This window comes from Alginatibacterium sediminis, from assembly GCF_003610775.1.
Taxonomy (GTDB): domain Bacteria; phylum Pseudomonadota; class Gammaproteobacteria; order Enterobacterales; family Celerinatantimonadaceae; genus Alginatibacterium; species Alginatibacterium sediminis.
Genome location: NZ_RAQO01000008.1, coordinates 229,731 through 460,416, shown reverse-complemented (window position 1 = coordinate 460,416; position 230,686 = coordinate 229,731). Strand labels below are relative to the sequence as shown.

The 230,686-nt window shown below is 44.4% G+C and carries 205 protein-coding genes and 1 riboswitch (2 of these 206 only partly in view); of the genes, 113 read left to right on the top strand and 92 right to left on the bottom strand.

Annotation, left to right across the window (positions count from 1 at the left end; translation table 11 throughout):
* Nucleotides 1–287: the 3' end of a preprotein translocase subunit SecA gene (secA, locus tag DBZ36_RS16025; protein WP_120355961.1), read on the top strand. It extends 2,449 nt beyond the left edge of the window; 287 of the gene's 2,736 nt are visible here — the last part of the coding sequence; the start codon falls outside the window, past its left edge; the stop codon is at nucleotides 285–287.
* 374 nt (nucleotides 288–661) lie between these two features.
* Here the strand turns inward: secA and DBZ36_RS16020 are convergent, their stop codons facing one another.
* The 3 genes from DBZ36_RS16020 to DBZ36_RS16010 form a co-directional block, all read right to left on the bottom strand.
* Nucleotides 662–1,600: a DMT family transporter gene (locus DBZ36_RS16020; RefSeq protein WP_120355960.1), complete on the bottom strand. Its 939-nt coding sequence runs from the start codon at nucleotides 1,598–1,600 to the stop codon at nucleotides 662–664.
* Nucleotides 1,601–1,837: 237 nt separating this feature from the next.
* A riboswitch (FMN riboswitch) is annotated at nucleotides 1,838–2,005 on the bottom strand.
* Between the two features lie 47 nt (nucleotides 2,006–2,052).
* Entirely contained in the window at nucleotides 2,053–3,417 is a 1,365-nt protein-coding gene (locus DBZ36_RS16015; protein WP_120355959.1) for a sigma-54-dependent transcriptional regulator, read from the bottom strand.
* A complete protein-coding gene (locus tag DBZ36_RS16010; protein WP_120355958.1) occupies nucleotides 3,414–5,204 on the bottom strand; it encodes an ATP-binding protein in 1,791 nt (596 codons plus the stop codon). Before DBZ36_RS16010 ends, DBZ36_RS16015 begins: the two co-directional genes overlap by 4 nt.
* A 205-nt stretch (nucleotides 5,205–5,409) precedes the next feature.
* On the opposite strand from DBZ36_RS16010, the gene DBZ36_RS16005 reads away from it, so the two are divergent.
* The 4 genes from DBZ36_RS16005 to cobA all read left to right on the top strand — a co-directional run bounded on the left by DBZ36_RS16005 (nucleotide 5,410) and on the right by cobA (nucleotide 10,997).
* Nucleotides 5,410–7,200, top strand: coding sequence for an assimilatory sulfite reductase (NADPH) flavoprotein subunit (locus DBZ36_RS16005; RefSeq protein ID WP_120355957.1), 1,791 nt, complete (start codon nucleotides 5,410–5,412; stop codon nucleotides 7,198–7,200).
* Nucleotides 7,200–8,900 (top strand): assimilatory sulfite reductase (NADPH) hemoprotein subunit, encoded by a 1,701-nt coding sequence (gene cysI, locus DBZ36_RS16000; protein WP_120355956.1) that lies wholly within the window; start codon nucleotides 7,200–7,202, stop codon nucleotides 8,898–8,900. Before DBZ36_RS16005 ends, cysI begins: the two co-directional genes overlap by 1 nt.
* Nucleotides 8,893–9,660 (top strand): phosphoadenylyl-sulfate reductase, encoded by a 768-nt coding sequence (locus DBZ36_RS15995; protein ID WP_120355955.1) that lies wholly within the window; start codon nucleotides 8,893–8,895, stop codon nucleotides 9,658–9,660. The genes cysI and DBZ36_RS15995 overlap by 8 nt, the downstream gene beginning before the upstream one ends.
* Nucleotides 9,661–9,761: 101 nt before the next feature.
* Nucleotides 9,762–10,997 carry a uroporphyrinogen-III C-methyltransferase gene (cobA, locus tag DBZ36_RS15990; protein WP_120355954.1) on the top strand — a complete coding sequence of 412 codons (1,236 nt, stop codon included), beginning with the start codon at nucleotides 9,762–9,764 and terminating at the stop codon, nucleotides 10,995–10,997.
* A gap of 34 nt (nucleotides 10,998–11,031) precedes the next feature.
* On the opposite strand, the gene DBZ36_RS15985 is transcribed toward cobA, so the two are convergent.
* The 3 genes from DBZ36_RS15985 to DBZ36_RS15970 all read right to left on the bottom strand — a co-directional run bounded on the left by DBZ36_RS15985 (nucleotide 11,032) and on the right by DBZ36_RS15970 (nucleotide 13,176).
* Nucleotides 11,032–11,859 (bottom strand): TIGR03899 family protein, encoded by an 828-nt coding sequence (locus DBZ36_RS15985; protein WP_120355953.1) that lies wholly within the window; start codon nucleotides 11,857–11,859, stop codon nucleotides 11,032–11,034.
* A 344-nt stretch (nucleotides 11,860–12,203) separates the two neighbouring features.
* On the bottom strand, nucleotides 12,204–12,746 hold the full coding sequence (locus DBZ36_RS15975; RefSeq protein ID WP_120355952.1) for a YtfJ family protein: 543 nt from the start codon (nucleotides 12,744–12,746) through the stop codon (nucleotides 12,204–12,206).
* A gap of 160 nt (nucleotides 12,747–12,906) precedes the next feature.
* Nucleotides 12,907–13,176 (bottom strand): hypothetical protein, encoded by a 270-nt coding sequence (locus tag DBZ36_RS15970; RefSeq protein WP_120355951.1) that lies wholly within the window; start codon nucleotides 13,174–13,176, stop codon nucleotides 12,907–12,909.
* Nucleotides 13,177–13,213: 37 nt separating this feature from the next.
* Here DBZ36_RS15970 and DBZ36_RS15965 point away from each other — a divergent pair, with 37 nt between their 5' ends.
* Nucleotides 13,214–13,534 (top strand): hypothetical protein, encoded by a 321-nt coding sequence (locus DBZ36_RS15965; protein ID WP_120355950.1) that lies wholly within the window; start codon nucleotides 13,214–13,216, stop codon nucleotides 13,532–13,534.
* 76 nt (nucleotides 13,535–13,610) lie between these two features.
* Nucleotides 13,611–14,969 carry a UDP-N-acetylmuramate:L-alanyl-gamma-D-glutamyl-meso-diaminopimelate ligase gene (gene mpl / locus DBZ36_RS15960; protein WP_120355949.1) on the top strand — a complete coding sequence of 453 codons (1,359 nt, stop codon included), beginning with the start codon at nucleotides 13,611–13,613 and terminating at the stop codon, nucleotides 14,967–14,969.
* A gap of 55 nt (nucleotides 14,970–15,024) precedes the next feature.
* Here mpl and DBZ36_RS15955 read toward each other — a convergent pair whose 3' ends face one another.
* Nucleotides 15,025–15,627 (bottom strand): TetR/AcrR family transcriptional regulator, encoded by a 603-nt coding sequence (locus DBZ36_RS15955; protein ID WP_120355948.1) that lies wholly within the window; start codon nucleotides 15,625–15,627, stop codon nucleotides 15,025–15,027.
* Nucleotides 15,628–15,872: 245 nt separating this feature from the next.
* Here DBZ36_RS15955 and hpt point away from each other — a divergent pair, with 245 nt between their 5' ends.
* From hpt to DBZ36_RS15930, 5 genes are all read left to right on the top strand, one after another.
* Nucleotides 15,873–16,406, top strand: a complete 534-nt coding sequence (gene hpt / locus DBZ36_RS15950) for a hypoxanthine phosphoribosyltransferase (protein ID WP_120355947.1) — start codon at nucleotides 15,873–15,875, stop codon at nucleotides 16,404–16,406.
* A 228-nt stretch (nucleotides 16,407–16,634) separates the two neighbouring features.
* Complete coding sequence (locus DBZ36_RS15945; protein WP_120355946.1) at nucleotides 16,635–17,579, top strand: ABC transporter ATP-binding protein; 945 nt, start codon at nucleotides 16,635–16,637, stop codon at nucleotides 17,577–17,579.
* The gene (locus DBZ36_RS15940; protein ID WP_120355945.1) at nucleotides 17,576–18,349 is read left to right on the top strand and encodes an ABC transporter permease; all 774 of its coding nucleotides are present in this window, start codon (nucleotides 17,576–17,578) and stop codon (nucleotides 18,347–18,349) included. The genes DBZ36_RS15945 and DBZ36_RS15940 overlap by 4 nt, the downstream gene beginning before the upstream one ends.
* On the top strand, nucleotides 18,349–19,035 hold the full coding sequence (gene trmB, locus DBZ36_RS15935) for a tRNA (guanine(46)-N(7))-methyltransferase TrmB (protein WP_325049119.1): 687 nt from the start codon (nucleotides 18,349–18,351) through the stop codon (nucleotides 19,033–19,035). Before DBZ36_RS15940 ends, trmB begins: the two co-directional genes overlap by 1 nt.
* Nucleotides 19,036–19,089: 54 nt before the next feature.
* Nucleotides 19,090–19,647, top strand: a complete 558-nt coding sequence (locus DBZ36_RS15930; protein ID WP_120355944.1) for a DUF4136 domain-containing protein — start codon at nucleotides 19,090–19,092, stop codon at nucleotides 19,645–19,647.
* A gap of 46 nt (nucleotides 19,648–19,693) precedes the next feature.
* On the opposite strand, the gene panD is transcribed toward DBZ36_RS15930, so the two are convergent.
* From panD to DBZ36_RS15890, 8 genes are all read right to left on the bottom strand, one after another.
* Nucleotides 19,694–20,074, bottom strand: coding sequence for an aspartate 1-decarboxylase (gene panD / locus DBZ36_RS15925; protein ID WP_120355943.1), 381 nt, complete (start codon nucleotides 20,072–20,074; stop codon nucleotides 19,694–19,696).
* 56 nt (nucleotides 20,075–20,130) lie between these two features.
* Nucleotides 20,131–20,988, bottom strand: a complete 858-nt coding sequence (gene panC, locus DBZ36_RS15920; protein WP_120355942.1) for a pantoate--beta-alanine ligase — start codon at nucleotides 20,986–20,988, stop codon at nucleotides 20,131–20,133.
* 2 nt (nucleotides 20,989–20,990) lie between these two features.
* Nucleotides 20,991–21,782: a 3-methyl-2-oxobutanoate hydroxymethyltransferase gene (gene panB, locus DBZ36_RS15915; RefSeq protein WP_120355941.1), complete on the bottom strand. Its 792-nt coding sequence runs from the start codon at nucleotides 21,780–21,782 to the stop codon at nucleotides 20,991–20,993.
* Between the two features lie 35 nt (nucleotides 21,783–21,817).
* Nucleotides 21,818–22,321, bottom strand: a complete 504-nt coding sequence (gene folK, locus DBZ36_RS15910) for a 2-amino-4-hydroxy-6-hydroxymethyldihydropteridine diphosphokinase (RefSeq protein ID WP_120355940.1) — start codon at nucleotides 22,319–22,321, stop codon at nucleotides 21,818–21,820.
* Entirely contained in the window at nucleotides 22,321–23,643 is a 1,323-nt protein-coding gene (pcnB, locus tag DBZ36_RS15905; RefSeq protein ID WP_233558171.1) for a polynucleotide adenylyltransferase PcnB, read from the bottom strand. Before pcnB ends, folK begins: the two co-directional genes overlap by 1 nt.
* Nucleotides 23,644–23,791: 148 nt before the next feature.
* Nucleotides 23,792–24,673, bottom strand: coding sequence for a tRNA glutamyl-Q(34) synthetase GluQRS (gene gluQRS, locus DBZ36_RS15900; RefSeq protein WP_120355938.1), 882 nt, complete (start codon nucleotides 24,671–24,673; stop codon nucleotides 23,792–23,794).
* 55 nt (nucleotides 24,674–24,728) lie between these two features.
* On the bottom strand, nucleotides 24,729–25,175 hold the full coding sequence (gene dksA, locus DBZ36_RS15895) for an RNA polymerase-binding protein DksA (protein WP_120355937.1): 447 nt from the start codon (nucleotides 25,173–25,175) through the stop codon (nucleotides 24,729–24,731).
* Nucleotides 25,176–25,348: 173 nt separating this feature from the next.
* Nucleotides 25,349–26,287, bottom strand: coding sequence for a LysR family transcriptional regulator (locus tag DBZ36_RS15890; protein ID WP_120355936.1), 939 nt, complete (start codon nucleotides 26,285–26,287; stop codon nucleotides 25,349–25,351).
* A 195-nt stretch (nucleotides 26,288–26,482) separates the two neighbouring features.
* Here DBZ36_RS15890 and DBZ36_RS15885 point away from each other — a divergent pair, with 195 nt between their 5' ends.
* Nucleotides 26,483–27,280, top strand: coding sequence for a hypothetical protein (locus DBZ36_RS15885; RefSeq protein ID WP_120355935.1), 798 nt, complete (start codon nucleotides 26,483–26,485; stop codon nucleotides 27,278–27,280).
* A gap of 79 nt (nucleotides 27,281–27,359) precedes the next feature.
* Here DBZ36_RS15885 and sfsA read toward each other — a convergent pair whose 3' ends face one another.
* On the bottom strand, nucleotides 27,360–28,049 hold the full coding sequence (gene sfsA, locus DBZ36_RS15880; protein WP_120355934.1) for a DNA/RNA nuclease SfsA: 690 nt from the start codon (nucleotides 28,047–28,049) through the stop codon (nucleotides 27,360–27,362).
* 93 nt (nucleotides 28,050–28,142) lie between these two features.
* On the opposite strand from sfsA, the gene DBZ36_RS15875 reads away from it, so the two are divergent.
* Entirely contained in the window at nucleotides 28,143–28,478 is a 336-nt protein-coding gene (locus DBZ36_RS15875) for a YajD family HNH nuclease (protein ID WP_120355933.1), read from the top strand.
* A 2-nt stretch (nucleotides 28,479–28,480) separates the two neighbouring features.
* Nucleotides 28,481–30,973, top strand: coding sequence for an ATP-dependent helicase HrpB (gene hrpB, locus DBZ36_RS15870; RefSeq protein ID WP_158589128.1), 2,493 nt, complete (start codon nucleotides 28,481–28,483; stop codon nucleotides 30,971–30,973).
* On the opposite strand, the gene DBZ36_RS15865 is transcribed toward hrpB, so the two are convergent.
* A complete protein-coding gene (locus DBZ36_RS15865; RefSeq protein ID WP_158589127.1) occupies nucleotides 30,974–32,590 on the bottom strand; it encodes a putative bifunctional diguanylate cyclase/phosphodiesterase in 1,617 nt (538 codons plus the stop codon). It lies immediately after the preceding gene.
* A gap of 261 nt (nucleotides 32,591–32,851) precedes the next feature.
* Between DBZ36_RS15865 and mrcB the strand changes: the two genes are divergently transcribed.
* Together mrcB and DBZ36_RS15855 are read left to right on the top strand one after the other, a co-directional pair.
* A complete protein-coding gene (gene mrcB, locus DBZ36_RS15860; RefSeq protein WP_233558161.1) occupies nucleotides 32,852–35,215 on the top strand; it encodes a penicillin-binding protein 1B in 2,364 nt (787 codons plus the stop codon).
* A 51-nt stretch (nucleotides 35,216–35,266) separates the two neighbouring features.
* Nucleotides 35,267–35,800, top strand: coding sequence for an NlpC/P60 family protein (locus DBZ36_RS15855; protein ID WP_120355930.1), 534 nt, complete (start codon nucleotides 35,267–35,269; stop codon nucleotides 35,798–35,800).
* Here DBZ36_RS15855 and hemL read toward each other — a convergent pair.
* Together hemL and DBZ36_RS15845 are read right to left on the bottom strand one after the other, a co-directional pair.
* Complete coding sequence (gene hemL / locus DBZ36_RS15850) at nucleotides 35,795–37,075, bottom strand: glutamate-1-semialdehyde 2,1-aminomutase (RefSeq protein ID WP_120355929.1); 1,281 nt, start codon at nucleotides 37,073–37,075, stop codon at nucleotides 35,795–35,797. The genes DBZ36_RS15855 and hemL overlap by 6 nt on opposite strands.
* Nucleotides 37,076–37,142: 67 nt before the next feature.
* Nucleotides 37,143–37,433, bottom strand: a complete 291-nt coding sequence (locus DBZ36_RS15845; RefSeq protein ID WP_120356045.1) for a DUF6471 domain-containing protein — start codon at nucleotides 37,431–37,433, stop codon at nucleotides 37,143–37,145.
* 134 nt (nucleotides 37,434–37,567) lie between these two features.
* Here DBZ36_RS15845 and DBZ36_RS15840 point away from each other — a divergent pair, with 134 nt between their 5' ends.
* The 11 genes from DBZ36_RS15840 (at nucleotide 37,568) to DBZ36_RS15790 (ending at nucleotide 48,310) form a co-directional block, all read left to right on the top strand.
* The gene (locus DBZ36_RS15840; RefSeq protein WP_120355928.1) at nucleotides 37,568–37,957 is read left to right on the top strand and encodes a DUF2170 family protein; all 390 of its coding nucleotides are present in this window, start codon (nucleotides 37,568–37,570) and stop codon (nucleotides 37,955–37,957) included.
* 9 nt (nucleotides 37,958–37,966) lie between these two features.
* Complete coding sequence (locus DBZ36_RS15835; protein ID WP_120355927.1) at nucleotides 37,967–38,659, top strand: PspA/IM30 family protein; 693 nt, start codon at nucleotides 37,967–37,969, stop codon at nucleotides 38,657–38,659.
* 60 nt (nucleotides 38,660–38,719) lie between these two features.
* Complete coding sequence (locus tag DBZ36_RS15830; protein WP_158589126.1) at nucleotides 38,720–39,703, top strand: potassium channel family protein; 984 nt, start codon at nucleotides 38,720–38,722, stop codon at nucleotides 39,701–39,703.
* 3 nt (nucleotides 39,704–39,706) lie between these two features.
* A complete protein-coding gene (locus DBZ36_RS15825) occupies nucleotides 39,707–40,363 on the top strand; it encodes a YjfK family protein (RefSeq protein ID WP_120355925.1) in 657 nt (218 codons plus the stop codon).
* Between the two features lie 10 nt (nucleotides 40,364–40,373).
* Nucleotides 40,374–40,784, top strand: a complete 411-nt coding sequence (locus tag DBZ36_RS15820) for a DUF350 domain-containing protein (RefSeq protein ID WP_120355924.1) — start codon at nucleotides 40,374–40,376, stop codon at nucleotides 40,782–40,784.
* A gap of 10 nt (nucleotides 40,785–40,794) precedes the next feature.
* Nucleotides 40,795–41,400 (top strand): DUF1190 domain-containing protein, encoded by a 606-nt coding sequence (locus DBZ36_RS15815; RefSeq protein WP_120355923.1) that lies wholly within the window; start codon nucleotides 40,795–40,797, stop codon nucleotides 41,398–41,400.
* Complete coding sequence (locus tag DBZ36_RS15810) at nucleotides 41,400–42,566, top strand: glutathionylspermidine synthase family protein (protein WP_120355922.1); 1,167 nt, start codon at nucleotides 41,400–41,402, stop codon at nucleotides 42,564–42,566. The genes DBZ36_RS15815 and DBZ36_RS15810 overlap by 1 nt, the downstream gene beginning before the upstream one ends.
* A gap of 38 nt (nucleotides 42,567–42,604) precedes the next feature.
* The gene (locus tag DBZ36_RS15805; protein WP_120355921.1) at nucleotides 42,605–43,261 is read left to right on the top strand and encodes a DUF6776 family protein; all 657 of its coding nucleotides are present in this window, start codon (nucleotides 42,605–42,607) and stop codon (nucleotides 43,259–43,261) included.
* A 63-nt stretch (nucleotides 43,262–43,324) separates the two neighbouring features.
* Entirely contained in the window at nucleotides 43,325–43,654 is a 330-nt protein-coding gene (gene erpA / locus DBZ36_RS15800; RefSeq protein ID WP_120356044.1) for an iron-sulfur cluster insertion protein ErpA, read from the top strand.
* A gap of 385 nt (nucleotides 43,655–44,039) precedes the next feature.
* Nucleotides 44,040–45,158: an efflux RND transporter periplasmic adaptor subunit gene (locus tag DBZ36_RS15795; RefSeq protein WP_120355920.1), complete on the top strand. Its 1,119-nt coding sequence runs from the start codon at nucleotides 44,040–44,042 to the stop codon at nucleotides 45,156–45,158.
* A gap of 2 nt (nucleotides 45,159–45,160) precedes the next feature.
* The gene (locus tag DBZ36_RS15790) at nucleotides 45,161–48,310 is read left to right on the top strand and encodes an efflux RND transporter permease subunit (protein ID WP_120355919.1); all 3,150 of its coding nucleotides are present in this window, start codon (nucleotides 45,161–45,163) and stop codon (nucleotides 48,308–48,310) included.
* Between the two features lie 119 nt (nucleotides 48,311–48,429).
* On the opposite strand, the gene DBZ36_RS15785 is transcribed toward DBZ36_RS15790, so the two are convergent.
* Nucleotides 48,430–49,350: a LysR family transcriptional regulator gene (locus DBZ36_RS15785; RefSeq protein WP_120355918.1), complete on the bottom strand. Its 921-nt coding sequence runs from the start codon at nucleotides 49,348–49,350 to the stop codon at nucleotides 48,430–48,432.
* A 228-nt stretch (nucleotides 49,351–49,578) separates the two neighbouring features.
* Between DBZ36_RS15785 and DBZ36_RS15780 the strand changes: the two genes are divergently transcribed.
* Nucleotides 49,579–50,238 (top strand): glutathione S-transferase family protein, encoded by a 660-nt coding sequence (locus tag DBZ36_RS15780; RefSeq protein WP_120355917.1) that lies wholly within the window; start codon nucleotides 49,579–49,581, stop codon nucleotides 50,236–50,238.
* 120 nt (nucleotides 50,239–50,358) lie between these two features.
* A complete protein-coding gene (locus DBZ36_RS15775; protein ID WP_120355916.1) occupies nucleotides 50,359–51,486 on the top strand; it encodes a zinc-binding dehydrogenase in 1,128 nt (375 codons plus the stop codon).
* Nucleotides 51,487–51,657: 171 nt separating this feature from the next.
* Here DBZ36_RS15775 and DBZ36_RS15770 read toward each other — a convergent pair whose 3' ends face one another.
* The 13 genes from DBZ36_RS15770 to pyrC form a co-directional block, all read right to left on the bottom strand.
* Nucleotides 51,658–54,321, bottom strand: coding sequence for a family 14 glycosylhydrolase (locus DBZ36_RS15770; RefSeq protein ID WP_120355915.1), 2,664 nt, complete (start codon nucleotides 54,319–54,321; stop codon nucleotides 51,658–51,660).
* Between the two features lie 478 nt (nucleotides 54,322–54,799).
* The gene (locus tag DBZ36_RS15765) at nucleotides 54,800–55,432 is read right to left on the bottom strand and encodes a hypothetical protein (protein ID WP_120355914.1); all 633 of its coding nucleotides are present in this window, start codon (nucleotides 55,430–55,432) and stop codon (nucleotides 54,800–54,802) included.
* Between the two features lie 111 nt (nucleotides 55,433–55,543).
* Nucleotides 55,544–55,924, bottom strand: coding sequence for a hypothetical protein (locus DBZ36_RS15760; protein WP_199711893.1), 381 nt, complete (start codon nucleotides 55,922–55,924; stop codon nucleotides 55,544–55,546).
* Nucleotides 55,925–56,272: 348 nt separating this feature from the next.
* Nucleotides 56,273–57,268, bottom strand: a complete 996-nt coding sequence (locus DBZ36_RS15755; RefSeq protein WP_120355913.1) for a serine hydrolase domain-containing protein — start codon at nucleotides 57,266–57,268, stop codon at nucleotides 56,273–56,275.
* A 525-nt stretch (nucleotides 57,269–57,793) separates the two neighbouring features.
* Nucleotides 57,794–59,062, bottom strand: a complete 1,269-nt coding sequence (locus DBZ36_RS15750; RefSeq protein ID WP_158589125.1) for a toll/interleukin-1 receptor domain-containing protein — start codon at nucleotides 59,060–59,062, stop codon at nucleotides 57,794–57,796.
* A 540-nt stretch (nucleotides 59,063–59,602) separates the two neighbouring features.
* Nucleotides 59,603–60,718, bottom strand: coding sequence for an anhydro-N-acetylmuramic acid kinase (locus DBZ36_RS15745; RefSeq protein ID WP_120355911.1), 1,116 nt, complete (start codon nucleotides 60,716–60,718; stop codon nucleotides 59,603–59,605).
* Nucleotides 60,715–62,070, bottom strand: coding sequence for a peptidoglycan DD-metalloendopeptidase family protein (locus tag DBZ36_RS15740; RefSeq protein ID WP_407641492.1), 1,356 nt, complete (start codon nucleotides 62,068–62,070; stop codon nucleotides 60,715–60,717). The genes DBZ36_RS15745 and DBZ36_RS15740 overlap by 4 nt, the downstream gene beginning before the upstream one ends.
* Nucleotides 62,071–62,337: 267 nt before the next feature.
* Complete coding sequence (locus DBZ36_RS15735; RefSeq protein WP_158589124.1) at nucleotides 62,338–63,165, bottom strand: cobalamin-binding protein; 828 nt, start codon at nucleotides 63,163–63,165, stop codon at nucleotides 62,338–62,340.
* Nucleotides 63,152–64,099, bottom strand: coding sequence for a cobalamin biosynthesis protein CobD/CbiB (locus tag DBZ36_RS15730; protein WP_120355909.1), 948 nt, complete (start codon nucleotides 64,097–64,099; stop codon nucleotides 63,152–63,154). The genes DBZ36_RS15735 and DBZ36_RS15730 overlap by 14 nt, the downstream gene beginning before the upstream one ends.
* Nucleotides 64,100–64,101: 2 nt before the next feature.
* A complete protein-coding gene (gene mtnN, locus DBZ36_RS15725; RefSeq protein ID WP_120355908.1) occupies nucleotides 64,102–64,794 on the bottom strand; it encodes a 5'-methylthioadenosine/S-adenosylhomocysteine nucleosidase in 693 nt (230 codons plus the stop codon).
* Nucleotides 64,795–64,815: 21 nt separating this feature from the next.
* Nucleotides 64,816–65,244 (bottom strand): GNAT family N-acetyltransferase, encoded by a 429-nt coding sequence (locus DBZ36_RS15720; protein WP_120355907.1) that lies wholly within the window; start codon nucleotides 65,242–65,244, stop codon nucleotides 64,816–64,818.
* 178 nt (nucleotides 65,245–65,422) lie between these two features.
* The gene (gene tyrS / locus DBZ36_RS15715) at nucleotides 65,423–66,703 is read right to left on the bottom strand and encodes a tyrosine--tRNA ligase (protein WP_120355906.1); all 1,281 of its coding nucleotides are present in this window, start codon (nucleotides 66,701–66,703) and stop codon (nucleotides 65,423–65,425) included.
* A 202-nt stretch (nucleotides 66,704–66,905) separates the two neighbouring features.
* Entirely contained in the window at nucleotides 66,906–67,940 is a 1,035-nt protein-coding gene (gene pyrC, locus DBZ36_RS15710; protein WP_120355905.1) for a dihydroorotase, read from the bottom strand.
* A gap of 135 nt (nucleotides 67,941–68,075) precedes the next feature.
* Here pyrC and DBZ36_RS15705 point away from each other — a divergent pair, with 135 nt between their 5' ends.
* A complete protein-coding gene (locus DBZ36_RS15705) occupies nucleotides 68,076–69,023 on the top strand; it encodes a TIGR01212 family radical SAM protein (RefSeq protein ID WP_120355904.1) in 948 nt (315 codons plus the stop codon).
* Between the two features lie 50 nt (nucleotides 69,024–69,073).
* Nucleotides 69,074–70,888, top strand: coding sequence for a sensor domain-containing diguanylate cyclase (locus tag DBZ36_RS15700; RefSeq protein ID WP_120355903.1), 1,815 nt, complete (start codon nucleotides 69,074–69,076; stop codon nucleotides 70,886–70,888).
* Between the two features lie 38 nt (nucleotides 70,889–70,926).
* Here DBZ36_RS15700 and folE2 read toward each other — a convergent pair whose 3' ends face one another.
* Nucleotides 70,927–71,853: a GTP cyclohydrolase FolE2 gene (gene folE2, locus DBZ36_RS15695; RefSeq protein WP_120355902.1), complete on the bottom strand. Its 927-nt coding sequence runs from the start codon at nucleotides 71,851–71,853 to the stop codon at nucleotides 70,927–70,929.
* A gap of 156 nt (nucleotides 71,854–72,009) precedes the next feature.
* Between folE2 and arcB the strand changes: the two genes are divergently transcribed.
* Nucleotides 72,010–74,334, top strand: a complete 2,325-nt coding sequence (gene arcB / locus DBZ36_RS15690) for an aerobic respiration two-component sensor histidine kinase ArcB (protein ID WP_120355901.1) — start codon at nucleotides 72,010–72,012, stop codon at nucleotides 74,332–74,334.
* Here arcB and DBZ36_RS15685 read toward each other — a convergent pair.
* Nucleotides 74,311–75,240 (bottom strand): lysine exporter LysO family protein, encoded by a 930-nt coding sequence (locus tag DBZ36_RS15685; RefSeq protein WP_120355900.1) that lies wholly within the window; start codon nucleotides 75,238–75,240, stop codon nucleotides 74,311–74,313. The genes arcB and DBZ36_RS15685 overlap by 24 nt on opposite strands.
* Nucleotides 75,233–76,033, bottom strand: a complete 801-nt coding sequence (locus DBZ36_RS15680; protein ID WP_120355899.1) for a sterol desaturase family protein — start codon at nucleotides 76,031–76,033, stop codon at nucleotides 75,233–75,235. The genes DBZ36_RS15685 and DBZ36_RS15680 overlap by 8 nt, the downstream gene beginning before the upstream one ends.
* Before the next feature lie 301 nt (nucleotides 76,034–76,334).
* Between DBZ36_RS15680 and DBZ36_RS15675 the strand changes: the two genes are divergently transcribed.
* Nucleotides 76,335–77,516, top strand: a complete 1,182-nt coding sequence (locus DBZ36_RS15675; RefSeq protein ID WP_120355898.1) for an HD-GYP domain-containing protein — start codon at nucleotides 76,335–76,337, stop codon at nucleotides 77,514–77,516.
* A gap of 29 nt (nucleotides 77,517–77,545) precedes the next feature.
* Here DBZ36_RS15675 and DBZ36_RS15670 read toward each other — a convergent pair whose 3' ends face one another.
* Entirely contained in the window at nucleotides 77,546–78,727 is a 1,182-nt protein-coding gene (locus DBZ36_RS15670) for a sugar efflux transporter (RefSeq protein ID WP_120355897.1), read from the bottom strand.
* 216 nt (nucleotides 78,728–78,943) lie between these two features.
* Between DBZ36_RS15670 and DBZ36_RS15665 the strand changes: the two genes are divergently transcribed.
* From DBZ36_RS15665 to DBZ36_RS15655, 3 genes are all read left to right on the top strand, one after another.
* Nucleotides 78,944–79,963: an extracellular solute-binding protein gene (locus tag DBZ36_RS15665; protein ID WP_233558160.1), complete on the top strand. Its 1,020-nt coding sequence runs from the start codon at nucleotides 78,944–78,946 to the stop codon at nucleotides 79,961–79,963.
* A gap of 84 nt (nucleotides 79,964–80,047) precedes the next feature.
* Entirely contained in the window at nucleotides 80,048–81,709 is a 1,662-nt protein-coding gene (locus tag DBZ36_RS15660) for an ABC transporter permease (RefSeq protein ID WP_120355895.1), read from the top strand.
* A gap of 31 nt (nucleotides 81,710–81,740) precedes the next feature.
* The gene (locus DBZ36_RS15655) at nucleotides 81,741–82,799 is read left to right on the top strand and encodes an ABC transporter ATP-binding protein (protein WP_120355894.1); all 1,059 of its coding nucleotides are present in this window, start codon (nucleotides 81,741–81,743) and stop codon (nucleotides 82,797–82,799) included.
* A gap of 34 nt (nucleotides 82,800–82,833) precedes the next feature.
* Here DBZ36_RS15655 and argR read toward each other — a convergent pair whose 3' ends face one another.
* Complete coding sequence (gene argR / locus DBZ36_RS15650) at nucleotides 82,834–83,301, bottom strand: transcriptional regulator ArgR (RefSeq protein ID WP_120355893.1); 468 nt, start codon at nucleotides 83,299–83,301, stop codon at nucleotides 82,834–82,836.
* Nucleotides 83,302–83,494: 193 nt separating this feature from the next.
* On the opposite strand from argR, the gene DBZ36_RS15645 reads away from it, so the two are divergent.
* The 17 genes from DBZ36_RS15645 to alr all read left to right on the top strand — a co-directional run bounded on the left by DBZ36_RS15645 (nucleotide 83,495) and on the right by alr (nucleotide 100,548).
* On the top strand, nucleotides 83,495–84,238 hold the full coding sequence (locus DBZ36_RS15645) for a transporter substrate-binding domain-containing protein (RefSeq protein ID WP_120355892.1): 744 nt from the start codon (nucleotides 83,495–83,497) through the stop codon (nucleotides 84,236–84,238).
* Between the two features lie 284 nt (nucleotides 84,239–84,522).
* A complete protein-coding gene (gene mdh / locus DBZ36_RS15640) occupies nucleotides 84,523–85,449 on the top strand; it encodes a malate dehydrogenase (protein WP_120355891.1) in 927 nt (308 codons plus the stop codon).
* A 192-nt stretch (nucleotides 85,450–85,641) separates the two neighbouring features.
* A complete protein-coding gene (locus DBZ36_RS15635) occupies nucleotides 85,642–87,186 on the top strand; it encodes an AbgT family transporter (RefSeq protein WP_233558159.1) in 1,545 nt (514 codons plus the stop codon).
* 106 nt (nucleotides 87,187–87,292) lie between these two features.
* Complete coding sequence (locus DBZ36_RS15630; protein ID WP_120355889.1) at nucleotides 87,293–88,069, top strand: tetratricopeptide repeat protein; 777 nt, start codon at nucleotides 87,293–87,295, stop codon at nucleotides 88,067–88,069.
* A 189-nt stretch (nucleotides 88,070–88,258) separates the two neighbouring features.
* Nucleotides 88,259–90,805 (top strand): ribonuclease R, encoded by a 2,547-nt coding sequence (gene rnr / locus DBZ36_RS15625; RefSeq protein ID WP_120355888.1) that lies wholly within the window; start codon nucleotides 88,259–88,261, stop codon nucleotides 90,803–90,805.
* A 14-nt stretch (nucleotides 90,806–90,819) separates the two neighbouring features.
* Nucleotides 90,820–91,557: a 23S rRNA (guanosine(2251)-2'-O)-methyltransferase RlmB gene (gene rlmB, locus DBZ36_RS15620; RefSeq protein WP_120355887.1), complete on the top strand. Its 738-nt coding sequence runs from the start codon at nucleotides 90,820–90,822 to the stop codon at nucleotides 91,555–91,557.
* Between the two features lie 89 nt (nucleotides 91,558–91,646).
* On the top strand, nucleotides 91,647–92,156 hold the full coding sequence (locus DBZ36_RS15615; protein ID WP_120355886.1) for a 2TM domain-containing protein: 510 nt from the start codon (nucleotides 91,647–91,649) through the stop codon (nucleotides 92,154–92,156).
* A gap of 138 nt (nucleotides 92,157–92,294) precedes the next feature.
* On the top strand, nucleotides 92,295–92,717 hold the full coding sequence (rpsF, locus tag DBZ36_RS15610; protein WP_120355885.1) for a 30S ribosomal protein S6: 423 nt from the start codon (nucleotides 92,295–92,297) through the stop codon (nucleotides 92,715–92,717).
* An 8-nt stretch (nucleotides 92,718–92,725) separates the two neighbouring features.
* A complete protein-coding gene (gene priB / locus DBZ36_RS15605; RefSeq protein WP_120355884.1) occupies nucleotides 92,726–93,040 on the top strand; it encodes a primosomal replication protein N in 315 nt (104 codons plus the stop codon).
* 4 nt (nucleotides 93,041–93,044) lie between these two features.
* Nucleotides 93,045–93,272 carry a 30S ribosomal protein S18 gene (gene rpsR, locus DBZ36_RS15600; protein WP_120355883.1) on the top strand — a complete coding sequence of 76 codons (228 nt, stop codon included), beginning with the start codon at nucleotides 93,045–93,047 and terminating at the stop codon, nucleotides 93,270–93,272.
* Nucleotides 93,273–93,316: 44 nt separating this feature from the next.
* Complete coding sequence (gene rplI, locus DBZ36_RS15595) at nucleotides 93,317–93,769, top strand: 50S ribosomal protein L9 (protein ID WP_120355882.1); 453 nt, start codon at nucleotides 93,317–93,319, stop codon at nucleotides 93,767–93,769.
* 192 nt (nucleotides 93,770–93,961) lie between these two features.
* Nucleotides 93,962–95,176 (top strand): ABC transporter substrate-binding protein, encoded by a 1,215-nt coding sequence (locus tag DBZ36_RS15590; protein ID WP_120355881.1) that lies wholly within the window; start codon nucleotides 93,962–93,964, stop codon nucleotides 95,174–95,176.
* Entirely contained in the window at nucleotides 95,154–96,884 is a 1,731-nt protein-coding gene (locus DBZ36_RS15585; protein ID WP_147395033.1) for an ABC transporter permease, read from the top strand. The genes DBZ36_RS15590 and DBZ36_RS15585 overlap by 23 nt, the downstream gene beginning before the upstream one ends.
* Before the next feature lies 1 nt (nucleotide 96,885).
* Nucleotides 96,886–97,536 carry an ATP-binding cassette domain-containing protein gene (locus DBZ36_RS15580; protein WP_120355879.1) on the top strand — a complete coding sequence of 217 codons (651 nt, stop codon included), beginning with the start codon at nucleotides 96,886–96,888 and terminating at the stop codon, nucleotides 97,534–97,536.
* 21 nt (nucleotides 97,537–97,557) lie between these two features.
* Nucleotides 97,558–97,854: a c-type cytochrome gene (locus tag DBZ36_RS15575; protein WP_120355878.1), complete on the top strand. Its 297-nt coding sequence runs from the start codon at nucleotides 97,558–97,560 to the stop codon at nucleotides 97,852–97,854.
* A gap of 216 nt (nucleotides 97,855–98,070) precedes the next feature.
* Nucleotides 98,071–99,468: a replicative DNA helicase gene (dnaB, locus tag DBZ36_RS15570; RefSeq protein WP_120355877.1), complete on the top strand. Its 1,398-nt coding sequence runs from the start codon at nucleotides 98,071–98,073 to the stop codon at nucleotides 99,466–99,468.
* Nucleotides 99,469–99,471: 3 nt separating this feature from the next.
* Nucleotides 99,472–100,548 (top strand): alanine racemase, encoded by a 1,077-nt coding sequence (gene alr / locus DBZ36_RS15565; protein WP_120355876.1) that lies wholly within the window; start codon nucleotides 99,472–99,474, stop codon nucleotides 100,546–100,548.
* A gap of 18 nt (nucleotides 100,549–100,566) precedes the next feature.
* On the opposite strand, the gene DBZ36_RS15560 is transcribed toward alr, so the two are convergent.
* From DBZ36_RS15560 to DBZ36_RS15525, 8 genes are all read right to left on the bottom strand, one after another.
* Nucleotides 100,567–100,962 (bottom strand): GFA family protein, encoded by a 396-nt coding sequence (locus DBZ36_RS15560; RefSeq protein WP_120356041.1) that lies wholly within the window; start codon nucleotides 100,960–100,962, stop codon nucleotides 100,567–100,569.
* Nucleotides 100,963–101,284: 322 nt separating this feature from the next.
* The gene (locus DBZ36_RS15555; RefSeq protein ID WP_120355875.1) at nucleotides 101,285–101,521 is read right to left on the bottom strand and encodes a hypothetical protein; all 237 of its coding nucleotides are present in this window, start codon (nucleotides 101,519–101,521) and stop codon (nucleotides 101,285–101,287) included.
* A 90-nt stretch (nucleotides 101,522–101,611) separates the two neighbouring features.
* Nucleotides 101,612–101,923, bottom strand: a complete 312-nt coding sequence (locus DBZ36_RS15550; protein WP_120355874.1) for a cupin domain-containing protein — start codon at nucleotides 101,921–101,923, stop codon at nucleotides 101,612–101,614.
* Nucleotides 101,920–102,372 carry a hypothetical protein gene (locus DBZ36_RS15545; RefSeq protein ID WP_233558158.1) on the bottom strand — a complete coding sequence of 151 codons (453 nt, stop codon included), beginning with the start codon at nucleotides 102,370–102,372 and terminating at the stop codon, nucleotides 101,920–101,922. The genes DBZ36_RS15550 and DBZ36_RS15545 overlap by 4 nt, the downstream gene beginning before the upstream one ends.
* A 73-nt stretch (nucleotides 102,373–102,445) precedes the next feature.
* A complete protein-coding gene (locus DBZ36_RS15540; RefSeq protein WP_120355873.1) occupies nucleotides 102,446–102,847 on the bottom strand; it encodes a VOC family protein in 402 nt (133 codons plus the stop codon).
* 35 nt (nucleotides 102,848–102,882) lie between these two features.
* Nucleotides 102,883–103,464 carry an HD domain-containing protein gene (locus tag DBZ36_RS15535; protein ID WP_233558157.1) on the bottom strand — a complete coding sequence of 194 codons (582 nt, stop codon included), beginning with the start codon at nucleotides 103,462–103,464 and terminating at the stop codon, nucleotides 102,883–102,885.
* Between the two features lie 136 nt (nucleotides 103,465–103,600).
* Entirely contained in the window at nucleotides 103,601–105,154 is a 1,554-nt protein-coding gene (locus DBZ36_RS15530; protein WP_199711892.1) for an Lcl domain-containing protein, read from the bottom strand.
* Between the two features lie 233 nt (nucleotides 105,155–105,387).
* A complete protein-coding gene (locus DBZ36_RS15525; protein WP_120355871.1) occupies nucleotides 105,388–105,816 on the bottom strand; it encodes a PACE efflux transporter in 429 nt (142 codons plus the stop codon).
* Between the two features lie 97 nt (nucleotides 105,817–105,913).
* On the opposite strand from DBZ36_RS15525, the gene DBZ36_RS15520 reads away from it, so the two are divergent.
* Nucleotides 105,914–106,339 (top strand): XRE family transcriptional regulator, encoded by a 426-nt coding sequence (locus tag DBZ36_RS15520; RefSeq protein WP_120355870.1) that lies wholly within the window; start codon nucleotides 105,914–105,916, stop codon nucleotides 106,337–106,339.
* A 65-nt stretch (nucleotides 106,340–106,404) separates the two neighbouring features.
* On the opposite strand, the gene DBZ36_RS15515 is transcribed toward DBZ36_RS15520, so the two are convergent.
* Nucleotides 106,405–107,013, bottom strand: a complete 609-nt coding sequence (locus DBZ36_RS15515) for a glutathione S-transferase family protein (protein WP_120355869.1) — start codon at nucleotides 107,011–107,013, stop codon at nucleotides 106,405–106,407.
* Nucleotides 107,014–107,287: 274 nt separating this feature from the next.
* Here DBZ36_RS15515 and DBZ36_RS15510 point away from each other — a divergent pair, with 274 nt between their 5' ends.
* Both DBZ36_RS15510 and DBZ36_RS15505 read left to right on the top strand, forming a co-directional pair.
* Nucleotides 107,288–107,962 carry a 2OG-Fe(II) oxygenase gene (locus DBZ36_RS15510; protein WP_407641491.1) on the top strand — a complete coding sequence of 225 codons (675 nt, stop codon included), beginning with the start codon at nucleotides 107,288–107,290 and terminating at the stop codon, nucleotides 107,960–107,962.
* An 82-nt stretch (nucleotides 107,963–108,044) separates the two neighbouring features.
* Nucleotides 108,045–108,338, top strand: a complete 294-nt coding sequence (locus DBZ36_RS15505) for a YciI family protein (protein WP_120355867.1) — start codon at nucleotides 108,045–108,047, stop codon at nucleotides 108,336–108,338.
* 204 nt (nucleotides 108,339–108,542) lie between these two features.
* Here DBZ36_RS15505 and DBZ36_RS15500 read toward each other — a convergent pair whose 3' ends face one another.
* On the bottom strand, nucleotides 108,543–109,223 hold the full coding sequence (locus DBZ36_RS15500; RefSeq protein ID WP_120355866.1) for a response regulator: 681 nt from the start codon (nucleotides 109,221–109,223) through the stop codon (nucleotides 108,543–108,545).
* A gap of 31 nt (nucleotides 109,224–109,254) precedes the next feature.
* Nucleotides 109,255–110,616 carry an ATP-binding protein gene (locus tag DBZ36_RS15495; RefSeq protein WP_158589123.1) on the bottom strand — a complete coding sequence of 454 codons (1,362 nt, stop codon included), beginning with the start codon at nucleotides 110,614–110,616 and terminating at the stop codon, nucleotides 109,255–109,257.
* Nucleotides 110,617–111,002: 386 nt separating this feature from the next.
* Between DBZ36_RS15495 and DBZ36_RS15490 the strand changes: the two genes are divergently transcribed.
* From DBZ36_RS15490 to DBZ36_RS15460, 7 genes are all read left to right on the top strand, one after another.
* The gene (locus tag DBZ36_RS15490) at nucleotides 111,003–112,583 is read left to right on the top strand and encodes an ATP-binding cassette domain-containing protein (protein WP_120355864.1); all 1,581 of its coding nucleotides are present in this window, start codon (nucleotides 111,003–111,005) and stop codon (nucleotides 112,581–112,583) included.
* A gap of 357 nt (nucleotides 112,584–112,940) precedes the next feature.
* Complete coding sequence (locus tag DBZ36_RS15485) at nucleotides 112,941–113,780, top strand: Rossmann-fold NAD(P)-binding domain-containing protein (protein ID WP_120355863.1); 840 nt, start codon at nucleotides 112,941–112,943, stop codon at nucleotides 113,778–113,780.
* Nucleotides 113,773–114,786 (top strand): low-specificity L-threonine aldolase, encoded by a 1,014-nt coding sequence (gene ltaE / locus DBZ36_RS15480; RefSeq protein WP_120355862.1) that lies wholly within the window; start codon nucleotides 113,773–113,775, stop codon nucleotides 114,784–114,786. Before DBZ36_RS15485 ends, ltaE begins: the two co-directional genes overlap by 8 nt.
* Nucleotides 114,787–114,796: 10 nt before the next feature.
* Nucleotides 114,797–116,101 carry a CinA family nicotinamide mononucleotide deamidase-related protein gene (locus DBZ36_RS15475; protein WP_120355861.1) on the top strand — a complete coding sequence of 435 codons (1,305 nt, stop codon included), beginning with the start codon at nucleotides 114,797–114,799 and terminating at the stop codon, nucleotides 116,099–116,101.
* A gap of 157 nt (nucleotides 116,102–116,258) precedes the next feature.
* On the top strand, nucleotides 116,259–117,266 hold the full coding sequence (gene msrP, locus DBZ36_RS15470; RefSeq protein WP_120355860.1) for a protein-methionine-sulfoxide reductase catalytic subunit MsrP: 1,008 nt from the start codon (nucleotides 116,259–116,261) through the stop codon (nucleotides 117,264–117,266).
* Entirely contained in the window at nucleotides 117,266–117,883 is a 618-nt protein-coding gene (locus DBZ36_RS15465) for a protein-methionine-sulfoxide reductase heme-binding subunit MsrQ (protein WP_120355859.1), read from the top strand. Before msrP ends, DBZ36_RS15465 begins: the two co-directional genes overlap by 1 nt.
* A gap of 73 nt (nucleotides 117,884–117,956) precedes the next feature.
* Nucleotides 117,957–118,829, top strand: a complete 873-nt coding sequence (locus DBZ36_RS15460) for a LysR family transcriptional regulator (protein ID WP_120355858.1) — start codon at nucleotides 117,957–117,959, stop codon at nucleotides 118,827–118,829.
* 232 nt (nucleotides 118,830–119,061) lie between these two features.
* Here the strand turns inward: DBZ36_RS15460 and DBZ36_RS15455 are convergent, their stop codons facing one another.
* Complete coding sequence (locus DBZ36_RS15455; protein ID WP_120355857.1) at nucleotides 119,062–119,622, bottom strand: cytochrome P460 family protein; 561 nt, start codon at nucleotides 119,620–119,622, stop codon at nucleotides 119,062–119,064.
* A 358-nt stretch (nucleotides 119,623–119,980) separates the two neighbouring features.
* Between DBZ36_RS15455 and cysM the strand changes: the two genes are divergently transcribed.
* Nucleotides 119,981–120,889 (top strand): cysteine synthase CysM, encoded by a 909-nt coding sequence (gene cysM / locus DBZ36_RS15450; RefSeq protein WP_120355856.1) that lies wholly within the window; start codon nucleotides 119,981–119,983, stop codon nucleotides 120,887–120,889.
* A 251-nt stretch (nucleotides 120,890–121,140) separates the two neighbouring features.
* Here cysM and gloA2 read toward each other — a convergent pair whose 3' ends face one another.
* Entirely contained in the window at nucleotides 121,141–121,524 is a 384-nt protein-coding gene (gloA2, locus tag DBZ36_RS15445) for an SMU1112c/YaeR family gloxylase I-like metalloprotein (protein WP_120355855.1), read from the bottom strand.
* 161 nt (nucleotides 121,525–121,685) lie between these two features.
* On the opposite strand from gloA2, the gene DBZ36_RS15440 reads away from it, so the two are divergent.
* Complete coding sequence (locus tag DBZ36_RS15440) at nucleotides 121,686–122,171, top strand: fasciclin domain-containing protein (RefSeq protein ID WP_120355854.1); 486 nt, start codon at nucleotides 121,686–121,688, stop codon at nucleotides 122,169–122,171.
* Nucleotides 122,172–122,227: 56 nt separating this feature from the next.
* Here DBZ36_RS15440 and DBZ36_RS15435 read toward each other — a convergent pair whose 3' ends face one another.
* The 3 genes from DBZ36_RS15435 to DBZ36_RS15425 form a co-directional block, all read right to left on the bottom strand.
* Nucleotides 122,228–123,349 carry a YcbX family protein gene (locus DBZ36_RS15435; RefSeq protein WP_120355853.1) on the bottom strand — a complete coding sequence of 374 codons (1,122 nt, stop codon included), beginning with the start codon at nucleotides 123,347–123,349 and terminating at the stop codon, nucleotides 122,228–122,230.
* 1 nt (nucleotide 123,350) lies between these two features.
* Nucleotides 123,351–124,307, bottom strand: coding sequence for a patatin-like phospholipase RssA (rssA, locus tag DBZ36_RS15430; protein ID WP_120355852.1), 957 nt, complete (start codon nucleotides 124,305–124,307; stop codon nucleotides 123,351–123,353).
* Nucleotides 124,308–124,385: 78 nt separating this feature from the next.
* Nucleotides 124,386–125,132, bottom strand: coding sequence for a TetR/AcrR family transcriptional regulator (locus tag DBZ36_RS15425; protein ID WP_120356038.1), 747 nt, complete (start codon nucleotides 125,130–125,132; stop codon nucleotides 124,386–124,388).
* Nucleotides 125,133–125,285: 153 nt separating this feature from the next.
* Between DBZ36_RS15425 and DBZ36_RS15420 the strand changes: the two genes are divergently transcribed.
* From DBZ36_RS15420 to DBZ36_RS15405, 4 genes are all read left to right on the top strand, one after another.
* A complete protein-coding gene (locus DBZ36_RS15420) occupies nucleotides 125,286–126,335 on the top strand; it encodes an efflux RND transporter periplasmic adaptor subunit (protein ID WP_120355851.1) in 1,050 nt (349 codons plus the stop codon).
* On the top strand, nucleotides 126,335–127,396 hold the full coding sequence (locus DBZ36_RS15415; protein WP_158589122.1) for an efflux RND transporter periplasmic adaptor subunit: 1,062 nt from the start codon (nucleotides 126,335–126,337) through the stop codon (nucleotides 127,394–127,396). Before DBZ36_RS15420 ends, DBZ36_RS15415 begins: the two co-directional genes overlap by 1 nt.
* Nucleotides 127,396–130,464: an efflux RND transporter permease subunit gene (locus tag DBZ36_RS15410; RefSeq protein ID WP_120355849.1), complete on the top strand. Its 3,069-nt coding sequence runs from the start codon at nucleotides 127,396–127,398 to the stop codon at nucleotides 130,462–130,464. The genes DBZ36_RS15415 and DBZ36_RS15410 overlap by 1 nt, the downstream gene beginning before the upstream one ends.
* A 267-nt stretch (nucleotides 130,465–130,731) precedes the next feature.
* On the top strand, nucleotides 130,732–131,244 hold the full coding sequence (locus DBZ36_RS15405) for a VF530 family protein (RefSeq protein WP_120356037.1): 513 nt from the start codon (nucleotides 130,732–130,734) through the stop codon (nucleotides 131,242–131,244).
* 19 nt (nucleotides 131,245–131,263) lie between these two features.
* Here DBZ36_RS15405 and DBZ36_RS15400 read toward each other — a convergent pair whose 3' ends face one another.
* The gene (locus DBZ36_RS15400) at nucleotides 131,264–131,959 is read right to left on the bottom strand and encodes a DUF1294 domain-containing protein (protein WP_158589121.1); all 696 of its coding nucleotides are present in this window, start codon (nucleotides 131,957–131,959) and stop codon (nucleotides 131,264–131,266) included.
* Between the two features lie 245 nt (nucleotides 131,960–132,204).
* Between DBZ36_RS15400 and dinB the strand changes: the two genes are divergently transcribed.
* On the top strand, nucleotides 132,205–133,284 hold the full coding sequence (gene dinB, locus DBZ36_RS15395; RefSeq protein ID WP_120355847.1) for a DNA polymerase IV: 1,080 nt from the start codon (nucleotides 132,205–132,207) through the stop codon (nucleotides 133,282–133,284).
* A 66-nt stretch (nucleotides 133,285–133,350) separates the two neighbouring features.
* On the opposite strand, the gene DBZ36_RS15390 is transcribed toward dinB, so the two are convergent.
* Together DBZ36_RS15390 and DBZ36_RS15385 are read right to left on the bottom strand one after the other, a co-directional pair.
* Nucleotides 133,351–135,366, bottom strand: a complete 2,016-nt coding sequence (locus DBZ36_RS15390; protein ID WP_120355846.1) for a methyl-accepting chemotaxis protein — start codon at nucleotides 135,364–135,366, stop codon at nucleotides 133,351–133,353.
* 546 nt (nucleotides 135,367–135,912) lie between these two features.
* Nucleotides 135,913–137,370 (bottom strand): aminoacyl-histidine dipeptidase, encoded by a 1,458-nt coding sequence (locus DBZ36_RS15385; RefSeq protein ID WP_120355845.1) that lies wholly within the window; start codon nucleotides 137,368–137,370, stop codon nucleotides 135,913–135,915.
* Between the two features lie 278 nt (nucleotides 137,371–137,648).
* Between DBZ36_RS15385 and DBZ36_RS15380 the strand changes: the two genes are divergently transcribed.
* The 8 genes from DBZ36_RS15380 to DBZ36_RS15345 all read left to right on the top strand — a co-directional run bounded on the left by DBZ36_RS15380 (nucleotide 137,649) and on the right by DBZ36_RS15345 (nucleotide 146,596).
* On the top strand, nucleotides 137,649–138,938 hold the full coding sequence (locus DBZ36_RS15380; protein ID WP_120355844.1) for an NCS2 family permease: 1,290 nt from the start codon (nucleotides 137,649–137,651) through the stop codon (nucleotides 138,936–138,938).
* A 90-nt stretch (nucleotides 138,939–139,028) separates the two neighbouring features.
* Nucleotides 139,029–140,258, top strand: coding sequence for an alpha/beta hydrolase (locus DBZ36_RS15375; RefSeq protein ID WP_120355843.1), 1,230 nt, complete (start codon nucleotides 139,029–139,031; stop codon nucleotides 140,256–140,258).
* Between the two features lie 92 nt (nucleotides 140,259–140,350).
* Nucleotides 140,351–140,749 (top strand): sigma factor-binding protein Crl, encoded by a 399-nt coding sequence (gene crl, locus DBZ36_RS15370; protein WP_120355842.1) that lies wholly within the window; start codon nucleotides 140,351–140,353, stop codon nucleotides 140,747–140,749.
* Between the two features lie 150 nt (nucleotides 140,750–140,899).
* Nucleotides 140,900–142,009 carry a glutamate 5-kinase gene (proB, locus tag DBZ36_RS15365; protein WP_120355841.1) on the top strand — a complete coding sequence of 370 codons (1,110 nt, stop codon included), beginning with the start codon at nucleotides 140,900–140,902 and terminating at the stop codon, nucleotides 142,007–142,009.
* Between the two features lie 11 nt (nucleotides 142,010–142,020).
* Nucleotides 142,021–143,280, top strand: a complete 1,260-nt coding sequence (locus tag DBZ36_RS15360) for a glutamate-5-semialdehyde dehydrogenase (protein WP_120355840.1) — start codon at nucleotides 142,021–142,023, stop codon at nucleotides 143,278–143,280.
* Between the two features lie 104 nt (nucleotides 143,281–143,384).
* Complete coding sequence (locus DBZ36_RS15355) at nucleotides 143,385–144,008, top strand: NAD(P)H-dependent oxidoreductase (RefSeq protein ID WP_120355839.1); 624 nt, start codon at nucleotides 143,385–143,387, stop codon at nucleotides 144,006–144,008.
* A complete protein-coding gene (locus DBZ36_RS15350; protein ID WP_120355838.1) occupies nucleotides 144,005–145,915 on the top strand; it encodes a monovalent cation:proton antiporter-2 (CPA2) family protein in 1,911 nt (636 codons plus the stop codon). Before DBZ36_RS15355 ends, DBZ36_RS15350 begins: the two co-directional genes overlap by 4 nt.
* 9 nt (nucleotides 145,916–145,924) lie before the next feature.
* Nucleotides 145,925–146,596, top strand: coding sequence for a DsbA family oxidoreductase (locus DBZ36_RS15345; RefSeq protein ID WP_120355837.1), 672 nt, complete (start codon nucleotides 145,925–145,927; stop codon nucleotides 146,594–146,596).
* Between the two features lie 81 nt (nucleotides 146,597–146,677).
* Here the strand turns inward: DBZ36_RS15345 and DBZ36_RS15340 are convergent, their stop codons facing one another.
* The gene (locus DBZ36_RS15340; RefSeq protein WP_120355836.1) at nucleotides 146,678–147,586 is read right to left on the bottom strand and encodes an HAD-IIA family hydrolase; all 909 of its coding nucleotides are present in this window, start codon (nucleotides 147,584–147,586) and stop codon (nucleotides 146,678–146,680) included.
* Nucleotides 147,587–147,687: 101 nt separating this feature from the next.
* Between DBZ36_RS15340 and DBZ36_RS15335 the strand changes: the two genes are divergently transcribed.
* Nucleotides 147,688–148,599, top strand: coding sequence for an alpha/beta fold hydrolase (locus DBZ36_RS15335; RefSeq protein ID WP_120355835.1), 912 nt, complete (start codon nucleotides 147,688–147,690; stop codon nucleotides 148,597–148,599).
* 551 nt (nucleotides 148,600–149,150) lie between these two features.
* Nucleotides 149,151–149,663 carry a hypothetical protein gene (locus DBZ36_RS15330; protein ID WP_120355834.1) on the top strand — a complete coding sequence of 171 codons (513 nt, stop codon included), beginning with the start codon at nucleotides 149,151–149,153 and terminating at the stop codon, nucleotides 149,661–149,663.
* Nucleotides 149,664–149,826: 163 nt separating this feature from the next.
* Here the strand turns inward: DBZ36_RS15330 and DBZ36_RS15325 are convergent, their stop codons facing one another.
* A complete protein-coding gene (locus tag DBZ36_RS15325) occupies nucleotides 149,827–150,789 on the bottom strand; it encodes a LysR substrate-binding domain-containing protein (RefSeq protein ID WP_120355833.1) in 963 nt (320 codons plus the stop codon).
* 116 nt (nucleotides 150,790–150,905) lie between these two features.
* Between DBZ36_RS15325 and DBZ36_RS15320 the strand changes: the two genes are divergently transcribed.
* Nucleotides 150,906–151,115 (top strand): DUF1127 domain-containing protein, encoded by a 210-nt coding sequence (locus tag DBZ36_RS15320; RefSeq protein WP_120355832.1) that lies wholly within the window; start codon nucleotides 150,906–150,908, stop codon nucleotides 151,113–151,115.
* Nucleotides 151,116–151,146: 31 nt separating this feature from the next.
* Here the strand turns inward: DBZ36_RS15320 and DBZ36_RS15315 are convergent, their stop codons facing one another.
* Both DBZ36_RS15315 and DBZ36_RS15310 read right to left on the bottom strand, forming a co-directional pair.
* Complete coding sequence (locus DBZ36_RS15315) at nucleotides 151,147–152,124, bottom strand: sensor domain-containing diguanylate cyclase (RefSeq protein ID WP_199711891.1); 978 nt, start codon at nucleotides 152,122–152,124, stop codon at nucleotides 151,147–151,149.
* A 2-nt stretch (nucleotides 152,125–152,126) separates the two neighbouring features.
* On the bottom strand, nucleotides 152,127–153,134 hold the full coding sequence (locus tag DBZ36_RS15310) for a response regulator (protein WP_158589120.1): 1,008 nt from the start codon (nucleotides 153,132–153,134) through the stop codon (nucleotides 152,127–152,129).
* Nucleotides 153,135–153,406: 272 nt separating this feature from the next.
* Here DBZ36_RS15310 and DBZ36_RS15305 point away from each other — a divergent pair, with 272 nt between their 5' ends.
* From DBZ36_RS15305 to DBZ36_RS15290, 4 genes are all read left to right on the top strand, one after another.
* A complete protein-coding gene (locus tag DBZ36_RS15305; RefSeq protein WP_120355830.1) occupies nucleotides 153,407–154,090 on the top strand; it encodes a haloacid dehalogenase type II in 684 nt (227 codons plus the stop codon).
* A 482-nt stretch (nucleotides 154,091–154,572) separates the two neighbouring features.
* On the top strand, nucleotides 154,573–156,519 hold the full coding sequence (locus DBZ36_RS15300; protein ID WP_120355829.1) for a methyl-accepting chemotaxis protein: 1,947 nt from the start codon (nucleotides 154,573–154,575) through the stop codon (nucleotides 156,517–156,519).
* A gap of 192 nt (nucleotides 156,520–156,711) precedes the next feature.
* A complete protein-coding gene (gene prfC, locus DBZ36_RS15295) occupies nucleotides 156,712–158,301 on the top strand; it encodes a peptide chain release factor 3 (RefSeq protein ID WP_120355828.1) in 1,590 nt (529 codons plus the stop codon).
* 5 nt (nucleotides 158,302–158,306) lie between these two features.
* Nucleotides 158,307–158,576, top strand: a complete 270-nt coding sequence (locus tag DBZ36_RS15290) for a GIY-YIG nuclease family protein (RefSeq protein WP_120355827.1) — start codon at nucleotides 158,307–158,309, stop codon at nucleotides 158,574–158,576.
* On the opposite strand, the gene DBZ36_RS15285 is transcribed toward DBZ36_RS15290, so the two are convergent.
* Complete coding sequence (locus DBZ36_RS15285) at nucleotides 158,561–158,821, bottom strand: putative hemolysin (protein WP_120356035.1); 261 nt, start codon at nucleotides 158,819–158,821, stop codon at nucleotides 158,561–158,563. The genes DBZ36_RS15290 and DBZ36_RS15285 overlap by 16 nt on opposite strands.
* A gap of 313 nt (nucleotides 158,822–159,134) precedes the next feature.
* Nucleotides 159,135–159,437, bottom strand: coding sequence for a high-potential iron-sulfur protein (locus tag DBZ36_RS15280; protein WP_120355826.1), 303 nt, complete (start codon nucleotides 159,435–159,437; stop codon nucleotides 159,135–159,137).
* Nucleotides 159,438–159,623: 186 nt separating this feature from the next.
* Between DBZ36_RS15280 and DBZ36_RS15275 the strand changes: the two genes are divergently transcribed.
* Nucleotides 159,624–160,346, top strand: a complete 723-nt coding sequence (locus DBZ36_RS15275; RefSeq protein WP_120355825.1) for a hypothetical protein — start codon at nucleotides 159,624–159,626, stop codon at nucleotides 160,344–160,346.
* A gap of 243 nt (nucleotides 160,347–160,589) precedes the next feature.
* Here DBZ36_RS15275 and DBZ36_RS15270 read toward each other — a convergent pair whose 3' ends face one another.
* Nucleotides 160,590–161,369 carry a TatD family hydrolase gene (locus DBZ36_RS15270; RefSeq protein WP_120355824.1) on the bottom strand — a complete coding sequence of 260 codons (780 nt, stop codon included), beginning with the start codon at nucleotides 161,367–161,369 and terminating at the stop codon, nucleotides 160,590–160,592.
* Between the two features lie 77 nt (nucleotides 161,370–161,446).
* The gene (locus tag DBZ36_RS15265) at nucleotides 161,447–162,802 is read right to left on the bottom strand and encodes a hypothetical protein (protein ID WP_147395031.1); all 1,356 of its coding nucleotides are present in this window, start codon (nucleotides 162,800–162,802) and stop codon (nucleotides 161,447–161,449) included.
* A gap of 144 nt (nucleotides 162,803–162,946) precedes the next feature.
* On the opposite strand from DBZ36_RS15265, the gene add reads away from it, so the two are divergent.
* The 5 genes from add to deoD all read left to right on the top strand — a co-directional run bounded on the left by add (nucleotide 162,947) and on the right by deoD (nucleotide 168,108).
* Nucleotides 162,947–163,951 carry an adenosine deaminase gene (gene add, locus DBZ36_RS15260; protein WP_120355822.1) on the top strand — a complete coding sequence of 335 codons (1,005 nt, stop codon included), beginning with the start codon at nucleotides 162,947–162,949 and terminating at the stop codon, nucleotides 163,949–163,951.
* 17 nt (nucleotides 163,952–163,968) lie between these two features.
* Nucleotides 163,969–164,739 carry a deoxyribose-phosphate aldolase gene (deoC, locus tag DBZ36_RS15255; RefSeq protein WP_120355821.1) on the top strand — a complete coding sequence of 257 codons (771 nt, stop codon included), beginning with the start codon at nucleotides 163,969–163,971 and terminating at the stop codon, nucleotides 164,737–164,739.
* Nucleotides 164,740–164,748: 9 nt separating this feature from the next.
* Nucleotides 164,749–166,074, top strand: a complete 1,326-nt coding sequence (gene deoA, locus DBZ36_RS15250; RefSeq protein ID WP_120355820.1) for a thymidine phosphorylase — start codon at nucleotides 164,749–164,751, stop codon at nucleotides 166,072–166,074.
* A gap of 36 nt (nucleotides 166,075–166,110) precedes the next feature.
* Entirely contained in the window at nucleotides 166,111–167,340 is a 1,230-nt protein-coding gene (locus DBZ36_RS15245) for a phosphopentomutase (protein ID WP_120355819.1), read from the top strand.
* Between the two features lie 63 nt (nucleotides 167,341–167,403).
* The gene (deoD, locus tag DBZ36_RS15240) at nucleotides 167,404–168,108 is read left to right on the top strand and encodes a purine-nucleoside phosphorylase (RefSeq protein ID WP_120355818.1); all 705 of its coding nucleotides are present in this window, start codon (nucleotides 167,404–167,406) and stop codon (nucleotides 168,106–168,108) included.
* Nucleotides 168,109–168,144: 36 nt separating this feature from the next.
* Here deoD and DBZ36_RS15235 read toward each other — a convergent pair whose 3' ends face one another.
* Nucleotides 168,145–168,837 (bottom strand): AhpA/YtjB family protein, encoded by a 693-nt coding sequence (locus DBZ36_RS15235; RefSeq protein WP_120355817.1) that lies wholly within the window; start codon nucleotides 168,835–168,837, stop codon nucleotides 168,145–168,147.
* 122 nt (nucleotides 168,838–168,959) lie between these two features.
* On the opposite strand from DBZ36_RS15235, the gene serB reads away from it, so the two are divergent.
* On the top strand, nucleotides 168,960–169,955 hold the full coding sequence (serB, locus tag DBZ36_RS15230; protein WP_233558156.1) for a phosphoserine phosphatase SerB: 996 nt from the start codon (nucleotides 168,960–168,962) through the stop codon (nucleotides 169,953–169,955).
* On the opposite strand, the gene DBZ36_RS15225 is transcribed toward serB, so the two are convergent.
* A complete protein-coding gene (locus DBZ36_RS15225; RefSeq protein WP_120355815.1) occupies nucleotides 169,952–172,354 on the bottom strand; it encodes a PilZ domain-containing protein in 2,403 nt (800 codons plus the stop codon). The genes serB and DBZ36_RS15225 overlap by 4 nt on opposite strands.
* Before the next feature lie 134 nt (nucleotides 172,355–172,488).
* On the opposite strand from DBZ36_RS15225, the gene radA reads away from it, so the two are divergent.
* Nucleotides 172,489–173,853, top strand: coding sequence for a DNA repair protein RadA (radA, locus tag DBZ36_RS15220; protein ID WP_120355814.1), 1,365 nt, complete (start codon nucleotides 172,489–172,491; stop codon nucleotides 173,851–173,853).
* A 6-nt stretch (nucleotides 173,854–173,859) separates the two neighbouring features.
* Here radA and DBZ36_RS15215 read toward each other — a convergent pair whose 3' ends face one another.
* The 3 genes from DBZ36_RS15215 to DBZ36_RS15205 form a co-directional block, all read right to left on the bottom strand.
* A complete protein-coding gene (locus tag DBZ36_RS15215) occupies nucleotides 173,860–175,566 on the bottom strand; it encodes a ShlB/FhaC/HecB family hemolysin secretion/activation protein (protein WP_158589119.1) in 1,707 nt (568 codons plus the stop codon).
* Nucleotides 175,567–175,602: 36 nt separating this feature from the next.
* On the bottom strand, nucleotides 175,603–191,334 hold the full coding sequence (locus DBZ36_RS15210) for a leukotoxin LktA family filamentous adhesin (protein WP_158589118.1): 15,732 nt from the start codon (nucleotides 191,332–191,334) through the stop codon (nucleotides 175,603–175,605).
* A 352-nt stretch (nucleotides 191,335–191,686) separates the two neighbouring features.
* Complete coding sequence (locus tag DBZ36_RS15205) at nucleotides 191,687–192,052, bottom strand: PilZ domain-containing protein (RefSeq protein ID WP_120355811.1); 366 nt, start codon at nucleotides 192,050–192,052, stop codon at nucleotides 191,687–191,689.
* 424 nt (nucleotides 192,053–192,476) lie between these two features.
* Here DBZ36_RS15205 and DBZ36_RS15200 point away from each other — a divergent pair, with 424 nt between their 5' ends.
* Nucleotides 192,477–193,868 carry a YjiH family protein gene (locus DBZ36_RS15200; protein ID WP_407641490.1) on the top strand — a complete coding sequence of 464 codons (1,392 nt, stop codon included), beginning with the start codon at nucleotides 192,477–192,479 and terminating at the stop codon, nucleotides 193,866–193,868.
* A gap of 9 nt (nucleotides 193,869–193,877) precedes the next feature.
* Here the strand turns inward: DBZ36_RS15200 and folM are convergent, their stop codons facing one another.
* Nucleotides 193,878–194,597, bottom strand: coding sequence for a dihydromonapterin reductase (folM, locus tag DBZ36_RS15195; RefSeq protein ID WP_407641489.1), 720 nt, complete (start codon nucleotides 194,595–194,597; stop codon nucleotides 193,878–193,880).
* 223 nt (nucleotides 194,598–194,820) lie between these two features.
* On the opposite strand from folM, the gene folE reads away from it, so the two are divergent.
* The 4 genes from folE to DBZ36_RS15175 all read left to right on the top strand — a co-directional run bounded on the left by folE (nucleotide 194,821) and on the right by DBZ36_RS15175 (nucleotide 197,610).
* A complete protein-coding gene (folE, locus tag DBZ36_RS15190) occupies nucleotides 194,821–195,462 on the top strand; it encodes a GTP cyclohydrolase I FolE (protein WP_120355810.1) in 642 nt (213 codons plus the stop codon).
* Between the two features lie 150 nt (nucleotides 195,463–195,612).
* Nucleotides 195,613–196,026, top strand: coding sequence for a hypothetical protein (locus tag DBZ36_RS15185; RefSeq protein WP_120355809.1), 414 nt, complete (start codon nucleotides 195,613–195,615; stop codon nucleotides 196,024–196,026).
* Between the two features lie 317 nt (nucleotides 196,027–196,343).
* Entirely contained in the window at nucleotides 196,344–197,183 is an 840-nt protein-coding gene (locus tag DBZ36_RS15180; RefSeq protein ID WP_120355808.1) for a helix-turn-helix transcriptional regulator, read from the top strand.
* Between the two features lie 31 nt (nucleotides 197,184–197,214).
* Complete coding sequence (locus tag DBZ36_RS15175) at nucleotides 197,215–197,610, top strand: VOC family protein (protein WP_120355807.1); 396 nt, start codon at nucleotides 197,215–197,217, stop codon at nucleotides 197,608–197,610.
* Between the two features lie 163 nt (nucleotides 197,611–197,773).
* Here the strand turns inward: DBZ36_RS15175 and DBZ36_RS15170 are convergent, their stop codons facing one another.
* On the bottom strand, nucleotides 197,774–198,073 hold the full coding sequence (locus DBZ36_RS15170) for a type II toxin-antitoxin system RelE/ParE family toxin (RefSeq protein WP_120355806.1): 300 nt from the start codon (nucleotides 198,071–198,073) through the stop codon (nucleotides 197,774–197,776).
* A gap of 7 nt (nucleotides 198,074–198,080) precedes the next feature.
* Nucleotides 198,081–198,323, bottom strand: coding sequence for a type II toxin-antitoxin system Phd/YefM family antitoxin (locus DBZ36_RS15165; protein ID WP_120355805.1), 243 nt, complete (start codon nucleotides 198,321–198,323; stop codon nucleotides 198,081–198,083).
* Nucleotides 198,324–198,775: 452 nt separating this feature from the next.
* On the opposite strand from DBZ36_RS15165, the gene DBZ36_RS15160 reads away from it, so the two are divergent.
* Nucleotides 198,776–199,546, top strand: a complete 771-nt coding sequence (locus tag DBZ36_RS15160) for a lipase family protein (RefSeq protein WP_120355804.1) — start codon at nucleotides 198,776–198,778, stop codon at nucleotides 199,544–199,546.
* Between the two features lie 17 nt (nucleotides 199,547–199,563).
* On the opposite strand, the gene DBZ36_RS15155 is transcribed toward DBZ36_RS15160, so the two are convergent.
* Nucleotides 199,564–200,628 carry a bifunctional transcriptional activator/DNA repair enzyme AdaA gene (locus DBZ36_RS15155; RefSeq protein WP_120355803.1) on the bottom strand — a complete coding sequence of 355 codons (1,065 nt, stop codon included), beginning with the start codon at nucleotides 200,626–200,628 and terminating at the stop codon, nucleotides 199,564–199,566.
* A 197-nt stretch (nucleotides 200,629–200,825) separates the two neighbouring features.
* Here DBZ36_RS15155 and DBZ36_RS15150 point away from each other — a divergent pair, with 197 nt between their 5' ends.
* Complete coding sequence (locus DBZ36_RS15150; RefSeq protein WP_120355802.1) at nucleotides 200,826–201,737, top strand: DMT family transporter; 912 nt, start codon at nucleotides 200,826–200,828, stop codon at nucleotides 201,735–201,737.
* Nucleotides 201,738–201,875: 138 nt separating this feature from the next.
* On the opposite strand, the gene DBZ36_RS15145 is transcribed toward DBZ36_RS15150, so the two are convergent.
* From DBZ36_RS15145 to DBZ36_RS15100, 10 genes are all read right to left on the bottom strand, one after another.
* Nucleotides 201,876–202,457 (bottom strand): DUF3833 domain-containing protein, encoded by a 582-nt coding sequence (locus DBZ36_RS15145; RefSeq protein WP_120355801.1) that lies wholly within the window; start codon nucleotides 202,455–202,457, stop codon nucleotides 201,876–201,878.
* Nucleotides 202,450–203,007, bottom strand: coding sequence for a chalcone isomerase family protein (locus DBZ36_RS15140; RefSeq protein WP_120355800.1), 558 nt, complete (start codon nucleotides 203,005–203,007; stop codon nucleotides 202,450–202,452). The genes DBZ36_RS15145 and DBZ36_RS15140 overlap by 8 nt, the downstream gene beginning before the upstream one ends.
* A gap of 67 nt (nucleotides 203,008–203,074) precedes the next feature.
* Entirely contained in the window at nucleotides 203,075–203,581 is a 507-nt protein-coding gene (locus DBZ36_RS15135) for a DUF2878 domain-containing protein (protein WP_120355799.1), read from the bottom strand.
* 1 nt (nucleotide 203,582) lies between these two features.
* On the bottom strand, nucleotides 203,583–204,812 hold the full coding sequence (locus DBZ36_RS15130; protein WP_120355798.1) for an SAM-dependent methyltransferase: 1,230 nt from the start codon (nucleotides 204,810–204,812) through the stop codon (nucleotides 203,583–203,585).
* On the bottom strand, nucleotides 204,812–205,555 hold the full coding sequence (locus DBZ36_RS15125; protein WP_120355797.1) for a DUF1365 domain-containing protein: 744 nt from the start codon (nucleotides 205,553–205,555) through the stop codon (nucleotides 204,812–204,814). Before DBZ36_RS15125 ends, DBZ36_RS15130 begins: the two co-directional genes overlap by 1 nt.
* Nucleotides 205,548–206,888, bottom strand: coding sequence for an NAD(P)/FAD-dependent oxidoreductase (locus DBZ36_RS15120; RefSeq protein WP_120355796.1), 1,341 nt, complete (start codon nucleotides 206,886–206,888; stop codon nucleotides 205,548–205,550). The genes DBZ36_RS15125 and DBZ36_RS15120 overlap by 8 nt, the downstream gene beginning before the upstream one ends.
* Nucleotides 206,885–207,670 carry an SDR family NAD(P)-dependent oxidoreductase gene (locus tag DBZ36_RS15115; RefSeq protein WP_120355795.1) on the bottom strand — a complete coding sequence of 262 codons (786 nt, stop codon included), beginning with the start codon at nucleotides 207,668–207,670 and terminating at the stop codon, nucleotides 206,885–206,887. Before DBZ36_RS15115 ends, DBZ36_RS15120 begins: the two co-directional genes overlap by 4 nt.
* Nucleotides 207,667–208,113 (bottom strand): nuclear transport factor 2 family protein, encoded by a 447-nt coding sequence (locus DBZ36_RS15110; protein WP_120355794.1) that lies wholly within the window; start codon nucleotides 208,111–208,113, stop codon nucleotides 207,667–207,669. Before DBZ36_RS15110 ends, DBZ36_RS15115 begins: the two co-directional genes overlap by 4 nt.
* A 17-nt stretch (nucleotides 208,114–208,130) precedes the next feature.
* Nucleotides 208,131–209,567, bottom strand: a complete 1,437-nt coding sequence (phrB, locus tag DBZ36_RS15105) for a deoxyribodipyrimidine photo-lyase (protein WP_120355793.1) — start codon at nucleotides 209,565–209,567, stop codon at nucleotides 208,131–208,133.
* Between the two features lie 30 nt (nucleotides 209,568–209,597).
* Entirely contained in the window at nucleotides 209,598–210,545 is a 948-nt protein-coding gene (locus DBZ36_RS15100; RefSeq protein WP_120355792.1) for a YbgA family protein, read from the bottom strand.
* Nucleotides 210,546–210,868: 323 nt separating this feature from the next.
* On the opposite strand from DBZ36_RS15100, the gene DBZ36_RS15095 reads away from it, so the two are divergent.
* The 4 genes from DBZ36_RS15095 (at nucleotide 210,869) to DBZ36_RS15080 (ending at nucleotide 216,985) form a co-directional block, all read left to right on the top strand.
* Nucleotides 210,869–211,513, top strand: coding sequence for a TetR/AcrR family transcriptional regulator (locus DBZ36_RS15095; RefSeq protein WP_120355791.1), 645 nt, complete (start codon nucleotides 210,869–210,871; stop codon nucleotides 211,511–211,513).
* Entirely contained in the window at nucleotides 211,506–212,804 is a 1,299-nt protein-coding gene (locus DBZ36_RS15090) for an efflux RND transporter periplasmic adaptor subunit (RefSeq protein WP_120355790.1), read from the top strand. The genes DBZ36_RS15095 and DBZ36_RS15090 overlap by 8 nt, the downstream gene beginning before the upstream one ends.
* A 3-nt stretch (nucleotides 212,805–212,807) precedes the next feature.
* Nucleotides 212,808–215,927 (top strand): efflux RND transporter permease subunit, encoded by a 3,120-nt coding sequence (locus DBZ36_RS15085; RefSeq protein ID WP_120355789.1) that lies wholly within the window; start codon nucleotides 212,808–212,810, stop codon nucleotides 215,925–215,927.
* Nucleotides 215,928–216,043: 116 nt separating this feature from the next.
* Nucleotides 216,044–216,985, top strand: a complete 942-nt coding sequence (locus tag DBZ36_RS15080; protein ID WP_120355788.1) for a TRM11 family SAM-dependent methyltransferase — start codon at nucleotides 216,044–216,046, stop codon at nucleotides 216,983–216,985.
* Between the two features lie 132 nt (nucleotides 216,986–217,117).
* Here DBZ36_RS15080 and DBZ36_RS15075 read toward each other — a convergent pair whose 3' ends face one another.
* Together DBZ36_RS15075 and fusA are read right to left on the bottom strand one after the other, a co-directional pair.
* Complete coding sequence (locus DBZ36_RS15075; RefSeq protein ID WP_120355787.1) at nucleotides 217,118–217,369, bottom strand: DUF2999 family protein; 252 nt, start codon at nucleotides 217,367–217,369, stop codon at nucleotides 217,118–217,120.
* A 524-nt stretch (nucleotides 217,370–217,893) separates the two neighbouring features.
* Nucleotides 217,894–219,978 carry an elongation factor G gene (fusA, locus tag DBZ36_RS15070; protein WP_120355786.1) on the bottom strand — a complete coding sequence of 695 codons (2,085 nt, stop codon included), beginning with the start codon at nucleotides 219,976–219,978 and terminating at the stop codon, nucleotides 217,894–217,896.
* A 448-nt stretch (nucleotides 219,979–220,426) separates the two neighbouring features.
* Here fusA and focA point away from each other — a divergent pair, with 448 nt between their 5' ends.
* A complete protein-coding gene (focA, locus tag DBZ36_RS15065) occupies nucleotides 220,427–221,968 on the top strand; it encodes a formate transporter FocA (protein WP_120355785.1) in 1,542 nt (513 codons plus the stop codon).
* Between the two features lie 81 nt (nucleotides 221,969–222,049).
* Here the strand turns inward: focA and DBZ36_RS15060 are convergent, their stop codons facing one another.
* Both DBZ36_RS15060 and lhgO read right to left on the bottom strand, forming a co-directional pair.
* Nucleotides 222,050–222,991 carry a LysR family transcriptional regulator gene (locus DBZ36_RS15060; protein WP_120355784.1) on the bottom strand — a complete coding sequence of 314 codons (942 nt, stop codon included), beginning with the start codon at nucleotides 222,989–222,991 and terminating at the stop codon, nucleotides 222,050–222,052.
* Nucleotides 222,992–223,076: 85 nt separating this feature from the next.
* Nucleotides 223,077–224,291: an L-2-hydroxyglutarate oxidase gene (gene lhgO / locus DBZ36_RS15055; RefSeq protein WP_199711890.1), complete on the bottom strand. Its 1,215-nt coding sequence runs from the start codon at nucleotides 224,289–224,291 to the stop codon at nucleotides 223,077–223,079.
* 228 nt (nucleotides 224,292–224,519) lie between these two features.
* Here lhgO and DBZ36_RS15050 point away from each other — a divergent pair, with 228 nt between their 5' ends.
* The 6 genes from DBZ36_RS15050 to DBZ36_RS15030 all read left to right on the top strand — a co-directional run bounded on the left by DBZ36_RS15050 (nucleotide 224,520) and on the right by DBZ36_RS15030 (nucleotide 227,595).
* Nucleotides 224,520–225,095, top strand: coding sequence for a DUF2058 domain-containing protein (locus DBZ36_RS15050; protein WP_233558155.1), 576 nt, complete (start codon nucleotides 224,520–224,522; stop codon nucleotides 225,093–225,095).
* A 3-nt stretch (nucleotides 225,096–225,098) separates the two neighbouring features.
* A complete protein-coding gene (locus DBZ36_RS15045; protein ID WP_120355782.1) occupies nucleotides 225,099–225,779 on the top strand; it encodes a hypothetical protein in 681 nt (226 codons plus the stop codon).
* 157 nt (nucleotides 225,780–225,936) lie between these two features.
* Nucleotides 225,937–226,413 carry a YcxB family protein gene (locus DBZ36_RS15040; protein WP_120355781.1) on the top strand — a complete coding sequence of 159 codons (477 nt, stop codon included), beginning with the start codon at nucleotides 225,937–225,939 and terminating at the stop codon, nucleotides 226,411–226,413.
* Between the two features lie 53 nt (nucleotides 226,414–226,466).
* Nucleotides 226,467–226,817 carry a putative quinol monooxygenase gene (locus DBZ36_RS15035; RefSeq protein WP_120355780.1) on the top strand — a complete coding sequence of 117 codons (351 nt, stop codon included), beginning with the start codon at nucleotides 226,467–226,469 and terminating at the stop codon, nucleotides 226,815–226,817.
* Nucleotides 226,818–226,891: 74 nt separating this feature from the next.
* A complete protein-coding gene (locus tag DBZ36_RS20630) occupies nucleotides 226,892–227,062 on the top strand; it encodes a hypothetical protein (RefSeq protein ID WP_199711889.1) in 171 nt (56 codons plus the stop codon).
* 155 nt (nucleotides 227,063–227,217) lie between these two features.
* Nucleotides 227,218–227,595: a GFA family protein gene (locus DBZ36_RS15030; RefSeq protein WP_120355779.1), complete on the top strand. Its 378-nt coding sequence runs from the start codon at nucleotides 227,218–227,220 to the stop codon at nucleotides 227,593–227,595.
* 17 nt (nucleotides 227,596–227,612) lie between these two features.
* On the opposite strand, the gene DBZ36_RS15025 is transcribed toward DBZ36_RS15030, so the two are convergent.
* Together DBZ36_RS15025 and DBZ36_RS15020 are read right to left on the bottom strand one after the other, a co-directional pair.
* Nucleotides 227,613–227,954 carry a thiamine-binding protein gene (locus tag DBZ36_RS15025; protein ID WP_120355778.1) on the bottom strand — a complete coding sequence of 114 codons (342 nt, stop codon included), beginning with the start codon at nucleotides 227,952–227,954 and terminating at the stop codon, nucleotides 227,613–227,615.
* A 107-nt stretch (nucleotides 227,955–228,061) separates the two neighbouring features.
* Nucleotides 228,062–228,946 carry a LysR family transcriptional regulator gene (locus DBZ36_RS15020; protein ID WP_120355777.1) on the bottom strand — a complete coding sequence of 295 codons (885 nt, stop codon included), beginning with the start codon at nucleotides 228,944–228,946 and terminating at the stop codon, nucleotides 228,062–228,064.
* A 146-nt stretch (nucleotides 228,947–229,092) separates the two neighbouring features.
* On the opposite strand from DBZ36_RS15020, the gene DBZ36_RS15015 reads away from it, so the two are divergent.
* Nucleotides 229,093–230,109, top strand: coding sequence for a linear amide C-N hydrolase (locus DBZ36_RS15015; protein WP_120355776.1), 1,017 nt, complete (start codon nucleotides 229,093–229,095; stop codon nucleotides 230,107–230,109).
* Nucleotides 230,110–230,164: 55 nt separating this feature from the next.
* Here DBZ36_RS15015 and DBZ36_RS15010 read toward each other — a convergent pair whose 3' ends face one another.
* Complete coding sequence (locus DBZ36_RS15010) at nucleotides 230,165–230,428, bottom strand: TfoX/Sxy family DNA transformation protein (protein ID WP_120355775.1); 264 nt, start codon at nucleotides 230,426–230,428, stop codon at nucleotides 230,165–230,167.
* Nucleotides 230,429–230,455: 27 nt separating this feature from the next.
* Nucleotides 230,456–230,686, bottom strand: partial view of a DUF6998 domain-containing protein gene (locus tag DBZ36_RS15005; protein ID WP_120355774.1) — the final stretch only. Its footprint extends 546 nt past the window's final position; the window shows 231 of its 777 coding nt (coding positions 547–777); its start codon lies off the right edge, out of view; its stop codon occupies nucleotides 230,456–230,458.

Here is a 230,686-nt window from a genome sequence, read left to right as displayed (position 1 = left end):
AAGCTTACAAAGCCGATGTTATTGGCTTGGTGAGTAAGGTCCAAGTGCAGGACCCTAAAGAAGTTGAAGAAATGGAACGTCGCCGACGCGAGGCTGAAGTGAAAGCGATGGCTGCGCTTGAGCAGCAACATCAGCAGGCGCAAAACCAATTGGCTGATGGCGAGTCTGAGACGCAAGAAGCTGATGATCAAACTTTTGTGAGAGATGGCAAAAAGGTTGGCCGTAATGAGCCATGCCCTTGTGGTTCGGGTAAGAAGTTTAAACAGTGTCATGGGAAATTGAGCTAAAATCCCTTAGCCCTGCACCAGTAAAAGGCCTCGTTTTCGCGAGGCTTTTTTGTTTGTGGAATTTGATGGACTAGAGTTCACGCAGATGAACGTAGATGAAACGAATACTATATTACCGTTTGAAGCGTGCAGCACGCATGCTAGCGTGATGCTTTCAAGAAAAGCTGCGATACCAACCCTAATAAGTCTAGCCGACTACAATCGCTGATAGTAGCGTCAAAAGTGGTGTCATTAGGCCAACTGCAACTGCGCTTATTCCTTGAAACAAGCAATTCTATATATGACTAATGACGACCAACTAATGAGTAGGATTGGTATAAGAATGAACTAGGAAAGTAGAGCAAGTCACCAGACTTGCTCTGAAGTTCTTAAGCTTAACTTTCAAGTTCAAGTTGTGCTGCGTTTGTCGCAGGTTTTAGGTTTTGCCAATTTAGCGCAGCATTGGCTAGCAGCAAGGTACTAGCGCCAAGAATTTGGATAGGACTTAAGCTAAAGCCTAAGAATATCCAGTTCACAGCCGCGGCCATAACTGGGAAGCACATCTCGACTAAGGCTGAATAGTGCGAAGGTATTTTTTCCAAGCCTTTGTAATAGAAATACATGCCGAGTAAACCCGAGAGTAATACCATTGCAAGCAGGCTGCCCATGTTCTCGTTACTCATTGGCGTGTACTGACTGGGGAAGATTGCCAACCACGGTAGAATAAACAACAGTCCAAAGCTAAAACGTCCGCCCATGATTTGGGTTTGCGATAAGCCTTGATTGCTTAGGTTTTTACCAAAGACTGTGCTGGCTCCCCAGCTCACAACGGCGAGTAAGGTGAGTCCATAACCTAGAAGCTTAGCTTGAGTCGCAGCATTATAGTGCCATGGACTGCCATCAAACAGGCTACTTAAATCGTCACCGATCAACAGAATACTGCCCACAATACATAAGGCTAAGTAGGCATAGAAACGCTGATTAATGCGCTCTTTGAGGATGATGGCAGACAAAGAGATAGCGACTATAGGCTGCAGTTTTTGCAGCAAAATCACTAAGCTTGGATTCATCATCGAAAAGGCTTGGGTAAACGCAAGCGTGCCAATGGCAGAACCAAAGCCGCCAATAATGATAAAGCTAAACCAGGTGCTACGTTTTAGTACTAAGCTTTGTTTTTTTACCCAGCAATAAACCAGAAAAATTGCGACCAAAACCAGATGTTCTGCTGCAACAATAGTAGAAGCGCTAATCCCGGAGTAAATCAGTGGGTAGCGAAATAGTGTATCTATAGCCCATAAAAATGTAGCGGCTAAAATAAAATAAGATCCTGTCACGGGTCATCCTTATACAACAAAGTGGGTGTGACAGAGCATATTGATGGAAGGTCGGCACAGCTTAACGTTGTCCAATGAAGAACACGCTATAAGGTATTCGTCAAACCAGAGGTTTATGAATACGGCTGCGCAAAAATAGAGTCAAATTGGCTCTATTTAGAATACCTAAAGCACCAGCAAGATAAGCAGAAAAACTGAGAAATCTCTCAGATCAAGGCTCAAATTGCATAGGTATAGGTATAACTTCTTTCATCCAGACTTTAACTGTCGGCTCAGGATTTCTTTTGCAAGTGACCTGATCTGCTTGACCCAAAGCTTAAAAAGCGATGGCGCTCGTGGGCTCTAAATTCAATCGTTGAATTTACTACCACCGGTGAGGAATTTCGCCTCGCCCTGAAGTTATATCGAATTAATCGACAAGCCACAGAAATTACCTGAACATGAGCGATGTTTCAAGCATCTGTTTTAAAGTCTTGTTTTTCTAGTTGATACTTCTTCATTTTTTCGTAAAGAGTTTTACGGGCAAGGTCTAGTTCTTGCTGTATTGGCTTAAGTCGTCCGCGATGGGTATTGAGTGCATCCTGAATGACGGTTTTTTCAAAACGTGCCATTTGCTCTTGAAGGCTCATTTGTTTGGTTTGCGCACTATGGGTTTCGTCATTGAAGGCGGTACTTTCGCCCATAAGTATCCAGCGCTCAGCTAGGTTTCTTAATTCACGCACATTTCCTGGCCATGGGTGTTGCTTAAGGATGGCTATACGCTGGGCACTCGGCTCGGGGCAGGGCAGTTGGTAGCGCGCTGCGGCAACGCGCATAAAGTTTTCTAGCAATAGAGGGATGTCTTCTACGCGTTCGCGCAATGGTGGAATACTCACTTGTACTACGTTCAGACGGTAATAGAGATCGTTGCGAAAATCGTCGCTTTGGCTCAGTTTAAGCAAATCAACCTTACTCGCAGCAATCACGCGTATATTTAAATCAACGACTTTGTTGCTGCCTAAAGGTTCAACTTGACGCTCCTCCAAGACCCTGAGCAGTTTAATTTGTAAGGCCATGGGCATACTTTCAATTTCATCGAGAAATAAGGTGCCCCCATCGGCGTAGGCGATTTTTCCAATACGTTTTTTGTTGGCGCCGGTGAATGCGCCAGCCTCATGACCGAACAACTCGCTTTCAATCATGGCTTCAGGAATAGCACCACAATTAATCGCGACAAATGGAGCTTTGGCTCGGTGGCTATGGTCATGCAGAAAACGAGCAACTAAGTCTTTGCCGCAACCTGTTTCTGCGTGGATTAGCACGTCAGCCGGGGCATCCTTAATGCGATTCAGAACTTGTTTAAGCTGTCGTATAGCAGGGCTTTGACCCAATATTCTTGGGCCAGGGCCACTTTGAGCTGCGAGTTCGTCCCTAAGGTCCCTGTTTTCAAAAACTAAGCGACGCTTATCTGCGGCCCTTTCAATGACTTCTATCAACTTACGAGTAGCAAAAGGTTTTTCAAGAAAGTCATAGGCACCTTCTCGCATGGCCTTCACAGCTAGTTCGATATCTCCATGTCCGGTTAGAACGATGACTTGCAATTGTGGGTCGATACTTTGTATGGCTCTAAGAAATTCCAGCCCATTCATATACGGCATATTAATATCCGTAATGATGACACCGGGCCAGTAGCGATCAATTTTGTTGAGCGCGTCTAGGGCGCTTTCAAAACCTTGGCAGTCATAGTCTTCAAGGCTTAGCGTCTGCTGCAAAGACAACAAAATATCGGGATCGTCGTCGACAAGAATAATCGGACATTTGCTTGTGCTTTGGGTCATTTGGTTGCATCCATGGTGTTGAGTTCAAGCGTAAAAAGAGGCCCGTCTTGATCATGATAGCGATAATTGGTTACATGTATGCTTCCATCAAATCCTTCGATGATCCGCTTTGATATAGCCATACCTAAGCCTAAGCCCTGTTGTTTGGTGGTAAAAAAGGGTTCAAAAACCTTGGCCAGCTGTTGTTCATCTAAAATCGCACCATTATCCCAAATCCCAAGTCTGGTTTTACCGAGGGTCGATTGAATCTCAATTTGTATTAAGGGGTCTTGTTGATCTGAAAGTGCATCGATAGCGTTGTTGAGCAAGTTTATAAGTACTTGTTCCAATTGCACTTGATCGGCTAATACCCATGCTTTGGGTTGGCCGATTTGCACCAGTTTGATTTGAGTACCCACTAATCGATTGGCTAGTATTGAAAGTGCCATACTCAAGGTTTGATCTAAAGAAACGCAAGCGAGCTTGCCTTGTGATTTACGTGAGAACACTTTAAAGCGCGCCACAATATTGGACATCAGTTCGGTGAGTCGTACTATTTGCGTAAGATTGCTGCCCAAGTCTTCGTATTTGGACTTATCTAACATACGTTGCGTGTTCTCTGCATAACTTCTCAAGGCGGTTAATGGTTGGTTGAGTTCGTGATTGATGCCCGCAGAAAGCTCGCCTAAGGTCGCAAGCTTCGCAGCTTGAACTAACTCTTGCTGAGTTTGTTTAAGCTCGGTTTCTGTAATTTGGTATTTGTGGATGACTGCTTTTAACTCGTTATTAGTGCGGCTTAAGTCCTGGGTTCGTTGTTCGACTCGCTGCTCCAAATTTTGATTTATTTGAGCCAACCAACTGCGCCGCTGTTGTAAATATCGCCAATATACAAGTAAGCATAAGAGTCCTAGGTAAAAAATGCTGCACAGCAGTACGGCGCTAACAATCGGCTTATAGAAAACTTTGCTAGCGGCAAGGGCATAAAGCTGCCAGCTATTTCCACTCACGGGCAGTTGCAGCATCTGATAGCTTTTGTAATGCCCTTTTGCATTGGGAAGTTGCAATGCGCTTCGGCTAATTTGCGTATCCAGTTCATGTAAAGGGTGGTCGCCATATTGGCGGCTAGCGCGAGTATTTTTTCGTTGTTCAGTGCTAAGTGGTAAAATGCTGTGATAATTCCATTGATCTTTGCTGGCGTAAAAAACCACACCTAAGCGGTCAGTAAGTAGGTAGTCAAAACTTGGATTACGCCATGCTTTGTCAATGACTTGTAGCGCTACTTTGACAACTACAACGCCCTTGACTTGAGAGTCGACTAAAATTGGGGCGGAAAAATAGTAACCCCGTCTGCCCGAGCGAGAACCTAAGGCAAAGTATTCAGCATTATGCCCTTGTCGCGCTTGTTGAAAGTAGGGGCGATAGCTGTAATTACTGCCAACAAAGCTATCATCTTGCTGCCAATTACTGGCGGCAAGGGTATTTCCATTGACATCTAATAAGTAGGTCACGTCGCTGTCTTGCAGTTGATTTAGTCGCTCAAACAGCACGTTGCTTTGTCGGGATGGGTTATCCAGAGCCTGCACCACCAATGGATTGAGAGCTAGGATCGTAGGCAGATTTCGAAACCGGTCCAGTTCGTTGTGAATACTGCTTTGCAATCGCTGACCTTCGCCTTGCAACAATAGAGTTTGCTTCTCTTGGGCATCGTACTGTGCGACCCAAGTGACCAACAAGCATGTTGCTAGCCATATGATGAGCAGTACTATGTAGCCTTTCCAGCGCTGGGGTGTTTTGTCGATATCGTGCATCGGCAAGTTTTCACATTCCTTGTGAACTTTGAAGTAGGGGTAAAGCAAAGCATATATTCAAACGATTTTCTGAGAGCAAGAGCATAGTTGAATGACGACAATGAGCTTCTTAGCACACAAAGTTATAAAGAATCGCCTTTAATTCTTTATTGTAAGTGATGTTGCTCACATAGAATGTGCCAATCAATCTAAATTGGACATGGTTATGTTGTTAAAGGAACTAAATGCTCTGGCTAGCCCATTGAGCGATCAGCAAGTGAAGCAGCTGCAACAAGCAACGGCTGAGTTGTCATCAACTCAACTGGCGTGGGTAAGCGGATACTTAGCTGGCGTTGGTCAATCAAGTACCCCTCTTCAATCGGTTAGTGCAAGTCAAAGCGCGCAAAAGCTTACGATACTGTACGCCTCTCAAACTGGTAATGCGAAGGGCGTCGCGGAGCAGCTGTTGTCCAATGCTCAACAACAGGGCATCAGCGTTGAACTATTTAATGTAGCCGACTATAAGCCTAAATCGCTCAAGCAAGAAACGCACTTAGTTATTGTGACCAGTACCAATGGAGAGGGTGAGCCACCAGATGACGCCATCGATTTTCATGAATTTCTAGCATCTAAAAAAGCACCCAAACTAGATCAGCTTCAGTACGCAATATTAGCGCTTGGTGATTCTAGCTATGAATTTTTCTGCCAAACCGGCAAGGACTTCGACGAGCGCTTATCAGCACTTGGTGCTAAACCTTTATTGACACGCTTAGATGCGGATGTCGACTACGAGAACGAAGCCAAGGCTTGGGCTGAGCAAGCACTGGGTTTAGTCAGTGAAACCTTAAGCGCTTCAAATGGGGCTGAGGTTGTAAGTTTGCCAGTTAGTGCTAGCCACGAGCAGCGCTACAGTAAGAACGAACCTTATGCTGCGGAGCTTTTAAGCTCTCAGAAAATTACAGGTCGCGACTCAAACAAAGATGTACGCCATATAGAAATTGACCTCGAAGACTCCGGCATTAGCTATAGCGCAGGTGATGCTTTAGGGGTTTGGTTTGATAATGATGAACACTTGGTTTCTCAGTTGATTGAAAGCCTAGGCTTAGATCCTCAAAGCAATGTTGAAATTGATGGTGAGCAATTGAGTTTACAGCAAGCCTTGACCGAAAAACTCGAGATTACCCTAACCGCACCAAATTTTGTTGAACAATGGGCCTTGTGGTCTAAGAGCGCGCGTTTAAACAAATTGCTGGCTGACAAAGCTAAGCTCAGAGAGTATGCGGCTAACCACCAAATCATTGATGTAATTCGCGAGAAAAAAGCCAAAGTAAGTGCGCAAGACTTGGTTAGTGCGCTACGTAAACTGACCCCTCGTCTGTATTCAATCGCATCAAGCCAAGCAGAAGTTGAAGAAGAAGTTCATTTGACAGTAGGCGTTGTTGAGTACAACAAAGGCGATGCAACTCGTCTTGGTGGTGCGTCTGGCTTTTTAGGTCGCCGTCTTAAAGAGGGTGATAAAGTTAAAGTATTCGTCGAACACAACGACAACTTTAAACTACCCAGTGATCCACAAACACCGATCATTATGATTGGCCCTGGTACAGGTGTTGCTCCATTCAGAGCCTTTATGCAAGAACGAGAAAACCAAGATAATGCTGGCGACAGTTGGATGTTTTTCGGAGATCAAACCTTCACCGAAGACTTTCTCTATCAGTTGGAATGGCAGAAGTATTTAAGTTCTGGTGTTCTTAGCAAAATGGATGTGGCGTTTTCACGAGACCAAGCCCAGAAAATATATGTTCAAGACCGCATTGCCGAAAACGCACAGCAAGTTTGGCAATGGTTAGAGCGCGGAGCGCACGTTTATATTTGTGGTGATGCTAATCGCATGGCCAAAGACGTACACCAAACACTGCTTGAACTCGTTAGCCAGCAAGGCCAGTTAGACACAGAACAAGCAGAGAATTATTTAAGCGATTTACGCCGTGCCAAGCGTTACCAAAAGGATGTTTACTAATGAGCAACAAACATATTGTTGAAGGGCCTCTTGCGGTTAATGAACGCATCAAAGGCGAAAGCAATTTTCTGCGCGGAACGATTGCTCAAGATTTAGAAGATCGAATCACCGGCGGCTTTACCAGCGACAATTTTCAATTGATCCGTTTTCACGGTATGTATCAGCAAGACGACCGTGATTTTCGCGCGGAGCGTACGAAGCAAAAGCTAGAACCCTTACATAATGTGATGTTGCGGGCACGTATGCCGGGCGGAATTATTCAAGCCAAACAGTGGTTGGCAATTGATAAGTTTGCTCAAGACCATACAAGCTACGGCAGCATTCGATTGACGACACGTCAAACCTTTCAGTTTCACGGTGTCTTGAAGCCAAATATTAAGTTGATGCACCAAACGCTCAATAGTATCGGTATAGATTCAATAGCTACCGCAGGAGATGTAAACCGAAACGTACTATGTACATCTAACCCGGTTGAATCACAGCTGCATGTTGAAGCTTATGATTGGGCCACTAAGATTAGTGAACATTTGCTACCGAAGACCCGTGCCTATGCAGAGGTTTGGCTTGATGGCGAGAAAATAGAAGGCCCGGATGAAGAACCGATTTTAGGGTCAAACTATTTACCACGTAAATTCAAAACCACCGTGGTCATCCCACCGCAAAATGATGTAGATGTACATGCGAACGATTTGAACTTTGTAGCCATTGAAGAACAAGGCAAACTGGTAGGTTTTAATGTACTCGTTGGTGGTGGATTAGCAATGACTCATGGCGATGAGTCCACCTATCCTCGCCGTGCTGATGATTTTGGATTTATTCCTCTAAGCCATACGCTGCAAATTGCTGAAGCGGTAGTAACGACGCAGCGCGATTGGGGCAACCGAGTTAACCGTAAAAACGCTAAAACCAAATACACCTTAGATCGCGTAGGTATTGATACCTTCAAAGCTGAGGTCGAGAGTCGTGCTGGGATTAGTTTCGCTCCTAGTCGTGATTATGAGTTCACTGGACGAGGTGATCGTTTTGGCTGGGTCGAAGGCATTGATGGCAAGCACCACCTTACCTTATTCATAGAAAACGGGCGCATCCTCGATCTACCTCAACGGCCTTTGAAGACTGGTCTTGCAAAAATTGCGCAAATTCATAACGGTGACTTCCGTATGACTGCCAATCAAAACCTGATCATTGCAGGCGTTGCAGAGCAAGATAAGGCAGTTATAGAGTCACTTGCAGTAGAGCATGGCTTACTGGACGCCTCGGTCAGTACCCAGCGCCAAAATTCAATGGCTTGTGTGGCATTTCCTACTTGCCCATTGGCAATGGCTGAAGCAGAGCGATACCTGCCGCAGTTGGTTAGTGACGTTGAAGCGCTGTTAGGTAAACACCAACAGCAACAAGACATCATTTTGCGAGTCACCGGCTGTCCAAACGGTTGTGGACGAGCGTTGTTGGCTGAAATTGGCTTGATAGGTAAGGCTCCGGGTAAGTATAACGTCTACCTTGGCGGTAATCGTGCGGGTACTCGTATACCAAAATTGTACAAAGAGAACATTTCTGAGCAAGCGATTTTGGATGAGTTAGATACGCTTATCGGTCAATGGACAATTGAAGGTAAAGATAAAGAAGCGTTTGGCGATTTCGTTATCCGCCAAGGCATTGTTGCAGAAGTATTCGTCAGTTCGAGGGATTTTCATGCTTAATATCGTTGCAAAAACTCCAGATTTGGAGTCGGTTAGAACGCTACCACCAGACCAACGCAAGTTGGTCTTGGCAGAGATCAACAGTGAACTAGAATCATTAGATGCGCAGCAACGTGTGGCTTGGGCCTTAGAGCATTTGCCAGACGAGTTTGCGTTAACGTCAAGTTTTGGCATTCAATCGGCTGTGTTGTTACATATGCTGACTCAGCAGCGCCCTGATGTACCGGTTATATTAACCGATACTGGCTACCTATTTGAAGAGACGTACAGTTTTATCGATGAGATGTCGACGCATCTAAAGCTTAACCTAAAGGTGTATCGTTCAAAATTGAGTCCTGCATGGCAAGAGGCTCGCTTAGGCAAAATGTGGGAGCAGGGTGTTGAGGGCATTAAGAACTATAATCACCTGAATAAAGTTGAGCCCATGCAACGTGCTTTAAATGAGCTCAATATTAGTAGTTGGTTTTCTGGATTACGCCGTTCTCAGTCAGACTCGCGTTCAGAGTTAAGCGTGTTAAGTATTCAAGATGGTCGTTTTAAAATGCTGCCGATAGTTGATTGGAGTAATAAAGATGTTCATTACTATCTGCAGCAGCATAGCTTGCCTTACCACCCTTTGTGGGAGCAAGGCTATGTATCGGTCGGCGATAAACACACCTCTCGGCCAATGGAGTTGGGAATGAGTGAGCAAGATACCCGCTTTTTCGGTTTAACCCGCGAGTGCGGTATTCACCAAGAAAATGAAGGTAGCGGAATATAGTAAAGCTGGTGGTTCTGATATGATGTTATCTATCAACGCTTGATGCGCCATAAATAGGAAGCCAAAGGCTTCCTTTTTTCTTGCTGTAATGGAGTATAGGGATGAAGTTCTTTCCGCTATTTTGGAATATGGCGTCACGCCAAATATTGGTTGTTGGTGAGGGTAACCGAGCCATGCGTAAGCTTAAGCTTTTGTTACGCGCCGACTTAGACGTGAGTGTAGCCATGAGCGCACCGGATGCCCAAATCGAAGCAATGCTTCGCACCAAAAAACTTAAAGCAGCCAGCTTAAATCTAGAATCAGACAGTTTGAAGCAATTTGATTACATCGTCCTTGCATTGGAAGACCAGTCTCAAATTGATCGCTTGTACGAGAGCGCTAAAGCCCTAGGTAAAGCGGTGCATATTGCCGGTGATGATGCGAGATCTGATTTTTTACTGCCTGCTATGGAAGAAGTATCAGGATTAACGTTAGCCGTATCTAGTGGCTTAAGTTTGCCGGGAAAAGCAAAGCGCTTCATCAACCGTATTAGTCGTCTTATTAAAGATGATGAAGCTCAAGCGACTGCACCGCAAACTAACATTGGGACATCAACGCTTAAACCTGGTGAAGTTGCGTTGGTTGGAGCCGGTCCCGGTGCACCTGAATTGTTAACTATTGCCGCTTATCAAATGCTGCAACAAGCTGATGTGGTGGTGTTTGACCGCCTGGTCTCGAATGAAATTGTTGCGTTAATCCCTAGCCAAACACTGTGCTATAGCGTTGGTAAAAATGCCGGCTTCCATAGTGTTCAACAGCAGGACATTAACGCCTTGCTGGTGGATTTTGCCAAGCAAGGGCAAAAAGTACTTCGACTTAAAGGTGGTGATAACTTTATCTTTGGTCGCGGTGGAGAAGAACTACAAGAGTTGATAAGTGAAGGAATTAGCTTCCAAGTTGTACCAGGAATAACGGCAGCTTCAGGCTGTTCAAGCTATGCTGGGATCCCCTTAACACACCGGGACTATGCTCAATCAGTTAGTTTTGTGACCGGCCATCCTAAAAAAGATGGAAGTGAAATAGATTGGAGCCGTTACGCGTTTGATCAACAGACCTTGGTGGTTTATATGGGGCGTTTACAGGCACCAACCATTCAAAAAGCATTAATAGAACATGGGCGAGACCCACAAACACCAATTGCCATCGTTGAGCGAGGAACTCGAATAGATCAACGGGTTAGCCTTGGTGTATTAGAGGGACTAGATGAGCTAGCCAAGCATGCTGAATCACCGGCCTTGTTGATTATTGGCGAAGTCGTCAGTTTGCAGCAGGACCTTGATTGGTATCAACAAGCCTAGGACTATTTGAGGCCTCAACAACTCGCACTGATGTTTATGTCTGGCTGTCCACCTCGAAAAAGTGTCCTAGCATTTGCGCAAAGGCACTTCGGTACTCCGTATGTGGGCTAGCCTTAATTAGAGCTGCGAGCTCATCGCCTACTGGAGTAAATCGATAGTAACTGAGTTTACAATGCCGTTGTCGGGGGCGTAGTTGATATAATAAGTCGCCTTGATGAATTCGAATTTCACCGTCGTTAATGCTGCTCTCAAGTTCTCTTTCATACAACAAACCAAGATCAGCTAACTGTAATATTTGATGATAGCTAAGTCGATATTGGCCGAGCTTTAGTTTAGAAACAAGGGCCCGACTTAAGCCAAATTTGGCACTGGGACGATGCGCAGCCACAATGACTTTGTGATTATTGTCTGCGCCAATGACAGAGCTTAAGTCACAGGCGTGTTGGAAGGTACTCGCTTCACGCTGCGTTAGCAGTTTAAGCACGCTTAGTGATTTGACTGAAAAACTAGCGGGGTTTGCAATCTCCATACTTAGTATTTTTCCCCACAGAGACTGCATCTTAGGATTATGGACTTGTGCAGCCATGCTCCAAAAGGCATTGATCCAATCGGGGTCTAATGATTCGCTTACTTGATCTACACTGCAGTCTTTAAAAGCATGCTCTACTATGTTCTCTAGGTTATCTTGGCGCAATGTTTCAGCGAAAAGAGAATGGGTTTTGGCGCGCTGAAATAGGTTCTTTTCAGATTTTGATTGAGCAATCTTTGCATCCAAACCAAAGCGTTTCGCTAATTTAGCTAGGTCAGACTTTGCATTGTTCAAATTGCTAGTCGTTGGATGTGTGAGAGATGAGTTGCCCATTGCTGTTCCATTTCAAAGCGCGTGTTTAACTATCATACAAAGCTAGTTGTTGATTTGATAGTCAAGTGCTTCGACTTATGCGCTTGTATGAAAAAAAATTGTGGTTGCAGCAAGACATTGAAGTGGTTCTATATGTAAAATAAGTTAAATATACGTTGAAAAATTAACTTCAAATGTTAAATTATAGCTATTGCTACTTTAAGGGTATAAGCGGATGAAAAGCTTGTTACGCTGGCGTAAGCGCCATCCAAGTTTAATGTGGTTAGTTAGTGCATACGTTGTGACTTTAATCGTGTTACTCAGCATGTTTGAGTAGAACTAAGCTACTCAAACATGGGTTTTCGTTATATGTTGCTTTTGATCAGTGACATTACTTCTTCAATCTCTTGAGCATTCAACGCACCATCTTTAGCAAACAGTACATTCCCTTGCTTGTCTAATAGAATGATCGCATTCGATTTCTTAGCTAACTTCCATTTTTTTGTAACTTGCCCTTTATCATCTTGAATAAATGCTGCGTTTGGAAAGTCCTTAGCATTGTTTTTGAGCTTTGATTTCACAAATCCACTGGTTCCGAATACTGCATCACTAGTATTCACAATCGTTACTGTTTGGTATTGGTCACTCGATAATTTGGCTTGTTTAACCGCTTCAATCATAGGGGCATTGATTTCTTTAGCGCTGGTGCGGCCTGCCATGGCTTGGATCAGGTAAACTTTGCCGTTTAGACTGTTACTATCCCAAGCTTGGTATTGAATTTCGTCATTAACAACGGTGATAAAGCCTGACGAATTGACTTGAATTGTGGGTAGTTTAGCGCCAGTGGTGATTGCCAAAGCATTGGCGAATAACGGCAACATTGCCATAATAAGAAGTAGTGCTCTCATTGGATTTCCTTGTCCTGTGAAATTGCGATATTTATGATCAGGTCTGACCTGATAAACAGTTATAACAATTTAGTAACAATCAAGACAAGTTTTATTGTGTAAAATTGTATAGAAATAAAAAAGGCTTCACAAAGAAGCCTGTTTTGCTTGACCGCGCTTGTTATTCACAAGCTCCGGGTGTGTAAGATTCAACATCGGGATTGCTACAAGCACCACAACCATTGGCAAATTCTTCGCGGTTGCCATCGACGTTAGCGCAGACTGGTGCATATTCCATGGTGCACATTTCTGGTCGTTCACTAGGGCAGACAATGATCTCTGCACTACTTGGCGCTGCTTTATCTTGCATAGGTTCTTGGGTACTACAAGCGCTCAGCGCGAATACCGCACTAAAGGTTAGACTCGTTAAAAGACCTTTTGATATAGACATGAAATTTGCTCCTAGAATGCAATAGAGGATTCGATTTATGAAAACAATCATCCCCGTGGTGACTTTAATGTTGGTTATGTCTAGTAGCCTAGCGCACGCTGGCAAAATTGTCGTGCAAAAAAGCTCTGATCCCGATCTAGTTGATGTGTTTGCACTCAAACGCGAGCTTGTTGCAGATCTGCAATGGCAAGAGTACCGTCGTCAACAGCAGGCACTGAATTGGGTTTATAGTTTACCTATAGGTTGTGTCATCGGACCGGGTCACAACGCGGTATATCAATGTGGGTTGCAATGGTATCGCCCATATCGTCACCAAGGCCAAGAAATATTTGTTGAGGTCGATTCTCCTAGGCCTTAGACATGCTAGAATCGCGATTTGAATTAGTCACTTAGCTGTATTGATACAGCTGAACATCGCAAGGCAAATTATTTCTATGCATATACACATACTCGGCATCTGCGGTACCTTTATGGGCGGTCTCGCGTTACTCGCGCGGCAACTTGGTCATCAGGTCAGCGGTAGCGATCAACACGTATATCCGCCAATGAGTACTCAGCTGCAAGAGCAAGGCATCGAACTAATCGAAGGTTATGATCCTAGTCAGCTCGATATCAAGCCAGATTTAGTCGTCATCGGCAACGCAATGAGCCGAGGAAACCCCTGTGTTGAGCACGTACTTGATCATGGTTTAAGGTATTGTAGTGGTCCACAATGGCTGCGAGAACATTTACTACAAGACCGCTGGGTTCTCGCGGTCGCTGGTACTCATGGAAAAACAAGCACAGCAAGCATTTTGGCGTGGATCCTTGAAGCCAACGGTTTGTCTCCAGGCTTTCTGATTGGTGGTATTCCGCAAAACTTCGGTGTTTCGGCTCGCCTTGGCTCAACGCCATTTTTTGTCGTAGAAGCTGATGAGTACGACAGCGCCTTTTTCGATAAACGCTCCAAATTTGTTCATTACCAACCAAGAACCTTAGTGTTGAATAATCTGGAATTTGATCACGCCGATATTTTTGATGACTTAGCAGCCATAGAGCGACAGTTTCATCATCTAATGCGCACTATTCCTAGCACTGGTCGCGTTATCGCACCGCTTGATGAACCGGCCATTGAACGTGTTTTACAAATGGGCTGCTGGAGTGAACTTGAACGAAGTGGCGAGAGTGCACAATGGAGCTGGAGCAAAATAAAAGCAGATAGCTCAGAGTTTGAAGTGTATTTCGAAGGGAAAAGCCAAGGTATTGTTAATTGGTCCTTAATTGGCGAGCACAATTTAAAAAACGCGATAATGGCAATTGCAGCCGCCCGTCACGTAGGAATTTTGCCGCAACTTGCCATCGAAAGCTTAGCTAGATTTACATCGCCTAAGCGTCGTCTAGAGCTCTTATATCAAGACAATGAACTTAGTTTATACGATGACTTTGCCCACCATCCAAGTGCTATCGAAACCACGTTGAAAGGGTTAAAAGCACAAGACCCAGAGCAAAAAATAGTGGTTGTACTTGAAGCGCGTTCAAATTCTATGCGGATGGGTGCTCACGCGCCCTTATTAGGGCCGAGCTTACAATTAGCTGATCAGGTCTTGTTGTTTGAAGGGACACAGAGCAGTGATAGTCTGCAAGCGATTGCCGAGCAGTACAATAATATTGCCTTGTTTGCTGATATTGAAAGTATTGTTCAAAGCTGTAGTACCGCAGTGTCAGGTAAAACCGTGGTCGTCGTGATGAGCAATGGTGGTTTTTCGGGTATTCACAAACAATTAGAACAACGCTTAAAAGCACGAAGCTCTTAAGCAAAGTTTCGCTTACGTTCTAGGTTCATCTATAACGTAAGCTTGAGGTCTATTACTATTGAAATTGTGCTTGTAAATAACTGTGAATGGTTGCTTTTACAGTTTCACGACTCGGTTGTTCAGGGTTACTGATATGTTGTACAGCTAAATAAAGCGCCCCATTAACTACAATTGCAGCACTTGCTTCGTTAAGAGTGGTTTTGATCTCTGATTGTTTTAATCCAAAGGCTATGTTGCTTTGTACAGATTCGTTTATTTTTGTAATCAGCTTGGTATAACGTGGCCAAACGTCTTCGCGAACTGACGCACTCCACTCCAAGTAAATATGAATTAAATCCGGGACATCATAAGCGGCATCAATTAATGCATTTTGATGCTGAATCATTTTCTCGAAAGCTGACCCTTCTATAGCGTAAGATTGCTCGGTAATTGATATAATCTGTTTTTCGACTTCATTTAATACTTCGTTGACCAGATCTTCACGAGTATTAAAGTAATTGAATATTGTTGCAACCGAGACTTCTGCTAAAATAGCAATATCTGCGTGACCGGCTCGTCCGATACCACGGTGGGCAAAGACCTCAACCGCATTGTTTAGCAGTTGTGCTTTGCGAGCATCTGGAGAAAGTCTGGTTCTACGCTTTGTCTTGTTTGTCATATAAAAGCAAATCCCTTTTCCGCATCGGTGAAGGTAGCTGAAGGTACATCTATAAGCCCTGCAGTAGCGGTAAACTGCGGCTTCCGGGGCTTCAGCACTTCTATTAGATATATCGATATTAGGCTATTAACCAAGATATCATCAACTAATTGATAGCTTTAATTACAATTTAGTTATGTTTATTCGAAATATTGCGTTGGTTATTGTGACCTCTGTCAATAATTCATAATTTTAGAGAGTAAAGAATGAAACATCGTATTGAGGAAATGATCAGCGCTGACGCGATAGCACAGCAAGTTCAAGAGCTTGGAAAAAAGATTACTGCGGAATATAGCAGTGAACGTAAGCTTGTATTGGTAGGCTTGCTGCGGGGATCTATTATTTTTATGTCGGATCTAGCTCGCGCAATTGATCGCAACATGACCTTAGATTTCATGACGGTGTCAAGCTATGGAAGCGGAACCGAAAGTACTCGTGATGTTCGAGTACTCAAGGATTTAGACGATGATATCCGTGACTGTGATGTGCTAATCGTAGAAGACATTATCGATACCGGCTACACCTTGAGTAAAGTGCGAGAAATGCTAGAAATTCGTGAACCACACAGTCTAGCGATCTGTACTCTACTTGATAAGCCATCTCGCCGTGAAGTTGAGGTGCCGGTTGATTATGTTGGTTTTGAAATCCCAGATGAATTTGTTGTAGGCTATGGCCTTGATTTTGACCAAATCTATCGCAATCTACCTTTTGTAGGCAAAGTTATTCCTACCGAGCGTTAAGCATTACCAAAGCTTTGGCTAAGGCCGAGCAATAGTATGCAGTAAGCGTTTGTTTCGAGAGGAACAAGCGTTTTGTTTTTTTAATATTCCCACGACATAAATAATTGGTCAGTTTTGACCGAATAGAAACTACTTTGATCATGTAGACGTTGAGCTTATTACCAACGCTAGTGACGAGTTCGATTCAGTAATTTGTGTTGTAGGTTTACATTTAGGATAGGACTATTTATGCCAGCACTGTCGATACGAAACCTTCGTAAAACCTACGCCAGCGGAGTTGAAGCCTTAAAAGGTATCGACCTCGATGTCCAACAAGGTGATTTTTTTGCTTTGCTTGGCCCCAATGGTGCGGGTAAGTCGACGGCCATTGGGATCATCACCTCTTTGGTTAACAAATCACAAGGTGAAGTATCAATTTTCGGTTACGATTTGAATACGCAGCTCGAAGATGCCAAGTCGATGGTTGGCTTAGTCCCACAAGAATTCAATTTTAATCAATTCGAAACCCTGATGCAGATTGTAGTGAATCAAGCCGGTTTCTATGGCGTGAGTCGCCAAGAAGCGCTAGTACGCGCAGAAAAATATTTAGGTCAGCTTGAGCTTTGGGACAAACGTAATGCTCGCGCACGTGAGTTGTCGGGAGGAATGAAACGCCGATTGATGATTGCTAGGGCCTTAATGCATGAACCCAAGTTGCTTATTCTCGATGAACCAACGGCTGGTGTAGATATCGAACTTCGTCGATCTATGTGGTCCTACTTAGAACAGCTGAACTCGGAAGGTATTACCATTATTCTCACCACGCACTATCTTGAAGAAGCGGAAATGCTATGCCGCAATATCGGAATTATCGATAAAGGTGAGTTGGTCGAAAATACCTCGATGAAAGCCCTGTTAAGTAAGTTAAGTACCGAGACTTTTATTTTGGATGTTGACCAAGCGCTTGAGAGCGTGAATATCGAGGGCTTTAAATCTCGTTTGCTCTCAGAGCGTTCTATTGAAGTTGATATTGATAAGAGTTCTAGCTTAAATCAGGTTTTCAGTGCTTTGACAGAGCAAGGTATTGCCGTGAAAAGTATGCGTAATAAGTCCAATCGATTGGAAGAACTCTTTGTCGGCTTGGTGAAGCAAGGCCGCGATAATAAAGCCAAATCTCAGGAGAGCGGTCAATGAACATTACTCGATATTGGGTTGCTTTTAGCAGTATCTTAGCGAAAGAAATTAATCGTTTTGCGCGTATTTGGGTGCAAACCTTAGTCCCACCGGCAATTACCATGACACTCTATTTCGTTATTTTTGGGAATTTAATTGGTTCTCGAATCGGCGAAATGGGTGGTTATAGCTATATGGAATTTATCGTGCCTGGTCTTATTATGATGGCCGTGATTACCAATTCCTACTCGAATGTTGCTTCGTCGTTCTTCAGTAACAAGTTTCAGAGAAACATTGAAGAACTGTTAGTTGCTCCCGTACCAAACTATGTGATCATTTTTGGTTTCGTTGGTGGTGGGGTAACTCGAGGTCTACTGGTTGGACTGATCGTAAGCATTGTCTCTTTATTTTTCGTACCCTTGCAAATTCATAACTTGGGTGTGCTAGTGCTAACCGTTTTCTTAACATCGGTGCTGTTCTCCTTAGGTGGTTTGATCAATGCAATTTACTCAAAAACCTTTGATGACATCAGCATTATCCCAACCTTCATATTGACTCCTTTAACCTATCTTGGCGGTGTGTTTTACTCGATCTCTTTGCTACCTGAAGTGTGGCAATGGATTTCGAAACTCAACCCAATCGTGTATATGGTAAACGCGTTCCGCTATGGTTTTTTAGGGGTTAGTGATGTGTCGTTGTGGTTTGCCTTTGGCATGATTATGCTGTTCATTGCAGCTTTGTACGCATGGGCACATCGTCTTATTTCTACGGGTTATGGGCTGCGTCAATAATGGCTGGAAATTCTCGCAGTGTTAGCTCACCACAAGAAGAGATACATGACAATTTGGAAAGAACGGTGCTGCGGCATCTGCAACATCCGTGGCAGAAACCCTATGCACAACACAGCTTGCAGGTTTTCGCTGAGTTGTGCGAGTTAGTACAAGCGCATTCAGGACCGATAGTTTTAGATTCGTGTTGCGGGGTCGGGGAAAGCAGCCGAGAATTGGCGGTTATGCACCCCAATGCTTTAGTGATTGGTTTGGATAAATCGGCGCATCGTATCGACAAGCATGAGCGTGCTTATCAAGATCAAAGCCTTGGTAACTATGTTGTGCGGCGTGCTGACCTCAATGACCTATGGCGGTTGATCGCTAAAGCCGATTGGCCGATAAGTCACCACTATATTTTGTATCCCAATCCTTGGCCTAAAAAACATCATTTGCAGCGCCGTTGGCATGGTGGAGCTGCGTTCTCGGCCTTGCTTGAGATACCTGGTCGCTTAGAGTTGAGAAGTAATTGGAAGCTTTATCTTGAAGAGTTTGCATTTGCTTTAAAGCTAGCGCAATACGACAGTCAGTTGTGCGCTTACCAATGTGAGCATGCAATTACCCCCTTTGAGCGCAAATATTGGCAAAGCGGTCAGGCGAGTTGGCAATTGATAACGCAAATAGTAAGCAGCGATCCCACAAAAGATTAGCTAAATGGACTAAAGCGGCTTTATGATAACTGTTGGTTTGTTAGGGAGTTAAACATGAAGGCAAGTGTAACGTTAGTGATCGTCGCAGCAATGTTAAGTCTATTGACCGCGTGCAGTAGTCCAGTCAATTCACCTGATCCAGCTGCCCGTATTGCTGTGTCTAGCGGCTGGCTATATCCGGCTCTCTATCCTAGTGGCTCTAGTTTTGCGTTGCTTCGGGTATACCCTGAAAACTCTTCGTTACCTGCTAATGTTGCGCTTGAAGCTTATCAACGTTATGGGAAGGTAATCGAGCGTAACTTACTTGCCAATGGGTATATTCAATCTAGTCCAGAAACGGCCGACTTTTTAGTACGTTATGGTCTAGCTTTAGATGCCGATGTCAGCGACGCCCAAATGTTAGCAAAGTTTGGCATTAGTTCTGGATTGCAAAGTTTAGAACAATTACAAAAAGCGAGTTTGTTGATTTATATGCTTGACCCCTTATCGGAGCGTTTAGACTACCGTAGTGTCGCCCAAGGGTTTATGCAGGATGAAGGCAGTAGCGATGAAGAGCTAGAATTTGAACAACGTGTTGTAAGCTCTATGTTGACTCAGTTTTATCAGGAATAAAAAAAGCCAATCGAAAGATTGGCTTTAAGCAGTTAACTGGCTTGAATTAAGCGAGTTGAACTGGAATATCTTTGCTGGTACGCACAATGTCATTGTCTTGATTTAAATAGACTAATGATGGCTTATGGGTTTTCGCTTGCTCGTTACTCATGCCAACATAAGCACAAATGATCACGCGATCGCCAACCGCTGCTTTACGCGCTGCTGCGCCATTCACCGATATAATTTTGGAGCCACGCTCACCGGCAATAGCATAGGTTGAGAAGCGCTCACCATTATCGATATTATAGATATCAATGGCTTCGTACTCTAAGATCCCAGATGCATCGAGCATATCCTGATCAATGGCACATGAGCCTTCGTAATTTAGCTCAGCGTGAGTAACGCGGGCTTGATGTAATTTGCCTTTCAGCATTGTGGTTTGCATGGTTCTATCTACTCCGGGTGTTGCAATTTCTTTTAGTTTTTCCAGCTATTCGATTCTTACTGGGGATCGAGATGGACACATAGATTATCTATCAATCGAACCTCACCAAGAAAAGCCGCCATCAGAATAACAATGCGGGCTGTCGTTGGTGAAACGGGTGCAAGCGTATCGGCATCGACGATATCAATCGCATCTGTTTCGAATCCTTGAGCATTAAGAGTACTCGCTGCTTGTTGGCTTATGTCACTTAAATTAGCATTTGGCTTTAAGCAGTTCTGAGCTACATTTGCCATCACTTTAGCCAAATTTGGGGCTAATTCAAGCTGTTCTGGACTTAAACGAGTATTGCGTGAACTGAGGGCTAAACCCTCTTTATCTCGCTGAGTCTCTACCCCGATTATTTCAGTTGCTAGCATCAGATCGCTGGCCATTTTACGGATTAAGGCCAGTTGTTGGTAGTCTTTCTCGCCAAAAATCGCAAAATCTGGCTGAACTAAGTTGAAAAACTTGCTGACTACGGTTGCCACACCTTGGAAATGCCCTGGACGATGTGCCCCTTCCAGAACTGAATCTAAACCGGTCACATTGACTTTTGTTTCCAGTTCGACGCCATTGGGATACATCATTTCTGGACTAGGTAAAAAAGCGATATCTACATTAAGCGCGGCCAGTTTTTGTAAGTCGGCAGCTTGTGTGCGCGGATAGTTATCCAGATCGTTACTATTATTAAACTGCATAGGATTTACAAAAATAGAAACCACAACATGTTGTGCATGTTGCTGAGCTATTTTTACTAAATGCAAATGACCTTCATGCAGATTCCCCATGGTTGGGACAAGCGCAATGCTTTCCCCTTGGGCCTTCCAGGTACTAATTTGCTGGCGTAGTTGGTCGATACTTCTACATTCGGTCATAACTAAAAACTATGTTCATCGCTTGGGAATTCGCCGCTGCGAACTTGGTTTACGTACAATTCGCTAGCGCCTAGTAAGCTGTCACTGTGGGCCAAGAAGTTTTTTGAAAACTTAGGTACGCGTCCTTGAGTTATTCCCAGCGCATCATGCATAACTAGTATTTGTCCGTCGGTATCGACACCGGCACCGATACCAATAACGGGTATGCTTAAGGCCTGTGCAATACGTTTGCCCAAATCAGCGGGCACGCATTCGATAACCAGCAGTTGAATGCCAGCAGCTTCTAGTGCGATGGCGTCCGCAAGCATTTGCTCGGCAGCTGCGTCTTCGCGCCCCTGTACTTTAAAACCACCAAGTACGTTGACGGCTTGAGGAGTTAACCCTAAGTGGCCACATACCGGTACCGCTCGTTCAACCAAAGCACTTACGGTTTCAGCAAGCCATTTGCCACCTTCAAACTTGACCATATTTGCCCCTGCGCGCATTAGCTTCGCAGCGTTCTCATAGGCTTGCTCAGGGCTTGAATAAGACATAAAGGGTAAGTCAGCGACAATCAGCGGGCGGTCGGTACCACGTACCACACAGCTAGTGTGGTAGGCAATATCGTCAACAGTTACCGGAATGGTATTTTTATGACCTTGTAAAACATTACCAAGTGAATCACCGATCAGAATCATATCGATATCAGCGGAATCGAAAATAGCAGCGAAGCTTGCGTCATAAGCAGTGATCGTTGCAATTTTTTCACCTTGCTGTTTTTTTGCAAGCAAGCTACTGACGGTTTGTTTTTTCATGTTGGTACCAAGAATAATCGATTAATAGGGCGGCGCTATGCCGGGAGCCATTGCTCTGGATGGAGGTATTTTACTAGGCCGTTGCGCGCGATATTTTGCGCCAAATCACAGACCTGCTCACCATTAGGTAAGATTAAATCTGCGGCTATTTCCATCAGGGGCAATAGTACAAATTCGCGTTCATGCATACCATAGTGAGGTATTGTTAAACGCTCGTTGTTAATAGATGTTTGGCCGTAGAGCAAAATATCAAGGTCTAAGCTACGAGGACCCCAGCGTTGTTGTTTGCGAACCCGGCCTTGATCTTGTTCTATCGATTGGCAAACATCGAGCAATTCTAAGGCCGATAGCTGGGTTTCCAAGGCGATGACTGCATTAAGGTAGTCGGGCTGGTCTTGAGGGCCCATCGGGCGGCTTTGATAAAGAGAGCTGACGGATATCAGCTCTAAACTTGGATTCGCATGGAGCGCACCGCGTGCCGCGATAGCGCGTTCAAGCGGTAACTCTAAGTTACTACCTAAGCCAATATAGCAAAGCACTAGTCGTTGCTCTCTACCGGTTTAGCTTTGGTCGGTTTGCGACGCTTACGCCGAGGTTTACGAGGGCCTTTGTCGTCCAAGGCTTTTAGTAATCTGTTCCGGCCAGCTTCATCAACTTTTTGCCAATCATCCCACCATTGGCTAAGGGCTAATTGTTCAGGGTCTTGAGAAATTTCAGCGCGGAGCTCTAAAAAGTCAAAGGCTGCCCGAAAACGGGGATGTTCAAAGGTTTTGTAAGCGCGTTTGCCAAAGCGACGGTCTAAGCGATGCTGAAGCGTCCAAATCTCGCGAATAGCACTGGTGAAGCGCTTGGGTATAGCAACAGCTTTACATTGTGCGTCGAGCACATCGTTCATGGCCATCGTCATTGCATCTTGTGGCGATAAACTTAGCTCAGTTAACAGCTCTTGTTCGCGAATTTGAACTAATGGCCATAATACAGCTGCAAAAATGAAAGCTGGGGTTACGCGTTGGTCGGTTTGAACACGGCGGTCTGTATTTTCCAAACAGCGAAGAATAAAGCGTATTTCTTGACTATCTTCACCCCATTGCGGTAACCAAGTTTTTAATTGTGGAAACAAAGGATAGAGCAATTGCGTTTGCGCGAGCATCAAGAAGGTATCGCGGCCTTGACCACTGAGGAATAGTTTTAGGCATTCTTCAAATAGGCGTGCAGATGGAATTTCTCGTAGTAAGCCATGTAATTCCTGGATCGGCTCAGCAGCTGAAGGGGCAATCTCGAAATCGAGTTTAACCGCAAAACGAACTGCTCGAAGCATGCGCACTGGATCTTCTCGGTAGCGTGTTTCTGGGTCGCCAATCAGGCGTAGCTGACGTTTTTCAATGTCTTCAAGTCCATTGGCAAAATCAATGACGCTGAAATCAGCGATATTGTAATACAGAGCATTCACGGTAAAGTCACGACGCTCGGCATCTTCATCGATGCTTCCATAAACATTGTCGCGCAGTAGCATTCCTTCATCAGATTGACGCGAAACATTTTGCTTCAGATCTTTCTTTGGATCTTGTTTGTCGTGGTGACCTCGAAAGGTTGCCACTTCAATGACATCGCGACCAAATAGAATATGTGCCAGTCGAAATCGACGTCCTACCAAGCGGCAGTTGCGAAATAGTGCTTTGATTTGTTCTGGTGTCGCATCAGTTGCAATATCAAAGTCTTTTGGTAATTTGCCAAGCAATAAATCACGGACACCACCACCAACAAGGTAGGCGTGATAACCATTTTTATGGAGACGATATAATACCTTAAGAGCATTCTCGCTAATGTCTTGCCGAGAAATCGAATGCTCTGAGCGGCTAATAATACGTTTATCCAAGGTTTCTCCAGATTTACTCACAGTAGCTGTGCCTAGCATACGCTGACAAGCTCTGACTATACGCTTTAAGATAGTTCCTCCTAACGGAGCGTTGCTTAAAAATACCGCGCTAATATAGCGAAGATCGGCAAAATTACAATGAATCTATGGGTTTTAAGGCCTGAAATCTTGGGATTTTATTGATATCCCATTGTTGTTGGGCAATCTTAAGCATAGTTTCACAACTTAGTGTGACTATTTCGGGCTCAGGTTCCTGTCCAAGGAGAGTCAATGCGTGAAACAATTGTTGCTGACTATCATGGTTAGAAAGTGCTGGAGCATGATTTTGTTTACTCAATTTCAGCCCGTTGTCCGCACAAACTAAAGGCAAATGTAAATAGCTAGGTGGTGATTTGCCAAGGCGCTGATAAATATAGAGTTGACGCAAAGTTGGTTCGAGTAAATCGCTACCCCGAACAACTTCAGTGATGCCTTGCTCTATATCATCCAAACTCACTGCTAAATTGTAAGCAAATAAGCCATCGCGCCGGCGTACAATAAAATCTTCTTGTACGAGACTGTCGTTGAATTCGACAAGACCATGCAGTTGATCATTAAAACTTGAAGGTACGCCTTCGTCAATCAAGCGAATAGCTGCATCGCGATTGTTTAGGCTTCGGCTGCGACAATGACCGTCATAGTTAGGGCCCCGCTGGCGAATTTGTTTACGGGTGCAATCGCAATAATAAGCGAGCCCAGCACTGAGCCAAGATTGAAGTTGCTCCGAATACGCTTCACTGCGGTGGCTTTGATAGAAAACAGGTCCATCCCAATGCAAAGAAAACTGCTCAAGTTGGTGCAATATGGTATCGGTAGCACCTAGGACTTCACGGGGTGGATCAATATCTTCTATGCGCAGCAGCCATTGGCCTTGTTGTGCGCGAGCTTGCAGGTAGCTACCTACAGCGGCAACTAGTGAACCCAAATGCAACGGGCCTGATGGAGATGGCGCAAATCGCCCAATGTAGGGACTCATAAACCTATTATCACTGGCTAGCAATGTAGTTTGCTAGCCATGTGCTTAAAGAAGATTAACCAATCATCTGTTTTTCTTTGATCTCAGCAAGGGTTTTGCAGTCGATACAAAGGTCAGCGGTTGGGCGTGCTTCTAAGCGACGGATTCCGATTTCGATACCACAAGCATCACAGAATCCGAAATCACCTTCTTCCAATTTATTTAAGGTTTTTTCGATTTTCTTGATCAGTTTACGTTCGCGGTCTCGAGTTCTAAGTTCAATACTGAACTCTTCCTCTTGAGCTGCGCGGTCAACTGGATCTGGAAAGTTAGCGGCTTCGTCCTTCATGTGGGTTACTGTGCGATCAACTTCTTCACGAAGTTGATTACGCCATGCTTCAAGTATGATTCTGAAGTGACCGATTTGGTCATCATTCATGTACTCTTCACCCGGCTTTTCTTGATACGCTTCTACACCCGCGATCGAGAGGACTCCCAATGTCTTCTTTTTGCCCTCTGGCATACTTCACTCCTGAATTTTGCGCTGCTTGCGCAATAGCACTCTACGAATGGCCGCTATCTATACCAAAAAGGTTATCCTAGGGCAAATAAATTGGTACACAATTGTTGGTCAAAGCTATCTGAATGCCGAAATCAACAGGTTTTTGGTTATTTATGCACCAAATCGATGGTGACTTACTTGGTTTGAAGTGCGCAATCAGTATCCGGGTTTTGTACATCGAACTCCCGCCTAAACAAGTTAATCAACCAGTGATGCTTGCTCGAGTAATGCTGACTGTTGCTATAAATATAGTTAACTCTGGCGCTGCTTATTGGAAATGAACCTTTCACTCGTATCATTCGAAATAATTGCGGGTCCAAAACTTGCGCTAATTCCAATAGTCCAATAAACAAGGTGTCGCTTTGTCGAACGGCTTGGAGTACGGGGCCTAGATGTTGACTACGAAATGCCAATTTTAGATCCCAGGACGCGTATTGTTCGATCAGTGGTTGGTTTTGATTAAAGGTTGGCACGATTAATCCTGCTATCGGGTACTGAGCAGCTTGTTCCAAATCAACTTCGTCGGGTAAATCCTTAAGCTCGCTGCGACAGATCAAGCCAAAGTTAACCTCACTTAACGACTCATGCCTAAGCTGTTTGGATTTTAGCTCAAACGGAAAGCTAATCGCAGCGTCGATTTCGCCGGTAATAATTTGTTCACTAGTTCGAGCACCGAAGTCGAGTAATTCTAATTGCAGCCCTGGAGCATGGGTTTTTAGAGCTTGAATAATACGGTAGCCATAAAGTTCCATTAGCAAGACATTGGTTGCAATGCGAAGCTTTCCTGTTAGGGCTTTGGCTGAGAAGTGATCATCACGTAGCAAGTTTTCTAGTTGCTGCAAAGTATCGGGAAGCTCCAAAGCAAGGCGCTCAGCGCGCGGTGTCAGCTCAAAACCATGACTTCGGCGAATAAATAGTGGGTCGCCAATCGCTTTGCGAATTTTGGCTAGCGTGCGGCTCACTACTGGCTGTGTTGTATTGAGTCGTTCTGCGGCCCTACCGGTGTGCTTTTCTTGCAACAGAACCGTCAAGGTCTTTAGCTGGTTGAGGTCATAGTCAAACAGTTCTAGCATTACTTTACTCAGTAATATAGCAATAATGGTATATCAGTATTACCGCTTAACGCATTGGAGGCAAGGTGACATGCCGATAGAATACAGTAATTAAATTGATGTGCGGTTGCCACTTGGCAACATCATCGAAGGATTGAAATTAGCAATTTTGCCCCACAACAAGGAGTGCGCACATTCTAAAAGGCACCCATCTCCATGCATTCAAACGTTCTTAAATTACTACCCTTCAGCATAATCGCGGCACTTTCTTGGCCGGTTTTGGCCAGTGATGACAACCTTCAAGATATGTCAGATCCCTTAGCCGTTTATACCCAAGCGGGCATAGGTTATACCGATAAAGGTATCAATATTAAAGTAGGCCAAACCTACGACACTGGCAAAGACACCACCATGGGTATGAATGTACTTGAGGCCAAAGGCGTACTCGGCGAAAGCTTGGCTTATCGAGATCATGCCACCGATAGTTTTGATTCAATTCGATACCGAAATTTTGGTGTCGACTTAACAAACGGGCGCGGCTCTCAGATTGATGTTAACTACAGTTTTGCTAGTGAGATGGGTACCGCATCTTATAGCCTGATCCAAGCACTACCAAAGCTGGGCCCGGTACAGCTATATCCTTTAGCGGGTCTTGGCGTATCATTTGGCAATAATATTGATCAAACTTTGAGTGAAAATGGGATTACTGGAACCGATTTCGGTTCAGGCTATTCGATTCCTGGGACCTTTGCTGTTGTGGGTATGTATTCAAAAATTGAAGTCACTGATAAGATTTGGTTGAACTACAATCCCATGTGGCTGACCACGCTATCGGGTGATAGCGTTTGGTATAAAGACCAATATTTCGCTGGCTCTAGTAATATACTGACCCATGAAATTGCGGCTTCTTATCAGATAAATCCGCGAACCAACGTGCGTTACTTCGCTAACTTTAGCCAAGATGTAGCCTTTGACCGTGGTGAGCACCGGGTCGAAGTGAATTATCAGTTCTAAGAGCTGTGTTATTGTCGAGTAAGGGCCTTATGGCCCTTTTTTCTTAGTTACCATGATGAAACGCGCGTAATTATCGAGTTTAATTCGAAAGTCGTTGATCAAGTCGCATATGATTCTGATCGATACTGGCTTTATAGCAAAGCACTTCAACACCGGCGGCCTTCGCTTGTTCTAATAATTGTGCATACTTGGGATCTATATGGGTGGCGGCCTTCACGCTACTGATACCGCTGTGTAGCACCGCGAACAATAATACAGCACGTTTGCCTTGGGCTTTCATCGCCATCAATTCGCTTAAGTGTTTTTGCCCGCGAACACTGACAGCATCCGGAAAATAACCTTGATTATCTTGCAATAAAGTACAACTTTTTACCTCGACATAGCAATCGGCTAAACCGGGTTGTCGAAGCAAGAAATCAATGCGGCTATTCTCACCATATTTCACTTCAGCTTTTATCTCTTCATAATCATTTAGCTCAGCTATTTTCTGGTCGAGTAAGGCCTCTTTCACTAGCATATTAGCCGCTGCGGTATTCACACAAATCCAGTCACCCTGCTGGGTTAAATTAAGTTCCCAACTGTGGGCATATTTGCGTTTCGGGTTGTTGCTAGTGCTAAACCATACTTGATCACCAGGGGTTGCGCAGCCAGTCATTGCACCCGTGTTGCTCACGTAAATTGTGTGTTGTTGGCCATTAGGTAATTGCACGTCAGCCAAAAAACGTTTGTAACGTTTGACTAAGGTCGCGGGGCTTAATTCAAGTTGCATTTTTTAGCCTGTGTATGACGGGGAATGATGAGATATCTGGCAAAATCATATAGGATGAAGCCTTGAACATGAATTTATTTTTAGGAACTTTTTATGGCGCATATACCGAGTAATTACGCATCAATGGAACACGGCTACCGAGAGCGAGCTTTGAAGCTATTTCCTTGGGTTTGTGGACGCTGTGCTCGAGAGTTTGTTTACTCTAATTTGCGAGAGTTAACCGTGCACCATATGGATCATGACCATAGTAACAATCCTAACGATGGCTCGAATTGGGAGCTGTTGTGTTTATATTGCCATGACCATGAACACTCTAAATATACGGAAGCTGCGCAATACGGCAGTACAGTTGAAGCCGGTGAAGACCTGAAACGCGATGTAGCAACCCATAATCCTTTTGCCGACCTTAAAGCTCGCATGAAGAAATAGCTTTGCAACACTACCCCCAACAAAATCTGCCCGTAGAGGCCTTATTTGAGCCTCTGGCGGCAGCTTTAAGTTCCAAAGGCCAGTTTATCGTTGAAGCACCTCCAGGTGCTGGTAAGTCGACAGCCTTGCCCTTGTTTCTTTTACTTGAATGCAAATTACCAGGTCAGATTATTTTGCTGGAGCCTCGGCGTATTGCGGCCCGGAATATTGCCAGGTATTTGGCCCAACAGATCGGTGAGCCGCTTGGTGAACAGATTGGCTATCGCATGCGAGGAGAGGGCAAAGAATCAAAGAAAACACGCTTGTTGGTAGTCACCGAAGGGGTGCTAACCAGAATGCTGCAAAGTGATCCCGAGCTAAAAGGAGTGAGCTTGGTGATTTTTGATGAATTTCATGAACGCAGCTTGCACGCCGATCTCGGTTTGGCTTTGTGCCTGGAAGTACAGCAAGTTTACAATGAAAATTTAAAGCTAATGGTGATGTCGGCAACTTTAAACAGTGACGCTCTATTGTCCCTGATGCCGGATGCTATAGCACTGCGCAGTGAAGGGCGCAGTTATCCCATTCAATACCATTACCAAAGCGTGGCTCGCGATAGAAACTGGGCGCAAAACTTTGCAGCCTTATGTATTGAGGTGTTCAATACCTATGAAGGTTCTATTTTAGTTTTTTTGCCTGGTGCTGCGGAAATCAAAGCCCTTGCTCAGCGGCTAGCTTATTTGGAGAGTGAGACAAGCTCAGTACATTGCTTATATGGGCAGTTGACCCTGGTTGAGCAACAAGCCGCGATTAGTGCACCAGCTGCGGGACATCGGAAACTCGTATTAAGTACCAATATCGCAGAAACTAGTTTAACCATTGAAGGGGTGCACTTAGTTATTGATTCTGGCCAGGAACGTTATGCGCAGTGGCACTCGAAAAGCAGCAGTATGCATTTAAGTACGCGACTCATTTGCCGAGATAGTGCCACACAGCGTGCAGGTAGGGCCGGGCGTTTAAAAGCTGGGCATTGTTTTCGTGCTTACACCCAAGTTCAATTTGACCATCAGCCAGCGCATACGACACCCGCCATAGAGCGCAGTGACCTCAGTGAACTATGTCTTGAACTTGCGAGTTGGGGAGCAAGCTCAGAGCAGTTGGCATGGATGAGCCCGCCACCGCAGTCGGCGATTAAGCGAGCCAATGTCTTGTTAAGACAACTGGGTTTGTTGAAAACTGATGGTCAAGTTAGTCACGCTGGGCGCAGGGCAATGTTGTTACCAATATCATTGCGTTTTGCAGCGATGCTGGTTTTGGTTCATTCTCAGTTAGAAAGTTCGGCCTTGCTGCGCCGAGCCATTCATATCGTGGTTACTCTGGAGAGTGATACTCGATTGGATGGGCTTAGTTTAAGTCAGCGTATACGTCATTTTACCCAACTAAGCTCGAAGGCAAAACAATCGAGTCATAGGCTTGAGCGTCAGCTATTAAGACATTTCGAACTTGACGAAAGTACCAAGCAAGACGCCAGCATTGATGGTGTTTTACTTAGTTTTGCGTTTATTGATCGTATTGCCATGAATCGTGGTGATGGCGTACTTAGTAGCAGTGCAGGCTTTGGGGCAGAAATAAAAGATTGGCAACAGCTGAGTTCCAGCGAGCAAGCCGATTATGCCGCCAATATCATTATCGACATGTATTGGCCTGAGGGCCGCTCTCAAGCGACGGCTAGTTTACTATGTCCGCTTAGTTTGACTCAACTGGAGCAATATCGTCCTGGCTTAATCCAAAACCAAGAACGCTGCTTTTGGGATCAACAACTACAAAAAGTAGTTGCGCGCACAGGCCGCTACTTAGGGCAGCTTTGCCTAGAATCTAAAGCCGGTGGCTTGATCAGTCCAGCTGCTTCTCAAAGATGTGTTATAGAGTACTGGCAACAACAAGCATGGTCAAAACTGCCGATTAGTAAGCCTGCTCTGTCATATCTAGATCGCGCCTTAAAAGCTAAAACGTGGTTTGAACTTGATGATTGGCCTGCACTTGATCCCGTGCACTTACACGCAACCATGGAACAATGGCTAGCGCCATTTATTGATGGTGTTACAAGCTACAAAAGCTTACAGAAGCTTGACTGGCTCAGTATTATCAAAGCGCTATTGAGCTGGACACAACAACAACAACTAGAACAACTGCTACCGCTTCGTTACAAGGCACCTTCTGGTCGCAGCCATGTGATTGACTACAGCGGCGAGAACGCGAAGGTTAGCCTAAAGCTACAAGAAGTCTTTGGGGAACCAAGTAGCCCGCTGCTTGGCAATAAAATTGGAATAACCTTGGAGTTGTTGTCACCAGCTCAGCGTCCCTTGCAACTCACCCAAGACCTGGCTAGTTTTTGGAAAAATGCTTACCCTTCTGTTAAGAAGGAAATGCGAGGCCGTTACCCGAAACATCCATGGCCTGATGACCCCAGTACAGCTGTTGCAAGCCATTTAACCAAGAAGAAACTAGCGTTATAGTCAGTCGCCGTCGGCGGCACTATGCGCCGAGAGAAGCTCAGACATGCAGTGTTGCTTGGTTGTCATGGCATTCTTGGGCTTACCAAGTAAAAAACCTTGAACCTGATGCGCTCCCAATTGTTGCAGTATTTGTAACTGCTCTGCTGCTTCGATTCCCTCAGCGGTTGTGGTCATTCCTAAACTGCTGCTCATTTCAATGATTGCGCGTACCAGCATTTGGTCGTCGTCGCTAAGATGTAAAAACTCGATGAACGAGCGATCAATTTTAAGCTTATCGAACTTAAAGTTTCGTAAGTAACTGAGACTAGAATATCCGGTACCAAAGTCATCAAGAGCGCTACTAACTCCCATTTCCTTAAGTTCAAATAGGGCTTTACTGGCCGATTCGGGCTCAAGTACAAGACAATTTTCAGTAATTTCTATTTCTAAACGGTGTGCTGCAAGTTGATGTTCACGCAGCGCATTACTAATGGAGTCAACGAAGCTTTTACGGTAAAACTGCTTTGGGGAAACATTGACAGAGACAAATAATTCAGCAGGCCAAGCTGTCGCTTCTCGAATGGCTTCACGCATTACCCATCGGCCTAGAGGCTCGATTAAACCGGTTTCTTCTGCGATGTCTATAAATATGTCAGGGCTAACCGAACCAAGGGTAGGGTCGTTCCATCTACAAAGTGCTTCATAACCCAACAGTTTCTGCTCAGCGCAGGAAAAAATAGGCTGATAATGCAGCTCCAACAGGTTGTTGTTGATGGCTTGGCGCAGGGCTATTTCAAGCTGTTTTCGCTTGCGGAGTTTTAGATCCATGATCGGAACAAACTGAGCATAGCGATGCTTACCTTGGCGCTTTGCTTCGTGCAGGGCTATATTGGCGGTTCGGAGCAATTCCTCGGCAGTATCGCTCTCAGAGCTCATGCAACTAATCCCTATAGCGGCTTGTAAACGCTTGAGCTCTCCTTTGAGTAAAAAACCTTGGGTTAAACTATCGAGCATTTTTTGAGCGCTCAATTCAACTTTTAACTGTTCAGCATTAATGATTATTGCGAATTCGTTGCCGCTTAGGCGGGCTAAATATTCTTGATTAGGGGAGCTTTGCTTTAAAAATTTAGCAACTGCCTGTAGCAGTTTGTCTCCGGTAGCGTGGCCTTGGATATCGTTAATTAGTTTGAAATCTGAGATATCCAGTAACACCAAAGCCAGTTGTTGCTTGTTATCATGACTCCACTCGATACGTTGGTTGAGTAAAGCGGTAAAGTAACGACGATTTGGCAAGCCTGTCAGTTCATCAAACATGGCTTGTTGGAAAAGGCCTTTTTCAATATGTAAACGATGTTGCATTTCAGAGCGAAGTTCGTGCACTCGGCGAATAGAGAAGACCAGAAAAAACACACTGCAACAGATAAGAACAGTAAAGACTTCGTCCAGCTGGTATTTTTCATACTTTTCAGTGAGCTCGACCAGCTCTTCGAATATATCGAAGTGGATTGCGGCTGCGCTGCAAATCACGATAAAAAACAGTAAAACCCAAAGATCCCAATGTAAGTTATTAGTTTTGTTGTCGGCAGTGCTTAGAGGGTTTGATTGATCGTCAACTTGGCTAGCTTTTCCTTGCAGCATTGAGCTATTTGTCCTTGAGCTAAACGTCCATTCTTTTAGCATTGTGATTACTCATAGCTTTTTGAGCAATAGCTATACGCATATATTTTTATCAAATTTTTTCAATCACTTGTTTGATTTATAGTTATTTTTCCCAAGCAAACAACTCGAGTCTTGCTGATGTTTTGATGAGTTGTCGGTGTTAGACTGAGCTCTTCTCATGGACAACTTCGTAAGTGTGTCTTGAATTTTCGTGTTCTCCCAGCAAAAAAGCGTCAATTAATGCCTTTAAAATCAAAAACTAAATCAAGTAAAGCGTCTTCTAAACGTGCCCCCAAACGTAGTAAAAACGCGAATAAAAAACGAACCCGCCCGCAGAAACGTTCCTGGATAAAGACCTTGATGGCTTTAACATTCAAGTTGGGTTTGGTGTTGCTGGCAGTATTACTGCTATGGGGTGTTTATCTCGATTCTAAAATTCAGGCGCGCTTTGTCGGAGATAAATGGGAGTTGCCAGCTGTTGTTTATGGCCGCGAAATGAGTCTTTACCCCGGCCTTCGCATCACTCGTGCCGAATTGCAAGAAGAGCTTAAACTGCTCAATTATCGAAAAGTATCACGGGCTAAACGAGCTGGAGAATATGCGGTATCGGAAACTAAAATTGAACTGATCAGACGCTCTTTCCATTTTGCAGATGGGCCAGAGCAGGAACTACCATTGTTACTCACTTTTAGCCCCTACCGCTTGGAAAAAATAGTACAACGTGACAGTGGCGAAGAATTAGCTCAAACCCGACTCGATCCCTTGCTCCTCGAACGTCTAAACATTAATCAACAACAAGACCGCTTGTTTGTGGGTTTTGAGCAACTGCCAGCCACTTTAGTCGACACCCTAGTCCTTACCGAAGACCGTCGTTTTTACGAGCATGATGGGGTAGCACCTAGCGCCATTCTCAGAGCGCTGTTGGTCAACCTTAAAGCGGGTCGAACAGTGCAAGGGGGCAGCACCATCACCCAACAACTGGCGAAAAACTTCTTTTTAAGTCGCGAACGTAGTCTGTGGCGGAAAATCCAAGAAGCATACATGGCTTTGATTATTGATTTTCGCTTTAGCAAAACAGAAATTTTAGAAAGTTACATCAATGAGGTATACCTAGGGCAGAATGGTAATGCCGCTGTCCATGGTATGGGCTTAGGTAGCTATTTCTATTTTGGAAAGCCATTGCAAGATTTGGGACCATCACAAATTGCAATGCTGGTGGGTATTATCAAAGGGCCCTCGTATTACGACCCTTGGCGTCACCCTGAGCGCATATCCCAGCGCCGCGATGTCGTGTTACGGTTGATGTTTGAAAACGGAAAGTTAGAGCAACAGGAGTATCAAGACGCCTTAGATCAAGATCTTGGGGTGATAAAACGCGGGCAAATGGCTTATCAAAAGGTACCGGGCTTTGTGTCGTTAGTACGCCGTGAACTAAGTAATCTCGGCCAAGATTGGTCGCAATACAATGGACTTCGAGTATTTACCACCCTCGATCCTATTTCACAGCGATATGCACAACAAGCGACGAGTGAGCAACTCAAACGCATCGATAAAAGCGGCAAGCTAGAAGCGGCAATGGTGGTTAGTGAGCGCCATAGCGGCGCTGTAAGAGCCTTGGTGTCTGGCCGGGATCCAAGTTTGATAGGGTTTAACCGTGCACTTGATGGGCTTAGGCAGATAGGCTCCCTTGCCAAGCCTTTCGTATTTCTAACCGCTTATGAGCAGGGTCATCACATGGGCGAACTAATTGATGATAATCCTCTAACGTTAACGTTGGGCGATGGCAGCAAATGGAGTCCTAAGAACTACGACAAAAAATTTCGAGGGCCGGTGATGCTCCACCAGGCCTTAATGAACTCCTTGAATGTACCTACTGTGCGCTTGGGCATGCAGGTTGGACTAAAAAATGTGGTTAAGACTATGCAAGCAGCTGGCTACGACAAATCTATTAACCCAAATCCATCCTTAGTCTTGGGAAGCACTGCTATGTCGCCAATTGAAGTGGCCCAAATGTATCAAACGCTTGGCGCTGATGGAGAATACCGGCCACTATTTAGTATTGAGCAAATCCAAGACGGCCAAGGCGATACCTTGTACCAGCAGCAACTGAGCTCCGAAAGGCGCTTTGACGAATTAGCTAATTTTTTAACCTTACATAATATGAGCCAAGTGACTCGCTATGGTACTGCTCGTTCGTTGCGCGCACAGTACCCTAAAATTGATATTGCTGGTAAAACGGGCACCACCAACGATTTGCGAGATAGCTGGTTTGTGGGTATCGACCAACGTGAAATTGCAACGGTATGGGTTGGACGCGATGATAACAGCCCCGCTGGAGTGACAGGATCAAGCGCTGCCTTGCCGATTTATAGTGCCTATCTCAAGCGTAGTTACCCGCAAAGCTTGCGGGCATTGCAGCCCGATAACTTGGCTTGGATCCACTTTTCAAAGGATAGCGGCCGGGCAGTTGCTGCTAATTGTGGTAACACAGTATTGTTGCCAGCCAACGCGACACTTAAAAATCAGAGCGAAAGCTGTAATACTAGTGTAATTAATGAACCAGTTAAAAAAGCAAAATCGTGGTTTGAGAAAATCTTTAACTAACGAAAACTGGTGGTGGAGCAGTGGCTTGAGAACGGATTTGGAAAACGCACTATGATGGTTTTAAGAAAGCTAAGTTTAGTTCTGGTCTTGTTGGCCTTGGCAGCATGTTCTAGTCAAGGGCCAGAACAAGCCAGTGTCGCCAGTGGCGCTGATAGTTTGTCGAAAGTGCGTTACCTGCATTCATCCTCGACGATCAAAACCCCCTCTGATATCCATCAGCGTTTAATGCTGCAGTACGATGATTGGTCTGGCACTCCTTATCGCTATGGTGGCGTTGGTCGTAAAGGCATCGATTGCTCAGCGTTTGTATCGCTGACCTATCTAGAGCGTTTCAATATCGAATTACCGCGCACAACCTTAGGGCAAGTGAAACAAGGTGATTTGATTAAAAAAAGTCAGCTAGAAATCGGCGACTTAGTGTTCTTTAGAATTAGTTCACAACAACGGCATGTTGGTATGTATGTCGGGGAGAATCAGTTCTTACACGTCTCGACCAAAAAGGGCGTCATCATTTCTGATTTAGATAACCCTTATTGGCGAGGTCGTTATTGGCAAGCGCGTCGCCTACCATTACGTTATCTATAGCTTGGCAAAACAGCGTTTTGCAGCGGCTAAGGTAATTTCGATATCACTGTCACTGTGCGCCGTTGAGGTAAATGACGCTTCAAAGGCCGACGGCGCTAAATAAATCCCTTCTTCAAGCATCAAGTGGAAAAAACGCTTGAATCGTTCTTGGTCACAGGCGCAACTTTGAGTGAAATTAGTGACTTTGGTCTCTTCTGTAAAAAAGAAACCGAACATGCCACCTACTTGGTTGGTCGTTAACGCTATTCCGGCATCATCTGCAGCTTGTTGGAAGCCTTGTGCCAACGTATGAGCAACCTCGTTTAAACGCTCGTAAGTCCCGGCTTTTTGAAGCTCGCTTAGTGCAGCTATTCCAGCGGCCATTGCAATGGGGTTACCAGATAAAGTACCGGCTTGATAAACTGGACCAAGTGGCGCTAAGTGCGCCATAACATCGGCGCGACCGCCAAAAGCACCCACAGGCATACCGCCACCAATGACTTTACCTAAACAGGTTAAGTCTGGAGTGACGCCGTAATAAGCTTGGGCGCCACCAAGTGCCACCCGAAAACCTGTCATTACTTCATCGATGATAAGCAAAGCGCCAAAACGGTCACACAACTCGCGTAGCCCTGAAAGAAAATCAGCATTAGGTGGTATGCAGTTCATGTTGCCAGCCACAGGCTCAACAATGATGCTAGAAATATCGCTTGGGAACTGTTCGAAGAGAGCCTCAACTGAAGCTAAATCGTTAAAGGTGGCGGTTAAGGTGTGTTTGGCAAAATCAGCAGGTACGCCTGGGGAACTAGGTTGACCTAAAGTCAGAGCGCCAGAGCCAGCATTGACCAACAGACAGTCAGCATGGCCATGATAACAGCCTTCAAACTTAATAATTTTGTCGCGAGCCGTAAAGCCTCGGGCTAGTCGAATAGCACTCATGGTTGCCTCTGTTCCTGAGCTGACCATGCGAACTTGCTGCATAGACGGGACTAAGCGTGATACGAGAGCGGCCATTTCAACTTCAGTTTCGCATGGGGCGCCAAAGCTTAGACCATTTTCGACTGCTTTAAGAACAGCATTGCGAATAGCACTGTGATTGTGGCCCAAAATCATCGGTCCCCACGATCCCACGTAATCAATGTACTGTTTGCCATCGGCATCAGTAATACGCGATCCATTAGCACTTTGAATAAACACAGGATTACCGCCAACACCCTTAAAAGCGCGAACCGGGGAGTTTACGCCACCAGGGATATGTTGCTGGGCTTGAGAAAAGAGTTGCTCTGAACGAGACATAACAATTGGCCTTGTTTACTAGAAAAAAATAATGGCCAGATAATAGCAGATCACAAAGCGCTGATGTTTAGGAATTCTCCGAGCTTTGATCCAAAAGCTTTAAGATGTCGACCATCGCAGTTTGTTGAACATCCAAGATTTCAATCAATGCGATAAATAGATCCGTGGCAATCATGCCTTTGTTTATCTTGCTGCGCAGATTACCGGCTTTAATCACGATCCCACGGCTAGCCAGTGCGTCGGAGAGATCTTCATATTTTACACCTTTAAGCATCATCATCGCCCTGATATAGCGTTTGACAGCCAGTTTGTAGGGTTCTAATGCTATTCGGTTGTTTATGCTTTCTTGGGGGTCCATACTGAGCATCGCTGTGAACTAGTGCTTACAATAATACAGTCTTTTTTAATTGTGGCAAATTTGTTCTTACTAGTTGACACTCGTTCCTTAAAGAGTATATTTGTTGCTTATTGATAACATTTGTTGGAGGTTATATGTCTTGGAGTCAAGAATCCCTCGCTGAACTAGCGAATCAAAATCCGAACTGGACTGTCGATTCAGAAGGTGAGGTTTTGAGTATTTCAAATGATGAAGGTCTTGATGCTTTCGTCTATGTAGGTACTGGGCAAATTCTTGTGAATTTAGCACTATTTCCAGTAGCTAAAGTCAGTGATGTAGCCGCGCTAAATAATCTAATTATGCGCAGCCACCATTTGTTACCACTGAGCGCTATTTGTGTAGAAACCATAGGTACCGAGGACTACTACGTCGCCTTTGGTGCATTGTCTACCGATAGTCAGCCATCCGTTATTATTGAAGAGATCGAGGTATTGTTTGCTAATGTCCCTGAATTCTTCGATTTGTATGCCGAATATATTAGTTAGGAGTGAGCTATGAGTTTACGTAAAATTTGGACCGCTATCCGTGGTGCTAGTAACGAAGGTTTGGAAGCTGTTGCAGATAGCCAAAGCCTGCGCATTTTAGACCAAGAGCTACGCGATGCTAAGCAAGAGCTAACTAATTGCGATCAAAACTTAACCAAAATTATGGCTAAGCGTAAATTAGCGAGTAATAAAGTTGATGCTTTGCAAAGTGACATCGACACCTATACCCAGCACGCGATTGCAGCCAGCGAAAAAGGTGACGATGCATTAGCTTTAGAATGTGCTGAGCGTGTTGCTGAGCTTGAAGGGCAATTAAGCGCTGAGAAAGAAATCATGCAGAGCTTTTTGAACTCTGAAGCTAGTTTGAAAACTAACATTGCTAAAGCAAAGTCAAACGTGCGCCATATGGAAATGCAAATTGATCAAGTAAAAGCCACCGAGTCGGTACAAAAAGCCCAAGTGGCGGTATCTAGCAGCAATATTGGTGCAAACTCGAATGTTAAAACGGCGTTAGATAGCCTAGAGCGCATCAAAGCTAAGCAACAACAGCGCAGTGCTGAGCTCGCAGCAGCCGAAGAGCTTGCTAGTGAAGAAGATGGCGGCGCCCTTGATGCAAAACTTAAAAAAGCGGGCATCGCCCCTGGAGCTAGTGCTTCTGGAAGTGATAAACTAGCCCAAATATTGGCTGCCAAAAAAGGCTAACCCGTGCTTTTGATTAAAATGCGCCATATGTTTGAGGCGCTTTTTTTTAGAATTAATACTATGGCCGTTATTACGGCCATTTTCGCATATGTTGCGATCAGTTATGTGCTGCTTTTGTTAGCCGGCGAAACCGAGCTGGTTGCCGGTGAGCACTTTATTTATTACCTAGTTGTTACGGGTTCTACTGTTGGCTATGGCGACTTTGGTCCAAGTACTTTTTGGGGGCGCTTAGCGGTCAGCTTTTGGGTCATCCCTATCGGACTGAGCTTATTTGCCGTGGTTTTAGGGCGCGCAGGTGTTTATCTATCTGAGTTATATAATCGAAGACGAAGAGGGCTTCAAATGCTGGATCTAACAAATCATAGTGTCATCATTGGTTGGCATGGAGCGCGCTCACTTCGCTTAATTGAACTCGTTTATAGCAGTCTACGCGACCGCGATATGCAATTGGTTTTGGTTGTTGATAAAGACATGGAAAACCCAGCATCTGATAAAGTGAGCTTGGTTCAAGTCGAAAGTTATTCTGACGCTATCACCATGGAGCGAGCCAAACTTAGTACAGCCAAAAGTATTGTTATAGATCTAGAAGACGACAACGAAACCTTGGCCACCGCGCTTTACTGTGCCAGCGAAAATCCCGAGTGCCATAAGACAGCCTATATGGCAAATCCGTCTTTGATACACCTTATGGGCGTACATTGTCCCAAAGTCGAAGTTATTCCCTCGGTGCAAGTTGAAATGTTAGCCAGTTCAGCTATGGATCCCGGCTCTGCGCAAGTGCATCAACAATTACTCGATAGCACCTCGGGCGTGACTCAATATGCTATTTTGAACCCAGTGCAGCATGCGGTGACGGCTAAGCAAATGCTTGAATTTCTAAAATTTCAATTAGACGCAACGCTTATTGCTTATAAACGTAGCGCTGATGTCAGTATCGTACTCAACCCCAAGGCCGACGTAATACTAAAACCGGGTGATATTTTATATTACCTGAGCGAGTCACGATTGACCGAAGCACAATTGACCCAATTAAAAGAGGCCTAATCGATGTTTTCTTCATGGTTTGGAAAAAAAGATAAATCGAAAGATGAAGCCGCTAACACTGTGCCGCAAATCATGGGTTTAGGCATAGGTAGTAGCTTTGAATTGGATACCTTGTCACTTCGTATTCATCAAGACACATTGACCACAACCAAGATCGCAGGTACTCAGATAGTGACCGCAGTTGGTCTGGTGGAGCTAGACGGAAATCAGGTCTATCGATTTTACACTGATGACGAAGCTTTTTTGCAAGTAGTAGCCAGTGGTCCCAATGAAAGTGATGTTATTGATGTAAAGCTATTTCATTACTACGACACCTTGGATATCAACAACCAAGCGCAGTGGGATGATCTACTAAAAAATAAGATTGGTACCGAGCATTTTGAGCTTAATGGTAAAAACTATCAGCGCGTGTGGACTTCAGCATCGGCTTACCATAATCCGGTGCACATGGAGGAAACAACGTATGACGAAGCCAGTGGGTTGTCATTTTCTACGACCGACCAATTCACCATGTTATTTGAACTTGAATTAGCGGATGATTTTTACGAATTTCTATTTATCAGCGCCGAAGAACAAGTACGCGGTGATAACTTAGAGCGCTGTTTAGTTTATAGTACCGGCATTAATATCAGTTCATCACAAATTACTATCTACGGATAAGGAAACTCTAATGGAAGCAGGTTTACTGGTCGCAGTTGCGAATTTCTTTCTTTATTTTGCAGTATCAATTGTTTTTTTGATCATCTTTAAAGTGGTTTATGTGCGCGTGACTCCCCATGATGAGTGGGATTTAATTAAAGAAAAACGCAACCTGAGCGCAAGTATTGCCTTTGGTGGTGCCATTTTAGGTTTTGCTATTGCCCTTGCTGGCGCTGCAAGTAACTCAGTATCACTATTTGATTTTGCTACTTGGGGCTTGATTGCTTTAGCGGCGCAATTAATTGCTTTTGCGATTGTTCGTTTTAGCTTTATGCCCGGTATTGTTAAACGTATCGAAGACAACGAGTTGAGTGCTGCGACTATATTGGCGGTAACTAACATTGCTGTTGGCATGCTTAACGCGGCGTGTATGAGCTACTAAGGTGGGACAAATGAAACGTAGTCAGAATATTGATCTTGGACGAATGCGCAAGCCGTCAAAGGCTAAGTTTATTTTGCGTCCTGCAGTGTTAGCAGTTTCCGCAGTAATGCTAGCTGCATGTTCAGAGCCCGAAGATGACGCGATTGTGATTTACAGCGTTGATGATTGCTCTAAGCAAACCTCTCTTGACCAGCAAGAATGTGAAACAGTTTATCAAAATGCGCAAGCTGAAGCAGAGCGTACTGGTCCTAAATACAACTCGCAAGCCGATTGCGAAGCTGAGTTCGGTCCAGCCCAGTGCCGTAGTAATTCCAGCGGTATGTTTTCGCCATTGATGGCTGGCTTCTTAATGGGGCGGATGATGGATATAGGCCGACCATCGGCTGTGTATCAATACAATAATCCGTCGTCTCGCTACCATAATCAGATTATGACCGCTGACGGGCGCAATCTTGGCGCAGCTGGGCAACGCAGTTATAAGGTGCCGCAATCAACTTATAAAGCCAAACCAACGGTTACAAAAACCGTTAGTCGTGGTGGATTTGGTTCGAGTGCGTCGGCTAAATCGTCATGGGGTTCAAGTAAATCGTCTAAATCTAGCGGCTGGGGCGGTTAGTGCTTCGCATTCCTATCGACCCTCGGGAAAACTGGCGTGACTTGGCCGATGACTATGGTTTTGAATTTCATACCATGCATGGCGAAGCGTACTGGGATGAGTCCGCTTACTATCAGTTTTCTCTAGACCAAATAGAAAAAGACCTTGAGCAGCCCACTGAAGAGATCCACCAGATGTGCTTGGAAGTGGTTGATCAAGTGGTTCGTGATGAATACTGGCTTAAGAAGTTCTGTATTCCGCAAGCCTATTGGCAATGGATCTTAGACTCATGGCAAAGCGGCGATCCTAGTTTGTATTCGCGCTTAGATTTTTCCTACGACGGAAAAAGTCCAGCCAAACTCTATGAAAACAACGCAGATACGCCAACCTCGCTCTACGAAACTGGCTTTTGGCAATGGTTGTGGCTTATAGACGGTGTTGACCAAGGACGACTTAGTCGACGCAGCGATCAGTTTAATAGCTTGCAAGAAAAACTGGTCAATCGCTTCAAGGACTTGGCTTTTCTAACTCCTAATCGAGTGCTGCATTTTGCTTGTTGCAAAGATACGCCAGAAGATCGCGGTACAGTAACCTATCTCGAAGACTGCGCTAAAGAAGCAGGCATCGAGGTGAAGTTTGTTTTTGTTGAAGATATTGGCCGGGACGCCGCGGGACGTTTAAGTGATGATGACAACCATGTTATATCGTGGATGTTTAAGTTATACCCGTGGGAGTTCATGTTTGAAGAGCAATTTGGGGAACTACTACCGCAGCAAAACATGCGTTGGTTGGAGCCGCCATGGAAGAGCATCATTTCAAATAAAGCCTTGTTACCTAAGCTGTGGTCGATGTTTCCAAATCACCCCAATTTACTGCCGGCTTTTTTCGAGTCTGAACTGAAACATCTAAGTTCAGACCTAGCTTGGGTGAAAAAACCAATATTCTCTCGTGAAGGTGCCAATATACAAATAAGTGGGCAAGGACAAGAATTAGCAAGTTCAGATGGCCCATACGGCGAAGAGGGCTTTATCTATCAAGCGTTCCATAGGCTACCAAAATTCGCCAACAACCATACCTTAGTTGGCAGTTGGCTGGTGGACGACAAAGCGGCCGGGATTTCGATTCGAGAAGACACTAATATAATTACCCAAGATATGAGTCGTTACCTGCCACATATTATCCTCTAAGCCTTAACTCGGCTGCTATAACTATTTAAGGTTACATCGTGCGATCATCTTTTTTTGCAATTCCATTATTATTAATGCTTGGCATCGCTTGGGCGGTTTATATGTTGTTCGTGCAACAAACCGATCAACAACAAATGCTTCGAGAACAACTTGCTAGTAGTGATGCTGAGACTAAGGTTTTAAGTCAGCAACTGAGAAGCCAAGAACTACTTTTAACGCAGGCACTCGCGCAGGCTAAATTGTCTCAAGCAAACGAGCAACAGCTTAAGCTTGAAAACCAAGCGCTACAAAGCTCTGTTGATCTATACCAATATGCCTTAGGGGATGATGGCCAACAGAAGTTTAAAATGCACGTGGCAGAAGTCACCGAGCTGAGCAATCAAAACCACTACCGTTTAGAGCTATTGGTGAGTAATTCCGAGCCAGAAATGCAGCCCATCCTTGGGCAAATAGAACTGAAGCTTGTGGGCTTGCTTGAAGGGGAAACTATCGAGCTAGAAACTAGCGAAGTATTGGTTATAGCTGATGCTGCAAAGTTTTCAATTCAGCATATTCAGCGTATTTACTTGGACTTTCGTTTGCCTGAGGGCTTCAGCCCAGACAGCTTAGCACTTAGTTTCAAACGCGATGGATATCAACAGCTGGCTTTTGATCAAAATTATCGCTGGCAAGATCTATTTGAATACTTGAACTAAATACTCAGGTATTAGATACTAGCGCTACTAATTTAAGAGGAAGATCTTGTGTCTGAAGAAGTCATGTTTCCGATTCAATTCAGTGATGCAGCGGCAAAACGTGTAAAAACGCTGATCACTGAAGAGGAAAACACCGAGCTAAAATTGCGTGTATATGTTACTGGCGGTGGTTGTTCAGGGTTTTCTTATGGTTTTACCTTTGATGAAAAGGTAAACGACGGCGATACCCTGGTTGATAATTCTGGGGTGACTATGGTTGTCGATTCAATGAGCCTACAATATTTGGTGGGTGGCGTTGTTGACTATACTGAGGGGCTTGAAGGCTCTCGGTTTTTAGTGAACAATCCCAACGCGACAGCTACTTGTGGTTGTGGCTCGTCATTTAGTATCTAAATACAAGCCGCTATTGTAAGCCACCTTAGGGTGGTTTTTTTGGCTCTAATGAAAATCACGCACAATATACGTGTGAATATTGATGCGCGTGTCATAGCTGCATCGATAAAACTTATGAACCTTTTTAGTATTTGATTCGTAAGCTTTATATTGGAGTTATTGTATTTTTATAGGTCAGTTTGTAGGCTTCACTAAGCTCGACAACACTAAAATGTCATCATTTGTGTACATAGTTTGTATTAAATTATGCCAAGGTTGCACTGATTGGTGCAATGTTACTTGAATTCGAGCCTGATAGGCCCAACTTTCTATTCAATCTAGATATTTATTTTATATTTTTTGTTGGCCTAATTGGTCAGCTTATCGCTGAAACAAGGAGTGTTCTGTGTTGCGTTCAGTTAGAAATTTTTTTGGCGCGCGTCCTTATATTTTGTCAATTGTCATCTCTGTAGTTGTTGTTCTATGGATGCTCTCTGGTCAAAAAAATAGTCAGGCTGAAGAGGCTACTCCGGAAGCCGCAGCGGAAGAGAAGGCGCTAACTCGCGTTCAAGTCCATCGCTATAGCGCGCAAAGCATCGTGCAAACACTTAATCTTTATGGTCGAACTGAAGCCTTGCGCCAAAGCACCATAGGTGCGGAAGTCGCCGGACGTCTTTCTGAGCTCTTAGTTGAACGCGGCGCTTTTGTACAAGAAGGCGATGCGCTGGCTCGAATTGATATATCCAATCGCCAGTCGCAACTCAAACGTGCTCAAGCCTTACTTGAGCAGCGCCGTATTGAGTATTCAGGTATACAAGCCCTAAATAAAAAAGGATTTCAAGGCAAAGCTAGCTTAGCTCAGGCCCGTGCTTCCTTAGTTGATGCTCAATCGTTAGTCGAAAGCCTCACCTTAGATATTGATAATACAGTGATCGTAGCGCCATTCACGGGCTACTATAACCACAACTATGTTGAAGAAGGTGCCTACTTAGGCGTTGGCGACCCGATTCTACAATTAACAGACACCTCTGAAATGGTGGTTAGAGTCGATGTATCAGAACGCGATGTAAACGAGATGCGCGCTGGACTGCCAGCACTGGTTAAAGTGATGAGCGGCGACGAAATCCCTGGCGTGGTTAGCTTCGTAGCTACGGTTTCAAATCCAGCTACTAACACCTTTAAGGTCGAAGTTCTCGTTGATAACAGCGCCAAGAAACTTAAAGCCGGTGTGAGTGCCGCGGTAGTATTCGGGCTTGCTGAAGTGAGCGCAATTAAAGTGACACCTGCTGTACTTGCTCTTGATGACAGTGGCGAACTTGGGGTCAAAATTGTAGTTGACGAGCACGTACAATTTGTTCCCGCTCAGTTAGTACGTTCTGAGCCCGATGGTGCATGGCTTAGTGGTTTTGACGGCGATACTGACGTTATCATCCTTGGACAAGGGTTTGTGAACCCTGGCGAGCATGTTGAAGCGGTTAGCATAGCAACTGAGTCGCAAGTGACAGCCCAAAGCAAGGGAGAGTAGCCATGCAAGCGCTGATTCAAGCGGCTCTTTCGCATAGTCGCACGGTACTTTCTTTGCTGGTGTTTTTATTGGTAGCAGGGGCTAGCTCCTATATCAATATTCCCAAAGAATCCGATCCAGATATCGATATTCCGGTTGTGTATGTTTCCATAAACCACGACGGTATCTCACCAGAAGATTCTGAGCGCTTATTACTGCGCCCAATGGAACGTGAACTACAAGGCATTGAAGGCATCAAGGAGATGACCTCAACTGCGAGCGAAGGCCACGGTAGTGTGGTTCTTGAGTTCTTAGTGGGTGTTGATATTGAAGTTGCTCTGGCTGACGTACGTTCTAAAGTTGATCTGGCTAAAACCAAATTACCCGATGGCGGCGACGAGCCTGAAGTACACCAAGTTACCTTGGCTACCGAGCAACCTGCAATTACCGTGTTGTTGTCAGGTTCTGTGCCACAGCGAGCGTTGCTCAAAGTTGCACGTGACCTTAAAGATGACATCGAAGGCATGAAGCAAGTGCTTGAAGTTAACGTTGGCGGTGACCGCGATGACTTCCTTGAAATTATCGTAGACCCAATCCTGATGGAGTCTTATGGATTAGATCAAGCGGATATTTATAACTTAGTTAGCCGTAACAATCGCTTGGTAACAGCCGGCACACTTGATACCGGTAGCGGTAGTTTTGCAGTTAAAGTACCAGCTGTATTTGAAAGCGTAACCGATGTTATTGAGTTGCCGATCAAAGTTGATGGCGACCGAATTGTTACCTTTGGTGATGTGGCCACGGCTAAGCGCGCCTTCAAAGACGCGACCAGTTATGCCCGAGTAAATGGGCATCCAACCATTTCATTGGAGGTCAGTAAACGCCCCGGTGAAAATCTAATTCAGACCATTGAAGGCGTGAAAGAAATCATTAGCGCTGAAAGCGAATACTGGCCCGATTCTATCACCATCGATTATGCCGGTGATAAATCCAAAGACATTCGTAATATGCTTAACGAGCTTCAAAACAGCATTTTGTCGGCGATTATTTTGGTGGTGATCGTCATCATCGCGGCGATGGGTGTTCGTTCAGCCTTACTGGTAGGTATTGCGATTCCAGGTTCTTTCTTAGCTGGCATCATGGTGCTTTCCATGACTGGGCTTACGGTTAATATGGTTGTCTTGTTCTCGCTGATTATGGCGGTGGGCATGTTGGTAGACGGCGCGATTGTTGTCACTGAGTTTGCCGACCGACAAATGAGCGAAGGTAAAGATAAGCAAGAAGCGTACTCTATGGCGGCAAGCCGTATGGCGTGGCCTATTATTGCTTCTACCGCGACTACTTTGGCGGCGTTTGCTCCCCTAATGTGGTGGCCGGGTATGGTGGGGCAGTTTATGAAATACCTACCCCTAACCTTGATCGCAACCTTAAGTGCGTCTTTGGTTATGGCGCTTATTTTTGTACCAACCTTGGGCAAAGTATTTGGTAAAACCCGTCATATTAGTGAGAAACAACGTCAGCAGATGATTATGGCCGACGAGGGTCACTGGCAGAATCTTACTGGATTCACCGGTTTTTATTTGCGGATTTTGAATAAAGCTGTACACGCACCAAAACGAGTATTTCTATTTGGGATCATTATCAGCATCGCCATTATCTTTGGTTATAAGCATGCGGGTAAAGGCATGGAGTTTTTTCCCGAAGTAGAGCCAACTGGTTTTAATGTGGTACTACGTTCCCATGGCGACTACTCTATTGATGAAAAACTAACCATCATGAAAGAAGTTGAAGGACGTCTTTTAGATATCGAAGACTTCGATACCTTGTATACAAGCGTTGGTGGTGACGATCTCGGAGACATTCGAGTTAACCTAAAAGATTGGCAGTTTAGACGTAAAGCCAATGACATTATTGCTGACATGAAAGAGCGTTTAGACCCTATTGCTGGTTTAGAAATTGAGTTTCGTCAGGACGATGCAGGGCCACCTTCCGGTAAGGATCTACAAATCGAATTAAGTTCGCGTTTTCCTGAGCGCCTTGACGCGATGGCGCAACTGATTCGAGCCGAGTTCGACGCAAATCCCCGCTTAGTAAATGCTGAGGACTCTCGCGCTGCTCCGGGTATTGAATGGCAACTAAAGGTTGACCGCAAGCAGGCAGCGCGCTTTGGCGCAGACGTAACCCTGCTCGGTAATACGGTGCAGTTTGTAACGAATGGCTTAAACATTGGTTCATACCGACCTGATGACGTTGATGACGAGCTTGATATTCGGGTGCGTTTTCCTGAAGAGAGCCGCAGTATTGACCGCTTAGGCCAACTTCGAGTTAAAACACAATCGGGCCTAGTACCCGTCTCGAATTTTGTGGAACTTGAAGCGCACCCTAAGTTAGATGTGATTAATAAAGTTGAGGGCTTACAAGTTCTAACCGTTAGTGCCGATATGGCTCCGGGTGAGAACCTGAGCTTAGAGCTGCCTAAAATGCAGGAGCGTTTAAAAGAGCTCGAAATGGATCCGACCGTTAATGTCCGTTTCCGTGGTCAAAACGAAGATCAACAAGAAGCGTCTGAGTTCTTAAGTAAAGCCTTTATGGTGGCACTGTTTGTGATGGGCATTATTTTGGTCACTCAGTTTAATAGTTTCTATCAGGCCTTGTTGATCCTAAGTGCGGTATTGTTCTCAACAGTTGGTGTATTACTCGGACTATTGATTGCTGGACAACCTTTCGGCTTGATCATGTGTGGTATTGGTGTGATCACATTGGCTGGGATTGTGGTGAACAACAATATTGTATTGATTGATACTTACAATATTCTGCGTAGTGAAGGCGTACCTAGTATAGAAGCGGTAATGCGCACTGGGGCACAGCGTTTGCGTCCGGTGATGTTAACCACGATCACAACCGTACTTGGCCTAATGCCCATGGTTTTGGAGATGAACATTGATTTGTTCGAGCGCCACATTGAGTTTGGTGCACCATCTTCACAATGGTGGTCACAGCTGGCAACTACCGTCGCCGGCGGCTTAACCTTCGCCACCGTGCTTACGCTTATCCTAACGCCATGTTTATTGGTACTTGGGCAATGGCGTCGCCGTGAAAAAGATTACGACCTAGCGGCACTAGAAATGAATAAGCCCGGTGCGGCCGATAGCAACGCATTAGAGTCACCTTAGCTATAACTTAAGTCAATGCCCGCTGCCGCGGGCTTATTGAAGGCTTGTTTAGTGTGTTGAAGATACAGCGTACCTCAACAAGCCGAGTTAAGATTTCAGTCTATTTGCTAATCCTGCTACTACATTGCCCCTCGATTGCCACTTACTTTGATTCTTTCAACTAAAAAGTCGACTGCGGCTTTTACTTTTGGGACTAAGTAGCGCTGTTTTTGATACAACAAATAAACAGCCATGTCAGCGTTTTGCGTGATAGCTAAGGGATGGTCAAAATGGAGCTCAAGCAACTCACCGGACTCAAGATAAGACGCTAAGGCCCATCGAGTCGACATTAGAATTCCTTCACCAGCGCAGGCTTTTTTTGCCAGCCATGAGCCATTATTCGATATCGCTATCGCAGGCCCTGAAACATCATGCCATTGGCCGTTAATATTACATAACCAAGGGGTTGGCCCAGACGGCGCTTTGAAATACAGACCATTGTGATTCTTTAAGGCCATCGCATTGTTTGGCGTTCCGTGTTTCTCAATATAACTTGCTGAAGCGACAGGGATAAAACCATTGTCCATCAGTCGTATCGCAATAACGCGTTCGTTTGGCGCATAGCCACCACGGATCGCAATATCAACATCATCACGTCCGAGTGTTGATAATTCGTCACTCAAGCTGATATCTAAGACTATTTCGGGAAATAAAGCGCTGAACTCGTCTAGCAATGGAAGGACTATCTTTTCGCCAAAACCCACCATTGAGCTGATACGCAAGCTTCCCATTGGCGTTGTTTGATAACTACGAACTGTTTCATTGCTTTGCTCGAGTTGATTGAGTATTTGCTGTACGTCCTTGTAGTAAATTTGACCGACCTCTGTCAGTTTTACGATTCGGGTTGAGCGTTTTAGCAAGGTCGCTCCTAAACTCTTTTCTAGGTCTGCCACTCGTCTAGATAAGGATGATGGTGGCACATTGAACGCTTTCGCGGCTTTGGTAAAACTGCCGGTTTCGACAACTTTACAGAAATAACGTATTGCTCGCAGTTGGTCCATCGCCGTGCTCCGTGAAATCAATAGTTGACAATAATCGATCTATTATTGTCTTTAAAACAATAGTGATTCGCATTTTCCCTTATATATAACTAATTTTAAACAGGTAATAATGGTTTCAACTTAACATTGTGACTTGCACCTCGGTGTCACAGGTTAAATACAGTTCTTAAATTGCCGGTAAGTTCGCGGCTTTTTACAAGCGTCACTTTAATGATGGAAAACTGAATTATGATTGCTTTGCACGGTTTTGCCGCTAGCAACTATTACAACCTAGTGAAACATGTACTTTTATACAAAGAGCTGCCGTTTCAAGAAAAGCTAGTTTACGGCGGTAGTGAGGCCTTACTTGCTATCAGTCCCGCGGGCAAAGTGCCGGTGATCACAACGCTTGAAGGTCTACATATTTCAGAGTCGAGTGTTATCTGTGATTATCTTGAAGATACCTACACTAGTAAGCCCTTATACCCTGAACAGCCTGCGCAACGTGCTCATGTTCGGCAAATAATGAAAATAGCCGAGCTGTATTTTGAACTGCCAAGCCGGCGACTTTTACCCTATGCATTTTCCGGAACTCCCGTCCCCGAAAGCGTAGCTGTTGAAGTTCGCCAAGTGCTTAACCGCGGCATAACCGCCTTAAGTCGTTTGTGCCAGTTTTCACCTTGGGTTGCCGGCAAACAGTTTTCCATGGCTGACATTTACCTTTATCACGTAAACACAATCGTTAGCTCAATGGGAGTCAGTCAACTTAACTGGGACGTGCTTGCAGAGGTAGCCGGTATGAAACAGTGGAATGAATCCATGAGCCAATCTGCAATAGCGCAAAGCGTAGAGGCCGATCGACGAGCCAACATGCCAGAGTTTATTCGACAGCTTAAAGCAAAGTCTTAACTTGAAAATGCAAGCTAGTCTTTAGCTAAAAACGACCAATTCGAACACCAGAATGACGATCAATATATGGCCAATACCTAAGTTATTGGTTTAAAAATTAATTTGCAGGAGCAAGATCAAATGACAGATACAAATATTCAACTAACTTCAACCATCAGCGAAGACAATAAGCTAACATTAGCCTTACAAAGCGTCGATGTACCTCAACCTAGTGCCGACGAAGTAGTTATTCGCATTGAAGCTGCGCCATTAAATCCCTCTGACTTGGGCGTGATGTTTAGCGCGGCTGATATGACAACCGCCACCCAAACCGGCACCGACCAAAGCCCAGCCATTTCTGCCGATGTTCCAGCCCAGTTTATGCCAGCACTGAAAACGCGAGTTGGTAAAGCAACGCCGGTTGGTAATGAGGGTGCAGGTACAGTTGTAGCTGCTGGCGCATCACCTGCAGCGCAAGCGCTACTGGGTAAGACAGTTGCTGTGATTGGTGGTGGAACTTATCGTCAATTTGTTTGTGCCAATGTACAAAGCTGCTTGGAGTTAAAAGAAGGTACAACAGCCAAAGAAGGCGCGTCTTCTTTTGTTAACCCGCTTACCGCATTAGCAATGGTTGCAACCATGCGCGCTGAAGGCCATAAAGCCATTATCCATGCCGCGGCGGCATCTAATTTGGGGCAAATGTTGAACCGCATTTGTATTGCTGATGGTGTCGATCTAATTAACATTGTTCGTAAAGCGGAACAAGAAACCTTGCTGCGTGATATGGGGGCAAAATATGTAGTTAACTCTAGTAGTGATACCTTCCTTGCTGATTTAACGGCGGCAATCATTGAAACAGGGGCAACCATTGCATTTGATCCCATCGGTGGTGGTCAATTAACCAGTGATATTCTTAATTGCATGGAAGTTGCTGCCGCTCGCGACATGAAAGAGCACAGCGTTTATGGCTCAGATACCTTCAAACAAGTGTACATTTATGGCGCATTAGACCGAGGTCCAATTACGCTAAACCGTAATTTCGGTTTTGCTTGGGGTGTTAATGGATTTTTACTGTTTAATGCGCTAGGTAAGTTAGGTACAGAGACTGTGGTAGCCATGCGTCAACGAATTGCAAATGAAATCAGCACCACATTTGCGAGCCATTACACGCATGAAGTGTCATTGGCAGAAGCCTTAAAACTACAATCGATAGCAGCCTATGCCAAACAGGCTACCGGTGAGAAGTACTTAATCACACCTCAGAAGTAATGGCTGGTTAGTTTAAAGAGTTAAAGCAGATAGCGAGTAGCACTATCTGCTTTTTTTATGCCGAATAGGCAACAAGGAGGCTGTTCGGATTCAACTTGAGAAAAACCGAGTAGCTAATCAACTAAACCCAAGTCATTGAGTCGAAGCGATACCTTGTCAGCCCAAGCTTGACTAAGAAATACGGTTAATTAAGGTCTTAAGTTCTCGCATGGGAGTTGGCTCATCGTCAAAGAAATTCTGCATTCTTAACAAGGTTAAGCCATCGTATCCCGGCTCTCGGCTTAAGGCTCGCGCCATTTGCTTCCAACCTTGCTCGCTGTACAATTCACCTGCCAAGGCGTTTTCGCCCATGAGTGATACCTGGCATTCTTCAGCAGCGTCGGCCATCCAAGCGACCAAGTCTGCCGCGCGTGAATAACCTTCGTAGTCTTTGTTGATCATCTCTAAGCAAGTGAAGTGAATAGCGGCACGAGCGCGCTTCCCTTCAGGCAACAAGGATTTAAGTAAACCTACGTATTCATGCTGATTGGTGCAGTTTAAGGTTGGATGTACTGCAATTAATCCAGCCGTAATTTCCGCTGTTCGAGGTAATTCTGGATCGCTAACTACCCAATGTATCCCGGGAACCTTAATTCCAATCGGTACTTGACCAAATGATTCATCATCAAACACTTGTAAGGCGTTTTCAAATATACGTCTGCCATGTGCAACAAGGGCTTTGTGATACCAAGTTAAAAACTCTCGAGCCCAAGCATTATGAATATAACGCTTATGGCTAAATAACCACTCAGCATCTGGGATTTCTGCTTGTTCAAAGCTGTTCCAAGTGTATCCAAAGCTAGCGTTAAGCTCTGCAATATTATGAAACTTCTGCTTTAGGTAGTTCAGCCAATCTAACTTAGCCAAACGGCTGTAACACTGGAGCGTTCCTCGATTGGGATAGTTCCCCCAATCATGCGAATTATAGCTAGGGTAACGTAACTCTCCTGCAGGGCCTAAACTGACATTGATCTCATCCATTAATCCAGCTTGGTTGATGAAGTGTTGTTTAAATGCTTCCATAAATCGCTGGTAATAAGGCATTACAAATTCGTCGGCCCACAGCGATACGTACTCCATCGAAGCGTCACCGGTTTCTGATACGTACTGTAGATCTTGTACCGAATTTAGCTGATCATTGCTTTCAAGTAGACGGCCCCATAGCCACAAAGGAATGGCCTGCATATAGTCGTCATTTACATTTCCACCGGCTTGGTGGAACGATAAAATGGGCACCCATTGTAAGCCTAAGCGTTGTAGTAAAGTCACAACCCGATCGTAATAGCTCCAATCAAACTTACCAGGCTTATCACCTTCGACTAAACCCCACCAAATGTCAGTTGAAATGGCTGTGACCCCAATACTACGTAACTGGCGCAACTGTTCTTCAAATTGCTTCCAGTTTTCTTCATCTAGCAATTGTTTTTGGTTTGCAACTTTTAGGTGTAAAGGTCCCATCACTCGGAACTGCTTTTTACCCAGTTGTTTGGTTTCACTAACTTGATACTTAAATTTGTTAAGTTGAGATAAACGGCTTTTTACGATGGATTGCTCATTGAGCAGCGACATATCGTTAAAAATCCAACCGTCAAACCCACCACCGTGTAATACCGAGTGGTAGAGTTGATCCCAACCTGGGTGGCTAGACAAGGCTTGAGAATGGGCATTTTGCACCAAGGCAGGAACTTTCAAGGTACGTATAGCACCTAACAAGGCTTGGTTAATGCGTGCTGCGTGGCTAGATTCTGCGCCACTGGCAATCACTAATAAACGACCATTGGCCTGAGTATTCCAATAGCTTAGCTGATCCAATTGGTAATCGAACTGCTGCGTGCGGTCTAACCACGGTTGTGGGTTTATTCCGGTTAAGCATCCGAGCCATGCATGCTCGCTAGCACTCGATTCTGGCATGGGTAAGTTCAAGGCTAATTGACAATTGGACCAGTCCTCAAGCAAATTCCTCTGCGCCTGCGCCAGCATTGTTCCCACGTATTTACGCCAGTTATGGGCATACCATTGACTAAATTCAGTAAGGCAAAGGCTTAATTGCTTAGATTGATAATCAGTAGTTAGTTTATCTCCAAGTTGTTCTTGCCAGCGCTTTTCATCACGTAACTGCCATGCGTTTAACCACGCATCTAAGGAGCCATACTGAAGTGTCATGTCGTTTGCGAGTGCTGATAAGGCCGAGGGGCTAAAGCTCTGGTAGATGGGCATAGCGTCGCGTTCTGCCCAGGGGTAGCAGGCATCACCATTTGGGCCTAATCCAAGCAAAATAGTATTGCAATGCTGCGCGTAGTCACGCATATGATTGGCAAAGTGCGCTATCCACTGACCCAAGACATCGCTTAAGCCGGATTGTGCCCACAGACTTGGACTTTGAGTCGTATCGAGGCCAAATTGGTTTACATACTTAATCGCATCAGGAGTTTGGTTTTCGGGTAAATTGCTCAACATTGAACCCCAAAACCAATCGGGCAAACGTTGTTCAACGCCTTCCTGAGTATCAGCCGAGAAAAACAATTGATACTGCAACTTAAAGCCATGAGATAGCAAATGATCAGACAAGCGCTGTAACGACGACCAACTACTCGCTTGGTCTAATTGTTGCGCACTAAATGGAGCGATATAACGCCAATGAACCGGCACTATGAGAGCATCTATGCCATTTTGGCGAAGTTTACGCAGTTGTGGAGACAAGCCCTGAAGCTGGGCTTTACTACAAGAGGCGGCGTACTGTGCAAGCGGCAAAGAACCCTTTACCCAAGCTTTGCGCACTGTAATTGGATTTGCCATGTTTAGCTTACTCTAAAGAAACTGCGCTAGTTATCCCTAGTCCGCGAGGTAATAGCAAGTCTGCAAAGCTTTTCAGCTCAAAGAAAGGTGATCTGCGTCACACTTTTTGGGTTGGGCACCGCACGATTAGGGGAAAATCTGCAGCTCAGTCTAGAGATGGAGCAGTCACAAGATTCACAACAACACGAGGTTCATGTGTACCCAATTAAGCACCGTTTAACAGGGTCTCGGCATCGCAAAACGCGCTTGAATGAAGACCAACGCAAGCGGCGTTCATCATTTTGAGCTGTCAACATTATGGGGTCTTGTTATTTCGTTTCTAATACGTTTTTGGACAAAAGTTTGTTAGGGCATTCGCTTATTTGAAAGCGTTTCGGATTAACGAAAGTATAGAAGAATCAGGGGCAGCGTTCCGCATAACGGGCTTTAAAAGATTTGGCTAGCGAGTGAAGCCAAACTTTTAAAGTCCATGCGTTTGTTATGTGTGCCACTCGGTAATTCGTTTCTTTGAATTTTGATCAAAGCCTGACCTAGCAGTATTAATGATGATATGATCACTTCCGTGACTGGATCGTAGTCCCCAGAGATGAGCAGACCTACACATTACCAATAGAATTTCACCTTTAAGCGCTTTGGGTATCAATGTATATCTTAGGTAGTTTTGCGCAGCCCAAGCACTGGGTAAGCAACTTGCTATTCTTTCTACGTTGTCCATGCTCTTTGAAGCATATGGAATAAGGTTTATTACTGCGAGCTGCTTACTTGCTAACTTTACGTCTCCACCAAACAGGCTATTTGCTCTTTGTGAAAACCATTGCCTCCAGCCATTTAGTTCATAAGGATATGGTTGGTCCCCATTTAGTTGCCTCATAAGCTTTTCACGATTGAGACTGCATGCAACCGCATCTAAGGAAGGGTCATCCACACTTGGGTTTGCATAACAGAGAATGATTTTTGCTGTTTTAAGTGGGCCGAAAAATGGCCCCGGAGGAAAACTGTAGTTTAGATCTGACTTGTGATAATGCTTTAACTCAGCAAGTACCGTTTTATCATCGGGGTGAATGTGTTTTTCACCTGATTCGACTTCTTTCCAAAATTCAAAAATGCTCATTTAACTCACTTCAGGTCCATATGGCACATAACGCCGCAACACAAAGCAACCTGCGTATTGGCTACCAACCGGTTTGTGTTTACCGGCGATCTTTCATTGCCTTGTTATGCGCTAGCCATTTAATTGCCAGCTTTCATTACCTTGACAGTCATGCTCTTTAATAAGCTGCTGCTCGATGTCATTTATATTCTCAGATTCAGAGATGTTGCAAAGGAAGGATAAAGTGATTCTATGGCCACAACGAGTAGCTTCAGTTAAGGCACGATGCACTTTTCTATAGCCTTCGGGATTTGACTTCCGATATGGTTGATTTTGTAGAAGGCGGCGAACATTTCGCTTGTAGTGCCTCTTAGGCCTTTTACTACCACCTTTGGCTTTGCCTACATAGCAACCAGTAAGGGCACCATCTTCGCCATGGATTTCCCACATGTAGATTAGTGCCTTGCCTTCATTTACTTTATTATTGAGAGTTTGAAATTCCATATATCGCATAACAGCTTCTTAAGAGGAAAAGCGCATTGTTTAAACAAGAGATTTTTCCTCTTGTCATTGAATTAAAAAAGATTATCACCTTTTCTAAGCTATATCAGCCGCCTAGCTCTAAAGTAACAAAAAAATCAGCATAAAAGGATGCAAGCTCTTGTGGAAAGGAGGAATTGCAAATCATCTCTGTGTACTCATAGGAGGTTTGCCCATAAAATATGGGTGCATAGGTTTATTAGGAATAGAGCAGAGGGAACTGTAACAGGTAATGAGGCACAAATTTGCTTGACCACACACGGGCTGAACGCCAAGCACGCTTTCAACCCCGTTGGTGGCTCTTTTTTGCTTACCGAAGAGTTAGCTCTTAGGTGCAAGCAAAGGCAACAGATGCTCAGTGAACAGCGTCACCCTATCTTTAGGTCGTGGTACAAAGCGCGATGTGATTGCCACCACCACCTCATCTTTTGGCAAGATAAACAATGCGTTACCTCCGTCACCCAGAGCGCAATAGCCATTGTTTTCGGTTTCGGTTTCGGTTTCGGTTTCGGGCATCATCCACCATAGGTAGCCGTATCGCCTTTCACCCCAGCGACTCTGCTCTGAAGTGCTCTGTTGTATCCAAGCTCTTGACAGTAAGCGTTGCTCATCCCAGCATCCCTTGCCCAGGTAAAGGCTAGCAAGCTTTATCAGGTCAGACGTGCTTAATACAAGCCCCCAACCAGGGGTATTAGCACCGCACGGGTCTGCAACCCAACCGCGCTCAGATGCACCTCGAGTAAATTCGAGGTGTTGCTGACGATCGCTTAAGGTGATGTTCTCTACCGGCGCGATACCAAGCGGAGCAAACAAATGTTGATTCGCGAAATCCGCCACCCTTTGCCCAGTGGCTGTACTTAACACCCCTGATAAGACGTGCAACGCGGGTGTAGTGTACTTAAACTGTCCCACCTCGCCCTTACCCCCAAGAAGATCCAGTGACGCCAATGTCCAATCGCGGCTTGAGTAGACGCGCGCATACGGCTCATTCTTAAACTTGTACGGCGCAGTCATGCTTAGCAGGTCCTTAAGCCGAAGGCACGGTAGTGTTTTCTCGCCGCGTTTTAGTGAGTAGTCGGGAAAAAAATCTAAGATTGGCTGCTCAACGCTCTTGATATGTCCTTGTTTAAGCGCAACACCAAACAGCATAGAGGTAATACTTTTTGTTACTGAAGATAGGTGTATGGGTGTTTGGCTTGAAAAACCTGGGGCGTAATATTCAAACCCCACTTTGCCGCTCCGGATAGCGATCAATCCAGTGATATTTGAGTATTGGGAGCTAAGCAAACCCTTCATGAATTCATTGATGTCGTTCATCGTGGTTTCTCATTCTGTTGCCAATTAGGTCGAAGGCTAATCAAAAAATTTTGTAAATGGAACAACAAAGGCAGGTGCCGAGGCTTTCATTTTAATTCCAAGGGGGTCGATCACAATAATTTAGAAATGAAAATTGACATTAGATATTCAAAAGCTGAGTGGACCGAGAACGTCATATCTTGAATCGTCTTTTAGGATGCTTTGTCATGGAGCTTCATAATGGTAAGAATCCACATACATTCTCTAGGTATGAGAAAAAGTATGTAAATGGAAGGTGAATAGTAGAGATAGATCATCTGAGCTAGCTGATATTGGGGCATAAACGTGTCAGTACGCCCAAACCCGTTTTTGGACAAAAATGAGTTACGTTGTTAGTTCAAATACAGGCGGATCGGATTAGATTAAGTACGGTTGGATCGGAGTTAACGCCGCATTAAGCGGACTAAAATAGTGGGTTATAATGTGTAGCGAAGCGGAACCTAACCCACTGTTTTAGTTCCGTTTAAATGCCTTGTTAAATTTCGTTCAGCGTTTATTACCACTTTCAGAAATTTGAGCTAAAAATTCAGGGATAAACATTACAAGCTGAGACAACGGTATAACATCTAACTTATCGCCATGAAATGTTGAAGTTATTGCCTTTTGAGATTCATCTAAATACTCTAAAATCTGGTTCCACTTTTCTTTCAAATCAGGATCTTGATTATGAATATGACGATATTTATGTTGACCATTTACAATATTGGCTAGATAAACATCGATTCTCTCTCCATTCACATTTTCATCTAATACTCTTCCGGCACCTACATAACTAGCAAATATGGACTCTATTTCGTTTATTTCAGACAAAAAATTCATTGCAACAGCGACATTATCAATAAAAGGGATTCCTTGTCCTGATGGCTTATCTGAAATCTCTTTTTCATCTGATATATCAATTACATGTTCAGGTAAAAAGATTATGCTCTGACCATGTTCAATAAAGTTTTGCTCATCCGAGCATACGGGAATACTGTCTAATGTCCCTTCATAGTACGGTCCATTTTTCTTATTTAATATAACCCACATCCTTTCCGCAGATATGTCACCCAGCTCATCATCTTCTGGCACGCTAATTTCAAAGGGTAATTTAACTAAAGTCCCCTCTTTAATATTTCTGCGATACTCTTCAGAAGGCATATCAAAAGTTTCTGGAGTTCTATGATGCTGAGCTAACCCACTTAATAGGTGATAACCATCTAAATCTAAAGTTGCTAATCTCAGTTCTTCAAAACTTTCTGATACTTGATGAACTATGTTAGTAAAATCTGGTTTTTTTCCAATCTCTGGAGCTTTATGTAACGGTTCCTTATAAATAGCTCTAAGTAATGTTTCCAGACTACTATCTAAAGCTTTATCATCTCGCATATCAATTGCATAGATACCTAGAAAGTGTGGCGGGATTGAACAGTTTTCACCAGCACTAAATTCACCATCTCTTATCAGGGGTATAAATTTTTCGCGTTGAATTCCTGAAGCTATTTGCCCACTTATTATTTGTTGCTCATAGCCTACACCACCCATTCGACTAGTAGATTTTTGATTGTAATTAGTAGTGCAAATTATAATTACATGATCACTAGTGGTCGCTTCTTGTTCCATAAATTGAGTAAGACTTTGCCCTGGAGCTACATGCCACTGATCTAATCGAGCATCAATACCATTTTTAATTAATCTTTCTGATAATTCACGAACCCATGTTTTATGTTCTTCTGAATCCCACGAATATGAAACGAATACTTTTGGATTACTCAATATATCTCCTAGAAATTTAACGCTAAGTAGGCCGCACATGCGGCCTATCCCGTTCAATGAGCGCGCGGCCTATCACAAAAAACATGACCTTCATCACATTCGCTCATCAATTAATGATTTGATATTAACCCATTGTCTACCTTAGTTTTTTACTCGGCATCAATCAATCGTCGATCCATTTCTTTCATTGATTGCTTTGACAAATGACGCAAACGAAACTAGAAACACTGTGCAAATAAACAGCCAAAAAGTGCGCAAACCAAGAAAGCTAAACTAATTCTAAAATTCGTTCGTTATCAACTAGCAAAGTCGAGAAGCAAAACCATTAGTATTGGTATGGGAAGAGCCATTGCTGACAGGGGAGTTCATAAGAAGGCGCAACACATTTTGGGGCATAAATAAGTTAGACGTCTCGAGCCCATTAGCAAAACCACTATTATGGGTGTCTTGTTATTTTTTGCTGATTAGGAATGTGTTGTCGGGGAGACTTAACTACGCTTTAATTTAAAGCGCAACTGAGTTAACGATGTAAAGACTTAGCTAAGCATTACTTGGATAGTAGGCCCCTAAGATAGCTTCTGAACTCGCACCGGTGACTTCCGGTACATTGCCGGGTTTATTGGCTAGGTATTGCTGAGCAAGCCAAGCAAAGGCGCTGGCTTCAACCCATTGCGGGTCAATGCCAAGGGTGGCAATGTCATCGACACTGAAGTTTGGTAGATAATCGCTGATGAGTTCCAATAGTAAGGGGTTGTTGGCACCGCCGCCGCAAACATAGATATCGCCGGGGCTAAAGGGGGCGAGAGCATCTGCGATGCTCTTGGCTGTTAAATGATACAAGGTGCGCTGTACATCTTGGGGTGCATAGTCGTGGTTTGTTAGTCGGCTTTGCAACCATTGTGGATTAAACAGTTCTCTACCGGTACTTTTAGGAGCCTCGCGTTGAAAGTAGGGCTCTTGCATCAGCTTAGTGAGTAGCTCGTCGATAAGCTGGCCTTGGCGTCCCCATAATCCAGCGCTGTCATAGTAGCCTTCGCTTTGGTGGCTGCGATACCAATAGTCGAGCAGGGTATTGGCTGGACCGGTATCAAAACCAAGCAAGGGCTGGCTTGCGCTAAGCACCGTAACATTCGCGATACCGCCAAGATTTAGTACGTAGCGATTGCGCTCGCTAATGGTGTCAAGCAATGCCCGATGAAAGGCGGGTACTAAGGGGGCGCCTTCGCCGCCACGTGCCATATCCGCATTGCGAAAATCGGCAATAACCGGGATTTGGCTAAAGGCTGCTAAATGAGCTGGGCTACCAATTTGCATGCTGTAGCCAAGCTCTGGAAAGTGACGAATGGTTTGACCGTGACAGCCGATAGCCTTGATATCACCGGCCTCTAAACCACTTTGTTCAAGCAATACTTTTGCTAGTTGCGCATAAAGCTTGGCTAACTCGACGTTGCTCCAAGCAATATTTGCTACTTCATTCTCTGCCGGACTGCACAGCAAGTTTAAGCGCTGCGCGAGTGGCTTTGGGAAATCAACACTGGCAGCAGCGTGGATCTCAAAGCTGCTGGCATCTGCAGTGTTGTTGTCAAAGCGCAATATCACCCCATCGACGCCGTCAATGCTGGTACCCGACATCATGCCCATGACATAAACTGTCATTGGCGCATTGCCAGCATAATCCGTTTACTACTCTCTAGTCGCTCCATTTCTTGCTTAGCAAGAACAACGAAGGCGTCACGTTCATCGCCAGCCAAGGGTTTGTTCTCGGGTAGTTTTACCGTACGTGGGTTGCGATGCGCACCGTTTACAAGAAATTCATAGTGTAAATGTGGGCCAGTAACGCGGCCGGTTGCACCCACAGTGCCAATTATTTGTCCTTGTTTGACTCGCTGACCTTTTTTCACCTTACGTTTGTTTAGGTGTAAATACTTAGTGACATACTGGGAGCTATGTTGGATGAACACATAGTTGCCATTAAATTTGCTATAGGCCGAGGCTATCACCTTGCCATCACCAGAGCTTTGCACTGGGGTGCCGGTGCGCGCAGCGTAGTCGATACCATTGTGGGCTTTCACTTTACCGGTTACTGGATGTAAACGGCGCGGATTAAAGTTAGAGCTAATATAGTTAAAGGCAACTGGAGCGCGTAAAAAGGCTTTACGCATCGACAGGCCTTCTGGCGTGTAATAATCACCATCGCTGTGGCGCACCGCTTGGAACACTTCGCCTTGGTTAATAAATTCGGCAGCAATGATTTCGCCATTGCCAATGGCTTCCCCCATGGAGTAGCGCTTTTCAAACCAAACTGTAAATTGGTCTCCTTTGCGAATATCTAAGGCGAAATCAACGTCCCATCCAAAAATCCCCGCCAAATCCATGATTTGGCCTTGGCTTAGGTTCGACTCAATCCCCGCATTCCAAAAGCTTGAGCTGATTTCACCGTGGGCAAAGTCGTGGCGAATTTCAACATCTAGCGCATCGATAGCGACGCTAAAATTGTTGGCAGAGTCGCGTGCGATACGTAAAGTTTTTTCGCGTGAAAGTTTGAATTCTATCTTTTGCAGTAAATTATCAACATCAACCCAAATATCAACGATATTTCCGGGACGCAGCCTACGCAGCTGCTGCGCTTCCCCTCCAAGCTGGTCAATTGCATACAGTTGTTTAGCGCTAAGGCCTGCTCGTTTAAACAACAGCGCCAAACTATCGCCCGATTTCACCTCAAGACTATGCTTAGTCCATTGCTGGGTATTGTCACTGTTAAGTTGTTTCTCACTAAGCGGGATACTTTGAATATTTAATGACAGGGGATAGCGTTGACCGATTAGTAGTTCATCGCTTAGGCTCTCGCCAATAATGTCTTTATGGTCTGCTGAGGGCGGATTAGATGTTTTATCAGAGCTAGCAATGGCTTCACTTGACTGTTGCATCGGGAAAAAAAATAGCAGCGCAAGTAGCGAAGCACAGAGAACCGCGAGCAATCGACGGCGGTATTTGGACACGAAACTCAAGAACCAATCCTTTAGGGGTAAGGTAGACGCGGCTATTTTAGCAAATTTGCAGCAGATACCTAGCCCTAGCTGAAAATCACGGTAAGTAACGAATGTTTGCTCATTTGCAAGGCAAGCTTGCTTGTTTTTGGTTCAGTGAACAATTTAGAAGATATTTAGTTTTAACAATGATCAATATAAACAATGGTTTACACTGATAGTTTTGTTGGCACATATATTTCATCTATAGCGATGGGTTAGTTTCCAATCCTTAAGCTTTGCTTGCGTCTACAGTGTTTGTAGGCGCTTTTTTTTGCGAAAAATATCGGCTTGCTCACAAAGACTACGCACCCCAAGCAGGGTTCTAGGGGTAAGGCGGTGCAGGTAATCGGGATTTACGTGAATAAACTGTTGCTGCTGCACAGCGTTTAGCTGCGGATAACGTTGCCAATAAATGGGGTCGTTACTGATGATGAGCTCAGGGTTTTCAAGTAATAAGAACTCCCAAGACAAGATAGGGTAACTAACCGGAGTTGTATCAACGATGTTCTGTAGACCACATATTTCTAGTTGCTGATTCATCCAAGAGCTGGGGGCGAAACTCATTAAGGGGTCAACTGAAATCGGAAAAAACACCGTTAGTGGCTGTTGTTGGCTATATTGCTGGCGCAATTGCTGCAACTCCCGCTCAAACTCTTGTGCGCCTTGTTCAGCCTCGTGTTCATGGTTTAAACGTTTACCCAAGCTGCGAAGGGTTTGAGGCAGCTGATCTAAGCGGCCTTCTTGTGCGCTAAAGCTAGCAATTCCAAGTGCGGAAAGCCGATTTAATTGTTGCTTGGAATTACCCGATGCCCAAGTAAGAACTAAATCAGGCTTTAGTGACAAAATTACTTCGATATTAATACTATGGTAGTTGCCGACAATCGGTAAGTTTAGGGCATCATCGGGATAGTCGCTGCCTTCAATCACGCCAACTAAAGTATCTCCAGCACCAATGGCATAAACTAACTCAGTAAGACTCGGCGACAGTGTGATGACACGTAGCGGCTCAGCTTGCGTGTTACAACTAACGAGGAGCAGGCCAACGGCTTGGATTAGCTGGTTAAAGTAGCGCAATCCGCATCCCATAAATGGTGCCCATTAAAACAAGGTAAGTGAGTCCGAGTAGCTGCAAGCGTAAGCTGAAAAAGCTTAGTTGCTTAGCTGTCGGCGTCACTCCTAGTGGACCAAATTTTGCGAAATCGTGGCGAGTACTGTCATAAAAACGTGGGCCGCCAATCTCGCAGTTCAACCAACTGGCCTGCAGGGCTAAAAGTTGTCCTGAGGCAGGGTAGGGCCAACGAAACCCGGTTTTTAAGGCGCGCAGATTTTGACGAAAACTGCCGTATATACACCCTAACAGTGCAATCACTTGCAGAACTGGCCACGCTAAAGTTCTTTGTGACCACATTGCAGCTTTTCCAAATTGTTGGTATTGCAGGTGCTTGGTATTCCATTGTTGCTGGACACAATAGACTAAACTGTAAGCTAAGGCTGCCCAAATACCCAGTACAGCAAACCAAAATAGAGGGACAAACCATCCATAAGCGCAGCGCAGTATCAACATTTCTAGACTGGCTTTAACCACGCCTACTTCAGTAAGCTTAGATGTGTCACGAAGCAACAAGGGCCCTAGCGTTAGTCGTGCTTGCCGATGATCAGGAAGTTGTTGGCTAATTTGATGGACGCTGTTTAATGTGGGGCGAGCACTGATCAAAAAATACAATAAAACGGCATGGTAGAGTTCAGGCTCCAAGACTAATTCTTGCAATACCCAAAGGCATGTCCAGGGCAAAGCCACACAGACAAAAAGCCCCGCGCCACCTGCAATACGCTGTTGACGAGGGCCGTTGTCTGGACGGTTAACTTTGTCACTTAAGCGCTGCGCAAAAATCTGCAGGCCCTGTAACGGATGCCAACTCCAACCTAAAGGCAGAACCATCTCTAGGACAATTGCTGCTAAAGGAAACAAAAACAATAAGCCAATCCCTGGCTCTAAGCTATCAAACATGCTTAGAGCTTCGCGATTAGCGCTTGTACTTGCTGACTACTATGTACTGCTGCGGTTTCTAGAAACTCGTCAAAAGATTGGGGTGACTCAGTACCTGCGATATCTGAAAGTGCACGAATGACCACAAATGGCACGCTGGCCAAATGGCAAACTTGTGCAATAGCTGCAGCCTCCATATCGACCGCCAACATGCTCGGAAAATCTTGGCGTAATTTTGCGATACGTGTTGGCTCGCAAATAAAGCTGTCACCACTGCAAATAAGCCCAGCTTTACTCTTATGAGCACCATTAACTTCGATGCTTTGTTTCGCTAGTTCCAATAACCGCGGATCGGCTATGTAGGCCGCAGGATTACTTGGTAATTGTCCAAGTTCGTATCCAAAGGCGGTTACGTCTGCGTCGTGGTGGCGAACTTCACTAGAAATGACCACATCACCTACTTTAAGTTCGCTGTCAAAGCCGCCAGCGGAACCGGTATTAATCACGTATTGTGGTTGATAACGTTGGATTAAGGTACTTGTAGCAATCGCTGCTGCTACTTTACCAATTCCGGAACGGGTGAGAACTACGTCTACACCGTTGAGTTGGCCACTATAAAACTCACAGCCAGCAAAACTATAGTCCTGACGGCCACTTAGTAAGTCACGCAAAATGGCAACTTCTTGTTCCATCGCTCCAATAATTGCAATAGTCATTCGGGATCCTAAATGTTTAGCTTAAATGTCACGATAGTAAACGTTTTGAGTTTTGCGATGAGTAAACCCGCGGCGTACATAAAACTCTTTGGCTTGCTCGCGTTTCTCGTTCACGCGCACTCGTATCTCGCTGATCCCGCGACTACGAGCCCAGTTTTTACACGAGTTCATTAAATTTCGGCCATGGCCTTGGTTTTGGTGATCTTGGTCGATAACTATGCCGGCGATTTCAGCAAAAGGCAGTGAGCCCAGGCGTAGTGCAATAATGACATGCACCCAAGCAATCACATCGCCATGCTCATCTTCAAGCACGTAAGCTTGGTGATCGTCACGTTCCAGTATGTGGTGAATATTAGCTAAGGTACTGTTGGTGTTCAGAGAGACGCCAAGCTGTGACGTTAAACGTGATACTGCAACCGCGTCGCTTGCATTAATAGGTCTTGTTTTCATCTAATTCCTCGTTAGTTTACCGGCCGCTGTCAGCACTCGTGGAACTTAGAATGAAGAACAAAATAGTGCTGTGGCAGGTCATGGAACCAGTCTAATAGGCTATTCTAGCTAGGGCAAGCTTTGTGCCGCATATAAAAAAGCCCGCTACTAAGCGGGCTTGAACGACCAATGCAGCAGTTTAAGGCCAGATAACCAAACTAAATAGCTTTTTACCACGTTTTATAATGGTGTATTTGCCATGTAATGCTTGCTCACTGTTCAAACTAGCCTCGGTATCACTGTTCTTCTCACCATTAATCGCAACTGCGTTGTTTTTAATAAACTCGCGCGCCATTTTGTTCGATTTTGCTAATTCGGTTTGAGTGAGAATCTCGACCAAGGAGGCACTGCTTTGCTCAAGTTTAAAGCTAGGCAAGCCGTCGAGGGCTAATTGCGTCAGGTCAGACTCGGTTAACGAATTTAACTCACCTGAGAACAATGCTTGGGTAATACGCTGGGCTGATACTAAACCTTCTTCACCGTGCACAATGCGAGTAACTTCTGTTGCCAGAATACCTTGTGCTTCGGGACGACCTTGCGCTTGAGCATCGCGCTCTTCAATCGCTTGGATCTCTTCAACTGACAAAAAGGTAAACATGCGTAAAAACTTGTAAACGTCAGCGTCAGCACTGTTAATCCAGAACTGGTAAAAGCCATACGGCGAGGTGCGTGCTGGATCTAGCCAAATTGTACCGCTCTCGGTTTTACCAAATTTGGTGCCATCCGATTTTGTGACCAGTGGAAGCGTGAGTCCAAACACTTGCTTTCGGTGCATACGGCGGGTTAAATCGATACCACCGGTGATATTGCCCCATTGATCTGAACCACCAATTTGCAAGCTACAATCTTCCGCTTCACTTAAGGCGGCAAAGTCGTAGCTTTGCAAAAGCATGTAACTGAATTCTGTAAATGAAATACCAGAGCCTTCGCGCTCAATACGTTGCTTTACCGACTCTTTTTGAATCATAGCGTTAACGCTGAAGTGCTTACCGACATCGCGTAAAAACGTAATCATGTCAATTTTGCCAATCCAGTCGAGATTGTTAACGACTTTGGCTGAACTTACGGAGTCATCAAAATTGACGAACTGACTGACTTGGGTTTTGATTTTGCTTACCCAGTTTTCTACAACATCGTCAGTGTTAAGCTTGCGCTCTGCGGCTTTGAAGCTTGGATCACCAATTAAACCGGTTGCACCACCAACCAAAGCGAGAGGGCGATGACCGGCCTGTTGAAAGCGGCGCAACGTTAGTAGCGGAACCAAACTACCAATATGTAACGAGTCTGCGGTTGGATCGAAGCCACAATACAAAGTCCGGCTGCCACTATTGAGGTGCTCGGCTAGCTCGTCATCAGCCGTGCATTGTGCAACTAAGCCTCGAGCTTTGAGATCGTCTAATAGGGAGTTGGAAACTGTCATAATAATACCTGTATTGTGAATGCCACAGTCGAAAAAAGGAGCTCGATTCTACACTGACACGCCAATGATTACCAAGTATTAGCAGTAGTAAGGAGTAACAAACGAGCGGTTTTGGCTTTGAGTTAGGCTTGAGTTTTAGTTGTGCAGGTCGAAGCGATAAATGCTGGCTCGCTTCGACGGTATACACGCACTCAAATTAGTCCTAGTCTTGAACTTTCCAGTTCAAGGTTTGTTCGGCAAAAAATGGCACAATGCTATGCTCGCCTAAGGCGATTGAGGCTGGCATTTTCCATGCTTCTCGAACCAAGGTAATACGTGAGTCATTTTCTGGTAACCCATAAAACGCTGCGCCATGTTGGCTGGCAAATCCTTGTAGTTTGTCGATTGCACCGATTTCATCAAAGATATGCGCGTACAACTCAATAGCCGCAGGTGCCGAATAACAACCGGCGCAACCACAAGAATTTTCTTTTAAATGGCGTAAATGCGGCGCAGAGTCAGTGCCTAGGAAAAAACGCTGGTGCCCACTTTTCACGACTTCTTGCAGCGCTTGTTGATGGCTTTGCCTTTTTAATATGGGTAAACAAAAGTTGTGCGGACGCACGCCACCGACTAACAAATGGTTACGGTTGTACATTAAATGTTGTGGCGTGATCGTTGCGCCAACATTATCTGATGCGGCTAACACAAACTGGGCAGCGTCGGCGGTAGTGATGTGTTCAAAGACAATTTTAAGCTGCGTATAGCGCTGGGTTAAGGCTTGCATGTGTTGGTCTATAAATGCTTTCTCACGGTCAAAAATATCAACCTCGTCATGGGTGACTTCACCATGAACTAACAGCAATAAACCTAGCTCAGCCATACGCTCAAATACAGGTGCCAGGGCGTCTAAGTCGGTGACACCGTGAGCTGAATTAGTCGTAGCGTTAGCAGGGTACAATTTAAAGGCTTTAATAAAACCGCTGGCTGCTGCCGCATCTACGTCGGCGACGCTAGTGTCGTCGGTTAAATAAAGGGTCATTAGCGGTTCAAAATTGTAGCCTTGAGTGTGAGCCATAATGCGTTGGCGATAGGCTAAAGCCATTTCTACCTTACTAACCGGGGGCGACAAATTAGGCATCACTATTGCGCGTCCAAAGTGGCGCGCTGTTGCGGGTGCTACTTCGGCGAGAACATCACCATCACGAAAATGAATATGCCAGTCATCTGGACGGATAATACTAAGTGTTTGGCTCATGCTTGCTCCTTGAAATTGTCGCGCGTAGTTTACGATAATCTGCTACAAATCGCACTGCTTAACGATCGAAGTCAATGTTGCTCTCAAATAAAACCTTATACTGCTCGCGTTTTATTGAAGCTTAGAGCCAGAAAGATGCAACTTGATCATTACGTCCACACCTTGGGTTACCATCTCAAGCAAAAATACCAAACCAGAGTTCGAAAACTAAGTATCGATGCTCAGTTTACCTGCCCTAATCGTGATGGCAGTATTGGTCGTGGGGGCTGCACTTTTTGCAATGTAGATTCATTCGCTAAACCGCAGGGGCAAATTCCAATTGCTCAGCAAATGCTAGAGCGACAAGGCGAGTTAAAACACAAAAACATCTCTTACTTGGCCTATTTCCAAGCGTATACCAACACCTATGCCGAAACCGAAGTCTTGCAACGCTTGTATGACGAAGCCCTGCAAGAGCCCAATGTGCTTGGGCTGTGTGTAGGAACCCGCCCCGATTGTGTTCGAGACGAGGTTTTATTGTTGCTGGCGCAATATCAATCTCAGGGTAAAGAAGTATGGCTAGAACTCGGCCTGCAAAGCTCTAGTGACCTAACATTGAAACGCATTAATCGCGGCCACGATTTTGCGGCGTATCGAGCAACGGTTCGTCGAGCCCATGATTTTGGATTAAAGGTGTGTACTCACCTCATTCTGGGATTGCCTGGCGAAAGCAGCGATGACTATATGCGCAGTTTAAACGATGTCTTAGAAATTGGAGTCGAAGGGCTGAAATTGCACCCGCTACATGTAGTGCAGGGTAGTAGTATGGCCAAAGCTTGGCAAGCAGGACGGTTAGACGTGCTTGGCATAGATGACTACGTTGCTCAAGCGGTGCGCTTAATTCAACATACCCCACCTGAAGTTATTTTTCACCGCGTAAGCGCTCTTGCACAAAAGCCAATGTTATTAGCGCCGGATTGGTGCTCAGATCGATGGCTGGCTCTGACTCAAATTGCCAAATTATTAAGTGAACAAGGTGGGCAAGGCATTGCTTTACAAAAAGAATGGCAAAAACTTGAACAATTGACAGCTATAGCCGTTTAAAGGAATATAAACCAACTTGATTGACAAATCATTCTTAAATAGTTGGAACTATGTTCGCAATATTGCCAGAGTATGGAAGCACTCTGTTATTCGCCACTGTGGCCGCTCTGGTATGTATAAATGGAATTGCTGCCTACCTTTGTAAGATGAAACAGCAGCGTTCTATTGAACGACACAACCGTTCGATGAACCCACTTGCACAAGCCGTTTTGAGTAACGTTGATGGGCATTGTTTATACGCCAATCGACAATTTTTACGGTTACTTGACCGTCGTGATATTCGTTCCGGTGAGCTCAAAATAGAGTTTCCTTGGGGGGAGGCGTTACTAGAAGCCTTGCAAAAAAAACGTGAGAAGCGCCATGTTGATGGATTAGTCTTTCCTGTGACACTCAACCAGAACACTTACGTTTTTAAGATTGAAGGCTACTCAGGGCATTACCGGCACCAGCCGGTTTGGTATGTCAGCTTTTCGGATATTACTGAACTGTATTCCCATCAACAAGGTCAGACGCAACAACTACAAGCGTTTCAAAGCTCTACCGATGCGTTGCATACCCCAATATGTCGTTTGGACTTAAACGAGCGAATTTTATTCTGTAATCAAGCATGGGCTGATTTCATAGGCCTTAAAGCCGCCGATTTACAAGGTAAAGCTATCAGTGATGTACTTAGTGTCGCCGAGGGTTCGAAATATAGAGTTTCGGATGCTGAGGAGTCTAGCGATGAGCAACGTCAGCTTCAGTTTTGGGTTCATTTCCCCGATGGTTCCCGTCGATATTTAGAACACACCATCAATCCGGTGTTAAATGAAAAGAAAGAAGCTATTGGTCACTTCCACACGACTCATGATCTAACTCGTTGGTATCAACTTAACACCGAGCTTGAACAAGAAGTTGCACAAAGTAAAGCAACGGAGCTTCAATTAAGTCGCCAAAATAGTTTAATTCGAACCGTACTCAGTGCCGCTATTGACCCCATTGGTTTTATCAATGAACAAGGTTACTTTATTGGCGGAAATGAGCCTTTCGCAGCAATGTTTCATTGTAGTACCGATGAAATTCGCGGTAAGCATTTTAGTGAACTTTGTGAAACCCAAGAACAAATCCAAAGTTACCAAAAGCAACATCAGTCGGTTCTCGAAAATGGTGAGACAGTTAGAGTGGAAGAACTGGTATATCTTGATGATGACCAACCGGTTTGGTACGAAGTGATAAAAAGTGCTTTCTTTGACGAGCAAACCCAAGAACGCGGTATTGTCTATATCACCCGAGACGTAACTGAGCGCAAACAAACTGAGCAACAACTAGCTGATGCAATTATGCAACTGCAAGAGCTAAGCTACGTTGACTCTCTAACCCAAGTTGCCAACCGTCGTAGCTTTGATGAGCGCTTGCGTAGCATGTGGGACTTACATCGTCGTGATGGCAAAGAACTAAGTTTACTGCTCATTGATATTGATTGTTTTAAACAATACAACGACCATTATGGCCACCAACAAGGCGATGAAGCACTCCGAGCTTGTGCCAAACTGATTAGTCAGAGTAGTAAGCGGGGTTCGGACATAGTGGCGCGCTATGGCGGAGAAGAATTTGCCATATTGCTGCCAAATACTTCTTCCGATGGCGCGGAACAAATTGCAGTGAACCTATTAGAACAATTTAAGCTCGCTAAAATTGAACATGCGACTTCATTTGTTTCAGAATACCTTAGTGTAAGTGTGGGACTTGCGACGATGATGCCAGAAGTTGAGCAAGACTATGGTGATTTGGTTGGTGCGGCGGATCGTTGTTTGTATCAAGCCAAGCATAATGGCCGGGCTCGTTATGCCCTTGCCGCAAATGTAGAGCTACAACTCCCGTTTTAAGCAACACAAGTTGTAGCTAATTTGTCGGTTTCGTCAGTTTATGCGGTGTAGCCGCCGGGTACACCTTTGGTGGTTTCACTGACCGCATCATGCGCGTGTAAGCTTTCTAAGTGGTTAACTCGCAGCCAAAAATCTGCGAACTCAGTTTGACCAATTAGTCGCTGTTGCAAACGTCTGGCTGCGTCTTCGCAAAACATTAAATTCTGACCATTAAGTCTGGCAAATTCTTGTTCGTCGGCACGTTTTACAGCGGCTTGCACAGGTGTCTGCAGGGCGTCTTCAATTGAGTTAATCAACTGAATGAAAGGAAAGTCTTTAACATTATCTGCCAAAATTACTTTTACTTCAGCGATACTGCGTTGGCTGTGCGGGGTGGCGACTATGCCTTGGGTACTGCCTAACCAGCGGTGGATGTTGTCAAAGTTTATCGCTTCTTTGTTTTGAAACTGCTGGCTAAACGCATCTTGAATTAGTTGCCGAGCCAAAGCCGCTGAACACGGGCAGGTACTAGAGTATGGAACATCAACTTTGAGCTCAACTTGCATGCGTTGGTTCTGATAGCGTGCATTTATTTGCATTGGATAGGCTTTCCAGCCAGTCTTTTTGGAAATTAGCGATTCCCGACGTAAATGGTAATCAAACTTGAAGCTTAATTGAGCTACATCACTTAAATCTTCATGACTACTAATAAAACCCTCTAAAAGAGTGCGTAAGCTGGCATAGTTGAGCACAGACTCCGTCGATAATTCGTCGAGAAGCAAATATAAGCGCGACATATGAATGCCTTTCGCTTCGGCAACGGTTAAGTTTACAAAGGCTTCCACGTCGGCTTCAATGCGAGTTGGTGCTTGGTTCTCAAAGCTAAGCATAATCGGGAGTTCTATTTTACTCATACCGACTCGGTCTAGTGTACCAGTGGTTTGTGCCTGGGTTGAGTTGGCGATGTCAGGCATTGCGTGCGGCATGGTTTTGCGACTCCAAAAAGCGAGGTCGATGTTTTAATGGAAAAACACCGTACTAAAATTTACAGTAATAAGGCCGCTGTTATATCACATTTTCGTGTTGAAAACGAAAGCTGCATTCATCAAGGACTGCGCCCTAAGGGCCACTAAGGATATCTGTTGACCCCGTTAAAGAAACTTGCCACCTATTACGTACATTTGTTGTCACATTTAGGGATTGTTCGCTTTAGTATTAGTTTAGCTACCGCCATTATTTGCGTCGCGTTGTTAATTCAAATGGCAGTCACGTTCGTCTTGACTGGCTCGGTTTCAGAGGTTGATTTAATTCGTTCAATCTTTTTCGCTCTGGTACTTACCCCTTGGGCAGTTTACTTTATGTCGGTGGTGGTCGAGCAACTCGAAGACTCGCGTATGCGCTTGACTGAAATGGTACGTAAGCTTGAACAAATGCGCTCCCGCGACCAAGAGTTAACCCAAACCCTGCAGCAGAATATTAATCAACTCAACAGCGAAATTGCAGAACGAGAAAAAGCCGAAGCCGCTCGTCAACACGCCATCAAAGAGCTAGAGAGTGAAGTGATACAGCGAGAGCGTGCTCAAGTTGAGTTAGAAGAGCGATCCGTGCTGTTGCGTAGCTTTATCGACAGTTCACCAGATCTGGTGTACTACCGAAACGAACAAGGGCAGTTCTCGGGTTGTAATCGAGCTATGGAAGAGTTAACCGGGAAAAAAGAGCGAGAGCTGATTGGACTCACTCCCTTTGACGTATATGAACAAGAAATTGCAAGTTTGGTGGTTGAAACCGACTCTGAAGTATTTGCCCAAAATGAGCCGCTAACTTATGAGCAATGGCTGCAATATCCCGATGGTCGCAAAGCCTTTTATGAACTGAGAAAAGTTCCTTTTTATAGTAACGAAGGCAGTCGTTTAGGTTTGTTGGGATTTGGACGCGATTTAACTGAGCGAAAATTCCAGCAAGAGAAACTAGAACAAGCGAGCCGAGATAAAACTCAGTTTGTTTCAACACTGAGTCACGAACTTAGAACCCCCCTCAATGGTGTGGTAGGTTTGAGTCGAATTTTGCTCGACACCAAACTTGACTCCTCCCAGCGTAAGCATGTGAATACAATTTTGTTGAGTGCTTCCACTCTAGGTAACATTTTTAACGACATTATCGATCTAGATAAACTGGACCGCCGTCGGTTTACTATCGCCAACGATGTGATGGACTTTTCCGCATTTTTAGTCGACATCGAGACCCTTACTCAACTACAAGCTCAACAAAAAGGCCTGCAATTTGATCTCAAATGCAGTGGCCCTATGCCTGAATTTGTAATTGCAGATCCAACTCGACTACGACAAGTCCTGTGGAACTTGACTCAAAATGCGATCAAATTTACTGAACATGGGTTTGTGACTTTATCCGTCACTGCTTCGGCTGGTTCTAATAATGAGAATGTCAATATTCGCTTTGATGTGGAAGACTCTGGAGTTGGGATAGAGCATGAGCAAATGGAACAAATTTTTGCTATGTATTATCAAGTTGAAGGGCAGCGAAAAGCCAATGGTACTGGAATTGGACTCGCAGTTACCAAGCAGTTGGTTGAGGCAATGGAGGGGCAGATATACGTGCGCAGCGAGCTTGGCAAAGGAAGTTGCTTTAGTGTGACCTTAGATTTGAAACGCAGTCAAAGTGAGCAACGTGAGATAGAAATTGATCATCCTCCTCTGGAGATTCTTCTAGTCGAAGATGTTGAACTTAATGTCACGATTGCTACTGCGTTGCTCGAAAATATGGGACATGTGGTGCATGTTGCCATGACAGGACAAGAAGCCATCGACATGTTCGAACCCGATGACTTTGATTTGGTATTACTAGACATTCAACTGCCTGATATGACCGGATTTGAGGTCTCGAGTTACTTGTTTGATCATCATCCGGCTTCATTGATGCCGCCTATCGTTGCCTTAACTGCGAATGTGGTCAGTAAGCCTGACGAATATAAGGCGGTAGGTATGCAAGATATACTTCACAAGCCAATCGATAAACGCTCAGTGATTCGTTGCTTTAATAGCTTGTTTGGACTAGAACCAAGTGAACCAACGTTTATAGCTTCCCAAAAGCCGGTATCGAACGCGCATATTGATATGGATTTATTGCAACAGCATTGGCAAACAATGGGCAAAGATCTGCTGTTGCGCAATATCGAGCTATTTGCCAAAGTCATGCCTGACTATATTGCTATTATTGACAGCAATTTGATTGCGCAGGATATGGACGCATTGGTCGAAGAGGCACATAAGGTGAAAGGAGCTGCGGGCTCTATCGGGTTAGCCCATATACAACGCTTAGCCAATAGTATTCAGTCGCCAGAATTACCAGCATGGAAAGAAAATATGCCCGATTGGATAGCACAAATGAAAGCTGACTATCCAAGTGATCTGGCCGAGTTAACTCAGTTAGTTCAAAGTATGGATCAATGAGAGCAGGCTTAGCAGCACGACTGGGCAGGCAAGCGACAATATAAAGCCACTGACCACTGCAATGGGCACCATGTTTGGCCCACCACTACGTGAAATCATCGGTAGTGAGAAATCCATTGCAGTGGCGCCAGAAATCCCAATGATGGCGGCAGGTTGGGTGCGAATAAATACCGGAATAAGCACTAAGGTTAATAATTCGCGACCTAAGTCGACTATAAATGCGGTGGCACCGAGAGCAGGGTTGATTGACTCACTAATTAATACTCCCGATAAACTATACCACCCATAACCAGAGCTCAAAGCGAGTCCGTGAAGTGCTGGTAAATCACTTAGTTTTGCACCTAATAATCCGGCAGGAATACTACTAAGCAATATCGTAACCGCGATGATTAATCCACGGCGGTTGAGTAATATTTGGCGCAAGCTAATCCCACTACTGCGCAGCTGAATACCAATGAGTAACACCATTAGTATTAAAGCCCATTCACTATAGGTGGCAGTATCTAAGCTTATCGCCATTTGATTGGCTCTTAATACTAAGCCTAATAACAGAGCCCCGAGCACCGTCGCAATCATTAGAACGGGTTCGAGCAGGGCACCCAGGTTAGATTTAGTTTGGTTCTGTGGTTTAACCTCAGGCATTGCAAGCAGTGGTTTGAGCAAAACTAAACTTGTGCCATTAAATAGTAACAACAAACTTAAAAACAAAAAGCTATTGCTTAGCATCGACTTAAGATTGTCCTGCAACTCTGGCATGTTAGAGAGGCCATAGCCCATCAAAAACAAAATCAAAAACAGTAAGTACTTACAAACCTGATTGATCAAATGCAGTCGTTCAGTCTTAGCTGGTGGGCACATGTAACCAAGAACCAGTGCGCCCAGTATCATCAGCAAGCCACTATACATCCATGCTGTCTCGCTTGAAGGGTTGCTTTAATAGCGCCACTAAATTTCGATTCTCAGGTTGCGGAAACTGAACTAAGCCTATTTGCATGTTTATGTGGCCAGCTTTGGGTTGGGCGACATAACTATTAAACAGTCGATCCCAAATTGAAAGATTAAAGCCGAAGTTACTATGGCACTCTCTGGGTTCAACACTATGATGTACTCGGTGCATATCTGGTGTAACGATTACGCGACGTATGATGTTGTCCCACGCTAAAGGTAGCTTTAGATTCGCGTGATTAAACATAGCCAGGCCATTCAAAATAATTTCGAATAGGATTACGGCGACCAGTGGTGGGCCAAGCAGCGCGATGACAGCTAGTTTGATGCCCATAGAAAGCAGTATTTCAATTGGATGAAAGCGACTGCCAGTAGTAACGTCGTAATCGGGGTCGCTGTGATGCACTTGATGTAACTTCCAAAGCCAAGCTTGCCGGTGAAACAATCGATGCTGCCAGTAAATTGCCAAGTCTAAAATCAGAATACTGAAAATAACACTCAAGCCAAGGGGCAAGTGTACTAGATTAAACAATCCAAAATTAACACTTTGCAGCTGAGCGGCGAAGCCAACGGCGCCGATAGGGAAAGCTAATTTAAGGATCAGGCTATTAGTGAACACTAAACTCAGATTTGCTGGCCAGCGCGCAGTGCGTTTGATATCGCGCTTTCGACGTGGAAAAATAGCTTCCAAAAGCATGAATCCAATGAGTAGTGAAAAAAAGACTACCATTCGAATTAGATTTGCTGATTCCATGCTGCCCTCCAACGATTTGGTTTGTAGCATAAGGGACTCTCAACTAGCTGTCCACGCTGCTTTTTTTGATAAGTTGAATGCTCTGTTTGTGTCACCAAGTTAAGCTTGGTTTGGCTAATTGTACCGTTTTCCTAAAACAGAGAGTTGATGTGGCTTGGTTTATTTGGGCTTAGCCTAATAGGTGCTTAGGTATTAGTAAGTCCTTATTCTTGTAAGTAAATGTGATGGTTATCGATTTTAAAGATTGCTCAAACACAAAGCCGCAGCGTAAACTAAATAATAATAACCGGAAGGATGAAGTATGCCTGTGACACCTACTCATAGCACTGAAGTTAAACCACGCTTCCAAGAGTTTGCCGTGAGTCAATTACAAATCGGTATGTATGTCGATTCGATTTTGTCTCAGTCGGGCAAAGCTGAGCTTAAGCAATCCGGGCGGATTGGAAAGGCTGAGCATATTGAAATTCTCCGTAAAAAAGGTGTCTTAACGGTTAAGGTGGACTGGCAGCGTTCGAAGGTCGAGCAGCCCAAAGATGCCGAAGAAAAAAGCCCTGAGTCTAAAGTTAAAAATGTGGCAGCTGCAAAGCGCATGTTTCAAGAAGCAAAATCACTGCAAAGCAAATATTTCCAACAGCTTCGCCAAGGTGAGCCGATCGATCTTCAGGAAATGGAAGAGATTGCATCGGGTTTAGTTGATGCATTAGGGGAGTTCAGCGAAGCCTTAATGGTGTTGTCTAAGTTGCGCGCCAAAGACAAATACTTGCTAGAGCATTCACTTAATGTAGGCATGTTGTTAGCCTATTTTGGCCGTTATCTTGGTATGGAACGTGACGTGCAAAGCCAATTGGTGATGGGTGGAATGCTTCACGATATTGGTAAAATCAATACTCCTGATGCCATTTTACACAAGCCTGGCCGTCTAACCGAAGCCGAATTTGTAGTGATGCGAGAACATGTCGTGCACAGTCGTTTGATCCTCGAGAAACAAGAAGGGATTAGCCAAATCATGATGGATGTCGCAGCTAATCATCATGAACACATTGATGGCAATGGCTATCCTCGCCACCTTAAAGAGGATCAATTAAGTATTTACTCACGCATGGCAACCCTGGTGGATGTATACGATGCCTTAACGGCTGATCGTGTTTATAAAAGTGGTATGCCCCCCACCAAAGCTTTTGGGATTTTACTCAAAGGATCAGGCTCTCAATTTGAAACGGGTCTACTTGAGAAGTTTATCCGCTGTATGGGCGTTTATCCTATTGGGACCTTGGTCCAGCTAAAGTCTGGACGCTTAGGGTTTGTGACCAATCGTCATGCGAGCAAGCCTATGCGACCAACGCTTAGGTTAGTTTACAATGCAAAAACCTCAATGCATATCGAGGTCGTAGATCTTGATTTGAGCAAAACCCCTCATGATGAAATTGAAGCGGCAGTGTCTGCGCGTGACTTTGGACTAGATATTCAAAACTACGTCCAGTAAATGGCGATAGTTTTTATAAATGACTGTCTCTAAGCCTTCTGTTCTGAGCTTGATACTCGAGCCGCCCAGCCTAAGCAAACAGCGGCGCATATGACGGCAATACTTGCTCCCAGGATTGCCGTTTGAAAGCTGTAAAACTGCGCGATAATCCCGGTTAAACTAGTGCCTATCATCATTCCTGCTCGCATACTATTGGAGAACAACGCCGAGGCAAAGCCAGGCCTGTTTGGCAGCATTTCTTGAATAACAGTGACACCTAAACTTGCAAATACTCCAAAGAATATGGCGTTGCATAACTGCAGAGCAATAAAGTGCCACCCTTGGCTTGCCGAATATATTCCAGTATAAAAGACAGCCCCGCAGATGGTTGCTATGCCCATAAGTTTTTGGGTTCCAAAGTGATTAGCTAAGCGGCTTGCGATGATCATGATCGGAACCTCCAAACCAGCGGCAACACCAAACAAAAGACCAGGTAAATAGGCCGGTAAATCGCGTTCGTTTAAGCTGTACAATGGCATTGCTGTGCCGTACATACCATTTGCCATATTTACAAAAAGTAGCACCAGGCATAGTAGCCAAATATGAAAACTAATGGGGGTATTAGGTTCTTGTTGTGAGTCTTTGGCCTTGATGCCTGTGTTTGGCAAGCTATAAATGGCTAAAACTACCGTCAACGCGGTGATGATACTGGCGCTGCCAAAGCTTGCCGTAAAGCCAAACTGTGCGATTAAACCGTAGGCTAGCGGAGGACCTGCGATCCAAGCGAGGGAAATCGTTGCCCGCATGACAGCATTCATATCGCGAACGTCGCGGTTTTGTTGGATTGCCGCCTCGCGAATAATGGTTAAAAGCAGCGGCATTGACGCCGCGCCAATACCCATAAAAACAATACCAGCTAACCAAACCTGCCAATAGTTATCAGCAATACTAAATATGCCACTGGCAATACTGATACTTAATAGCGATAAACAATAGCTGGTTTTCGCACTTAATCCTTTGTCAGTTAAGTAGCCCAAGACTTGGCTGATTATAAGGCCAGATAAGGTGACGCAAATTGTGTAAACACCGATCAAAATGGGAGGGCTTTGCAGTTCTTGGACTAAAAAGAAGCTCATCACCGGATAAATGAAAGAAAAACTAAGTCCGTTAAATAGGCAATTGAGGAGCAGAAGGCCTGTTTGTCCGGTGAAATAATGAGCGTAACTACGCATGTTGTTGCCTTAAATGAAAGCGAGCTTGCCAAAACAGCGCCTAGTTTAAGTGCTTTTTACCTGGTGGCAAGTCAACGGCGGCTAGTTAATTACGCAAGAAATTGCTTTCTATCAAGTGAAGGCGATTTAGTACACGAAAAGCTAGCATCATAAAAACCCCTATGATAATCTACGCGCAAATGATAACGATTTGTATTTAATTAAATGGAGCGTTCAATGCGTACATTACTTGGCTGTGTTTTAGCTGCTACTTTGTCTCTTCCAAGTATGGCTCAGGAAGAGGTTAATCTTTACTCATATCGTCAGCAAAGTTTATTACAGCCTTTGATCGATGCGTTCACTGCCGAATCAGGTATCGCTGTGAATGTGGTACATGCTGAAAAAGGCATAGCCCAAAAAATCCAAGCTGCTGGGGCAAATAATCCGGCTGATTTAGTACTTACAGTGGATATCGGTCGATTAGATGACGTTCGCAGTGCAGATTTACTCGCGCCTGTTAATTCAGAGGTTATTGACTCTGTAGTACCTGCTCACTTGCGTCACCCTGATAACCTATGGTTTGCACTGACTACTAGAGCTCGTGTTATTTATACTCATAAAGATCGTGTTGCCGAAGGCGAACTAAATTCAATTGCTGACTTAGCTGACCCGAAATGGAAAGGACGAATTTGTACGCGTTCAGGTAAGCATGTATATAACATTGGTTTGATCGCATCAATCATTGCTGAAGATGGCGAAGCCGCTGCACAGACATGGTTAGAAGGCGTTAAAGATAACCTAGCGCGCAAACCGCAAGGTAACGATCGTGCACAAGCAAAGGCTATTTTTGAAGGCCAATGTGATATCGCTATAGGTAACCGCTATTACATGGGTAAAATGCACTACAATGCGCAAAGCCCCGAGCAAAAAGATTGGGCCGATAACATCCGCGTGGTTTATCTTGACCAAAACATAGGTGGCCGTGGACAGCACATTAATATTTCAGGTGCAGGCTTATTAAAAACGGCTAAAAACCCAGAAAATGCTGTGGCATTGCTAGAGTTTTTGCTATCTGAGCAAGCTCAAGCATTGTATGCAAGTGCAAACTTCGAAGAACCAGTGCGTGCTGGAATTAAAACTGACCCTTATATTGAAACTTTGGGCGACTTTAAAGCTGACCGTTTGAACCTACAAGCTATTGCCGATAACCGTGAAGCAGCCGCTAAACTAGTTGATGTAGTTGGATTTGACTTGTAATACTGCTAATCTTCGCATCAGTAAAAAGCTAGCTTAGGCTAGCTTTTTTGTTATGAAATTAATCAACAAGGTTAAGTCGAATACGTGACAAGTTCAGTGCTGCAACAGCAACCCATCAAAGCCAGCAAACGTGTCGATCCTTGGATTTTGGTCGCCAGCTTTATCGGTTTGTTCGCCTTGGTTCCGCTTGTTACCTTGTTCTACTTAGGCGCTGAAAATACCGGTGAGTTATGGCGCCACCTTACCTCTAGCGTTTTTCCTACCTATGTTCTAAATACCCTATGGCTGTGTCTTGGAGTTGCCTTACTCACAAGTTTTATTGGCACCTGTAATGCGTGGTTAGTCACTCGTTTTAATTTTCCCGGTAAACGTTGGTTTGTTTGGGGATTATTGTTGCCCTTAGCCGTCCCTAGTTACATTTTGGCTTTTGTGATCACCGACCAACTCGAATATGCCGGGTTTGTACAAAGCAGCTTACGCTCGATTTTCGGCTGGCAAACCGCACGTGACTATTGGTTTCCAGAGATTCGGTCATTGGGCGGTGCAATTATGGTTTTAAGCCTAGTGTTGTACCCCTATGTCTATTTACTGGCTCGAGCCGCCTTTGTGGAACAGGCAGCCCAATTATTTGATATGAGCCGCAGCCTAGGAAAGTCTCAAAGCCAGAGCTTTTTTCGAGTGGTACTGCCGCTAGCTCGCCCGGCGATTGTGGTTGGGGTGACCTTGGCTTTGATGGAAACTTTAAATGAGTACGGCACAGTCGAATTTTTTGCAGTCCCAACGCTAACCGCGGGCGTATTCGATGTTTGGATGAATATGAGCTCCTTGGCAGGAGCTGCTCAAATAGCACTTATGCTCGTGGTACTGTCGATTATTTTATTAAGTTTGGAGCGAATTAGCCGCAACGCGGGACGCTTGTATAAACTTTCCGGACAGTCGGGCGCTATTCAAGGGGTAAAGCTGTCAGGGCTGAAAGCCGCTGCTGCGAGTTTAAGTTGTTTTACCCCCATATTTTTGGGCTTTTTACTACCGGTCGGCGTGCTTGCCAATTATGCTTTACGCAGCCTTGGGCAACCGCTTGGTGATTACGTCAATCTAGCCTGGAATAGTATTTCGCTGGCGGTGCTGGCGTCAATTTTAACTTGTATTTTGGGTTTGCTATTAGCCTATGGCGTTCGATTATCTAAGTCTCCAAATATGCGAACTTTGGCCGAATCAGCTACCTTAGGTTACGCGATTCCGGGTGCGGTATTAGCGGTAGGAATTATGTATCCTATGGGCTTGCTTGATAACGCGATCGACGGCTTAGCGCAACAGTGGTTTGGAGTCTCAACTGGCTTATTGATAACGGGCACTAGCGCCGCGCTAGTCTTAGCATATGCTTTGCGATTTATTGCCTTAAGTTATCGCACCCTAGAAGCTAGTTTGAGTAAAATAACCCCGGAAACAGATGACGCATCACGAATATTGGGCGCTGGTTCAACGCGTACACTGTGGCGTATTCATGTACCACTGATGCGTCCGAGTATTCTAACCGCTATGCTACTGGTATTTGTTGATACGATGAAGGAGTTGCCGATAACGCTCATTCTCAGACCCTTCAACTTTGAGACCTTAGCGACAGCAGTTTGGGAAATGGCAAGCCAAGAACAATTGGAACAAAGTGCACTAGCTGCAGTTACCATTTTATTAGTTGGCATTATCCCGGTCATTTTAATGAGTCGAAATATTAGCCGCCGCGCTTAATTATTAGCTTTCTTTTTTAGGTAGTTTGAACATGAGCATAAACCTGCGCCATATTAGCCACAGTTTCGGCAGCCAGCGTGCATTAAATGATGTCAATTTGGATATCAAAGCCGGTGAGCTAATTGCATTGCTAGGTCCTTCCGGTTGCGGTAAAACCACTTTACTGCGTTTGATCGCAGGCTTAGAACAAGTGCAGCACGGGGAAATTTCCATTCATGGAGAGATCGTCGGGCAAGGGCAGGGAGTGCATCGTGCGCCTGAGCAACGCGGTATTGGTTTAATGTTTCAAGAGTATGCACTTTTTCCGCATATGACTGTGGGTCAAAATATAGCCTATGGACTGACTAAAAATCAGCAACATCGTCGAGTTTGGATTCAAGACATGATGGGGCAATTGGGCATGCAAAACATGATAGACCGTTACCCGCATACCTTATCTGGAGGCCAGCAACAACGGGTTGCGCTGCTGCGTGCTTTAGCTCCAGAGCCGAAAACGATTTTGTTAGATGAACCCTTTTCAGCTCTTGATGAACACCTTCGTCAGCAAGTTCGAGAAGAGACTCTGGATATTCTTAAGCAAACCAAAACCGCCGCGATTATGGTGACACATGACCCTGAAGAAGCGATGTTTTTAGCCGACCGAATTGCTGTTATGTCTGATGGTGACATTAAGCAGTGTGCTAGCCCTGAGCAGGTCTACAATCAACCTGAAAATGCCTTTGTTGCCAGCTTATTTGGACCCAGTAATCAAGTGAAGGGTAATTATCAAGCGGGCAAGCTCGATTGCGTTTTTGGTCAATTTGAACTAGAAAATAGCGACCTCAGTGAAGGCGATGTCGATGTAGTTGTGAGAGCGCGCGATTGCTTATTGCAGTTAGAACCCTTAGATGAAACCTCACCTGGTGTTGAAGTTGTTTCTGTACACCCAATGGGAAATGAAACCCACATTCGTGTCCGCTTAAATAAACAGCCTGATTTAGGTATTATCCATGTAAGAATAATGGGGCATTGGGGCGGCGACCCTAAAGCAAACTGGAAACTGCATATCAATCCCCAGCGCTGCTATTGTTTCGCGCAAAGCCAAACATAATTGGTTTTGCTATAAGAGATGGCATCAAACGGTGTTAAGAAAGGTCGAACAAATCTTTAATCGCTACATAGACTTCCACAATGCGCGATGATTGAGTGGGCGTTATAAAGATGGTGTCATCACCGGCTATCGTACCAAGTATGCCTTCAGCTTTACCCAAGGAATCAAGTAAACGTGCAATAAGCTGGGCTGCGCCAGGGCTAGTATGGATGACAATCATGGACTCGTTGTGGTCTATATCGATGACTAAGATCTTGAGCTGACTTGAAACCGTCGGTACGCCAAGTTCGGCAGGCAAGCAGTAAACCATTTCCATTTTTGCATTGCGAGTGCGTACGGCCCCAAATTTGCTCAACATGCGCGAGACTTTACTCTGGTTGATGTTGTCAAAACTTTGCGCCTGCAAGGCGGTGACTATCTCAGCTTGAGAACCAAATCGCTCTTGCTTAAGTAAAGCCTTAAAGGCTTTAATGAGCTTCTCTTGTTTGTCGCTGTATTTCATAGTTAACTCTTAAATCTATAATCGCGTTATTGTGCTCGATTAGTAGGGGCGAATCAAACTTTAGTCGAAATTTCTGCATATAAATGCATGGTGACGCAGGTTTTTTCCAGCAATAATCGCCAAATTGGAGATACAGGTGACAGTTTAAAAGCGGTCTTGCTACACTAGCTTTTTTCGAGCTCAGGTTTCTTCTATGTTAAAGGCTATGTTAAGAGCAGCTGCAGTGCTATTACTTGTGGGAAGCGCGCATGCCAGCGATCTAATCCGCTTTGCGACGGAGGCCTCGTATCCTCCTTTTGAGTATCTCGACGAGAATCAAGAATTTCAGGGTTTTGATATTGAACTGGTTAAGGCTATTTGTTCAGCTATTGATCGTCAATGTAGCTTTTACCACCAACCCCTCGATAGCCTTTTGTCCAGTGTCGAATTCGGTCGCTATGATGCGGCAATTTCTGCGTTGGACATTACAGAGAAACGGCTGCGGCAAGTAGCGTTTACACAGGCTTACCTAGAAAATCAAAGTGTATTTTTGGTGGTAAAAGACAGCTTTAAAAATGCCAGAGAGCTGCGTGATAAGGTACTTGCAGTGCAAAATGGCACCAGTCATCAGCGCCACCTGATAGAGAAATATGCGCCGCGTGGGAATATTGTTGTGCCGTTTTCTAGTTATCAAAGCAGTATCGATAAACTCAGAGAGCGCCAAGTAGACGCTATTTTTATTGACCAAGCAGTGGCTGCGTATTGGGTAGCACTAGACCCTGAACTGGAAATTTTAGCTGATGGTAAAGTAGAACTCGGATCTGGGTTAGGTATTGCTGTTGCTAAAACCAATGTTGAACTGATCGAGCAATTGGATCAAGGGCTTGCTATTTTAAAATCGAATGGGGTTTATCAACAATTGATAGACAGCTATTTCGGCAACTTGGAGCAAGATTAGCGGTAAAGAGCGTCAATATAAGACCTACATGTTGCTAAAATGCTACAAATGTTGGTCTTAAATTTTTTGTTGGTAAGGTTTTAGGTCAGTGATACAGGCAGCTATTAAGCTAAATATCGATCAATATCGCGCTTAAGAGCCTCAATCATTGCTTTCGCTGGTATTTGCTAAGCCCCTCACGTTTTTGTTTGGCCTACAATTTGTAATTAAAAATCCTTTCCGTTATCGTGAGCTTCATTAACAAAAAAATAAAAACATCCCCTCAAAGTACACGGAGAAACTTCATGAAAGTAACAGTATTAGGTGCCGCTGGCGGCATCGGGCAAGCTCTATCACTTTTGTTAAAAACCCAACTACCAGCGGGTTCTGATTTATCTTTATATGACATTGCACCAGTAACACCTGGCGTAGCGGTTGACCTTAGCCACATCCCAACCCAAGTTGCGATTAAAGGCTTCGCTGGCGAAGACCCAACAGCAGCCCTTGAAGGTGCGGATATCGTACTTATTTCAGCAGGTGTTGCGCGTAAGCCAGGTATGGATCGCTCTGACTTGTTTAATATCAATGCTGGTATTGTTAAAAACCTAATTGAGAAAGTGGCACTTACTTGCCCTAAAGCCTGTATTGGAATTATCACTAACCCTGTAAATACTACGGTTCCAATTGCAGCAGAAGTTCTCAAAAATGCTGGTGTATACGACCCGGCTAAATTATTTGGAATTACTACGCTTGATGTAATCCGTTCAGAAACATTCCTAGCCGAGGCAAAAGGCCTAAACCCAGCGGACGTTAAAATCAACGTGATTGGCGGCCATAGTGGCGTGACAATCTTGCCATTGATTTCTCAAACTGGATTAGATTTCAGCGACGCTGAGATTGCAGCGATGACGACGCGCATTCAGAATGCGGGTACAGAGGTTGTTGAAGCTAAAGCCGGTGGTGGCAGCGCAACTTTGTCTATGGGACAAGCAGCAGCTCGTTTTTGTTTGTCACTTGTTAAAGCATCACAGGGCGAAGACGTTATTGAGTGCGCTTATGTTGATGGCGGTAGTGAGCATTCTAAGTTCTTTGCACAACCAATTAAATTGGGTCCAAGTGGTGTTAAAGAAGTACTAGGTTACGGTGAAATTAGTGCTTTTGAAAAACAAGCGATTGAAGGCATGCTTGAAACACTTGATGGCGACATCAAAATTGGTGTTGATTTCGTTTAATCACAGCAATTGTTAGAAAAAGCGCCGCAAGGCGCTTTTTTTGTGTCTAGAATTAGAGCTTATCGCAAATAAATATGATCTAAATCGATCCTTTACGCTTTAATTCTGATACTTTTACCTCAATTGCGATATTTAATGCTGCTTGTTTCGCTTTGCGAAACTTTATGTACTGTAAAACAATCGGAGGTTGGTGTGTCATCAGCGAGTGTGTCCAAACGAAGTTTAAGTATACGTTTTCTCGATAAAGTCGAAAGAGTTGGAAATAAGTTACCGGACCCAGCCATGTTGTTCTTTGGTGGGTTACTGTTAGTCTGGTTACTATCTTGGGTGCTGTCTACAATTAGCTTTGCAGAGATTGACCCTCGTACATCTGAAGCCTTAGTCATCAACAATTTACTCACCGGTGCTCGTCTGGCTGATTTCTTATCGAGTATGGTGACAACCTTTACTAGTTTTGCACCTTTAGGTGTGGTGTTAGTTGCAATGCTAGGGGTTGGAGTCGCTGAGCACTCAGGTTTTATCAACGCTGGCTTAAAACTGATGCTAAAAGTCACGCCAAAGCAGCTATTAACGCCGTCTATCATTTTGGTGGCGATTGTTTCTCATACTGCAACTGACGCAGGTTATGTTCTAGTCATTCCATTAGCGGGCGTAATTTTCTATGCTGCTGGCCGTCATCCTTTAGCGGGTATAGCAGCAGCCTTCGCCGGAGTAAGTGGTGGGTTTTCAGCGAACTTCATCCCGTCGGCCATCGATCCATTACTACAAAGCTTTACTCAAAGTGCGGCTCGAATTATTGACCCTGCGATTCAAATAAACCCGTTGAACAACTGGTACTTTGCAGCTGCGTCTAGCTTTCTTATTATCGCCATTGGTTGGTTCTTGACTGATAAAGTCGTTGAGCCCCGTCTTAAAAATAATGTGGTAGATGGCGATCCTGAGGACATTCCTAAGTTTGAAGAGATCACCAGCGTAGAGCACAAAGCCTTTAAAGTTGCGTCTATGGTTATGATCGCGGGTTGTTTGCTGCTGTGGGCTGTTTCTGCCCCGGAATCATCACCTTTGCGAGCTGAAAATGGGTCACTGGCAGATTTTAGTGCGCCGTTAATGCAATCAATTGTGCCGTTGATATTCTTGCTGTTTGTTTTCCCCGGTGTAACTTTTGGTTTGATGACCGGAACCTTTAAAAGCTCGCATGACATTGTTCAAGCGATGACTAAAGCTATGAACGGTATGTCTTATTACATCGTTATGGCATTCTTCTGTGCATTATTTATTGCTGCTTTTAGCCAATCTAATATTGGTGCATTGATGGCTCTTAAAGGAGCTGCAGCATTGCAAGCGCTAGCGCTACCTAGCTCAGTGACTATTGTTGGATTAGTATTCTTAGTTGCATTTGTTAACTTGTTTGTTGGTTCGGCTTCAGCCAAATGGGCGTTGATTGGACCTATTTTGGTGCCTATGCTCATGCAACTAAATATCTCTCCGGATTTGTCACAAGCAGCCTACCGTGTCGGCGATAGCTCATCGAATATCATTACGCCATTGATGCCATATTTCCCACTGGTAGTGGTTTATTGTCAGCGCTACGTTAAGAGCACTGGTATTGGTACACTGATGTCGATGATGTTGCCTTATAGTATTTGTATGTTGGTGCTGTGGACTGCATTCTTACTTATCTATTGGGGCTTAGGAATACCATTAGGTATACAAGCCAGCTATACCTACGGGCTGTAGCGAATCAACATAGAACTAAAAAATCCAGCTCAATAGCTGGATTTTTGCTTTAATAAAATGACATAGTGCCGATAAAGGAATATCGAATTTGTTTTAGGAGCCTTGAATGCGGTCTCGTACTAGCGCAGAGCGTTACATTTTTGGGTGCTTGCTGGCTACATTTAGTCTAGTGGCCAGTGCAGAACCGATTGCGCCGATTAGTAATGTAGACCCTCAGGTTTCAGAAGCTGTTGCCACCTTAGATGCCGATGGTTCGCAAGCAACTGCCACGCAAGAACTCAATTTGCCGGGTAAGGATAGCGATGAATATACCAGTCCACCGTCTCTGGACGCGGTGCAAATTTATACTCAGGCAGAGCTGATTTCTTGGATTAATAAAAACCAACATTTAACGCGGGTTAAAGAAGACGAATGTCAGTTAGTGGAAGATATCGAAGCGCGCGCCAGTAAAGTTGAACTTCCGTCTTACCAGTTTTTATATGGGGATATGCTTGCATGGGGTGTTTGTGTAGAACGTGACGCACCGCGTGGTATTTCGTATATGCAGCGCGCTGCTCAACAAGGTTTCCCTGCTGCTCTAGAACAACTCGGACGTTACTACACCAACGGAACTCTAGTACAAAAGGATGTCAAACGAGCGCTTCCGTATTTACGTGAATCTGCCAGCATGGGTTTTCTAAAAGCACAGTTGCTGTTGGTTGAATTGTTCGTCGAAGGTGAGGGTAGTCCTGTTGACTATGAAGACGCTTATCGCTGGCTTCACCACGCTATCATTGCTGACAAACAGCAGCACCAACTGGCGAGCGATCTTTTAGCGCAGTTGTCCGATAAAATGCCTCCGAATGTGGTTGAGCGAGCCAAAGCTAGCCAACACCCTTACTAATCCACTATAAGCACTTGATTGGCTGCAATTCTGACCTATCAGTATAGAATTGATGCGGCTGTATTTGTTTAATCAATAAATATTAAGTGCGAAAAATCACCCCGTCCTAGCGTTTTGTGAATACTCGTTTACCATAGAGGCATGGCTTGAGGCGAAATGCTGCTTAAGCGACTCTAGGAACAAGATATTATGACAACAGCCGACTCCACGGCCTCATTAATGGATTTGGTTTTCCAAACCATCGCTAAATCAAGTGAATCGCTTTCGCGTGAATTTTTATTGCAAGAGCTGCAATGTGATGGTGATGACCTCGAAACTGCCTTAGTACAGTTGCGCCGAGAAGGGCGCGTGATGCGAACGCTAACGCATGAATTTACTGAACCTTACCGTATTGGCTTTGTCGTTGGCAGGGTCATTGGCCATCGCGACGGCTTTGGATTTTTAAAGCTTGGAATAGGTGAAGACGACTTATTTCTGGCAGCCAGACAAATGCGCCGTGCAATGCACGGCGACTTAGTGCTCGCAGCTCCTACCCAAATGGATGCCAAAGGACGACGTGAGGCTAAAATAATCAAGGTGCTTCAGCCGGGGCAATCTCAAATTGTAGGACGTTTTTTTGCTGAAGGAACTCGTGGTTTTGTAAGTCCTGATGACCCGCGTTTAGCCATGGACATCATGGTTGACCTGCAGGGGCGTAAAGGTGCTCGCCAAGGCCAGTTTGTAGTTGTTGAACTTATCGACGGTCCCAAAGCTGGTAATAGTCCAACTGGTAAAATTATTGAGGTCTTAGGTGAAACTATGGCCCCAGGCATGGAAGTACAACTAGCGCTTCGCAATCATGATATTCCACACCAGTGGCCTAATGCCGTGACCAAGGCGGTTAAATCACTTAGCGAAGAAGTCGAAGACGCTGACAAAGAAGGACGTGTCGATTTACGCAAATTGCCATTAATCACTATTGATGGCGAAGATGCGCGTGATTTCGATGACGCGGTATACTGCGAGCCTAAAAAAGGTGGCGGTTGGCGCTTATGGGTTGCGATTGCCGATGTCAGTTATTATGTGCGTCCTGGCACTGCGCTTGACGATGAAGCTTACGTTCGAGCTACTTCGGTTTACTTCCCTGACCAAGTGATTCCGATGCTGCCTGAGAAATTGAGCAACGGTTTGTGTTCGCTTAATCCTTTGGTTGATCGTTTATGTATGGTCTGTGAGATGACGATTTCTGCAGCGGGACGTTTATCAGGTTATAAGTTCTATCAAGCAGTGATGCACTCCCATGCCCGCCTCACCTACAACAAAGTTGCTGCGATCCTCGATGGCGATGACATTTTATCCGAGCGTTATGTTGACCAAGTCCAGCACTTACATCACCTGCATGACCTCTATGGAGCGCTTAAAGTTGGCCGCTTGGAGCGTGGTGGGATTGAACTTGAAACCCAAGAAACCCGCTTCATTTTTAATGCGCAGCGCAAAATTGAACAAATAGTTCCGACGACGCGTAACGATGCGCATAAAATTATTGAAGAATGCATGATCCAAGCGAACGTTTCAGCGGCGCGCTTTGTTGAAAAAAACAAAAAAGAAATATTGTTCCGAGTACATGAATCACCGTCTGACGATCGCTTGAGTAACTTCCGCGGATTCTTAGCTGAATTAGGTTTGAAACTCGAAGGTGGCGATGAGCCTGAACCCAAACACTATGCAGCGATTGCGCGCGAGGTTGAAAAACGGCCCGATCGCGAACTGATTCAAACCATGCTGTTACGTTCCATGAAACAAGCCGTATATCAGCCTGACAACATGGGACACTTTGGCTTAGCGCTCAAAAGCTATGCACATTTCACCTCGCCTATCCGTCGTTATCCCGATTTACTACTGCATCGCGTGATCAAGTTCCTCATCCACAATCCGGAACTTGAGGCGGGCGAAACCAAAGCCAAACCGCGCTATCTCGATGGTGCAATGGCATACAGTGGCGAAGACATGCAGGTGCATGGTGAGCATTGTTCAATGGCTGAACGTCGTGCCGATGATGCTACCCGTGAAGTTAGTGACCGCTTAAAGTGCGAATTTATGCTTGACCATGTTGGCATGACCTACGATGGAAACATTGCAACGGTTACCGCCTTTGGCATGTTTATTCGCTTGAGCGAGCTGCATATTGAAGGCTTGGTGCATATTTCTAGTTTACGTGGCGACTATTTCCATTATGATGCCGCGCGCCAAACCCTAACCGGCGAGAATACCGGTAAACGCTTTAGAATTGGTGACAAGGTTCAAGTTAAAGTCTTGTCAGTGAACATGGATGACCGCCGCTTAGAATTTGGACTAGAAGGTGACGACTTTGCTTCGGGGCCTCGAAACAACAAAGGTGGTAAGAGTAGCAAGAGTCAACGCCGAGCTGATGCTGGCAAAAAAACGGCTGAAAAGCGTCAGCGGCGCAGTGCTAAGGCTAATGTCGCCAAAGCACCTGTGCTTGGTCCTAATGGCGAACTAGAAAAACCAGCCAAAGAGCGTTTGCGCGATAAAAAGAACAAGGGCAAGCCAAAGAGTAAGGCTAGTAAAGCTGCGAAAGCGAGCGCCAAAGCAGCCTTAGATGCGGTTAATCCGTGGGCGAAAACTAAGAAAAAGCCTAAGGTGACTAGTGCTTCTAAGAAAAAACGCAAAGCTCGCGCGGGTAAAAACGAACGCAATGCCGCGAAAGACGATAACAAGAAAGACGCAAATCAATAGGAAATAACTCAACTATGAGTCATGAAATAATTTTTGGTATCCATGCCCTGACAGCATTTATGGAACGCTACCCTGAGCGAGTTATAGAGGCCTTTGCCTTGAAAGGCCGCCAAGACGATCGCTTACTTCCGCTGCTAAACCAAATGCAGAAAATGGGAGTGGCAGTTCAATTTGCACCTAGAAAAACTTTAGACGATAAAGCCGACAGCTCTCAACACCAAGGTATTGTGGCGCGGGTAAAACCAGTGCCACCCTTAAACGAAGCGGGATTGACTAAACTCATTGAAACAACCACTAATCCTCTGTTTTTGGTCTTGGATGGCGTGACCGACCCGCACAATTTGGGCGCCTGCTTACGTAACGCCGATGCTGCGGGAGTAACTGCTGTGATTGTACCTAAGGATAAGTCTGCGTCGCTCAATCCTACAGTACGCAAAGTTGCTTGTGGCGCGGCCGAAAATATGCCACTTGTTGCGGTGACTAACCTGGCCCGTAGTTTGCGCGAAATGCAGAAGTTAGGGGTATGGATTGTGGGTACAGCTGGCGAAGCTGAGCAGATGATTTACGACTGTAAAATGCAAGGGCCACTGGCTATCGTGATGGGTGCAGAAGACAAAGGCATGCGCCGCTTAACTCGCGAAACCTGCGACGAACTTATCAAACTCCCAATGATGGGAAGTGTTTCAAGCTTAAATGTATCGGTGGCGGCTGGTGTTTGTTTGTTTGAGGCTGTACGTCAGCGTCAAGCCTAGTGCCACAAGGGTGACAGTGTCGTGACATGACGTGGTGAGACGCTGTTTATAGGCTTAGATTAAAGGGGTAAACATCAATAGAGGCTGTCATGGGACTAAGAAAACTTCGATTACAACGCGCCTGGTCGCAAGAGCATTTGGCTCAAGTGTCAGGATTAAGTGTACGAACAATCCAACGGATTGAACGTGGTCAGAGCCCTAGTCTAGATAGCCTTAAATCGCTTGCTAGCGTATTTGAAAAAAGCAGTAGTGACTTAGAATCTCTGCTTTGTGGAACAAATACCCAAGCGCCCTCTGAAAAGGCGACCCCTGATATGAACACTACCATTGAAAACTCGGCTGAAGAACAACGCATCATAGAGCATGTAAAAGAGCTTAAAGGTTTCTATACCCACCTCATCACCTATGTTGTAGTGATTAGCTTTCTACTGGTCATCAATCTTGTTACTAGTGCTGACTACCTATGGGTGATTTGGCCGGCTTTAGGTTGGGGAATCGGGATAGTAAACCACGGTCTAAATGTTTTCGAAGTTTTTAACCTTTTTGGTGCACGCTGGGAGCGTAAACAAATCGAAAAACGTTTAGGCAGAAAACTTTAGTCAAGCACTATGCAAAGCTTGAACTTCGCTCTGGTATCGGCTAAAATCCGCGCTCTTAAATCAACCGTCTACTATTAGTTCCTTGCCTCAGAGGTCCGGTTGAACCTATATGAGGCTGCTAACCCGTAAGGAGCAACAATGCGTCATTACGAAATCGTGTTCATGGTTCACCCGGACCAAAGTGAACAAGTTCCAGCTATGATCGAGCGTTATTCAGCAACTATCACTGATAACGGCGGTACTATTCATCGCATGGAAGATTGGGGTCGTCGTCAATTGGCTTACCCAATCGAAAAATTGCACAAAGCTCACTATGTTCTTTTCAACATAGAAGCAAGTGCTGAAGTAGCTGCAGAGCTAGAAAATGCATTCCGTTTTAACGATGCAGTTATCCGCAACATGATCATGCGTACTAAGTCTACTACGACTGAACCTTCTGCAATTGCTAAAGCAAGAGATGAACGTCCTGCACGTCGCGATGACGAGCGTCCAGCTCGCCGTGATGAAGAACGTGCTCCACGTGCTGAAGCTCCTGCACAAGAGGAAGCTGGCGAAGAGTAAGAGTCTTTATGACTGAAAATCGAGTGACACTTAGCGGCCGAGTAGCTCGCGCCCCTAAAAATAGTGTCAGTCCTGCGGGAATTCCACATTGCCAATTTTGGCTGGAACACCGCTCGCAGCAATTAGAAGCTGGATTTTCTCGCCAAGCATACTGCTATATGGCAGTGGCATTAAGTGGCGAATTACACAAGCAAGTGACTCAGCAAGTTACCATGGGGTGTGATGTGAAGGTGATGGGGTTTATACACCAACATCGTCAAGTTTCGGGAGAATCCCGACTCGTACTTCACGCTCAACAAATTGAATTGTTATCAAGAGGATAATGTTATGGCACGTTTTTTCCGTCGTCGTAAATTCTGCCGCTTCACAGCGGAAGGTGTTATTGAGATAGATTATAAAGACACCGCTGTTCTAAAAAACTACATCACTGAAAGTGGTAAAATTGTACCAAGCCGTATCACTGGTACTAGCGCTAAATATCAGCGTCAACTTGCACGTGCTATAAAACGTGCTCGTTACCTGGCTCTTTTGCCATACACGGACATGCATAAGTAAGTCCGAGGCATTAGCCTAACTCAACCTAATTTCGAGGAAAGGTAATGGAAGTAATTCTTCTAGACAAAATTGCAAACCTTGGTGGCCTAGGCGATCAAGTTAACGTTAAATCTGGTTATGCTCGTAACTACTTGGTCCCTACGGGCAAAGCAGTTCCAGCAACAAAAGCTAACGTTGAAGTATTTAACCAACGTCGTTCAGAGCTTGAAGCTAAATTGGCTTCAGATCTAACTGCTGCACAAACTCGTGCAGACAAGTTAAACGCATTAGAAGCAGTTGTTATTGCTTCTAAAGCGGGCGAAGAAGGTAAATTATTCGGCTCAATCGGTACTCGTGACATTTCAGATGCAATCACTGCAGCTGGTGTTAAGGTTGCTAAAGCTGAAGTTCGTCTACCAAACGGTGCGCTACGCAACGTTGGTGAATTTGAAGTTACTATTCATGTTCACACAGAAGTAGAAACTACGGTTACTATCAGCGTTGTTGCTGAAGACTAATCTTAGTTCTTATTGAACTTAAAAGCCGCGCTGGTTAACAGCGCGGCTTTTTTTTATCATTTTTTTGTCGCTAAGATGAAAGAAACTAAGCCTTACTCCGGTATTATATCAATCATAGACAAGGCATATATACGCTCGAAGCAAACCCGATGTACAAACGCTAGCGTTGAAACTAATAGAAAAGGAAACCCAATGAATCAAGGATTGAATACGATCGCTGCACTTTGTGTTGCTGCCAGTGCACTGACAGCACATGTTACACTCGCACGAGATGCAAGCCCACAATGGCAAGAAACCTTAGACGCTGCAAAGGGTCAAACGGTTTACTTTAATGCCTGGGGTGGGGGCGATAATATCAATGCCTATATTCGTTGGGCTGGCGACGAACTTAAAGCACGCTATGACATTGAGTTAAGCCATGTAAAAGTCACTGATACGGCCAATGTTGTAAGCCGAATTCTGGCTGAGAAAAGCGCTGGTCGTGATGTCGACGGAAGTGTGGATTTGGTTTGGGTTAATGGCGAGAACTTTCGAAGTCTTAAACAAAATGATTTACTCTTTGGGCCATTTAGTGAGCAATTGCCAAACTTAGCCCTAACCGATACCACTAGCGTGACCTTGACCAATGACTTTTCAACCCCGGTTGAAGGTTATGAGTCGCCGTGGGGCGGAGCCCAGTTAACTTTTTACTATGATTCTCGTCGCGTTGAGATGGCACCAAACAGTGCCGAAAAGTTGCTGGAATTTGCTCAGCAAAACCCAGGACTATTCAGCTATCCGGCGTTACCCGATTTTCACGGCACTACCTTTGTGAAGCAAATTTTAAGTGAAACCATTAGTGACCAAAGCCTACTTGCTTCTGCCGCGGACCCTGAGCTTTTCCTTGAGCAAACCGAAGCACTTTGGGACTACCTAGATCAACTGCATCCATTGATGTGGCGAGAAGGCGCAAGCTTTCCAAGCAATATTGGTCAAGTGATGCAGCTGGTGGATGACTCTGAGTTGGCAATAGGGTTCACCTTCAATCCTAATGATGCTGCAGCAGCTGTTTTGCAAGGGCAACTTCCAAGTTCGGTTCGTAGTTACGTACACGAAGCGGGCACTATTGGTAACACGCACTTTGTCGCGATCCCTTACAACAGTTCAGCTAAACAAGCGGCCATGGTTACGGCTAATTTTTTACTAAGTCCAGAAGCTCAGGCGCGAAAAGCTAACATTGAATATTGGGGCGACCCGAGCGTACTTGATAGCAGCAAACTAAGTAGCGAGCAGCAAAGCCTTTTTCAAGCCAACAAGCTTGAGAGTTTGCTACCCGCTGACCAACTTGGCAACACTCGCCAAGAACCACACGTAAGCTGGGTTGAACTCATTGAAGCACAGTGGCGTGAACGCTACCTTAGCCAATAGTATCAAGCAGTCCACACCAAGGGTGCTGTTGTCACTAGCACCTTGGTTTACGCTAAGCATCTTGTTACTGCCCCTTGGGGCTGGCATATGGTTTACCGTTTTACCGGCATGGACCTACATGCCGGCGATAGGCTTTGAGCAGTTTTCTTGGGATGCTTGGAATAGTCTGATTGCCCACCCATCGACCGCACCCGCCATAGGTTTGAGTTTACTTAGCGGTTGGTTGGCGACCCTAGGTGCATTGTTAAGTACCTTAATAATTATTGGGTATAGTTATGGTGGTCGCTGGTGGCGATTACTAGAGCGCTTTTTAGCGCCCATGCTGGCAGTGCCTCATGCTGCTATCGCGATAGCGCTACTGTTTGTCTTAGCTCCTAGTGGATGGCTAATACGTCTAATCTCACCGGAATTGTCAGGCTGGGAGTATCCTCCCTCATTAGGTATCACTCAAGACCGATGGGGCTTAAGTTTAGCCTTCGCTTTGTGGCTTAAAGAAGTTCCCTATTTGTTGTTTGTATCAATGGCACTATTGAACCCTTTGAAGATGAACCAGTCTTTATTGGTGGGTCAAAGTTTGGGCTACAGTCGTATCCAAATTTGGCGCTTTATCATCGTGCCGCAATTACTACCTCGTCTACGATTGCCTTTGTTCGCAGTACTTGCCTTTTCTATCTCCGTGGTCGATATCGCGCAGATCATTGGGCCTAGTCGCCCGGGTACCTTTGCGGTATTGGTTTGGCAGTGGTTTAACGACAGTGATTTAAACCAACGACTGCTAGGCGCAGCTGGCGCTTTGAGTTTGCTGGTGTTGGTACTCTTTAGTTTGGCCTTCGCCTACTTGTTAGAACGTTTCACGATTAAAATGTTGATGCGACAGGCAATGGCCTCATGTCCAAAACTTCAAGGTAGCGGGCACTGGGGGCGACTGCATGGCGGCTTAATGTTGCTGTTCTTCAGCCTCAGTGCTGTGGTACTGATATTATGGTCATTCGCACATCGTTGGCGTTTTCCTGATATTTTTCCACAATCCTGGAGTCTACGTTTTTGGTCAAGAGCTTTTGAGTATAGCTTTGAGCCTTTGTTGTATTCTTTAAGTTTGGCTTTATGCAGCGCTTTTGTTGGACTGATTTTGTCTTTGGTGTGCTTGGAAAATGAAGTGAGGCTAAAGCGAAGTTCTCCATCGTGGAGTGCAAATCGTTTAATGTGGATTATGTACCTGCCCTTATTTGTGCCGCAAATTGCATTTTTGTTTGGTGTTCAAACTCAATTACTTGCTTGGCGTCTAGATGGGCGTTTTATTGGGGTGTTTTTAGTCCATTTGATTTTCGTTTTACCCTACGTTTTTCTTACTTTAGCTGAAAGTTATCGGAATTTTGATCAGCGCTACATGGATGCCGCGATTAGTCTTTGCCACAAGCCTCGGCGGGCGTATTTTCAAGTGAAGCTTCAGCTGCTTTTTAAGCCCTTGTGTTTGGCATTTGCTACCGGTTTCGCAGTAAGTATTGCCCAATACTTACCTACGCAATTTGCCGGTGCGGGTCGAATCACAACCCTAACCACCGAAGCGGTTGCGCTCGCATCGGGTGGCGATCGTAGAGTGACGGCTGTGGTAGTTATTTTACAGTGCGCACTGCCTTTATTTATATACGCCTTAGCAATACTGCTTCCAAAATACCGATTTAGACATCGCTTAGCGATGCAGGGATAATATGTTTGAAATTCGAGCGTTTAGCGTCGCTTTTGATAGTAAGCCCTTGTTCGAGCCCATTACTATTAAGGTTAAGGCGGGTGAAATAAAAACCTTGATGGGCGCTAGTGGCAGTGGCAAATCAACCTTACTCGCTGCAATCGCAGGGACCTTGAGTCACAAACTGGACCTACAAGGAGAAATCGTACTCGACGGAAAGAATATCTGCGTGCTGCCTCAAGCGATGCGTGAAGTGGGGATTTTATTTCAAGATGACTTGTTGTTCCCACATATGAATGTTTATCAAAACTTGCGCTTTGGCTTAAACGCGCAGCAGCATATTGATCCAGACCAAGAAATTTCGGATGCTCTCGAGCGTGCCGGCTTAGCGGGTTTTGAACAACGCGACATTGCCACCTTATCAGGTGGACAACGCGCTCGAATCAGTTTGCTACGCAGCTTACTTGCACGGCCCAAAATGCTGCTGATGGATGAGCCTTTTTCCAAACTTGATACTCAGCTTCGCCAGCAATTTAGAGACTTTGTTGCTGAGCAAATTCAAGCATTGAACATACCTGCGTTACTGGTGACCCACGACATAGAAGATTGTATGCAAGGCGAGCCTATTCAACTAGTTAGCTATCGCGATTTTCCTAAAGATACGCTAGAGTAGACATTCAATCAGGAGATACTTATGAAAAAACTGTTAATTGCTAGTGCAATGTTGTTCCCAAGTTTAGTCATGGCCAATGGCGCTGATATTGTCGCCAGTAAAAATTGTGCAAGCTGCCACGGAGCCAATGGTATAGCCGTTGCACCAATCTATCCTAACCTGGCTGGTCAGCAAGCAATGTATGTGGAAGCAGCACTGAAAGCTTATCGTGATAATGCGCGAGGTGGGCAGTTTGGGGCTATTATGACGGCTAATGCTGTTGGACTTACCGACGACGAGATTAAACAAATCGCAGCGTACTACTCTGAACTAAAGTAGCGCTAAATAAATTCGTATAAAAAATTGGTCGCTTCAATTCAAGGGACAGTCGCATAAAAAGCTGAACGATATAGCGCTTTTTGCTGCGGGCGTCGTTTGTTGCTCAAAGAAGCTACAAGGGATTGCTGTTCGGCCATAGATCCATAAACAGCGCTAGTAATTCAGAGCGATTGTCGCATAATAGGCGACCACAGTAATTTCCAAGAATGTACCACTATGCCAACGCCGTCAAAGCCCTCCAAATTCACCGACAAGCAGGTTGAAGATTTAAAACTTCCGCCACACTCCGTCGAAGCCGAGCAAGCTGTGCTTGGTGGTTTGATGCTGGATAATAATGCGTGGGATAATGTTGCCGAGCTCGTCGTCGAACAAGATTTTTACCAACGCTCGCATCGCCTCATATTCAGAGCTATGGCTGTTCTGGCTGAGTCGGGCTCGCCACTAGATTTAGTGACTGTTTCCGAGCGCTTAGAAAACTTAGAACAACTGGAATCAATTGGTGGCTTTGCTTACCTCGGTGAAATTGCAAAGAATACCCCTAGTGCTGCCAATATTCGGGCTTACTCCGAGATCGTTCGTGAGCGTGCCGTGGTGCGTGAACTGATTGGTGTTGCAAACGAAATTGCTGATGCGGGTTACGATACACAAGGCCGAGCCAGTGCTGAGCTACTCGACTTTGCCGAAACAAAAGTATTCCAAATCGCCGAAGCGCGTTCTAGTAAAGACGAAGGCCCACAAAATGTAAAAGGGCTATTGTCCAAGACCATTGATCGCATCGAGGAGCTATTCAAGTCTCCTAACAATGGTGTTACAGGTGTCAGTTCTGGTTATCCAGATTTAGATAAAAAGACCGCAGGACTACAAAAAAGCGATCTCATTATTGTTGCTGCGCGTCCATCGATGGGTAAAACTACTTTTGCGATGAACTTATGTGAAAACGCGGCAATGACCGAAGATAAGCCGGTGGTTATTTTTAGTCTGGAGATGCCCGCCGAACAAATTATGATGCGGATGTTGGCGTCATTGGGGCGTATTAACCAAACTAAAATTAGAACCGGTGACTTGGACGATGACGATTGGGCACGTTTGTCCTCATCAATGAGCTTAATGTCTGAAAAATGCAAAATGTATATTGATGACTCGTCGGGCTTAACCCCAACGGAATTGCGTTCACGAGCACGACGTATTGCGCGCGATGATGGCGGAATTAGCATGATCATGGTCGATTACTTGCAGTTAATGCAGGTGCCAGGCATGAGCGAGAACCGTACCCTTGAAATCGCCGAGATTTCGCGGTCCTTGAAGGCTTTGGCCAAAGAGCTGCAATGTCCAGTTGTTGCCTTGTCTCAGTTAAACCGTGGATTGGAGCAACGTGCTGATAAGCGGCCAATTAACTCAGATTTGCGTGAATCGGGCTCTATTGAGCAGGATGCGGATTTAATTATGTTCATCTATCGCGACGAAGTTTATAACGAAGATAGCGCGGTTAAAGGCATGGCTGAAATTATCATCGGTAAGCAGCGTAATGGTCCGATTGGTAAAGTACCGCTAACGTTCAATGGTCAATTCTCTCGATTTGATAACTGGGCTGGCGAATACTTTGATGACGAGTAAGCCATGAAATCTGCTTACGCCAGTATCTCTAAGTCGGCATTGGCGCACAACATCGCGCGCCTTCGCCAACAAGCCCCAAATACCAAGTTAATGGCCATGGTGAAAGCCAACGCCTATGGCCATGGCATGTTGCAAATTGCGACTAGCCTGAACCATGTTGATGCGCTTGGGGTTGCTCGGGTAGAGGAAGCGCTTGCGCTAAGAGAAGCCGGAGTAAGCACTGAAATCGTCTTGCTCGAAGGCTTTTATACCGATAGTAATATTGGTGCTTTGGCTGCGGCAAATATTTCGACGGTGATTCATTGCGAACACCAGTTATTGGCATTGGAAAATGCAAAACTCAGCCAGCCGATGAAAGTATGGGTTAAAATTGACTCAGGCATGCATCGTCTTGGGTTTAGCCCGCAACAATTTGAGTCTTTAAAGCTGCGTTTTTACCAAAGCAATAATATTCAACAAAACCCTGGCTTTATGAGTCACTTTGCCAGTGCTGATGAATCCAACCAAGACTATACGCTCTCACAAATCGCTTGTTTTGATAACTGCGTACAAGGCTTACAAGGCCAGCAAAGCTTAGCCAACTCAGCCGGAATTTTTGCCTTTGAGCAAAGTCATCGCGATTGGATACGACCGGGTATTGCGCTTTATGGCGTCTCTCCCTTTGCGCATCTGAGCGCGGAAGACTTAGGTTTGCTAGCCGTCATGGAATTGCGTTCTTCATTAATCGCGGTAAGGCCACACCAAGCTGGCGAAAGTGCTGGATACGGCCGAATTTGGCGCAGTCCACACGACACTTATTTAGGCGTGGTTGCTATTGGTTATGGCGATGGTTATCCGCGAACAGCCCCCGAAGGCACGCCAGTGCGTATCAATGGGCGTATTGTGCCAATAGTTGGGCGGGTATCTATGGATATGTTGACCGTTGATTTGGGTCCAAAACCCATGGATCAAGTTGGCGACGAAGCCATTATCTGGGGAGCAGGTTTGCCCGTTGAAGATGTCGCTAAGCACGTCGGCACCATTGGCTATGAACTGGTCACTAAACTTACCTCAAGAGTCCCGCTGTACTACAAAGACTAAGTCTTGCCTGACATTTTCTCAGCGATCCGCTGGGTGGTTAACCCCATCGTTGGTGACAACGTCTCCAAGTTCAAACGGATTTACCCCTTCTAGGCAAGCAATGTTATAGCCGTACTGACTAGGATTAGAGCGCCGTTGGTGGTGGGTGTAGATACCACAATTGGAGCAAAAGAAGTGTTGGGCGGTAAAGGTATTAAACTGGTAACGCTTTAAGACATCTTTTCCTTTAACTATCTTAATATCATCTAGGTTTACTGAGGCGACTATCGCCCCCCTACGTCGACACATGGAGCAGTCACAGCGCCGAGGATCGATAATGCCATTAGGCAAACTTAGTTCCAGTTCTACTTGCCCACAATGACAGCTTGCACGATGTTTGGGCTTAATCTTAGTTTCACCAATGGTTGTTATCATTGAATATCCTTGTCGTAATTGTCGTTTTAGGTGTTGCATGGTAGACCGGCTTATCTGTTGCTTACCTGAGCGGCATCGGTACCGGGCAATTAAGATTGGGCCGATAATAAGCACCGCTGCACTCAGCAGTAATGCCAATCCCCCAATGATTTGATGTTGATTCATCTGCTCCTTGCTCCCTGATGTATGAATGAGACTATCAAGCTCCCTTCAAAATTTGAAAGAGCCTAATACAGGCTGCAAATTCGCCTTAAAATAAGCGTATATCACGGCCTGTTGTAAACATATATCGGGCGGACTGTTTTTTAGAACATCTCTTTGACTATGTGCTAGGGCTGCCCTTTAGTCCTTGTCGCAGCGACTTTATTGTTTCAGTAATAAAGGTAAATAGGCCAGCTGCTACGTCAGAATTCCGGTATTCGTCCACATCGTTTAAGAAGCCAGAGCGATATTTTTCCATCGCTTGCTCAATGTTCGTTGCAAGTATGGGTTCTACATCCACTTCAAAACCTTCGGCTAAAAGGCGTTCTTTTTCCTTTAGAAATGTGCTTGCTTCCATTTCTAAATAGGTAAACTCATTTGGTTTTGAGTTGGTTGACGGAAAAACTGAAATTTAAGCATGTTGTAGCTCCTTGATTGATGTTCTTTATTAAATGCTGCCTTGCTGCTCAATAACTAGAATTCGTGCTTCGCCAACAGGATGTGCGACATGTTCGGTGCCAATGCTAGCGTAAAAAATATCGCCAACATTTAAGCACGTTGATAACTCTTGACCCGCTTGTTTGTAGAACATATCAACCATGCCATCGAGTACCACAAATACTTCTTCACCATCGTTGACGTGCCACTTATAGGGTTTGTTGGTCCAATGTAAACGGGTGCTAATTCCGTTCATGTTGGCGATGTCTTGGGCGCCCCAAGCCTGGGAGGCGGTATATTCCTTACTACGAATAACTTTCATTGTTGCTCCATGTTGAGCCTATGAGGAAACAGTTGCGTACAGCTTTCAGCTGTCTTTACTAAACGCGTTTGGTGTAGTGATACATGGGCGCCGCAGGAGAAAACGTACTGCGAGCAATGCGAATTTGTATCTTTTATCAACAAGGCATCATTGTCAAAACTGAACTCTAATCTGCAATCAATGTCGTAGTCTGCCTGTTTTAGCTCGAATACCAGTTGCTTGCCATGTGTCTGCATGAGCAGCGGCGCTTGCTGACCTTCAACCGGACTTTGGATGCTACAGATGTGGAAATTGCCACCCCATAACAGACCTTGAATTGCATACGCGTTATCAAGCTTGCTGATCTCTATATAGCTAGTTTTAAGCTCGCTTTGTCCTGAACTCAAACTAGCAATTTGCTCTGTACTTGTGTAGCACGTTTCAAAGGCTAGAGCAGTGCTACTAAACAAGGACAATAGCCAAAAGCATTTTATTGGAGCTCTGCTAAAGACCTGCTCACTCAACACGTTTGGGCTTGCCAATTTAGGACGATGGTGGCAAATGCAGTTCAATCACATTTGCATCTGGATCGCGGATGAAGATAAACGTAGCCCCGCTAGGTATAGTGATAGGGCCTCCAGAAATGGGAATTTTAAGAGATTCTAGCTGTTGTTTAACCGCTTCAAGGTCGCTAACTTCGAGAGCCATATGGGTATAACCCGTGTGTTTCTCGGGGACGTCCATCAATAAGTTTGGGCCTGCAGTTGGGCTAGCATTTAGAATAAAGTTAATGTTAATACCGCAAGGGTGTTCCATAACGGCCACCGGCTCTGGCCCAACCGGACCCTCTATGAATAGAAAACCTAATTTTTCGTAGAACTCCCTCGATACAGCGAGGCTTTTAACTCGGATCCCTACGTGGTTGATGCGACTAATTTCTTTCATGTTTTAATCTTCCCCGATAATAAACGAGCGCTAACTTAGGCCATGAGACCGTCGCTTGCTGCTTGGTTTAGTTTGTCTTCAAGGTTGTGCCAAAGCGGTTCACTGCCTTGCGCGATGCGACTGTTTACCTTAAATACCATTTCTTTTGAGATCTGATGTTGTTTCCAACTATGCCCAGCGCCATGTAGATTGTGTAAAAGTGGTGGTAGGCGATCAATGGCTTTGGCGTACTTAGCGTCTGGCGTCATTCCAGCTTCAAATTCCAACCATAGCTCTAGAAACTCTGTGCCTTGATTGTTGGGAAGCATATCGAATAGCCGTTTTAAACCTGCGTATTCTTTGGCTTTTAATTCCGGGGTTTCGCTTTGGTAAATAATCGTGTCACCGGCATCAATTTCTCCGAGATCATGAATCAGTAGCATGCGTATCACGCGGTTAATATCAATCACCTCATTGGCGCTGTCTTTAAGCATTAAAGCGGCCAAGCAAACATGCCATGAATGCTCAGCAGAGTTTTCAAACCGGTCTAAACCCACAGGTCGAGTTTTACGCTGTACGTTTTTAAGTTTTTCGATTTCGATAATAAAATCTAGAACTTTATCAATATCTTGCATCATCTGCCTACTTAATAACCATATTGTTAATTTGATTGTTTTGTACAGAACTTGCAAGTGGTTTGACAAAAAATTCTTTTGCAGAGGAGGAGGCTAGTAAGCGCTGCATAGGATGTGCAGCGCTATTGGTAGGGGATAGTTATGGGCGTTTGGGTAATTCGTCTTGGCTTATAAAGCCATCACTATTGCGATCGATACGGTCAAAGTCCTTCGCAAGCGGCCCTTTGACCTCTGATTTACTTAGTTTTCCATCTTTATTGCGGTCCATCTGACTAAAAATATCGTTACTGGCTTTTAAAGGCTTACCATTTTGCCTATTTTTATCCTTGTCCCCATTTTTTCCCATTTTACCATTTGATGCTTGGTCCATGCTTAGCTGGTCCGCGCTTAAAGTATATATCTTACTTTCTCTACTGATCTCGTTAGCTTGTTGCTCGAATTCAACGCCGCCCCCACTAACACAACGCACATAGTTATCGATTCGTACTGCATCACCTTGTGGACCGTGCCCATTAGGATATTTACTCGCATCTCCGGTTTTAGGGTCACTACGCTGAGATCCCGCCCCGTGCACATCTATCCATTGCCCTTGCATTTGTCCCATTGACCGGCCGAAGGCGACGTAGGCTGCGTTTTTGGCGCTATTCAAATTGAGATGTGTAGTACTACTCCAATAGTTTGGGTAGTCTGTTTGGCCTGCTTCATTTAGCATGCTTGAGCTATTAAATATGGGGTCTAGTGCCGCACTGCTGCTGGTATCTGGAGAGCGGCTATAGTCGACGATTGATTGCAACTCTTTAACGTTAGGCAGTCTCCATTGCTTGTTCCCAGCCAAATTTAAGCTTTCACAATAGCCTAATGCTTGAGGCCAGTTCATAGCTTGCTCGCTGTCGCTTTGTTGCCACTGCAGTCCGGTGGCAAGATCTGAAATGACACCATTTTTATTATCTGAAAAATCATTGATGCCGTAGTTGTTGTTGCCACGAACCGCTAATACATAAAATGTTTTGTCTTTACCACGTTTCGATGCTCCGTAGCCTTTAATTCGGCCATCGATAAAGTTGACGCCAAAAATGGTTTCTTCGCCGTTCATTGTGGTCGATACATACTTAGTACTGCTCAGGTATTGAGAGTCAATGAGGCGCTCTCCGGCATTAATGTCACCTGAATTAAAGCCGAAATATCGATGGTCTATAAAGGGCATGATTGAATAGCTGCCGGCACCGTTTAAACCACTAGGGTCTTGGCCATCAAATAGTATCAAAGAGTACAGCTCTTTTATTGAGGGGATGCGCCAGTCACTATGGCCGCCAAGTCTCAGGTTATTGGCGTATTGCATGGCTTCGTTGTAGCTCAGTTTATCGCGGCTATCAATGACTCCGTCTGCATTGATATCAGTCGTCTGAGTCCAGGTTAGCTGGGTGTTGTTATCCAACACCATTGTTTGCTCTACAAGGGTGTAGCTGGGTTGTATCCCCTGATATTGAGCATCTTGTCCTAGGCCTTGGTTACTTTGGTTGGGACAGCTTTTACTTGTACTGCTCAACCCCACACATAGCGTTTGATTGGTGTCCACAATTGCGTAGCTTTCAGACTGCGCAATATTAGGAAAACTTAGTAAGACAGCTCCCAGCGGCAATAGGGGACCTATTGTAGTTAGCAGGTCTTTGTTAAACATATCCGGCTTTTTCATTACTAAGTCCTTGTAGATGGTGACAGTTAGTTTATCTAATTGTTGCCACTATAAAGATCAAATACGCAGAAAAGATGGAGAGAATGTGGAGTTGTTTAGTTTAGCTGCGCAATGGAATGTAAATCCACGGCATTAATATTGCAAATAGGAGTCACTAAGCTGATGCTACACGTCATTAAAGGATTAAACACACGCAGTGTTTGTGTTGCTTAACACTGCGTGTGGACTTGGATTTAAGCGTGGCTGACCTTAGGCATAATCGGGAACAGTTTGTCGTAACCCAAGTTATAGAAGTAAGAGAAGAACAAGTAGTAAATAATCATTGCTGCGTCCATGATCAGAGCTTGTAACAGACTTACTTCAAACCACCATGCCATTGCAGGAATAGTAAAAATCAATAATCCCGCTTCAAAGCCAAGTGTATGCACAATACGCTGCTTTTGAGTTTTTTCAGTGCTGTTGTAGCGCTTTTGCATCATGGTATCAAACCACTTGTTGTAGCTGTAATTCCAAAGCGTCGCAACGATAGAGAAGAACAAACCCATCGCACCGGAGTGCATAGGATCAACGCCAAATAAAATAGCCATTAGTGGCATTGCACCCAGGAGTCCAACCAGTTCAAACCCAATTGCGTGGCGTATTCTGTCGCTTGTTTTTCTCATGATCTTCTCCAACACTTTCGAATAGAACTACTTTAACCGTGTGCAATTCCATATACTGGAACGAAAGCCGATACATTTTCCTAAATTGGGGAACATTATGAACCAATCAGATGTGAAGAACTTGGAAACTGGAAGTTTTGAGTTTTCCCAAGAAACTGAACGTGAATTTCGAGCCATGCAAATTGAACGCATTGAATCGCTAATGGCCTATTGCTCTTTGAATCGAAACCAGCTGGCAAAGTTAAGTGGGGTATCTAAAACGGCCTTATATAACAAGCTTGATAAAGATGGCAATGCCAGCTTCAGTCAGCTAGATATTTTTAGACTGGCTAAAGCGATGGATTTAAGCATGGTTTATCTACTGCCATTGAGCGAACAAGAGCGTGATTTAGTGAAAGGCTCGCCGGTACCGGCGAGCAGCATTCGATTTGTCGATGATATGCTAAGTGCAAGAGCCGACGATATTGAATTTTTGCACGGCGTACACAAGGCGTTTAGGCAATACCTTGCAGGGAGAAAGTGAACTCTTTGTTACCGTGTGATGCCCCAATTGCTGCATATCAGTGATCGGGGGATACTGATACCTGTTCAACCTAAAGCTGTGGCTTTAAGGTAGGCTTCACGGCTTTGTATTTTAGTTACGTATTCCATTGTCTTGGGGCAATCATTGAGTAGTCCTAAACCTGCCGACATCTCCAATATGACTGTCATCATGATGTCCGCAGCGCTAAATTGGTCCCCAGCAAAATATGCTTGTTGCGCCAGTACGGATTCAATATAGCCAAAATCTAAGGCGATTTCTTTGGCAATATAGCCATCCATGGGCTTAGAGCCTTCCCGCTCTTCCATAGACATCATTAGTTTTGCTATCACCGGTAAACCTAACGATCCTTCGGCAAAGTACATCCACTCTAAATATTGATAGTAGGCTTTCGTACCCGAGACTGGTCGTAGCTGTGGGTTGCCTGTTTGATCGAGAATATACTCAAGCACTGCACCTGATTCACATATAGTAATATCGCCATCTTGAATGATAGGCGCTTTAGATAGCGGATGAATTGCTTTCAAGCTCGCAGGAGCCAAACTTGTTTTAGGGTCGCGTTGATGGTGGACTATGGCATAGTCTTCTCCAAGCTCTTCAAGCAACCAGACCACTCGTTTAGAACGAGATTTATTGAGATGGTGTACGGTAATCATATAATTTCCTTTTGCCCGCAGTTAAGCGAAAAATCGCTAAGAGGTGGAATGGTGATGGCCTATTTTGAATCGCTAGGCTCAAGCACCCGTTCACGAGAAAATCTATCTCTCTTAAGTTTATCGGCACATGTTAGGCCTATTGGGCCACATTTAGAATATCTAGTTTGCCAAACAAGAGATTTAAACTCGCATGTAGCGCTATGCTGTCGATACTATCGGAACGAATCCCGTAACATAGCTAGCTACTCGTGAAATACTTGCCTAAGGTAATATTGTGGTCGCACTTAAACAATCGTCATTGCTTGGTGGCGATGGAACAAATGATGACGCATTATTTGCGCTCATCGCCCAGGATATTGAAACACAAGGTTATAGTATTCGGCCAACGGCCTTACGGCCTGAATTAGCTTCTTCTTTGCTTCATCATCAGCAAAACATGGCGACAGATAACTTCAAAAGTGCCGGGATTGGACGAGGGCAAGAATACTTAGAGAATGAATTTGTTCGCACCGATGAAATTTGCTGGATCAATGGTGACACTGCAGTTGGTCAGCAATGGCTTGACTGGAATGCTCATCTTCAAAGTAGCTTAAATAAACGTTTGTTCTTAGGTCTTTTTTCTTTCGAAAGCCACTTTGCACACTATGCGCCTGGCGATTATTACAAAAGACATCTCGATGCATTTAAAGGCGAAGCAAACCGTGTGCTGTCAATTGTGGTCTATTTTAATTCTAACTGGTCTGCTAATAGCGGTGGCGAACTGGTTCTATATCAAGACCACTTTGACAAAGAAGGGATAAAAGTTGTGCCATTGTTGGGAACGATAGTGACATTTTTAAGCGAAGACTTCCCACATGAAGTGCTTCCTGCTAATCGAGACCGATATTCGATTGCAGGTTGGTTTCGAGTGAACACCTCAAAAGCCCAAAAAGTTGATCCTCCTCTCTAAGGCTCGTTGGTAAGCAAAGTTTTTTCCAAAATTATAGAATAATCATAAAATACAATGTTCAAGCCTTTGAAAGGAGTTTTACTTGTTTATTATTTCTATAACTTACAAAACAGATTTAAGCATCGTTGAAAAACATATGGATGCCCACATTGCATATCTTGAGAGCTTTTATGCTTCGGGCAAGTTTGTGGCCTCGGGTCGCAAAGTACCACGAACCGGCGGAATCATTTTGCTGAATGCAATCAGTGCCAATGAAGCGGAAATTATCTATAAACAAGACCCTTTCTTTATCGCGGACGTAGCTGATTTTGAAGTGATAGAGTTTGTCCCAACAATGACGAGCCAAGATTTTGAACAGCTCAAAGCTTGCGTGTGAGCCGCAGCTTAGAAGTACTTACTATTACTTTATCGATGAGGCGATGTTGTCAAAAGCAAAACTTTTGGGCTCATAATTATGCGTTTTTTATAGAGATTGCAATTATGGCAGGGACCTTTAGTCGATGTATGACAATGCCCTATTAGTTGGATCAAACTATTAGGGCAAGCAAACACCGTATCGATCTGATGAGCTTGGTAAGACTTACATCTCCAACATATATCCAACACTATAAATTGACTTTACAAAATCCGAGTTTGAGTCAATATCGTGCATTTTTTTGCGCAAGTTCTTTATGTGACTGTCGATAGTGCGGTCAGTCACTACGCGGCCATCAGAATATATATGACCCATTAACTGATCGCGACTGAAAATATGATTAGGATGTTTATAAAGAAAGCTTAACAAACGATATTCAGCCGGGGTTAAAGGCAAAAGCTGCTGATTGAGCAAGGCTTGCATACTGGCATCGTTAATTTGAAGTGCGCAAGTCGTGTTATCCGTTATCGTTTGGGCGCTACTACGCCGCAGTATGTTTTTAACCCGCGCGACCACCTCACGTGGGCTATAGGGTTTACAGATATAGTCGTCAGCCCCTAACTCCAATCCGAGTAAACGGTCGATCTCGTCAACTTTAGCGGTTGCCATAATCACTGGTATTTGGCAAAAGCTACGTAGATCACGGAAAATACTCAAGCCATCAACACCCGGCAACATTAAGTCGAGTATGATTAAACTAGGCTGCTGATCTTTGACCCATTGCACGACGGTTTCGCCACTGGCAAGGTGATGGCTTCTCATTCCTGCGTGCTCTAAGTACTCACATAATACTTTCGCCAACTGGGGTTCATCTTCAACGACGAGTACTAAGGCTTCATTGTTCATTGGTCTCTTCCTAAATTTGTAGCATCAATGCCTATTTTTTCGCAAGCGTTACAATGACTCGTAAACCGCCAAGTGGACTTTGCTGCGCGATAATACTTCCGGAATGGGCTTCGGCGATGCTTTGGCATATAGACAATCCAAGACCTGAGCCGCCGCTGGCTCGGTTGCGTGAACTATCTACGCGATATAAACGTTCAAATAATCTAGGTAATGCGTGTTCGTCTACTCCCGGGTAGGAGTCATCGATGCAAAGTTTTAAGGCGTTTTGTTCTGTGCTTAATTGCAGGTGCACTTCACCACCAGAGTCGGTGTAACGATAGCTGTTTTCCAGCAAGTTGGTTATAAGTTGCCTAATGGTTTTGTCATCTCCAAGCATGTATAGGGTTTGTTGGTCTTCCACCTCATAGCTTAAACGCAGTTTGTTTTCGCTGAATCGGTGTTGATTTTGCGCCGTTAGCTGCTGAACAATTAGTGCCAAATCGAGTTCGAAATGCTGGGGTTTAATCCCCGAATCAGACAGCGATAATTGATGCAGGTCATTAACCAAGTTTTCCAGGTTAAGAACTTGTCTATGCAGTGAGTCCACATACTCGGGACTTGCTGGTCGTATCCCATCTTGAATCGCTTCAATTTCACCTTTAAGCACAGCCAAGGGAGTTCGAAGTTCATGGCTGATATCCGATAACCAATTCTCGCGATCTTGCTTTTGCTTTTTTAACGATAAAACTAAGCGGTTGAAAACCTGAGTTAGTTCAGTGAACTCGTCGTTTCCTTGTTCTTGAATCTGGTATTCAAAATCACCGGACTCGATAGCTTGTGTACCTTGGTGCAATGCACGAAGTGGCTTAAGAAAGTGTCTGACTAAGAAAAAAGCAATCACTAATGAGCACGCAATAGTGAGTAAGGCTATAGCAAGCATGTGCTGGCTTTGTTGCTGATAGAAATTGTCGGCTAAACGACCGGATAGCGAGCGCGATTGCAATATAGAGACCCAGCCAACCGTTTTCTCGTCTATAACGATAGCTATTCGCGATAGTTGGGCGTTGGCGCTACTTTCTTTTAGGTTTCTTCGGTCACCTAAAACGTTAACGCCGTTGCCGTCAATTAAGTTGAGACGTTGCCCTAAAGGCGCCATCGAAACCTGATCGCTTGGTGGTAATATATGCTCTTCAGACTCTTGTATTGAGTTAAGTTCCGGACCCGGTGGTCTAGGAGGGGCTTCACCGTGTTGACGGAGTATTCCAGCCCAAAGGAAGGGAGCTTCGCTTAGTTTTTTCCAGCCAAAATTCTGTGAGTAATAGCGTTTTGTCTCTTCTGCGATGAGCTCAACTTTATTGAGCTCATCGTCGTTAACCATTTCTTGTAAACCTAAGCGGAAACTTGAGTTGATCATCCAGCTCATACTACCCAGCATCAAGCTGGAAACGAGAAAGATGGAGACGAATAGCTTGGTAAAAATAGGAATGCGCACAATTGAGATCAATAGCAATTATTGCCACAAGCATATATGGAGATCTAAAACCTTACCAGTTTGTCTTAGCTTAGATCGCTTGATTTGTATGCAATTATACCTTTTAATAGGTGAGTCATTTTCAAATGAGTACTCGCCAATATGAATAACTAAGCCCTGTCTTCCTTTTATTTTTCTATTTTCTATTAATTGGATTAACAGGCTTGGTCGGCGTTGCTACGTTGTCATTCCATTTTTTTACTCCTGAATTTTTTTTAGGAGTCCCCCATACTAGGCTGCGCTGCCCCCTGTTTTAATCAGGAGGTTCTATGCCCGTATTAACTGCCCACAACCTTGGCTACACTTTTGCCGACGGCCATCGTTTATTTGCCAACCTAAGTTTTAGCATCACTTGTAAACGCATTGGAGTTGTTGGACGAAATGGCTGTGGTAAATCGCTACTAGCCGAAATTCTGGCGCAAAATATTCAACCAAGCACAGGTTCGATAGTATGTGCCAACACTAGTGCCATCTACCAGCAACAAATTGAATCAAGTCTAAATACGCAGTTAACGATTGCGCAATTTTTGGGGTTAGATGATGTTCTTAATGCATTGGAACAGGTTGCTAATGGAAATTCAGAGTCAGGTCTATTTGAGTTGATCAATGAGCGTTGGTTGTTGAAGGAGCAGTTATCTAAACAACTTGAAGCTTTGGGTTTACCTAGTAACGCAAATACCTACTGTACTGCGCTTAGTGGTGGGCAGCGTTCGCGATTGGTGTTGTGGTGCTTATTTCAACGGCAATCGCGATTGCTTATTTTGGACGAACCGTCCAATCACCTAGACATCCAATCTAAACAATGGCTACTGCAGCAGATCCAAGCTTATCCTGGCTACATTGTTCTGATCAGCCATGACCGTCTGTTGCTGCGCGACATGCAAGCCATATGGCAGCTAAATGAACTAGGCATCACGCAATATGGAGGAGGATACGACTTCTATCAGCAACAACAAACTCAACAAGGTATTGCTACGCAGCGTCAATTAACTGCATTGGACAAGCAACAAGCCAAGTTAAAGGCGCAAACTCAGAAAAATAAGGAAGTAGCCGAACAGAAAGCGGCGATGGGCAATCGATTGCGTGTTAAAGGAGGGCAATCGAAGCTTGTACTTGATGGCATGCGCGATAAAGCGACTGCGAATGCCGCGCATCGCAAAAAAAATGATTTATCTCGAAAGCATAAACTGGAGCTTAAAATCCAGAATTTACGCGATCAGCTAGAGAACGATGTAAGCCAATCTATTTACTTTGGACATGTTGAACATCATCGAGGAAGCTTAATTGAGGCGACAAATTTGGTGCAAACCTATGGAGACACTAACCCTTTAAGTTTTGTCGTCAAAGAGCACACTAAACTTCATTTACGAGGGCCGAATGCTAGCGGTAAATCTAGCTTGTTGAAGTACTTAATTGCCCACGACAGCGTTGCTAATTCGAGTTTGAGAGTTAACTCGACACTTTGTTATTTAGACCAACATTTTGCTCTTATTGATAACACGCTGAGCCTCTTAGAAACGATACAATCAAGCTGCCCGCAGGTGTTGCAAACTCAAGCTCGGATCTTGCTAGCTGGGATCGGCTTTAGAGCGGATAGTGTGCATCGTTGTGCGAGTGAATTGAGCGGTGGCGAGCGGATGAAATTGGCGATGCTTATTGTAAGTCATCAAGCCAATAATCCGGTTTTATTGCTTGATGAACCTGACAATCATCTAGATTTACAATCTAAGTTGTTGTTATCTAAGATTCTTGAACAGCATCGCGGGGCTTTCATTTTGGTGAGTCACGATCACGAGTTCGCCCAACAGTCTGGCGTTAATCAAGCCTTGGATTTAGTAATAGCGGACTAATTAGCAATTCAATTGTGGCTTTATTTCTACAAATAAGACCTAGGACTCTTTTTTTTGAAAACGTTTTCTGGTAGCCTTTTCATCACTGTTTGAGAAGCAAGTTTTGCTATCAATAGTAGAATTAAGTTTTATTACTTTGTTCGACACTTTCCCGCTGTAACGAAGACAGATTTTGTTTTTTGCACAGATTTTAACGACTCAGTTTTTGAGTCGTTTTTTTTTGTCCAAAAATCGCTACCAGCAACCTTAATTTCATTTCAAATAGCAAAACTTTGATAAAAAGATAAGCATTTTTGACCTACAAGTATGAGATCGGTTTGTTATGATGTCGTCTAAATACTCACATTAAGGACAGATGTGACCAATGCGACCATTTCAATAGTAGGTTGTGGCTGGCTCGGATTAGCATTAGCAAAAGAACTCATTGCTAACAACTATAATGTTCGCGGCAGCAGCACCACCATAGAGCAGCTTCCTATTTTGCTCGAGGCAGGTATAGATGCGCACCAGTTACTGCTTAGTCCGCAACTAGAGAGCTCTAACGCAAAACGTCTACTTGATTGCGATATATTGTTGATAAATGTGCCCCCAGGACGCAAGCGCAACGATGCGCAATTTCACATTCAGCAAATTCAAGCGCTGCTGGCCGAGTTGCCAAAGAAAAACCTTCCCAAAATACTGTTCATTAGCTCAACGTCGGTATATGCCAATGATGTCGGAATGGTTACTGAACAAAGCCCCTTGAGTGCAAATACACAATCCGGGATCGCTTTAAGCTTTATCGAACGCGAACTACTACCGGACTATGCTGGTTCTTGGTCTGTGTTGCGACTCTCTGGTCTGATTGGACCTCAGCGTAAACCGGGTCGATTTTTTGCCACCCGAGCGCTAAAGGATCCAGATGCAGTGGTTAACCTTATTCACCGGGACGACTGTATTGGCATCATTTTGGCTTTAATTGAGCGTGATGTGTGGGGTGAGAGCTGGAACGCATGTAGTGACAAACATCCAAACAAGCTTGAATTTTATAATGCCGCAGCCGCCGCAATGGGGATCGCTCCACCAAACGTAGATGCTCAGCTCCATTCAAATACTAAGATTATCGATAACAGAGCGATTAAACGCGCTTTGAACTACCAATTTAAATATCCAGATCCGATTGCATGGGTCGAAGATTCGGAGAAACATGATGCATGACTTTCGCAGTGACACCGTAACTAAACCTAGTGATGAACTACGCAAAATTATGGCGGCAGCACCAGTTGGAGACGACGTATATGGTGACGACCCAAGCGTCAATCGTTTGCAAGATTATGCTAAAGAGAAATTTGCAGTTGAAGCTGCTTTGTTTTGTAGCTCAGGCACCCAAGCAAATTTGTTGGCACTCATGAGTCATTGTCAGCGGGGCCAAGAGTATATTTGTGGTCAACAAGCTCATAACTATAAATATGAAGCTGGTGGAGCTGCTGTATTAGGAAGTATTCAGCCTCAGCCTATCATTAATCAAATTGATGGAAGCCTTGCTGTTAGCGACATTGAATCGGCGATCAAAGCCGAGGATTTTCACTTTGCACAAACGCGTCTTGTGAGTTTGGAAAACACTATTGGCGGTAAAGTACTGCCACAAGGTTATACGCAGCAAGTAAAAGAACTGTGCGATAAACGTAAGCTGGCTCTGCATTTAGACGGTGCTCGTCTCTTTAATGCGTCGGTTAAACAATCGCGTAGTATTGTTGATTTAACGGGTGACTTCGACTCGTTTACGCTGTGTTTGTCAAAAGGCTTGGGGGCTCCAGTGGGCTCTTTAGTGCTAGGTTCAAAAGACTTTATCGAGCGTGCTACGCGTTTACGTAAAATGCTAGGTGGTGGCATGCGTCAGGCGGGAATATTGGCAGCTGCAGGTCAACATGTACTGGAGAACAACGTAGAGCGCTTGGCGATTGACCACGACAACGCAATGTTACTTGCGCAAGGGCTTTCGCAAATTGAGCAACTGCGCTGTGAACCTAGTCAGGTTCAAACCAATATTGTATACGCGCATTGCCAACCTGAGCACACTTATGCGCTAGCTAATTATCTTGAACAAAAAGGTATTTTGCTGAGCGCTGGCGCACCGATTCGTTTTGTAACTCACTTAAACGTAGACCAACAGAGTGTTAATTATCTTTTAGATAATATTAAAGCTTACTTTGCATCAAACTAACGAGAACACCATGACAATGAATAATAATCGGCTCTTAAAAATTGAGATGCTAAGTACAGGTGATGAAGTACTGCAAGGTGATATAGCCGATACCAACGCAGCTTGGCTAGGTCAAAAGCTGGGCGACTTGGGACTTAAGTTTCAGTCGCGACATACGGTTGCAGACGATTTAGACGATTTGGTGTCGTCGATGCGCGAATGTGCCAAGCGCAGCGATTGGGTGTTTGTAAATGGGGGCTTAGGTCCAACATCGGATGATTGCAGCGCGCAAGCCGCCGCACGTTTGCTAGGAGTAGAGCTGGAACTATATCAACCGTGGCTCGAACAATTGCAGCAATGGTATGCACGTAAGAATTTAGTTATGCCTCAAAGTAATGCTAAGCAAGCAATGCTGCCCAAAGGAGCAGAGTTTGTCGATAACCCTGTAGGCACCGCCTGCGGTTTTATTATTGAGTACGAAGGGGCCAAACTTATTTTCACACCCGGCGTTCCTAGCGAAATGAAAAAAATGGCGCTGGAGCAATGGTTCCCGAGACTGCCGGTTTCTTTTGATACAGGTGTGAAGCGTTTCTATAGTTTTGGATTATCTGAATCGTGGCTAAATGACAAGATTGATAAACTAACTTTACCATTAGGGGCGCGCATCGGTTACCGCTCGGCGCGTCCGAGTATAGAGATCAAAATATTTTATGACGGACGTTGTGGCGTTGATACTCGATTAAGCTTTGAAGCACAAGTACGTGAACTAATTGGTTCCTTTTTGTTTTGTGAAGACCAAGGCAATTGGGCGCAAAGCCTGCAAGACGAAATGTTGGTTCGTAAGCTCAAGTTGTCATTAGCTGAATCATGTACTGGTGGCATGATCGCTGACCAATTGGTTGCACAAGCCGGAAGCTCAGCCTATTTTGTAGGTGGTATTGTCGCTTATAGCAATAGTGTTAAAAGCCAGATATTAAAGGTGAGCGACAAAGACTTAGCGCAGTATGGAGCGGTGAGCTTGTCGGTGGTTGAACAGATGGCGCAAGGCGTGCGGCAAGTTTTAGGTAGCGACATTGGTATTGCGACCAGTGGCGTTGCAGGACCTGATGGTGGCAGTGAGTCTAAGCCTGTAGGTACGGTGTGCTTTGCTATTTCTACGGCCAACGCTAGCTTTAGCCAAACACTAAAGTTTAGTAGTCCAGGGCGTCACCCCATTCGAGTCATGGCAACAGCTGTGGCGATGGATATGTTACGGCGTTATCTAAACGGCTTAAGTTTAAGTGCAGATTACCAACTGGCCAGCCGGATTGAGCAACAAGGAAGTGAATTTCTTTGAAATAAATTCTCAAAAACGCGGTCTAGTTAAATAGTTAGTGGTTTTAGATTAGAAGCATCGAAGGCTTGTCCATTTATTAATTCGATGTGATTTGTGATCAAAGCTTTGTTCAACTCTCGTATAACAACGAGACAGGGATCATTTATTAGGAGCGTTTATGTGGATTAGGTCTAAACCAAGTTGGGACTATCTCAGCGAAAATGACGTCACGCCAGAAGCTATTTTTAAGCAACGACGTCTGATTATGAAAGGTCTGGTTGCTGGTGGCGCGGGCCTTGGTACCTTGGGTTTACCAAGTACAGCCAATGCAGCATGGTTTTCTAGTGATGAACCGACACAAAAGGTGATGCCACTGAAATTCAAGCCGCATGGAAATCCGCCAAGTGACAGTTTAACTCCAGAGAGCAAAGCTACTACGCATAACAACTTCTATGAGTTTGGTACCGGCAAAAACGACCCAGCCAATAATAGCTCGCATTTTCAGCCACTGCCTTGGCAGCTTAAAGTTGATGGTTTAGTCGAAAACGAAGTGACAATTGATGTCGAAAAAATTCTAGCCATGGCTGCTTTCGAAGAACGAATTTATCGTCTGCGCTGTGTGGAAGCATGGTCCATGGTTATCCCTTGGGTTGGACTGACGTTAAAACAGCTGCTCAAAGACGTAAAACCGCTAAGTGGTGCGAAGTACTTAGCTTTTGAAACTCTCTATGATCCGGAACAATTTCCAGGTCAAGAAAACCGACGTTTAGGCGGCGGTATCGATTATCCATATCGAGAAGGTTTGCGCTTAGATGAAGCCTACAATGACCTTACTTTTATGGCCTTTGGCATGTACGGTAAAACGCTACCTGCACAAAATGGCGCGCCACTGCGTTTAGTGGTGCCATGGAAATATGGATTTAAGAGCATTAAGTCAATTTCTAGGATTACCTTTACCGATCAAATGCCACAAACGACCTGGAACATGTTAGGCCCAAGTGAGTACGGTTTTTATGCCAATGTAAATCCTGGTGTTGATCATCCTCGTTGGACACAAAAGACCGAAAGACGTATTGACGATGCTGGTATATTGGGTAGAACGCGAATAGATACACTCATGTTCAATGGCTACTCAGAGCAAGTGGCCAGTATGTACAAAGATCTCGATCTAACCCGGTACTATTGATGCTCAGTAACGCATTTTTGCATCGCCATAGCTTATGGATTCGAATTACCCTGCATTGGGCATTGTTATTGCCCCTTGTCGTCTCTGTGTTTGCGATAATATCGTCTGCATGGGGCGGAGATCCGGTACAGCAATTAATTCATTTTTATGCGAATTGGGCCTTGAATATCTTAGTATTGTGCTTGGTATTAGCACCTCTAAGTCGACGTTTTAAGCGACCAGCCTTAATCGCTTATCGCAGGCTCGTTGGTTTATATGTTGCGTTCTATGCCTTTTTACATATTTTGGCTTATTTGGTACTCGACCTTGGTTTGGACTGGGCGCTGGCTTTTGAGGAGCTAGTAAAACGACCTTATATTTTGGTTGGTGCTCTGGCCTTTTTGATCTTGCTTGCGTTAACCCTGAGTTCACCGCAGTTGGTCAGACGTAAAATGAAGCGTTCCTGGTTGAAACTGCATGGTTTTATCTATGCATTAAGCTTGTTACTACCGCTACACTTCTGGTGGTCTTTGAAATCAGGCTATATTGAGCCATTGGTATACCTACTTATACTGTTGGGTCTTGTAGGCTTACGAACTCGACAATTCAAAGCTTGGATTGGGAGTTTCAGATCCTAATCTTTTCGCTATTGTTTGGTGCGAAATAAGGTTTACTATAGGCTAATAATTTTGATGATTAGAAGCTAACTACATGTTAAATCTAGAACAGCTTAATGCCTTTGCCAGTGCTGTAGAGCAAGGGTCTTTTTCTGCAGCAGCAAGGCATTTAGGTAAAAGCCAAAGCTCCGTAAGTATCGCCATAAGCAATATCGAACTAGATTTAAATGTGCTGCTGTTCAATCGTGATACTAAATATCCGACCTTGACCGAACAAGGGCAGCGCTTGTATGAGCAGTCAAAGACCTTGCTTCGACAAGCGGACCGCATCGAAAACTATGCTAAAAGTGTTGTTGATCAAGTCGAAGACTCTATCTATATCGGCATGGATACTATGGTGCCTTTATCGATTATTGAAACCGTACTCGAAAAAATGGCCCAGCAATTCCCTTTTACTCAAGTTCACCTACGCAAATACAGTTGTGATGATTTAACCCAAGCTATCGTTGATGACCAAATTCAGCTCGCAATTAACCTGCCTATGCACGCAGTGCCAGAACATCTGGACTTTTTTACCTTTGGGGATATCGAATGGGCGTTTACTTGCAGTCCTGATTCAGTATTTGCGGACATGGACGTGGTTGATACCCAAACACTGATTAGCCAACGTCAAATTGTCTGTAGCAGCATGATGCAAAATCCAACTTTAAAGAGCATTGGCAAATTGTCTCAAGAGCTGTGGTACGCCTTTGATCTGGATGATGTAATTCGTTTAGTTGAACAAGGTCTCGGTTGGGCTTACGTTCCAAAAATATTGCTAACTGAGAAACAAAGTCTGGGGAGCCTTATCGACTTCAAACCTGAGTTTAGTCAAGCCAAAATGACCACCGTTGTTGATGTTAGTTGGCTTTCAAATCAGCCACAAGGTCCGGCGGTTAAGTTTATTCTGGATAGCCTAAAACACTAAGCCTAAAATCACATGCGCCAAAAGCCTGGCTCTTGAGCCAAGCTTTCTTACCTCAAGGTGGTGTTTTTTATCGCTGCGAGTTTTATTCATTTACGGCGACTTTGAACATAAAGCTTGGCTTACTTGGTTAGTATTTGTTGCGCAATCTTGCTATCGACTCATTAAGTCACTTAGCTCGAAACTCGTCGTCGAACTTAGTGAATCCGCAGTTCCAAATTGTTTTACCAAGGCCCTATTTTTGTTTTAGTAGCGCTGGGTATTGGTCGGTAAATAACCAGTCGTTGCTTTCACGCGGAGCATGACAGGCTTGGCAAAATTGACGATTGGGACTCTCATTCATCTCAGGTGCTTGCCCAAACATTGCCCAGCCCCAACCTTCGCCCCAGTGTTGGTTTTGAGTGAACCGTTGCTGAGTGTCTTTCACCATGACAAAAAATATATCGTTGTTTTGTTGGTGGTAAACCAAACCAGTACTGAGTCGCTCTGAACTGACATGCTTTACGTCTTTAACAAATACGGTGCCGTCGGGCCAAAGGCCAGTTTGGTTGTAGATCTCAATCGAGGCTTCTTGGGTATATATACCATTGAGATTCTTTAACAGCATGTTTTCACCGACGACCGCGGTGGTCCCCAAATGAACAAGTTGAGTTTGAAAGGCGTGAGGAAAAGCGATTGTACCTGTGTCATCGACAAGCTCACCAAAGGTATCTGCTGGATCAGCTAAACTGGCATAACTATTAGTAACGTAATTGCATAGTAAAAGGCTGGTAAGGATCATTATTCTTAACATCATTGGTCTGGCTCATCTAATGTCGGCTTAATTTGCGCTAATTATATCCAGATAGAACAAATACTATATGTTAATAAGTATATGATAATCGCATGGTTTGAGACGTCTAATCTCAAAACTAAAAGCCACAATTAGTAGGATTCTAGAATCAGCATTGGTTTGTGCGTTAACGTTTGGTGCTTAAGTGGCCGGCGATGAAAGTTGCGTGTTTAAGCGCGTACAAAATCTGAAAGTAGCGTTGTTAGCAGCGTCTTATAAGCCAATTCAGCTTAGCTTCAGTCTAGAAGTCTGGTGGACAAATAGCGTTGAAGAGAGTAAAAAAAGCAAAGTTAGTCGTAATTTGAATTAAGTAAGGATATGCATGCAAAACGCAACCAACACAACGGACTATCCCAGCATAGAGTCTTGTGTAGGGAATACACCCTTAGTGCGTTTGCAACGCCTACAGGGGCAGACCAGCAATACTATTTTGCTTAAGCTTGAAGGGAATAACCCTGCCGGCTCTGTCAAAGACAGAGCCGCTATGTCGATGATTAATCAAGCTGAGACTCGCGGTGAAATTACAGCCGGCGATAGTCTTGTTGAAGCCACGAGTGGTAACACGGGGATAGCCTTGGCCATGGCGGCAGCGATAAAAGGCTATCCGATTACCTTGATCATGCCAGAAAATGCGACTCAAGAACGCAAAGACGCAATGACAGCTTACGGTGCTAGCCTGATTCTAGTTAGTAAGGAACAAGGCATGGAAGGGGCAAGAGACCTCGCTTTATCAATGCAGGCTGAAGGTAAAGGCAAGGTGCTTGATCAGTTCGCTAACTCCGATAATCCGCTCGCGCATTTTCAAAGCACTGGTCCAGAGATCTGGCAGCAAACCAATGGCAACATTACCCATTTTGTGAGTGCAATGGGAACCACAGGTACCATTATGGGGACTTCAAAATACTTAAAACAACAAAACCCAAGTGTTCAAATTGTCGGTCTACAACCTGAAGACGGTGCTAGCATTCCAGGGATCCGCCGCTGGCCAAAAGAGTATTTACCCAAAATTTTTGACGCCAGCCGAGTTGACCAAGTCATGGATATCAGCCAACAAGAGGCTGAGTCAAGCATGCGAGATCTAGCTCGGCAAGAGGGCATTTTTTGTGGAGTATCAAGCGGTGGCGCTGTTGCGGCAGCATTGCGTTTAAGCCAGCAACTTGAGAATGCCGTTATTGTTACCATTATTTGTGATCGTGGTGACCGCTATTTGTCTTCGGGACTATATACATAAGTACTGTTGTTACTTGGGTGGTTCGATTGCTTGGCATGTGCAAACCGAAACACCTCTGTATACATTCAGGCCGTACAAAATTTAGTTTTTATTGAGTCATCTTTGTGAAGCTAACACCGAGGAAAGAGCATTTTTTTCTTACGATTACGCCAAGTTCGATTATACATATAGGCAGAATTACATTGGTTTGAGACTTGGAAATATCAAATAAACCAAGGTAATTAATTATCGATTTTGGCGACTATACTCATTCAACTCTGACAAATTTCAAGCGGTAAGCCGTCCGGGTCTTTGAAGAAGGTAAATGCTTTACCTGTAAGTTCGTCAATTCGGATTGGCTCCACCTCAACGCCTTGCCCATTCAAATAAGCCACTGTTTGTTCTATTGAATCTACATCAAAAGCCAAGTGCCGTAAGCCTTGAGCCTCGGGATTACTGGGTCTAGATGGTGGGGAAGGGAAGGAAAATAGTTCTAGTTCGCTACCATCGGGTAGCGCGAGATCTAGCTTATAAGACTGACGTTGCTGGCGATAGGTTTCAGCCACTACTTCAAGTTTTAGTATGCGTGTGTAGAAGTCTTTTGAACGTGAGTAATCAGAACAAATGATGGCAACATGGTGAATCGATTTAAGCATAAAAAATAAATCCCATTTTTATTTTATTATATATCAGTTGGTTACGTAGTTATTTGGTCTTTTCTAAAACTAATTTCCATTTTTTCTGATCTTAAAAATTTGAGCTCACGTATCTTTTGGTACCCGTCACAATGGGCGGCCAACTTAAAAGGAATAAAGACATGTTGAAGCAAATTATTACAAGTGCAAGTGCCCTATGTTTATTGTTGAGTTCTCAAGTTTTTGCTGGTGGAATGGCTAAAGACGACATCGTTGATACAGCCGTTAAAGCCGGAAGTTTCGAGACACTAGTCGCTGCAGTTCAAGCTGCTGGTTTAGTCGAAACCTTGAAAGGCGACGGACCATTTACGGTATTTGCTCCGACCGACGAAGCATTTGCAGCACTACCAGCGGGAACCGTTGAAAACTTACTGAAACCAGAAAACAAAGACCAATTAGTTGCTGTATTAACCTATCATGTCATTCCAGGTAAAGTGATGGCAGCCGATATTGCTGGTAAAAAAATGGAAGTTGCAACCGTACAAGGTTCAACGCTAATGGTCGATGCCACCAATGGCGTGATGATTGACCAAGCCAAAGTTGTTACTGCAGACATCAAAACCAGTAACGGTGTGATTCATGTGATTGACGCGGTAATTCTACCTTAGTCTATTCACTCTCCCCCAGCGCTTGCGGCCGCTACGCGCTGGGAGAATTTCGTTGTCTAACCTGCAGTTATAACCAAGTCAGTCTTAGGTAAACAAGAACAAGATAAGATGTAACCTTCATCACTTTCTTGAGGTGTTAGCCCTGAATCCTCTAAAACCTCAACTTCTCCGCTTTCAAGTTTTACTTTACACGTTCCACAACTACCACTGCGACATGAAAATGGAATATCCAAACCAGCATCCTCGGCCTGATCTAGTAATGTATCGACGGTATTACCCTGCACTGACAAATCCCAGCTATCGAATAAAATCGATACACTGGCTTCACTATTCGTTGTGCTCGACGTCGCTGATTGAACTTCCAACTCTGGATAGTGCTCTGGAACTTTAGTTTCTAGTATTTCAATGTCGTCTCCGATGCTTATATTCCCCTCACCAAGAGCCACTGCATTTTCACCAAAATAGACGTCGCCACTGTTACCTAAACGAAAGCTTTTTAGCGTGGTTAACGGTTCTTTGTTAGCGTCGTAGTGTTCGGTTCCAGGCTTAAGCGTTGTAAAGATACAGCGCGAACTTGGTCCGCAAAGCTCATACTCTACGCCAGCAATCCGAATTCGTTTCCAATGATCTTCTGCAAATGCTTCCGTCCCCTGTACCACAATATTTGGCCTAAATTGTGCCATATTAATTGTTTCGGGACTGCGTCGATTAAGCTCATCAAGAGAAGATTGGCTAACGATTAGAATTGGATAAGCATCAGCAAAAGCAACTTGAGACTGTCTGTTTTTAACCTTGCGTTGTGATTGAGCTGTAAAAACACTCAATACACAGTCAACACCGAGGAATTCACTTAGCGCAAGATTAGTTGCGCTCGGAGCGCTTAGCGCGTTTATTGAGGAACTCCAAACATCGACATCAATTGCGCTATCCCATGCTTGCGACTCTAAAGCGATAGGCGCTTGATTTGGGATTATGAGGTAACAAGCATTTGAGTCAGTACTTACGCGCAGCTGAGTTATTTTGGGATGAGTTCGGCCAGTAAACATCGCCCCATTGCGGTCACTTATCAACCAAGTTCTATCGTACTCTAATCCTAGTTCACCTACCTTGCTGCTTGCCACGTCATTTCCGCTGCATGATTTAATAGGATAGACAGTTAAATTTGATACATAAGGCATTTCACAGTTCCTTGTTGATAAATGGAAGTACGGATTCTTCAAGTTGACTTGCGGCTTTTTGAGTCGCAAGTATACCGGCTTCAATGCATTCAGCCCCGCGATGGAAATCGAGAATGCCAAATCCTCCCAACTTGGGGGAAATGGTGACATCTGGCGGATCGCCTGCCATTCGCGCGCGCGTGATTCTATCTTGCATGATGTTTATTGAAGTCGACATCACAGCCATCATGCCGGGTGAGGGTTGATTGTCGCGTTGAGTTTTTGATTGTAGGAGCTTACCAAGATATTCTCGACTGCCCGCAAGGCGCCAAAAGGGGGTGTCTTCTTTGTTATGGTCTTCGGTTTCTAGATCTTCTTGGTAGGCATTTCGCTCGTCAGCATCAGCGAATACAGTTAATCGGCTTGGGTCGGCGTTTAGATTCACTGCGATGACTATTTCAGCACCAAGGGCTCGGCATAAAGATACAGGCACGGGGTTAACCAGTGCACCATCGGCGAGCCAGCGTTGGTTTAAAAACTTAGGTGCAAACATGCCAGGCATTGAACACGAGGCTCGAACAGCGTCACGAGTTAAACCATCGCGCAGCCAAACCTCGTTACCTGACTCAACGTCGGTTGCAACAGCTGCGAAAGGTTTTCCTTGATTCTCAATGTTAGTAGCGCCCATAAAAACTTGGGCTTCGTTGAAGACCTTTTCGCCCGCGACTAAACCACCGCGATTTAGGGCAAAATCCATGAGGCTGAATACATTCCAGCTATCCAGCTTGAGAGCCCATTCGCGCAGGTCTTGTAGTTGTCCGCCGGCGTAGCTAGCACCAACTAGCGAACCGATAGAACAGCCAGCAATGACATCAACGTGAATACCCATTTTTTCGAGTTCTTCGATAACTCCAAAATGTGCCCAACCACGAGCAGCCCCGCTACCTAAGGCCAGACCAACTTTCAATTTGCGCCGCATTTTATGACTCCTCAGCGAATTTAAACTGAGTGTAACAACAACTTAGGTCTAAATGAAAAGGATTAAAAAATCGTCGGCTTATTCGCTTTCTTTCTCACTGAGCTTTGCTTCTGAAATCGCTTGCCAGCTACATTCCAAATCAAACACGATATCGCTGAGCTGATGAGGGTGTATTTCGTCGGCTTGCTCGATGGCGAAAATGGCGATCATCTGACGATTAAACATTTCCCAATGATTGAGTAGGCTGTCATCAAAGTTTTCATCGCCATTTCCCCAAACTTGCTTAATGAAGGGGCGTAAACTCCAGGGACTTTGAGCATGAATTAAGATCTGCCACTTAATTTCCCACATGCTTATCATTCGTTGTGGGAATTTATTGTTATAGGCATCAACTAGGCTCATAACACTATCCTCAAGTCCGCCATCGGTATCAATAAAGTAATCGATCAACTCGTCATTGGAGCGCACCGCATCGGCTATGAACTGAATCGGCTGTGGAAACGATAATAGTTGGGCCAAAATTTTAACTGAAAAAGTATATAAACGTTGATTTTCCGGTTTCTGAGCAGGTAATTCCGAAATCAATTTGGATAAAATTTGCAGCATATGTACGTGTAAACCGTCGCTGATGCAACGCCATATGTCTTCTTTACTGCCAAAGTGATGGCGTATCAAGCTATGCGAGATGTCAGCTTTTTCACTAATGTGTCGAAGCGAGACCCGCTCATAACCCTGCTCGCAAAACAGGTGAGCGGCAGTTTTTAGTATCTCAAGTTTGGTTTCCTGCGCTTCTTTAGCGCTACGGCGACCTTGTTTTCTTTGCACATCTAAGTCCATCGAACCTTTAATAGCCTGAGTTTACCTGAAACTTTGATTAAAAGCATTTACTGCACACCTGTAAAATATACTTGATTAATACGATTTTGATCTTTATTGTACGACCGTATAGTAAATCAGACCCCAAAGGGAAATTGATAAATGCGAAACATGCTTGGGCTTTTTACGCTAGTCCTATCGCTCAGCCTGCTCAGCGGCTGTCAAGAAGCGCAATCACTTGAAGACAAAGGAGCTGAAGTTGCACTAGTTAAGGTGATTGAAGTACCGAAACTTACTCCCGAAAATAGTGAAATATTTCTGGCTCGTATAGATGCTGGGACCAGAGCACATTTATCATTTCAGCTCAGTGGAGAAATCGCGCAGATCCCGGTAAAAATGGGGCAAGTGGTTGAGAAAGGCGAGCTATTAGCAAGCCTAGACCCGATTGATTTTCAATTGGCGCTAGATGCGAAAAGTGCGGAGTATGATCTACGAAAAGCGCAATTTGAGCGCGCGAAGCGGCTTCAAAAAACCAATCTAATTAGCAAAGACGCCTATGACCAAGCCGACTCTGCACTTAAGACTAGTCATGCCGAGTTGAATCAAGCCCAAAAAGATTTACGCAATACCCGCCTAAGTGCACCTTTCAATGGCGTGGTTTCTGCGACAATGAGTAAGCCCTTTGAGGTGGTTGCTGCGCGCCAAGGTATTCTTAATTTGATTGATAATCAGTATCTTGAAGTGATTTTTTCCATCCCGGTGCAGTATACGCGTCAGCAAAACATTGAAGCGATTAAAGCTAGTCCTTTATCCGTGATCATGGATGCTCACCCCGGGATTAGAATCTCGGCAAGCCTCAAAGAGATATCCACAGAACCCAATTATCAGACCAATACCTATTCGGCTAAAGTTACCATTGAACGGCCTGAACAGCTAAATTTACTCCCTGGTATGACAGGCATTGTAGTCGTAGAAGATCGAGCATCAAGTCACCAATTTAAAGTTCCAGATAGTGCTTGGATTAATCAGTCCTTGATGGTTTGGAAAGTTAATCCTCATAACAGCTCGGTGAGTCAAACAAAAATAATCTTGGATAATGATGGACGAGTGGTTGCCGGTTTAACTCAAGGAGACCAAGTTGTGGTCGCGGGCTTAGAGTCACTTTATGAAGGACAAATGGTGAAAATATGGAAGCGCGAGGGTGGCATCTAATGGCTAAGTTAAAACATCTGTTCTTAGTCTTAAGTTTATTAATGCTAAGCGCTTGCGAGTTTGATACGGCTTTAAAGTCCGCGCCAACAACAGTCTATGACAGTCTTGTCATCGGTGAAGCTGCTTCAGACTACTTACGCGAGTTTAAAGGGCAAGTGGTTCCGGCAGAATTAACCAAATTGTCGTTTCGAGTCGATGGTGAACTGCAAAGTATTAGTGTTAAGCCCGGCGATCGGGTGGTCAAAGGCCAAATTCTCGCAAGCCTAAATGTAGAAAAAATTGAGCAAGAACTTCTGGACTTGAATGCGCAGCGAAAACTCGCTAATCGTCAGCTAAAGCGCGGCCGAGACTTGAGTAAAAACAAAATGATTTCTGCCAGCGATATCGATGTGCTTATTGCCAATCAAAAATTAGTGACTATTGCCTATAAAAGTGCGCAACGACGTCTTGAGTTTAGTTCGATACGCGCCCCCTTTGATGGCCTTGTGTCTCAAGTTCCAAAGCAAAGCTTTGAGCGCGTGAGCCCTGGTGAAATGGTGATATCCATTTATCAAGAGCAACAGGTCTATGTACGTTTATCGGTGTCTGACACGGTACTGGCTTTAATAAATCCTGATCCTGACCCCAGTCAGTATCAACCTAAAGCCTATTTTGACGGGCATAAGCAGCCTTATGCTCTTAGCTATTTGGAACATACTAGCGAGCGCCATCCGCAAACCCAGAACTACGAAGTATGGCTACAGATGCCGCAAACAAAGCCGGCGATTTTACCGGGTACAGCGGTGACTATTGAAGTGGACTTGCTACTCTCAAATCCAAATTTGCCGCCCGGCTTTCAAGTTCCTCTTTCGGTACTGGTTGCTGGTGACTCTCCAGGGCAGTTTAAGGTTTGGAAAGTAATTAACGGAAAGGCAAAAGCGAGCCCCGTTGATATCGGTAGGGTAGATAGTCACGGTGTTTTAATCACGGGTGGTTTAACGAAATCAGATGTGTTGTTGAGCTCCAAATTGCGAAGTTTACGAGAAGACAAGTTAGTCACTATTAAAGAAGGGACGCTCTAGTGAGTATTGCTGCATATTCGATACGCCATCGTACGATTTCTTGGTTAATGATCATTATTTTCGCCATTGGTGGCGCTAGCTCTTTTAGCAATTTGGGACGACTTGAAGACCCTGCATTTACCATCAAAGATGCAATGATTATTGCTACTTACCCCGGAGCTAGTTCGACCGAAGTTGAAGAAGAGCTGACCTATCCGCTAGAAAAAGCGGTACGTGAGTTGCCCTACATCGACAAAATAACCTCAACCTCATCGCCGGGAATGTCGCAGATGATGGTGAGTATGCGCATGGATTTTGGGCCCGATGAATTACCGCAAATATGGGACGAAATGCGTCGCAAAATTAACGACTTGAAACCTACGCTGCCAAGTGGTGTCAGTTCCTTACAAATAATGGATGATTTTGGGGATGTGTTTGGGGTGATGCTGATGCTCAGCGGCGACGACTACAGCAATGTTGAGTTAAAGCGCTATGCTGATTATCTGCGCCGTGAACTAGAACTAATCCAAGGGGTTGGTAAAGTCTCGATATCGGGTGATCAGCAACAACAACTCTATGTAGAGGTCTCGGTTGAACAACTCGCGGCTTTAGAGCTTGATGTGGCCTCTATTGTTGGGCTTATTAATCAACAAAATAGCGTTGTGTCTTCTGGCGAGGTTTTGATCAATGGAGAAAGCATTCTTCTAAAACCAAGCGGAACTATGAGTAGTGTCGAAGAATTTGAAAATTTGATTATTCACGGCCGCGATACCGGAAAACTGATTTATCTAAAAGATGTTGCCAAGGTCACGCGAGGAGTTGGGGACAAACCAAATAATCTGATCCGTTATAACGGTCAACAGGCCATTAATTTAGCTATCTCATTTGCTGCTAATGTCAATGTGGTGGAAGTTGGCCATGATCTAGAGCGCGCACTTAATAGCTTGAAATCCGATACGCCTCAAGGTTTAAGTATTGATTACTTCTATAACCAGCCGCAAGAGGTCGAAAATTCAGTCCAATCATTCATTGTTAGTTTGGCCCAAGCGGTGGCGATAGTAGTGATTGTGCTGTTGTTTGCTATGGGAATTCGCAGCGGATTGATTATAGGTATTGTGTTACTCCTCACGGTGCTCGCTACGTTCATTCTAATGGATATTGCCAATATTGAATTACATCGAATCTCACTTGGCGCATTAATCATTGCGTTAGGAATGCTTGTCGACAATGCGATTGTGGTGGTAGAAGGCATATTGGTGGGTATTCAAAAGGGTCGTAGTAAATTACAGGCTGCCGAAGATATCGTGAAGCAAACTCAATGGCCTTTGCTGGGAGCTACAATTATTGCGATCACCGCATTTGCACCGATAGGCTTATCTCAAGATGCTACCGGTGAATTCATGGGGTCACTATTCTGGGTGCTTTGCTTCTCGCTGTTTTTAAGTTGGATCACCGCTTTAACCATAACGCCGTTTTTGGCCGATCTTTTACTCAAAAAAGATGAGGTGAATGAGGTAAACACCACAACGGCTGATCCCTATCAAGGCTTTTTGTTCACCCTATTTAGAGGCTCTCTTAGGTTAGCAATTCGATTCCGCTATTTAAGTTTAGCAGCAATGTTTGCCTTGCTAGTTGTGGCTGTATTTGGCTTTGGCATGGTGAAGCAATCGTTTTTCCCACCCTCAAATACACCAATGTTTTATGTTGATATGTGGATGCCTGAAGGCACTGATATCCGTACAACCATTGAACAAAGCGAGCAAGTAGAAAACTATATTCGTGAGCAGGACGATGTTGAATTTGTGAGCGCAAGTATAGGGCAGGGATTACAACGCTTTGTATTGACCTATCAGCCAGAAAAAAGCTACGAAGCATACGCGCAGCTACAAATTAGAACTAGCGATCAGAAGACAATGTTTGCGCTCATGAACCGCTTAAACACTGAGCTTAACTCGCGCTTTTCGCAACCAAGCTTCCAGTTTAAACTGATGGAGTTTGGACCATCTCCCGCATCTAAAATTGAAGCACGGATCACCGGTTCAGATCCGTCAGTGCTACGTACAATCGCGACTCAAGTTGAAGATGTACTATTTGAAGAGCCGGGGGCAAGAAATATTCGCCATGATTGGCGAGAGCGCACTAAAGAACTGGTTCCTATATTTAATGAATCTAAGGCTCGTCGTTTGGGTATTTCGAAGGAAGATTTGTCGAATACACTACAAATGACCTTTGGTGGGATTACTATTGGAGAGCTTCGTGATGGAACTGAACGTCTGCCGGTTGTAGCTCGCTTACCGCAAAGTGAACGTATTGATATTCGTACTCTCGACAATGTAAGAATCTGGAGCCCGAGCCAGCAGAACTATGTTCAGGTAGAGCAAGTGATTGACGGCTTACGCGTAGAATGGTCTGAACCTTTAATACAACGAAAAGACCGTAAACGCACCTTAAGCGTATTGGCCGACCACGACATATTAAGTAACGACACCGCCGCTGCATTGTTTGCGCGCGTGCGACCAAACATAGAATCATTAGAACTACCTGAAGGCTATCACATCACCTGGGGTGGCGAGTACGAAAGCTCTAATGAGGCGCAACAGGCATTGTTTAGTTCGCTGCCTATGGGTTACTTGTTGATGTTCATTATTACTATCTTTTTGTTTAACTCCTTCAAAAAGACCCTGGTGATTTGGGTAACTGTACCCTTGTCGATAATTGGTGTGAGCATTGGCTTGTTAATCTCGGGCATGCCATTTAGTTTCACCGCATTTTTAGGACTATTAAGCCTTAGCGGTATGATCCTCAAAAACGGCATCGTACTACTTGATCAGATTAATCTTGAGTTAGAAAACGGTAAAGACAACTACACGGCAATTATTGATAGCGCTGTTAGTAGAATGAGACCTGTGATGATGGCAGCATTGACCACCATTTTAGGTATGATCCCCCTCGTTTTCGATGCTTTTTTTGGTTCGATGGCGGTCACTATTATGGCGGGACTTGGTTTTGCGACAATACTCACCTTGATTGTTGTGCCTGTGGCTTTTGCGACGTTTTATGGCGTTAAAGTCCCAACGATCGAGCCTTAAGTAATAAGGATTGCTCGGCATTAACACTCGGTTATGAGTATTGCAGCTTAGGCCAATGGTGTTAATGCCGAATCACTCAACATCATGCGATAAAACAAGGATCGCCCATAAACACCGCTGAGCTTAGTCTAATTGATAGCCCATATTTTGATTTGGGCCTTCACTATCTTGCTGCAAAAGACTGTTTAGAAGGTGATTAGGTCAATACACAAAGTGCATAAACTGCTATTCTTAATCAATATTGTGTCCCATCTGGCAAGCCCTTTTATGAAAGAACTACAACAAAATAACCCCCTGCATGGCCTAAAATTAGAGGTGATGTTGCAAGAACTTATCGATCACTATGGCTGGGAAACACTAGATTTCGCTTTAAACATGAACTGCTTTCGAAACAAGCCGACATTGGCGGCCTGTATAAAATTTATGCGTAAAACAACATGGGCGAAAGAAAAAACCGAAAACTTTTATTTGTATCGCTTTAAGCATTTACCGCGGCCAAATGATGCTGAATTTGAAATTCCGCCCCGTGACCGTTTGATCCCGCTTGATCAAAAGCCGCGAGCCCCCGTCGTGATCACGCCTGGTAGTGAGCCTCAACCGCAGCTTGGGCCTAAGCCAAAATTCAAATCAGAACGTGAAAAGTCCAAAAAGCCGCGTGGCGACAAGCCATTTAAAGGACACCCTATGCGCGCGCCAAAACCGCGTCGGAGTGAATCTCAAAAATCTGAAACAAGTGACCCTTGGTCAAACGATCCGTGGGCAAACTCTCCGAAAGATTAGTGACATCGATAAGTCGCAACTAAAATGCATACCAAATTTGGTATAACAGTGTCTTAACTTGGGGCAGCAAATTGTAGTTTACATAGAGGCTCAGTTCGCTGCCCAGTCCTTGAGCAAATTTCGCCCAAAGTGGTGAGATATAGCTTTTCCCTGTGCTTGAGTAGGCCCAAGCAACAACCCCGCAATTAGCAATCACAGTCAGCCAATAGACTCTTTGGAAAGAAGTTTTGATGGTTTTGTGCCGTAGCCATTTTTGCGCAATGAAGGCACCTGGCCAGCCGCCCAGAAATGACAATAAATGAAGCTTTTTCTCACTCACTCGCCAGTTGTCAAATTGTGCTGACTTTTTATCTTTTGCGTAGCAATAATAGCTAACAAAACTTAGCAATAGATACCAATAAGGAAGTGGATTGTTTCCGTAGCGGTTGTAGCTGAAAAATCCAAGGCCGCAAACGAGTAGCAAGCCCAACAGCCATAGAATGGCATTTATTACTTTTTTTGCGCTTGAGTGCAAAACTTCTATTTCGCAGGCGCAATCGCGACCATTTTTATCTTTAGTTAAACGAAAACTAACCCGCTTTCCTACAAGTTTTGTTCTAGGGCGATGATTAAACTCGCTGATATGCGCAAAATATTGCTTGCGACTCCCTTGAGCCTGAATAAAGCCAAATCCTTTTTTCTTGCTCCACTTGGTAATTACGGCCTCATGTTTCATCGGATTCGATTGTAATTGATAAAAGATTAGTAATATTAACAGAATGTTAAGTGATATAGTCAGTTTGCTTTCGTGAGCCATATCTCAAATATGTTAACAATAAATAAAGCTAAAATTTACAAGGGCTGACTGCGAGAAACGTACACTTTTATCTTGTTGTTTGCGGTTTTGAGCTTGTTTGTTGTCTAAAACTGATTGTTAGGTATACTGTATAAATAAACAGTTGTCAATGTAAGCTCGAAACTATGACTGAAACTCAAAAGCCACGGAAATTTATTCACGTAGATATGGATGCATTTTATGCCTCGGTTGAGATCCGTGAGCAGCCGTGGTTGGCTGATAAGCCGATTGCAATTGGCGGGCGTGCTGGTGGGCGAGGGGTACTTAGCACCTGTAACTACATTGCCAGGCAATATGGTTTGCATTCGGCTATGCCCACTCATCAAGCACTGAAGCTCTGTCCCGATGTTGTATTACTACCTGGTCAAATGAGTTTATACAAAGAGATTAGTCAGCAGGTTCAGGCTATTTTTAGGCGCTACACTGATTTGGTAGAGCCACTTTCCTTAGACGAAGCTTATCTAGATGTAACGGATTCTGATTTACACCAAGGTAGTGCAACCCGCATTGCGCAGGCCATACGGAATGACATCTTTAAAGAAACCCAACTCACGGCATCTGCTGGGGTTGCCCCACTTAAGTACCTAGCAAAAATTGCCTCTGAATTAGACAAGCCTAACGGTCTAAGCGTCATTGCCCCTGAACAAGTCGAACAATTTATAAGTGAATTGGAACTGCGTAAAATCTCTGGGGTAGGTAAGGTGAGCGCTCAACGCTTGTCTGAGCATGGTTACGTTTATGGGCGCGATATATTGGCCAGTAATTCAGAACAACTTCGTTTAGAGTTAGGCAAGCTTGGTGAAATGTTGTGGCGGCGCTGCAATGCACTAGATAGCGGCCGAGTTAGTACTCACCGCGTACGCAAGTCGGTTGGTGTTGAGCGTACCTTTGCCAAAGACATTGGCGACTCGCAATTACTTGGTGAAAAATTAATTGGCTTGTTACCCGAGCTTAAAAGGCGTAGCGATAAGGTACTAGCTGGAGAAGCCAGTATTAAAACCATTGGGGTTAAAATTAAGTTTTCTGATTTCCAACAAACCACCCATGACCAACAAGCTCAGCAAATAGATGAACAAGTACTTATGGATCTTTTCTCTCAAGCAATGTTGCGTGGGAATGGAAAAGCTGTACGACTCGTAGGCTTACATATTGGCTTGGAATATAGCAAGCAACGACAAGAACAAATGCACCTGCCGCTGAGCTGATTTTTGCATGGCCTAAATAAAGACGAGGCCTACCGATAGGGTAATTAGACTAGCCTTTGCTTAGGCTTAAGCGAGTCTAAATTGGTCGATAAGCTTTGATTGTGCATCAGATAGCTGACTTAACTCTGCGCTGTTATTTGATGATAACGCTGCGTTTTCAGATATTTGATGAGCAAGATCGGATACGTCTACGATGTTACGTGCGACTTCTTTTACAACAGCGCTTTGTTCTTCTGATGCTGCAGCTATCGTTTGACTCATATCATTTACACTAACAAGTTGCTCAACCATCTCTAACAGTGAGTCGTGGGTTTTGTTCGAATGTGAAACTGATTTTTCTGACTGCTGTAGATTGTCTTCAACAAGGCGAACAGCTTGTTTGGAGTTTGATTGTAAACTTTCTATCATCGTACCAATTTCATTTGCGGAAACTTGAGTTCGATTTGCTAACGAACGAACTTCGTCAGCAACAACGGCGAAACCTCGTCCATGCTCACCTGCTCGTGCGGCTTCAATAGCAGCATTTAGAGCGAGTAAATTAGTTTGCTCACTAATCGATTGAATCACTTGTAGGATTTCATCAATCTGCTGTGATTGATTTGAGAGATCTGTAATCACTTTTGATGCAAGCCCCAAGGAATCCTGGAGTGCTTCTACAAATCCCACGTTGGTTTTCATTGACATCATATTTTGTTTTGCAACTTCGACAATATCGGTGACCGAATTACTAGAGCTAGCCGCGCTGGTGGATACTTCAGTGACCGCTTGTTCCATTTGCGTTACAGCTGTAGCCATAGAGTCAGCCCTTTGCTGCTGCAAAGCTACTTGCTCAACAACCTGTTTACCTTGTTCTTGACCTCTAACTGCAAAGTCATTTACTTTCGAATCCGTATTCTTGATATCGGTCAGAAGTTCTTTAAGTTTCAACGATAGTCCATTGATGCCGCTAGCAATCTCTCCAAGTTCTGACTGGTATTGCTGGTTGATTCGGCTGGTGAAATCGCCTTCGGCCATCTTTGATAATGCGCTTTGAATCTCTTTTAATGGCGAGCGAATTGAACGGATAACATTGGCGGTTACCATTATAGAAATTGCTATTGTTACTAAAGTAAGGACTAAGTTTATCCAAAATGAGTTTTGATTGTCTGAGTTTGACATCACGTATGCATCTGCTGATAGCTGACGAATAGAAGCCGAAACCTGTTCAAAAACTTGCGATAAATCGGTTACGTCTTGAGTGAGTGAATCAAGCGCCATTTGGCTTTCTTGGTTGTAGTTCAAGTAGGCTTTGTATTGTGTAAATAGACCATTTGGATCGTTCAATTGGTACATCAGCGTGTCAATGTAACTAGAGAGAAGTGACTCCGAGTTAGGAATGCTTGTATATGCGATATCCAACTTATTTTTTATCCCACTGGCACTGGTCTCAAGTTGCTTTTCTATGATGACTAAACTTTCTAGTAGGTTGACTCCAACCAACTTCCCTAACTGATCGGCAATTACGTTTGTTTCCTGAAATAAGGATTCTAGAATCCATGAGGAAGATTGGATACTGCTGTCATTACTAGCCTTCATTTGTTCGATGGCATCTAATACGTCGAAATCGAAAAATTCCCAAGTGGCATCAAATTCAGCCATCTCTGTAAATACCCGTTGATAGGCTTGGATTCGACCATTATGCAATACAATATGGTTTAAGGATGCGGTGTTGATGGTGTTTGTTTGAGCGACAATTGAAGATAGTTGATCTGATAATAAGGGATATTCTTTTACATCAGCAATTAGACTGTTTATACGTTGTTCTAAATCCTTGATGTTGTCGTTGATGGCTTCTTCAAGGGATTGACGTTTTTCAGCTTCTTTTGCGTTAGCATGTATAAGTGTTAACCTGTTGATAAGTTGTACTTTATTGTCAAGTTCTACCGATTGGTCTAACAGTTTGGTTAGAATGACAGCACTATAGTTGAATTGTTCTTCCATGCGTTGTTGAGACATGTACGCTGAAAAACTCAAGGCAATCGCGCACGCAGTCACTAAACTAAAACCAATTACGATACGTTTAATTAAACTCAAATTTACCATTTTGTTCTTCCATATTGCCGAATAAATAATACTAATAAAAAATGGTAGTGCTGCGACTCTTTAACGAGTTGCTTATACTGATGTATCAATATTCACCATAGATATGACGATTCATTGGTTACTTTTCACAGTTTTAACACAATAGATAATGTGCCATTGTATGGTTTGAATTTTATTATTCAAATATGAATTATCATTTTTGTGAGTTGAGTAGGCTAGTGACTGAAGCTTGTATGTACTTTAAGTAAAAGTAATTGTGGAATAGGTGAAGCTAGTTAAGGCTTGTGATTTGTCTATTGGGGTAGAAGTAATCGACCAGATTTGAAGGGTATACACACAGAGTAAATAATAGGACCCATTTTTAATTGGGTATTTGAGATTTATGTCGTCGTTATAGGCGTTGCCCAAAGGCCTTTAGGTTTCTGAAAAGCGGCAGAGCAAATGCTGCTGCCACTGATTTAGTTGCCAATTAGTTCCCAATCAAACGCAATGTCGAAACGATTTCCTTACAAGGATAAGAAAACCGAGTCGCGAATGAGTTGGCTGTTACTTAACCGGGATGTTAGCCAATGTTTTCTTCATTAGTTCCCAGTAGCGAGCTACGGTTGCGATTTCTACTTTCTCATCTGGACTATGCGGAAATTTGATCGTTGGGCCAAAAGACACCATGTCCAAATCAGGATAGGCAGTTTTGAACAACCCACACTCTAGACCCGCATGTATCACCATAATGTTAGGGCGCTTATTGAATAGTTCTTGATAGCTATCTTGAACGACTTTCATGATCTTAGAGTCTGTATCAGGCTTCCAACCAGGATAGGCACCAGAGTGACTTAGGCTAGCGCTAGTTAGTTCAAACAATGATGCCAACATTGATTCAACATATAGACGACCTGAATCACTTAAAGAGCGAGCCAGAATTAAAGCTGAGACTTGATTGGCTTCGAAGCGAATAACGCCAAGGTTTAGCGAAGTTTCAACAATACCTTGAATATCTTGACTCATGCTAATAATGCCGTTTGGACAAGCATTCAGGCTGGCAATAATTTCAGCACTGTTGGTGGTGCTAATCGCATCTACTGGTGCGTCGATAGTATTTAATTCAATGCTTAAGTTGGTTTCAACGTTTGCGTACTCGGCTGCAATATCATCAACTTCGAGTTTCAAAATGTGTTGCATGTCAGCCAGTTGGGCCGCTTCGAAAACAAAGCTTGTTTTGGCTTCTCGTGGGATCGCATTACGTAAACTACCACCATGCAAACTTGCAATTTGCACTTTGCTTTGTGATTGTGCTTTAGCAAGTAAACGCAACATTAGCTTGTTAGCATTGGCACGCCCGGTGTCGATATCGCAACCTGAGTGTCCACCCTTAAGACCAGAAATGCTAATGGAAATAGCCTTAGCATCAGCAGGACAGCGTTGCTGGCTAACTTCAAAAACTGCACTTGTGTCACCACCTCCGGCACACCCCATATAAACTTCACCTTCTTGCTCTGAGTCGGTATTGAGCAAAATACTGGCTTTAAGAATGCCAGGTTCTAGGCCGAAAGCGCCAGTCATACCTGCTTCTTCATCGATGGTGAGTAGCGCTTCTATCGGGCCATGAGCGATATCGCTTGCATCAAACACGGCTAAGATTGAGGCAAGACCGATACCGTTATCGGCACCTAGTGTTGTTCCCTTTGCCGTAACCCAGTCTCCATCAACATAGGCCTGAATTGGATCCGTAGTGAAGTTGTGATTTGAATCGCTATTAGCCTGAGGAACCATATCTAGGTGAGCTTGAAGAGCGACTGTCTGGCGATCTTCGTATCCGCTAGTTGCCGCTTTTTTCAATATGATATTGCCGATGCTATCGATCTGATAATCAATTTTTTTGGTTTGTGCCCAAGACACAATCCAGTCACTTAGCGCTTGTTCATGTTTACTTGGGCGGGGGATTGCGCAAATGTTGGAAAAGAATCGCCATAATTCGTTTGGCTGCAGCATTGATAGCTCAGACATCTGGTACCTCAACAATTAACTACTAATAAAACCTAAATAATACACCAACAGCCGAGGATTGTTTTGTCTTTGCCCTAAAAGAGTGATTTAGAGTCAAAAACATAACCAGATGGTCAGCTTGTTTGCTGAATATTTCATAATTAGAACATAAACTTAGCGAATTTTTATCGAATTTGTTAGAAGTGTTTTTGTTGCTAGTAAAATGAGCAACGGCTGTCTATAATCGCTTCAAATCTAAATCGCTCTGCTCAAAATTTAGCCAGCTCAAGGAACTACTAATGCTCGAAACCATCTTTAAACTCAAAGAACATGGAACTAATGTTCGTACCGAAATAGTTGCCGGGTTAACTACCTTTTTAACTATGGCCTACATTATTTTCGTCAACCCGAGCATGCTATCTGCAACCGGAATGGACTCAGGAGCTGTATTTGTTGCTACCTGTCTAGCGGCTGCTGTGGGTTGTTTCATCATGGGTTTTTACGCTAACTATCCAATAGCACAAGCGCCGGGTATGGGCTTGAATGCCTTTTTCACCTACGGTGTCGTGTTAGGCATGGGCCATACGTGGCAAGTTGCCCTTGGCGCTGTATTTCTATCCGGTACTATCTTCCTAGCTTTGAGTGTATTTAAAGTTCGCGAGTGGATTATTAACTCAATACCAGCGACCTTACGTACCGGTATTGCAGCTGGTATTGGTTTATTCTTAGGGCTAATCGCGCTAAAGAATGCAGGTATCGTTGTCAGCAATCCCGCGACTATGGTTGGGCTAGGCGATATACATGCCCCTGAGTTCATCTTGGCTTGCTTAGGTTTCGTGCTCATTATTGCGCTAGAGTATCGGAAAATTAAGGGCGGGGTTCTTATTTCAATTCTCGCAATTACTGTCATTTCGATTCTTCTAGGATTAACAGAATATAGCGGCATCTTTTCTGCACCACCTTCAATCATGCCAACCATCATGCAGCTTGATATAGCAGGTGCATTCGATGTAGCCATGATCAGCGTTATTTTTGCATTCTTGTTTGTTGATTTGTTTGATACCGCAGGTACCTTAACTGCGGTTGCGCAACGCGGTAAGCTACTTAACGAAAAAGGTGAACTACCTAATTTGAAGAAAGCCTTGCTAGCCGACTCAACGGCAACCATTGCTGGCTCAATGATGGGAACCTCTAGTACAACTTCATATATTGAAAGTGGCGCTGGAGTAGAAGCCGGTGGTCGAACTGGTCTTACAGCTGTTGTGGTAGGGATACTATTTCTTTTTGCTTTGTTCTTCTCGCCTTTAGCTGGCATGGTTCCAGCTTATGCGACTGCAGGCGCGCTATTTTATGTATGTGTGCTGATGCTTTCGGGATTAGCGAATATTGACTGGACCGATCTTACCGATGCCGCCCCTGCAGCCATTATCGCTATTATTACGCCGCTTTCATTCTCAATTGCTGATGGGATTGCGTTTGGCTTTATGAGCTATGCCCTCATTAAATTGCTAAGTGGCCGTTATAAGAGTGTCCCAGCTAGTGTTTGGGTTCTTTCGGTGCTATTCGCATTGAAATTCGCATTCTTCTAAAGCGTTAATTCGTCATTTATTGATCTAAAAGCTGTCCCAATGGGGCAGCTTTTTTTATAGTTAAGTAACTAGCTCACAAGTATCAATGCTATGTCTGATAATTTATCTGAGTCATTATTTAAACCACAAGTGTTAAAGCGTGAAACATCAACGCTTTCGAATGCTAAGGCTTCTCAATTGCAAGTCGTGCCGCATAGTACGCATGGGGCTTGGTATCGCTTGTTACGACGACAACTGTGGGCTTGGCAAGGTGTACCTGCGCTGGGCACCGAAGCCTTGTTGTCTCAAATTGCCGTATGTCAAAAAACGCGCACCAGTGAACTACTAGATACCGTCGCCGGATATCAGCCTGGAAATTGGACCTATGAGTGGACGCAACGCGCCGTACATCATCAAACCAAGGCTAAGTTAGCGGCCGAAGAAGGTAATAGTGAGCGTGCCTACGATCAACACCGAATTGCCTTTCATTGTGCGTCAATAGCTAGTTTTCCTCACTATCGCGGTGATGACAGCGCCGCCAGTGCGCAAGTGATTGCACATACTAATTTTGTGAGTGCGGTTGCGCATCACGGGACTATCTACAGACAAATAAAAGTTCCTTATGAAGGTCGCTTCATCAGCTGTAATCTGTTGTTGCCCGATACCGATAGTGTAAAACCGGTGGTTGTTGTGAGTGGTAGCGTCGATAGCATTCAAAGCGACTACTGGCCATTTTACGAGAAGTTCTTAGGTCCTGCTGGATTTGCTATGCTCACGGTAGATATCCCCGGTTGTGGTTCCAACAGCCGGTGGCACTTAAAGCAAGATAGCACGCAGCTGCATATGGCAGTGTTAAATCACCTAAAAAATGTCCCCTGGGTTGATAGCGAACGTGTGGCAATGTTGGGTTATCGATTTGGCGGTAATCTCGCCATTCGTGTTGGTTTTCTTGCCCCTATGCAACTGAAAGCAATTATTACCATTGGTTCACCTGTTGATCATGTTTACTCATCAGTACAGGCCTTTCATGATCTGCCACAAATGATGCGGGATTGCCTCGCCAATCGATTTGGCGAAGACTCAAGTTACGAAGATAAGCTGTTCTATAGCGCACGCTCATTGTCGCTAAAAACTCAAGGTTTACTGGGAAGCGGTAAAATTCAGGCGCCAGTATTAGCGATGATAATCGAAGACGATGAACTTTGTCCGGCGCAAGATGCGCAGCTGATTTCAAGTGTGTCGCGTTGCTGTGAAATGAAGACCTTAAAGAACACTCAGATTACTGATCGCTTATCGGGTGCACTCAATGAAGCAACACTCTGGTTACAAAAGCATTTGTGAAATGATTGAATTACAAGCATTATAGACAATGTGTTGATTTAAAATTGATCAACGAAACCATATTGATCATAGAATGCGAGGGTCTGTAGGACATGGAAAAGCAGTGGCCAAGCCATCACAAATTGTTAGCGCGGATGTTAAAAATTGGTCCCTATTTGCGCAAAGAACGCTGTAAAGAGCATCACTATTTTTTCGATTGTCTTGCTGCATGCACTGATGCAAACCCACCGGCTGATGAACGCGAGTTTTACGGATGGTGGTTTGAAGTTGAGCAAGTCACTGAAGGTACACTTAACTACAGTTATCGATTCGGTTTACACAGCGTTGACGGACTGTGGACCGAACAAGATATTCCCGATGAACATCATGAACAGGTGAAATCCAGCTTACTGGACTTCTATCCTAAACTTCATGCCTTGTTGTCTGATTTTGATCTTAAGCTTGAACCCTCAAGTACAATTCAGCCGCAGCAGATTCTCCCCGCAGCTTAACCAGCCTGCACCTTAGCGTAGCCCCTTTAACCATAACTGATGCGCAATTGAGCTAAAGTATTGGGTTTAAATGGGCTGATCCTTGCTATCATCTGGGGTAAACTAAGCGCTAAATTATCTGTCAGTTTCCCTCTCTAGTGAGCATTTTAAGTGATTAAACAAATCATCGTCGTTAAGCTTGGAACGAGCGTTCTGACAAGTGGTAGCGACAAACTCGACCGGGCACATATGGTTGAGCTGGTCCGCCAAATCGCTGTTTTGCATAAGGCAGGACACCGTGTGGTATTAGTGACATCTGGCGCAATTGCAGCGGGACGAGAGCACTTGGCCGAGAAGCACGCTCATATTTCCTCTACCATTGCTAATAAACAGATGCTGGCAGCAGTTGGCCAAAGTCGACTTATCCAAGTCTGGGAAAATCTGTTCAGTATATATGGGCTTTTTGTTGGGCAAATGTTATTGACTCGCGCTGACTTAGAAGACCGAGAGCGATTTCTTAATGCCCGCGATACCTTAAAGTCATTGCTAGACCATCGCATTATTCCGGTTGTGAACGAGAACGATGCTGTAGCCACCGCGGAAATTAAAGTCGGTGATAACGATAACCTTTCAGCGTTAGTCTCGATCCTTGCCGAAGCCAATAAGTTGGTTTTACTTACCGACCAGCCTGGTCTGTTTACAGCAGACCCACGAAACAATCCAGATGCAGAATTAATCGAAGAAGTTCAAACCATTGATGACACTTTGCGCTCCCTTGCCGGAGACAGTGTTAGTGGTTTAGGCACCGGTGGTATGGCTACAAAACTACAAGCTGCTGATGTTGCTCGCCGAGCCGCTATTGAGGTTGTCGTTGCTTCCGGACATGCTCCACAAGTGCTGTGCCGCTTAGCAAAAGGAGAGCGAGTAGGGACCAAGTTTACCGCGCTTTCATCACCTTTGGAAAATCGCAAACGTTGGATATTTGCTGGTCCCCCTCCTCAGGGAACATTAATTCTAGATGCCGGTGCCTGTAATGCTGTTCAACGAAAAGGTTCTAGTTTGCTGCCTAAAGGCGTGATGCAAGTTACTGGTGAGTTTAAACGCGGCGATGTACTAAGAATACTAACCCCGGAACGACAAGAAATAGCCCGAGGCATATGTCGCTACAACACCGCCGATATGCAAAAGATAAAAGGGCAGCATTCAGATCAAATTGATTCAATTTTAGGCTACGGTTATGGCTCGGTGGTCATCCACCGTGACGACATGGTCTTGATATAAAGGAAAATGGTATGCAACTGGAACAACTAGGTCAACAGGCTCAGCAAGCGAGCTACGTGTTATCTCAGCTCGGTACTCAGCAAAAAAATGCCGCATTGCAAATCATAGCGGACCAAATTATTGCTCAGCAATCATTGATTCTTAAGGCCAATGCTATTGATATAGCAGCGGGTGAGAAAGCGGGCTTAGCCCCTTCATTGTTGGACCGCCTGCTATTGACGGGTGAGCGTCTTGAAGCGATTGCCGCCGACGTGCGTATGGTGACGCAACTTGAAGATCCAGTAGGGCAAGAATTTGAAGGTAAAGTTCTCGAAAACGGCTTGCGCTTAAGTAAACGTCGTATACCCGTAGGTGTACTAGGTGTGATCTACGAGGCGAGACCTAATGTCACTATTGATATTGCAGCCTTGGCCTTAAAAACCGGTAATGCTGCTATTTTACGTGGAGGCAAAGAGACTTTAAATTCTAACTTAGTTTTAGTTAAAGTGATTCAAGAAGCGCTGAATAAGGCCGGTCTTCCCGAGACAGCGATTCAATACATTGAATCTCCTGACCGCGCTTATGTCACCGAATTACTCAAACTTGACCAATATGTGGATATGATTATTCCGCGTGGTGGCGCCGGCTTACATCGCTTGTGCAAAGAGCAGGCAACTATCCCCGTGATCACCGGTGGCATCGGAATTTGCCATGTGTTTGTTGATTCAAGTGCGAAACTAGATAAAGCCGTTGATATTATTGAGAACGCTAAAGTACAACGTCCTAGTGTGTGTAATGCCTTAGATACAATCTTATTGCACCGTGACGTTGCTGAAACCTTGCTACCTTTATTAGCCAAACGTTTAACCGCAAGCAGTGTCAACCTTAAAGCTGACCCTGAAAGCTTTGAGATCCTTCAACAGCTGGGATACCCATTGCTTGAAGCTGCTAAAGAGAATGACTTTGACATGGAATGGATGGGCTTAACCCTAGGGGTCAAAATTGTTGACGACCTAGCGCCTGCTATCGCGCATATTAGAGCCCATTCAACCCAACATTCTGACAGTATCTTGACCGAAGATTGGTCTCGTGCAAATCGGTTTATTAGTGAAGTAAATTCAGCTGCAGTATATGTAAATGCCAGTACACGCTTTACCGATGGAAGCCAATTTGGACTGGGAGCCGAAGTTGCAGTGAGTACTCAAAAACTTCATGCCCGAGGCCCTATGGGACTAAAAGAACTCACCACTTACAAGTGGATCGGTTTAGGCGATTACCTGATCCGCGAATAGTAAATACTCGTGAGCGTATCGTGAGGGAAGGTCTAAACGCCTTCCCTTTTTTTTATCCAATTTGTGTTAGTTTATAATTAGTCGGTAAAAAGGATTTGCAACTTATGGCTAGTCGAATTTTGTTGTTGTACGCTCACCCAAGCAGCGATCGTTCTGAAATTAACCAACGCATGTTTCAAAGTGCTCAATCGATTGAAGGTGTCACCTGTGTGGACCTCTACGCAGAGTATCCTACGTTTCAGATTGATATTGACGTAGAACAGCAGCGCTTGCGAGAACATGACATCATCATTTTTCAGTTTCCTATGTATTGGTATTCTACTCCGGCGATTTTAAAAGAGTGGCAAGACCTAGTGCTTGAGTATGGCTTTGCCTATGGGCATGAGGGTAATGCGCTACGCGATAAATACTTCTTTTGTGCACTGAGTGCCGGTGGTAACGAGTCAGCTTATAAAGCACAAGGCTACAATCATTTTACTATCGCGCAGCTTCTGCAGCCTTTAGAGCAAACTGCCAGCCTCACCCAAATGCGATATTTACCTCCCTTTGCACTGTTTGGTTCGCGCACGGCTCTTGATGAAGGGCGCGTCGAAGCGCATTTGGATAAGTGGCGACGTTTGCTCAATGCTCTGCATCATCAGCGATTCGATTTTGCTAAGGCGAAGTCCTGCAAGCTAATGTTGTCCGAATTTGAAAATGCGGTTTCTCAGGAGCAGGTATCGTTATGACCATTTATTTTATTCAAGCCTTCATTTACCTAATTGCTGCTGTCATCGCTGTACCGCTCGCTAAACGTTTTGGCTTAGGTTCAGTACTTGGCTACTTGATTGCTGGTGTTGTCATCGGTCCTGTTGTTGGCTTAGTTGGCGACGAAACTACAACTATTCAACATTTTGCCGAGTTTGGTGTGGTGATGATGTTGTTTTTAGTTGGTCTTGAACTTGAGCCTAAAATGCTTTGGAGCATGCGCCACCGTTTATTAGGCTTAGGCGGCTTACAAGTATTCCTAACCGCTGCCAGCGCCGCAGGGCTCGGTCTACTATTCGACCTGCCTTGGACAGTGGCAGTAACCATTGGCTTGATTTTTTCACTGTCTTCAACCGCCATCGTATTACAGACCTTGCAAGAAAAAGGCTTAATGAGCAGTGATGCGGGGCGAAGTGCCTTCTCAGTATTATTGTTTCAAGATATTGCTGTAATCCCAATGCTGGCTTTTATTCCTTTGCTTGCCTTACCAGAGTTAGTTGAAGCTGCCGCTTCGCTACAAGTGGCAGCAGAGCACCATGAAGAGCTTAATTTATTGGCTGGTTTACCGGGTTGGGCATATGCCATTGCCTTGTTTTCCTCGATTGCCGCGGTGGTTGTCGGTGGGCATTACCTTAGCCGACCAATATTTAAGTATGTCGCGAGTGCAGGACTGCGTGAAATATCTACCGCCGCAGCTTTAGCGTTGGTGATTGGCATTGCTGCTTTAATGAGCTTGGTAGGGCTTTCACCGGCTCTAGGTACCTTTTTAGCCGGTGTTGTGTTGGCAAATAGTGAGTTTCGCCATGAGCTTGAGAGTAATATTGAACCTTTTAAAGGTTTGCTTTTAGGCTTGTTCTTCATCACGGTTGGTGCTGGGATTGATTTTGGAATTTTGTTTAGTGAATTTGGTCTTATTATTGGGTTAACACTAGGATTAATTGCTTTAAAAGCAGGGATTCTACTGTTGTTGTCTTTCCCATTTAAGGTCAAAGGCAGTGACCGGTGGTTGTTTGCTCTGAGCCTCGCTCAAGCGGGGGAGTTTGGTTTTGTACTCTTAAGTTTTAGTACCCAAAATCATGCCTTGCCATTAGATATTTCTCAGCGCTTATCTTTAGTTGTAGCTCTATCTATGCTGCTCACACCGGCCTTATTTATTGCTTTTGAACGTTTAATTTTGCCGATTTACGAAAAGCGTCAAAGTAAAACGCAAGAACCAGATAAAGTTGACGATCAAGGCCCTGTATTAGTTGCGGGGACCGGTCGATTCGGACAAATTGTTAACCGGCTGCTGGCCGCCAATGACGTAAAAACAATTGTTTTCGACCAATCCTTGAGCGCCATTGAAGTGATGCGAAATATAGGCATAAAAAGCTACTTTGGCGATGCAACTCGCATGGACTTGTTAGAAACCGCCGGTGTCGGACAGGCAAGCCTATTTGTGGTCGCGATTGATGACAGACAACGAGCAACAGAGCTAGTGCTTGAACTCAAACATGCTTATCCGAAACTCAAAATCCTAGCGCGTTCTTACGACCGTGGCCATCAATATGAATTACGCCAAGCAGGCGCTGATTACGTGGTTAATGAAACGTATTATTCAGCGCTTGAAATGGCTCAGCAAAGTATGATTGAGTTGGGTATGCACCCGTTTAAAGCCACTGGTTTGCGCAACTCATTTGCTAAGACTGAAGAAAAAAGTCGAGACATACTCTACGAGACTTGGCTGGCGAGTACAGAAGACAACAAATTTAACGCTAACTACCGTGAATTATTTATGCAATTTGAAGATGCACTTCGAAACGCGAACAAGCGTGAGCGTAATGAAGGGCATAGTTTGGAGCGTTCTTGGACACCACCGCCTAAAGGCTATGCCGAAGAATTTGAATAGGGACAGCAAATGACAAAAGAATTGCCTAATGCACGAAGAGTCCGTGTCGATATCGTGTCCGATTTTGTATGCCCTTGGTGCGTCCTTGGTTATTTGAGGTTTTCGCAAGCGAGCTTGAAATTCAAAAGTCATGCACAGTTTGATATTAGGTGGCAAAGCTTTCAACTTAACCCGAATATTCCAGAGCAGGGTAAGCTGCTAACTGAACATTGGCGTGATAAGTTAGGCTATAGCGACCAACAAACGAAACAGACTGTAGAGCACATTACTCAATTGGGTTTAGACTTGGGCTTTCGTTTCAAATATACCGCTGAAACGAAAACCTACAATACCTTAAAAGCACATATGCTTAGTTTGTGGGCATCTGAGTATGGCAAAAGTACGGAGTTCCATATGGCTTTGTTTCGCGCCTATTTTGGTGAAGGTCAAAATATTAATGACCCCTCGGTTTTGATAGATTTGTGCCAAGGCATTGGACTGGATCCTAATTTGGCTCAAGCTGTACTTAGTGAAAACGCAACTAAAGCACAGCTGCTCACTCAGCAACAGATTATTCGCCAAAACGGAGTTAATTCGGTGCCAACCATTACCATGGATAGTCATTATCAACTTGTTGGTGCGCGCAGTGTAGCTGACTACCAAGCACTTATTTCGCAATTGGTAGCGCAGCAAGTTCACTAAAAAGAAGCCTGTAAAAAGTGATGTTAGGTGCGGCCAGCAAGCTACGTTAAGCGCCGCAGTTCTTAACCTAGCATAGAGCTGCTAAATACTGGTTATGATGAAGTCGGGCTTCACCTTGGATCGTTGTATGTGGCTGTCGACATCTAAGCCTTTTAGAAATCCGTGCTCTGTGACGAGCAAAGTTTTTAGACCGGCGGCATTACCTCCCAATACATCTGTATGTAGTGTGTCGCCAACCATCAGCATTCGTTGTGGGTCAATGGTTTGTGTTAATCCTAAATTACAACGGCGTTTAACTTCATCAAAAATGCTTGGGAATGGTTTTCCGAAGTAACGATTAAGTCGAAATAAGCTCTGTGACATTTGAAAAGTATAGCTTCCAGGTTCAATTGAAATTGAGTTCTCTAAGGGGGCTATTAAATCGGGGTTACCAATCCAGAATGGCCGGGGTCTTTTACGAAGCTCTGCTTCCAATTGGCCTTGTAATTCCCAAGACCAGCATTGGGAGCTTAGAAATATAAAGCAGTCGCTTTGCCAAAACTTTTCGTCTCCAACGTAGTGGCAAGGCTGCTGGCAATCGAGACCTTGTTCAGGAGTGTTGATTACACCTAAGGTCGCTTGCGCGGGTAGTTGTTGTAGATGGGACTCAAGAACACTGCGGCTACTGACGATGTTTTGGTCTAGGAAATTGAATCCTAGATTTTGAAACTTTTCGCGTAATTGTAATGGGTTAGGCGTAGCAGAATTGGTGACTACAAACACCTGCTTATTGGCCGCTTGCAGTTTTTCAATACTATCACCGGCGCCCTCAATGGCTTGGCTACCACAGTTCAACACCCCATAAGCGTCAAACAAGAATACATCAAATTGCGCGCTTATTTCATCCATGCTACTGATAGAAATGGGAGTCACAGCTCGCTCACTAAGGGGTGGAAAACGTTCGGGAATATTAAGATAGATTTCAAAAGCGTCACTAGCAGTGTTTAACATAACTCACCAATTTTATGAATATCGACGCAGTTTAGCTTATTTTTGTGGCATTGTTATTGCGCAACTTAGGTATCTTTGAATAAGCAAGGAGTCGTCCGTTTATGCAGGTAGTAAAAATATTAAGACAGTGGCAATACTACGGGCTAGCACTTGTTGGCTTAATCACGGCTTGTAGCCCAGTACCCAAAGGACTTGAGCAACAGCAATTATTCGTCGAGCAGCAATTGGAAAATAATCCCGCATTGGCGAAGCACCAGCTGGACTTGGGTAAATTAAGTATTTATTCGCGTAGCCAAGGAACTCCAACGTTGGCAACGGTGGTCTGGGTACATGGGACTCCGGGATCTTGGTCTGATGGAGCCTATATAATCGGTAGCCCAAGTTTAACTGACGATATGCTTGTTTACGCTCTAGACAGGCCTGGCTGGGGACTTTCGCAAGCAAAACAGCAAGGGCTAGATGTTAGTGATTTTGAATCTCAAGCCCATTTTCTATTGCCTTGGTTTAAGCAGATTAAAAGCATGAATCCGGATAAGCCTTTGGTAATCGTTGGGCACTCGTGGGGGGCTTCTTTGATTCCAAGCCTCGTTTCACAATCAGAAGATATTGATGCGGCTTTATTGTTGGCTGGAGCGCTAGACCCAAGTTTAGCTAAACCACGTTGGTACAACAAGTTTGCAGGGAGCGTTGCAGGAGCATGGGTTTTATCCCAATTTGATATCGGCGAGTTGTTGCTAGACTCCAATAAAGAGATGTACAACTTAGCTCCTGGTCTTCAAAATTCTGCGCAAGAACTGGCTGCTATGGGGATTCCAACGATAGTGATTCAAGGTTTAGATGATGGCCTTGTTGATCCTCTTAATGCGCGATATGCAAAGCAGCACTTACCTAAAAGTAACAGTCGAGTGATTGAGCTTGAGCAACAAGGCCATTTACTTCAAATCGAATCACCTGCACTAATAGAGCAATGCATAAGGGCTTTATTAAGTCAGCGATTCCAAGACTGTTACTGATCTAATACACATATTGTAGTGTCAAGCCATCAGGGCTACAGGCTTGTATGTATGGCCGGGCCTATTGTCAAAAAATGGTGGTTCAAGTTTTAACCTCGACTCAAAAAGCTTGATTTTTGCTGGTTTAGTTTCGCTGACAAGGTCACCAGAACTTCGGATAAACCATGCAAATAAAAATTAGCTGGACGTAACTCTTCGTTAGCAAAGGCTGAGCAGGTGTTTATGGGTTTAGGGAGTTCTGCAAGAGCTGTTTTAAAAAATTAATGCTGTTAGGTATTGGTATTCAAATAATTTCTAACTAGGTTCTGCAATGATTTGCTATATGGAATCGAGGCTAATGTGTTAGTTTGACCTGATCTCGAGCTTTTACTCTGTTTATTTCAAAGGGGCAGGGAGGCAATATTGGCTTTGAGCGCTTTTCAAAACACAGCGTTACTCTGAAGGCGAAGCCACACTTCGAGATAAAGTCGATTCGAAATCAAGGCCCAACTTGGCATTAAGCTTACACACCATTGATTTATTTAGAAATTCCATCATGGAAACACACTTGCATGTTTATTTTCTCCGGCACTAAAAAACACAAACTAAAGCGCACCGCTTATAGTCAAGATTATTGCAATGCATGCGAGAAACTTGTCATTGCAGAAAAATGGACTTGGAAGAGTTGGTTTCACCTTTTCTGGCTTAGCTTGATCCCTCTGGGCTCCCGTTTTCAGTGGATTTGTAGCGAATGTAAACGTGATACCAATGGACGCTATCAGTCAGGCTTATTTTCAAAATTAGTGATAAACATTGTGTTATTAGCTCTTGTTGTTCTTATGTTTCAACCTGAGGCCGTTGAACTTTCTGAACATATTTTGGTGCTGCGTATTAGCGCCGTGTGCTTAAGTTTAGGCTGTTTACTGTGGTTATTTCGCCATAAAAAAAGCCAATCTAAAGTTGAAATACGCCAATCCATTCCGCTGTTACAACATAGTAAGTGTCATTATTGCCAGGGTGAACTGAGGGTAGGGACAGAAATTCACTGTGGTGCATGTCAGCTTCAAGTGTATAGGAAAATATAAGCGCTATGGGTGGAAGAATATCGTACTGAATCCAAAGCGACTTATACAATCATCAGAATCCTTCGCATAAAGGGCAGCATTTTTCGATGACCTATGAATAATATCTCTTCTTCTAGCAAATCGATTGATTGTGTTTGTGTACTTAAGCGTTATTAAAACTAAATCAAGAACCGCTATCGTCAAATTCAGGCGCGTCTATAACTCGACGCTGCGCAGCGTCTTTGGCTAGACTTTGTTGCCAAAACAAGCTTGCTTGCTCTTGAATCCAAGTTTCAAAACTTCTAATTTTAGAACGCTTAAAGTAGCTCGATGGCGCGCACAGAAAATACCGATAGGCCGACCGAATATCGATATCACCTATACGCACTAATGTACCTTCTTCGATAAATTTCCAAGCGACATTATGTCGCACTAAGGCAACTCCCTGCACGGCTAAGGCTCCTTGAACAACCAAGTGCGCACCTTGATAACGTAAACTTGGTTTAATGGTCTGGGGGTCGTGCCCAGCCAACTCTAACCAATAATTCCAATTCATATCTGGACGAGCATCTTCAAGTAAATCAGCCTTACTTAAGTCTTCAAGTTTGTAGATTTGATGTCGCTCTTGATAGATAGGGTGGCAAACCGGATACAAAAAATCATCCATGAGCCAATGACTTTCTAAATCAGCATATTTCCCCATACCGTAACGTACACAAAGATCAACGCGGTGCTTACGAAAGTCCACTAAGGCATTACTTGATTGCAGTAGAACCGAAAGCTCACTGTGCTGCTGACTAAAGCTTCCAAGTCTTGGAACCAGCCATTGCTGAGCAAATGAAGGAATTACAGACAGTGACAAACTGCTTGGATCGGGGTCACCGTTAAGTTGCCGCACGCCATCTTGCAACGCGGCGAAGCCACTTGTCGTATAGCGAAATAGAATCTCGCCTTGTTCGCTTAACTGAACCTGTCGGTGCTGCCTTTCGAACAAACGGCATTGCAGGCGGTCTTCAAGTTGGCGTATTTGCTGGCTAATAGCACCGGCGCTGACATTGAGCTCATTGGCAGCAGCGCTAAAGCTTAGTAACTGAGCGGCCCAATGAAAATAGTACAAGCTGTTTAATGGAGGTAGACGTTCTTTCACTTTAGTTTACCTAAACTCAATGATGATTTTAATCGTTTGTCAGTATACCCGAGATTCGGCTAAATTTTAAGCGTAAGTTAGCAATCAAGTGCTACTCAAAGCTAAGGGATATTAGTATGAGTAAAGTAATCGATAGTGTTAGAACGTATCAAGGCTGCCCACCTCGGAATTCGCTACTTGCCTATATAGAGGTAGTCAATACCTGGTTTGAACGGATAAAGTACCGCCGTCAATTACAGAGCCTGCCAGACTACTTACTAAAAGATGTAGGCTTGACTTCCGGTGATGTGTATAAAGAAAGTATGAAACGATTTTGGCAGCGATAATCGAAAGTGAGAGCCCTAAAAACTGCTCCAATTATTCGAGTGATAATTCAGAAAATCTTATGCTACTAGTAAGGTTACGGCCAGATTCTTTAGAGGTATAAAGTGCTTTATCTGAGCCCTGAATCCATTGCGTATGGTCGAGCATGCCCGGATCGGATTCACATATACCCAAGCTGATCGTAATATTGAAGCTGAAACCTTGTAGTTCGAACCGGTGTTCAGCAATTTTTTTACGTAAGCGTTCGCAAAAAAACATCGCTTGTTGCGCATCGGTATCAATAAGAATAGCCCCAAACTCTTCGCCACCGTAGCGACCAACAACATCAGTATTACGCGCGCATTGTTGAAAATAAAAGCTACAGACCTTGATAACTTCATCGCCAACATGGTGCCCATAATTATCGTTTACCGCCTTAAAGTGGTCGATGTCAAACATCACCAACGTTGAGGTTTTTTGGGTTCGCTTAAAACGATTGAACTCGCTACTGAGTTGCTCCTCCCAGTAACCGCGATTAAATAGTCCGGTTAATCGATCTGTACGGCTTAAAACTTTAAGTTCTTGGTTAACATCGGCTAATTGAAGTTGGCTATTGGCCACATCACTTACGTCGTAAATAATGATACACAAATGGTCAACGTCACCACTAACAGAGTTTAATGGAATCATGGTCATGTTCTGGTACATGTGGGCACTTTTACCGGTTAGCGGCCGGTAATTACCAAACTCAAACACAAATGGACGCTGCTCCCAGGTGGTAAAAGAGGGGGTGCGTAGTTTAAAAACGGTTTCAATTTTCCGCTCTAACCAACTGCGTGCTAAGTCTGGAAAGACATCGAATAATTGTTTATTCGATACTTGTTGAGCAGAGAACCCACTGTGGTTTTCCATAAAGGAATTCCAAACTTGGATGCGAGCCTGTTTGTCTATGACCATGAGACCCGCATCAATGGTATGAACCATTTCTAGCATCCAATGGAATTCAGCGATCTCTGCTAATTTTTTTTGCATTGCTAGCCTTCGAAATATGCAGTTAGTTGGTGTAATTTATCGATGCTGTTTTCAGGAAACAACAGCAGTAAGGTGCACTGAATACCATGACTTTCGATGTAGTAGTCAATTTCAACAGCGAGTGTATTTGCCCATTGTTGCGAGCCTCGCTCGATTAATTGCTCTAAGGTTTCATTTTTACCAAGAGTAATAGGAGTACCTTGGCTAAAGCGAAGAGACAATTGGTCGCCAATGCCTTTAAGGCAGGCCGAAATAAGAATACTGGCCACCTCCATCAAAATCTCGCTACTACTTGAACTGTAGTCGCTTTGTTTAAATTCAAAGACCTCGGCTAACAGTTTCAAATCGTCATCATGCAAAATGAGCATGGCTTCGCCACGGATGCCGCTGGCAACAAAGCCCTGACAGACGCCTTTTCGTTGTTGTCCTTTACCCAGCGATTGAATAGCCATCACTAGTTCACTGGGTTGTACTTCGTTGACTAGAGGAATTGGAACATTCACGAAAACGCCAATTTCGCGTGCTAATAGGCTTGCTGCTTGCCCCATAGCGACATTAGTAATTTCTCGTAAGCGTTCTAGTGGAGGGGTAGGGTTGGAAAAGTCTTGATGTTGATTATTTTGTGCTTGTGCAACAGGGTTTAAACCCTGTAAAGGTAAGTCCTTTAGAATGCTTTCAATTTTTTGAGGATCGCAAGGTTTTTGAATAAAAGCCTTTGCACCAAGGTGTGTCACTTTTTGTTGAGCTTTTTCCTGGATGTCTCCCGATACAACTATAACGTGTAAGTCGTGTCCTTCGGCTTGGAGTGCGGCTAAAACCTGGTAGCCATCCATGACTGGCATCGTCAAATCTAAAAACATGAGATCGAAGCTTTTAGTTCGGATCATCTCTAGGGCTTGTAATCCATTTCCTGCGAAGTGGATTTTAGCGTCAAGCTCATAGGGGAGAGCTCTAGCCATTTGTTTACGAGCTAGATTTGAATCATCACAGATGATGATTTCACTAATCATTGTTATCCTTCGAAGCATATCCTGTTGCAACCTTGCTAAGATTAACAACAATTTGTAACTACTTCTATGATCTATCATTTTTGCCGTAATTGTTTTAGCAATAATGATAACTTGGTGAGCTAATTCACTTATTATTAGGCATTGGTAATAAGCTAATGCCTCGTTGAAAAGCTGTCCAAAACTTAAATTGCACGAGTTTTAAAACTATGGATCCAAAATACGTGCAATTTTGTCACTGGATTGAAAGTTGATCGTTAACGGAGAATGAAGACATGCAGTCAAAAACCGTACTATTTGATATCAATGAAACCGTACTCGATTTAAGTCGCCTAAAACCTTTGTTTTCTGGCGCTTTTGGCGACCAATCGCTCACTGGAATTTGGTTTTCTTGGTTACTACATAGTTCAACAGTATGCGCGTTGACTCATGTTAAATCTGACTTTGCGAAGTTAGCTGCAGCAGCTTTAGATAAACTAGCAGCTGCGCGTGGAATGAATAACGACTTTGAGGGGCGAGAACAAATCCTTAGTACCTTCGCCAATCTCGAGGCTCATCAAGATATCAAACCAGCGTTATCTAAGCTCCGTGAAGCCGGCTATAAGTGTGTGGCTTTTTCCAATTCATCTTCGGCTTTAATCTCAGCCCAAATTAGCCATGCAGGTTTAAGCGAATATTTTGATGCCATTATTAGTGTTGAAGAGTTTGGTAGCTTTAAGCCTGATGCTCAGGTTTACCAATGTGCTGCCAACAAGCTTAACGCTCCAATTGAGGAGCTGCGCTTAGTTGCAACGCATGACTGGGATACCCATGGTGCATTATCCGCAGGTATGCAAGCAGCTTATATTGACCGCGGTGGCATGCCTTATCATCCTTTGTATTTACGACCTAACATAGAAGCGACAAACATGCTAGAGCTTGCTAGTTTAATTATTGCTGCAGATAAGCGATACAACTGAATGTATTTCCAAGCTTTAACTTGTGTTTCTTAAATTAATCGTCAAGCGTTCTAAACGATGATTTAGATACCGAGCTTTTTTGGCATGATTAGTTAATCCCATTTCCATTAATGAATTGGTAGCCATTTGTCGAAATACAATTGTCGGATCAAGGAAAAAGCGCAGTTATTAGTTGACCTAATGACACCATTTTTGACGCTGAAATAAGTGATTATAGTCGACTAGGCTGATTAAATAATTGGTGGGTTTGGTATAAACTCCGCAACCCAAGAATGGGTTGCTGCGGCTTCATAGCGGAGTGTCATTCTTATAAAACCCATCAGCGCGTTGCCAAGATCACTCAAAGATCGAAGCTGAAGTTCAACTTTTTTAACTTTGTAGTACTTTGAGATGATGCTTTGGTCTAAGTCATTGGAATAAGTTTAGAAGTTATACAAAGTGATGCTATTTTTTATGGTTTTAACCGTGACTGTGGATTTAGCATGAGAAATAATCAGCCGATTACGAGTAAACAGCAACGCTTCAGAAATAAAGAAGACTTAGTGTCGATCACCGATCCACAAGGCAAAATTAAGTTCATTAACAAAGCCTTTGAAGACATTAGTGGCTACAGCAAAGAAGAGTTGATCGGCCAAGATCATAACATTGTGCGTCACCCAGAAATGCCAGCCGCAGCATTTGAAGACTTATGGTCGACAATTCGTTCTGGCTTACCTTGGCGAGGCATGGTTAAAAACCGATGCAAAAATGGTGATTATTATTGGGTTGAAGCCTTTGTTTCTCCGATTGTTAAAAAAGGTAAAATAGTTGCTTACCAGTCGGTTCGTTCAGAACCTAGTGAACAGCAAGAAAAAGCTGCAAGCGAGTTGTACGCAAAAATGCGTTCTCAGCCTGAGCTGAAAATACCCCAGTCACCTTGGTATGAGCGCCTCTCAATTAAAATTGTAAATCGAATTTTTAACATCGCTATTGCTGTACCACTTTTCTTTCTTCTGCTAAGCGAAACGACAACAACTGTGAAGTTAGCCGTATCGTTGGCCTTAATACTTCAAGTTATCTATTGGTTATATAGCCACAAGCAGGTGTTCAATAAAATAGAACTCATACGCAAATACAATTTAGACTTAGCATCTGGGGACTTTACACAATCTATTGATATTAAAGGAAATAGAGAGGTTTTTCAGGCATTAGCTTCAACGAAAATGGTGCAAGCAAGGTTCAAAGCTATGTTCATGCAAGTCGGTGACTCAGTAAAAAGCATGATTACAACGGCAGACCAATTGTCTTCAACTAGCTATGACGTTCTACACAGTATGAAAACGCAAAACTCGCATACTACCCAGATTGCAACGGGTATGAATGAAATGTCAGTGACAGTTGAAGGCGTTCGAGAGAATGTTCATCTTACCGCTGAAACAACCAAGTTTTTGAAACAAACGGTGGAAGAAAGCGACCAAGTCATTGCCAGCGCACTAGAAATGATGGAAAGCTTCACCCAAGAGATGAAGGCTACCAACGACAACATCAATGATCTAGCGCGTGAAAGCCTTCAGATTAGTTCAATCACCACAACCATCAGTAGCATTGCAGAACAAACTAATCTACTGGCTTTAAATGCTGCGATTGAAGCGGCTCGAGCGGGGGAGCAAGGTCGAGGTTTTGCTGTGGTAGCCGATGAGGTCCGAAGCCTTGCTGCAAGAACGCAAGATGCCACCAGTGAAATTCAGACAATGCTTGAGAAGTTGTCAACTGGTATTAGTCAATCCGCAACGACGATTGAAGAAAATAATGAATCGGCAAATCAGGTACTAGAAAAGGTTTCATTATCACGAGAGCAATTCGTTGAAATCAATAAGGGCGTCGAAAACATCAATCAAATGAGTATTGAAATTGCCACAGCATCAAGCCAACAAAGTGTGGTTGCCACCGAGATGGCGACCAGCATTGAAACTATTAGTAATCATGCTTCTAGTACAGAGGTAGAGGGTGAAAACCTGCAAAAAAGCTCGATAGATATCAATCAAAGTGCCTTAGACCTCCAAAAGCAAATCAATGAGCTGGAGTTGTCAGAAGCGACACTGCTTGATTTTGAAACGGCTAAACAAGCGCATATCGCGTGGAAAACTCGAACTCGTTCTTATCTCAATGGTGATACCTCTGCCATTACAAAGCAGCAGGCGTGCTCGCATCGAGACTGTGCTTTAGGACAATGGTATTACGGGGATGGTCAGAAATTATTTGGAGACAACAGCACCTTTAAAAGCATCGAGAAACCGCATGCTCAGTTGCATAAGACTGTGGTCGACATACTTCAGTCGGTTGAAGACGCTGATGAAGATAGAGCCGAGAGCTTGTATAAAAGCTTAGAGCCGCTTTCCCAGCAAATTGTTCAGTCGCTAGATAAATTAGAACGTGAAGTAACGCGATAAATGGTTAAGTGCATGCCGTTTGAGCCTGATAAGTAACAAAGACGCTGGTTTTTAGTTGTGATAGTAGTGAACACACCATGAATCGATGATCGAAAGCGACTTCTTTGTTATAGTGTCGCAAAATTTTAGAGCAAGATATTTACCCAAGTTATTTGTGTACATATCGCTGTACATAAATCGAGAAATCTCATCATGTTAGATGCCAAACTATTAGAAGACATTAAGTCTCGGCGAACCTTCGCTATTATTTCCCACCCTGATGCGGGTAAAACCACGATTACTGAAAAAGTTCTCTTATTCGGGCGCGCGATCCAAAAAGCGGGTACGGTAAAAGGTCGCGGTAATGCCACCCATGCTAAGTCCGACTGGATGGAGATGGAAAAAGAACGGGGTATATCGGTCACGACATCAGTGATGCAGTTCCCCTATCAAGATTGCATCGTGAATCTTCTCGATACACCGGGACACGAAGATTTCTCCGAAGATACTTATCGCACCTTAACCGCCGTTGATTCATGCTTGATGGTGATCGATGCTGCTAAAGGGGTGGAAGACCGAACCCGTAAGCTGATGGAAGTGACGCGCTTGCGTGACACACCTATTGTCACCTTTATGAATAAACTGGATCGCGAAACTCGTGACCCAATGGAACTCCTCGACGAAGTCGAAAGTGAACTTCAGATGATGTGTGCTCCTATTACTTGGCCTATCGGTTGCGGTAAAGAGTTTAAAGGTGTGTACCACATCCATCGCGATGAAGTGATTCTTTATCAAAGCGGCCAAGGCTCACAGATACAAGAAAAACGCGTTATCTCTGGTCTGAATAATCCAGATGTAGATCAAGCTATTGGTGACGATCTTGCAACTCAGCTGCGTGACGACTTAGAACTGGTTATGGGCGCTTCAAACGAGTTTGACGAAGAGTTATTCTTAAGTGGAGAACTAAGCCCTGTTTACTTTGGAACCGCCTTAGGTAACTTCGGTGTTGACCATATGTTAGATGGTCTAACTCAATGGGCTCCACCGCCAAAATCACGTCAATCAGAACTACGCGAAGTGAGCTCTGAAGATGAAGGGTTTTCGGGCTTTGTATTCAAAATTCAAGCTAATATGGACCCTAAACACCGTGACCGAATTGCATTTATGCGCATTGTTTCAGGTACCTATACCAAAGGTATGAAAATGCGCCATGTACGCATCGGTAAAGATGTGACAATTTCAGATGCGGTTACCTTTATGGCTGGAGATCGTACTTCTGCGCAAACTGCAATAGCCGGTGACATTATTGGCTTGCATAACCATGGCACCATCCAAATCGGTGACACCTTTAGTCAAGGTGAAGCGCTCAAGTTTACCGGTATCCCTAATTTTGCACCGGAAATGTTCCGTCGGATCCGCCTTAAAGATCCACTCAAACAGAAACAGCTACAAAAGGGCTTAATCCAGCTTTCTGAAGAAGGTGCGGTACAAGTATTTAGACCGATGCGTAACAACGACCTCATCGTTGGAGCTGTCGGTGTGTTGCAGTTTGATGTGGTTGTACACCGCTTGCGTACTGAATATAAAGTAGAAGCTGTATACGAAGGTATTTCAGTTAGCACTGCACGCTGGTGCCGCTGTGATGACGAGAAAAAACTCGAAGCCTTTAAAAATAAAGCCCACGACAACTTAGCTCTCGATGGTGGGGATAATCTGAGCTATTTAGCACCAACCATGGTTAATCTAAATCTGTCGGTTGAGCGTCACCCTGAAGTTGAGTTTTTGAAAACTCGCGAACACTAATACCGATGAGTACGCAAAGCTGGTTTGTCTATTTACTGCAGTGCGATAATGCATTGACGTATATAGGAACTAGCAATGACGTTGAGCGCAGATTTGCTGCGCATCAGCGTGGATTGGGGGCAAAATTCACCAAAATTAACCCCCCAATTTCAATTCTTGGTGTTGAGAAATTTGTCGATAGAAGCTCCGCCTGCAAAGCCGAAAGCGCGTTAAAACGACGAACTAAGCAACAAAAACTAGCATGGGCTGCACAAAATCCCTATGACTCGCCCTGACCACCAACTTCTCGGTAATACAATTCCCACTGATCAACCATACGCCCATCAGGTAAGTTGCAATAGCCGACTTGTTTGCCTGCCTCTTCAAACATCTGTGTTGTTCCACCCTGTTCAATGCAGTATTCAGATGCTGGGTTAGAAGCTTGTTGTCGTTGCTCGCTGTTGCTAACCCGCTGAGTACACGCACTTAATACCAGTAAAGTGGAGCAAGCAATTATTGCGGTTTTGATACTATTCGTCATTTCATATCCTTGAATTACAACTAAGGGGATTACTTCATCAATCTTATCATCGAACATCGTGAATAAATTGCAAGCCTAGCGTTTAAGCTTTTTATCTGTCCAGGTGATTTTGCGATACTTTCTCGCGTTTGCTCATAGGATGTTCAACTTGTGATAACAGTTGTTGAATTTGCTTATATAGCTGCTTAATTTATCCAAGTATTTATCATCTTAGTTAGTCCATGTTTTAACAGCTTAAGCCAACAATAAATTAAAGATCCATATAACAGCGCAAGATGGATCTCTATTTATTGATGATTGGTTTGTCTGTGTCTTACCCCACTTTTGCTACCCAACCAGCACACCATCCCTCGTTGGCAACCAGCTTATTCGGAAACAAAGCACAAGGACGCCATGCTTGGCCTTCCTCTCCTTGAATATGCTGACAGTTGGCACAGTTCTTACCTTCTACTGTCGAGGTATGCGTATATTGCAAGGCTTTAGCGGTTGGATCATCGAGTGATAATTCTTCGGCAGCAATAGCTTGCTTAGAAAAAAGTCCACCTTGGCTGATTGCGAGTAAGCCAAATCCACTTAGCTTGATAAAACGTCGGCGCTCTTGATTTGTTTTAGCCATTTGTATTTCCTTGATCTGGTCGGTAGTGTTTGTTTTTATGGTCAATATAAGCTTAGCTCAAGCTGGCAAATGTGGTAGCAAGATGCGTCAGAACAGCGTGGATAAACTTCGATCTGGGTCTCAAAAGTTTGCTTAAACAGGTATGACCTGTAGTAACAAGGTTAGTGATGCTTTAGTCTACAGCTGATGAAAATTAAACATATTGATTACAAACAGTCACAAGGTTGGCTACAAAGAGCGCAACAAGACGCCTTGTTAGGCCTTATTGCTAGTTGTTTTAAAGGCATTGATGCCCAACATTATTTCGAAAAGTACTTTGTCGTTGATGACTGCTTTGATCGCTGTTTAAGACTTTATGTCGATCAAGAGCAGGTTATAGGTTATTGCTTACTGGTGTTCTCTCGACAGAATAGCGATGTTGTAATTCGAGCTTCTGCTGGTTTTTATCCGCAATATCGTAAAGGTGGGAATACCTTTGCTTTTTCATTCTCGAAGGTATTGGCTTATTGGCTAAGACACCCTTGGTATACCGTGTTTTATGCCGACACTATGTTAAGTCCAGCGATGTATCGTGCGGTAGCCAAACGCAGCGCAATCGTTTGGCCAAAGCCTAACTCCACTTTAATCGAGAAGCAGCTTTTCGAACGCTTCAATGCTGATGGCGATGTCAGCAGCTTAAACAATCTACGTTGTTTAACTAACACCGGCCGCACGACAAACTACAGCGAACAAGATATTGCTCAGTTTAAGCGCAGTGAAAAACCTGAAATTAAGTACTTTACCCAGCTTAATCCGAATTTTGAGCAAGGCATTGCTTTGTTCGTGATTATTCCATTCAATCTCAAACAATTGATTTTGACTTTGTTTAAGTCGTTTAAAAGCAAGTTGTTTTCGCTAGCTGCAAACTAAGTTCTTTGCGAACTCGCATGAAGACAGCTTTGTCGAACACATTGTTTAGTCTCACTATTCAAACAGCGTATTTCGGATGCGCATAACACGCCGCCAAGTAACAACTGTTGTAATTTTTGTTCGCTGATTTCGATTCTAAGCGAAGTATTTTGCTTTAACTCTGCATTCATCACAAAGACTCCTAGTGGATTACTATAGAGTTTAAATGATAATCATTATCAAATAAAGAATTTATCCTCGTGACTACTCGTTTAATCTAAAAACGTCTAGGCTATTTTGCCAAAGATGCTGTTTTAGCTGATCTTGCGGTTCGGATCTTATAGCGTGCAAAGCATGGAATATTTTAGGTAGATTCAAAGGGCTGTTGTCGATGCCCTGCATGCCAAAAAGAGGCATATCAGGAGCGTCAGTCTCCAGTACCAGGCTATCGATCGGTAGTTTACTAACTGCCTTGATTGTTTTTTGGGCTCGAGGCCAGGTAATTGTGCCGCCTATACCAATTTTGAAACCGAGGTCTACAAATTGTTTTGCTTGTTGGTAACTGCCACTAAAAGCGTGGATCACGCCGCCTTGGTCAAAGTTGTGTTGCTTTAGTCGCTCATAGGTGAGGGCGTGTTTACGAACACTGTGCACGATCAACGGTAGTTTTAGTTGCTTAGCTAAGAGGATCTGACTTTCGAATGCCAAAAGTTGCTGAGCCTCTGACTCGGGAAAGCGGCCGTCGAATCCTGATTCACCGATGGCCACGATCTGTTGTTGATGCTCTAAGCATATTGTTTGCAGGTCGAAAAGCTCAGTTGTGAGTTCTTTTTCACTGCTGGGTAAAAAACAAGGATGACAACCTAGCGCTATTGAAATCTCCTGCTTGGTGTTTAATTTCAAAACGTTTTGCCAATTGCTGCGCGAGACACTCGGTACCAATAAGCGCGTTATTCCCGCGTTTTTGAATTGGGTTAAGAACTGAGGAAAATCAGTACTAAATGCGTCAAAGTCTAAGTGGCAGTGTGTATCAAACCAAGGCATATTACTTATCCAAAACGAGCGAAGCCTTAGCATAAACACATTCGACACTGGTCTCCAGTTTCTTCGATTAATCAGCGTTATGCGTTGCAGCTTAAACCTAATAATTCTCGCCAAGTCAAAACTCTATTATAAAGACCTAGTCGCATAGCAGCCGTTGTTCCTTCTGGGCCGACCTCGCAAAAGTTGTAGATGACACGTTGAATATTGAGATGCTGGTTTAAGGTTTTTAGGCGGCTAATCCCATGGGGGAGTTTGTGATTCAAATGAGTAAAAAACCGTGCGGCGTGTTGAATGCCCGGATGAGGCGCATGTAGGAGATGATCGACCGTGATAGGGCAAAGGGCTCCGGTAGGGCTTGGATACCATCGATCTCGCCACCAACCGACGGAACTTCCTTCGGCTGACAAGCTTTGCTCACTTTGCATGATATTCAAGAAGTAGTACAACTCTAGTTGGTGCTGTTGGATACGTTTAGCATGCGCAATTAATGCGGCGCCACGTAAACAGCTATCATGATCCAAGTAGTGGCGTATGTTTCCAGCTCCTGAAAACACTTTGTCTACAATTACAAAATGAGCATAGGCCAATACAGCAGCGGGAATAAGTATCGATTCGCGAAGGCCTTTATTCGCTCCATACTGTAAGTCTTCGAAATGTTGGCGTTGAAATATCTGTGAATAACGATCCTTAATTTGAGTCAGTGCGTTGCCATCTGCCTGAGTTTTAATCACGCTACTTTTGTTCACAGGGTCTAATGGGGCCAGTTTTACATGAGGCTTAGCGCAATTGTGATGAAGGATAAGACTATAGCCACTTTTTGATTCACACGTTAAGAAGCCCCAAAGCTTTACTGTATTGCTGGGCTCCAATTGTTGACCTTGGGTATAGAGCTCCCATTGATTGTTTTCTTGAAGAAGCGGGCGCTCCAAATCTTGGGCGAAGCCTTGTAAAGCACTATCTAAAAGGGAGAGGCGTTGATAATTGAGCTTAGGGTTTGTGGTGCTATCGGGCAAGTTAGGGTTAACAATGCGTTCTAGAATTGGCTCGAGCTGCTTAAACTCCAGTTTAGTTTTACAGCTGACTTTTAAACATTGTGGGCAACGGTATCTTGGCCTACCTGAAGTTGTTGAACCATAAGATTGCAGCTTTATAGGCTGCTTATACCAAAGCTGATCTGGGCAGTCGCAAATTTTATCCTGCGTTAATTGCCTCAGCATTAGTGGCTCGAGTAATTGCAAAATTGCAGACTCGTCAACTAGAGGAGGGTAGCTATCGCAGCGTTCACAATGTAGTGCGGCGTACCCTAACTGATAGCTCGGATAGTGATAAGACTGACTATGTGCCTTGGCAAAATTAAGGCAGTAAGGGTTTTTACAACAATTGAAATACAGGCTAGGCATTGAACAGTAAACACATGAGGTAAGTGAGTTCATTTTTGCATGCAATAGTATTTATTTTTGTGATGCGAATCACAATTGAGGTGAAGTTCTGCCCATAGAATTAAGTCATTAACACCACTAAGTCAGACTACACTTATAGTGAACCTATGTTTTGACAAGCGACCAAAGGAATGTTTTTTGATTGATACTTCAATACCCCTTGTAGATTTACATCGCCATCTTGATGGAAATATTCGGGTGAATACCGTTTGGGAATTGGCGCAACAGCACGCAATAAAACTTCCAGTTGCGAATGTCAGCGATCTCGCACCGTTAATACAGGTGCAGGGTGTCGAGGCAGATTTGGTTAGTTTTTTATCTAAATTGGATTTAATGGTCGGTGTGCTTGCCGATTTAGATGCTGTTTACCGTGTTGCATTCGAGAACGTTGAAGATATTGTTACCAGCGGTTTGGATTATGCGGAGTTGCGCTTTAGCCCAGCTTATATGGCAATGAGCCATCGTCTGAATCCAAGTGATGTCGTGGCAGCTGTGATTGATGGCGTAGCTAGTGCCAGTAAACAATTTGATGTTCCGGTTAAACTGATCGGTATTTTGTCGCGCTCGTTTGGCCTAGAAGCATGCAAAATTGAACTTGAGGCTTTGCTTAACCATAAAAACGATATTGTCGCGATTGATTTGGCCGGCGACGAACTAGGCAAACCGGCTCCTATGTTTGAAGAGCTATTTAAACCTTTACGCAACAGTGATTTGAATATAACGATACATGCTGGTGAAGCCGATGGCCCTCAAAGTATTTGGAACGCGATTAATCTATTAGGTGCTCAGCGTATTGGTCATGGCGTTAGAGCGATTGAAGACCCAGCTCTCATGCAGTATTTACTCACTCATCAAATAGGCATGGAGTCGTGTCCAACCAGTAATTTACATACCTCTACCGTTGCTAACTATGCCGTTCACCCTATAAAACAGTTTTTAGCGCAAGGTTTATGTGTGGGCTTAAATACCGATGACCCTGGCGTTAGCGCCATTGATATTCAACATGAGTATCGTATTGCAGCAGCCAGTGACGGATTAGCTTTAAACCAAGAACAAATTAGTACTTTGCAGCGCAATGGACTCAATATGGCATTTTTGAGCGACGCTGAGCGCCGCCAATTGATTGCTAAAAAGTTAACTTAATAATTTTGGAGATTTAGATGTCAGATTTAATTGCGGTTGCTAAGCAATCTTTAAGCTACATGGATTTAACCACCTTAAACGATGACGATACTCGTGAAGTCGTGACTCAGCTTTGCCAAAAAGCGAGTACTCAAATCGGAGAGGTTGCTGCTATTTGTATTTATCCGCGATTTATTCCGCATGCACGTAAGGTGCTTCGTGAACTTGGCGCAGCCGATCTTAAAATTGCCACGGTTACTAATTTCCCTTGGGGAGATGACGACATCGCTATTGCGGTAGCCGAAACACGAGCAGCTGTTGCTTATGGCGCAGACGAAGTTGATGTGGTTTTCCCTTGGCGAGCTCTCAAAGATGGCAATTCTAGTATTGGTTTTGAGCTGGTAAAAGCTTGTAAAGAAGCCTGTGGTGACGCGGTAAAACTTAAAGTCATTATTGAAAGTGGTGAGCTGAAAACGCCTGAGCTAATCCGCCAAGCCAGTGAAATTTGTATCAAAGCTGGAGCTGATTTCATCAAAACTTCAACCGGTAAAGTCCCCGTAAATGCAACACCTGAAGCGGCCAAAGTTATGCTGCAAGTGATTGCAGAGTTAAACCCTAGCTGTGGATTTAAAGCCGCTGGTGGGGTTAAGTCAGCTGAGCAAGCCAAAGTTTATTTGGATATGGCCAGCGAGTTACTTGGCGAACAATGGTTGAGTCCAGAGCACTTTAGATTTGGCGCATCGTCCTTGTTGGCTTCATTGGAAGCAACCATTGAAGGGCGAGACGCCCAAGCGAAAGCCGGCTACTAGGAAGCTTTTATGAGTCTGGTTCAAGAATTAATTGCCCACAAGCGCAATGGAAACATATTAAGCTTAAAAGACATACAGTCTTTGGTAAGCGGGATTAGCGACCATTCAATTAGCGATGCCCAAGTAGGCGCATTAGCCATGGCCATATATTTTCAAGGGATGAATACCGACGAGAGTGCCCAACTAACATTGGCTATGCGAGATAGCGGCGAAACTATTAGCTGGAAAGACTATCAGCTCAATGGCCCTGTCATTGATAAACACTCAACCGGCGGCGTGGGGGATCTTGTTTCCTTGATGCTGGGCCCTATGTTGGCTGCTTGTGGCGCATATGTGCCAATGATTTCAGGACGTGGTTTAGGCCATACCGGCGGCACCTTAGATAAACTTGAATCAATAGCTGGTTATAACGTGATCCCGGATCGTCAGAGCTTTCAAAGCATCGTGAAAGATGTTGGGGTTGCGATTATTGGTCAAACGCAATCACTAGCCCCGGCCGACAAACGTTTGTATGCGATTCGTGATGTAACTGCAACGGTGGACTCCATTCCGTTGATTACCGCTTCAATCCTTAGTAAAAAACTGGCGGCAGGTTTAGATGCACTAGTCATGGATGTCAAAACTGGCAATGGTGCATTTATGCGTAGAACGCAAGACGCACAAGCTTTAGCTAAAAGCATTGTTAGCGTAAGTAAAGCAGCAGGATGCCCTTGCAGTGCTATTATAAGTGATATGAACCAGCCTTTAATTGCTAGCGCTGGAAACGCATTAGAAATATCTTGGGCTTTGGAATATCTACAAGGTCAACATAAAGGTAGTCGTGCCGATCAGTTAACGTTCGCTTTAGCTACCCAATTACTCGTTCAATGTGGCTTATACAGTTCTGCTGAACAAGCGCATGCAGCCTTATCTCTCAGCATTGATAGCGGGAAAGCGGCTGAACGCTTTGCAAAAATGGTGCACGCATTAGGTGGACCGTCAGACCTATTCGAAAAACCAGAGCGCTACCTAAAAACGGCAAATGTTGTTAAACCAGTTATCGCTCAGCAATCTGGTTTTGTGACGGGTATTGATAGCCGAGAAATAGGGCTGTGTGTTGTGGCGCTAGGCGGTGGACGAAGTATTCCAGACGCACCAATTAACCATAGTGTTGGCATCAGTCAGTGTCCTGAATTGGGACAATATATTGAAGCTGGTGATGTTCTAATGAGCGTGCATGCACAATCTGAAGATGACTGGTCAAACGCGGCGCAACGAGCGCAAAGTGCGGTAACAGTTAGTTCAAGTGCTGAGACGATGAAAGTTCAGCCTTTGGTACAACAGATCGTAAGCTGAGCAACAAAGTAATGCTTAGCATTACAGGAGAGTATAATGAAAAGAGCAATAATTTTGATGCTGGATTCCTTCGGGATTGGCGCAAGTCGTGACGCCGACAAGTTTGGTGATGTTGGCTCAAATACCATGCTTCATATCGCTGAGTATTGTGCCCAAGGTAAAGCTGAACAAGGTCGTAGTGGCCCCTTGAATATCCCAAACCTTAATCGCTTGGGTTTTGGCGCTGCATGTGCTGGTAGTGGTGGTGTTTTTCCACCGGGACTTGATCCAAGTGTAAATCCAATAGGTAAGTATGGTTATGCTCAAGAAATGTCCAGCGGCAAGGATACGCCAAGTGGTCACTGGGAAATCGCTGGCGTACCGGTACTCTTTGATTGGGGTTACTTTAGTGACAAAACCAATAGTTTTCCAAAAGCCTTACTCGATGCTTTAGTTGAAAAAGCTGGCTTGGACGGATATTTAGGGGATTGCCACGCTTCCGGTACTGAGATTTTGGACCGCCTTGGTGAAGAGCATCTTGCTACGGGTAAGCCAATTTTCTACACCTCCGCCGATAGTGTTTTTCAGATTGCTGCTCATGAAGAAAGCTTTGGTTTAGAGCGTTTGCTGAGTTTGTGCGAGTTAGCCCGAGAATTATGTGACGAATACAATATAGGCCGGGTGATAGCGCGTCCTTTTGTGGGTAAAGACAAAAGCAGCTTTGAGCGTACCGGTAATCGTCGTGATTACTCGGTTCTGCCTCCAGCTCCTACCTTGCTTGATAAAATGGAGCAAGCCGGTGGAGAAGTGGTCAGTATTGGTAAAATTGCTGATATCTACGCTCATCAAGGCATTACTCGCAAAGTAAAAGCAACTGGCCTTGAAGGTTTATTTGATTTAACGCTAGCCGAAATGGAACGAGCCAGTACTAGCGATAAAGATGCCATCATTTTTACTAACTTTGTTGATTTTGACTCAAGCTACGGACACCGTCGCGATGTTTCTGGCTATGCGAAAGCGCTGGAATACTTTGACACGCGCATCCCTGAGTTATTAGCCAAATTAGGACCTGACGATGTTGTCGTGCTCACTGCAGACCATGGTTGCGACCCTACCTGGCCCGGTACAGATCACACCAGAGAACATATCCCAGTGATATTTTATGGACCATCACTGGAAGCCGAAGATGTTGGTTTGCGTGACACATTTGCAGATATTGGGCAAAGCTTAGCGCAATTTTTAGACCTTCCTAAACTTGACTATGGTACCAGTATTATTCAAGCGTAGATCTCAATTGGGGTTTGACTATATCGTTGGCCCCATTTTTTTATTTGTTAAGGAGATGCCTCAATGGCGACACCACATATTAATGCTAAACCTGGCGATTTCGCCGAAACCGTAATTTTCCCTGGCGATCCCTTGCGCGCTAAATACATCGCAGAAACGTTTTTGGACGATGCGGTTCAAGTGACTGACGTACGTAACATGCTAGGTTTTACCGGTACTTACAAAGGGAAGCGAATTTCGGTTATGGGTTCAGGAATGGGGATTCCAAGCTGTTCCATTTATGCGAAAGAACTGTATACGGAATATGGCGTTGAAAACATTATTCGTGTGGGTAGTGCTGGTGCGGTAAACGAGAAGATTAAAGTCCGTGATGTCATTATTGGTATGGGGGCTTGTACTGACTCCAAAGTAAACCGTAGCCGCTTTAAAGGCCATGACTTTGCTGCAATTGCTGATTACCAATTGTTGCGTAATGCAGTAGATAGTGCCGAAAAACATGGTATTGATGTCAAAGTTGGGAACATTTTCTCAGCTGATTTGTTCTATACACCTGATCCACAAATGTTTGACGTACTTGAGCAACTTAATGTGTATGCCGTTGAAATGGAAGCTGCAGGCTTATACGGTGTTGCAGCAGAATGTGGTAAAGCTGCGCTGTGTGTGGTTACTATTTCTGACCATATTCGAACCGGTGAAGCAACTAGCTCTGAAGAGCGTCAGTTAACCTTTAACGATATGATCGTGATGACACTAGATTCACTGATTTAGGGTCGAAAAATTGATTAGCAATTACAAGAAGCGCCGTTAAGGCGCTTCTTCATTTGTGTCAGTGTTTTTACTGCGGCTAGCCAGCGCGTTAACAAACTGGCTTGCCTGACCGGACTGAGTTTGTTTTGCTTCTTGGCGGCTAATACTCCCCCAACGACGTTTCAGTGAAAGAGTACGAGTCAATAAAAAGCCAACAATAACAGCTAGCCCAACTATTAAATACAAGAGTTGCTGGTCGCGGTCGATAAGCGCAGTCGCTTCGGATTCAAGCAGCTGAGTCTCCACAGTGATTCGCAAGAAACCCATATTATCGCCATTGTCTTCGCGTATTTCAGCGACATATTGTGAGCGACCTAAGCCTGTAATCGGTGTTTGCGCTGCCCCTTCAATAGCAAGCATATCTTCTAATGGCAAATTTAAGTCGGAACTTACGACTACTTCTCCAATGGCATTATAGATTGTTGCATCGAAAATATAGTATTCGCTGTTAATGACATTGATTAAACTAGTTAGCTGTTCTTGATTGTCTTCCTTAAGTGCGTTCTCTAAATTAAGAGCGGCCATTGAACTTACAGAGCGCGACAGCAATTCAATTTGATGTGCCACGATGGACTCAACATCATTGCGTAAGGTGTTGAAAAGCGCAGTCGCCGCTGCCGCACAGGCCAACGCAAGTAGCAATTGGAAAATTTGTTTAAAAAAATAGCCACGCCGTAACTTAGTCGCCAAAAGAGAACCCTTATCGCAAAAGTAAAATCAGTGTACCTTAAGTTTGAGATGCAATCACGGATCGCAAATTGGAAGGTTTTCGTTTATCGTGACGATGACTAACTATGACAAGGAGAAGCATTTTGGAATTTCAGGCCCCCAATACTTTCGATAGTAAGCTTGCTGTGTGGGGACAAAAACAAGCGCTTCATGGCTTTTGGAATGCTGACCATAAAGCACAAATAGAGACCTTGGGCTTAAGCCAATACCTGCTTATTTGGGCCCCCCAAATTGCGTTTGAGCATTTGGAAAAACTTTGGGATGACCTAGAGCTATATGCGTATCAAAACTATTGTCACCAAAGCGCAACTATTGCAGGCCATACGGCAGTTTTAGTCCAAACTAGTGCGTCAACTGAAGAACTAAAAACTAAATTGTTACGCAGTAAGTCGGAGTTAGATGCGGTGATTCTTGGCAACTTGCCCGATCTGGATACACCTGGTCTATTAGTTATGGATATGGACTCCACAACCATACAAATTGAGTGTATTGATGAGATTGCGCGATTAGCTGGTGTAGGTGAGAAGGTCAGCGCAGTAACGGCAGCGGCTATGCGTGGTGAAATTGACTTTGAGCAAAGCTTACGTCAGCGCGTAGCATTACTTGAAGGTGCCCCTGAGTCTATCCTGCAAGAGGTTGCGAATAATATGCCTTTGATGCCGGGACTGGAACTACTTCTCGAGGCCCTACAGCAACATGGTTGGAAAACCGCGATTGCATCTGGTGGCTTCACCTACTTTGCTAAAGCCCTACAACAAGCCCATGGTTTCGATTTTGTTTATGCCAATGAGTTAGAGATAGACCAAGGAAAACTAAGCGGTAAGGTTCAAGGCGACGTTGTCGATGCTAAAGCCAAAGCAACAGCCTTAGCAAAATGGGCTACGCAATGTGAGATTCCCAACTCTCATACTGTTGCTGTCGGTGACGGCGCTAATGATTTACTGATGATGCAAACTGCAGGTTTAGGCATTGCTATCCACGCTAAACCTTTAGTCGTAGAGCAAGCACAAGCAGCTGTCCGTCACAGTGATTTAGAAGCTGTATTGCTTATTCTAAGTGCAGGAACCTTGGTTAACTAGGCCTGCGTTTTTGATTGTAATCGCGCTTTTACCAGGCGATTACTAGCTTTAATTTGTCCCAGAACTTCATCCGTCAAATCAACAAATTCAAACATGGCAAATGAGCTCCAAATTTCATCTTCAAGTTGCTTGGCTCGATGAATGGCATAACTGCTGATATAACTAAGCTCTTTGTCAAAGTAAGCTCGATTAGGGCGTCCGGTTCGTACCGCCCTAATCTCAACAACCCTTACACTGCCATGCTTAAGTGCCGTTTTTATAAACTCTATAGTCTTGTGAGCATTGCTAAGAGCTTGCTCTTGGCGAGTTTGCAAAATCTCACCCTGATCATTACAACTGATGTATAAAATTTGCGGGTCGATGCTCTGAAGTAATTTGAGTTCGCGTAATTGTGTTACAAGGTGAATGAATAAGTCATCTCGCCCAAGCAAGTTATTTAAGTGGGCATGTTTATCTAGCTCATCAACGTTAAACAACTGGTCTAAGCTCGATGCAGCAATACCTCGTGTGAGCATGCAGGCCGAGAAGTGAACATTATGCTTAGATAGGAATAAAGCGCGGTTAAAGCAATAGTGAGAAACTAGACCGCGTAGAGCTCTGGATAGGGATTCACGGGCAACGATCTCCGGCACCAAATCTAGCTTGTCTTTGTTATCTCTAATCAGCTTGGTAAAAAAGCGCTTTCCATCATGTAAGCTTTCATTGTCAGGTGGAACTCTTAAATTAAAAACGGTCTGACTTTGGTTACAATTGACAACGGTATAGTTGAGTTTATCCAAATTAAAGGAGCTAACCCGATTTGAAAAGCTACTCAGGCTAATAAAAACCTGACTATCGGTAGTGATATTTACTATTGGCTGCTGGCTACAAACCTGCAAACCAGCACTTGAGATATCCATGGTTTCACAGGGATAATCTTTACCATCCAAATGTAAAACGACACCAGTCTGATGCAAGTAGCGACCTTCTTTACGCATTTGCGTGTACTCGTGAACCACATCGTTTACATGAATTGAAGCATGTTTATCAAGGTTAAATCGTGAAAGTAAGTTTGGGCTTCGTTCAACATTAAAATGACGCTGATAAATATCCAGTGAAGTGGGATTACTGATGTCAGTCAACATACCAAAAAGACTAATGTCTTTTAATCCTGCAAGCGCCATATTGTGTTGTTGTTCGATCTCAACTTGGGGGAGGGCACTGCGAAAGGCCATGTCTGCGACAGAACAATGGTGCCATTGAAACTGAAAGACTCGCCAACTAGGCTTGCGACTGCCAAAGCCCCAAAAAAGCTGTTGAAGTTCTGGGTCATCGTCAAGTTCAGTGCTCGATGCTGCGTAGTAGGATGTGACCTCTTTATGTACGTGGGTAAAGCTATAAAAAAGAACCCGGCCTTGTTTTCGGCGCCGTAAATCCTGAATCCTATTTGAGTTTAGCAGTTGCCCTAAGCGCGAGGTTTGCTCATCCTTCCAATAGGAAATAATATGAGTATTGACCCGATTTCGTAGTTGATGCTTAAGTATTCCTTTGCCATCGAAGTATAGCGGTAATCCTGTTGCCTGACTGATATAGAACTGTTCATAACCTTTGATTTGAACTGCATTGATCATGTTGTCAACATCAATGCGTGAGCGGCCACGGTACGATTTAAGAAAGGACTTCAAAAAGTTTACAAATGAATCGCTAGGGTTATTTGCTACCAGCCCTAGTACCCGTTTTTTGTTGTGAATTTCACTCGCTAAAACATGATAATCACATCCCTTGATAAGTACCGAATTGGCATATTCTTGTTCCAATCCATTGAAGCGAACTCGAAGCTGTTCACCTTTTTCTATTTGGTACTTAGGGTCTAAACGAACTCGCAGCCCAGTCAGCGATAGATTGCTAGACATCGCTGGCATTTCTACCCCAGATTCACTAATCAAGGTAATGGGCGAACTCAAAAGCACACGTTCTTCTTTGCGACCAATATATTGGTTCATGTCCAACACTGGGACCTGGATTTCTATTCCGCGTCGCTTTGCCGCCTGCTCCGGCGTTATATTGTTGCGTTGCATCACTTTAAAGTTGTTTTCTGTGGCTTGCAAAGCTTCGTATATTCCCATGCTGTAAATATGAGAATAGACGTCAAGCAACTGTTTAAAGCGCTTTAGAGCAATGTTATCAAGGTAATGAATTTGGCCTTTGTAGTTAAACTCAAAACAGTCACCGTCAACCTTTCCGCGTAAATCGATAACGCGCAGGCAGGGAGCACATAGACGTTTAAGCTCCATTTTCAGCATAAAGCGTTCACTAGCACTGAATTGAGAAGTTGCTTTGGAAAATACCTTATCGAATTCGGCATGGTTTACCAATGGAATAAGGTTATTGATCAAGACTTGTTGTTGGCTGAAATTCATGAATAATCAGAGACCAATAATTTGCATTATAGTAAGTAGCACATCGGGTCGGTTTCGACCCTAAACAATGATAACTACAAAGAAGTCAGTATAACAGTTATCGGAACTTGCTTTTAAATACTGAGAAATAATTGATGGCTAAGGCAAAAGTAGCATTCGTTTGTAATGATTGTGGCGCAGATTTTCCGAGGTGGCAGGGGCAGTGTGGTGAGTGCAAGGCTTGGAATACTATTAGTGAAGTTAGATTAGCCGCAAGCAATCCACGAACCGAGAAGTTTAGTGGTTATGCCGGAGAAACCCAGTCTAAAGTTCAAACACTAGAAAACATAGATTTGGCAGCGCTACCGCGTTTCTCAACCGGGTTTGTTGAATTTGACCGCGTTCTCGGTGGTGGGGTGGTTCCAGGTAGTGCCATTTTGATAGGTGGCAGCCCTGGCGCTGGTAAAAGTACGCTATTGCTGCAAGTTATGTGTGGCCTAGCAGAGCATATGCCAGCTTTGTATATAACGGGTGAAGAGAGCTTGCAGCAAGTAGCTCTGCGTGCTCAGAGGCTTGGTTTAGGCCGCGACAAGCTACGTTTGGTCTCCGAAACGAGTGTCGAGCGCATTAGCGATCTTGCGCTTAGCGAAAAACCTAGAATTATGGTTATTGATTCGATTCAGGTGATGCAAATGGCAGATATCCAATCTGCACCTGGTGGGGTATCGCAAGTGCGGGAAAGCGCCGCTTGGTTAACTCGCTTTGCTAAGCAACATCACATCGCTATGTTTATGGTAGGACATGTCACTAAAGATGGCAGTTTAGCTGGTCCTAAAGTGCTTGAACACTGTATCGATTGCTCGATTATGCTCGATGGTGACGCTGACAGTCGCTATCGAACTTTACGGGGTCATAAGAACCGTTTTGGCGCAGTAAATGAGCTAGGCGTATTTGCAATGACCGGTACTGGAATGAAGGAAGTTAGCAATCCATCTGCGATATTTTTATCCAGAGGTCAAGAACAGTCACCAGGATCGGTGGTTATGGTGGTTTGGGAAGGAACCAGACCCTTGCTAGTCGAAATTCAAGCCTTAGTCGACTATAGCTCTTTAGCTAACCCGCGTCGGGTTGCCGTTGGTCTAGATCAGAATCGGATCTCGATGTTGCTTGCGGTGTTGCATAGACATGCAGGCGTACAAATGGCGGATCAAGATGTGTTCGCTAATGTAGTTGGTGGGGTCAAAGTGATGGAAACATCGGCAGACTTGGCCTTGTTACTTGCGATGATCTCTAGTTTCAGAGACATAACCCTTGACGCAGATTTAGTTGTGTTCGGAGAGGTTGGCTTGTCCGGTGAAATTCGACCCGTCAGCAATGGGCAAGAGCGTCTTCAAGAAGCGGCTAAACACGGTTTTAAACGCGCGATAGTGCCAAGTGCTAACTGTCCCAAAAAATCAATTGAAGGATTGACGGTGATCGGGGTCGACAAGCTTGCTCAAGCTTTAGAAGAAATTTCTTAAGTTACCTTAGAATGGGCCAAAGTTAAGAGATGCGTGAACTCGAGGACGTTTTTCATCGAGTTCTCGCAGGTTTGTTCGTAGCCCTTGAGCCAATACTAGCTGCATGTTCACTGATGGTCCAAATGACAACATAAATCCTAGCCCGGCACTGGTAAGCATACTGTCGCTTTTGACTTCTGAAAACCCACGTTCGACCACGGCACCATTGTCGACAAATACCAGTCCTTGTAAGTAGGGCTTGCGAACATCGAAGCTAGCACTAGCTTGACCGGCAAGGTGGCGACGCACCTCCGCCGATACAAAATAGCCACTGTGTCCTGACAGTAAACCTTCGGAGTAACCTCGGACGGTGTAACTACCGCCAACTTGATATAGCTCACTAGAGGCAAGGTATTTGTCGCTCGATAGTTGCAGTCCGGCTTTCAAAAAACTATTTACGCCTGACTCAAATCGGTCAAAACGCGAAGCACTTCCGCGATAATAGAAGAAGCTATTTTCATCAATCCCAGTAGATTTTGCTCTACCGCCGACAAGGGAGTTATCGATGACCCATGCACCACTATCGGTTTGGCGCTCGGTTGAAATACCGAGTGTCAGCAGTCTTGTCGTTGCATCGTCTTGCTCAAATCCACTAAAGTAACTTTTGGAATTACGGCTGGCGGCATTTCCGTATAATGACCAATAATCTTGAATGGTTGCCCGTAATGGATAGCTCAACCCGATGCTAAAGTCGCTAGAATCGCCAGTAATATCAAGCGTTTCAAAGGGACCATCAACCACATTGACTTTGCCTTTGCTAGCAATCAAATCCAGCATCAAGTCGTGGCGGTTAAGTGGGGCGGTATAATACAAACTGTAGTTTTCAGCACCTTCATTTTGAGTCGTTATAAAGGTTAATTTGTCACTGTTACCAAAGGGGTTGTAGAGACTAGCCACTAAACCCCCTCGGATATCTCCGACCGTATAACGTCCAGCGTTGTCGAGAAAAAAGGAGAACTGAAATCGCTTGGGTTCGCTCACTTGGATATCGATATCAGTTGTACCAAATTCTTTACCTGCAGCAATACCTGCACCGAGTTGGTTGTCATAAATACGGTTGAATCTAACCAACGCCGCCTCTAGTTCCGGTACTGAGATCACCTCCCCTGATGACGTTGGAATTCGTTGCTGTACGAATTCACTCTTGAGGGCTTGATTACCGCTAATGTTTAGGTCACCTAGTTTGGCTTCAACCAACTGCACTCGAACAAGGCCGTTCTCAATAGTTTGTGCGGGCAATATTGCGCGCGCGGTTGCATGCCCTAAGTTGGCGTAAATAGCGTTAATTTGATCAAGCAAGGTTTGCAAGTCGAAAAGACTTATATTTTTTCCGATCAAAGCGCTTGCTAGTTCTGTAATCTCGGTATTATTTAGCAGTGCTGATTCATTAATTTGAATCGCCTTGAGCTCTATTAATTTTTGTTTAGATTCCAAGCGTTCAGTGCGCATTTCAGGAATCTGAATCGGCGACACGATAGGCTCACCGCTGACTTGTTGCTCTTGTAAACGCTGATTAATTTCCTGACGCTGCTGCTGTTGTAGTGTTGCCGCATTGATACCTTCAGATTCAGCGTAGCTGGTTTGGCTAAAGCTACCAAAACAGAGCACGACTAATACTAGCTTATTTCTAAAACTGTTTTGTTTAGCCTGCTTATACTTTAACGCTACATCCATGAGCATTTTTCCTAATAGTTAACTAACGTCGCGCGCTTATTCAAATAAGTCTTGGCTAATCGTGATAATTTCTGGACGAGGTCCGACCGGGTATTGTTGTTGTAATTCATCTACCCTGCTTGATAATTGTTGATTACGCAAGCTGGTAAGACTCTGATTAATTTCTAAATTTGCATTAGAACCCACCGAACCCTCTGCGTTTATCCGCGGTTCTTTGCTGATCAGGAAGCCATTACTGGAGACTTGGTTTTGGCCTACCGATAGGGAATAGAATGTGTCATCCGTATAAAATCGAACATCATGCGCACCATCGTTTACCTGAGGCAATGCATCAACACGAACGCTAGCATAGGGAGTATCAAACTCAGCATAGAGTGAGCTAATGCCGTCAATTACATTCAGCACTGGACTAGCCACACTTAGCACCGCAATGTTTGAATACAGCTTAGTAAAGTTAACTGACTGGCTTGCATTAGCAGCTATTTGAATGAACTCTGCGACACCACCGTTTATACCTGTGGCTTCAATATCGAGAACACTATCAGCGTTGGCAATAACATTTATGTTAGGTGCCGTAAGCTGTTGTTGTTCTGCGCTAATTGTAATTGCGCTTTGCCCGCCGATATTTTGCTGGGCTTCAAGCACTGCTTTATTCGCGACCACATCAACTGCTGAGCTAGAATCACTTAAAATACTGCTGCCGGCACTAAGACTAACTTGCTCTGATGAAACTTGACCACCATTTATGCGTATCTCGTTAGCCGTCTCAATATCGATTGAATTACCAGCACTAACTTGTTGTGACAATTCAAGGTCGTTGCCAGCACTAATGACTGTTTCATTTGAAGCCGCCATATCCGCGGCTATGTAGATATCATTGGCAGCATCGAGATATATATCGTTGCCGCTCACCGTGGCGTTGGTTTCGATATTTTCATCTGCGAGTAGCTCTAAATCTTGTTGCGCAGCCACTTGGGCATTCAACACAATATTAGATGCAAGCAACGAAGCATTGTTACCAGCATTAACTTGCGCATCAACTATGATGTTGGCGGCGCTTACAAGTCGAGTATCTAGACCGCTGCTGGTTGTGCCCAGAACTTCCAAAGTATCTTCACTTAGAATCGATAAGTCTGTGCCAGCTGTTGCCGACTTAAGACCTAAAGCTCGGTCAACTGCGCGTATATAGGTAGCGGCAGCTGAGTTTGTTTCAAGCCAAGACAACTCATCTTCTGCTGTGTCATCGAAGTTAGCAGCTAGGGCAATATCGAGTTCATTGTCAAAACTACCGATAGAACTATCGCTGTTCAAGCTGATTTGACGGGCTAAAATGTTCGTCGCTTGATCGTCAAATGCATCAATTATTGAACCATCGGTATTGATAGTGACGTCTTCTCGGGAGTAGATCGTATCAATAGCTAAATCAAGACCTACCTGCTCTAACCAAATATCGTTGGCTGCTCTTGCAATCAATGGCGCAACATTACTTCGGCTATCGAGCTGAACTTGAATGGCTTGATTGATGCTACCAATAGCTCCTTCGGCTGACTCCAAAATAAGATTAGACGCAATGAAAGCGGGAATTCCGGCGGTTTGTTGCAGTATGGAACCATTGGTTTTCAGACGCAGACGTCCGCTTGACCAAATTTGCTCAACTAGGGCGTTGGCTTCGCTTGATATAAACACATCGCCGTCAACCGCTTGACCGGCTTGATTGTGAGCACTAAGTGCACCGGTGCTTAATACATTTACCGCTTTGCGCTCGAGTACTGTGGCAATGCCGTTGTCATCAATACTAAAGTCTTCACGTTCTGCACCCGCTAATGCAACTTTGTCTTCGTCGCTAATGTCCGCTGGGTTTTGGTTCAAATCGATGGTCCTAGCTTGCAAAGTTTCACCGATACCAAGATCTGCAATTAGGGCTACGCTGTTACCCGATACGTTCGGATCTTTTAGAACCGGATTGGTATCGGTGACTTGCTTGATTAAACCTGGGGCCAAGGATATTGCTAATTGTTTTTCAGTCCACGAAGCGCCATTGCTTAGGTTTGCGCGCTCTGTATTGCTGGCAGTGTAGCGATAATCGTCATTGAAGCTCTGAGGAATTTGATCCCCATAAGCTCCGTCGCCTTCAACATACAGTTTTTGATGCAGAGCATGATAACGAGCACTATTTTGCGCGTTGTAGTCTTGGATGAAGGTGTCGGCTTCTAACTGTGATTTACCTTGGTTTAATAAGCGTTCACGAACGGCGCTCTCTTGTTGCGCACTTAAACGAGACTCAAAGTTGGGGTCGTAGTCCAGTGGGTCAGCTTGTTGATCTCTGAGTTTCCAATAGTCGCGATAGTCCTGCGTGCCCTGTTTTTCAAATGCCGAAATAGCCGCATCTTGTTTGGCTTGGTTATTGGCTGTCCCTTCAAGCAAAGCCAGCGAATCCCATAAACCTTTTAGTTCATCAAAGGTGCGCTGGTCAATTTTAGCAAACGGGCTGTTATCTAGTATTTTGCCTGGCGTTCTGATGCTCACATCACCATTGCTTGAGCTGACTGCATTCACCAGAAGGTCAGCCTGGCTGTTATCCAATGAAGCTTGGCTTTGAATATGAATATCGCCTTTTGCGCTTGCATCCAAGCCATATTGGTGGCGATTAGCATAGTCGGCATCAAAGCCAAGTTGAATATTCAAAGGATTCGCCAAACTGCCTAAACTTCCATTATCGCTAACTAAGTTCAGGGTGTTGGCTTTAATCACTGAGTTGGCATCTTGGCTTAAGATGCTGCCCTCGGCTGAGAGGTACATTTTACCAAGTCCTAGCGCTGCGTCGCCAAGTGCTGACACTTGTCCAACAATCAGGTCGCCACTGCGCTGGCGAAGTGACAAATCACCTTGGCTGACACTTACATTTAGCGGGCCACCGTTGTTTTCAATCAGAACCGGAATTGGATTATCGCCAGCCACGCCAATGCTTTTTGATGACGCAAAGTTGAAGTTGTTGCCGATAAGTACGCCGCGATCACCCTGAGATATTGATTGGTCGACTTGAACCAAGTTTGAGGCGCCGCGCAAGCGGGAGAATGGGTCGCCAGCACCAGCGGTAATGGTTGTTGTACCGAAGCGGTTATCGATAGCACCATCAATAATCACATTGCTTTTCGAGAGGATGCTAATCGCGCCCGTGTCTGAGCCCGAGAACTCAATATCTATAAGGTTGTCAGCTTTGAGTCGATTAGTGATGATATCTGTGTAGCCGTAGGTTTGCGTCCAGAGCGAGGTATAATCTGATGCCAAACATAAAGTCCACCAATTACAATCGTTCCATTCATCGTTTTTCACCCATTTGTCTTCGCTGACATCGTGGAATTTTCCCGCTTTATAGTATTCGTCATCTTTATATCCTTTGTTTACCTCAATCATCGTAGCGTCGTTTAGGCGGCGGGTGGTTTTTGGTAGTGATGAAAGCTCGTCAGGCGTTCCATCAGGTTCTCCTTGACTAATCGTAATGCCGACAAAGCGTTTTCCTGTAAACTTCCAATCCGTCACTTGCTTTTCAGAGGTGGCGGTTTTCCAGATGTAATCCAAGCCTTCTTGTGGGGAGTAGGTAGTATCGCGTGAGTTACCAATGACGATTGATTGCGTAGCATCGGCGTCAAACGTATTGTCGTTCCAGACACCAGTACGCTCAACTTGAATATCTTCACCAACGCGAGTGTAGACGGAATGGATAGCGTTAACTTCACCGGTATTCTCATCAACAAATTGGATGTCTGTGATATCAATGACCCCTTCGATACCGTTGCCAAGGCCGCTGTTATCTCGACCGGTACTCAAATTATTGATAACGATCGCGCGATCTGAGGTATTGGTGACGTTGATTTGCCCAAAGCCATCGACAACTTTAAGTTTAGCGCCATCCACAGCAGTATTGAGAATTTGACCATAGAGCTGGATGTAACCACCGCTTACTAGTTCGCCATCAAGTACATAGCGACCATTGTCAACACTAGGGTCGTAACTTGCACCAATATTGCCGTAGTCATCGACTATCTTGTACAAACCGGCATAAGTGGCCGTACGCTCGGCCCAGCCGTCTTGCTGAGAGTCCCAATCAGCATAGGCTATATCTGCCTCTAGGCGATCAAGCTTGGCATTGTAAACGAGCCCTGGTTGATCACTAATAATCCACTCTACAAGACTCTCATCATTACTGTAATCATCTTGGTAGCCGTCTAAATCGTTCTGAGATACACCGAACAAGCTGGCGCTACCGGTCAAAACCGGGTTTTGGTCCAAATCGATGTATAAGTCGGCGATACCACTTTGCACTAAGCCATTAATGTTCAGATAGCGAGCGCTTAACACCACGCTGCCATTAGCGACAATGCCTGCACCAGGGGTATTCTCAGCAGGGTCACCAGAGCTATGGAAAAATCCATCAACGTAGCTTTGCACAAAGTCGCCATTTTCAGCTTTTACATCGACGCTTGCGGCGCGAATGTTTTTGTCGACGTAAATACTGCCCGCAGCGCTTTGTACTTTGACACTGCCGAACTCATTGATGATATCGCCTGACAAACGAATGTCAGGGGCGGGAGCTTGAATTACAGTGCCGGCCCCATTGGGATCGTAGTTACTGGTGACAATAATTTGTGGTTTATTACTGTCTGAGATTAGAAAACGACTATCGAAACTTAGGTTATCAGAGCTTAAGTTACGGTTGGCTTCAGTAACATCTTCATTGTTGTTTACAAAACCATTGTTAAAGCGGATTTCGCCACCGCTATAGCTGTCGACTTCCATCTCGCCAAGTATTAAGAAGTTGGGCGTGTGGTTTGTTATTTCTATTCGAGCGTTACCTGGCGCTTTAAGTTCGCCATCTCCGGTAAGGTTGTCCGCCCATATATCGATACTTCCGAGGCTTACTTTGACTGGATCAACAGTGACAAAATCTGCAACCGGACCAGACGCTGATACGTCAGATAGATTAGGTAGATCGGCTGCAAGTTGGCCTAAGTCCGTTAGAGCAAAGCCAAAGTCCTTTTCCCATTCGGTAATAGCGGTGAGGCTCAATTGGTTGTCTTCAATACCTGCACTGACTTTTTGTTGTTCGGCTTTTATTGCTGCGTAGAGCCTTGTAAATTCGGTCGAAGGTGTTGCATCTTCCGGCGGGGCCATCGCTGCGATAATGCTAGTGTTGTTTTTTGAAATGGTGACTAATTTATCCTCTATTGACGCAAGCTTTTCTGAAATTAGCTTCCGGTCTTGAGTATTATGCTGTTTCTTGTCTTCAATGATTGAAGAGTCTGGATTTGCTAAGGCTAATTGTTCATCGATCAACCCCTGTCTGTTATTGATAGCGCTTTTTAAATCCGATATATCAGATTGATATTTCGCTATATCGTCTTTTTCAGCAGCGTTAAGATTGTTCCAATCTGCAACGTTATTCTTAACGGTGGCATCGGCTATTTCAGCTAGCACATCAACTACCGCTTTAGCCAAAGTAACTTGGTGTCCGGAGGTGGTATCGACCAGCTCTATGCTACTGTCTTGCTGGGAATCAATTTCTGCATCTAGCGAGTCCAATTGGTTACTTTTATAAACGATTTCTCGAAGACCGGCTTCCTTAGGACTTGGGCTTTGATAAGAACCCGGGTTGTATGCATCTGCATCTGCATCAGAAACTAAGTAAGGGTTGCCACCAGCAAGACCGACTTCAGTTAACTTAAACTGTAGGAACTTAATCTCGGCTTCATAGGCTGCTACAGCGGCTACATCACCAGTATAATCGGTGATTAAGTCTCTTAGTTTGTCTATCCGTGCTTGAATTTTACCGGTAATGCTTTGAGCCAGTTCAACATTGTAACTAATACCATCAGTTGCTGTCGTTGCTAGTCGCCAAAGCACAGCTACCCGATATTTACTGTCTGCAAGCACTACATCGCCATTGCTGTCGACCCAAACTGGCGTATTCGTATCATTACCATCGATGTCTACAAGTTGATAATCAAGGGTTAAGGATTCTGAGCGATTAATACCCGCGAGCGCGGTACCATCGACAACAACATTACTTAGTCCAGAGACTGTTTTAGAACCGCCTTTAATATCGAATGACACGTCATCACCACCAAATGCGTTGCTAATACCGCTTACTATACTGCCAGCAGCTTCACGGTAAATATCTTTGCCAATACCGCTATATTTGGCGCTAATACTACCTCTATCCGCGATTAGCGAAATGTCCTTACCGGTTTGAACCAAAGAGTCAGCGGCTAGTTGTAGTATTGGATTACTCGTAACTGCCGTATGCGCATCGGGCGTAGAATTTATTGGGATCGCCGTTTTGTTCCAAAGCTTCACTTCACTATAGGCATCAATATTGCTGCGTTGGCCATCGCTGGAACGGCCTGCGGATAACGATATATTGCCAAGATCTGCGGTTAATACTGCGTCATTATCAATAAGGGTTAGCTCACTAGAGCGGTAATCGATATCAGCTAAACCTTCAGGTGCACCGGCTAAGCCATAAGTGTCGGACGATGCTCGTGCGTCAAGTTCAACTAGGTTACGGCTGCCTATTTTAATGTCACCAATGTCGGCCAAAATGTCACTGCGTTTGCCTACACTAACCATGCTTGAACTGCTTACGTCAATTTCAGTTTCAGTTTTGGCTAAAGCGATTAAGCCACCCGAATCAAGCTTGGCTTTGCTTCTCAGCACTAAGTCGTTGAGCGCATCCATAAAGAAAGTGGCTTCATCAATTGCAGGCATTAACAGATGGATGTTTGCATCATTTCCTATGCTAGCAACGGTCGAGAGTAAAACGCTGGTGTCAGAGCTACCTGAAGGGGCGTTTAGTACGCCACCTGAACCAGATTTGATATTCCATGTAGTGGTGTCGCCATTGGCATTTGCGTCTTCGCTGCGGGTGTTACTACCCAACCAAAATTTGTAAACGCGGTTAATCGCATCGAGATCGAAATGCTGTGTTGTTAAGCTCGTATTGTCGCCAATGGTACTGCTTACCAAACTATCGACGCTGTGCTGTGAATTGGCGCCACTTGCGCCGACTGCCGAGGCAGAAACTGAATCAACTTGGGCATTGAATTGACTGGTGTGATCGGCCAACAACGTGAAATGAGTACTCGCGAGCTGTGCGTTTTCACCAATCGCTGCTTGGGTATTGCTGTTGGTTTGGGTATCGGCAGTTGCCGCAGAGCCAGAAATTAAACCACCACTGCCTGAAGTTGCCTGCGCGAAATTATTATCAAATCCTAGCGCTGAGACTTGTATAGCATCGATATCTCCAGAAAGCTCAACGTTATCACCTAGTTTGGCCCAGCTTTGCGTATCAGAAGTCGCCTCGGACTCAGTAATACCGGCAGCCAGTAAGCCGCCAATGGTTATGCCACTGACTTCGGCCTCTTGTTGTGTGTTATTGAGCGACGATAAGGTAAATGTGTCATCAAGTTCAAAATTGCTGTTGTCGCCAATCAATGCGTGAGCGCGGCTAAGGTCTTTGCTTTCGGCACTAGTGGCATTGAGTGCGCCTAATAAGCCACCTGATGCGCCAAGTGCGTAGCTAGTATTTCCGTCAGCGAGAACTAGTCGCTGAGCCGATATTGAAGCATTGTCAGCAACAACTGACGCCGACTCGCCAATTAAAGCGCTAACATTGGTTTGGGTTTGCGCGCTAGCTAAGGTTGCGCCAACAGCGCCTATCAACGACACGTTTACGCCTCGAGCTTGCGCATCAGCTTGAGTTTTTGCTGCAGCGTTAAGGATTAAATCGTCTGACAGTTTCATGTTTGATTCGTCACCGATGGCGCTTTCAACACTGGTGTTGATAATACTGTCGGCCACAGTGCCACTAGCTGCTAAGCCCATGCCACCTTTGCCGGCTAGGGCATCAGATTTGGCAGTCACTTCTGAATCAGTGAGCACCTTTAATGACTGAACAGACTCAGTGTTATCTGCACTTTGCCCAAGCTGTAAGCCATCGCCAATAAGGGCATATGTGCCACCACCAACGAGGCTTCTAGCTACCGAGGCACCTACTGCCGCTGTTGCTGAAATACTCACGCCAATGGCTTTGGTTAGAATTTCGCGGCGTTCACTGGCTTGTATCGTGACGATCTTGGCATTGTTTATGACAATGTCATCGCCTAGACGCGAGCGACTTACACTGTTGTCGTTGCTAATCGCTAGCGCGGCATCTGCAGCAGCGCCACCAAAGCTACCTGCATACGATTGTGCGTCGCTTTCGTTATTGGTGTTGGCTTTTAAACTAATGTTCTCATTGGCGCTAAGCGATGTCCTATTGCCAATATTGGTACTTGCACCGCCGTCAATGTCCAAGACTGATATCCCGGCACCTAAGGCACCAGCACCAGCACTAGCGGCACCTGCGAGCTGATCTACATTCGAGTCTTGCATGGCGATTAAATTGAGATCGTCACCAGATGCTAGCTCTACATCTGAACCCACGTTAACCGTGGTTCCACTCGCGATTTGATTGCCCACTTGAGAGCTGACTTCAAGCCCTGCTCGCGCTGTTTGCGAACGAGAAGCGGCATCTTGAATGTGATTACTATCTGAGCCTGACAGTAGCGTGGCAATACTGTTATCGCTGGCTTGGTCGTCGGCATATGACGTTGCGTTATCGGAGCTGCTGTCAGTTTCTAATTGCTCTTGACCGGCTTGACTTAAACCATTGCCAATGGAGTAAACCGATACACCGGCGGCAATACCAACAATACCGCCAGCGGCGCTAACCACTATCGAGCTGATGTCGTTGTGACTCAATGCACTTAAACCGAGTGTCGACTGAGATGCCACCTGCGCGCCATTATTAATAAATGCAGAGGTATTGTTTGTGACACTACCTACATCAACCGCGCCGGCTAAGCCAGCTGCTCCAGCGCCAAGAGCGCCGGTAATCATTTCAATGTCAGTTTGGTTACGCGCTGCAATGTTGACCGACTGCTGTGAATTAGCAGCGTTTTGATTGATATCACTTAGCGCACCGATGCCGGCTTGGGTATCGGAGTTGATAGCCAAAACTGATACCGCACCTGCAACACCAGCATATAAACCTGCTGCGCCACTAGCTGTGACCCCGAATACATCTTCGCTACTTGTGGCCTCAAGTACGAGGCCTTTTACTGCAGAACGGTCTGATTGTTTGTCGTCGTCTAAGGCGTTGTAAGTAGTATTGGCGTTAGCGCGTGCGTCCAGGCTGACGTTTTGCCCGATTAACGCGTCAGTGGTTTTATTGATGCTGTTTACGCCGACCGAACCACCAACACCGGCCCCCCCAAGACCAATGGCTACGCTGCCATCTACAATATCGGTTTGGGTATCGTTGGTGGCGATGATAAGCACGTTTCCATCACTATCGACGCTGGCGTCATCACCAATAAGAGCTTGGCTGATAGCGGTAAGGTCCAACACTGAGGTTGAGCCAGCAATACCAACGGTACCCCCGCCCGCAAGGCCTGCCGCTATCGATAATAGATCTTGGTTGGAACTAGCAATAACGCTTAGCGCTTGCTTGGTTTTAATGTCGCTTTGCGCAGCAACGATAGCGCGAGTTTGATGATTTGCCACAAGTACATCAGCTGCAGCGCCAATCCCGGCCGAACCGCCAGCAGATGCAGAACCAGCAATACCCATTTGATAATGGTCGTTACCTGCAGCAACTAAGACCTGTTGCTGGTTATTGGCATTGGTATTGTCACTATTGACGATGCTAGAGTTACCAACTTGGGCCAGAGTATTCGTGTCAATAACATTGACATCACCGGCTAAGGTAACGGCGCCAGTGCCGCCAATTGAACCGGTAGCGGCAATGGTTTCAATATCGTCTTTATTGCTGGCTATAACTGCCAGTCCCTTGAACTGGGTATCGACATTTCGAGTGCTAACCCGCTGGCTAGCCAGCGCTTGGTTTTCACTACCGTCGTTATTAGTGCCCGGTCCAGATATTTCGCCTTCATCGTCGGAGTCGGCCACGAAACTTTGGCTAAAGCTGCCGTCATTAACAGCGATTGCATCGCTATTAGCTAGGGCCGTTATTTGTACATTATCGCCCACGATAGCTTGTGTAGTTTTGTCGATTATGGCTACAGCTGCCGATGCGCCAACGCCTGCGCTTCCACCAACACCTGCATTGCCCGCAATAAGATCGAGTTCATTATCATTTTGGGCGTTAACTAAGATATTACCGTCGCTGAATAATTGACTGTTATTGCCAATTAGCGCGCTGGTGAGTACGTCGAGAATGTAGACTGATGCTGAGCCGGCAATTCCAGCGCTGCCGCCCAATCCTAGGGATGCTGCCACGGATGTGATTTCTTGCTGCGCTAGGGCCTCAACAATAATGTTGCTGTTGGCATTTATTTCAGCGTTTTGAGAAACAAGAGCTTGGGTCTTTTTATCAATCACTCCAACGTCAGCGCCAGCACCAATACCTGCGCTGCCGCCGAAAGCTAGCGCTCCCGCAACACCGAGTAATGAGCTTTGGTCACTAGCGAGAACGATGACGTTCTGGGCAGAATTAGCAGCATTGTTATTGCTGTTTATGTTGGCGTTGCTACCAATGCTAGCCACCGTTGTTTCGTTAAGCTCGGTTACGGTTGCAGAACCCGCAATCCCTGCTTTACCAGCGCCAGAGCCGCCGGCTGCGATAGTTTGAATGTCTTCAGACGAAATGGCCTGCACAATAACGCCTTGCTCACTTTGCGTTATCGCATCGCCATTACTATCGAATTTACCTGTATATACATCTGTAGCCGCTTGATTGGCGTTGGCTTGAACATCACCGGCAAGCTGAGCTTCAACGCGGTTGTTGGTGATAAGCGTTGAGTTTGAAACACCAATGGCTGCCTTGCCCGCAAGGGCTACGTTGCCTGCCAAAGAAAATACTTCGACCTGGTCTTTAGCCAATACGGCTACGCTACCATCAGCGTTTATGCTTGAGCTTTGATCAACCCGGGATGCAATCTCGGTATTTAGCTGTACGATTGAAGCAGACCCAGCAACACCCACTTTGCTGGCCAAACCGCCACCGGCAGAAATGGACTGGACCGTACTGCTTGAACTTGAATCAAGTCGAACATTACCAGCTAAACTGTTCAGCTTGGCATTGCCCAACACTTCACTGGCGACCAGATTGTTGATTTCATTCCAGGCAAACGCTGCGCCAACACCAGCACCGGAAGTACTGGCTCCAACGCTACCAACTATCGCGAAGATGTCAGAACTGTCTGTCGCTGAAATATCGATGTTGGTTCCGGCAACTAAACCATTATTGTTGAGCTGGCCGCTATTCCAAGCTCTAGTATTGTTGTCGATGGTGTTAATCGTTAGCGAACCTGCGGCTGCCATTTTACCTTTACTTGCACCGATGGCTGCGCTTATGGACTCAATTGTGCTGTCATTTTCAGCTGCAATCTCTAAATCACCAGCTACGACAACTGCCGAGTCTTCAATTGATGAAAACACATTGTTGCTAATGGTATTCCAAGCGAACGATAAACCGATACCAGCTTTACCACCATAGGATAGCGCACCGGCGATAGTACGAATGATTGAGTTGTCTAAGGCTTGTATCACTAAAGAATTGGCAGCAGATGTACTTTGACGCATAAACGCTAAGGTTTGATTATCAATATCATTGATGGCAACCGAGCCTGCGGCCCCCAATTTACCTTTACTGGATTGTAATGAGGCTGCCAGTGATTCAATTGTGCCCGAAGTTTGGGCCGCTACGCGCAGCATGCCCGACGATTGAACATTGGCATTGGCTATACTCGCCTGGGTATTCTCGCTTATCGTATTTTGCGAGTAAGAACCGGCAATGCCATTGCCATAGCTTTGGGTTGAAATTGTAACCGCACCTGATAGGGCTTCTATTTCATTTATACTGTTGGCTTCGATAGCAACATTGTTTGCTGTTGCGATAGTTGCGCCATCATCGACATAAGCAAGTGTCGTAGCATCCAAATCATTGAGTGATACATCTCCCGAGACGCCAATACCAAACTTACCACTGCCCGATTTGCTAGCACCTTGCGCACTGGAACCGCCGCTTTGGGTTGAACTGGCATTGCTTGGTGTGTCTGTTTGAGCTTTGTTCTCAGTTGCAATCGCCCCTGCTACAGAGTAAGAGCCAAGTAAAAGGGTGTTAGTAGCTGTTATCGAAACGTCATTTTGAGTGCTTACCGATCCTTTTGCGTAACCGGGGTTTTGATTATCTGGGTCAAAATCACCCAAAAATGCGCGCACATCAGACAACACGTTATTGATGGATACCGAGAAACCAATACCAACCGGGCCTTTAGTCGCAACCACTCCGCCAGCAACGGAGATAACATTAAGATCGGCGTTCGCGTCAATGATTAAATTTTTGGCGGCGATAATCGCTTGTTCATCAACAGCTGCTAAGCTGGTATTTGTTATATTGTTGATTGAAACAGCACCTTGAATCCCGTAGCCATCGGACTTTCCGCCCGCTTCAGTCACTGACACCAAACGTTGGGTGTCTTTAGCATTCACGCTGACGTCTTCAACAGTCGTTACTGAGGCATTGCCGCGGATGGTCGCTGACGAATTGGTGGTCATAGTGATCAAGTCAGCCGAGCCACCTAAAGCTGCTTTACCGCCGCTTGTTCCAAAGAATTTTTTACTTAGTATGCCAGTGGCTGCAATTACATTGACTTCGTTCTCTGCTAATACTGAAACATTATTGGCTTGGACTTGAGCTCCATCATCAATATAGGCATGGGCAGAGTTCTCAAGTTCGAGTATGTTTAAGCCTAAAGCCAAACCAAGTCCTGATTTACCTGAAGCCGAATTAATCGAGTAGCTAGTAAGGAACATATTTAAAATGCCACCTCGAAGAAAATCGAGAACTTGTTCGGCATTGTCCCAATCGATTTCCCAAGGATAGGGGATTAGTGTTTTCGCATTAACGTCGACATTACCGGTCGCATCAATTACCGCAGACTTCCCGATATATGCATTTGCCAGACTGTTGTAGTTTCCTATCGCTGCTGAGCCTCCAAGTGAAGTACCTTTAGAGTTGGTTTTAGCTCCCGCACTATTGGTGATGTGGTCGCTAATACTTGCTTCGACATTAATATTGTTAGCGCTGAGAATTTGAGCGTTATCGGCGATCAAGGCATTTGCTGTATGGCTAGCATCGGTCCACGATACTGCGCCGCCAACATTCAAGCTGCCATCCTTAATCCCTGGAAACATAAAGTTACTAATTGAGTCTGATAAGCTTGGGCTTAGTGGCGTTAAACTAGATAGAAGTTTATTGGTAACGTTTTGTTTAATGCCATCTTTAAAGTTAACAATTTTGTCCGCGAACTTTTTAGGATCGCCTAGGCTGGCAGCATCAGCTGCGTTAGCTTCTATAACTTCGGTAGAAGCGTGTACCAATACATCTCCAGTTTTTGCTTGCACGGTGCCAGCTAGAGAAGCATAAGAGTTTGATTCGACTTCGCTATACGCAACACTGAACCCTGCACCACTTCCGCCGTTATTCTTAGTTATTGCAGAGACGTCGGTTTTCATTTCAGTTTCAGAGCTGAGCGAGACTGATTCGGCCTCCAATTTGGTTGACCCGCCAACTTCAGCTCGGCTATTGGCGACCGTATTCGCATAAACAAAAGTTGCAGCTAAAGGGATGTTGGTAGAGTTTAGCCCGGCAATCACTTCGCTTTCTGCTTTAGTATTGGCACTTATTTTAAGCGCGTTAGCAGCGTTCAAAGTAGTTGTATCTAATACACTTGTGAAGGCTTCAGCTTTAGATTCACCCCATGCAGCAGAAAACAAGAAAGGGCTATTGAAATTAGGTTTAACCACTGACTCCGCATCACTGGCAATGTTCATAGCCCCGAATGCAGTAATGCTGCTAAAACCACTGATGACGGTACGTGCATTCGACTCAGAAAGACCGACAATTGTAGTTTGGGTATGGTCAAAAAATTCTTCATCGAGGGTTTCTGTGAGGCTGCTTTCCGGATCAGGTAACCAGCTTTGGTCTGCGAATTTAGTTAAGGTTCCCAAGATAGGGAAGACTAAAGAGGTTGCTGACGATGATAATACCTCGACATCTTGTCCTTCAAGAGTGCTGTTTTCTATGACAGTTGACGCATTTGCAGTTTTCTTAAAACCTGTTCGCGCGCCAGCTTTAGATTCGATACTCAAATCTCCATCAGCCAGTATTTGGCTGCCAGAAATTAGAGTACTAGCGGTTGCGCGAGAATTTAACTGAAAATACCGGCCGGCAATACCATCAATGGGGTCGTCTAACTCGCCATCGATATAGGTCTGAATACTTGCCGCGTCCAACAGAGGATCGTTTTCAAGTAAACTTAAAATTGCCGAGGTTTCTGCAAAGGCTTGCAGGGTAATATTACGACCGGTTAGTTTGCTATCGGTCGCCACAATACTAGCGCTGGCATTGCGCTGCGCACCTATGGCGTCAACTTCTGAGGCGCGGATGAGTATATTGCCACCGGTAAAGCCAGCGCTTGCATGGGCCAATAATTTGCTACCGGCTTCTAGCCTTATGTGTTCGGCTCTTAGTTCAATATCGCCAGAGTTAGCTACAGAAACGTCGCTTTCATGGTCGTCACCAACAGCCACGGAACGAGTTGAAATGGTAATATTTTCGCCAATTGTGATGCTATCATTCGCGATTAGAGTGTATTCAACCCCATTCGTGTATTGATCGCTTCCAACGATTTCAATGTCATCAGGATCAATTAATACCGAACCCGCGCTACCATTGCTAGCTTGAGCTTCAAACTGCCCACCCTCTAGGCGAACCACTTTTTTAGCTGAAAACTCAATTGCACCACCATCACCAGAGACGTCGCCACCTTTAGCTGAAATAGTCGCGCCTTGTTCAAAGAGTGCATCGTTTTGGGCAAATACCAGTACTTCGCCCGCATTCGAGTTGTCGCCTATGCCGTCAGTTTTGATCTTGGCACCGGAAATAACTTGGATATCTTGCTTGGCTGCAATATTTATGTCGCCGCCATTAACGTCGCTACTGCCACTGTTATCAAGAGTGCCGCCGATCACTACATTACCTTGGGCGTTGATCGATATAGTACGGCTGCTGGCTAAGGCGTCAACCTGGCCTTCTACATTAACGATATCGGCAAAGTTGATGGCTGAGCTTGGTCCAACATTAATCGAACCATTGGTATTTACCACTACACTTTGTCCATTGATTTGGACATTATCAATAGCGTTAATTTTGCCTTTAACGCGAATCAAACCACTTTCTGAAATGGGGTATGTGCCATCAAGCGCTTGTTGAGCATGGGAGTCACTAATATTGCCGGCGCCATCGATTAAGTCGTCAACATAAGCTGTTGTTGGGCTGGCGATGGTTAAACTGCCTACATTAATCTGGCCTTGTTCGCCAACGACAACGCCATTGGGGTTAAAGAAGTAAACATTGCCCCCAATTTTGCCACTTTTATAAGCGTTTAAGGTGCCATCAATTTGACTACGTTGGTCACGAACGACATTGATTAGGTTTTGGCTTTGTTGAGGTACGTGAAGATTAACAGTGTTTGCGGTTTCAACATTAAATTTGGAGAAGGAGTTATAGGCGCTGTTGCCTTTAACTGTAGAGGTTGTGATGTCGGTAACTTGGCCATTAATACTGAGCTGAGTTTGGGTGCGGCCATCAATAACAATTGCGGGAGTATTTGCGTAGACCGGTGTGCTTTCAAATAACGCCATAAACATCGTTAACGCAAAAAAAGACCCTGTATAGGTCTTTCTCAAGAGAGTGTCTCTATCCATGAGAGTTCTCGCAAATTGTTTGCATCCAGGTTGGATAGCATTGTTATCCGAAGACTAACGCATTTTTCAGGCCAACATGGTAAGTCTTTGTTTTATTATAATAAAAAAATATTGCCAAAAATAAACGTCAAACAACTGTAAATAAATTCGACAGGTTTCGTGGGTTACATGTTAAGACTTTGTGATTATTAAAGCAGGTTTCTGAAAAATTGCACGAAATCTTGATAACTAGAATAGCCGAGGAATGAAGGAACTATTCTAGCTGTGATATATCGCTAGGGATCAGCGCTCAATTACCCACTAATTGTTCAAGTTCGCGATGCAGTAAATCATCATTCCCCAAATTTAGTTCGATCAGTCGTTTAAGTTCGGTAATGCTTTCGATATCAATATGATGGCACTCCAAACCTAGCAAGCCGTCGCGTTGGTGTTTGACCTTAGTGTCCATCACAATGTTAAGAGGTTGCTCACTGTCTTCATCGAGTAAAAAGCTCAATGTCACTAACTTGAGCTCTGAATCCCAATCGTTGGGCTCGTTAACAAGAGCTCCTCGCAAGGATAGATCATGTAGGCTTGTCGTCCAGGTGGTGTTGCCATGTCGAATCTGAGCTGGACGCTCAAAAATGATGCGTAAAAAGTTGCGGCGCTCGTCCATCATTAACTCCTTGATTAAACAAAATGGTCTTGGCAAGACACAAGTCACTGTTTCTATTCATTCTAGTTTAACTCAATTTGAGAAAAATATAGATATTCAGCGTTAGATTGAGTGCTGTAATGTTATGAAAACGATGATATCTGACATCGAGACTAAAACTGAGTCGCTTATCTAAGTTTTAAACTGACTAGTTATGCATTCTGTATTTAGTTAACAGGTTTTAAGCGCTGCTAAATACCTACAATCGTCTCATGACGGCCCTTAACAGCTTGTTGAATATTTCTATTCTCATGTTTATCTCTCAATGGCGATATTTTATGGTTGATTTTTCCATCGTAACCAGTATATTTCACGGAATTATTATGCGTCATTAGTGAATGTAGTTGCAAAGTGGCGTTAACCAAACTATCAAAGAGACAACAGCGTGCAATCAGATATCGACTTCGAAAGCAAAGAGCCTCCAATAAAATCAGAGCTTTATACCTTAAGCAATGTGTTGAAGTTTTTGTTGCCATCTTTGCTTGGGGCAATTTTATTTATTTTGCCACTACCCATAGAAGACGGAATGACCATACCTGCGGCTGTTATTGCAGGCTTTATCGTTGAATTGTTAGGGACAAGTTTGGTTCCGATGATTGTTTTGATCACGGTTATCACGGCAGTGATGTCTCTTTATGTCAGTTTGGGCAAGCCAACATGGGCAAAGCATTCGCCATTTGTCGTAGCTTTATTCAAGACTTCACCAGCTTGGTTAGCGGTTCGTTTATTTGGAGCTACGTTTGCCATTCTAAGTTTTTTTGAAGTCGGTCCTGAGGCAATATATAACGCCGACGTTGGGCACTTTATCTTGTTTGACTTGCTACCAACGCTATTTGCGGTGTTTATTTTTGCCGGTTTGGTGCTCCCATTGTTACTCAATTACGGACTATTAGAGTTCATCGGTACCTTGCTGACCAAAATTATGCGGCCTTTATTTAACTTACCGGGTCGCAGTGCTATTGATAGTATGGCCTCTTGGTTAGGCGACGGCAGTGTTGGTATTTTGCTTACTAGTCGGCAGTACGAAGACAAACATTACACCGAGCGCGAAGCGGTGGTGATTGGAACCACGTTTTCTGCGGTTTCGATTACTTTTTCTCTGGTTGTAATCGCTCAAGTAGGTCTGGAACACATGTTTGGCTGGTTCTATTTATGTGTGTGTATTGCCGGCTTCGTTTGTGCGCTGATCGTGCCGCGTTTATTCCCGCTACGTAATCGAGCTGACAAATTTATCGATGGCAGTTCTCGCCAAGCCGATGATGAACATATCCCAGAATTTAAGTATTTGATGCGTTGGGCTAAGTTCAATGCGCTTAGCCAAGCCCAAAAGGCGCCCGGTGCTGTTAGTTTGGCCAAAGAAGGCGTGCGTAACGCCGTTGACATGGTTTTTGGGGTGCTGCCTGTAGTTATGGGGGTTGGAACAGCCGCCTTGCTGGTCGCTTACAACACTCCTATATTTGACTACTTAGGCTTGCCATTTATTCCTTTGCTTGAGCTGCTGCAAATTCCCGAAGCCGAAGCCGCCTCGCGAACTTTTGTGGTCGGCTTTGCCGATATGTTTATTCCTTCAATTCTGGCCGGCAGTATTGAAAGCGAGCTGACTAGATTTGTGATTGCCGCGGTGTCTGTAACACAATTGATTTACATGTCAGAAGTGGGGGCTTTGATGATGGGCTCTAAAATCCCAGTTAAACTTTGGGAGCTTTTCGTGATCTTTCTGCTACGTACGCTAGTCAGCTTGCCTATTATTGCTGGATTAGCGCACTTAATATTTTAACCGCCCCCATCAAACTAAATGGCGTCCACCGTCAACATTGATGGTGGTGCCGGTTACATAAGAGCTGTTGAGTAAGTATTCAACGGCTTTTATTATCTCTTGCTCCCCTGGCTCAATTTGCATCAAGGTTTTATTTAGATTTTTCTCTCGGGTGGCTTGGTCTTCACGTGGGTTAAACCGAATCAGTGCTGGCGCGATGCTATTGACCTTAATATTCGGCGCAAATTGCATAGCAAAAGATTGGCTTAAATTGGCAAGTGCTGCTTTGCTGGCAGCGTAGGCAATGTGTTTGTGACTACCGTGCTGTGCAACATAATCAGTGATATGGATGATATCTCCCGCTGTATCGCTGTGATTAAGCAGTGATTGAAGGGCAAAGTTGATTTGATAAGGCGCGCTTACATGTACCTGCATCATTTGCGCAATGAGTGCGGCTTTATTAGGTTCAAGGCTTTCCGATTGCCAACTAGACGCATTGTGAATAATCGCGCGCAGGGTTTCATGTTCGCTTTGAATAGTTTGGCTAAATTGAGCGATAGCCTCATCGTCATTGAAGTCGACTTGATAACACTGAATCCCTTGTGCTCGAAGCGCATCTACATTGGTATTTGGGTCGCGGTAGCTAATCAAAATTTGATAATCTGGCATTAAGGCTTGCGCTAGTGCTAAGCCAATTCGCTTGGCCGCACCGGTAATTAATACTTTAGGTTTGTCGGAATCGCTAATCACTTAAAAATCCTTAAAATATAGATGCTTACCGAGTAGTTTGGAAAAATAGTAGCTATAGTTCGTAATTGTATACGTAGCATAACTTGATCTAGCGCAATAAAGCGAAGAAAATAGCCCAAGCTGCTACACTGATCCTTAATTGCATCGCTAGCGTATCACTATTTAATCGTAGCTTTTTAAGTACCCCGATTTTTTTGAAGATAACCGAGTTAAGGGATTGAACATGCAGATTTCTGAACATGCAACAGCGGTACAGCAAGCCTTGCTCGCTCAAGGTCTAGAAACGCCCATGCGTGCCAACGGTCTTAGCACGGAGCAGAAAAAAGAAACCATCGAAGGGTTAATGCGCCAAGTGATTAGCACCTTGGGATTGGACCTAAGCGATGACAGTTTAGAGCAAACACCACAACGCATCGCCAAAATGTATATTGATGAGGTGTTTTCCGGACTAGATTATGCCCATTTCCCTAAAATTTCGCTGATCGACAATAAAATGCAAGTTGATGAGATGGTTAAAATTAAAGACATCGACGTGATCAGCACCTGCGAACACCACTTTATCACCATTGATGGTAGCGCTCGAGTGGCCTATATCCCTAATGATAAAGTGATAGGCTTATCCAAAATTAACCGCATTGTGCGATTTTTTGCTCAGCGCCCTCAAGTGCAAGAACGACTTAATCGCCAAGTGCTGGTGGCCTTGCAAACTTTGCTTGGTACCGACGACGTTGCTGTACAGATCCAAGCGACTCATTACTGCGTAAAATCTCGTGGTGTCATGGATAGTAATTCCAGTACCACAACGAGTGCCTATGGTGGTCAATTTAAAATGGATCCCATCGCCCGACGCGAGTTTTTGGATTAGTTCGTTGGACTTAGTTGCCAAGCTTGCCTTTGCATGCTTAGGTTGCTGTCATATTAAGCCCGAGGAAGCAATATTTAGCTCTGCTATTGACGATGTTTTTTGACGTTTTTAGCCTGTAAAATAGCCAGCTAATTTGCTTGGAATTGAGTAATGACATACGAAGTAGGGGCGTTTCTCGCCGATTGTTACACGCCAGTTTTGGTTGCGATCAGCCTATGGATTTTCTACCGACAACGCGCTAAGGGCCAGCCTATTCGGCTGGATATTCGCGCCTTGGCTTTGTCACTAGTATTGGTTTATGCGCTTATGTTGCTCGATGCTTGGTTAGGTATTTGGCCCGCGCTAAATTTGGATTACAGCACCCACACCGCAATCGCGTTGGCCTTTTGCGCGCATCACATCACCTACCGAGTTAAATGGACAATACCTGTAGTTTTGGGTTTGTTAGCCTACTTACAGTTAATGAAATTTATGCACTACCACAGCTATCTAGATATGCTCACAACTAGCTTATGTTTAGTGCCCTTATTGTGGATGGTTTGGTTAAAACGTAACCGGCCATAGAACTGTATTAGCAGCCACCTGCACCATAAAGGATTAGACTTCTAACAAGCGCCATTATGTTTCAAAGGCAGTTAGCTTGGTGGTAGTCATAGACCCAATCGGCTCACTTTTTAGAACCCGTGATAATGGAAAAGGACATTGGAGCATCTATCTGCTTTAGCTCACGCATTTTAGAAGCTACTTTTTATTGCTTCACCGTTGATATGACTATAAATAGTTTATCTAAGCCAGTCGGACGGTCAACGTTATAGATGCTGTCTAATTTATGTATCCAAGCCCCATTTGCTAGAGCGCCAACCAGTGATTAAACTTAGTACATGTTAGTCTCTGAATTTACGCCATTTCAAGGTCAAGTCCACGACCATGATTTGTATCAGACATGGGCTCCGCCAACGCCGATATCCCATTGGGTTCATTGCTTTTGGCAGCTTAATGTCCCTAATGGAGAATACTGCTATCGAAGTATTCCCGATAACTGCGTTGATTTGATCATTAATTTGGACAATTTAGACGACGCAATTTTGGTCTCGCCATTTACAGCTCCAATTGTTTATCCCTTGATTGGACCTACGAGCTATTTCGGGGTTCGATTTCGATTACTTGGCCAGCATATACTGGTATCTGAGCCGATTAGCGAATGGTCACCTGACGATCATCAAATGCCCGCTAAGGATCTGTTGTCGGCATCATTTATTGATCAAATTCAACAATTATTATCATTTCAAGAGCCGTTTGTTCAACGCTGCAATCGTTTTGCAAAAGCCTTAGTGGGTAGACCTGGTAGGTCAGTGGTAGACCCAAGGGTACTTAAGTTTGTACGCTACTGTTATAGCAACGCTGGCGGCCTTGAACTGAAAAACCTTGCTCCAGAAACACTCGGTCTTAGCGAACGTCATTTAAGGCGTTTAACTCAACAATACCTCGGTGTAAGTCCAAAGGCATTTTCTAAAGTTCTCCGCTTTCAGAGAGCGTTAAGGTCCTTGCAAACTATAAAAGACAGTACAGAGTGGGCTGATTGGTATTTTGACCAATCCCATTTTTCTCGGGAGTTTAAGCAACTCTCAGGTGTCACTCCCAAGCGGTTTTTGCAAATGTCCGTTTTGTACAATAATACACCTAAGCAATCACGCATAATTCTCCTTAGCGGCAATGTTTAACAGCATTATTTGAAAACAATAGGAGAACGCTATGATTGAATTTAGTGGGATGTTCCCAGTAATGGTTGTGGAAAACCTAGAGCAAGTGAAAGAGTTTTATGAAACTTATTTTGGTTTTCAGTCTGTTTTTTTCCAAGACGACTTCTACCTGCATCTTGTATCAGTGGACACTGGAGTTCAACTCGGATTTTTAGTACCGAATCATCCGAGCCAACCTGAATTTTTACACCGTATTATGCAACCTTTAGGTTATGTGGTGAGTTTGGAAGTAGCCGATGCGGTGAAGGTTTATGAGCAAGCTAAAGGTTTTGAGATGGCGATCTCCATGCCGCTAAAAGAAGAAGAGTGGGGACAAATTCACTTTATGATTAAAGACCCTTCGGGCATCAACATTGACATTGTTCAACACACGGTTGTCTCTGAATAACTTCGATCTCGGCCTGACTACGGGGTTGGGTTGAGACATTTCCATAGTTTAACTTCGAGTCAGCAAGCGTGTAAAAAAACAACTGTTTATACTCGCTTTGTGGTAAGGACTGAGTTTACCAATCTGAAATATAGCCCTAACTTAAAATGCTAGGTTATGAGAATTAACGTATCTGGTTTTGTGGTAATTGCGATTGCCCAAGGATTGCAACGACCAAAATAAAACCGTCTTCTTTGATAAAGAAAGCCGTGTGTTTGCCAACAGGGAAGTAAAAGCCACTTGGATATAAATCGTTACAGCTTCTTCCAACAGTAGGGTTGTCAGCAAGCATCTGAATTCCAGTAAGGAGTGTGTTTTTGTATTTCTGCCATTGCATCTCAGAAAAGTTTGTAAGGGTGTAGCTTTTGATTTTGTATAAATGAGTCTGAGCTAATTTACTCAGTTTATACTTGCTCTTTTGCATGCTTTAGTTACAACGCATTCAGGAAGTTTTCACCGTCAACCGCATTTCCTTGGGCTAAGTCTTCTTTTGCGGAATCAAAGCAGTGTTTTATATAGTCGGCTTTCATCGCTTCAAATTCTTCATAGTCTTGAATCGACATCACTACAACGGCATCTTTGTTATTTTTACTAATTTTAACTGGCTCACGTTGAGCATTTAGAAGTAGCTCACCGAAATTACGTTTGGCATCGTTTGCTGTTAGTGTGTGCATGGTGTCGCTTCAAATTTGGGACTATCGTAAGATTATAGCGAACCGTACAAAATGTGCAATTCAATCGAATCGTGCGATCTCGTAAAAGGCTAAGCACAGAATATACTATGATGCCTCTAGCTAGTCTTTGGCTCTACTAGCATTTCACACAAGCGTCATTAAATTTATTCACAGACAATAGTCCCAATTTGTTAGGTTTTCTAAGGGCTACAAGATGCTGATGTGTTTCTTTAGATATTGACTTACATTGTATCGCCGAGAACATAGCTTATTGTTGTCTAGAGTGAGATTGAAAAAAGCTTTTAAGTCGCCGTATTGACCTGTTAATCCCATGAGAAACAATTAGATAGGCTAGGAGTTCTATTTTCCACTTTTCATTTTCCGAGACGTTCATGAAAGAGTCACATTGCTAACTTAGTCTGGTCGTAAACCTAGCTAAGCTGCTGCGCTGATTGAAAAAACTCAAACGCTACCATTACGAACGCTATGCGCTTTTGTGCGAACTATCCTACCCCAATGATTTTGACCCGCTGGCGTTTGGCTTTTCTGAAGCTGGAAATGTATTGATCGAAGATCAAAAAGGGCACGTGGCTGCACGCGTATTGTGGGGGCCAAAGAAAGAAGTGGTAGTGGTTATCCGTGGTAGTAAGGACCTGCGGGATTGGTTAATCAACATGCAGTGTTGGTTACGCCGAGTCAACGAAAGACACCGTACTTATCGCGTGCACTGGGGCTATTCGAAAATGTTGGATGAACCATGTAAAGACACACCTTTATTGAGTATCTACGAGCGCTTACGGCTGACCTTATTGCCCTTAATTAATGAGGGGCGCAAGGTGTCGATTACTGGGCATTCGTCAGGTGGTGCGATAGGGGTGTTGATGGCCCAGCGCTTACATCGCCAACATAGCAAATGTGTTAAGCGGGTAGTGACCTTTGGGCAACCAGCGGTGGGAGATTACCGATTTAAACGCCAATACCCATTAGCATCCAAAACCTTCAGGGTGTGCTGTGATGTTGATTTGGTGACTTTTTTGCCACCATTCCCAGGTATCTATCATCAAGTGGGACGAACTCATTGGCTGCATGATGAACGTATTTTCGAAGATGTTAGCGACTTTAGGCGACTTTTAATCTCATTGTCGTTTTGGCTGACACGACCAGTGCGTTACCATTTTATGGACAAGTATATTCGGCGCAAAAACTATTTCGATAAGCACTAGCACTAGTGACAGCCTGATTATGCCTTACGTGCTGGCTTTTCACGCGCTAAAAGTGTTTGCTTGCGATGCTCACCCCAACGATACCCACCTAGCGAGCCGTCAGCTCGCAGCACCCGGTGACAGGGTATAAGTACGCCAACCGGGTTTTTACCGCAGGCTGTGCCTACAGCTCGAACAGCCTTAGGCTGGTCGATGTTTGCTGCGACATCGCCATAACTCATCACTTCGCCTTCTTTGATACTAAGTAAGCATTGCCACACTTTAATTTGGAATGTGGTGCCTCTGATATCAAGAGGGAGCTCTGGTTTTGCAGTACCTTGATTGAGGTGTTGATCTAAGGCATGTATCCAGTTATCAAGCGCTGGAGAGTTTTGCGCGGTAGAGTGAAGCAGAGTTGCTTTTGGGAATTCCTTGGATAAAAGCGGGAGTAATTCACTTTCATTGTCAGCAAACTGTACTGAGCACACGCCCTTAGTAGTGGCGGCCATAATGATGTGCCCAAAGGTGGTGTTGCGACAGGCATAGTGAATAGTCTCGCCGTTTCCGCCATCGCGATAGGCCTTGGGTGTCATACCTATGTTGCGCGAGGCTTCGCCGTAGACTCGGCTTGAAGAGCCAAACCCAGCGGCATAGATCGCATCGCTAATGGGCTCTCCTTGCTTGAGGCTGTGCTTAAAGTGGCGCATTCTAATCGCATCTTGATAGTGTTTTGGACTTACCCCAAACGCTTCTTTAAAAACCCGTTGTAGTCTAGAACCTGAAAGCTGAACCATAGTGCCTAACGACGCTAAGCTTAGTTTATCATCAAGGTGTTGCTCAATATAACGTGCCACATCAACTAGCTTTTGTATTTTCTGGTCGGGTCCGGCTGGACAACAACGCTTACAAGGACGAAAACCACTTTGAAGTGCAGACTCAATATTGGGTAACAAACGAATATTTTCTGGATTAGCCATTTTACTAGAACAAGAAGGTTGGCAAAACACACCGGTCGTCACCACGCCATAGTAAAATTGACCGTCAAATAAGGCATCTCGGCTTTGTATAGCTTTTAGCATTTCGGCATTAGCGGGCATTGGCATGCTTGTTCTCTCATTGCGTTGTTAAGGCTATAGCACCATATTTTTTTAGTCTATGCTATCCGATTCTTGCTAAGTAAGTGCTGATTGAACGCAGAAGATAATTATTAATAAAACGCAAAAATCGGATGTTTGTTGGGTCATGTTTGACTTAGTATGGACGCCACGCAAGTCACGACCTGCCATGAATGGAAGCTGTTATGAGCTCTACAATTTCGAACGCGATGAACTCAAAAGTTTGGTTTTTGCTTATCTTACTTTCTGTGCTTTGGGGGGCTTCGTTCTTTTGGGTTGGGGTTGCAGTCAATGAGCTGCCGCCTTTAACGATTGTTAGCTTACGTGTGGGTGTTGCCGCATTAGCCTTGTGGACATTTGCGTTAGTGATGGGGATTCGCCCTCCCAAAAGCCTCAAGGTGTGGGGCTCATTTCTGGGGATGGGTATACTCAATAATGTCATTCCGTTCGCCTTAATTGTATGGGGACAAACCCAAATTGCTTCAGGACTCGCGTCGATACTCAATGCGGCGACGCCTATATTTGCTGTTATTGTCGCCGGTTTATTACTGCCTGACGAGCGCCCTACCAAACTGAAGCTGTTTGGTGTGAGTCTGGGTTTTGTAGGTGTTGTTGTGATGATAGGCGTGCCAGCCTTAAGTGGCAGCGGTAAATTGTTGGCGCAACTCGCGATTGTTGGGGCTGCTATTTCTTATGCATTTGCTGGTGTCTTTGGTCGCCGCTTTAAAAGTATGGGGCTAAATCCTGTGGTAACGGCTGCCGGGCAGGTTACGGCGTCGGCTTTAGTTTTGATTCCAATTACATTGCTTGTTGATGGGCCAATTGAGTTCAACGCGACTAGTACCCAAACCTGGTTGGCAGTGATGGGACTTGCCGTGTTTTCAACAGCGTTTGCCTACGTGCTTTATTTCAAAATACTTGAACTTGCAGGCGCTACCAACGTGCTGTTAGTCACCTTGTTAGTTCCGGTTTCAGCGGTACTGCTGGGCTCTATATTTTTGAACGAAACACTACAAGGAATACATTTACTAGGAATGTTACTGATTGCACTGGGTTTATCAGCGATTGATGGCAGGCTCTGGAAGCATTTTAGATAGTTTTTTCTAACAACCACTAATTGAAAGCTCGTATATTGGACAATCACTGAAGGCTCTGTACACCACTCTTCGTCTGTGAAGGGTGGATACAGTGGTGTACGAACCGTCAAATACTGTAGGAAGATGGTTTGGTGTTATTCATTCTGGCAAGCGCCTAATACTCAACATTACTTCACCTACTTCAAAGCCCCATTTTTTGATGACGCTATGATTAAGAATCGTGTGCTCATCGACCAAATACATCCAGTCATCAAAGTCGACTAAATATTGGGTGTCATCTACCTCTATGTACAACTGATACACCCAACGCAGGGCTGAGCCACTACTCTCACCGACTGCTTCACCCTCAATATCAGAAGCGGTACCGGTGTAGCTGTTGTCGGCTTGTTTGACGATGGTCCAGATCCGTTTGCTTATTTCGCCATCGTTATAAATAAAGTCTTCATCTAAGGTTCCGGTTAGCTTGCCATCTATCGTTTTCCATGAGCCTTGCAGTTGTGCAACAAAGCTGCGGGTCATTAAGCCATTACGGTCGCGAACAATGCCATGAGCCAATAGTGGGCCATCAAAGAATTGTTCAAGATTGAGAGTCGGCTGACTGTCCACGTAATCTTCAATTGATGGCGCACTGCACGCGCTTAACAATAAGCTGGCACAAATTACCAAGCTGCGCAGAAAGCCTTGCGTTTTGGCTGGTTGATTTGGGAACAAGTTATACATTAAGCGGTCCTCGTAGCTGGGCACACAGCTTTGGATAGCTGCATTGAGGGGATATCCAAAGCGCCATAAAGGCAGGAGAAAAAGCACGGTCTTTAATACTTCCAATGACTTCATCGTTATAGTAAAAAACGCCTAAGCCTGAGCTTTGTACTTCGAAGCGGATGACGTCTCCTTTGACTACGTCAGGCCAAATAGTCTCTAAACTGGCAATCCAACTTTGGATTTGGGACTCACTTAAGCTAAATTGCGATGATTTACGATTGACAGAGCTTAGCTCTCTCTCGGTGGCCATTAGCAATTTTTGCTGCGATATATTGCGTTGGTAAGTGATCTCTACTGCTAGTAAGTGTTCGTTACTGTCGAGAATGTCGCTAAGTTCGGTGTTGCGTTGCTGATAAAGCTTGGCTGAATAAATATCGAAGATTAGCCAGCTCATTTGGGCTTGTCCAAGCAAGCGCCAGTCGTCGCGCTCGTGGTTTGCAGCCGATTGTGCATTAACCGTTGCTGCGGCCAGGATATAGCTCAGAATTAACAGGCTGCGAATGGTCATTGTTTGTCCCTCTCATTAGTTGGCCCAGCTGGCCTTAGTAGAGTTACGGACCAAAGCCGTTAAGCGATCACTGTAGTTGGGTAATCGTGCTGCGAACCTTAAGAAATACCAATATGGAGAGTGCCCAGCAAAGCGACAGAATGAGCAGTGTTTGTAGCAGTGGTAGGCCAAACTCTACGGCATCTAATCGGTATCCCATTGCGTAAGAAAAAGGTCCTGCAATTGCGGAAACTAACATAGCAAGCGGCAGCGGAATTCTGCTAAGCCAGCCTAAACTATAATTTAGCGCTAGCGCAAAATGAAACCATAATAAGGCCAGCCACCAAGGGGATTGTATGGGCGAAAATATAAACACTGAAGCTTGAGTGAGCACCAAATCGAGAGCTATCCCGAGTAAACCAATGCTTAGTAGTAGGCTCAAATCCCGCAACTTGCTAGGGCTGAAAACCAGCTGTACTACAAGTAAGGCGCCCACCCACAACAGTGCATCATTTTGTTTTGACACCGACAAAAACCACGCCAGTTGAAAACAAGCGAGATTGAGCCAGAACATCCCGCGTGGGTTAATTGCCATGCTAAGCGCGATAGTCAGGTTTTGCAGCTAAAATATGAACCGTGGAAATGGCCCGCTCTTTGAACCCTCCGATACAGTAGCTGAAATAGAAATTCCAAAGTCGAGAAAAGCGTTGGTCAAAGCCATGATTTTGCAGCTCGCTTTGTTTAGCATTAAATCGTTGCTGCCAGTGTTCCAAGGTTAAGGCGTAGTCTTGGCCAATATCATCAATACTTTGAACCACCATATCGGTGTTCTTAGCGTACTGTTGGCACAATACTGAAATGGATGGTAAGCAGCCCCCAGGAAAAATATAACGCTGAATAAAGTCGACGCTTTTGCGATAACTATCAAAACGTTGGTCGTTGATGGTTATTGATTGCAAGAACATCAATCCATTCGGCTTTAAGTGACGTTGGCATACTTTAAAGAATTGATCCAAGTGCTCAAAACCTACCGCTTCAATCATCTCAATTGACACTAGCTTGTCGTACTCTCCCTCCAACTCACGGTAGTCTTTTTTGAGCAAGGTAATTTGTTCCTGTAAGCCTTGCGCACTAATTTCTGCGTTCGCCCATTGATGTTGCGCTTCAGAGATCGTGGTGGTGGTGACTTGCACGCCATAGTGTTTTGCCGCGTGAATGGCTAAGCCGCCCCAACCGCTGCCGATCTCGAGTAGATGCTCCCCTGGCTTTAGTTGCAACTGCTGACATATTTTTTCAAGTTTGGCATATTGTGCGTCTTCCAAACTCATCGTTTTACTTGGGAACACGGCACTTGAATACTGCATGCGCGGGTCTAGAAAGCTAGCGTATAAGTCATTGCCAAGATCGTAATGAGCTAGAATATTTTTCTTGGAACCTTTAACGCTGTTGCTATTACTGCGATGAAACAGCTTGTGCTTAAGCGCGGTTAGCCAAGCAAATCGGCTTTCCAGTTGGTCCAATACTTTCTCATTACGCACAAAAATTTGCATCAGAGCGCTTAAATCACTGCAACTCCAGTCGGCATCAATGTAAGAAAGTGATGCCTCAATACTACCACCAGTAACGATGCGTCGATAAAATCCGGGATTGTGAACCGTGATACTCACTGACAAATCTGAGTTGGTGTCGCCAAAACTAGAATGTTGGCCATTGTCATGTAGGTCGATATGAGCAAACTGAAGCCTGTCGAGCAACTTAGTTACAATTGATGCGCAGATACGGTCGATATAATTGCTTTGTGATTTAAGAGCAGCAGTCACTTCCATTATTTTTTCTCCATCGAACTTTGATGTGCTACGTATGGGATTCGTTTGATAAAAAACAATTTGAATGCCTGCCAATAAATACCAAACAGTGTTTTTAAAACCATTGAAGGTATTGATAAAACTTGATTACGTAGCGAACGGTTACTTAATTCATATCTTTGTAAACGTAACTTGGCCTGAAAAAGTTTATTTGTTTTTACACTTTCTATATCAACTGCAAGATGTTCGCTCGGCGGTCTAACACACCAGTGATAATCCATGTCCAAATCCATAAATGGACTCACATGAAATTCTTTGGGGCTGGGTTGCGGCGCTTTTAAGTCAACCACATAGCAGTGACGTTCGTTCCACGGTGTATTACTAACCTCAGCAAGCATCCATGTGGCTTGGTCGTGTTCATCGTAGGCAAAGTAGAAATTAACGGGGCTAAAAAACAGTCCAAAACAACGCAACATAGCCACCATAACCACCCGACCTTGAGGTGTTTCTTGAGCTTGGGGATGGGTTTTGATGATTTGGTTCCAAACGTAATGTTTATCTAAACGCTCTGGACTATCTAGGTAATCCTGCGGGCGTAATTGCAGGGGAGCAAAGCGTGCTAGCTTAAACCAAGGACCGAGCTTGTCGACCGCTTGAAGTTCATCAAGGTCTAATGCGAGATAGAAAACTCGATAGGCGAATTGGTGCTCTTTAGCACCAAAGCGTTTGTGGCTGACTTTACCGCGGTAAATGGCACTACGCATGGCTAGGCTCTGGTACTTGGCTCGGTTCGACCTTTGGTATAGTTTGAGTCGATGGTTTCGTCTTTGGACTCAGCAAGCTCTCTAGGGTAAGGCCAAAGCGCTGGCAAACATCGAGGGCACTGCGAACGCCATCTTCGTGAAAGCCGTTATACCAGTAAGCCCCAGCAAAATGGGTATTGGACTTACCACAAATGAGATTACGCTGCTGTTGAGCCTGAATGCTTTGGTGATTAAACATGGGATGGGCGTAATTAAAGCTACGCAGTATTTTACTTGGGTCAATCGATTGGGTTTGGTTTAAGGTTACGCAAAACGTGGGCGCTTTTTCGTCGAGTCCTTGCAGTATATTCATATTGTAAGTTACCGCTGCTGCGCTGGTGCTATCGCCATTTAGTCCATAGTTCCAAGCCGCCCAAGCTGCTCTTCGCTTTGGTAGTAAGCTAACATCAGTATGCAAAACCACTTCGTTGTTTTGATATTTAAGCTGGCTAAGTACTTTCTGTTCGTCGTTAGTGGCGTCGCTTAGCATAGACAAGCTTTGGTCTGAGTGACAGGCCAACACCACGTCATCAAAGTGCTGCACCTCGCCATTGATTGTCAATTCTACGCCTTGGTTAAGGCGTTTAACTGATTGAACGGGGGAATTTAAGTGGATGCGCTCTTCTAAGCCTGCAATTAGTGCTGGGATATAACTGCGCGAACCATCTTTGACTACAAACCACTGAGGTCGGTCGCTGACGTTGAGTAATCCGTGATTGACAAAGAATCGGATAAAAAACTCGAGTGGCATTTGTTGCGATTCGTCTAAGCTTGCTGACCAAATGGCAGCTCCCATTGGCAATATATAGTTAGTAGCAAAGTAGTCGTTTAGCCCTAATTGCTTGATGTAGCTACCCAGAGTTTCGTCACTCTTAATATCTTGGTCTTGCCAGCGTTGCTTACAGGCCTTGTTAAACTTAAGAATTTGGCGAATTAAGCTATAAAACTTTGGATTTAGATAATTGCGTTTTTGAGCAAATAAGGTTGAAATTGAGTGACCATTGTACTCTAGGTTTTGGCTGTCATTTTTGACACTAAAACTCATCTCGCTATCTTGATAAGCTACGCCAAGCGTATGTAAAAGCTTAATAAAATTTGGGTAGGTGCGGTCATTGAATACGATAAAGCCGGTATCTATTGCAAATTGTCCTTGCGGGGTCTCTACATCGACGGTTGCAGTATGTCCGCCTATGTAGTCATTGGCCTCAAAGACTTGAACCTCATGTTCTTGATGTAACAAACGTGCGCAAACTAAGCCGGAGATACCGGTTCCGATGATAGCAATTCGTTTCATGATTGTTCCTTATGCGAAGTTGGTGGCTCTGCCGAAGATTGTTTGTTTAGCATGGCTTGAGAGAGTCGCAACCACCATGATTGGGGCAGTAAGCCAATAAACTTTAACAACAAGGTAAAGCGCTTCGGAAAATGGATCTCTGCTTTACCCTTGTCGAGTTGCTGGCGAATTATTGATGCCGCTTTGGTACTTGAGACGATGGCGGGCATTGGAAAGTCATTGGCTTGGGTAAGCGGGGTTTCGACAAATCCTGGATTAATAAGGCTGACCGAAATTTGATGCGCGTATAAATCAATGGCTAAGCTTTGTGCTAAGTAGCTGGTGGCGGCTTTTGAAGCGCCATAAGCCTGAGCTCGAGTCAATGGTAAGTAGCTTGAGCTTGAGCCCATTAGAGCAATCCGACCAGGACGCTTTAGCTTTGGCATAAAGTATTCAATGCAGTTTGCCATGCCAATCAAATTGGTTTGTATCACCCGTTCAAACAAGCTGCTGTCAAAGTGCTGATGCGGATTGTCGATATATTCGCAGGTTCCCGCATTGAGTATGACCAAGTCGAGGGTCGCATCTAAACTCAATGAGGCCTGCATTACGGCGTCGCGTTGGTTCATGTCGAAAACCAAAGTATGTAATCGCGAGCTGTCGCGCAGTGAGCTATGCAAGTCGTCAAGGGCTTGCTGCCTGCGCCCGCATGCGATGACATTCCAACCGGCATTGATGTACTCACAAACCAAGGCATGGCCGATCCCTGAACTAGCTCCGGTGATTAATACCCAGTGACTCATTGACCAAACCTTTGTTTGATTGAGCGTATTGCCCATCCTAAAACAGGCAGGTGCTCGTAAAGCATGGTGGCTGAGTCGAGGTAGTCGCGGTGATAAATAATTTTATCGTCTTGGAATTGTAGATGAGTCATTCCGGGCACGCAGACAATCTGTCCTTTGTTCAATTTAGGGTGCTTGAAATTCATGGTCCAAACTAAACTAGCAGAACTATCCTTGATAAAGCTTTGCTCGATCACAAATTCGCAGTGTTCGAGGTTTAAGTACAGTTGTTCAAAGTACTTGCTCAAATTATCCAAGCCATCAATTTGATGCATCGGATCACTAAACTCTACTTGCGGGGCATATATCTCATGCAGACGGTGCAAATTATCTTTATTGAGCTGTTGGTAAAGTTCGATAAATCGCTCTAAACCCTGTTGTGTCAATGATTCACATACTGACATGGTGATACCTCTCCGATTTACGACTTGTTTGAAATCACCGAAAATTCTTCTAAGGCTAGTTTGCGAGCCTGAGCATGGTCGACGATGGCGCTGGGGTAATCCCCGAGACCTAAGCCTTTGTTAGGAAAGTGAATAGCTTTCCCTTCAATGTCTTTAAGTTCTTTAACCCACTTACGGATAAAGTGCCCATGAGGATCAAAACGTTCACTTTGTCGGATAGGATTAAAAATCCTAAAGTAGGGTTGTGCATCACAGCCAGTACTTGCAGCCCATTGCCAGCCGCCATTGTTAGCGGCCAAATCCCCATCAATCAGATGCCGCATAAAGAAACGTTCCCCATGGCGCCAATCAACCAATAAATGCTTGGTTAGAAAGCTGGCAACCACCATCCGAAGTCGATTGTGCATCCATCCGGTGGCAAGCAGTTGACGCATTGCCGCATCGACCAGCGGGTAGCCGGTTTTACCTTGACACCATGCTTCAAACAAATCGGGAGAATTGCGCCATGCGATACGGTTGGCGTTACTCACAAAATTTTGCCCTTTACATAAATGAGCATAGGCGACAATGAGATGGCGGTAAAACTCTCGCCATATTATTTCGTTTAGCCAAGCTTGCTGGCCTTCGTCGTGGCCTTCGTCGTGGGCTTCAAATAATAGTGGGTCATGTTGTAGCAACATGTTTAATAAGCGGCGAGGCGATATCGCTCCTATAGCCAGGTAGGCCGATAGCTTGCTGGTTGAATCCAAGCTTGGGATATCGCGTTCTTGATGATAGTGGCTAGCGCGGGTTTGAATAAAGTCGTGTGCAAGTTGCAGTATCTTGCCATCACCACTAGGCCAAATAGTGCAATCAATAGCACCTTGCTCGTGTTCAGGTAGCCCTAAATTAACTTCTGAATTGCTTAGCGCTGGTGCATGTTGAACCGGTTGATTGAAGGGCGAAAAACAGCACCAAGTTTCTAACTTCACGTGTTCAAGCCAAACTTTTTTGAAAGGTGTAAAGCGCTTAAACATGTGACCTTGCTGATTGAGCACGCTACCCGTAGGCAATATGCAATGTCCTTGGCATAGAGTTAATGATAAGCCGACATTGGTGACGGCTTGGTCGCGCTTAATTTCATTGATTTCAGGCTCGACACTGGCGTAGATACCTTGAATTTGATAGCGATCGCAGTAGTTTTTTAACAACTGTGGCTGACTGTTAAAATCGCTGCCTGCTAGCACTTCAAAAGGGATGCCAAGCTCGCCAAGCGAGCGTGCTAGGTGGTTAAGCTGTGCCTCGATAAGTTCCAGTTTAATACCAGCGATGTTGTGCCCTTGCCACTGCTTTGGTGTGCTTATAAAAACAGCGCGGCAGCTAAGGTTCTCGGCTTTGCTGCGCTCCAACATAGCTTGCAGCGCCTGATGGTCATCTAATCGAAGATCGTTTCTAAACCACAATAGCAGTGACATACAGCATCCTTGTCAGTCAATTGGTCAACGTTATAAAGCGTAACGAAGCTTTAAGGCTTCTGGGTACGGATCCAAATAGGTTTGCATGGCCAAATACTCATTGGGAAACTCGTTTAAATAGTGTTTCAGCAAGGTTAGTGGTGCGAATAATGGCAAGGTTCCTTCGCGGTATTTGTCTATCTGCTCACCGAGCTCTTGCTTTTGACGGGCATTTAGTTGGGTTTTTAAATACCCCTGCAAATGCTGCATAACGTTACTGTGGTTTTTACGACTAGGGTTATATTTCAGAGTCGTCATAAAGCTTTGGAAGTAGGACTCGAAGCCTTCATGGTCATCGTTGCCTTTCAGCTTAGCCGCAATCGGGCCTAATTCCCGGTACGCACCTTGATTGTGTGCCATAAGCAAGTACTTGTAGCGAGAGTGAAAACTCATTACTTTAGAGACAGTTAGGCCGCTTTCTTTTAGCTCCCGCCAGGCTTGGTGGGCATAAACTCGAGTAATAAAATTTTCGCGCAGATGCGGATCATTAAGTCGTCCGTCTTCTTCAACAGGTAAATAAGGGTAGCGGTCCATCAGCTTTCGAGTAAACACTCCAACGCCATCTCGGCTGCCCATGTTCTTTTCAGGATCAAAGACACTTACGCGTTCCATGCCGCAACTTGGAGATTTGGCGCAAACGATATAACCGTCAAGGTGTTCAAGCTGCTCAACGCGCTCGTCACTGTAGTTAAGAAGTTTGTCGGTTACTTCAAAGCTGCCGTCGCTAGCCACAACTTCAATACGTTCAGGCCCTTTCAGCAATCGAATGGTTTTACGCGGAGTGCCCATTCCAATTGCCATTTCAGGGCAAGAACGAACATATTCGAAATACTCACTTAGTACATCTAAACAGTAGCGGCTTTGTTTATGACCGCCGTCGAAACGTACTTTATCGCCAACTAAGCAAGCGCTTATACCAACCTGTATTTTTTCTGACATAAAGCCCTACTCCTGATCTGGCGATTGTTTGAACTCATAATGCCTAAATTTGTACTGAAGCAGTCATTTAGCTTGAAGTTCAACTCGCTTATTTATAATTAAAGTCACACCACTTTAATCCTTCTACTAAATCTATACGTAAATTCATAAAGTGCGATCAATTTTATCTTTAAAATCAGCGAGAAATGTTAGTCACCTCTGATCTCTGTTTGCTAATTGCGCCTATTATTCTACAAATGTAGAAAAATTAGGAATTAAAGGATTTCTGCACCTGCAGAATTTAGGTGTAAGATATTCTACAGTTGCAGAATAAAGGATGCATAATGTCCATTCCCAAGGATAAAAACGCAGTAGGACGGCCAAGTACGCCAAGCCATAGCCGAGAGCGGCTTATTGATGCGGCGCGAAACTGCTTTGTTCAACAAGAGTACAGCAAAGTTTCTATCCGTAGTATTGCTAAAGAGGCTGGTGTTGATGCGGGTTTAATTCGCTATTATTTTGGCAGCAAAGATAAACTCTTTAGTGCCATGGTCATTGAAACAACTCAGCCTATTTTTCATGAATTTAAACAACTTAAAAAAGCCGAGAATTTTGATGGGCTAACCGGTGTTATGCACCGTTACTATCAAGTCATGCAAAAGTATCCAGACTTTCCTTTGCTGGTATTTCGCTTGGCATCGTTGCCCGAAAACAATAGCGAACACCAAATCATTCGAAACAATATGTTTCGAAAGATTGAGTCCGATATATCTAGCTATATTTCAGGGCAAGACTTTTTGAGAGACGGGATAAACCCTAGTTTGGCATTGTTCAGCATTATGAGTATGACGGTTTTCCCGTTTATTATGCCGCCAATGATACGAGAACAACATGGAATAGGGCTAGATGAGGCCTCTTTAGAACAACTATTTCAGCATAACGTCAGCTTATTAAAACACGGAATGATGAGGAAACCCGAACATGATTAAACCCCGTAAATTACTATTTGTTCCAGCGTTCGCGGTTGGCATCATCATTTTGTTTATCGCCACCCGGCCCGAGCCTAAAGTAGCTACTCAAGACATCGAGCCTGCGAGTCGTTTGGTAGAAGTACAAGCTTTAGAGCTTAGTGATTCAGCACCGAAAATTTTAGCCTTTGGCCGGGTTAGCCCCAAAACATCTTTGCAAGCGGTGGCTGAAGTTAGCGGACGTATTATTTATAAGCATCCAGACCTTGAAAGAGGACGCTTTATCAACCAAGGCACATTGCTGCTTGAAATTGACCCTTCCGAATACGAGCTAAAACTAGCCCAAGCGCAAGCGAATTTACGTGCAAGTGAAACCCAGTTGACGCGCATTGATCAAGAAGAGCGCAACTACGCAGCAACCTTGGCATTAGAAAAACAACGTTTAAAGCTCTCGCAAGGCGAGCTTGCGCGTAAGAACCAACTCAAACAGAAAAACTTGATTTCGAGCTCTGAGTTGGAGCTTGAGAAAATAAGCTACTTAGGCCAACAAAAATTAGTTCAAGATTTGGAAAACCTAATTAAGTTGTTGCCCGACGACAGATTGGTAACCAAGGCGCAGGTTAATGTTGATCAAGCTAAAGTTGATGATGCTCAGCGTGAGTTATCTAAAACTAAGTTTGTTTTACCTTTTGATGCACGTATTGCCGAAGTGAGTGTAGAACAAGACCAAGTAGTTAATATGCAGTTGGTGATGTTTGAAGCACAGCGCATGGACACCATGGTCATTGATGCGCAGCTAAGCCTACCTGATCTGAGACGCTTGATTGAGTCTTATACTGCTATCCCTCGTGATGGTGAGTTCCCTGAATTATCCAAGCTCAATATGCAAGCTAAAGTTATATTGCGCAGTGCTGATATCAGCTTTGAATGGCCAGCCAAAGTCACTCGCCTCAGCGATACCGTTAACCCAGACCAAGCCACGATTGGCCTATTTTTAGAAGTGAAGCAAGATGTAAAAACAGTGGAGGTTGGTTCAAACCCGCCACTGTCAAATGGGATGTTTCTTGAAGCGCATATTGAAGGCGGGGCAAGTCCACGCTTTGTGATTCCAGAGCGAGCATTACGAGAGGGCAAAATCTACGTGATGACGAAGGATAAAACCTTAGACATCAAACCGGTGGTTGCCTTGTATCGTTCAAGTGAAGGTGTAGCAATTGCTGGGGATATACAACCCGGAGAACAACTTATACTTAGCGATTTAATTCCAGCTGTTGTTGGTATGCGGGTCCATAGTTTGTCGGATGAGGGCTAAACGATGATCCGTTACTTCACCAGCCACCCGACCTTAGCCAATCTTATAATGATTGCGTTTATATTCCTTGGTCTGAGCAGTATAGGCAGCATTAAACGTGAAACTTTTCCCGATTTTTCGGTGCCGTATGTCCAAGCGCAAATTATCTATCCAGGTGCTTCGCCAATTGAGGTGGAGGAGAGCTTGTGTCTGCGCATGGAAGACGCTGTTGATGGTCTTTCTAGCATAGAGGAAACCCGTTGTACTGCCTTAGAAGGTTCAGCATCATTATTAGTCAAACTAAGCGACGATGCCGACGTTGGCCGGATGATGGTCGATGTTCAAACCGAAATTAATGCCATTAACGATTTTCCAGCTCAAATTGAGCCGCCGATAGTACGAGAGTTTGAATGGTCAGAGCCGGTCGTTGATATTGCCATCAACGGCGACGCTAGTTGGCCGGACCTAAAAGCCTACGCTGAAGATTTGAAACGACGGCTAAAAACCGAAGCCGATGTCAGCTTAGTTCGAGTATCTGGTTTTTCGACCCATCAATTACGCGTCTCACTAAACGAAATTGATTTGCGCCGACTCAATATGAGTGTGAACGATGTTGCAAGCCAGATTTCGTCTCAAAATATAAAAATCCCGAGCGGTAATGTTGAACTTAAAGGCAAAAACCTATTACTGCGAGTTGACCAGCGTAATATTACTCCAGCGACCTTAGGTGAAATGATTATCTCATCGGATTCCAGTGGCGGTGTGGTCCGACTTAAAGATATCGCAACCATTGAAGATCGCTTTGAACTCGATGAAAGCAAAATTATATTTAATGGCAAACCTGCAGCGATACTCAATATCAGTAAAAACAAAGCCGACGATGCCCTGCGTATTAAAGAGCAGGTTTTAAGCTACGTTGAGCAAGAACGCCTAATTTTGCCGCAAGGCATGAGTTTAACCTTAACCAATGATCTCTCGTCATTGCTCAAAGACCGTTTAGAAATGATGCTGCGCAATGGTTGGCAAGGCATCATGTTGGTATTTGCAGTGATGTGGCTATTCTTTAGTTTTCGCTATTCGTTCTGGGTGGCAGCTGGCTTACCGGTCGCCTTTTTAGGTGGCCTGTATTTAATGTCCTTATTTGGCCTTTCGATCAACATCATGACCTTGATTGGATTGCTGATGGCCATTGGGATCATGATGGATGATGCCATTGTACTGTCGGAGTCAATCGCGTCCCATTTAGAACGGGGGATGAGCATTGATGATGCGGTCAGCAATGGGGTAAAAAAGGTGGCGCCGGGTGTTATATCTTCATTTTTGACCACGGTGTTTATCTTCGGTAGTTTACTGTGGCTAGATGGGCAAATGGGTGCCGTGTTAAGGGTGGTTCCATTAGTACTCATACTGGTTCTATGTTTTAGTTTGATTGAAGCGTTTTTGATTCTTCCAAGCCACTTGTCTCATTCTTTGCATCGTAATCGAGAAGAAAAGCAACCGATTTACATCAAGCTAAAGGTACTTGAAGCCTTTGAAGTGGTGCGCAATGTGTATTTGGTTAATGGGGTTGAACGGGTGGTACGCTGGCGCTACTTATCCATAGGTGCAACCTTTAGTTTGTTACTTTGCGCGATTGCCTTGGTTGCTAGCGGCACGCTTAAGTTTGTTGGTTTTCCAGAACTCGATGGCGATATTGCCGAAGCGCGTATCATTTTACCTCCTGGTTCAAGCTTGGCGCAGACTGAAGTTGTTGTGGCTAAGTTAGTCGCCAGCGCCAAAGTTGTTGGTGAGCGTCTTGATGAGAAAAATGCAGAGCCCGAACCCTTAGTACGTGATATCACTGAGCAATTTAACTTTAATGCGGATGCAGGGGAATCAGGCCCGCACGTCGCTACGGTGCGTTTAGACTTAAGTTCAGCCGAAACCCGGCGTACTTTAATCGATGATTTAATAAACGAATGGCGCAGTGAAACCGGCGAATTGGCACAACCTTTATCGTTGGTCTTTAAACAACCGGCAATGGGTCCATCGGGGCGCGCAATTGAAGTTCGTTTGCAACATCCTGACCTAGGCTTATTAAAACAAGCCAGCATCGATTTACAGTTGCAGCTTAATGCTTTATCAGGGGTTAGCGGCGTATTGGATGATATGCGTCCCGGTAAAGAAGAGATCGTTCTTAAACTACGCCCTGGTGCTGAGTCTTACGGGGTTGATGGCAATATGATTGCTAGCCAACTTAGAGCGGCTTTTTACGGCCAGACCGCGGACGAAATTCAAGTTGGACCGGAAAACATAGAAATTGATGTGCGGCTTGATAAAGAACAAGCTGGCGATTTGAGTCGTTTTGAAAACTTCCCAATTATGCTCAAGGATGGCAACCAAGTTCCCTTAATAGCGGTTGCAGAATTAAGCAGCGAACGCGGCTACGTACGTATTCAGCGCATTAATGCGATTCGCACCGCGACAGTTATGGCCGATGTCGATAATCGCATCGGTAATAGCACAGAAATTAACGCCAGAGTGCGTAATGAGTTTATTCCAGCATTGGCTCAAAAGTACCCAGGACTAAAAGCTGACTTTGAAGGCGAAGCGAAAGAAAATGCCAAAACAGCGGCCTCGTTTGTAAAAAGTTTTAGTATTGGGCTGTTTGGTTTGTTTGCAATTTTGAGTTTTCAGTTCCGTAGTTATATTGAGCCGGTGGTGGTGATGTTAGCTATCCCACTAGCCTTAATTGGTGTGCTGTTTGGACATTTTCTTTTGGGTTACCCCTTGAGTATGCCTTCCATCCTTGGTTTCGTTTCCTTAGCGGGGATTGTGGTCAATGATTCAATTTTATTAGTGCAGTACATCCGATATCACGTGTCTCTGGGGGATAGTGTGCATGATGCGGTTGTGAGCGCGAGTAGAGAGCGCTTTAGAGCCGTTTTCTTAACCTCATTGACCACGGCGGCAGGCTTATTGCCACTTATGCTAGAAACAAGCTTACAAGCTCAGGTGGTTAAACCAATTGTGATATCCATTGTGTTTGGTATTTTTGCATCAACCTTGCTGGTGTTGTTTATTATCCCGGCCGCATATGCAGCCCTAGCGGATTTTAAACTGGTTCACTACCACCGAGATCTGAATGTGGCAGAAGAGGATTAGCCAGACTTAGCCTTGCCCGCAATTCAACCTTGGGCAAGGCTGCTTATTTGTGCCGGTAGCGGCTAGCTTATATACTATTGCAACCCCCCTAGGTTATAGCTCGCAAGAAGGTTGTTTTGTTTTATTCAGTACTTATATCCCCACAAGCTAAAAGCGCATATTTCCACGAGTATCAAAGCGTAGCTCTTAAAGAACTCAGCTTAGTGCTTGGGACGCAAAGCTTTGAGATTAAAACTGTCGCTGGTATGGATTTTATTGAGATTGACTGTAAAGCAAGTGACTGCGAAGCCATTGCACGTTTATCCTTTGTGCTTGGGATTTTTGAGCGAACTGATAAGGGCCTAATTCCCCTAGACTGTGAGTCTAAATTTTTACTGCATCCGGATTTTGTTTTTGGTAGTAAATTTAAAGGCAAAACTAACGAGCACCTTACCCAACTTTTGCTAAACCTCGCACTGCACTATGTTCAGCCTATTAAGGGGCAAAAACTAAAACTGCTTGATCCAATGTGTGGCCGCGCGACCACCTTACTATGGGCGCTACGTTATGGTTTAGAAGCGCGAGGAATTGAACAAGACGAACGGGCTATCGAAGACGTAAAACGTAATTTGAAAAAATGGACCAAATTACATCGCCAAAAACACCAGTTCAAAGACGGGTTTATTGGTAAAGCGAATAAGCAGGGTAAAGGCCAGTTTTTGGATTTTAAACTCGAGACCTGTGGGTTTCGTATGATCCAAGGGGATGCGCGCGAAGCATCCAATATTATCAAAAACGAAAAATTCAATATCATCGCCAGTGATCTACCTTATGGGGTGCAGCATTTTACCACTGACAAAACTCGCAATCCGCTGGCTGTGCTTGAGCAATGTGCACAGGCTTGGGTGAGTATGCTGCAACCGGGCGGAGTGATTGTGCTTGCCTTTAATCGCTATATTCCGAAACGTAATGAGTTGCTCGCTTGTTTTGAGCGCCACGGCGTTCGTGCGCTCGATTTTAGTGCCGAGCATCGCATGAGCGAATCTATCGTGCGCGACATCGTGGTATTGCAAAAATAGAAGCAAACTTAGTTATAGAAACAGGATCTAGTAAACGCAAAGCATTGTTAATATGTTACGCGCTAGAAAGCCCGCTGATCTAAGATCTCAATACTGATTCTAATTCGCAATACCAATGGTGAACTTCAGGACTTACTTTTGGAGTTGCTCTTTAGCGGCTTCTACCTTAGAAAAGTCCAATCCAAGTTCATTCACTGCTTCTTTAATCAATGCTGGATTTTGCATGACTTTTGCAAGTACCACTTGGATATTTTCTTGCGGTATACCTAGCTCACTGATCGTTGCCATTGCCGCGAGAGGGTTTTGTGTCAGTACTTGGAATATGTCGTTGATCTTGTCGTCGCTAATATTGTTCGCTTTTAACATCTCAATAATGGGGTTCATGGCCTTACCTTTAAATCTATGATTGGAATTGGGACGCAGTTTAGCATTTGACCTGATTGGATAATACTATCACTACTCGTTTGTAGCACCGACGTATGACAGCACATGCCAAGCCCTATTTAGAGCTGATCCATATTTTGATCTAGTTCGCCTACACTTCGGCCTTTGTTTACAGGTGTAGACCGGCTCTTTGGTCCTTAGTCACTAAACCGACCATTGGTGAGTCATTGACTTAATCTTAGCGGCCGAAATTACTAATAGCGGTGGTATGGACTGGGTCTAGTTTTAGCGGGGGTTAAACATCTTATACCAATCACAGTAATTTATTGATCACTATTGTCATTAGACCGCTAATAACCGCGACTTCTTCTTAAAGCTAAGCGTTTTAGTACAACAAGTAAAAGACCAAAAATATAATGGGATTGGTATTAGTTTGATATCGGTATCGAAAGAGTAGGTTTGTGCGGGCATAAAAAAACCCTGATACCAGGTATCAGGGTTTTAGGGTCTAATTAATGCTGTAATTACTTCTTAGCTTGACGCTCTTTCTCTTCAGCAATAACTTTTTCTGCCACGTTTTGTGGCGTAGGTGCGTAGTGTGAGAACTCCATAGAGAACTGACCACGACCAGAAGTCATTGTACGTAGAGAACCGATGTAACCAAACATTTCTGCTAGTGGTACGTCAGCTTTAATACGAACACCGGTAACACCAGCTTCTTGGTCTTTAATCATGCCGCGACGACGGTTCAAATCACCAATAACATCACCAACGTGATCTTCTGGAGAGAATACGTCAACTTTCATGATTGGCTCAAGAAGTTGTGGCCCCGCTTTTGGCACTGATTGACGGTAAGCACCTTTAGCTGCGATTTCAAAAGCAATTGCTGATGAATCAACTGCGTGGAAACCACCATCAAACAATTCTACTTCCATATCAAGAAGTGGGAAGCCTGCTAATGGACCTTGCTCCATCATAGAACCAAAGCCTTTTTGTACTGCAGGCCAGAATTCTTTAGGTACGTTACCACCAACAACTTTAGAGGTGAACGTGTAACCAGAACCCACTTCGCCAGGTCGGATAATATAATCGATTTTACCGAATTGACCTGAACCACCAGATTGTTTCTTGTGCGTGTACGAATCTTCGATTTCACGAGTAATCGTTTCACGGTAAGCAACTTGTGGTTGACCAACATTCAAATCAACGCCGTAAGTACGCTTCAAGATGTCTACTTTAATGTCTAGGTGAAGTTCGCCCATACCTTTAAGGATGGTTTCGCCTGAGTCATCGTCAGTTTCAACTTGGAAAGATGGATCTTCAGCAACCATTTTACCAATTGCGATACCCATTTTCTCAGAACCGCCTTTATCTTTTGGCGCAACAGCAATCGAGATTACTGGAACTGGGAATACCATAGGCTCAAGAGTACATGGGTCTTTAGGATCACATAATGTGTGACCTGTTTGAACGTTCTTCATGCCTACGATTGCAATGATATCACCGGCTTGTGCGCTAGATAGTTCATTACGATCGTCTGCTTGCATCTCAACCATACGACCAATACGCTCTGTTTTACCAGTAAATGCGTTAAGGATGGTGTCACCCTTATTCAATTTACCAGAGTAGATACGTACAAAGGTCAATGCACCGAAACGGTCATCCATGATTTTGAATGCAAGCGCTTTGAAGGTTTCGTCAGCAGAAACAATTGCGTGATCGCCGGTTTCTTCGCCTTCTTCATCCATTAGAGGTTGTGGGTCAACTTCAGTTGGATTCGGTAGATAGTCAACAACAGCATCAAGGATTAATTGAATACCTTTGTTCTTAAACGCAGAACCACAGTAAGTAGGGAAGAAGTCCATGGTGCGAGTACCTTTACGGATACAAGCTTTTAATTGCTCAATAGAAGGCTCTTCACCTTCCATGTAAGCTTCCATAAGATCGTCATCTTGCTCTACAGCAGATTCAACTAGCATTTCACGGTATTCTTCAACTTGGTCAACCATGTCAGCTGGAACATCAGTGATCTCGTAGTTTTCTGGTAGACCTGTGTCATCCCAGATATAAGCTTTACGAGTCAATAGATCAACAACACCAACGAAGTCTTCTTCGATACCGATAGGTAGTACCATAATCAGTGGGTTAGCAGCTAGAACGTCTTGTGTTTGCTTAACAACACGGTAGAAGTCAGCACCCATACGGTCCAATTTGTTCACGAAGATAATACGTGCAACTTCTGAGTCGTTCGCATAACGCCAGTTAGTTTCTGACTGAGGCTCAACGCCACCAGAACCACAGAATACACCGATGCCGCCATCAAGTACTTTCAATGAACGGTAAACTTCAACTGTGAAGTCAACGTGTCCAGGAGTGTCGATTACGTTAAAGCGGTGGTCATCCCAGAAACAGCTAACTGCAGCCGACTGAATAGTAATACCGCGCTCAGCTTCCTGTTCCATGAAGTCTGTAGTTGATTCACCGTCATGTACTTCACCAGTTTTGTGAATTTGACCAGTAAGCTTCAAGATACGTTCTGTGGTGGTTGTTTTACCCGCGTCAACGTGAGCAAAAATACCAATATTTCTATATTTGGATAGATCAGTCATTGTCCTACTCTATTTTTGTCAGAGTCAAAATTTGCGCGCAAGTATACAAGATTTACGCATGTAAGTTGTAGACTTTTTATTAAAAGAACAAAAAATCTCCACGAATAGCGCTACAACGCCGTTCATAGAGTCAATTTATTGCTCATGTTTAAGCCTAATTGTAAGCCTATTCAATCTTTTTGCTACAGCAAGGGCGGCAGTTTAACGCTGTTCTTGGTTTTCTCCCACTGCTTTTTTCTACTCCTTGCCGATTGCATCATTTTCTAGCCACAGTTGCAGTGCTTTCCATCAATATAATTGATACTAGATATAAAAATTACAAGATTTTCTTATGGTTCGTTCTACCCTAATCTAAAGGCGTACCTCAGGGGACAAACACAAAAATAAACGGCCTTTATAGGGGAAAGTAAATGTTCGATAAGGCACTAACACATAAAGGAGGGCAGCAATGAATGTCGTACAAGCTTTGCCGCCAAAGCGCCAACCTAAACCAACAGAGCAAGCGCAAGTGAAAAAGGTCGTTAGCACCTTTGACCATGCCAAAACGTATGCTCAGAGCAAGATAGCAAAAAACGCCTTGCACTCGTTTACCTTAGCTGTTTTTGCGGGTTTGTTTATTGGTTTGGCATTCGTGTTTTATATCACTGTAACCACTGGCGCTGGCGACGCGCCTTGGGGCTTGGTGCGCCTAAGCGGTGGTTTGGCTTTTAGTATGGGGCTGATGCTGGTTGTTGTTTGTGGTGGCGAACTATTCACAAGCACCGTACTCAGTGTCATTGCCTGGTTTCAAAAGCAAGTGAGTACCAAGGAACTGCTTAAATGCTGGGCTAGGGTTTATGTGGGTAACTTTATAGGTGCCTCACTACTTATAGCTTTAGTCCTTGTTGGTGGAATGCACAGCTTAGCTGGAGGCGAGTGGGGCGCAAATGCAATCGCGATAGCACAACACAAGCTTCATCATGGCTGGTGGCAAGCCTTTAGTCTAGGGGTTCTATGTAACCTATTGGTTTGTCTAGCAATTTGGATGACGTTTACAGCTAAAGACCAGCTAGCTAAATCGATGCTTATGATACTTCCAGTGGCTATGTTTGTAAGCAGCGGGTTTGAACATAGCATTGCCAACTTATTTATGGTGCCACTAGCAATGGGCATTAAAACGGTAGCCAGCCCGGAACTTCTAGCCACGATGGGTTTTAGCTTAGCGCAACTAAGCGACCTTAGTTGGAGCAACTTCATCGTGAACAATTTGATACCTGTAACTCTCGGAAACATTGTAGGTGGCGCAGTACTTGTCGCTTTTGGCTTTTGGATTGCGGACAAAGCCAGCCACAACAGTGAACAACAAATCGATACTGCAAAAACACCAACACTAAAACTTATTAGCTCTATTCCAACTTTACATGACGCTCAACAGTCAGGAGACACAACTATGAACACTATCGCTAAAAAAACAGTCACATCTATCATGCAAGAAAATGCGTTAATGCTTAATCCAGAAATGAGTATTCAACAAGCTCTGACTGCTTTTGTCGACCACGACCTGCGCTCAGCACCGGTTGTTGACAATCAACATCGATTAGTTGGCTATTTATCAGAGCAAGATATCTTGAGATTCTACTGGTCAGAAGAGTACCAAATGGATAGCAACTGGCTAGTTAAAGACATGATGCAAACTGAGGTCATGACCTTATCACCTGCTGATTCTTTGGACGCACTAGTTGAACTGATGTGTGTTGATCGTGAAACGCTATTCCCTGTATCTGATACCGGCGTGTTTACCGGTGGTTCTTATCAAAGCTATGAGCAACGTTTACGCCGCGCTGTTAGCTCTAAGCCTAGCCATTACCCAGTGGTCAAAGACGGTTACTTGGTAGGTATGGTTAACCGTCACTCCTTGCTTAAAGCTCTGGCTCAAACGAGTAGTAAAGAAGAGCTTAGTACTCCAATTCAACAGCAAACTTGTGAATTAGAAGCTAGCGGAGCTGTATAGCAAGCGTTGGTCAGAAACTAAAGCTGCTGTTTGATTAAAGGCCCTTAATTGGGCCTTTTTGTTGTTTACTCGTTAGGGACACTAGCGCTTGGGTAGGGGAGGATTTAAAGCCATAAGCTTGTTTTCGCGCTCTAATCGTTTGACTTGTCGCCGAGCTTCAGACAATAGACAGTCGCGTAATGGGTTTTCACCAGCATCGTTGCGCCAAATAAAAGCCAATGAACGCGCCATATTCAATTGCGGCGTGGGTAATATTACTAAACTGCCTTCACTAACTTCTCGACTAACACTCAACAAGGGTAGTGCACTTAAGAATTGTCCGTTTTTAGTTAGACTTTTAAGTACGTCAACCTGCTCGTATTCTTTCCACACATTTAGATTGTCTATCAATCCATGAACCGCGCCATCAAATATTGCCCTAGTCCCTGCACCTGATTCACGCAAAACCCACTGGGCTTGTTCCAGTTGGGCAAGACTTACTGAAGTGCGCCCAGCAAAAGGATGATGTGGCGATGCAACGACCACCAACTGATCTTCCATCCACAGCTCTTGGTATATCCGACTGTCGTCATTGCGACTTTCAATGACGCCAATCTCAGCATTGTAGTGCAGCACTTCATCGATCACATGCTCAGTATTCTCAACCATCAATTCGATACGAACTTCTGGGAAGTCACTATCAATTTTACTAATCAAATCTGGTAGTAGATGTTCGGCAGCCGTTTGGCTAGAACAGATGCTTAAGGTTCCGCTTAATAGATGTTGTTCATGCAGACCAAGCTCAATGTGTTGCGCATCTTGAAGCAGCTTGCGAGCTTTGGGTCTTAACCATTGTCCCCAATGACTGAGACTGAGGCGGTTACCCTGGCGCACAAATAAAGGTCGATCAAGCAAATGTTCTAGTTGTGAGATAGACATACTAACGGCACTTTGAGTCATGGATAACTTACGAGCGGCGGCGCTCACAGACTCTAGATTGGCGACCGTATCAAATACGGTGATTTGCTTTAGGGTGTACTTCATGAGTTAAGAGTCCATCAAAATCTCTCAAATAGGATTCCCGAATGGTATCAATTTAATTGATGGATTGACATCACTCGCTAAAAATTCATTGTCTTAGGTCAAGTTGCGCCGCTTGAGCACGAGCTTTCTTAACCACATATGCGCCAATGGGCAAGGCTGAGGTCGCAGCAGGGCTGGGCGCGTTGCACACATGTAAGCTACGAGCACTGCTCAGAAAGTGAAAATCATCGATGAGTTCGCCGGCAGCATTCACAGCTTGTGCTCTAACACCGGGTCGATGAAGTTCAAGGTGATCGAGTTGTACACTCGGACAATAACGTTGAATACGTTTTAGGTATGCGCGTTTAAATAATGAATTGAATAACTCCCCCAAGCCAAAGCGCCAGTATTTACCGATTAAGCGGCGATAGCCTTGGTATTTAAGCAGTTGCCACATCTCGCCAAAATTAACCTCAATCTTGGAGTATCCTTCGCGTTTAAACGCAGGTACGGCGTTAGGGCCAACAGTGATACTGCCATCTATCATCTTAGTGAGATGGACACCTAAAAAAGGTAAACGAGGGTCGGGTACAGGATAGATGAGATGCTTAAGATTGATGTTGCAGCTTTCAGATAGACGATAGTATTCACCTCGAAATGGCACGATTTTAAAGTCACATTCTATCCCGATCATTGCACATATCTGGTCGGCTTGTAATCCTGCACAGACTATCAAAAATTTTGATGTCAAATCTGAGCCATTTAATTTAATTTGAATGCTATCACTGCTTTCAACTAAATCGATTACGGTGGCCGATTTTCGGATTTCTCCACCGGCTTGGATAAATAACTGCGCTAATTTCTCGGTTATTGCGGTGTAGTCTACAATGCCGGTACTGGGTACATAGAGCGCACCTAAACCTTTTACTAGGGGCTCTCGTTTAACTAGTTGGGCTTGGGTGAGTCGCTCGCTAACAATGCCATTAGCTCGACTACGAGTTTCGATATCAGCGAGTGCATGTAACTGATCTCGATCGCAAGCGACGATTAGTTTTCCACATTGCTCAGTTTTAATACCATGTTGTTGGCAAAACTCGAAGGTGGCTTTTGCACCACTGGTACAAAACTGAGCTTTTAAGCTTTTGGGCGCATAGTAGACACCGGCGTGAATAACCCCGCTATTGCGTCCCGTTTGATGGCTTGCTAAAACCGTTTCTTTTTCAAGCACTAGAATTTTGGCATTGGGTTCTAGCTGTTGCAGCTGCCAGGCGCTTGATAAACCAACGATACCACCGCCAATGATGGTGTAATCGTATATCACTGTAACTCCATATTTAGATGAACCCTTAGCTTAACTGCTGATACTACAGTGTTTAAGCTTTTAGAAATGATAACTAGAACTAGAAAGCGTGAGCTGGTTTATATTGAACCATTTGCCAAAAATGAGTGAATTTAGCTAAATAAGAAAGCTAAATCTAAGGCAACACTCAGTCTTTAAATTTTAATCGTAGTCTAAAATCGGTAGAATGCGGCAACTAAAGATTCTGTAATGGCAAACCTAAGGTTTGCAACACACCGTCACTGGAGTTATTTCATGGCCAAAATGTCGCTTAAAGACCAGCTATTAAAAGCTGGCGTCGTTGACAAAAAGCGAGTGAAAAAAGTTAACAAAGAAGTTTACAAGGCGAATAAAGAAACACGTACTACAGTAAATGAAGCCAAGCTTGCAGCTGAAGCAAAGCGACAACAGCAAATTGAGCGCGATAAAGAATTAAACCGTGAGCGACAACTTGTGGTTGAGCAAAAAGCGCAACAAGCCCAGATTCGTCAGCTAGTAGAAATGAACCAAATTATTGGCAAAGGTGAATTGAGTTACAACTTTGAGGATGAGTCAACGATTCACCGAGTTGATGTTGATGCACTGCAGCAGCGCCAACTTGCTAACGGTTTGTTAGCAATTGCACGCCTTGAGCAGCGTTATTACATTGTACCTGCCGTTGTTGCTGATAAAATTGCAGAGCGAGATGCAAGTGTTATACGCGTGCGTAATGTTGTAGAAATGGAGCAAGAGGATGCTGACGATCCTTACGCAGACTATAAAATTCCTGACGATCTAATGTGGTAAATAATGAATAAGTCTTGGGAACTAATTGGCGATACTTTTAGCTTTTTCTTACGCCATTTTGTGGCGATAACCTTAATCGTGTTGCCCTTTACCTTGGTTTTTGAGTCAGCAAACATGCTGCTTGATAGCCAAGCATTTAAAGAGTCTGTAGGCGAAATGGCATGGTTAACCTTTGCCGTACGTCTAGGTTTAACGCCTATCTATCAAGGGGCATTACTGCTTTATTTACGCTCTCAGCTCAATGGCGAAAACTGGCCAATTGCCGAGTGTTTCAAAAAATCACTCACAATTTGGCGACCTTTATTCTTAGTGACGGTTATGTGCTTTGCAGCTGTTGTGATGGGACTATCGCTGTTCATTATTCCAGGAATTATCGTTGCCAGCCGAATTTTGATTGCTGATGTATTTTGTGTAGTAGAGCGCCGTACACCGGTAGAAGCCATGAAAGCCAGTTGGCAGGCAACCCATCCGCTACGCTGGCCAATACTCTCTGGTATTCTAATTTTGGCAGGTGTGTCGTTGTTGCCAGTTTGGATGGTTCAACAAGCCTTGATTAATGAAAGTGCTTCGCAAATGACCTTTTTGCTCAGTCAAATTGTCGGTGGATTATTGGATAGCTTGTTCGTCGTGTTTAGTTTCCGAGTTTATAACGAAACACTAAAACAAACGCCAGAACCAGTATAGGTTTCAGTTATTGTGCTCAAGCATTCATAGCTTGGGCACTTTTCACGGCTTGTTTTACGCTGTAGAAAGGATACTGGCTTTAGTTTTATTGGGGCGCTAAGTTATTACACACCATGTCATGACATCAGACTTTTTCATTCTAAGGGTAGTCGTTTAAATGCAATCTTTTAGTACCCAATTCACCTTATCTCGTAGCTATTTGGCCGAATGCTTTGATCAATCCTTGCCTCATAGTAAAAACGCTAAACCTAAGTATTGGTTTCCAGTGTTACTTTTTATCGCTGGCCTGGCTTTACTACTCTTTAGTCATCAACCGACTTATATTGGCGGTATGTTGATTGCGATAAGCATCCTAGAATTGATTCATATTCGGTTCAGGCGCGCTTGGTGGTTAGCGCGTCAAATGTGGGGTAGAAGTGCTGATAGCGAGGTGAAACTTAGCATTGATAGTGATGGAATCACCTCTAAAAACCCTTATACCGAAACATCATTACTGTGGACTGAAGTTGATTGCGTGTTAGAAACCGAACTTGGCTTGATTTTGGTAGCTAAAACGGGCGCTCAGCAGTATTTGTCTAAGTCTCTGTTTCCTGAACCATTACTAAGTGAAATACTAGCAGTAGCAAAAGTTTAGTGCTAAACGCTCACCTTAAAGTATTAAAACATTAATCATTGTAAGGAATTGTTATGACCAGTCGTGTTTATGTACTCGCACAATTTAAACCTAAAGACGGAAAAGAAAGCGAGCTATTTGACGTGTTAAAGGCACTTGAACCAGATGCGTATCGGGAAGAAGGCTGCATTCAGTACATGCTTACTCGCCAAATCGACCACCCAAGTGCTACTCGCAATGATTATCCTATAGTATTCAATGAAATTTGGGCTGATGCAGACTCGTGGGCCGCACATGGTCGCAGAAAGCAGATAGAGCACTTCTTTGAGACGCAAGTTAAAGCAGAAAGTGGGCTAGTTGAAGACGCAATAGTAACCGCCTATACCGACGAAGGGCACGATTACGACGCTCCTGTATTCATTTAGTTTAAGTAAACCTGAACTATATACGTCTATAAACCGGCGTATATAGTAGCAAGTATAGAAATTTGGAAAAATTGATGTCTAAGAAAGTGGTTGCCTTTGAGTTTGAGAAAGAAACTAAAAATAGTGTCCGTTTTAAGGAAGTTCCAGAGGAAGGTACAGCGCCCATTGTGGGCACTTTGTATGTTCAAAAATGGTTTGTTGGGAATACTAAGAATATAGAAATTAGTATCGACAAAAAAGACTGATTCTATACTCAAACTACCACACCTATCTAACAACGGGTATGCATCGCCAGCTACTTATCGGGCATATATGAAGGTGCTTGAGTTAGACCTTGGTTTGTTGAACCTCAGTTGTATCTATTGGGCTTCGATAGTTTTTTCAGGTATGGGGTTAGGTGATGAAACACTATAGTGGATCATGTCATTGCGGGCGTAATGCGTTTGAAGTGCTCGCAGATATTGATCATGCCCGTAAATGTAATTGTTCTATTTGTAGTATGCGCGGGGCGCTCAACTTTCGAGTATTACCACAGCAGTTGAAGCTGCTCACGCCAATAGATGATCTTAGTGTTTATCAATGGGGGAGTTTCTCAGCCAAAGATTACTTTTGCCCTAACTGCGGCGTTTTGGTCTTTAGAAAGCCAAGTGACTTGACGCCAGCGGAGCTAAAACTGGGTAAGCAACCATTTAGTGGTTGGGCTGTAAATCTCCGGTGCCTTAAAGATATAGACCTATCCGCTTTAAAACTGATTGAGATCGACGGCGCTAGCCTTTAATCCGATAGTCTGTATCGCTACTTGTCGACAAACATATGATTGGCTTTGGTTACGCCCCTGTCATAAGTACAAAAGGTTTCGGTTGCTGCTTGGGTTTTGCTATGGATTTTTATATTGGTAATGACCTCTAGTGCTCCTGCGTCATAACAGGCTTGTTGCGCATCCTTTACAATTTCGAGTAGCACATTGAGATTGCCCTTCATTGTGGTTTCCATAGCACCAACTTGGTATGGAACATCGGCAGCTTTTACAACCGCAATAGCTTTGTCGACTACTTCGAAATTGTTACCTTCTTTGAGTCTTGGTATAACTTGGAAGGCTACATATACGTCTTCTAATTGTGGGTTATCTACGGGCATTGAGTCTCTTCTAAGTGGTTTATTTAAAAGCGCATAATAGCATTTTAAGGACTAGCCAATACGGTATCCAAAACTAATACCTTTCCCACTAATGAGTGGGAAAGGTATTAACTAATGCGGTCGGGTAACATTTGTACTCTTTCCATGAATATATCGCTGGCTAAACTTAACTCGGCCTGCTCTGGGTGAACAATACTGGCATGCCAAACGACCCGATTAGCCCCTTCGATTGAAAACTCATGCAGCTGCTGGTTATCGAGATAAGGTTGCACGATATAGCCGGGTAGACGGCACCATGCCTTTCCTGAGAGCATTATTCGTATGCTCTCTTCAACATTATTAGAGACTATGGTTTTATCACTAAACACATAGATATTGTCATGCTTATACTCATAGACGAACTTAGGTACAAGCTGAGGCAACTGTGCCAGTTGGTGTTCATCTACGACGGCCCCATGATTGATAAGCTGTGGTGAAGCCACTTCAACTACCGAAAAATTATAGACTGTGATTTGTGTCAGTCCTTGTTCTTCAGTTAGTGGAGAGAAGATGAGACCCATCTCCGCTTGACCACGACGCACCCACTCGATCACTTGGGAGGTTCCGCCACTGAGTACTTCCAAATTTATACTCGGAAATTCCTCAAGCACAGCTAGATAACAGCCACTGACCATCGGGCAGGCCAAACTGGTATCAATTGCTAATTTGAACTCGCTAGGTTGGTTTTGATCCATGGCGCTGAGCTGACGCTCGAATGCTTGGGCATCTAGTATTACGCGACGTGCCAAACGATAAAGAGTTTTACCTTCCGTTGTAATCTTTAGTTGCCGAACGTGGCGCACAAACAATAGTTGATCGCAGCTGTCTTCGAGGGCTGCCACAAGCTTAGCGATAACTTGCGGACGTTTATTTAGCTCTATGCTGGCATCTTTGAAACTACCGTGTTCAACCGTGCTCACAAAGGCCTGTAATTGCGCGAGTGAATAGTCCATAGCTAACCTATCGTTAAAATTGTTCCAACTATATAAACACCCTAAGGGTGTTTAATGCAATTGGAATTTAATCTTCAGGGTGTCAATAATAGCGACATCAAACACGCGGACAAACAACCGCAGTCGATATTAACGAGGAACGACCGATGAAAAAATTACTACTTACAGCAGCAATCGCAGCAACTTTAGCCTCTTCTGTGACCCATGCATGTTCATATTTCCACTTTGATACACCGCAAAATAACACCATTATCGGTCGCACTATGGAGATTGGCTTTGAAGCGCAAGAGACCTTCTTTGTTGCACCGCGTGGCTACCAGCTTAATGACTTGCCCGCTTCAAAATACGGCTATGTTGGCATTCGCCATGGTGCGACAGAGTGGGTTAGTTCGGCAATTAATGAACATGGTCTAAATGCTGAGTCACTAGCCTTGGGCGCGAGTCAATACACTGCTGAAGACTCAACTGAACTAGGGGTTAACTACCTAAACCTAGGTGCGTATATTCTTGGAAACGCAAAAAGCGTTGACGAAGCAGTAGCGTTGCTTAAAACCACTAAAGTAGAAACCACAAAAATTGAAGCAGCCTTTGATCTTGAAGCGGGTATGCACTACGCCTTTAATGACGGCGAGCGTTCCATTGTGGTCGAATACACGGACGGTAGTGGTTACCCTGATATCCACGAAAATACGCTTGGTGCAATGACCAATGATCCTATTTATGATGTTCAGGTTGGTGAAGCGCATACCTTATTAGATGGCGGCAGCTATGAAGAAGCGAAAGTTAAATTTGCTGAAGGTTCTTTCAAAGGCTTTGATAAATCGCCAATGGGACGTTTTCAACATATCGTGGCGATGAACCACACCCAAGACAACAATGTGATTGAGAATGATCTTGATGGAGTGAATCGCGGCTGGCATATGGTAAATGCCTTAGAAATACCACGTGGTTCATTGTACTGGCGCTGGTTGTCTGATGACCCGCAAATGGTTGGTTATTCAATAGTGGTTGATACCAATAATAATGACTACTATTTCCGCACTTACGACAATCAACAAATCCGTAAAGTGGACCTAGATAGCATTAACTTTGCTAAAGTGGATTATCAAGAAGAGTCAATCTTTAGCACCATCACAGAGTATCAGCCAATGGTCATCAACTAATTCGATACTGCTAATCATCACCGACTTAAATGCTTTTGTTTAAGTCGGTGTTTTGTTATTTGGGGGCTAAGCCCATGTCATCCAGACGATACAGTATTTCTTCTTTCCGAGTTTTAGCGACTTCTTGCCAGTGAATGTTTTCTCGCGCCCCGATGATGGCGTATATCGAGTTAAGCCCCGTTCCTTTGACGTTCTCTTTAAGTTGTTTGTATAGCTCAAAGGGATCAATTGCCATAAAATCTTCGACCGAATTGATATTGACCTGAGCAAGAATGTCTTCGCTTTTAGGTCCAAAACCTTTTAAGTCTCTTAATCGCATTTAGTATCTGCCTCGCTTAATAGCATGCTAGTTCAATTGCTCGTTGTGAAGTCTTCTTGCTTTAGAAATATCGAGTTCGTAGCAGTTGATGTCTTCGTAAAAACGAGCATTTGAAGTCGCCAGTTTAATATCACCATAAAAGACTTCCAACAGCCGGCCTTCTTGATACTGCAAAATCATCAAATTATCAACAAGATGCAAGGTTCTAGCGGAAATCCTAACAAAGCCAGTTATTTGAGCTGTTGTTTTTACGCTAAC

What these genes read in the sequence shown, in the direction of transcription:
- DBZ36_RS16015 (WP_120355959.1), bottom strand. Translation starts at nt 3,417, where the DNA reads ATGACCCAAAGCACAAGCAAATGTCCGATTATTCTTGTCGACGACGAT.
- DBZ36_RS16010 (WP_120355958.1), bottom strand. Translation starts at nt 5,204, where the DNA reads ATGCACGATATCGACAAAACACCCCAGCGCTGGAAAGGCTACATAGTA.
- DBZ36_RS16005 (WP_120355957.1), top strand. Translation starts at nt 5,410, where the DNA reads ATGTTGTTAAAGGAACTAAATGCTCTGGCTAGCCCATTGAGCGATCAG.
- cysI (WP_120355956.1), top strand. Translation starts at nt 7,200, where the DNA reads ATGAGCAACAAACATATTGTTGAAGGGCCTCTTGCGGTTAATGAACGC.
- DBZ36_RS15995 (WP_120355955.1), top strand. Translation starts at nt 8,893, where the DNA reads ATGCTTAATATCGTTGCAAAAACTCCAGATTTGGAGTCGGTTAGAACG.
- cobA (WP_120355954.1), top strand. Translation starts at nt 9,762, where the DNA reads ATGAAGTTCTTTCCGCTATTTTGGAATATGGCGTCACGCCAAATATTG.
- DBZ36_RS15985 (WP_120355953.1), bottom strand. Translation starts at nt 11,859, where the DNA reads ATGGGCAACTCATCTCTCACACATCCAACGACTAGCAATTTGAACAAT.
- DBZ36_RS15975 (WP_120355952.1), bottom strand. Translation starts at nt 12,746, where the DNA reads ATGAGAGCACTACTTCTTATTATGGCAATGTTGCCGTTATTCGCCAAT.
- DBZ36_RS15970 (WP_120355951.1), bottom strand. Translation starts at nt 13,176, where the DNA reads ATGTCTATATCAAAAGGTCTTTTAACGAGTCTAACCTTTAGTGCGGTA.
- DBZ36_RS15965 (WP_120355950.1), top strand. Translation starts at nt 13,214, where the DNA reads ATGAAAACAATCATCCCCGTGGTGACTTTAATGTTGGTTATGTCTAGT.
- mpl (WP_120355949.1), top strand. Translation starts at nt 13,611, where the DNA reads ATGCATATACACATACTCGGCATCTGCGGTACCTTTATGGGCGGTCTC.
- DBZ36_RS15955 (WP_120355948.1), bottom strand. Translation starts at nt 15,627, where the DNA reads ATGACAAACAAGACAAAGCGTAGAACCAGACTTTCTCCAGATGCTCGC.
- hpt (WP_120355947.1), top strand. Translation starts at nt 15,873, where the DNA reads ATGAAACATCGTATTGAGGAAATGATCAGCGCTGACGCGATAGCACAG.
- DBZ36_RS15945 (WP_120355946.1), top strand. Translation starts at nt 16,635, where the DNA reads ATGCCAGCACTGTCGATACGAAACCTTCGTAAAACCTACGCCAGCGGA.
- DBZ36_RS15940 (WP_120355945.1), top strand. Translation starts at nt 17,576, where the DNA reads ATGAACATTACTCGATATTGGGTTGCTTTTAGCAGTATCTTAGCGAAA.
- trmB (WP_325049119.1), top strand. Translation starts at nt 18,349, where the DNA reads ATGGCTGGAAATTCTCGCAGTGTTAGCTCACCACAAGAAGAGATACAT.
- DBZ36_RS15930 (WP_120355944.1), top strand. Translation starts at nt 19,090, where the DNA reads ATGAAGGCAAGTGTAACGTTAGTGATCGTCGCAGCAATGTTAAGTCTA.
- panD (WP_120355943.1), bottom strand. Translation starts at nt 20,074, where the DNA reads ATGCAAACCACAATGCTGAAAGGCAAATTACATCAAGCCCGCGTTACT.
- panC (WP_120355942.1), bottom strand. Translation starts at nt 20,988, where the DNA reads ATGACCGAATGTAGAAGTATCGACCAACTACGCCAGCAAATTAGTACC.
- panB (WP_120355941.1), bottom strand. Translation starts at nt 21,782, where the DNA reads ATGAAAAAACAAACCGTCAGTAGCTTGCTTGCAAAAAAACAGCAAGGT.
- gluQRS (WP_120355938.1), bottom strand. Translation starts at nt 24,673, where the DNA reads ATGAGTCCCTACATTGGGCGATTTGCGCCATCTCCATCAGGCCCGTTG.
- dksA (WP_120355937.1), bottom strand. Translation starts at nt 25,175, where the DNA reads ATGCCAGAGGGCAAAAAGAAGACATTGGGAGTCCTCTCGATCGCGGGT.
- DBZ36_RS15890 (WP_120355936.1), bottom strand. Translation starts at nt 26,287, where the DNA reads ATGCTAGAACTGTTTGACTATGACCTCAACCAGCTAAAGACCTTGACG.
- DBZ36_RS15885 (WP_120355935.1), top strand. Translation starts at nt 26,483, where the DNA reads ATGCATTCAAACGTTCTTAAATTACTACCCTTCAGCATAATCGCGGCA.
- sfsA (WP_120355934.1), bottom strand. Translation starts at nt 28,049, where the DNA reads ATGCAACTTGAATTAAGCCCCGCGACCTTAGTCAAACGTTACAAACGT.
- DBZ36_RS15875 (WP_120355933.1), top strand. Translation starts at nt 28,143, where the DNA reads ATGGCGCATATACCGAGTAATTACGCATCAATGGAACACGGCTACCGA.
- DBZ36_RS15865 (WP_158589127.1), bottom strand. Translation starts at nt 32,590, where the DNA reads ATGCTGCAAGGAAAAGCTAGCCAAGTTGACGATCAATCAAACCCTCTA.
- mrcB (WP_233558161.1), top strand. Translation starts at nt 32,852, where the DNA reads ATGCCTTTAAAATCAAAAACTAAATCAAGTAAAGCGTCTTCTAAACGT.
- DBZ36_RS15855 (WP_120355930.1), top strand. Translation starts at nt 35,267, where the DNA reads ATGATGGTTTTAAGAAAGCTAAGTTTAGTTCTGGTCTTGTTGGCCTTG.
- hemL (WP_120355929.1), bottom strand. Translation starts at nt 37,075, where the DNA reads ATGTCTCGTTCAGAGCAACTCTTTTCTCAAGCCCAGCAACATATCCCT.
- DBZ36_RS15845 (WP_120356045.1), bottom strand. Translation starts at nt 37,433, where the DNA reads ATGGACCCCCAAGAAAGCATAAACAACCGAATAGCATTAGAACCCTAC.
- DBZ36_RS15840 (WP_120355928.1), top strand. Translation starts at nt 37,568, where the DNA reads ATGTCTTGGAGTCAAGAATCCCTCGCTGAACTAGCGAATCAAAATCCG.
- DBZ36_RS15835 (WP_120355927.1), top strand. Translation starts at nt 37,967, where the DNA reads ATGAGTTTACGTAAAATTTGGACCGCTATCCGTGGTGCTAGTAACGAA.
- DBZ36_RS15830 (WP_158589126.1), top strand. Translation starts at nt 38,720, where the DNA reads ATGGCCGTTATTACGGCCATTTTCGCATATGTTGCGATCAGTTATGTG.
- DBZ36_RS15825 (WP_120355925.1), top strand. Translation starts at nt 39,707, where the DNA reads ATGTTTTCTTCATGGTTTGGAAAAAAAGATAAATCGAAAGATGAAGCC.
- DBZ36_RS15820 (WP_120355924.1), top strand. Translation starts at nt 40,374, where the DNA reads ATGGAAGCAGGTTTACTGGTCGCAGTTGCGAATTTCTTTCTTTATTTT.
- DBZ36_RS15815 (WP_120355923.1), top strand. Translation starts at nt 40,795, where the DNA reads ATGAAACGTAGTCAGAATATTGATCTTGGACGAATGCGCAAGCCGTCA.
- erpA (WP_120356044.1), top strand. Translation starts at nt 43,325, where the DNA reads ATGTTTCCGATTCAATTCAGTGATGCAGCGGCAAAACGTGTAAAAACG.
- DBZ36_RS15790 (WP_120355919.1), top strand. Translation starts at nt 45,161, where the DNA reads ATGCAAGCGCTGATTCAAGCGGCTCTTTCGCATAGTCGCACGGTACTT.
- DBZ36_RS15785 (WP_120355918.1), bottom strand. Translation starts at nt 49,350, where the DNA reads ATGGACCAACTGCGAGCAATACGTTATTTCTGTAAAGTTGTCGAAACC.
- DBZ36_RS15780 (WP_120355917.1), top strand. Translation starts at nt 49,579, where the DNA reads ATGATTGCTTTGCACGGTTTTGCCGCTAGCAACTATTACAACCTAGTG.
- DBZ36_RS15775 (WP_120355916.1), top strand. Translation starts at nt 50,359, where the DNA reads ATGACAGATACAAATATTCAACTAACTTCAACCATCAGCGAAGACAAT.
- DBZ36_RS15770 (WP_120355915.1), bottom strand. Translation starts at nt 54,321, where the DNA reads ATGGCAAATCCAATTACAGTGCGCAAAGCTTGGGTAAAGGGTTCTTTG.
- DBZ36_RS15765 (WP_120355914.1), bottom strand. Translation starts at nt 55,432, where the DNA reads ATGAGCATTTTTGAATTTTGGAAAGAAGTCGAATCAGGTGAAAAACAC.
- DBZ36_RS15760 (WP_199711893.1), bottom strand. Translation starts at nt 55,924, where the DNA reads ATGCGATATATGGAATTTCAAACTCTCAATAATAAAGTAAATGAAGGC.
- DBZ36_RS15755 (WP_120355913.1), bottom strand. Translation starts at nt 57,268, where the DNA reads ATGAACGACATCAATGAATTCATGAAGGGTTTGCTTAGCTCCCAATAC.
- DBZ36_RS15745 (WP_120355911.1), bottom strand. Translation starts at nt 60,718, where the DNA reads ATGACAGTTTATGTCATGGGCATGATGTCGGGTACCAGCATTGACGGC.
- DBZ36_RS15730 (WP_120355909.1), bottom strand. Translation starts at nt 64,099, where the DNA reads ATGTTTGATAGCTTAGAGCCAGGGATTGGCTTATTGTTTTTGTTTCCT.
- mtnN (WP_120355908.1), bottom strand. Translation starts at nt 64,794, where the DNA reads ATGACTATTGCAATTATTGGAGCGATGGAACAAGAAGTTGCCATTTTG.
- DBZ36_RS15720 (WP_120355907.1), bottom strand. Translation starts at nt 65,244, where the DNA reads ATGAAAACAAGACCTATTAATGCAAGCGACGCGGTTGCAGTATCACGT.
- tyrS (WP_120355906.1), bottom strand. Translation starts at nt 66,703, where the DNA reads ATGACAGTTTCCAACTCCCTATTAGACGATCTCAAAGCTCGAGGCTTA.
- pyrC (WP_120355905.1), bottom strand. Translation starts at nt 67,940, where the DNA reads ATGAGCCAAACACTTAGTATTATCCGTCCAGATGACTGGCATATTCAT.
- DBZ36_RS15705 (WP_120355904.1), top strand. Translation starts at nt 68,076, where the DNA reads ATGCAACTTGATCATTACGTCCACACCTTGGGTTACCATCTCAAGCAA.
- DBZ36_RS15700 (WP_120355903.1), top strand. Translation starts at nt 69,074, where the DNA reads ATGTTCGCAATATTGCCAGAGTATGGAAGCACTCTGTTATTCGCCACT.
- folE2 (WP_120355902.1), bottom strand. Translation starts at nt 71,853, where the DNA reads ATGCCGCACGCAATGCCTGACATCGCCAACTCAACCCAGGCACAAACC.
- DBZ36_RS15685 (WP_120355900.1), bottom strand. Translation starts at nt 75,240, where the DNA reads ATGTATAGTGGCTTGCTGATGATACTGGGCGCACTGGTTCTTGGTTAC.
- DBZ36_RS15680 (WP_120355899.1), bottom strand. Translation starts at nt 76,033, where the DNA reads ATGGAATCAGCAAATCTAATTCGAATGGTAGTCTTTTTTTCACTACTC.
- DBZ36_RS15675 (WP_120355898.1), top strand. Translation starts at nt 76,335, where the DNA reads ATGCCTGTGACACCTACTCATAGCACTGAAGTTAAACCACGCTTCCAA.
- DBZ36_RS15670 (WP_120355897.1), bottom strand. Translation starts at nt 78,727, where the DNA reads ATGCGTAGTTACGCTCATTATTTCACCGGACAAACAGGCCTTCTGCTC.
- DBZ36_RS15665 (WP_233558160.1), top strand. Translation starts at nt 78,944, where the DNA reads ATGCGTACATTACTTGGCTGTGTTTTAGCTGCTACTTTGTCTCTTCCA.
- DBZ36_RS15655 (WP_120355894.1), top strand. Translation starts at nt 81,741, where the DNA reads ATGAGCATAAACCTGCGCCATATTAGCCACAGTTTCGGCAGCCAGCGT.
- argR (WP_120355893.1), bottom strand. Translation starts at nt 83,301, where the DNA reads ATGAAATACAGCGACAAACAAGAGAAGCTCATTAAAGCCTTTAAGGCT.
- DBZ36_RS15645 (WP_120355892.1), top strand. Translation starts at nt 83,495, where the DNA reads ATGTTAAAGGCTATGTTAAGAGCAGCTGCAGTGCTATTACTTGTGGGA.
- mdh (WP_120355891.1), top strand. Translation starts at nt 84,523, where the DNA reads ATGAAAGTAACAGTATTAGGTGCCGCTGGCGGCATCGGGCAAGCTCTA.
- DBZ36_RS15630 (WP_120355889.1), top strand. Translation starts at nt 87,293, where the DNA reads ATGCGGTCTCGTACTAGCGCAGAGCGTTACATTTTTGGGTGCTTGCTG.
- rnr (WP_120355888.1), top strand. Translation starts at nt 88,259, where the DNA reads ATGACAACAGCCGACTCCACGGCCTCATTAATGGATTTGGTTTTCCAA.
- rlmB (WP_120355887.1), top strand. Translation starts at nt 90,820, where the DNA reads ATGAGTCATGAAATAATTTTTGGTATCCATGCCCTGACAGCATTTATG.
- DBZ36_RS15615 (WP_120355886.1), top strand. Translation starts at nt 91,647, where the DNA reads ATGGGACTAAGAAAACTTCGATTACAACGCGCCTGGTCGCAAGAGCAT.
- rpsF (WP_120355885.1), top strand. Translation starts at nt 92,295, where the DNA reads ATGCGTCATTACGAAATCGTGTTCATGGTTCACCCGGACCAAAGTGAA.
- priB (WP_120355884.1), top strand. Translation starts at nt 92,726, where the DNA reads ATGACTGAAAATCGAGTGACACTTAGCGGCCGAGTAGCTCGCGCCCCT.
- rpsR (WP_120355883.1), top strand. Translation starts at nt 93,045, where the DNA reads ATGGCACGTTTTTTCCGTCGTCGTAAATTCTGCCGCTTCACAGCGGAA.
- rplI (WP_120355882.1), top strand. Translation starts at nt 93,317, where the DNA reads ATGGAAGTAATTCTTCTAGACAAAATTGCAAACCTTGGTGGCCTAGGC.
- DBZ36_RS15590 (WP_120355881.1), top strand. Translation starts at nt 93,962, where the DNA reads ATGAATCAAGGATTGAATACGATCGCTGCACTTTGTGTTGCTGCCAGT.
- DBZ36_RS15580 (WP_120355879.1), top strand. Translation starts at nt 96,886, where the DNA reads ATGTTTGAAATTCGAGCGTTTAGCGTCGCTTTTGATAGTAAGCCCTTG.
- DBZ36_RS15575 (WP_120355878.1), top strand. Translation starts at nt 97,558, where the DNA reads ATGAAAAAACTGTTAATTGCTAGTGCAATGTTGTTCCCAAGTTTAGTC.
- dnaB (WP_120355877.1), top strand. Translation starts at nt 98,071, where the DNA reads ATGCCAACGCCGTCAAAGCCCTCCAAATTCACCGACAAGCAGGTTGAA.
- alr (WP_120355876.1), top strand. Translation starts at nt 99,472, where the DNA reads ATGAAATCTGCTTACGCCAGTATCTCTAAGTCGGCATTGGCGCACAAC.
- DBZ36_RS15560 (WP_120356041.1), bottom strand. Translation starts at nt 100,962, where the DNA reads ATGATAACAACCATTGGTGAAACTAAGATTAAGCCCAAACATCGTGCA.
- DBZ36_RS15555 (WP_120355875.1), bottom strand. Translation starts at nt 101,521, where the DNA reads ATGGAAGCAAGCACATTTCTAAAGGAAAAAGAACGCCTTTTAGCCGAA.
- DBZ36_RS15550 (WP_120355874.1), bottom strand. Translation starts at nt 101,923, where the DNA reads ATGAAAGTTATTCGTAGTAAGGAATATACCGCCTCCCAGGCTTGGGGC.
- DBZ36_RS15540 (WP_120355873.1), bottom strand. Translation starts at nt 102,847, where the DNA reads ATGAAAGAAATTAGTCGCATCAACCACGTAGGGATCCGAGTTAAAAGC.
- DBZ36_RS15535 (WP_233558157.1), bottom strand. Translation starts at nt 103,464, where the DNA reads ATGATGCAAGATATTGATAAAGTTCTAGATTTTATTATCGAAATCGAA.
- DBZ36_RS15530 (WP_199711892.1), bottom strand. Translation starts at nt 105,154, where the DNA reads ATGAAAAAGCCGGATATGTTTAACAAAGACCTGCTAACTACAATAGGT.
- DBZ36_RS15525 (WP_120355871.1), bottom strand. Translation starts at nt 105,816, where the DNA reads ATGAGAAAAACAAGCGACAGAATACGCCACGCAATTGGGTTTGAACTG.
- DBZ36_RS15520 (WP_120355870.1), top strand. Translation starts at nt 105,914, where the DNA reads ATGAACCAATCAGATGTGAAGAACTTGGAAACTGGAAGTTTTGAGTTT.
- DBZ36_RS15515 (WP_120355869.1), bottom strand. Translation starts at nt 107,013, where the DNA reads ATGATTACCGTACACCATCTCAATAAATCTCGTTCTAAACGAGTGGTC.
- DBZ36_RS15500 (WP_120355866.1), bottom strand. Translation starts at nt 109,223, where the DNA reads ATGAACAATGAAGCCTTAGTACTCGTCGTTGAAGATGAACCCCAGTTG.
- DBZ36_RS15495 (WP_158589123.1), bottom strand. Translation starts at nt 110,616, where the DNA reads ATGATCAACTCAAGTTTCCGCTTAGGTTTACAAGAAATGGTTAACGAC.
- DBZ36_RS15490 (WP_120355864.1), top strand. Translation starts at nt 111,003, where the DNA reads ATGCCCGTATTAACTGCCCACAACCTTGGCTACACTTTTGCCGACGGC.
- ltaE (WP_120355862.1), top strand. Translation starts at nt 113,773, where the DNA reads ATGCATGACTTTCGCAGTGACACCGTAACTAAACCTAGTGATGAACTA.
- DBZ36_RS15475 (WP_120355861.1), top strand. Translation starts at nt 114,797, where the DNA reads ATGACAATGAATAATAATCGGCTCTTAAAAATTGAGATGCTAAGTACA.
- msrP (WP_120355860.1), top strand. Translation starts at nt 116,259, where the DNA reads ATGTGGATTAGGTCTAAACCAAGTTGGGACTATCTCAGCGAAAATGAC.
- DBZ36_RS15465 (WP_120355859.1), top strand. Translation starts at nt 117,266, where the DNA reads ATGCTCAGTAACGCATTTTTGCATCGCCATAGCTTATGGATTCGAATT.
- DBZ36_RS15460 (WP_120355858.1), top strand. Translation starts at nt 117,957, where the DNA reads ATGTTAAATCTAGAACAGCTTAATGCCTTTGCCAGTGCTGTAGAGCAA.
- DBZ36_RS15455 (WP_120355857.1), bottom strand. Translation starts at nt 119,622, where the DNA reads ATGATGTTAAGAATAATGATCCTTACCAGCCTTTTACTATGCAATTAC.
- cysM (WP_120355856.1), top strand. Translation starts at nt 119,981, where the DNA reads ATGCAAAACGCAACCAACACAACGGACTATCCCAGCATAGAGTCTTGT.
- gloA2 (WP_120355855.1), bottom strand. Translation starts at nt 121,524, where the DNA reads ATGCTTAAATCGATTCACCATGTTGCCATCATTTGTTCTGATTACTCA.
- DBZ36_RS15440 (WP_120355854.1), top strand. Translation starts at nt 121,686, where the DNA reads ATGTTGAAGCAAATTATTACAAGTGCAAGTGCCCTATGTTTATTGTTG.
- DBZ36_RS15435 (WP_120355853.1), bottom strand. Translation starts at nt 123,349, where the DNA reads ATGCCTTATGTATCAAATTTAACTGTCTATCCTATTAAATCATGCAGC.
- rssA (WP_120355852.1), bottom strand. Translation starts at nt 124,307, where the DNA reads ATGCGGCGCAAATTGAAAGTTGGTCTGGCCTTAGGTAGCGGGGCTGCT.
- DBZ36_RS15420 (WP_120355851.1), top strand. Translation starts at nt 125,286, where the DNA reads ATGCGAAACATGCTTGGGCTTTTTACGCTAGTCCTATCGCTCAGCCTG.
- DBZ36_RS15415 (WP_158589122.1), top strand. Translation starts at nt 126,335, where the DNA reads ATGGCTAAGTTAAAACATCTGTTCTTAGTCTTAAGTTTATTAATGCTA.
- DBZ36_RS15405 (WP_120356037.1), top strand. Translation starts at nt 130,732, where the DNA reads ATGAAAGAACTACAACAAAATAACCCCCTGCATGGCCTAAAATTAGAG.
- DBZ36_RS15400 (WP_158589121.1), bottom strand. Translation starts at nt 131,959, where the DNA reads ATGAAACATGAGGCCGTAATTACCAAGTGGAGCAAGAAAAAAGGATTT.
- dinB (WP_120355847.1), top strand. Translation starts at nt 132,205, where the DNA reads ATGACTGAAACTCAAAAGCCACGGAAATTTATTCACGTAGATATGGAT.
- DBZ36_RS15390 (WP_120355846.1), bottom strand. Translation starts at nt 135,366, where the DNA reads ATGGTAAATTTGAGTTTAATTAAACGTATCGTAATTGGTTTTAGTTTA.
- DBZ36_RS15385 (WP_120355845.1), bottom strand. Translation starts at nt 137,370, where the DNA reads ATGTCTGAGCTATCAATGCTGCAGCCAAACGAATTATGGCGATTCTTT.
- DBZ36_RS15380 (WP_120355844.1), top strand. Translation starts at nt 137,649, where the DNA reads ATGCTCGAAACCATCTTTAAACTCAAAGAACATGGAACTAATGTTCGT.
- DBZ36_RS15375 (WP_120355843.1), top strand. Translation starts at nt 139,029, where the DNA reads ATGTCTGATAATTTATCTGAGTCATTATTTAAACCACAAGTGTTAAAG.
- crl (WP_120355842.1), top strand. Translation starts at nt 140,351, where the DNA reads ATGGAAAAGCAGTGGCCAAGCCATCACAAATTGTTAGCGCGGATGTTA.
- DBZ36_RS15360 (WP_120355840.1), top strand. Translation starts at nt 142,021, where the DNA reads ATGCAACTGGAACAACTAGGTCAACAGGCTCAGCAAGCGAGCTACGTG.
- DBZ36_RS15355 (WP_120355839.1), top strand. Translation starts at nt 143,385, where the DNA reads ATGGCTAGTCGAATTTTGTTGTTGTACGCTCACCCAAGCAGCGATCGT.
- DBZ36_RS15350 (WP_120355838.1), top strand. Translation starts at nt 144,005, where the DNA reads ATGACCATTTATTTTATTCAAGCCTTCATTTACCTAATTGCTGCTGTC.
- DBZ36_RS15345 (WP_120355837.1), top strand. Translation starts at nt 145,925, where the DNA reads ATGACAAAAGAATTGCCTAATGCACGAAGAGTCCGTGTCGATATCGTG.
- DBZ36_RS15340 (WP_120355836.1), bottom strand. Translation starts at nt 147,586, where the DNA reads ATGTTAAACACTGCTAGTGACGCTTTTGAAATCTATCTTAATATTCCC.
- DBZ36_RS15335 (WP_120355835.1), top strand. Translation starts at nt 147,688, where the DNA reads ATGCAGGTAGTAAAAATATTAAGACAGTGGCAATACTACGGGCTAGCA.
- DBZ36_RS15330 (WP_120355834.1), top strand. Translation starts at nt 149,151, where the DNA reads ATGTTTATTTTCTCCGGCACTAAAAAACACAAACTAAAGCGCACCGCT.
- DBZ36_RS15320 (WP_120355832.1), top strand. Translation starts at nt 150,906, where the DNA reads ATGAGTAAAGTAATCGATAGTGTTAGAACGTATCAAGGCTGCCCACCT.
- DBZ36_RS15315 (WP_199711891.1), bottom strand. Translation starts at nt 152,124, where the DNA reads ATGCAAAAAAAATTAGCAGAGATCGCTGAATTCCATTGGATGCTAGAA.
- DBZ36_RS15310 (WP_158589120.1), bottom strand. Translation starts at nt 153,134, where the DNA reads ATGATTAGTGAAATCATCATCTGTGATGATTCAAATCTAGCTCGTAAA.
- DBZ36_RS15305 (WP_120355830.1), top strand. Translation starts at nt 153,407, where the DNA reads ATGCAGTCAAAAACCGTACTATTTGATATCAATGAAACCGTACTCGAT.
- DBZ36_RS15300 (WP_120355829.1), top strand. Translation starts at nt 154,573, where the DNA reads ATGAGAAATAATCAGCCGATTACGAGTAAACAGCAACGCTTCAGAAAT.
- prfC (WP_120355828.1), top strand. Translation starts at nt 156,712, where the DNA reads ATGTTAGATGCCAAACTATTAGAAGACATTAAGTCTCGGCGAACCTTC.
- DBZ36_RS15290 (WP_120355827.1), top strand. Translation starts at nt 158,307, where the DNA reads ATGAGTACGCAAAGCTGGTTTGTCTATTTACTGCAGTGCGATAATGCA.
- DBZ36_RS15285 (WP_120356035.1), bottom strand. Translation starts at nt 158,821, where the DNA reads ATGACGAATAGTATCAAAACCGCAATAATTGCTTGCTCCACTTTACTG.
- DBZ36_RS15280 (WP_120355826.1), bottom strand. Translation starts at nt 159,437, where the DNA reads ATGGCTAAAACAAATCAAGAGCGCCGACGTTTTATCAAGCTAAGTGGA.
- DBZ36_RS15275 (WP_120355825.1), top strand. Translation starts at nt 159,624, where the DNA reads ATGAAAATTAAACATATTGATTACAAACAGTCACAAGGTTGGCTACAA.
- DBZ36_RS15270 (WP_120355824.1), bottom strand. Translation starts at nt 161,369, where the DNA reads ATGCCTTGGTTTGATACACACTGCCACTTAGACTTTGACGCATTTAGT.
- DBZ36_RS15265 (WP_147395031.1), bottom strand. Translation starts at nt 162,802, where the DNA reads ATGAACTCACTTACCTCATGTGTTTACTGTTCAATGCCTAGCCTGTAT.
- deoC (WP_120355821.1), top strand. Translation starts at nt 163,969, where the DNA reads ATGTCAGATTTAATTGCGGTTGCTAAGCAATCTTTAAGCTACATGGAT.
- deoA (WP_120355820.1), top strand. Translation starts at nt 164,749, where the DNA reads ATGAGTCTGGTTCAAGAATTAATTGCCCACAAGCGCAATGGAAACATA.
- DBZ36_RS15245 (WP_120355819.1), top strand. Translation starts at nt 166,111, where the DNA reads ATGAAAAGAGCAATAATTTTGATGCTGGATTCCTTCGGGATTGGCGCA.
- deoD (WP_120355818.1), top strand. Translation starts at nt 167,404, where the DNA reads ATGGCGACACCACATATTAATGCTAAACCTGGCGATTTCGCCGAAACC.
- DBZ36_RS15225 (WP_120355815.1), bottom strand. Translation starts at nt 172,354, where the DNA reads ATGAATTTCAGCCAACAACAAGTCTTGATCAATAACCTTATTCCATTG.
- radA (WP_120355814.1), top strand. Translation starts at nt 172,489, where the DNA reads ATGGCTAAGGCAAAAGTAGCATTCGTTTGTAATGATTGTGGCGCAGAT.
- DBZ36_RS15215 (WP_158589119.1), bottom strand. Translation starts at nt 175,566, where the DNA reads ATGGATGTAGCGTTAAAGTATAAGCAGGCTAAACAAAACAGTTTTAGA.
- DBZ36_RS15210 (WP_158589118.1), bottom strand. Translation starts at nt 191,334, where the DNA reads ATGGCGTTATTTGAAAGCACACCGGTCTACGCAAATACTCCCGCAATT.
- DBZ36_RS15205 (WP_120355811.1), bottom strand. Translation starts at nt 192,052, where the DNA reads ATGGACGAGCGCCGCAACTTTTTACGCATCATTTTTGAGCGTCCAGCT.
- folE (WP_120355810.1), top strand. Translation starts at nt 194,821, where the DNA reads ATGCAGATTTCTGAACATGCAACAGCGGTACAGCAAGCCTTGCTCGCT.
- DBZ36_RS15185 (WP_120355809.1), top strand. Translation starts at nt 195,613, where the DNA reads ATGACATACGAAGTAGGGGCGTTTCTCGCCGATTGTTACACGCCAGTT.
- DBZ36_RS15180 (WP_120355808.1), top strand. Translation starts at nt 196,344, where the DNA reads ATGTTAGTCTCTGAATTTACGCCATTTCAAGGTCAAGTCCACGACCAT.
- DBZ36_RS15175 (WP_120355807.1), top strand. Translation starts at nt 197,215, where the DNA reads ATGATTGAATTTAGTGGGATGTTCCCAGTAATGGTTGTGGAAAACCTA.
- DBZ36_RS15170 (WP_120355806.1), bottom strand. Translation starts at nt 198,073, where the DNA reads ATGCAAAAGAGCAAGTATAAACTGAGTAAATTAGCTCAGACTCATTTA.
- DBZ36_RS15165 (WP_120355805.1), bottom strand. Translation starts at nt 198,323, where the DNA reads ATGCACACACTAACAGCAAACGATGCCAAACGTAATTTCGGTGAGCTA.
- DBZ36_RS15155 (WP_120355803.1), bottom strand. Translation starts at nt 200,628, where the DNA reads ATGCCAATGCCCGCTAATGCCGAAATGCTAAAAGCTATACAAAGCCGA.
- DBZ36_RS15150 (WP_120355802.1), top strand. Translation starts at nt 200,826, where the DNA reads ATGAGCTCTACAATTTCGAACGCGATGAACTCAAAAGTTTGGTTTTTG.
- DBZ36_RS15145 (WP_120355801.1), bottom strand. Translation starts at nt 202,457, where the DNA reads ATGTATAACTTGTTCCCAAATCAACCAGCCAAAACGCAAGGCTTTCTG.
- DBZ36_RS15140 (WP_120355800.1), bottom strand. Translation starts at nt 203,007, where the DNA reads ATGACCATTCGCAGCCTGTTAATTCTGAGCTATATCCTGGCCGCAGCA.
- DBZ36_RS15135 (WP_120355799.1), bottom strand. Translation starts at nt 203,581, where the DNA reads ATGGCAATTAACCCACGCGGGATGTTCTGGCTCAATCTCGCTTGTTTT.
- DBZ36_RS15130 (WP_120355798.1), bottom strand. Translation starts at nt 204,812, where the DNA reads ATGGAAGTGACTGCTGCTCTTAAATCACAAAGCAATTATATCGACCGT.
- DBZ36_RS15125 (WP_120355797.1), bottom strand. Translation starts at nt 205,555, where the DNA reads ATGCGTAGTGCCATTTACCGCGGTAAAGTCAGCCACAAACGCTTTGGT.
- DBZ36_RS15120 (WP_120355796.1), bottom strand. Translation starts at nt 206,888, where the DNA reads ATGAAACGAATTGCTATCATCGGAACCGGTATCTCCGGCTTAGTTTGC.
- DBZ36_RS15115 (WP_120355795.1), bottom strand. Translation starts at nt 207,670, where the DNA reads ATGAGTCACTGGGTATTAATCACCGGAGCTAGTTCAGGGATCGGCCAT.
- DBZ36_RS15110 (WP_120355794.1), bottom strand. Translation starts at nt 208,113, where the DNA reads ATGTCAGTATGTGAATCATTGACACAACAGGGTTTAGAGCGATTTATC.
- phrB (WP_120355793.1), bottom strand. Translation starts at nt 209,567, where the DNA reads ATGTCACTGCTATTGTGGTTTAGAAACGATCTTCGATTAGATGACCAT.
- DBZ36_RS15100 (WP_120355792.1), bottom strand. Translation starts at nt 210,545, where the DNA reads ATGTCAGAAAAAATACAGGTTGGTATAAGCGCTTGCTTAGTTGGCGAT.
- DBZ36_RS15095 (WP_120355791.1), top strand. Translation starts at nt 210,869, where the DNA reads ATGTCCATTCCCAAGGATAAAAACGCAGTAGGACGGCCAAGTACGCCA.
- DBZ36_RS15090 (WP_120355790.1), top strand. Translation starts at nt 211,506, where the DNA reads ATGATTAAACCCCGTAAATTACTATTTGTTCCAGCGTTCGCGGTTGGC.
- DBZ36_RS15085 (WP_120355789.1), top strand. Translation starts at nt 212,808, where the DNA reads ATGATCCGTTACTTCACCAGCCACCCGACCTTAGCCAATCTTATAATG.
- DBZ36_RS15075 (WP_120355787.1), bottom strand. Translation starts at nt 217,369, where the DNA reads ATGAACCCCATTATTGAGATGTTAAAAGCGAACAATATTAGCGACGAC.
- fusA (WP_120355786.1), bottom strand. Translation starts at nt 219,978, where the DNA reads ATGACTGATCTATCCAAATATAGAAATATTGGTATTTTTGCTCACGTT.
- focA (WP_120355785.1), top strand. Translation starts at nt 220,427, where the DNA reads ATGAATGTCGTACAAGCTTTGCCGCCAAAGCGCCAACCTAAACCAACA.
- DBZ36_RS15060 (WP_120355784.1), bottom strand. Translation starts at nt 222,991, where the DNA reads ATGAAGTACACCCTAAAGCAAATCACCGTATTTGATACGGTCGCCAAT.
- DBZ36_RS15050 (WP_233558155.1), top strand. Translation starts at nt 224,520, where the DNA reads ATGGCAAACCTAAGGTTTGCAACACACCGTCACTGGAGTTATTTCATG.
- DBZ36_RS15045 (WP_120355782.1), top strand. Translation starts at nt 225,099, where the DNA reads ATGAATAAGTCTTGGGAACTAATTGGCGATACTTTTAGCTTTTTCTTA.
- DBZ36_RS15040 (WP_120355781.1), top strand. Translation starts at nt 225,937, where the DNA reads ATGCAATCTTTTAGTACCCAATTCACCTTATCTCGTAGCTATTTGGCC.
- DBZ36_RS15035 (WP_120355780.1), top strand. Translation starts at nt 226,467, where the DNA reads ATGACCAGTCGTGTTTATGTACTCGCACAATTTAAACCTAAAGACGGA.
- DBZ36_RS20630 (WP_199711889.1), top strand. Translation starts at nt 226,892, where the DNA reads ATGTCTAAGAAAGTGGTTGCCTTTGAGTTTGAGAAAGAAACTAAAAAT.
- DBZ36_RS15030 (WP_120355779.1), top strand. Translation starts at nt 227,218, where the DNA reads ATGAAACACTATAGTGGATCATGTCATTGCGGGCGTAATGCGTTTGAA.
- DBZ36_RS15025 (WP_120355778.1), bottom strand. Translation starts at nt 227,954, where the DNA reads ATGCCCGTAGATAACCCACAATTAGAAGACGTATATGTAGCCTTCCAA.
- DBZ36_RS15020 (WP_120355777.1), bottom strand. Translation starts at nt 228,946, where the DNA reads ATGGACTATTCACTCGCGCAATTACAGGCCTTTGTGAGCACGGTTGAA.
- DBZ36_RS15015 (WP_120355776.1), top strand. Translation starts at nt 229,093, where the DNA reads ATGAAAAAATTACTACTTACAGCAGCAATCGCAGCAACTTTAGCCTCT.
- DBZ36_RS15010 (WP_120355775.1), bottom strand. Translation starts at nt 230,428, where the DNA reads ATGCGATTAAGAGACTTAAAAGGTTTTGGACCTAAAAGCGAAGACATT.